The organism is Caballeronia sp. AZ10_KS36 (assembly GCF_023631105.1).
Lineage (GTDB): Bacteria > Pseudomonadota > Gammaproteobacteria > Burkholderiales > Burkholderiaceae > Caballeronia.
Genome location: NZ_JALQDQ010000001.1, coordinates 341,911 through 567,522, shown reverse-complemented (window position 1 = coordinate 567,522; position 225,612 = coordinate 341,911). Strand labels below are relative to the sequence as shown.

Below are 225,612 nucleotides of genomic sequence, written 5' to 3'. Positions count from 1 at the left end.
ACGCGCTGCTCGCGGCGGCGCTCGGAGACTGACGCCATGCCGCCCACCCGACGCCTCGCCTCGCTGTTGCCGCTTCTCGCGATGGCGGCGCTCGCGGGCATCACGTACTGGCTGTTGCAGGCCACGCTGCCTTCCGCGCCGCAGGCGCCCGAGCAGCCCAAGCGCCACACGCCCGACTACTTCGCGGATAACTTCTCCGTCTCCGAACTGGATTCCACCGGCACGACGCAATACCGGCTGACGGCGAAATCCATGGTCCATTACGAGGACGACGAGAACAGCGACCTGACGCTGCCCGCCGTGCGCATGTTCCAGCCGCAAAAGCCGATCGTGACGGCCACGGCGCAGCGCGGCACGGTGAACGGCGACGTGTCGATCGTCGATCTCTACGACAACGCCCGCATCCTGCGCGCAGCAGGTTACGGCGATCCGCAGATGCAGGCGGATTCGCAGCATTTTCGCGTGCTGGTGAACGACGATGTCATCGAAACGGAAAAGCCGGTTAAACTTCAGCGCGGTCCGTCGGTGATGACCGCCAACGGCATGAACTACAACAACGTCACCCGGGAAATGAAGCTCTTCGGTAACGTGCGCGGCGCGATCGCGGCCACGGATATCAATGGCGGCTCCTCCAAGTGAACCCGGGATTCCATCCTGATCTTGACTGCATGAACCACAGCTTCCCTTGTCCCGATGGCGGCCCCGCGGGCGCAACGTTCGCGCATCGCACCACCGCGCGCGTGAGGCGTGTGATGCGGGCCGCGCTGGCCGCAGCAGCCGCCGCGCTCGTCGCGCTGCCGCTCGCGGGCTTCTCGCCCGCCGCGCACGCCGAAAAAGCCGACCGCGACAAGCCGCTCAACATCGAAGCGGACAACATGTCCTACGACGATCTGAATCAGAAGAACGTCTTCACCGGTCACGTCGTCGCGACCAAGGGCACCATCGTCATCAAGGCGGATCGCGTGGAAGTCACGCAAGATCCGCAGGGCTATCAGTACGCGACCGGCACGTCCACCGGCAGCAATCTCTCGTACTTCCGCCAGAAGCGCGACGGCGTCGACGAATACATCGAAGGCAATGCCGTGCGCATCGACTATGACGGGAAGAACGACTTCACCAAGCTCACGACGCGCGCCGTGGTGCGCCGCCTGCAAGGTCTGACGACGGTTCAGGACGAAGTGCGCGGCAGCGTCATCACCTACGACGGGCAGAAAGACTTCTACACGGCGAGCGCCGGCAAGGATGTGGCCGGCCCCGGCAACCCGAGCGGCCGCGTTCGCGCGATGCTCGCGCCCCGCTCCGGCGGCGCCGCGCCGCTCAACGGCTCGCCCGCGACCCTCGCGCCGTCGAACACCATTCAAGGAACGCCGCAGCAGTGAATTCGCCCGCCCTGTCCCCAAGCAAGCCGGACGGCAAGTCGAGTTCGCTCGTCGTCCGCAACCTGAAGAAGCGGTACGGTTCGCGCACCGTCGTGAAAGACGTCTCGCTCGACGTGAAGAGCGGCGAAGTCGTCGGTCTGCTCGGCCCGAACGGCGCGGGCAAGACCACGTCGTTCTATATGATCGTCGGCCTTGTGCCGCTCGACGCGGGCGAAATCGATCTCGACGGCAAATCCATCAGCCTGCTGCCGATCCATCAGCGCGCGCATCTCGGGCTGTCGTATCTGCCGCAGGAAGCCTCCGTGTTCCGCAAGCTCACCGTCGAGCAGAACATTCGCGCCGTGCTGGAACTGCAAACGGACGCATCGGGCAAGCGACTGTCGAAGGATGCCATCACGCAGCGCGCGGAGGCCCTGCTCGACGAACTGCAAATCGCGCATCTGCGTGAAAATCCGGCGCTTTCGCTGTCGGGCGGCGAGCGGCGGCGCGTGGAAATCGCCCGGGCGCTCGCGACGAATCCCAGCTTCATTCTGCTCGATGAACCCTTCGCGGGCGTCGATCCGATCGCCGTGCTCGAAATTCAGAAGATCGTAAAGTTTCTGAAGCAGCGCAACATCGGCGTGCTGATCACGGACCACAACGTGCGCGAGACGCTCGGCATCTGCGACCACGCCTACATCATCAGCGACGGCAGCGTGCTCGCGGCCGGCGCGCCGAGTGAGATCATCGAGAATGAGAACGTGCGGCGCGTCTATCTCGGCGAGCATTTCCGCATGTAGCGTCAGCGCGATCCAGCGCTCGGCGATGCGGCGGATTACCGCATTTCCCGCGCGAAGACAGCAAAACTTACGTGCCGCCCTCGAGGCGGCACGCGCTTTTTTGGTTGGGCCGCGAGGTTTCGCGCGCGTGGCAAACTCTCTACAATGAAATAAAACTTTGCCATGAAAGCCAGCCTCCAACTTCGCCTATCGCAGCATCTTGCGCTCACCCCGCAACTGCAGCAGTCCATCCGGCTGCTGCAGTTGTCGACGCTCGAACTGCAGCAGGAAGTGGCGATGGCCGTCGCGCAAAACCCGCTGCTGGAAAACGACGACGACTGGATCGCGAGCCCGCTTCGAGTGGCGGCCGACGGCTCGCTGATTGCCACGGCCGGCGCGAGCAGCGCCGCCCCCGAGCCGATGATGAGCAACGGCTCCACTTCTAGTTCGTCGAGTTCCGAGCGATCGGAAAGCAGCGAGCCGCAGGGCGTCGACGAGTACAACGGCCTCTCGTCCGACGGCGGCACGGATTCGAGCAACTGGAATCTCGAAGACTACGGCCGTTCGAGCAACGCCTCGGACGACGACGACCTTCCGCCGCTGCAAATCCACGAATCGACTACGACGCTGCGCGACCATCTCACCGCGCAACTGCGCATGACGCAGGCCAACCAGCGCGACCGCGCGCTGATCACGTTTCTGATCGAATCGCTGGATGAGGACGGGTATCTCACGTCGTCGCTGGAAGAAATTCAGGCAGATCTGCCGGACGAACTTGAAGTCGATGTCGACGAACTCAGCGCGGCATTAGCCTTGCTCCAGAGTTTCGACCCGCCGGGTGTCGGCGGCCGGTCGGCGTCGGAGTGTCTGAAGCTGCAATTGTTGCGGCTCGATCCGTCGCCTACGCGCACGCTCGCGCTCGACATCGTCACGAACCATCTGGAACTGCTCGCCGCGCGCGACTTCACGCGCTTGCGCAAGCAACTGAAGGCAAGCGACGACGCGCTTCGAGACGCGCATGTGCTGATCCGGTCGCTGGAGCCGTTTCCCGGCGCCGCATACGGCAAGAGCGAAGCGGACTACGTGGTGCCGGACATTCTGGTGCGCAAATCCGCGAGCGGATGGACCGCGGAGCTGAACCCGGAGATCGTGCCGCGGCTGCGGATCAACCATCTGTACGCGAACATTTTGCGCAACAACCGTGGCGATCCGGGCAGTGGTTCACTGCGTCAACAGCTTCAGGAAGCACGCTGGCTGATCAAGAATATCCAGCAGCGTTTCGAGACGATTCTTCGCGTCGCGCAGGCAATCGTCGAGCGTCAGAAGAACTTTTTTGCGCATGGTGAAATCGCCATGCGGCCCTTGGTTTTACGGGAGATTGCTGATACGCTGGGTTTACACGAATCGACGGTTTCTCGTGTGACTACCGGGAAGTACATGCTCACCCCATTCGGGACGCTTGAATTCAAGTACTTCTTTGGATCGCACGTTTCCACCGACACGGGCGGCGCCGCATCCTCCACGGCGATCCGGGCCCTCATCAAGCAACTGATAGGAGCGGAAGACCCGAAAACTCCTCTTTCAGACAGCCGCATCGCCGAACTGCTGGCGGAACAAGGCTTCGTGGTGGCGCGGCGCACCGTCGCCAAATACCGCGAGGCGCTGAAAATCCCCGCAGTCAATCTGCGCAAGTCTCTTTGACCCGTCTCTGTGGTTCACCGCATACCGCGGTGGACTTTTACCGGCCGCAATCGCGAAAGCGCGGACGAGCCGGCCAAGCGGCCCGTTCCTTGCGCGTACAAACATCGTGCACGGCGGGACGCGTAGCCGACCGGTATCGGACGAGCCGCCGTGGTTCAACGGCCCTTAGCTTGGAGAGCAACTATGAATCTGAAGATCAGTGGACACCACCTCGAATTGACGCCTGCGTTGCGCGAGTTTGTGATCACGAAGCTGGACAGAGTGCTCCGTCATTTTGATCAGGTGATGGATGGCAACGTTGTCCTCTCGGTCGACACTCATAGGGACAAGGACAAGCGCAACAAGGCGGAAATCAATCTGCACCTGAAGGGCAAGGACATTTTCATCGAGAGTTGTGACGCTGATATGTACGCCGCCATCGACCTGATGGTCGACAAGCTGGATCGCCAGGTGATTCGCCACAAGGACAAGATCCAGGGTCACGCACACGAAGCCGCGAAGTACCGCGAAGAAGCGCACGGCCTGGAAGCGCCTTCGCCCTGAGCAACAGCAGCGCGAAACGACGCAGTCCGCCCGCCATCGGCGGGCGCAATTCGAGGCATTCCTCGAATCGAAAAGCGCCAGAGAAACGCCCGCTTCGGACAAACGCCGCCCATTGGCGGCGTTTTTGTTGCATAGTGCATGACGGCGTGGCACAAAGCATTGATTTTCCGGGCTTTGTACTGCACATTCGAGTGCGGCGACTGCAATGGCGCGCTGCACCATTGCGCTGTCCCCTGTTCTATAATGAGCCGGTTATGATCGGGGTCCGCAGTACGGGAACGCCGCAGGGAACGCCGCAAGCGCATCTTGCGTATCACCATCGCCGTGAGCGCTTTCAGACAGCAGCCACGATGAGGAGCTATCAGGCCACGCATCAGCCTGCCAACATGAATCGTTTAGCCAAATTTCTTCCCATCGAGAACGTGGTTCTCGGACTGTCCGTCACCAGCAAGAAGCGTGTATTCGAGCAAGCGGGCCTGATTTTCGAGAACCAGAACGGCATCGCCCGCAGCATCGTCACCGACAACCTCTTCGCCCGCGAGCGCCTGGGTTCGACCGGGCTCGGCGAAGGCGTCGCCATTCCGCATGGCCGCATCAAGGGGCTGAAGCAGCCGCTCGCTGCCTTCGTGCGCCTGGCCGAGCCTGTCGCGTTCGAATCGCCCGACGGTCAGCCGGTGTCGCTCCTCATCTTCCTGCTCGTGCCCGAACAGGCTACGCAGCAGCACCTCGAAATTTTGTCGGAGATCGCGCAGTTGCTCTCCGACAGCGAAGCGCGCGAGCGTCTGCACAAGGAAGAGAACCGTGAGGCGCTGTATCAGGTGCTCACGCAATGGCAACCGTAATCGCTTGTTAGACGCGGGCCACCGCTTCTGAAAGGCGTGACGAGCGCGCCGCGCCGCTCGCGCGCTTTTGACGCTTCTCGCGTGCGCGGTGCTTCTGCGGCACAATCGGTCACACGCAGCGCCATGCGGCGAACCGAAGCTCAGGCTTCGTCACGCGAAGGCTGCTCCCGGCTTCCAACGGAGTTCCGGCCTCATGGATACGTCCAGCATCAACGCCCAAAGTATTTTCGACGACAACGCCGCCGCTCTGAAACTCAGCTGGCTCACCGGGCACGAGGGCTGGGAACGCGGGTTTTCGAGCGAAACGGTGGCGAACGCAACGTCGAGCGCCGACCTCGTCGGCCACCTGAACCTCATTCACCCGAACCGCATTCAGGTGCTGGGCGACGCCGAGATCAACTACTACCAGCGCCAATCCGACGAAGACCGCTCGCGCCACATGGCCGAGCTGATCGCGCTGGAGCCGCCGTTTCTCGTGGTCGCGGGCGAAGTGGGCGCGCCGCCCGAACTCGTGCTTCGCTGCACGCGCTCGTCGACGCCGCTTTTCACCACGCGCATGTCGGCGGCGGCCGTCATCGACAGTCTGCGCGCGTATATGTCGCGTATTCTCGCGCCGCGCGCCACGCTGCACGGCGTGTTCATCGACATTCTCGGCATGGGCGTGCTGCTGACGGGCGATTCGGGCCTCGGCAAAAGCGAACTCGGCCTCGAACTCATCAGCCGCGGCCACGGACTCGTTGCCGACGACGCCGTCGATTTCGTGCGTCTCGGTCCGGATTTCGTCGAAGGACGCTGCCCGCCGCTTCTGCAAAACCTGCTGGAAGTGCGCGGCCTCGGTCTGCTCGATATCAAGACCATCTTCGGCGAGACCGCGGTGCGCCGGAAGATGAAGCTCAAGCTGATCGTGCAGCTCGTGCGCCGCCCGGACGGCGAATTCCAGCGCCTGCCGCTCGAAAGCCAGACCGTCGACGTGCTCGGCCTGCCCATCAGCAAAGTGACGATTCAGGTCGCCGCAGGCCGCAACCTTGCTGTACTGGTGGAAGCGGCAGTGCGCAACACGATTCTGCAATTGCGCGGCATCGACACGTTGCGCGATTTCATGGACCGTCAGCGGCTTGCCATGCAGGACCCGGACAGCCAGTTTCCCGGCAAACTCATCTGAAGCCCGCGCGTCTTCACGGAATCCGCACGAAGTCCGTACGATACGCAGGTGCTAAGATGAAGCGAACGAGCACACTTCCATGCGTATCATCCTGATTACCGGCATTTCCGGCTCCGGCAAGTCCGTCGCGCTCAATGCGCTCGAAGACGGCGGCTACTACTGCGTCGACAACCTGCCTCCGCGCTTTCTGCCCGAACTCGCCGCGTATCTCGCGAGCGAGGGGCAGCAGCGTCTCGCCGTCGCGATCGACGCGCGTTCGAGCCTGTCGCTCGACGAAGTTCCGTCCATCATCGACAACCTCACGAAAGCCTACGACCTGCGCGTGCTGTTCCTCAACGCCAGCACGCAGGCGCTCATTCAACGCTTCTCGGAGACGCGCCGCCGTCATCCGCTGTCCGGTCCGCCGGGGCACGACGCGAGCGTGGGCGTGCTGAATTCGCTTGGCGAAGCCATCGAGCGGGAGCGCGAACTCGTCGCGGGACTCGCGGAATACGGGCATCAGATCGACACGAGCAACCTGCGCGCAAACGTGCTGCGCGCGTGGGTGCGGCGCTTCGTCGAAACCGACGCCGCCGATCTCACGCTGATGTTCGAATCGTTCGGATTCAAGCGCGGCGTGCCGCTCGACGCCGACCTCGTCTTCGACGTGCGCACGCTGCCGAACCCGTACTACGACCGCGAGTTGCGTCCGTTCACCGGCTGCGACCAGCCGATCATCGACTATCTCTCGGCCCAGCCGATGGTCGGCGAGATGATCGACGATATCGACGGCTTCGTCGGCAAATGGCTGCCGCGTTTTCGCGACGACAACCGCAGTTATCTCACGGTCGCAATCGGCTGCACGGGCGGGCAGCATCGCTCGGTGTATATCGCGGAGGCGCTCGCCGCGCGCTTTCGCGACGCTGCAACCGTGATCGTGCGGCATCGTGACGCGCCCATTCCCGTGGATGAGAGCGCGAGCACCACGCGAACCTGATCGCCGCGCAGGCGGTCCACCCTGGAGGGGTGCGATGTCCTCGAATCCCGCGAATCCCGTTCTCTTCGACGTGCCGCTGTTTCCGCTGCACACGGTGCTCTTCCCCGGCGGGCTTTTGCCGCTCAAGATTTTCGAGGCGCGCTATCTCGACATGGCGCGCGGCTGCCTGCGGGAGAAGACGCCGTTCGGCGTGTGTCTTCTGAAGAGCGGTCACGAGATCGCGTCGCCGGGTGAGCCGTCGGTGCCCGAGACCGTGGGCTGCCTCGCGGAAATCATCGAATGCGATGTGGATACCTTCGGCCTGCTGCTCGTGCAGGCGCGCGGCACGGAGCGGTTCCGGCTGCTTTCGCATCGCGTGGAGGCGAGCAATCTGCTCGTCGGCACCGCCGAGCTATACGGCGACGACCGGCCGCTGCAAGGCGCGGAGGCGCTCGCCAAGTTCGGCGCATGCGCGGAAGTGCTCGAACGGATCATCGAGGCCATCAAGACGCGCGAGCCGGAGAACCTGCCGTTCATTGAGCCGTTTCTGCTGGACGATCCCACGTGGGTCTCCAACCGGCTCTCCGAAATCCTGCCGATTCCCATGCGCTCCCGCCAGAAGCTGATGGAGTTGCTGGACGCGGGCGCGCGCATCGACGTCGTGCATCACTACATGCAGCACCATCAACTGCTTTAGAGCAGCGTGCCGGTCAGCGCGTCGAGCAGCTTGCGCACGGGCGCGGGCACGCCGAACGAATCGATGCTAGACAGCGGCGCCCATACGGTGCGCGCGTCCTTTGCTTCCGGCGTCGCGCCGCGCATTTCGCCGAGGCGCGGCTCGATGTCGAGCTTGAAGTGCGTAAACGTGTGCGAGAAAGGCGCCAGGCGCTGCAAGTCCGCCTCGCAGCCGTTGTCTTGCGCGACTGCGGCGAGCGCCGCCTCATCGGGCGCTTCGGGCAGGCTCCACAATCCGCCCCAGATGCCCGTCGGCGGGCGCTTTTCCAGCAGGATCGAATCGCCGTCCTTCAGCACCAGCATCCACGTCTTGCGCGTCGGAACCGTCTTTTTCGGGCGCGCCGCAGGCAGTTCGCGCTGCCGCCCTTCGACATTCGCGACGCAATCCGATGCGAACGGACACCGCGCGCAGTCCGGCTTGCCGCGCACGCAAAGCGTCGCGCCGAGGTCCATCAGGCCCTGCGTGTAGGCGGTGACTTCGTGCTTGTCTGCGGCGTCGGGCAAGAGCGATTCAGCCAGCGTCCACATCGCGTTCTCGACGCGCTTCTCGCCCGGAAAGCCTTCCACGCCGAAGACGCGGGCCAGCACGCGCTTCACGTTGCCATCGAGAATCGTCGCGCGCGCGCCGAACGCGAACGACGCGATGGCCGCCGCCGTCGAACGCCCGATGCCCGGCAACTCCGCGAGTTCATCGACAGTCTGTGGAAACTCGCCGCCATGTTCGTGCGCGACGACCTGCGCGCAGCGATGCAGATTGCGCGCGCGCGAGTAGTAGCCGAGGCCGGCCCACAGCGCCATGACGTCGTCGATCGGCGCATCCGCGAGCGCGGTCACGCTCGGGAAGCGTTCGAGAAAGCGCGCGTAGTACGGAATGACCGTCGATACCTGCGTCTGCTGCAGCATGATCTCCGAGAGCCAGATGCGATAGGCGTCCCGCGTGTTTTGCCACGGCAGATCGTGACGGCCGTGAATGCGTTGCCACGCGATCAGGCGCGCGGAGAAATCGGTGAGTGCGAGCATCGGAATTAGCGTTGGCAGCGCGGACAAAAGTAAGTCGAACGCTGTCCCTGGACGATTTGGCGGATGGCCGTGCCGCAGACGTGGCACGGCAGACCCGCGCGATCATAGACGAAGTAGTCGAGCTGAAAGTATCCCGATTCGCCATTGCTGCCGACGAAATCGCGCAGCGTGCTGCCGCCTTTGTCGATGGCCGCGGCGAGCGTCACGCGCACCGCATCCGCGAGCAGATCGTAGCGCACGAGCGAGATGCGGCCAGCGGCGGTCGTCGGCCGGATGCCCGCGCGAAAGAGGCTCTCCGACGCATAAATATTCCCCACGCCCACGACGATGCCGCCCGCGAGCAGCGCCTGCTTCACCGAGACCTTGCGCCCGCGCGTCTCGCGAAACAGCAGCGCGCCCGAGAACTCCGGCGAGAACGGCTCGACGCCGAGACTCGCGAGCAGCGGATGCGCGAGCACGTCGCCGTCTTCGCGCGGATGCCAGAGAATCGCGCCGAAGCGGCGTGGATCGCGAAAACGCAGAATGAATTCGTCGAAGACCAGATCGACGTGATCGTGCTTCGCCGCGTCCGGCGGCCGCGGCACGTTGCGCAGCACGCGCAGCGTGCCGGTCATCCCGAGATGAACGATGAGCCAGCCTTCGGCCGTCTCGAACAACAAATACTTGCCGCGCCGCTCGACCTTCTCGATTTTCAGGTGCCCGAGCGTCTTCGCGAGATGCTTCGGGATGGGCCAGCGCAGCGCGGGCGTGCGAACGTCGACATGCTCGACGCGCCTTCCCGCGACGTAGGGTTCGATTCCCCGGCGGGTGACTTCGACTTCCGGAAGTTCGGGCATTTTCTGGAGAGAGACTTGCTGGGGCGAGTGTGCCGGTATTTTAGCGACCGCGTTACAATCGACCGAAACATCGTCTGGATTTCCATGAACTCGTTCGTCATGAAGCTGTTTGCGAAGCGTCAGGCCGGCTTGACGCAATCGTTCGCGATGCCAATGTCCCGCGCCGCCGGCGCGGTGGCGCTGGCACTCGCCGCACTCGCGTTTGCGCCCGCGCATGCGCAGTCGCCCAACGCGACGCCCGTTCCAGGCGACGACGATTCCGCTGCGCAAACGGCCGCCGACGCGCTGACCGCGCCCGTCAGCGGCGCGGAGCAGCAAGACCTGCCGAACGTGGCCGTATCGAGCCAGATCGTGTTTCAGGTGCTGGCCGCCGAAGTCGCGTTGCAGCGCGGACAGCCCGCGCCCGCTTTCCAGACTTACCTCTCGCTCGCCCGCGACACGCACGATCCGCGCTTCGCTCAGCGCGCGACCGAAATCGCGATTGCCGCGCAAAGCCCGAACGACGCGCTCACGTCCGCGCAACTCTGGCAGCAGTTCGCGCCGCATTCGGAGCGCGCGGCGCAGTTGAGCGCATCGCTTCTGATCGTCGCCGGCAAGCCCGACGACGCGAAGCCCACGCTCGAGCGCGAACTCGCGAAGGTGTCGCCCGAGCAGCGCGGCGAGGCGCTTCTGTCGTTGCAAGCGCTGCTGGCGCGCGGCCCGAATCGGGTGGGCGGCCTCAACGTGCTCAAGGATCTCACCGCGAACGACCGCGATCGCCCGGAAGCGCAACTCGCGATCGCGCGTCAGCAATTGCTGGCGGACGATCAACCGGGCGCGAAGGCATCGCTCGAAAAGGCGCTGCAATTGCGGCCCGACTATCTGCCCGCTGCGTTGACGCTCGCGCGCATGGGGCCGCAGGAACGCGCGGAAGGCATCGCTTCGTTCGAGCAGTATCTGGCGAAGAACCCGAAGTCGCATGATGCGCGGCTCGCGCTCGCGCAACTGTATCTGTCGTCCGACCGGCTCGACGACGCGCAGAAGCAGTTCGAAATCATGCGCAAGAACGATTCGAAGGACCTGACGCCGTTGATGGCGCTCGCGCTCATCGACATCCAGAAGAAGCAGTTCGACAAGGCGAAGGACTATCTGAACCAGTACGCGAAGGCGGCCGAAAGCACGCCGGGCGCGGACCCTGGTCAGGCGTACATCTATCTCGCGCAGCTCGCGCTCGAACAGAAAGATGAAGCCGCCGCCGCGCAATGGCTCGACAAGATTCCGCGCACGAGCCAGCAGTATTTGCCCGCGCAGATCACGCGGGCGCAATTGCTTGCGAAGCAGGGCAAGGTGGACGATGCGCGCGCGCTCATCAACAGTCTGCAAAGCTCGGATCCGCGCGATCTCGCGCTTCTCGCGCGCACCGACTCCGCGATTCTCTTCGAAGCGCATCGCTATAAAGAAGCGGAGGAGAATCTGGCGAAGGCGGTCGCCGCGTTTCCGGACGATCCCGACCTCGTGTACGACTACGCGATGGCGGCCGAAAAGAACGGCCACTACGACGTGATGGAAACGCAATTGCGCACGCTGATGCGCACGCAGCCGAACAATCCGCAGGCGTATAACGCGCTCGGGTATTCGCTCGTCGACCGGAATCAGCGGCTCGACGAAGCGGTGCATCTGATCGAGAAGGCGGTATCGCTCGCGCCGAACGACGCGTTCATCATGGACAGTCTCGGCTGGGCGCGCTTCCGCCAAGGAAACGCAGCCGAAGCCGAGAAGATCCTTAAGAATGCTTATGACCTTCAGCCGAACGCGGAGATCGGCGCGCATCTCGGCGAAGTGCAGTGGAAGTCCGGCCAGCAGGACCAGGCGCGCGCTACGTGGCGGCAGGCTCAGAAGCTCGAACCGGGCAACGATACGCTCGTCAAAACGCTGAAACGACTTCAGGTGAACGATCTCTAATGGCATTCGACTTCTTCGCCGGCGCGAAGCGTCGCGGGGCGCGGCGTTGCGCGCTCGGATTTGCGGCGGCTGCCGCGCTGGTCTTGTCCGGCTGTGCGCTTCAACCGCGCCTGCCGACCACGTCGGAAGGCTCGACATCGCTCGCGACGCAGACGAGCCGCATGTACCACGGGCGCTTCGCCGTGCAATACGACGATCAGAACGGCGTCGCGCGTAACGCCTACGGCAACTTCGACTGGCAGGAAACGGGCGATACGGTCACGCTTCAGTTACGCAATCCGCTCGGGCAGACCATGGCGATCGTCACGTCTTCGCCTTCGCTCGCGACGCTCGAATTGCCGAACCGCCAGCCGCTCAACGCGGACAACGTCTCGGATCTGATGCGAAACGCGCTCGGCTTCGCGCTGCCCGTCGAAGGCTTGCGCTACTGGCTGCAACCGTCGCCGGCGCCGACATCGCGCGCACAGACGACGCCCGACCCCGAATCGAACACCGGCCGTCCCAAGGAAATCAAGCAGGACGGCTGGACGATCGATTACCTCGCCTATGCGGAGCCGCCTGCCGCCGGCGTGAAGCGCATCAATCTCACGCGCAACGAGCCGCCGCTCGACATCAAGCTCGTCATCGACCAGTAACGCCTTCTTGCCTGCCGCATGTCTTCTTCCAATGATTCGATGCCCGATTGCCTCGCGCCCGCGAAGCTGAATCTGTTCTTGCACATCACGGGCCGTCGCCCGGATGGCTATCACGAGTTGCAAACCGTCTTTCAGCTGCTCGACTGGGGCGATGTCCTTCACTTCACGCGCCGCGAAGACGGCGTCGTGACGCGCAAGACCGAGGTGCCCGGTGTCGCCGAGGACGACGACCTCGTCGTGCGGGCCGCCCGATTGCTCCAGAAGCACACGGGCAGCGGCTATGGCGTCGAGATCAAGATCGACAAGCGTCTGCCCATGGGCGCGGGGCTCGGCGGAGGAAGTTCCGACGCGGCGACGACTCTTTTGGCGTTGAATCGTCTATGGGGAGTTGACCTTTCGCGTGAAACTCTGCAGAATCTCGCCCTGCAACTCGGCGCGGACGTGCCGTTTTTTGTCTTCGGGCAAAATGCATTCGCAGAGGGTGTGGGCGAGGCGCTGCAGGCGGTTAAACTGCCGAAACGCTTCTTCCTGGTAGTCACGCCCGCTATGCACGTTCCGACCGCGGCGATTTTCTCCGAAAAAAGCTTGACACGGAATACGAAAGTCGCCACAATCATGGACTTTCTTGCACAGCAAAGGTCAGACACTAACTGGCCAGACAGCTTCGGTCGGAACGACATGCAGGCTGTAGTTGCAGAAAAGTACGCGGAAGTTGCAAAGGTGCTCGAGTGGTTTTCCAATCTCGCACCGGCGCGAATGACCGGATCTGGAGCAAGCGTGTTCGCCGCTTTCCCCAGCCAGGCCGAAGCGGAGTTGGCGCAAGCCAAGCTGCCGGCAAGCTGGAGCAGCGTGGTGACAAGCAGTCTGGATTCTCATCCTCTCTTCGCTTTCGCGTCATAGATTTAGTTTTGTCGGGTATGTCCTACACTTCCCGGCAAGATTCAAGGTTAAGTGTAGGGGAGTCGCCAAGTTGGTCAAGGCACCGGATTTTGATTCCGGCATGCGAGGGTTCGAGTCCTTCCTCCCCTGCCATTCTTTCTCGCGTTTTCCTCACGCCTCCAGCCGCAGACAGGTGCACGATGAGCAGTGACGGCCTGATGGTTTTTACTGGCAACGCAAATCCCGCGCTTGCTCAGGAAGTCGTCAAGATCCTAGGAATCCCTCTCGGCAAAGCGATGGTCAGCCGTTTCTCCGACGGCGAGATCATGGTCGAGATCCAGGAAAACGTTCGAGGCAAAGACGTATTCGTTCTTCAGTCCACCTGCGCACCGACGAACGATAACCTGATGGAACTCATGATCATGGTCGATGCGCTCAAGCGCGCATCCGCAGGCCGGATCACCGCAGCCATCCCCTATTTCGGCTATGCGCGCCAGGACCGCCGTCCGCGTTCCGCGCGCGTGGCTATCTCGGCGAAGGTCGTCGCGAACATGCTGGAAATTGCCGGCGTCGATCGCGTGATCACCATGGACCTTCACGCCGACCAGATCCAAGGTTTCTTCGACATTCCCGTCGACAACATCTACGCCACGCCCGTCCTGCTCGGCGATCTGCGCAAGCAGAACCATGATCATCTGCTGATCGTGTCGCCGGACGTCGGCGGCGTCGTGCGCGCCCGCGCGCTCGCCAAGCAGATGAACACGGATCTGGCGATTATCGACAAGCGCCGTCCGAAGGCGAACGTCGCCGAGGTGATGAACATCATCGGTGAAGTCGAAGGCCGCACGTGCGTCATCATGGACGACATGGTCGATACCGCCGGCACGCTCTGCAAGGCCGCGCAAGTGTTGAAGGATCGCGGCGCGAAGCAGGTTTTCGCCTACGCCACGCATCCGGTCCTGTCGGGTGGCGCCGCGGAGCGCCTCACGGCGTCGCAACTGGACGAACTCGTCGTCACGGACACCATTCCGCTGTCGGCGGAATCGCTGGCATGCCCGAAGATTCGTCCGCTGACGAGCGCAGGCCTGCTCGCGGAGACGTTCTCCCGCATCCGGCGCGGCGACTCGGTGATGTCGCTCTTCGCCGAAGGCTAAAGCATTGGCAATACACGCGAGGCTCGGGCTTCGCGTTCTTGCATGATCGGCGCGAACGTACGAAGGTTCGCGCCGTTTGTTATGGGATCGTCCATTTCCGATGATCCCGGTTTCCCTGCCTGGTCGCGGGCAGCTATAGGAGTCAAAGATGAAAGTCGTCGCTTTCGAGCGTAGCAAGCAAGGTACGGGTGCGAGCCGCCGCCTGCGTAACTCGGGCAAGACCCCGGGTATCGTGTATGGCGGTAACGCGGACGTTCAACTGGTCGAGCTCGACCACAACGCCCTGTGGCACGCCCTGAAGAAGGAAGTGTTCCATTCGTCGATTCTCGACCTGGAAGTCGGTGGCAACTCGCAGCAAGTGCTGCTGCGCGACGTGCAATATCACCCGTTCAAGCAACTGGTGCTGCACGTGGATTTCCAGCGCGTCGATGCGACGAAGAAGCTGCACACCAAGGTGCCGCTGCACTTCATGAATCAGGAAACGAATCCGGCCGTGAAGCTGGCGGGCGCCGTGATCTCGCACGTTGTCACCGAACTGGAAGTGGAATGCCTGCCGGGCGACCTGCCGGAATTCCTCGAAATCGATCTGGCGAAGATCGAAGCCGGCCAGACGATGCACGCGAAGGACATCACGCTGCCGAAGGGCGTCGCGCTGACTGCGCACGTCGAGGCGGAAAACCCGGTGGTGGCATCGGCGACCGTGCCGGCTGCGAAGCAGTCGGATGCGGCAGGCGACGCAGCGGAAGGCGAAACGCCGGCTGCCTAAGCTTCGCAAGGTGCCTGACGGCGCTGTAGTATCCTCTCGATCCGTTCACGGAACGGTCGACGTGACCCGCCGGTGTGCAAGCCCCGGCGGGTTTTTTTTCGCATGACAACACGCGGGCTGCGGCTCGCGACGATTCGACATGATCAAGCTGATCGTTGGCCTCGGCAATCCGGGCGCCGAATACACGGCGACGCGCCATAACGCGGGTTTCTGGTTCGTCGATCAACTGGCGCGCGATGCCGGCGCGACGCTGCGCGACGAACGGCGCTTTCACGGGCACTACGGCAAGGGCTGTCTGCACGGCCATGAGATTCACCTGCTGGAACCGCAGACGTTCATGAACCGCTCGGGCCAGTCGGTCGTCGCGGTCGCGCAATTCTTCAAGATTTTGCCCGACGAGATTCTCGTCGCGCACGACGAACTCGACCTTCCCCCCGGCACCGTCAAGATGAAGCTCGGCGGCGGCAGCGGCGGCCACAACGGGCTGAAGGACATCTCGGCGCATCTGTCGTCGCAGCAATACTGGCGCTTGCGCATCGGCATCGGGCATCCGCGCGATCTGATTCCGGAAGGCGCGCGGGCGGGCGCGAAGCCGGACGTCGCGAATTTCGTGCTGAAGCCGCCGCGACGCGAGGAGCAGGACGTCATCGACCAGTCCATCGAGCGCGCGCTCGCCGTCATGCCTTTCGTCGTCGCGGGCGAGACCGAGCGCGCGATGATGAACCTGCACCGCACTTCCTGACCACGAATTTGGAGCCCAACGTGAGCCGTTTCTGGAGCGATATCGTTCATCGTCTGACGCCGTATGTGCCGGGCGAGCAGCCCGCGCTGACGCATCCGATCAAGCTGAACACGAACGAAAATCCGTATCCGCCGTCGCCGCGCGTGGTCGAGGCGATCCGCCGCGAACTGAGCGAAGACGGCGCGTCGCTGCGCAAGTATCCCGATCCGACGGCGCGCGCGCTGCGCGAGGCGGTGGCCGCGCACCACGGCCTGCGCGTCGAGCAGGTTTTCGCTGGCAACGGTTCGGATGAAGTCCTCGCGCATGCATTTCAGGCGCTGCTCAAGCGCGATCTGCCGATCCGCTTTCCCGATATTACGTACAGCTTCTATCCGGTCTACGCGCAGCTATACGGCGTGGCGTACGAGACGATTCCGCTCGATGCTGCTTTCGCCGTCGATATCGACGCGTACCGCGCGCCGAACGGCGGCGTGCTGCTGCCGAACCCGAACGCGCCGACCGGCCGCGCGCTGCCGCTCGGGGACATCGAGGCGTTGTTGAAGGCGAATCCGGACGTGCCGGTGATCATCGACGAGGCGTATGTCGATTTCGGCGCGCAATCCGCCGTGACCCTGATCGACACGTATCCGAATCTGCTCGTCGTGCAGACGACATCGAAGGCGCGCTCGCTCGCGGGCATGCGCGTGGGCTTCGCGTTCGGCGATGCGGCGCTGATCGAAGGACTGACGCGCGTGAAGGACAGCTTCAATTCGTATCCGCTCGATCGGCTCGCGCAAGCGGCGGCGCTCGCGTCGTACGAAGATCGCGCGTGGTTCGAGGACAGCTGCAGGAAGGTCGTGGCGAGCCGCGAAAGGCTGAACGCGCGCTTGCAAAGCCTGGGATTCGACGTGGTGCCTTCGGCGGCCAACTTCGTGTTCGCGAGGCATCCCGCTCACGATGCCGCCGCCCTCGCCGCCGCGCTCCGGCAACGCGAAATTTTCGTGCGGCACTTCAAGCTGCCGCGCATCGACCAGCATTTGCGTATTTCCATCGGCACGGATGCCGAATGCGATGCGCTAACGGCTGCGCTCGAAGAACTGATCGGCGGTTGAGCGTTATCGGCCCTTCGCCGCCATCAACGCGTGGTACTTCGTCAGCAGCTGCTCCGGCGTTTCGACGTGCGCCGGATCGCGCGGAATGCACTCGACGGGGCAGACTTGCTGGCACTGCGGTTCATCGAAGTGGCCGACGCATTCCGTGCATTTGTTCGGATCGATCACGTAGATGTCCGTACCCATCGAAATGGCGTCGTTGGGGCACTCGGGCTCGCAGACGTCGCAGTTGATGCACTCGTCGGTGATGATCAGAGACATGTCGCAGCCAGCTTTGCGTTAAAAAACAAGCGATTATAGCGCGCTGGCGCGTGGCTCGCCGGTGTGCTCGGCTGCGAACAGCGCGCCGACCCTCAGCTTTGGCGGGCTCTCGCCGTCAAGCAGCAGTGAATTAAGAGCGCCCGTCGCGCGGCCGGATCGTTATAAATTTGATATCGATTTCCAGCTTCGTTTTGCCGGTACTCATCACTGTAAGAGCGACTTATGCTTGCGCTTCTCGGTCTCGTCGGATGCGCAACGTGCCGTCGACCCGGAGTGGCATGGTTCACCGTGATCACGTTGTCGAACCGCAAGCGCACGCTCACCGCCCTCGGCTGCACGCTGTACGTCGTGTTCTGGACGTTTTGCGTCGTGGTCATCATGCTGTCGCTGCTCTATCCGAACGCTTTCATGCATCACCGCGCATAGCGGCGCGTCGGCGCTAGTCTTCGAGCCGTTCTCCGCGAGGCAGACCGTGTCTGAACACGATGGCCAACAGCGCCTTTGCGGCGTACAGCACGATCAACGCGCCGGCCAGATCTCCCGCGACCATCACGAAGAACCGCTCGACGATATTCTGCGTGTCCCCGCGCAGCGCAAACCAGATGTGATGCAAAAGCGGATTCGCAATCGAATAAGCGAGCGCGAGAATCAACAGGCGGTTCGCGGTGAGATTCGCCAATGACGCCTTGAGCCCGTACCGCTCGCGCGCCAGCCGATACACCGCATATGGCGCGACGGTCGCGATGATGCCCCCGGCGAACGCTCGCACCGGGTCGTGCGGAAAGAAGTAGAAGAAATCGACGAGCCAGCTCGCGATCAGCAAGCCGAGCGCGCCGTCGCCGCCCAAAAGAAGCGTGCTGAACAGCCTCACGCCCGACGGCAGATAGATCCAGTTGACGCCCCGGACGAACTCGGTGTGCGTGAATACGCGCTCGTTGAGCCACAAAGACAGCACGAACACGGCCGCTGTGCCAACCACGGAGACGACGTGCAAGCGCAGATTGGACATGGGAGTAGATTGGCCGCCACCCGTTGTTATCGGCTCATCTTAGCTCACACGGTTGATGCGGATCGAGCCGTCACACTGGATGAAGCACAGGCATGACCGGCCCTGCCGATATCTATCTCCGATGTCTTCAGCTCGCCGAAGCGTTGCGCGGCCTGCCCGCGCTCGATCCGCTGGAGGAGCGCATCCTCGAATTCGTCGCGCGCATGAGCCAGCAGAAAGCGCGTCTGTCCGTGCGGGACATGATGGCGCAGAGCCAGTTCGGATCGCCCGCGACGCTGCACGCGCGCATCACGTCCATGCGCGAGAAGGGCTGGATCGTCCTCACCGATACGGAAGACGCGCGCCGCAAGCAGATCGAGCTGACGCCCGGCGCGCTACGTCACTTCGACAAGCTCGCCGAGGCGTTCGTCAAAGCGGCAAACAAGCACGGCGCGCCCGACTAAGCGTCGGGCCCATGCTTACGGCGCGGCGGGATCCTTCTGAGGAGCCGCGACCTTGTCGGTCAGCCGCTTCTCGACGGAAGGGAACACGAACTTGCTGACGTCGCCGCCGAGTTGCGCGATCTCGCGCACGATGGTGCCCGAGATGAATTGATACTGGTCCGACGGCGTCATGAACATGGTTTCGACGTCGGGCAGCAGATAGCGGTTCATGCCGGCCATCTGGAACTCGTATTCGAAGTCCGAGACGGCGCGCAGGCCGCGCACGATCACGCGCGCGTTGTTCTTGCGCACGAAGTCCTTCAGTAGCCCGGTGAAGCTGCTCACTTGCACGTTCGGATAATGCCCGAGCACGTCATGCGCGATATCGAGCCGCTCCTGCAGCGTGAAGAACGGCTTCTTCGCGCGGCTGTCGGCCACGCCCACGACCAGCGTATCGAAAATGCTCGATGCGCGCCGCACGATGTCTTCATGCCCGCGCGTCAGCGGGTCGAATGTTCCCGGGTACACGGCGACAACCATGAGCTTCTCCTCTTTTATTGACCTTGGGCCGCGCTCCGGCGACCGTCATTCCCGCGGTGCGCGTTCCGGTACGGCTCCGCCCGGACGCGGCAGGCGCATTATTCCTCATTTCGGCGGCGCAGCAAATGATACCGAACCGCGCCCGCCTTGGCCTCGCGGGCCACGGCCCAGCCGGACAACGCGTCGATGGCGTCGGGGTCCAGCGGCTCGCCGCATTCGACGTAGATCGCGCCATCGGACGCTGCGAGCGGCGCGGCGACTTCCAGCGCGCGCGTGAGCAACGCTTGATCGCCGAAAGGGGGATCGAGAAAGATCACGTCGAACGATCCGGGCGCGAGCCCGGCGGCGAGTCGCAGCGCATCGGCTTCGGCCACTTCGATGTTGCGGGCGGCGAGCCGGTCCAGATTCGCGCGAAGCTGCGCGGCGGCGCGCGCGTTGCGCTCGACCATCAGCACGCGCGATGCGCCGCGCGACGCCGCCTCGAATCCGAGCGCCCCGCTGCCGGCGAAGAGATCGAGACATCGCTGCCCGTCGAGATCCTGACCGAGCCAGTTGAAGAGCGTCTCGCGTACGCGGTCGGGCGTGGGACGCAGGCCATCGAGGTCGAGCACGGGCAACGGCGTGCGCTTCCAGTTGCCGCCGATGATGCGGATGGTGTGCGGCTTGCCGCCGCGCGAAGGCGCGCGGTGAGAGGCTGCGGAAGCGGTCGGACGTGATGCGGAAGAACGGGACATAGAGGAAAGCGTTGGAATCGGGCGCGAGCGCCGAATGCACGGCGCGCATGGTGAAAGCCAACGTTACCACAGGCGGCTGGCGCACAAGCGCGATAGACGGCGCCTGATAAAATACGCGGCTTACCTCTTCTTGCGCGGGCCATTGCGCGGCGTTGTTCCCCGAGCGCGCCGGGCCGTCGATTGACGCGCGCATCATCGTCCGAGATCATGTTCAGCTTTTTCAAACGATTCAAAAAGCCGGCTGACGCGCCGCTCGACCCTTCCGCCGAGAACACGCCCGACGCCCTCGAGGACGAAGAAGCGTCCGCTCCCGTGATCGAGGCGGAACTGGAACGCGAGCCCGCCGTCGACGCCGCCATCCCTTCTGAAGCGCCGCCTGCCGAAGTCGAGCCTGAACCGCCCGCTCAGCCCGCTCAAGCGGCCGCGAGCGATCAACCCGCACCGTATTGGCAGGGCCGCACGCAGTCCCAATGGCTGCGCGCGCCGGAGACCGACGAGGCGAGCGAAGAAGTGCTGCCGCCGCCCGAGCCCGACGCCGCCGCGAAGAAGTCGTGGCTGTCGCGCCTGAGAAACGGCCTCTCGAAGACGAGTTCGAGCCTGACCGGAATCTTCGTCGGCGCAAAGATCGACGAAGACCTGTACGAGGAACTCGAAACCGCGCTCTTGATGTCGGACGCGGGCGTCGATGCCACCGAATTCCTGCTCGAATCGCTGCGCGAGAAGGTGCGCGCCGAGCGGCTGACCGAAGCCACGCAGGTGAAGGCGGCGTTGCGCGAACTGATCGTCGATTTGCTGCGTCCGCTCGAAAAGTCGCTGATGCTCGGCCGCGCGCAGCCGCTCGTGATGATGATCGCGGGCGTGAACGGCGTCGGCAAGACGACGAGCATCGGCAAGCTGGCGAAACACTTGCAGAGCTTCAATCAGTCGGTGCTGCTCGCCGCCGGCGACACCTTCCGCGCCGCCGCCCGCGAACAGCTCACCGTCTGGGGCGAGCGCAACAACGTGACGGTGATCGCGCAGGAAAGCGGCGACGCGGCCGCCGTGATTTTCGACGCCGTGGGCGCGGCGCGCGCCCGCAAGATCGACGTGATGATGGCCGACACCGCCGGCCGCCTGCCGACGCAACTGCATCTGATGGAAGAGTTGCGCAAGGTGCGCCGCGTGATTGCGAAGGCCATGCCGGATGCGCCTCACGAAGTGCTGCTCGTCATCGACGCGAACACGGGGCAAAACGCGCTGGCGCAAGTGAAGGCGTTCGACGATGCGCTCGGCTTGACCGGCCTCATCGTGACCAAGCTCGACGGCACGGCGAAGGGCGGCATTCTCGCCGCCATCGCGCGGCAGCGGCCGATTCCGGTGTACTTCATCGGCGTCGGCGAGAAGGTCGAGGACTTGCAGCCGTTCAAGGCGGAAGAGTTCGCCGACGCGTTGCTCGGTTGATCTGCGAAAAAAGGGCGTCCGCGAGACGCCCTTTTTTTCGTCGCTTCAGCGCGAAAACACCAGCGCCGCCCCGATCCACCACATGACGCAGCCGACGATCACGTCGAGCACGCGCCACGACACGTCCTTTTGGAACCACGGCTCCAAAAGACGCGCCCCATAGCCGAGCGCCGTGAACCAGATGACGGACGAACACATCGCCCCGGCCGCGAACCACGCATTGCCCGGCCACGCATGCCGCGCGCCGATGCCGCCGAGCAGCACGACCGTATCGAGATAAACGTGCGGATTCAAAAGCGAGAGCGCGACCACGGTCGACGCCGCCGCGACCGCCGTCTGCGAATCGCCGTCCGATGCGTTCAGATGCCCCGGACCGCGCCACGCCGCGACGAACGCGCGCAAGCCGTAGAGGAACAGGAAGACCGCGCCCGCCCAGCGAATCACGTCGAGCAGAAACGGCGCCCGCGCGATCAGCGCGCCCATGCCGCCGACGCCGAGCGCGATCAACATGACGTCGATGAACGCGCAGATCGACACGACGATGCCCACGTGCCGCCGCTTGAGCCCCTGCCGCAGCACGAACGCATTCTGCGCGCCGATCGCCACGATCAGGCTCGCTCCCAATCCCGCACCCGACAAGTAACTCGACAGGGCTCCCGCAGAGACCGCCGCCGTCATTCGGCGTCCGGCTGCTGCGCGGGGGCGGCGCGCATGAAGCCGTCGATCTGGTTGGCGAAATCGGCAATGCGCTCGATGGTCGGGTAAGGCGCGAGGTCGATACCGAAGCGCCGCGCGTTGAACACCTGCGGCACGATGCACAGATCGGCGATGGTCGGCGTGTCGCCGAACGTCAGCTTGCCGACGCGCGGATCGGCCGCGAGGCGCTTTTCGAGCGATTCGAAGCCCGTTTCCACCCAATGCCGGTACCACGCGTCCTTCGCCTCGTCCGGCACCTTCACCTGATGCTTCAGGTACTTCAGCACGCGCAGGTTATCGAGCGGATGAATTTCGCAGGCCACCTGCAACGCCACCGAGCGGACGAACGCGCGGTCCGACGCGCCACGCGGCAACAGCGGCGGCTCGGGATGCGTCTCGTCGAGATATTCGACGATGGCGAGCGACTGCGTGAGCACGTCGCCGTCGACGACGAGCGTCGGCACGATGCCGTCCGGATTCAGCGCGCGATATTCGGGCTTGAGTTGCAGGCCGCCGTCGCGCAGCAGATGAACGCCCTCGTACTCGTAGTCGAGACCCTTCAGATTCAGCGCGATGCGCACGCGATACGCCGCCGAGCTTCGGAAATAGCTGTAGAGCTTCATTGTCCGCGCGCCGCCTCAGACCACGCGCACGGAGAAGTCGCCGATGCCGTCCACGCCGCCCTTCAGCAGATCTCCCTTCACGACCGCGCCGACGCCTTCGGGCGTGCCGGTGAAGATGAGATCGCCGGGGAACAGTTCGAAGAGCGTCGACAGATAGGCCACCGTCTCGCCGACCGACCAGATCAGCTGCGAGATGTCCGAACGCTGCTTTTCCTCACCGTTGACCGTGAGCCAGATCGCGCTCTTCTCCAGATGCCCGACCTTCGACACCGGATGAATCGGGCCGAGCGGCGCGGAGTGGTCGAAGCCTTTCGCCGTATCCCACGGGCGGCCGAGCTTCTTCGCTTCGGCTTGCAGGTCGCGGCGCGTCATGTCGAGGCCGAGCGCGTAGCCGTACACGTAGTCGAGGCCCTTGTCGGCGGGAATGTCCTTGCCCTGCTTGCCGATTGCCGCGACGAGTTCCATCTCGAAGTGCAGGTTCTTGGTCTGCGACGGATACGGCAACTCGCCGGTGGAACCCGGCGCGACGTACAGCACGGCGTCGGCGGGCTTGCTGAAGAAGAACGGCGGTTCGCGGTCGGGATCGTGGCCCATTTCCCGCGCGTGCGCTTCGTAGTTGCGCCCGACGCAGTAGATGCGGCGCACGGGAAACTGCTCGTTCGAACCCGCGACCGGAACGGCGGTCGCCGGCGCCGGGGGAAACACATAAGTCATCCCGCTCTCCTGTTTGATGTTATTCGATCGCCGGCGCATCTGACGCTCGCCGCCGGAGTCGCAAAAAGCGAGTGTAACGTGCCGGCGCGAATCGTGGCGAGCCTTGTCCGGCGCGGGCGCGCGAGCTTTCGGACGGCCTGCTGTCATCCTTCGGGTCGCCGCGCAATCACACTCGATGCCTGTCCCGGAACTTGCAAGCAGCGCTTAAATGCGATACTGAGTGTCATACCGCATCTTCCACTCGCGACGGCGCCGCTCAGGACCATGTAATTGAACGCCCGCTTTGCGCACGCTTCCGATGACCGACATTCCACCTCCTTCTTTCCCCTGCGCGCGCTATATCAAGGAAATCGGGCGCGGCCCGAACGGCGCGCGCGCACTTTCGCGTGACGACACCTATTCGCTCTACGAAGCGATGCTCGACGGCCGCGTCTCCGACATCGAACTGGGCGCCGTGCTGCTCGCGTATCGCGTGAAGGGCGAGACGGCCGCCGAACTCGCCGCGATGCTGGCGGCGGCGCATCATTCGTTCGAGCCGCTGCATGTGCAGGAAGGCCGCGAGCACGCGCGGCCCGTGTCGATCCCGAGCTACAACGGCGCGCGCAAGCAGCCGAACCTGACGCCGCTGCTCGCGCTCCTGCTCGCGCGCGAAGGCGTGCCGGTGCTGGTGCATGGCGTCGTGGACGATCCGGGCCGCGTGACGAGCGCCGCGATCTTCGCCGAAGTGGGCATTCCGCACGCCGCGTCGCCCGACGAAATCGAGGACAGCCTCGCCTCCCGCCGCCTCGCGTTCGCGCCCGTGACGGCGCTCGCGCCGAAGCTCGCGCGGCTGCTGGATCTTCGGCGCGTGATGGGCGTGCGCAATTCGACGCACACGCTCGTCAAGATTTTGCAGCCGTTCGCCGAGCCGGGCCTGCGGCTCGTCAACTACACGCACCCGGAATATCGCGACAGCCTGACCGCGCTTTTCACCGAGCATCCCGATGCCGCGCAAGGCGGCGCGCTGCTTGCGCGCGGCACCGAAGGCGAGGCGGTCGCGGACACCCGCCGCCAGGTGCAGATCGACTGGTTCCACGACGGCCACGCCGAGACGCTCGTCGCGCCCGAACGTTCGCAGGCGGACGCGCCCGCCGTCGAACTGCCCGAATCGCTCGATGCCGCGACTACGGCGCGCTGGATCGAAGACGTGATGCGGGGCGACGTGCCCGTGCCGCCCGCCATCGCGCGTCAGGTGGAACTGATCGCGGATGTCGTGCGCCGGCCGGTATAGGCACCGCAATCGGAAAATCCGCATTTGACACCTTCTTCAACGCTGGTTTAAAGTAGGCCAATGCGTTTCACCCAATTCTTCTCCCTCCGAATTATTTCGGGCCGCCTAGCGCGGCCCCTATCGCTACGTCTAGCGTAAGTCGCCAGACGTAGCGGCGCGCGTCGCCAGGCGCGCGTTCCCGCCAGCCGTTCCCGCAGTTCCTTCCTTACCACCTAGTAGTCGTCAGTTTTTCGTTCGCGCATCCCGCGATACGAAAACGCGAGGGTCACATGCACGCTGCTTCGCGCACGTTCACGTTGGTCGCAGGCGTCACCGTCGCCGGTGCGCAATGGGACCGTGCGCGCGGCCCTGCTTCACGTGCTTCATGTGCACCGCGCCGCAGCCGGCCAGCCGCCGGCGTCGGCCGCTCTCGCAGGCGCTACGCTCCCGAAAGAGATCGACGATCATGATGCCGAACCCCGCCGAGAAATACCGCCCGTTCCCGCAAGTCCGTCTGCACGGCCGACGCTGGCCGAATCGCACGATCGAGAAAGCGCCCATCTGGATGAGCACCGATCTGCGCGACGGCAACCAGTCGCTGATCGAGCCGATGAGCATCGCAGCGAAGCTCGAATTCTTCGAGATGCTGGTGGCAACGGGTTTCAAGGAGATCGAGGTGGGATTCCCGTCGGCGTCGCAGACCGATTTCGACTTCGTGCGCAAGCTGATCGACGAAAAGCGCATTCCCGACGACGTCACCATCGAAGTGCTCGTGCAATCTCGCCGCGAACTGATCGAGCGCACGTTCGAAGCGGTCGAGGGCGCGAGCAAGGTCATCGTGCATCTCTACAACGCGATCGCGCCGTCGTTTCGGCGCATCGTGTTCAATCAGTCGAAGGAAGAAGTGAAGGCGCTGGCGGTCGAGGGCACGCGCATCATCAAGGAATGCGCGGCGGCGCGGCCGGGCACGCACTGGATCTACCAGTATTCGCCCGAGACGTTCAGCATGACGGAGCTGTCGTTCGCGCGCGAAGTGTGCGATGCCGTGGCGCAAATCTGGCGTCCGACGCCGGACGACAAGATGATCGTCAATCTGCCGGCGACGGTCGAATGCGCCACGCCCAACGTGTTCGCCGATCAGGTCGAATGGATGGACCGCAACATGGGTTTTCGCGACAGCATCGTGCTCTCGGTGCATCCGCACAATGATCGCGGCACGGCGGTCGCGGCGGCGGAACTTGCGCTGCTCGCGGGCGCGGATCGCGTCGAAGGCTGTCTCTTCGGCAACGGCGAGCGCACCGGCAACGTCGATCTCGTCACGCTCGCGCTCAATCTGTACACGCAGGGCATCGATCCCGGCCTGGACTTCTCGGACATCGACGCGGTGCGGCGCGTGGTCGAACGCTGCAATCAGCTTCCGGTGCATCCGCGCCATCCTTACGCGGGCGACCTCGTGTTCACCGCGTTTTCCGGGTCGCATCAGGACGCGATCCGCAAGGGCTTTGCGCAGCGCGTGCCCGGCACGCCGTGGGAAGTGCCCTATTTGCCGATCGATCCGGCCGATCTCGGCCGCAGCTACGACGCCGTGATTCGCGTGAACAGCCAGTCGGGCAAAGGCGGCGCGACCTATCTGCTTGAACGCGGCCTCGGCTTCACGCCGCCGCGCCGCGTGCAGATCGAGTTCAGTCATGCGGTGCAGGCGGTGGCGGACGAATCGGGCGAGGAAGTCAGCGGCGACGCCATCTGCGCGCTCTTCAGGCGCGAGTATTTCGACGCGGGCGGGCCGGTATCGCGCGTGGATGCGGCGGCGGTTTCCGTCTTCGGGCGAAACGTTGCGGTGCCGTCGGCTTCGAGCGCTGCAAGCGAGGAAGATTACGCGCAGGCGGTCGCCGCGACTCTGGACGTCGGCGCGAGCGTGAGCTGGTTCGAATCGACGGTCACGGCGAACGGCGAGACCGCCGTCTTCGTGGGCTGCCGCGTTGCCGACGAACCGATGCGCTTCGGCGTCGCGGTGCACGCGAATCCGGCGCTCGCGGTCGTCGATGCGGTCGTGAGCGCGGTGAATCGCTCGAAGGGAATCGCGCGGAAGGTGCGCGAGGACGAGGCGGTGGAAGCCTAAGGGCGTCCGAGGGCGCGGCCGGCGGCGCGCTATTCCAGCGCCACGCGCGTCGCCTGAAGCGCGAGCAGTTGCCACTGGCCGCCGGTTTGCACGTGAATCGCCGTATAGGCGATGGGAAAAAGCAGCGCGCCGTTCTTCGCTTCCATTTCGACGAGCGCGCGGCCCGACACCAGGCAAGTCTCGGGACCGGCCAAGACGACGTCCTGCGTCTGGATCTCGATCTGGCGATAGCGGCGGCGCCCGGCCGTGATCGCGTCGATGAACTGACGCTTCGTCTCGCGCTTGCCGTTGGTGTGGACATAGCTGACGTTCTCGGCCAGCAGTGCTTCGAGCGCGGCGCCGTCGCCCTCGACCATCGCCCGAAAGCGGTCGCGCTCCAGGCCGCGGATGGCCTCAAAGGTTTTTGCCGGCATCTGTCCGTTCCCCTTGCGCCGGGGAACCGATGCGCCGGCGCCCCGTCAGAAGTTGTATTGCAGATATAGCTGGCTGAAATTTATACCAGGATTCGGCTCTTTGATACTCGCGTTCGAGAGATGCTGGAAGCGAAAGCCGGCCTGATAGTTCTGCTTCTCGCCGAAGATCGCGCCCACGCCGACCATATCGGCGAACTGGAAGCCGGTGGAGAGCGTGTAGTCTTCCGTGATCCGGGCGTGCGAGATCAGCCGGACGCCGATGCCCGCCTCCACGAACGGCCGGATGTAGCCCGAGCTTTTCACGAAACGCAGAACCGGTGTCACGCCGAACTCCCAGACGTTCGGATTAACCGAGTTGCTTTCCTTCGTGTGCCAGTACGCGACGTGTCCCTCGCCGAGCAGCGTGAAATGAAAACCGCCGATTTCCCACCACGTCAGGTTCGGGTCCCAGACAATGCCGACATCGGCTTTCTTGAAATCATGGTTGGCGACGCCGCCCGCTATCTGTAGCCCGAACCGGTCGGCATGCGCTGCCGCCGATGCAAGGCCGAGCGAGACCGCGATGGCGCCGTGAGACAACAACCTGCGCCAGAGAACCTTGTTTTTCTGCATGAGCGCCCCATGTATGGGTAGTGTTACGTCCCGCCGAGCGGTGGTCGGCGCATTGTATTTCGGCTGTCACATATTTGCACAATCCAGCGTATCTTGCCGCTTTGATTGAATAATCCGTTGCGCTGACGCTCCTGCACGGTAATTAGTTCGATCTAACGCTTTGCTTTCGGTAACTTCAGCTCAATCGCTGAGGCCGGGCGCCTATCAAACCCACAAAGTCGATAGTTTTGTGGGAACTCCCACACGTCGTTTCCCTCTAACACTTAGCACTCAGTTGGACGGAGTGCTAATATCGTGACTGGCCTGCTGCCGCCGTTGCGGCCGCAGGCAATTGTTGACAAGGAGCTTATGAGCGTGACCAATGCGATGACCCTTCCGAATGTTGTAGGCTCGGCACCTGCCAAGGCATCTTCGGCAGGCGCGCTGACGTACGCACAGTCGTCGATGCTGACCGGTCAGATCGGCAACATCGATTCCTACATACAAGCAGTGAACCGTATTCCGATGCTGTCGCCGGCAGAGGAACGTCAGTACGCCACCGAATTTCGCGAGCACGGCAACCTGAACGCCGCGCGGCAGCTCGTGCTGTCGCACCTGCGTCTCGTCGTGTCGATTGCCCGCAACTATCTGGGCTACGGCCTGCCGCACGCAGACCTGATTCAGGAAGGCAACATCGGTCTGATGAAGGCGGTGAAGCGCTTCGATCCGGAGCAAAACGTGCGCCTCGTGTCGTACGCCATGCACTGGATCAAGGCGGAGATCCACGAGTACATCCTGCGTAACTGGCGCATGGTGAAAGTCGCGACGACCAAGGCGCAGCGCAAGCTGTTCTTCAACCTGCGCAGCCATAAGACCGGCCACGCAGCGTTCACGCCGGACGAGATCAACGGCCTCGCAAGCGAGTTGAACGTCAAGCGCGAAGAGGTCGCGGAGATGGAAACGCGCCTTTCGGGCGGCGACGTCGCGCTGGAAGGTCAGGTGGAAGACGGCGAAGAAGCCTTCGCGCCGATCGCCTATCTCGCGGACTCGCACAACGAGCCGACGAACGTGATCGCCGCGCGCCAGTTCGACAAGCTGCAAAGCGACGGCCTTTCGACGGCGCTGGAATCGCTCGACGAGCGCAGCCGCCGCATCATCAAGGCGCGCTGGCTCGACGTGCAGGACGACGGATCGGGCGGCAAGACGCTGCACGAACTGGCCGACGAGTTCGGCGTGTCGGCGGAGCGCATTCGCCAGATCGAGGCGAGCGCCATGAAGAAGATGCGCACCGCGCTGCACGACTACGCGTAACGCCGCGGCAGAACGGAAGCCAAGCGTGTCCGAACCCCGCTGTCGAAAGACAGCGGGGTTTTTGTTTGCGTGCGCAGTGCGTTTGAAAACAAGAACGGCGCCCGAAGGCGCCGTTTCTACGACTAACCGCTTACCGCATCAGGCCGGCATGGGCGCTGCGCCGCCACCGTTGCCCGCGAGACGCGCGGCCATCTGCGCCGCGTACCGCTGCGCTGCCGAGCCGACGACAATATGGAACGTGTCCGCCGACACCCACGCGACATCCAGCTGCGACAGACGCTGACGATCCACCGACGACGGATCGCGCACGACCACGCGAAGGCGCGTTTGCGCCACGGCATCCAGCGAAACGACGTTGGTCGCGCCGCCGAACACCGCGAGCCAGCGCAGCGGGTCCGGATCGAGCGGACCCGCCGTCTGATCGGCCACGCCTGCCGTCGAAACTGCGGACTGCGCGGGAGCCGACGAAGCCGGCGTCGCGCCGCGCGTCGACGAGTGTTCGAGTTCGCCGCGAATCTCATCGGCGATCAGGTCCGCTTCCGGTCCGATGATGACCTGCACGTTCGTCTTGCCGCGCTTCAGCACGCCACGCGCGCCGATGGTCTTCAACTGCGGTTCCGACACAGCGTCCGTATCCACTACCGACAGACGCAGGCGCGTCGTGCAGGCATCGACGAGCGTCAGGTTCGATGCGCCGCCCAGCGCCGCGATGTACTTCGTGGCGCGCGTGCTCGCTGCGGCCGGCGCGACGTCGCCCGGCACATAGCCGCCGACCGGCGTGGCATCGGTTTGCGCGTCCGTCGTGGCCGGCTCGCGGCCCGGCGTCGCCATGTTGAACTTGCGGATGAAGAAGCGGAACAGGCCGTAATACACGATGCCGTACACGAGGCCGATCGGAATCGCGAGCCAGCCGCGCTGCGACAGGCCGTAGTTCAGCACGTAGTCGATCGCGCCCGCCGAGAACGTGAAGCCGAGGTGGATGCCGAGCGCCGAGCAAATGGCGAGCGACAGGCCCGTCAGCACCGCGTGGATGCCGTAGAGCACCGGCGCGAGGAACATGAAGCTGTATTCGATCGGCTCGGTCACGCCCGTCAGGAACGCGGTCAGCGCCATCGAGAACAGCAGGCCGCCGACGACCGCGCGGCGCTCCTTCGGTGCTTCGTGAAACATCGCGAGACACGCCGCCGGCAAGCCGAACATCATGATCGGGAAGAAGCCGGTCATGAAGCCGCCCGCCGTTTGGTCGCCCGCGAAGAAGCGATGCAGGTCGCCGTGCACCACCGCGCCGCCGCCGGGCGGCGTGAACGACCCGAACACGAACCACGCGAGCGAGTTGATGATGTGATGCAGACCCGTCGCGAGCAGAATGCGGTTCAGCACGCCGAACACGAACGTGCCGAGCGCGCCGGCCGTCGTCAGCCAGTTGCCGGCCGTGTCGATGCCGGACTGCACCGGCTGCCAGACGAAGCCCAGCACGATGCCGATGAACAGACACGTGACGCCTGTCACGATCGGCACGAACCGCTTGCCGCCGAAGAACGCCAGATATTCGGGCAGCTTGATGTCCTTGAAGCGGTTGTACATGTACCCCGCGAGCATACCCGCGATGATCCCCGACAGCACGCCCATGTTGAGCTTGTCGTTGATGTCCTTCATCACGGCCGTTTCGATCAGATAGCCGATCGCGCCGGCGAGACCCGCCGTGCCGTTGTTGTCCTTCGCGAAGCCCACCGCCACGCCGATTGCAAACAGAAGCGGCAGATTCGAGAAGATGGCGTCGCCCGCGTCGGCGATCATCTTGATGTTGAAGACATCGGGCTGGCCTAGACGCAAAAGCAGGCCGGCCACCGGTAAAACGGCAATCGGCAGCATCAGGGCGCGGCCTAGGCGCTGCATCTTTGCAAACGGGTTAGCGTCCATCGGGGGTTCTCCAAAAGATATAGGTCTTGTCGTTGCTGCTCGGGTTGTGGCTAGGAAAGAAGCATCAAGCGTTTAGTCCTGCGGCCAGATTTCGCGGCTGGCCGCTCTTACTGCCTGCGCCGATTCGAGCGCGAGCACGTCTTCCGCGCGCTGACGGCAAAGCTGGTAATCGAGATCGCGCACGCGGGCCTTGATGCCCGGCACCGCGGACGGATCGACCGACAGTTCCGTCACGCCCAGGCCCACGAGCAGCGGCACCGCGAGCGGATCGCCGCCGAGCGCGCCGCACACGCCGATCCATTTGCCGTGCTTTTCCGCGCCCTGCACCGTCGTCCTGATGAGCCGCAGCACGGCCGGATGCAGACCGTCGGACTGCGCGGCGAGATCGGGCTGGCAGCGGTCCATCGCGAGCGTGTATTGCGTGAGGTCGTTCGTGCCGATCGAGAAGAAATCCGCGTATTTCGCGAGTTGATCGGCCAGCATCGCCGCCGAGGGCACCTCGATCATCACGCCCACTTCCACCGGCTCCGTGCGCCCGGCTTCGCGCGCCAGTTCGTCGATGCGCGCACGCAGGCGCTGCAGTTCGCCGGCATCGGTGACCATCGGCAGGAGAATGCGCACCGCGCCCGCCGGCTTGACGGCGAGTAGGCCGCGCAACTGGTCGTCGAGCAGATCGGGGCGCACTTGCGCGAGCCGGATGCCGCGCAAGCCGAGCGCCGGATTCTCTTCGGGCGGCAGCGTCAGATAGTCCACTTCCTTGTCGGCGCCGACATCCAGCGTGCGGATGATCGCGCTGCGGCCGGCCAATGCATCGACGATTTCCTGATAGCTCGACGCGTGTTCCGCGACCGTCGGCGCAGCCTGGCGATGGATGAACAGCAGTTCGGTGCGCAACAGGCCCACAGCGTCCGCGCCGTTTTCGACGGCGGCCTTGGCGTCGTCGAGCGTGGCGATGTTCGCCGCGATTTCGACATGACGGCCGTCGCGCGTCGCTGCCGCTTGCTGCGACATCTTGCGGTTGGCCTCGCGCACGCCCGCAAGACGCTCGCGCTCGTGCCGCGCCCGTTCGACGTCCAGCGCGCTCGGCGCGTATTCGAGGCGGCCCGCCGACGCATCCACGACCACTTGCGCGTCTTCGGAGATCCCGTGCAGCGCATCGCCGATGGCGACCAGCGCCGGTATGCCGATCTGCCGCGCGATGATCGCCGCGTGCGAGGTCGCGCCGCCGCGCGACATCACGAGCGCCGTGACGCGCGTGCGGTCGATCGACGCCAGATCCGACGGCGTGAATTCGACAGCCGCGAGCACGGCCTCGTCCGGCAGCGCGCGCGCCGCCGTATTCGTGAGACCGAGCGCCCGCAGCACGCGCTTTTCGATGTCGCGCAGGTCGGCGGCGCGCTCAGCGAGCAGCGCGTCGTTCACGTTATTCAGCAGCGCGATCTGCGCGCGGATCGCCTCGCGCCACGCGAAGCCCGCGCTCTTGCCGAGGCTGATCAGATCGCGGGCGGCATCGACGAGCGTCGGGTCTTCCAACAGCACGCGATGCACCGCGAAAATGCCCGCTTCGCCGACCGCGCCGCGCTGCGACGCGGTGCGCACGGTGACTTCGAGGTCGGCATCGACCTGCGCGATGGCCTTATCCAGCGCGCGGCTCTCCGCCGCCGACGGACCGCTCGCCTGCTCGGGCGGCACGATTTCCTGATCGTCCCAGCGCACCAGCTTGCCGACCGCGATGCCCGGCGCCGCGCACACGCCCGCAAGCGTATTCGGCGGCAGCGGCTCGGCGGACCCGCGAACCGCCGCGACCGGCGCGGGCGACTTTTCACGCGCGGGCGTCTCTTCGACTTCGCCTTGCGCCGCGCGCAGCAGTTCGGTGGCGACTGCATCCACCGCTTCCTGCGCCTGCGCGCCCATGCCGACGAGTTCGATGGTCGCGCCCTCGCCCGCGCCCAGCCCGAGCAGGCCGACCACGCTTTCGACCGGCGCCTTGCGGCCTTCGAAGCGCACTTCGACCTTTGCGTCCAGACCGCGTGCCGCTTCACGCGCCCGCGCCGCCGGCCGCGCGTGCAAGCCGCCCGCGTGGGCCAGCGTGACGGTGCGCCGGGCTTCCGTCATCACGTTGGACGACGAACGCGCCACGTGCGCCGCCGCGCCGTCCTTCGCGCGCAGCACGAGCATGCGCGCGCCCGCCTTCAGCACGCCACGGCCGGCGCGCTCTGCGACTTCGAACGCGTCGCCGTTGGCGATTGCGATCACCGAGACGAGACTCGGCGCGTGCTGCGCGACGAAATCGGCGTTGAACTCGATGAGCGGCTGACCGGCGCGCACGGACGCGCCTTGCTCAACCATCGGCGCGAAGCCCTCGCCGCCCAGCTCGACCGTGTCGATGCCGATATGCACGAGAATCTCCGCGCCCGCTGCCGTGCGCAGCGTGACGGCGTGATGCGTGCGCGCGAGATGCGTCACCGTGCCGTCGCACGGCGCGAGAAGCACGTTATCGAGCGGATCGATGCCGATGCCGTCGCCGAACATCCCCTCGGCGAACACGGGGTCGGGCACGTCGGCGAGCGGCACGACGGGACCGGTAAACGGAGCGAGCAGAACGATATCGCTCGGGTTATCGGTGGAATGGTTCAACACGGACTCCTCGGCACGGCGCATCGTCTATCTCACTCAATGGGTTTCAGTGACCTTGTTCAGGTGGCGCGGCGCGTCGGGGTTGCGCCCGCGCGCGGCGGCAAGACCCGCGGCCATCACGTAGAACGAAAGGATCGCGGCGATCGGATCGAGCGCCGGGTGGTCGGTGGCGACGAGCGGCAACTCGGCGCCGGGCACGTCGTCGGGTGCTGCGAGCAGCACGCGTGCGCCCCGCGCGCGCATGTCCGCGGCCAACTGGATGAGACCCGCCTGCTCCGGCCCGCGCGGCGCGAACACGAGCAGCGGATAGTCGCGATCGATGATTTCCATCGGACCGTGACGCACTTCCGCGCTTGAAAACGCTTCGGCCTGAATGCCGGAGGTTTCCTTCAGCTTGAGCGCCGCTTCCTGCGCAATGGCGAGCCCGAGGCCGCGCCCGACGACGATCATGCGGTCGACGCCCTTCAGTTCATCCACGGCGCGCGTCCAGTCGAGCTTGCCCGCCGCGCGCAGCGCATCGGGCAGCGACTTCAGCGCGTTCAGCAGTTCGGCGTCGCGCTGAACGTGCGCGATCACGATGGCCGAGAGCGACAGCATCGCGATATAGCTCTTCGTCGCGGCAACCGAAAGCTCCGGTCCGGCTAAGAGCGGCAGATAGTATTCGCAGGCGTGCTCGAGCGGCGAGCCCGCGACGTTGACAGCCGCGACCGTGAACGCACCGGCTTCGCGCAGCGCCTGCATGGTGCCGACGAGATCCGGGCTCTTGCCCGACTGCGAGAACGCCACCGCAAGCTGGCCGGACACGCGCAGCGGCGCTTGCTGCAACGTGGCGACGGACATGGGCAGCGACGCGACCGGCACGCCGATGCGGCTCATCGTCAGGCTGGCGAAATAACTGGCGGCATGGTCCGAGCTGCCGCGAGCGACGGTCAACGCGACATGACGCGGCTGCTCCGCGAGCTTCACGGCGAGCGCCTCGATGCGCGAGGTATCGGCGAGTTGGGCCGCGACGACATCCGCGGACTCCAGCGCCTCAGTGAGCATGTTCGACAATCGATTCTCCTTCGACATAAGTGGCGGTCAGCGCGAAGTCCCGGTCGAGCACGACCATGTCGGCCCATGCGCCGCGCGCGATGCGGCCGCGGTCTTCGAGCCCGAGATAGTCGGCGGGATAGCGCGACAAGCGATTCGAAACGTCCGCGAGCGGAATGCCCAGCGAAACGAGATTGCGCAGCGCCTGATCCATGGTCAGCGTGCTGCCTGCGAGCGTGCCGTCCGCGAGACGCACGCCGCCCATGCACTTGGTGACGTGCTGGCTGCCGAGGCGGTATTCGCCGTCCGGCATGCCCGCCGCCGACGTGCTGTCGGTCACGACGTAGAGTCGCGGAATGGCGCGCATCGCGGCGCGGATCGCGCCGGGGTGAACGTGCAGCAGGTCCGGAATCAGTTCGGCGTACTCCGCATGCGCGAGCGCCGCGCCGACCATGCCGGGATCGCGATGATGCAGCGGCGACATCGCGTTGAAGAGATGCGTGAAGCCGCGCGCGCCGTGCTTCAGCGCATTCACTGCGTCGTCGTAGGTGCCGAGCGAATGACCGAGCTGCACGCGCACGCCGCGCGCCGCCATGTCGGCGATGATTTCGAGGTGACCCGAGATCTCCGGCGCGATGGTCACGACGCGAATGGGCGCGAGGTCGAGGTACTTGAGCACTTCGTCGCGCACGGCGACCGCGGCGGCGTCCGGCTGCGCGCCGAGCTTGCCCGGATTGATGTACGGCCCTTCGAGATGCACGCCGAGCACGCGCGCGCCGCTCGGCGCGCGGCGCTTCGCTTGTTCGCCGAGACCGGCGACGACCTGCATCAGTTCGTCGCGCGGCGCGGTCATCGTCGTGGCGAGCAGGCTCGTCGTGCCGTGTTGTGCGTGCTGGCGCGCGACGGTATCGGCCGCGTCGCCGCCTTCCATGATGTCGCGGCCGCCGCCGCCGTGCACGTGCAGGTCGATGAAGCCCGGCAGGATGTACGGCGCGTCATTCGACGTAGGATCGGCTATATGGCCTTCGAGCGCCGTCACGCGGCCGTTCTCGAAACGCACGGTGCCGTGAATCCAGCCGTCGTTCGTCAGTATGTTCCCTTTCAGCATGAAGTTCTCTGGAAGTACGCAATGCGTAGGAGGTTCAGGTGCGGTTCGCGCCGTGCTGCGAGCACGCTGGTCCGCGCGGATGCTTCGGTGCGCGGCCGGCGAACGGCTTCTTTTGGTCCTCTCGTTCTCTTTCTTGCTCTCTTCTTTCAATGCCTGATGACGCCGGCCGAGCTGCACCCGCGTTCATCGATGCAGCTCCGCGACGAAGTCGTAGTAGTCGTCGCGGCAATAGGTGTCCGTTAGTTCGATCGCCCGCCGTTGCGCCGAATAACCGATGCGCGTGATCACGAGCAGCGCGGCGCCGGGCGCCACGTCCATCAGCCGGGCGACTTCGGCGCCCGCGTTCACCGCGCGAAAATGCTGCAACGCGCGCACCACTGCCTGACCGCGCTCCTCCAGATACCGGTACAGCGACGCGCCGATCAGCAACGGGTCCGGCACCAGCCATGCCGGCAGCGTGGAATGCTCGACCGCCATCACGATGCCGTCCGCCCGCCGCAATCTCCCGAGACTCGCGACGACCGCGCCGGGCGACAAACCCAGATGCACGGTCTCGTCGCGATTCGCGGGCCTCAGTCCGCGGCCGAGCCACACCGAATCGGGCCGAAAGCCGCGCTGCTCCATCTTGCGCGTGAAGCCGGTTAATCTGGACAACGGATCTTCCACGCGTGGCGTAATGAAGTTACCCGCGCCGCGCACCCGCTTGATCAGCCCTTGCTCGACGAGCAACGCGATTGCCTTGCGCGCCGTGATACGCGATACGCCGACGCCCTCCGACAACGTGCGCTCCGAGGGCAGCGCCTCTCCCGCCGACCACGTGCCCGCGTGAATGGCTGAAGCCAGGCGCGACGCAAGCTGGAGATAAAGCGGCGTATCGCTGCGTTCATCCGGAGTGAGATCCTTCCAACTTCCTCTCATGAAAGAGCCTCACGCGGCTTTAAGTGGAGCCCATTATATAACCAACATAATACCAGTCAACGCGTGTCGAACGGCTTGTGACGGAAGTCAAATGCCGTCTCTAATCAATAACTTACAACTTGTTTAGACGGTGGTTTCGCAACAGGGCCGCTATCGGGACTTACCCGGATACCGAGGTCAATGGAACCAGTCGCCGTCCACTGCCGAACGGGTCCATAAATTCGGGCATTTTCGTATTCGCACGAGCGTGCTTTCTTTGGCACAATGCGTCCATTAGTTCGGAATCGCAACTAATTCAAATAGAAACACAAATTTTTGAGAGAGCAAACGCACAATGGGATGTTTTGATCGGAGTCGGGCTGTCGAGGCCGTGCGGCGCTTCAACCGGTTTTACGCGCGTCACGCAGGCGCTTTTCACGAGCGGCTACATAAGAGTCATTTTTCGTTGACGGAAGTGCGCATTCTTCACGAGCTTGCGCACGAACGGGCGCACACGGCAGCGGATCTTGCGCGCAACCTCGGGCTGGATACCGGATATCTCAGCCGTCTCATCACCAACTTCCAGAAGCTGGGTCTCGTTGTGCGCCGGAAGAACGAAGCCGACGCCCGCGCGCATCTTCTGACCATGACGCCCGAAGCGAAAGCCAAGGTGGACGAACTCGATCTGCACGTCTCCTCGGAAACGGCGTCGCTGTTGAATTCGCTCGCGCCGGGGGAGATCGAACAGTTGTCGCTGGCGATGGCGGACATCGAGCGACTCTTGTCGCCGGCTTCGCACGCAGCGCCCACGCGCTTGCGCAGCCCCCGCTGCGGCGACTTCGGCTGGATGATCGAACGTCACGCGCACCTCGACGTTTCCGACCGCGCGAGTCTCGCCTACGAGGCTCACGCGGCAAAGGTCGTGTCGCGCTTTCTCGGCGCCATGCAGACGAACACGCCGCGCATCGCGTGCTGGGTCGCGGAACAGGAAGGCGACGCGCGCGTCGGCGCCGCGTTGCTGACCGCCGCTTCGGACGGCCAGGCGTGCATCGAGTTGTTGTTCGTGGAACCGGGCGCGCGCCGTCGGGGGCTCGGCGAACAACTGGTCGCCGCGTGTACGAACTTCGCTCAGGGCGCGGGCTACGAAAGCGTCGTGTGCCGGCTCGATCAAGCGCGCGAAGATCTGTGCGGGCTTTTCATGCGCACCGGATTCAAGGCGCAGCAGGGCGTGGACGCAAGCCTCGTCTGGGAGCGCGAGTTGCGGCGCATTTACGCCGACTAAACCTCGCAAATGAAAACGGCGTCCAAGAGACGCCGTCTTCGCACTTCAGTTTGCCGTCGCTCAGAACGAAGGCACGACCGAGCCTTTGAACTCGCTCTTCAGGAACTGGCGCACGTCGTCGGACTGATACGCGGCAACCAGCTTCTTCACCCACGGCTGATCCTTGTCCTTCGTGCGCACCGCGATCAGGTTCGCGTACGGGCTATGCACGTCTTCCAGCGCGATCGCATCTTTCGTCGGCTGCAGGCCCGCAGCCAGCGCGAAGTTCGTGTTGATGGCGGCGGCGTCGACATCGGCGAGCGTGCGCGGCAATTGCGCGGCATCGAGTTCGACGAGCTTGATCTTCTTCGGATTCTCCGCGATGTCTAGTGCCGTCGCGTTGTTGCCGTTCGCGCCCGCGCCCGCCTTCAGCTTGATGACGCCTTGCGTTTGCAGAAGCAACAGCGCGCGATTCTCGTTCGACGGGTCGTTCGGCACCGCGACCTTCGCGCCTTGCGGCAAGTCCTTCAGCGACTTCAGCTTCTTCGAGTACACGCCGAGCGGCGAGATGTACGTGAGTCCCGCGCTCGCGATCTTGTAGCCGCGCTGCTTGATCTGGCTGTCCAGATACGGCTGATGCTGGAAGCTGTTCGCATCGAGATCGCCGGCGTCGAGCGCGGCGTTCGGCTGCACGTAGTCGTTGAACTCGACCACCTTCACGTTGAGGCCCTCGCGCTTCGCGACCTTCTGCACGACTTGCCAAATTTGAGCGTCAGGGCCGCTGATGGTGCCGACCTTGATGACCTTGTCGTCGGCGTGTGCCGAAAAGCTGGTAACGAACGCGGCCGACGCCACGACGGCCGCCAGGGCTTTGAGCATATTTCTGCGCTGCATGGTCTTCCTGTTTCAAAAGCAAGTGACTGCGGGATAACTCGGTGCCGGCTCCGGCGCGAGCGTCGGGCCGGCGTGCCGAATGTTCGCACAGCGTTGGTGCGAGCGGAAATACAGTTTGCTCATGTGAATATCCGGCGCGCTGTCCGCTTAGAATCGGGCCTGGGACCCACTCGGACGGCGATGAACATGTACGTGATCAACCTGCGATACACCGGCGCGCTCGCCGAAATCGACGATGCGCTCGAAGAACACCGTCTGTTTCTCGAACGCTACTTCGCGGCGGGCGTATTCGTGATGGCGGGGCCGAAGGTTCCGCGCGACGGCGGCGTGATCATCGCGTCGGGCATCGACCGGGCGTGGCTCGACGAGATCATCGCGGAAGATCCGTTCGCCCGGCAGCAACTCGCGCATTACGAGATCATGGAATTCAAGGCGACGCGTCTGGCGCCGGGATGGAGACTGCCGCAGCCGTCGAAGCCGTAGCGCAAAAGCGGCACGCAGGCCGCTTTCTAAACCCGCCGATCAGTCGATCAGCAACTTCAGATCGTGGACCCACGGTTCGACGCCTTGTCCGTCGCGGGCGAAAAGCCGCAGCTTGCCGTCCTTGTCGAACACGTAACTCGCGGCGGTGTGATCCATCGTGTAGTCGCCGGGCGTCTTGCCTGCGGCCCTCGCGTAGTAGACGCGGAAGTCCTTCGCGACTTTCTGCAACTCAGCGTCATTGGCCGGCCGCAAACCGATGTAGCTCGGATTGAACGCGGTCACGTACTGGCCGAGCAGGTTCGGCGTATCGCGCGCGGGATCGACGGTGACCATCAGCACTTGCACGTCCTTCGCCTTGTCGCCGAGCTGCTGCATGGCTTGCGACAGCTCCGCGAGCGTCGTCGGGCAGACGTCCGGGCAATGCGTGTAGCCGAAGAACAGCACGACCGCCTTGCCTTTGAAGTCAGCGAGCGTGCGCGTCTTTCCGGTCGTATCGGGCAACGAAAAGTCGCTGCCGAATTGCTTGTTGCCGGTAATGTCGAGGTTCTTGAAGTCGGGCGCCTTATCGCACGCGCACAGCGCCACCGCGCAGACCAACAGCGCCAACAGCCGACAAACGATCTGCCTCATGCGCCGATCACCGTGCGAACGTAGTGGTCGACGAGCAGCGCGCCGAAGAGCAGCGACAAATACACGATGGAATAGCGGAAAGTCTTGCGCGCGAGGGCGTCCGAGTAATCGCGGTATAGCTTCCACGTGTAGCCCAAGAACAGCGCGCCGAGTCCGACCGCGCTCGCCAGATACACCACGCCGCTCATGCCGGAGATGAACGGCATCAGCGTGACCGCGAATAGCACGATGGTGTACAGAAAAATGTTCAGCAGCGTGTACTTTTCGCCATGCGTGACGGGCAGCATCGGCAGGCCGGCGTTCTCGTAGTCTTTGCGGCGATAAAGCGCAAGCGCCCAGAAATGCGGCGGCGTCCAGACAAAAATGATGAGCACGAGAATCCACGCGTCGCCGGGCACCGCGCCCGTGACCGCCGCCCAGCCGAGCGCGGGCGGCATCGCGCCCGAAGCGCCGCCGATCACGATGTTCTGCGGCGTGTATGGCTTGAGCAGGAGCGTGTAGATGACCGCGTAGCCGACGAAAGTCGCGAGCGTGAGCCACATCGTCAGCGGGTTGGTGAAGCGGTAGAGCGTCCACATGCCGATGCCGCCGAGCACGGCCGAGAACGTCAGAATCTGCGCGCTCGTGATTTGCCCACGCGCGGACGGCCGCCATGCGGTGCGGCGCATCTTCGCATCCACTTTCTGCTCGACGAGGCAATTGATGGCGAACGCCGCGCCCGCCAGCAGCCAGATGCCGATGGCGCCGCCGAGCAGCTTGGTCCACGGAACCATGCCGGGCGTCGACAGAAACATGCCGATGACGGCGCAGAAGACGGCGAGCTGCGTGACGCGCGGCTTCGTCAGCGCAATGTATTGCGAGACGCGGCTGCCGAGAGGGGAATTGAGTGTCGTGCTATCCATGGGAAGGCGCCATCACGCTGAAACGACGTCGCGTGCGGGGAGCGCGGCGCGGCCGGGACGGCTGGAAGAGATTCGAAAGTTTAGCATGACGAGCAGGAGCAGCAGGATCGCGGCCCCGCCGTTATGGGCGACGGCGATCGGCAGCGGCCATTGCAGCACGATGTTCGACATGCCGGTCAGAAACTGAATGACGATGACCGCCAGCACGCCGTTCGCCGGCTTGCGCAGCGATTCGAAGCGGCGCAATCTCGCGGCCAGCCACAGCAGATACAGCACGACGACCACCGCGAACGTGCGATGCGTCCAGTGGATCGCGACGAGCGCGTCCTGCGAGATCACGTCGCCGTCGCCCGTCATGCCGAGTGCGCGCCACAGGTGAAAGCCGTGTTCGAAGTTCATCGGCGGAATCCATTGGCCGTTGCAAAGCGGGAAGTCCGTGCAGGCCAGTACAGCATAGTTCGTGCTCACCCAGCCGCCGAGCGCGATTTGCACCACGAGCAACGCGAGCCCGAACAGCGCGGCGGGCATCCAGCGCGCGGCGGCGGGATCGAGCGACGGAATCGGCGTCTGGCGCGCCGCGAGCCAGCCGAGCGCGCCGAGCAGCGCGAGTCCGAGCAGCAAATGCGTCGTGACGATGACCGGTTGCAGCTTCAACGTGACGGTCCACGCGCCGAACGCGCCTTGCAGGCAGATCAGCAGCAGGATGCCGGTGGGCCACCACGGCGACACGTGCAGCGGACGACGCTTGATGCGCGCCGTCCACGCGATGATGACCTGCGCGATGATCAGCACGCCGATTGCCATCGCAAAGTAGCGGTGCAGCATCTCGATCCAAGCCTTGACCATGCTGACCGGGCCGGTGGGCATCGCCTGATACGCGGCGGCGATTTGCGCGTGCGCGATGAACGGCGACGACGTGCCGTAGCAGCCCGGCCAGTCCGGGCAGCCGAGGCCGGAATCGGTCAGGCGCGTGAAGCCGCCGAACATGATCAGATCGAGCGTCAGAAACGTGGTCAGCCAGACGAGCTTGCGGAACTTGTTGTCATCGGCTTTCACCCAGACGAAGGACAGCGGCAGCAGCGCAATGCACAAGCCGATCATCCCCAATTGCAATACATAACTCATGTTTCACCTTCAACCCGCGTTTTAGCCGATCCGCGACCACTTCAGCAGCTTCGCCAGATCCGCGTTGATCTTCTTGGGATCGGGATTCTTCGGGAAGCGCATCATCAGATTGCCGTTCGGGTCCACCAGATAGATGTGATCCGTGATGCTGCCGCCGTCGGCGACCGGCAGCCAGTCGGCGACCGCGCGCGGATCGGCGATCAGCATGCGCGTGTCCGGCTGCGGATACGCCGTCTTGATGACGTCGGCCACAGGCTTGTCATCCGTGCGCAGCCAGACGTTGACCACGCGGTCGCGTTCCGCCGATTGCAGAACGCGAACCTGCCGCATGTAGTAAAGGCGCGTGACGCATTGCTCGTCGCAAGCGCTGCCGTTGACGGTGATCATCAGCCACTTGCCTTCGAGTGACTTGAGCGGCATGGCCTGCCCTTTCTCGTCCGTCACGACGAGTTGCGCCGGAATGGGCCGTTGCGGTTCAATCAGCGCGCCGTAGCTCGACGTGCCGCCCGCCGGCTTGAACACGTAGTACATCAGATACGAAGCGATGACGGGCGCCGCGCAGACGAGCGCGAGCAGCACGAGCATCCAGCGCCCGCTGCTCCACGATCCTTTCGGGGGCGTGCGGGGCTTGTCGGCAGTCGTGGGACGTTGAGATGGCATCAAGAATTCGGTGAGAGTTGGGTCACGCGTGGTCGGCGGCTTCGTCGTCGCGGTCGTCTACGAGAGGCGTGTCGTCTTTCTTCGCGGCGCGGCGGGCGGCGTACAGCCCGAAGCCCACGGCGGCGGCGGCCATGCCCCACCACTGGAGCATGTAGCCGTAATTGCGCTCCACGCCCATCGTCGGCGCGGGCCAGTCGCGCACGAGCCGGTCGTGCGTGTCGTTCGTCTGCTGGATCACGAACGGCTGAAACGCGAGCCCGGTTTCGGCGGCATAGGCGGGAATGCTGAGATTCTGGCGAATCTGCTGATGCCCGGCCGATCCGCCCGTTCCCAGTTCGAACGCCTGCGACGGATTGGCGCGGGCAATGCCTTCGACCTCGACGGCGCCCTTCGGCGTCTCGTACGGCTCGATGCCCGTGCGATCAGCCAGATTGCGCGGCAGCCATCCGCGATTGACGAGCACGTAGCCGCCGCCCTCGAGTTTAAGCGGCATCACGACATAAAAGCCCGGCTGGTCGTTATACGGACGATTATCGAGATAGACGACGCGCTCCGGCATGAACTCGCCGCGCGCCTGCACCCGGTGGAATTCGACGGATTGCAGCGGCATCGGTTCGACGCCCACGCGCGTTGCCGGCGCATTCGCGAAGGCCGTGATGCGCGCGTTGAGCGCCTCCTTCTGATGCGCGCGGTCGCGCTGCCAGAATCCGAGGCGCACCGTCACCGCAACGACGATCAAGATGACCAGCGTGGGCCAGAAGCGGATCTTCATGACCGCAGCCGCCGCGCGAAGGCGTGCGCCGCCGCGCGGCGCGATCCGTCGAGTGAGATAATGAGATGACTCGTTTCCATACTGCTCGATGCGTTATCCGGGCAAGTTGAGCAACTTTGCCGGCTGGTTTATGCACATTATCGTCGCCATCGCTTTCATCCTCATTCTCGGCAGCCTCGGCTCGGCGCTGTACTTCATGATGACCGACCGCGGCAAGACCAAGCGGATGGTGTGGTCGCTCGCCATGCGCGTCGGGCTGTCCATTTCGCTGTTCCTCTTCATCCTGTTCGCGCACTGGATGGGCTGGATTCAGTCGACGGGCATTCCCCTCGGACGATAACCCGCCGCGAAGGTTCGCAAGAACGAGGCGTATTGTCGCGGCGACGTCGCAGCGACGTCGCGAAACAAAACAAAACGCCGCCCTCGAACGTCAGGGCGGCGTGCTTGCGCTGCGGGCCTGAAGCCCGCGAAGACGCAGTTACAGCCAGTAGACGACGACGTACAACCCGAGCCACACGACGTCCACGAAGTGCCAGTACCACGCGGCGCCTTCGAACGCGAAGTGATGCTCCGCCGTGAAGTGTCCGCGAATCAGCCGGACCATCACCACGGCGAGCATCGTGCCGCCCAGGAACACGTGAAAGCCGTGGAAGCCCGTGAGCAGGAAGAACGTCGAGCCGTACACGCCGGATGCGAGCGTCAGGTTCAGTTCGTTGTACGCGTGGAAGTATTCGTAGCCCTGGCAGAACAGGAAGATCACGCCGAGCAGCACGGTCGCGGCGAGCCAGCCGATCGCCTTCTTGCGATGATCTTCACGCAGCGCGTGGTGCGCGACCGTCAGCGTCGCGCCCGAGGAAAGCAGCAGCGCCGTGTTGATGGTCGGCAGAGGCCACGGCACCATCGCGCGGAAATGCGGGACCAGCGCGGCGGGACCGTTGTTCGGCCACACAGCCGCGAAGTCCGGCCATATCAGCTTGTAGTCGAGACTGCCGAGCTCGTGCAGCGCGATGGCGCGCGCATAGAAAAGCGCGCCGAAGAACGCGCCGAAGAACATGACTTCGGAGAAGATGAACCAGCTCATGCTCCAGCGGTACGACACATCCACGCGCTTGCCGTACATGCCGCCTTCGGATTCGGAGATCGCGTCGCCGAACCAGTGCCACAGCACGAACAGCAGAAACAGCAGGCCGAGGAACGTGCCGAACGGCGCCAAGGAATGCCCGTTGACCCACGCCGCCAGCGACGACAGCATTACCAGCAAGCCGCACGCAGCCATGATCGGATGCCGTGACGGATGCGGCACGAAATAGTACGGGCTCTCGTTTTGACCGCTCATCGTTGATTCTCCACTTCGATCCAGTTGCTTGAATTATTTTGCCGCAGCGCCGTTCGGCGCGAGCGCTTTTCGTGTCGTTTCGCGTCGTGCTTACCGAACCACCGCGCGCACGATCACCAGCAGCACGACGATGAAAAGCGCAGCACCAATCACGCCAGCCGCGATCAGATGCAGCGGATTCAGCTGCGCGGCGTCGTTTTCCAGATCGGCCCGCCGCCGCACGCCGAAGAACGACCAGAACACGGCCTTCACCAGCTTCACGAACCCGCCGCTCTTCTGCGTCTGTCCGTTCATGATGTTCACGTTCCCTTGGCGGCCATTTTCGGCGCGTCGAGCTCGAAAAACGTGTACGACAGCGTGATCGTCTTCACGTCCTTCGGCAGCTTCGGATCGACGACGAACACCACCGGCATGCGCTTCGTTTCGTTCGGCGCGAGCGTCTGCTGGGTGAAACAAAAGCATTCGATCTTCTTGAAAAACTCGGTGGCCTGCTTCGGCGCGTAGCTCGGAATGGCCTGCGCCTTCACCGTGCGCCCCTGCTCGTTCGTCACCTGATACATCACCGTCATCACTTCGCCGGGGTGGATGTCGAGATTCGACTGCTCCGGCTTGAACTGCAGCGGCCCGCGCGCATTCGCATCGAATTCGATGGACACGGTGCGGCTCGCGTCGACCTGCGTGTTCTTCGCCTCGCGCGCGCCGACATCGCGCTGCACGAGATTGTTGATGCCCGTGATCTGGCAGATCGCGCGGTACATCGGCACGAGCGCGAAGCCGAAGCCGAACATCATCGCCGCGACGACGAACAACTTGAGCAGCATCGACCGGTTGAACGAGCGGTCGATTTGTGACTCTTCATGCTGAGTGGACACGTTAGCCTCGCGACAACAGGTATTGCCTGACGACGATACCCAGAAAAAAGACGGCGGCGATCAGCACCATGATGAGGCCGAGCCGCTTGTTGCCCGCGCGGATGTCTTCGCGGGAGCGTCTTTCTTGTGGATTCGGGGCCATGCGTTTCTTGCTCGGGAGTCTATGAGGCTTCGCGAGGAAGCCTCACAGAACGGAGAGACGACTTATTCGACGGTCGGCGGGTTCTCGAACGTATGGAACGGCGCCGGGCTCGGCACGGTCCATTCGAGTCCTTCCGCGCCATCCCACGGCTTGTCGCTGGCCTTTTCATGCTCGCCGCCGCCGCGATACGTCGGCAGTGCGACCGCGAACAGGAAGTACACCTGCGCGAGACCGAAACCGAACGCGCCGATGGTCGCGATCTGGTTGAAGTCCGTGAACTGCGCCGGGTAGTCCGCATAGCGGCGCGGCATGCCCGCGAGACCCAGGAAGTGCATCGGGAAGAACGTGATGTTGAAGAAGATCATCGACGTCCAGAAGTGGATCTTCCCGCGCGTTTCGTTGTACATCCAGCCGGTCCACTTCGGCGACCAGTAGTACCAGCCCGCGAACAGCGCGAAGAGCGAACCGGCCACCAGCACGTAGTGGAAGTGCGCGACCACGTAATACGTGCCGTGCATCTGGATGTCGAGCGGGGCCATCGAAAGGATCAGGCCCGTGAAGCCGCCCATCGTGAACACGAACAGGAAGCCGATCGCGAAGAGCATCGGCGTTTCGAAGGTCAGCGCGCCGCGCCACATCGTCGCGACCCAGTTGAACACCTTCACGCCCGTCGGCACGGCGATCAGCATCGTCGCGTACATGAAGAACAGCTGGCCCGTCACCGGCATGCCGGTGGCGAACATGTGGTGCGCCCACACCATGAACGACAGAATCGCGATCGACGCGGTGGCGTACACCATCGAGCTATAGCCGAAGAGCGGCTTGCGCGAGAACGCCGGGATCACCTGCGACACGATCCCGAACGCCGGCAAGATCATGATGTACACCTCGGGGTGGCCGAAGAACCAGAAGATGTGCTGGTACATGACCGGATCGCCGCCGCCCGCCGCGTTGAAGAACGACGTGCCGAAGTGACGGTCGAACAGCACCATCGTGATGGCGCCTGCCAGAACCGGCATCACGGCGATCAGCAGATACGCGGTGATGAGCCACGTCCACGCGAACATCGGCATCTTCATGAGCGTCATGCCCGGCGCGCGCATGTTCAGGATCGTCACGACGATGTTGATGCCGCCCATGATCGACGACGCGCCCATGATGTGGACCGCGAAAATCGCGAAGTCCATGCCGGGGCCCATCTGCGTCGAGAGCGGCGCGTACAGCGTCCAGCCCGCGGCGGTTGCGCCGCCCGGCACGAAGAACGAGCCGACGAGCAGCACGGCCGCGACCGGCAGCAGCCAGAAGCTGAAGTTGTTCATGCGCGCGAACGCCATGTCCGATGCGCCGATCTGCAGCGGCACCATCCAGTTCGCGAAGCCGACGAACGCCGGCATGATCGCGCCGAACACCATGATGAGGCCGTGCATGGTGGTCAGCTGATTGAAGAACTCGGGGCGCATGATCTGCAGGCCCGGTTCGAACAGTTCAGCGCGAATGCCGAGCGCCATCACGCCCCCGGAGAGGAACATGATGAACGAGAACAGCAGGTACAAGGTACCGATGTCCTTGTGGTTGGTGGCGAAAAGCCACCGGCGCCAACCATGCGGCGTTTCGTGCGCATGGTCGTCGTGCGCGTGGTCGTGACCCGCGACTACATCGTGTCCGATGCTAGACATGACAATCATCTCCTAAAGCGAATACTCGAGGCACTTGGCGTCGCCCGCGTGCTTCTCCGTTGCCTTTGAGCGAAGGAGAAGCGCACGCGAAGCATGTCAAGCAGCCGGACTGATTTCTACGCGGCGTGCTTCTTTCGCATCCGTGCCGCCCGTGACCGACTCGGGCTTCTTCAACACGATGCGTTCGTCCGAGACACCGGCCGCCTTCAGCGCGTCGCGAACGGCTTGCGCGCGCTTCTTGGCGAGGTCCGCGTTCAGGTCGGCCCCGCCGGTTGCATCCGTGAAGCCGGAAAGCGCGATCTTCGCGTCCGGATGCGCCTTCACGTAAGCGGCGGCAGCCTGCACTGCGTTGTTTGCGTCGGCGGGCAGATCGCTCTTGCCCGTTTCGAAGTAGATGCTGGCCGGCAACGCGCCCTGCGCACTCTGCTCGCCGGACGCCGCAGCCGGCGCGCTCGCTTCAGCCGCGCCGCTTGCCGCCGCGCCGCTCGCGGCTTCGCCGCCCGCCGCTGCCGTGTGATCGCCGCCTTCGGGCATCTTGCCGTTGCGCGCGTCCGCGACCTGCTTCGGCTGCAGAACGTCGCCGGTGTGGTTGCCCCACGTGTTGCGTTCGTACGTAACGACCGATGCGATCTCGACGTCGTTGAGCGTCGTCTGCCACGGCGGCATCGCGCCCTTGCCGTGCAGCACGATGTTCACGTGACCGGCGATCGGACCGTTCGCCACCTTGCTGCCGTCGAGCGCCGGGAACTGGCCCGCGCCCTTGCCGGTCGGCTGGTGGCAGACCGCGCAGTTCGACGCGTAGATCTGCGCGCCGCGCGTCTTGAGCTCGTCCATCGTGTAGGTCTTGCTGGGATCGTCGGCCGAAGATGCCATTTTCTTCTTCTGCGTGTCGACCCACTTCGCGTAGTCGTCGGTGGACAGCACTTCCACGACGACCGGCATGTAAGCGTGTTCCTTGCCGCACAGTTCCGTGCAGAAGCCGCGATACGTGCCCACCTTCTCCGCCTTGAACCACGTGTCGCGCACGAAGCCGGGAATCGCGTCCTGCTTCACGCCGAACGCCGGCACGTACCACGAGTGAACGACGTCGTTCGCGGTGGTGATGATGCGGATCTTCTTGTCGACCGGCACGACGAGCGGGTTGTCGACTTCCTGCAGATACGTATCGGAAATCGGCGTCTGGCCGTTGACCTGGCTGCGCGGCGTGGAGAGCGTCGAGAGGAAGCTGATGCCTTCGCCTGGACCCTTCACGTAGTCGTAGCCCCACTTCCACTGGTAGCCCGTGACCTTGACGGTCAGATCGGCGTTGGTGGTGTCCTTCATCGCGACGACGGCCTTCGTGGCCGGCAGCGCCATCAGAATGACGATGATGAACGGCACGATCGTCCAGATGATTTCGACCGTGGTGCTTTCATGGAAGTGCGCGGGCTTGAAACCCTTGGACTTGCGATGCTTGACGACCGAATAGAACATCACCCCGAACACGCCGATGAAAATGACGGTACAGATGATGAGCATGAAGATATGGAGGCCGTAGAGCTCCTCGGCGATCTTCGTCACTGGCTGCTGGAAATTGATTTCATTCACAGCGGGACCGCCAGGACTGTCGTTGACCGCCAGGGCTACGCCGGCATTGAGCAGTGCGCCCGCCGCCAGCACGCCCGAGAGGGCTCGCTTGATTGTTTTCATAGCATCCTTACCCAAAATTTCCATTCAAACCCTCGACCCCGTTGCGCATCGCGCCTGCCACACCCAGTTCCTCCTCAAGCGAGGCGCCTCAGTGACGCCTGCAGTTCGGCAGCAAATTGTTTGCGACGATGCTGTGCAAGGTGTTGTCCGACTCTCACCGACTGCCCGCGCGATACGATCGTGAGCGGTTCCCTCGGCGTCGCGCCCGTTTCGACCCGCACCCAGCGCGGATTGAACTCGAAGCGCGTTAATTCTTCGGCGTTCATCTGTTCGATCAACAACCGGTTCTCAAACAGCCGGATTCGTTCGTAGTCGACGGCGTGTCGCGCATGAATCAGAAACGCGACCGTCACGACCGTCAACTCGACTCCGGTGAACGGCAGCACCAGCCAGGCGCCGTTCAGAAAAAGCGGCGTCGCGACGGCAAGGGAAAAGAGCGCCAGCGACACATAGAAGCCCACGAACTGACGCGGCGACACCGAGCAGTTGCGTTTCATCAGCCAGTCCTTGATGACCGGCTCGGACTCCGTCAGCGTCTGGCTGACCTGCATCGCTGCCTCCATCCATCCGCACACGCAATCACATACTTTTGCTCGGATTTTGCCCAAATTTGTGTCAGTTCAGGCGACAAACTGACGCATTATAGGCGGGTTGGGTGGCATCCACAAGCAAGGGCGCAAACGTCGCAAAGCCAGATGGCACAAGCCTCTGCGCCGAATTGACGCACCTTTTGGCGTGTCCTTCGCGCGCAAATTCATGACATAACACGCACCCTCTTTACCGCCTCGCCGATCTACCTCCCGAACTCCTTTCCGACGCGCTAGCGATTCCTTTTCGGACCGCGTCCGATGTCTTCCAGCCGCACGATTCCATGTCCTTCCGCCGTCGTTCGCGGCACCGCTTTCCACGCGTGACCATAGATCACTTCGAACGTGAGCGGGATCGTGCCGTCGTCGCGGCGCAGCGCGTCGAGCGCCCGATGCACCGCGCCGCGCAAGGCTTCGGCGTCTGCGCGGCCGCTCGCGGCTTCACGCTCGAACGCTTCACGCTGGAACGGATAAGCGCCCCAGCGCGTGACATCCGCGAGCAGCGATTCGGGCGAACGGTAGGTGATCGTCAGCACTTCCTGATCCATCACCGGAATTTCGAAGCCGCTCTCGACCAGCATGTCGCCCAGATCGTGCATGTCGACGAAGTCGATGGTGTGCGGCATCGGCGCGAGTCCGAGCGTGCGTTCGGCTTCGCGATAAGCCGCGGCAAGTTCGCGAAGCGTGTCCGGCCCGAAGGTGCTGAACATCAGCAAGCCGTTGACTTTGAGCACGCGCTGCCATTCCGGAAACGCGAGATCAGGCCGCGAATGCCAGTGCAGCGCGAGGTTCGACCACAGCAATTCGAATGCAGCCGATGCAAACGGCAACGCCGAGAAGTCCGCCTGCGCGAGTTGCGGGCCGCGTGCGCCGAACGCTTTGGCGAGCGTTGCCGGCAACAAGCGCCGCCAGCCCGCGCCGCTTTCCGCTTCCGCGGTCTCGGCCGCGCGCGCACGCGCGAGCATGGCGGAGGAAATATCGACGCCCAGCACGGACGCCTCCGGGAACCGCTCGCGCAAGCGCGGCAGGTCCGCGCCCGCGCCGCAGGCCGCATCGAGGACGCGCGCCGGCGCCACCTTGATGTATTCGAGACGCTCGCGCATGCGGTCCGCGATCTCGCGCGGCAGGAACGCGACGTCGTCGAAAGCGGCGGCGCGACGGTCGAAGATCTCGCGCAAACGGCGCGGATCATAGGCCGGTCGGCCAGTTCTGGGAGACGTTGGGGACATGACGATCAGTTCGCGAAGAGTGCGAAGTATACTCGGTCGTCTTGAAATAGGCCCGGCGCAGCCTTCGCGCGTGCCGTTGCAATCGATCACCCGAGCCCGCCTCACGCGCTTTCAGCCATGTACGTCCTTCGCAATCTGCTGCCGTCTTCGGCGCGCGCCTTCGCCTTTGCGGCCGTGGCGAAGCGCGCGTTCGAACTCGCGCTGCCGAACCAGTGCGCGTTATGCGGCAATGTGTCGCAGCAATTGCTGTGCGCCGGCTGCGATGAGCAGTACTGGAACGAGCCGCGTTTCCGATGCGCGACCTGCGCGATGCCGCTCGCGCCTTCTTATCTGCGACGCGATCGCGATGACGCGCGCGCGCACTGCGCCGCGTGCCTCGAGAATCCGCCCGCGTTCAACGACACGCTCGCCATCGCCGACTATCGCGCGCCGCTCGATACACTGGCGGTCGAATTGAAGTTCCGCGTGCGTCTCGCGGCGGGCGCGGAGTTCGCGCGGCACTTGCACGCGATTTTCGAAGACAGCGGCCTGCCGACGCCCGACGTGATCGTGCCGGTGCCGCTTTCGCGCCAGCGGCTCGTCGAGCGCGGTTACAACCAGGCGTGGGAAATCGCGCGTCCGCTCGCCCGGCGCCTATGCGTGCCGGCCGATCCGATGCTCGTCGCGCGCACCATCCATACCGCACAGCAGTCGCGGCTGGATGCCGATACGCGCAGGCGCAATGTCGCGTCGGCTTTCGTCGTCGAGGGCGATGTTCGTGGCAAACATATCGGCGTCGTGGACGACGTGATGACATCGGGCGCCACGCTCGATGCCCTCGCCCGCACGCTCAAGCTCGCAGGCGCGCGGCGCGTGACGAACTTCGTCGCGCTGCGCACCCCGAAAGACTAACCCCGTAGCCAAGCACTGCCATCCATGTTCAACGTCGTACTGGTCGAACCCGAAATCCCGCCGAATACCGGCAACGTCATCCGCCTGTGCGCGAACACGGGCGCGCGGCTGCATCTGATCGAGCCGCTCGGCTTTCCGCTCGACGACGCCAAGATGCGCCGCGCCGGTCTCGACTATCACGAGTACGCCGAAATGAACGTCCACGCGAACTGGGATGCGTTCATCGCGAAGGAATCGCCCGACGCCACGCGCATGTTCGCGTTCACCACACGCGGCTCGACGCCGTTCTTCGATTATGCGTTCAAGCCCGGCGACTGGTTCGTGTTCGGCGCGGAGACGCGCGGCCTCTCGGCGGAATTGCTGGAGCGCTTTCCGACCGACCAGCGCGTGCGGCTGCCGATGCGTCCCGGCAATCGCAGCCTGAATCTGTCGAACACGGTGGCCATCGTGACGTTCGAAGCGTGGCGTCAGTCGGGTTTCGAGGGCGGCGCGTGAGCGTCCAGTTCGGCGCGATAGAGCGCGAGCATGCCGTCGCTGAAGCACGCGAAGACGACGTGCTCGACTGAAGGTGCGAGCGGCAAGGTCTCGATGACCGTCGACACGGCGATCTTCGCCGCGTCCTCGACAGGAAAGCGATAGATGCCGCAGCTAATGGCCGGAAACGCGATGGACGCGCACTGCGCATCGGCGGCGAGTTCAAGCGAACGCCGGTAGCAGTTCGCGAGCAACTGTGCCTCGTTGCGTTTGCCGCCGCTCCATCGCGGACCGACCGCATGGATCACGTGCTTCGCGGGAAGATCGTAGGCGCCGGTGATCTTGGCGTCGCCGGTTTCGCAGCCGCCTAGCGTTTCGCACTCCCGCAAGAGACCTTTGCCCGCCTTGCGATGAATCGCGCCATCGACGCCGCCGCCGCCCAGCAGCGATTTGTTCGCCGCGTTGACGATGGCATCGACATGAAGCGTCGTGATGTCGGCGAGAACGGCTTCGAGCTTCGCCATGCGCGTCTCCGAGAGAAACGTCGCGCTATTCCGCCTTCGAATCGCGGCTGAGCAGCGCCTGCACCGCGTCGCGCGGCGCGACGTTTTCGAAGAGCACGCGGCATACCGCGTGCGTGATCGGCATGTCGATTCCATGCGACTGCGCGAGCGACAGCACCGCGCGGGCGCAGCGCACGCCTTCGGCCACATGACCGAGCGCGGCGAGAATCTCGTCGAGCGTGCGGCCGGACGCGAGTTGCACGCCGACCGTACGGTTGCGCGACAGATCGCCGGTGGCGGTCAGGATTAGATCGCCAAGACCGGTGAGGCCGGTGAACGTCTCCGCGCGACCGCCCAGCGCGACGCCGAGCCGCGACATTTCCGCGAGCCCGCGCGTGATGAGCGCGGCGCGGGCGTTCAGACCGAGGCCGAGGCCATCGGAGATGCCGGTGGCGATCGCGAGCACGTTCTTCACCGCGCCGCCCACTTCGACGCCGATTACATCGTCGCCCGTATAGATGCGCATCGCGCCGTGGTGAAACGCGGCGACCGTCTGCGCGCACAGTTGCGCCGATGCGCTCGCCACCGTCAGCGCGACCGGCAGGCCGAGCCCCACTTCCCGCGCGAAGCTCGGTCCAGAAAGCGTGCCGTTGCTGCGATGCGTGGGCAGTTCCGCCGCGACGACCTCGTTCGGCAGACATTGCGTGTCCGCCTCGAAGCCTTTGCACAGCCAGACGATATGCGCCGGGACAACGCCCGCCTGCCGCATCGCACGGCATAGCGCACGCAGACCGGCGACGGGCGTGGCGACCACGCAAAGCGCATCGGGCGCGGCGGCATGCGCGAGCGCCGCGTCGAAATTCGCTTCGAACGAAAGCGCGCGCGGCAACGCAACGCCCGCCAGATAGCGCGTGTTTTCGTGCGACGAAGAGAGAGATTCGATGAGCGCGGCGTCGCGTGCCCAAAGCAGGGTGTCGTGCCGCGTCGCGAGGTGGCCCGCCAATGCGGTGCCCCACGCGCCGGCGCCGAGAACGGCTACTTTCATGCTCGGCTCCGGTTCGGCAGAGTCAGTGCGGGTGACGCTCAGTGCGTCGCGCCGTTCGCCGCGCCTTCCTGCGCGCTCGCGAGCTGGGCGATGCGCTGTTCGTACAGCGCCTGGAAGTTGATTTCCGCCAGGTGGATCGGCGGGAAGCCCGCGCGCGTGATCGCGTCGGCGATGTTCGAGCGCAAGTACGGGAACAGAATGGTCGGGCACGCAATGCCGACGAGCGGATCGATCTGCTCGGCGGGGATGTTGCGAATGTCGAAGATGCCGGCTTGCTTGGCTTCGATCAGGAACGCGACCTTGTCGGCGACCTTCGCCGTGACCGTGCCGGTGACCAGGACTTCGAACACGCTTTCCGCGAGACGGTCGGCCTTCACGTCGACTTCGACCTCAACCGACGGCATTTCCTGTTCGAGGAAAATGGCGGGCGAGTTCGGCTGCTCGAGCGACATATCCTTCAGGTAAATGCGCTGGATGTTGAAAAACGGCTGGTTGTTCTCGTCGGACATAGTGATTTCCTAGGTAAATCAATTGCCCGGCGCGTGGCCGGGCAGCGTGTGGTGATGTCAGGCCGACTCGAGCAGCGGCACGAGACCACCCTTGCGGTCGAGCGCCGAAAGATCGTCGTAACCGCCGACGTGCGTGTCGCCGATATAAACCTGCGGCACGGTGCGGCGCCCGGTGCGCTGCATCATCTCCTCGCGGCGCCCCGGCTCACGGTCGATCAGCACCTTCTCGATGGTTTCGACCCCGCGGGACTTTAAAAGACGTTCGGCCATCTGGCAATACGGACACACTTGCGTGCTGTACATGACGACTTTTTTCACTTGACGGCTCCTTGTTTCACGACCGGCATTCCTGCCTTCTGCCAGGCATCAACCCCGCCTTGCAAGACGTGGACCTCAGCGTAGCCGGCTTCCGACACGGCACGGCTGGCACGCTGCGACTGTTGACCGGTCTGGCAGACAAGCACGACCGGATTGCTCTTATTCTTCGCGATCTGGCCGATTTTTGCTTGAAGCTCCGACGCCTCGATGTTTCGGGCGGACGGCAAGTGTCCCTTCGCGAACTCCGCAGCCGGCCGCAAGTCCACGACGACGGCGTTGCGACGGTTGATGAGCGTGGTGGCTTCCGCAGCGGAGACGCCGCCGCGACCGCGTCGAGTGATGGCCGGCCAAAGCAGCAGCGCGCCGGAAACGAGCGCAATGACGATGAGTGCAATATTCGAGTAATCGGTGAAGAACTTCACGTCTAGGGCCGCCGAAAGATAGTGGAGAAGGGAGAAAGAGAAATGAGGGCAATCCGAGCATTATAAAATATCCCTTTCCCGCGATGGCCTAGGCCATCCGGCCGATGGCGGCACTCCACGCGTGAGGGCAGGATGGCGGAGTGCGATCGGGCACCCGATTTCTCAACTGACCGACCTATCAAACATGTACAAGCTAGTGCTCATCCGCCACGGCGAATCGACGTGGAACAAGGAAAACCGGTTCACCGGCTGGGTCGACGTGGATCTCACCGAACAGGGCAACCGCGAGGCGCGCCAGGCAGGCGTGCTGCTGCGCGAGGCCGGCTACACGTTCGATATCGCGTACACCTCGGTGCTCAAGCGCGCCATTCGCACGCTGTGGCACGTGCAGGACGAAATGGACCTGATGTATATCCCGGTCGTCCATTCGTGGCGCCTGAACGAGCGCCACTACGGCGCGCTCGCCGGTCTCAACAAGGCCGAGACCGCGAAGAAGTACGGCGACGAACAGGTTCTCATCTGGCGCCGCAGCTACGACACGCCGCCGCCCGCGCTCGATCCGAACGACGAGCGCGCGTCCTTCAACGATCCGCGCTATGCCAAGGTTCCCCGCGAGCAACTGCCGCTCACCGAATGCCTGAAAGACACGGTCGCGCGCGTGCTGCCGGTGTGGAACGAGTCCATCGCGCCGGCCATCAAGGCGGGCAAACAGGTGCTGATCGCCGCTCACGGCAACTCCATGCGCGCGCTCGTGAAATATCTGGACGATATTTCCGACGCGGACATCGTCGGGCTCAACATTCCGAACGGCGTGCCGCTCGTCTATGAACTCGACGAAAACCTGAAGCCGATCAAGCACTACTACCTCGGCGACGCAGACGCCATTGCTGCGGCGCAAGCTGCCGTCGCGAAGCAGGGCAAGGCGGGCTAAAGCGCGCATTAGCGCCGGAGTTGGCGTTTGGCGGGCGTCGCCTGGCGGCGCCCGTTTCGCATCCGAACGCCCCGGATGGCGCGTGCCTGACCGCGCGCCGTCGCCGCCGACAGGCGCGCGCTTCGCCCGCAGCGAGCCAGCGCTGTCGCGGCACAAAGCGCCCGGGCATTTAAGTTGCGTTTAAGTCGCCTTCGAAAGCGAGCGGGTATACTGGCCCGTCACCCACGATGCAGCCCATTCGATTCCGCACGCACTCCTCTATGCGAAAGAACCTGAAAAACTTCAGCCTGATCGCCGCAGGCGTTGCTGTCGGCGCTCTCGCAACCCTGCAGATTTCCGCGTCCGCTCAGCAAGCCGCATCGTCACCGCTTCCGCTCGATCAACTGCGGCTCTTCGCCGAAGTGTTCGGGCAGATCAAGCACGAATACGTCGAGCCCGTCGACGACAAGAAGCTGCTCACCGCCGCGATCAAGGGCATGGTGTCGAGCCTCGATCCGCACTCGTCGTATCTCGACAAGACGGACTACGAAGAGCTTCAGGAACAGACCAAGGGCCGCTTCGCGGGCCTGGGCATCGAGATTTCGTCGGAAGACGGGCTCATCAAGGTCATCTCGCCGATCGAAGACACGCCGGCGTTCCGCGCCGGCATCCGCCCGGGCGACCTCATTACGCGCATCAACGACAAGCCGGTGCGCGGCATGACGCTCGACAAGGCCGTGAAGCAAATGCGCGGCGAACCGGGCACCAAGGTCACGCTCACCATCTTCCGCAAGAGCGACGACCGCACGTTCCCGCTCACCGTCACGCGTGCGCTGATCCGCGTGCAGTCGGTCAAGATGAAGGTGCCGGAGCCGGGTTATGGCTATGTCCGCATCACGAGCTTCCAGGAGCGCACCGTGCCGGATCTCGCGGCGAAGCTGCAAGACCTCGCGCGCCAGCAGCCGAACCTGAAGGGCCTCGTGCTCGACCTGCGCAATAACGGCGGCGGTCTGCTGCAGAGCGCGGTCGGTGTGGCGGGCGCGTTCCTGCCGGATAACGCGGTCGTCGTCTCGACGAATGGACAAATCGCGGACGCCAAGCAGACGTTCCGCGATACCTACGACAACTATCGCCTGCCTTCCTTCGATTCGGATCCGCTGAAGAACGTGCCGGACATCTTCAAAAAGGTGCCGATGGTCGTGCTGACCAACGCGTATTCGGCTTCCGCTTCGGAGATCGTCGCGGGCGCGCTGCAGGATCATCATCGCGCGCTGATCGTCGGCAAGACGACGTTCGGCAAGGGCTCGGTGCAGACGGTTCGTCCGATGACCGCCGACACCGCGCTGCGTTTGACGACGGCGTATTACTACACGCCGAGCGGCAAGTCGATCCAGAATCAGGGCGTGCGCCCGGACGTGCCGGTCGATCAGTACGCGGACGGCGATCCGGACGACGCGCTCGTGACCCGCGAAGTGGATTATTCGAATCACCTCGCGAACACGCAGGATCCGAACGAGAAGAAGGAACAGGAGCAGCGCGAGCAGGATCGTCTGGACCAACTGCGTCTGCTGGAAGAGCAGAACGACAAGAAGACGCCCGAGCAGCGCCGCAAGGACCGCGACCGCAAGCCGGTGGAGTTCGGCAGCAACGACGACTTCATGCTCCAGCAGGCGCTGAACAAGCTGGAAGGCAAGACGGTCGTCGAGTCGAAGTCCTTCAGCGAGCGCAAGCTCGCGCAGAACAAGCCGGCGCGTTCCGCATCGGCGCCGGTGGTGGCTCAGCCGGCATTGCCCGCGACGCCGGGTTCGTCGCCGGCATCGGGCGCGGCGCCGGCTTCGTCGCCTACGGCGCAGCAGTCGAAGTAATCGTGGTCCAGGGCTTCGCGGCGGTGAGCCGCGAAGCTCGTGCAGCACGTCCAGGCCGATGAACGACGACCAACTCCTCCGCTATTCCCGTCACATTCTCGTCGATGAAATCGGCATCGAAGCGCAGCAGCGTTTCCTCGATGCGCACACGATCATCGTCGGCGCGGGCGGACTAGGCGCGCCGGCGGCGATGTATCTGGCCGCGGCGGGCGTCGGCAAGCTCACGCTCGTCGATGCCGATACCGTCGACCTCACGAACCTCCAGCGCCAGGTCGTCCATGCGACGCAATCGGTCGGTCAACCGAAAGTGGAATCCGCGCGACAGACGCTGCTCGCGCTGAACTCGGACATCGAAATCCAGGCGATCAACGCCCGCGCCGACGCGGCGTGGCTCGACGCGAACGTGCCGCACGCGAGCGTCGTGCTGGACTGCAGCGACAACTTCGCCACGCGCCATGCGATCAACGCCGCGTGCGTCGCGCATGCCGTGCCGCTCGTGTCGGGCGCGGCCTTGCGCTTCGACGGACAAATCAGCACATTCGACTTTCGCTCGCCCGCGTCGCCCTGCTACGCATGCGTGTTTCCGCCGGACCAGGCATTCGAGGAAGTCGCGTGCTCGACGATGGGCGTCTTTTCGCCGACAGTCGGCATCATCGGCGCGATGCAGGCGGCCGAAGCCCTGCGCGTGATCGGCGGCTTCGGCGAAACGCTCGCTGGCCGGCTGATGATGCTCGACTCGCTGCGCATGGAATGGAACACGATGAAGATCGCGCGGCAGCCGGATTGCCCGGTCTGCGGCGCGCGTCATCTCTAAAGCTAGGCTTTCTGCAAACGCGCGAGCGCAGCCTGAAGCTCGGCGGGCTCGTAAGCGGCGAGCACGTCCGCAACCGGCTTCTCCAGCGCCTTCAGATTCGATCGCAAGATCTCCTGCTTCACGACGAGCAATTGGCTCGGATGCATCGAGAACTCGGTGAGGCCCAGTCCCAGCAACAGGCGCGTGACGGACGGATCGCCCGCCATTTCGCCGCACACCGAGACCGGCACGCCCGCGCGCTTCGCCTCGCGCAGGGTCAGCGCGATCAGATGCAGCACCGCCGGATGCAGCGGATCGTAAAGATGCGCGACGGAGTTGTCCGCGCGGTCGATCGCGAGCGTGTACTGGATCAAATCGTTCGTGCCGATCGACAGGAAATCGAGCCGGCTCAAGAACAGCCGAACCGCGATGGCCGCTGCGGGAATCTCGATCATCGCGCCGATCTGCACCTTGCGGTCGTAGGCGATGCCCGCGTCGTCGAGCTGGCGCTTCGCTTCGCGGATCAAGTCGAGCGTCTGATCGATCTCCTGCGCGTGCGCCAGCATCGGAATCAGAATCTTCGTCGGGCCGAACGCCGACGCGCGCAGAATCGCGCGAAGTTGCGTCACGAACATTTGCGGCTCCGACAGGCTCCAGCGAATCGCGCGCAGGCCGAGCGCCGGGTTCGGCGCGGTTTCGTAGCCGTCGCCGCCGGTCATCGAATCGAGCGGCTTGTCCGCGCCCACGTCGATGGTACGGATCGTCACCGGCTTGCCGTTCATCAGCTCGATCGCGCGCTTGTACGCCTCGAACTGCTCTTCCTCCTCCGGCAGCCGGTCCTTGTGATTCATGAACAGGAACTCGGTGCGAAAGAGGCCGACGCCCATCGCGCCCGCGTCGACTGCCACTTGCGCGTCGTCCGGCAATTCGATGTTCGCGCATAGCTCTATCTTCGTCCCGCACAGCGTCTGCGTCGGCGAAAACTTGAGGCGCTGGAGCTTGCGCTGCTCCAGCAGCTTTTCGCTTTGCCGATACGAATATTCTTCGAGAACGATGGGCGCCGGATCGACGATCACGATGCCATGATCGCCGTCCACGATGATGAGATCGTTCTGGCGAATCAGCGCGCTCGCCTGCTGCACGCCGACCGACGCCGGAATGCCGAGGCTGCGAGCGACGATCGCCGTATGCGACGTGCGCCCGCCGAGATCGGTCACGAAGCCCTTGAATGCCTGCGTCTTGAACTGGAGCATGTCGGCGGGCGCGATATCGTGCGCGACCACGATCATTTCGTTGTGTCCGTTGCTCGCGGCCGTGTGCACGACGAGCGACGCGGCCGTCGGCGCGCCCGCCAGCGCCTTCAGCAGGCGCTCGACGACTTGCTGAATGTCCGCCTTGCGCTCGCGCAGGTATTCGTCTTCGATGTCGTCGAAGTAGCTGCCCAGAATTTCGAGTTGCTCGGTGAGCGCCCATTCGACGTTGTACCGGCGCGCGCGAATCAGGTCGATGGTCTCCTGCACGAGCATGGCGTCGTTCAGGATCATCGTGTGGACGTCGATGAACGCGCCCATTTCGGTGGGCGCGTCGGCGGCGAGGTCTTCCCGCAGTGCCTGGAGTTCCTGCGCGACGGCGGCCTGCGCCGCATGAAAACGCGCGATTTCCGCGTCGATCTGATCCGGCTCGATCAGATAATGGGCGACGTCGAGCGCGGCCGGCGCAATGAGATACGCTCGCCCGATGGCGATGCCTCGTGATACGGGAATTCCATGCAGCGTGAAGGACACGCGCACCTCCTCTAGTTGTGATGTATCCGCAGTCTGAGAGACCCGCGGCGGGCGCTTGGCCGCACAGGCAATTATAAGTTCGAACTATTCGAAAGTCCCTGCGCGGCCTGTCGCGGCGGGAGCGAGACGATTGCGCCGCGTTACCGCGCAACCGAATGAAGCGGACGCAAAAAAGCCGCGTCGATGCGCGGCTTTTCGTTGCATGAATGCGCTTCCCGATGACGCGCTTACTGCCCTTCTCCGAACTTGTCGGCGATCAGGCCGAGTATCGCCTGCATGGCTTCGGCTTCGTCCGGGCCTTCGGTTTCGATCGTCACCGTGCTGCCGATGCCCGCTGCCAGCATCATCACGCCCATGATGCTTTTCGCGTTGATGCGGCGGCCGTTGCGGCTCATCCAGATTTCGGACTGATAGCTGCCGGCGAGTTGCGTGAGCTTCGCGGATGCCCGCGCGTGCAGCCCGAGCTTGTTCACGATGGTTGTTTCTTGTTGCTGCATGATGCTCCGAAACGCGAGTGGATGAGGGAGGCGGCGTCAGTGGCTCGCGGCTTTCGCAGCGGCGAGATCGGCGCTCGCGGAACACGCGGGGTCCGGCGAGCCGGCCACTTTCGTTGCGAGCGCGCAGGGATTGAGCGGCGTGGACGAATCCAGTTCCTGAATGCCCTTGGAGCCGCCTTGCAGAATCTTTTCCGTGAGCGTGTCGAGCGGCGTGGCGCGGTAGCAGACGGCGCGCACGAGCATCGGCAGATTGACGCCCGCGAGCACGCGCACGTCGGCTTCAGCGAGGCTCGCCGCGATGTTCGCGGGCGTCGCGCCGAAGACATCGGTGAGCACAATGGCGCCGTTTTCTTCCTTCAGGCGGTCGATTTCCGAGCGGGCGAATGCCCGGACCTCGACGGGATCGCAGTCGGCGGTCACGTCGATCACGCCGATGCGCGCGGGCAAGCCGCCGTAGATATGAGCGACGCACTCACGAAGCGCGGTGGCGAATGGTGCGTGCGCGATGATCAGAATGCCAGCCATGTCGGGATTGCTACCTCTGTAGCGACGAATACGTCAGAGATCGCTCGAAAACGCGCGAGCGTCGCGTGCTACAGGCCATATATGCATCCGGCCGGCCGGGAAATCAACCGGCGGCGCGGGCGGCCTTCCCGTCGTGCCGGCTCGCTGAAGCTGTTCCAGCCCCAGTTCGCAAGCCGTCGGGAAGTCAATTGTAACAGTGCTGGCAGCGCGCGTTTTGCAGTGCGCCAAATGCACGGATCAGCCGACTGCGCGCTCCAGCGCGTCGATGAACATGCCCGCCACGTCGAAGCCCGTCTGATCCATGATCTCGCGAAAGCACGTGGGGCTCGTCACGTTGACTTCGGTGAGATAGTCGCCGATGGCGTCGAGCCCGGCGAGCAGCAGTCCGCGCGCCTTCAGCACCGGACCGAGCGTCTCGGCGATCTCGCGATCACGCGCCGTCAGCGGCTGCGCGCGGCCGAGCCCGCCCGCCGCGAGATTGCCGCGCACTTCGCTGCCTTGAGGAATACGCGCGAGCGAATACGGCACGGGCTCGCCGCCGATCACCAGAATGCGCTTGTCGCCCGCCGAAATCTCCGGGATGAACTTCTGCGCCATCACCATGCGCGCGCCGTTCTCGCTCAGCATCTCGATGATCGAACCGAGATTCATGCCGTCCGCCTTCACGCGGAACACGCCCATGCCGCCCATGCCGTCGAGCGGCTTGAGAATGACATCGCCGTGCTCGGCGTGGAATGCGCGCAGGCGCGCCGGGTCGCGGGTGACGAGCGTCGGCGCGACGAATTGCGGCCATTCGGCAATGGCGAGCTTCTCCGAATGATCGCGAATGGCCTGCGGTTTGTTGAACACGCGCGCGCCCGAGCGCTCGGCGATTTCAAGCAGCCAGGTCGCGTTCACGTATTCGAGGTCGAACGGCGGGTCCTTGCGCATGAGCACCGCGCCGAATTTCGCGAGCGGCAGATTCTCGGGTTCCGCCGCCGAAAACCACGGCGAGCGGGCGCTGTCCGCTTCGTCGCCGACAATCTCGATGCGGCGCACGCTCGCCTCGACCGCGCTGCCCGTCCACGCGAGATGCTGCGGCTCGCACGCGTAGAGCACGTGACCGCGGCGCGCGGCCTCGGCCATCATCGCGTAGGTCGTGTCCTTGTAGATCTTGAAGTGATCGAGCGGGTCGGCGATAAAAAGAATGTCCATGGTCTTCGCTTGGGTTCACGCGGCCTGCGAGCTTACCGCAAGCCGCGCGCTTACACCTGAATGGCTTCCGGATCGGTCTTTTCGAGTTCCACGGACGCCGCGAGCAGCCCGAGCCGCGCCACGACGCCGTACATGTAGAAGCGGTTCGGCGGCGCGGCGCCCGGCTTCGCGTGCGCGTCCGGCAGCGCCGTGTGCTCGAAGCCGAGCGGCACGAAATGCATGCCCGGCGCGTTCAGATTCTGATCGCGCTCGCGAGAATCGTGCACGCGATAAAAGCCGCCGACGACATACCGGTCGATCATATACACGACCGGCTCCGCCACCGCGTTCTCCACGCGCTCGAACGTATGCACGCCTTCCTGCACGATCACGTCGTGCACTTGCAGGCCGTCCTTCGCGTCGTTCATCTTCGCGCGCTCGCGCTTGGTGAGCGCGGCCACTTCGCTTGCGTCGTGCACGGTCATCACGCCCTTGCCGTACGTGCCGGCGTCCGCCTTGATCACCACGTACGGCTTCTCGCTGATGCCGTATTCGCGGTACTTCTTCGCAATCTTCTTGATGACGCCGTCGATGGCGTCGGCGAGCGCCTCTTCGCCCGTGCGCGCCTCGTAGTCCACGCCTTCCACATGCGCGAAGTACGGGTTCACCATCCACGGATCGATCTCGACCATCTTCGCGAACTTCTTCGCCACGTCGTCATAGCAGGCGAAGTGCGTCGATTTGCGGCGCACGGCCCAGCCCGCATGCAGCGGGGGCAGCAGATACTGCTCGTGCAAGTTCTCAAGAACTGGCGGAATACCCGCCGAAAGGTCGTTGTTGAGCAGAATCGAGCAGGGATCGAAGTTCTTCAGCCCGAGCCTGCGCGGCGTGCGTTCGAGCGGCTCCAGCACGATCTTCTGGCCATCGGCGAGCGGAATCGTCACCGGACCGTGGATGTTTTCATCGAGCGTGCCGAAGCGGACGTTGAGTCCCGCCTGCCGCATGATGGTCGCGAGCCGCGCGACGTTTTCCAGATAGAACGCGTTGCGCGTGTGGCGCTCCGGAATCACGAGCAGATTCTTCGCGTCGGGACAGATCTTCTCGATGGACGCCATGGCCGCCTGCACGGCGAGCGGCAGCACTTCCTGCGGCAAATTGTTGAATCCGCCGGGAAAGAGGTTGGTGTCGACGGGCGCGAGCTTGAACCCTGCGTTGCGCAGATCGACGGAACAATAAAACGGCGGCGTGTGCTCTTGCCATTCGAGACGGAACCACCGCTCGATGGCGGGCGTGGCCTCGAGGATTTTCCGCTCGAGATCGAGCAGAGGGCCACTCAACGCCGTAACTAAGTGCGGGACCATTGATTTCTCGCGGACAGCTTTGCACGGGACCGGAACAATATGTCCGGCCGATAGAAGACCAAAGATTGTAGAGCAATTGTTTTGCCTAATTGGGGATGAGCCGCCAATTACCAAGGTCTCCTGCGCCCCGTCCGGCAATGCGCGACGACCTCCCATGGACGAAACCCCGACGCGCAGTGTTTATTCCTTTTCCAAACGAAAAAAACCCGCCATGAAGGCGGGCCAAGTCGCTGCGCTCGTTCTTGTAGCCGCTGCGCGCGCGGTTGGTCCGCGCACGCTGCGGCACATTCGTCATTCGACGTGTTCGCCGTGCAGCGTCACGTCGAGACCTTCGCGTTCCTGTTCTTCCGTCACGCGCAGGCCCATGGTCATGTCGATGATCTTCAGCAGGACAAAGCTCACGACGCCCGAGTAGATCAGCGTGATGAGCACGCCCTTCGCCTGCACGAGCACCGAACCGTCGAAGCCGCCGATGTCCTTCACCGCGAACACGCCCGTCAGCAGCGCGCCGATAATGCCGCCGACGCCGTGCACGCCGAACGCATCCAGCGAGTCGTCGTAGTTGAACTTGTGCTTGAGCCACGTGGCCGACCAGAAGCAGACGACGCCCGCGACGATGCCGATCACAATCGCGCCCGTCACGCCGACGAAGCCCGATGCAGGCGTCACCGCGACGAGACCCGCCACCGCGCCCGAAATGATGCCGAGCACCGACGGCTTGCCCTTCGTGAGCCACTCCGCGAACATCCAGCCGAACGCGGCGAACGCGGTGGCGATTTGCGTGGTGAGCATCGCGAAGCCGGCACGGCCGTCAGCCGCGACCGCCGAACCTGCGTTGAAGCCGAACCAGCCGACCCACAGCATCGACGCGCCGATCAGCGAGAGCACGAGGTTATGCGGCGCCATGACTTCGCGGCCATAGCCGACACGCTTGCCGAGCACGAGACAGCACATCAGACCCGCGATACCCGCGTTGATGTGCACCACCGTGCCGCCCGCGAAGTCGAGCACGCCTGCCGTTGCCAGCCAGCCGGTCGGTTCCCAGACCATGTGCGCGATCGGCGAGTAGACGATCAGCGACCACAGCGCCATGAACACGAGCATCGCGGAGAACTTCATGCGGTCGGCGAACGCGCCGGTGATGAGCGCGGGCGTGATGATCGCGAACGTCAACTGGAACGCGAAGTAGACCGACTCCGGAATGGTCGAGGCGAGATGGCTGACGGTGAGCGTCGTCGCCTTGTCGCCCTTGATGTAGGCCATGCCGTGCAGGAACACGCGCGAGAAGCCGCCGATGAACGACCCGCCCGGCGTGAACGCGATGCTGTAGCCCACGACCGTCCAGAGGATCGTCACGAGACAGCAGATCGCAAAGCTCTGCATCGCGGTCGCGAGCACGTTCTTCTTGCGCACCATGCCCGCGTAGAAGAGCGCGAGACCGGGGATCGTCATGAACAGCACGAGCGCGACCGAGGTCAGCATCCACGCGGTATCGCCCGAACTGATCTTCGATGAATCGACCGAGAACGGCTCGGTCGGCGCGGCGGGCGCAGCTTCGGAGGCGCCCGATGCAGCAGCGGCGGCTTCTGCCGACGAAGCCATCGCCGTGTTGGCGCTGGCGGGTGCGCTTGCCGTTGAAGCAGCGTCGGACGCGGGTGCCGAGGCGGCGACCGGAGCGGACGCGTCCTCTGCGAGTGCGGTGCCGACATTCGCGCCGATCAGCGCGCCCGCCACCATCAATGACATCAAAAAGTTGCGCATTCTTCTAGTTCCTCTTATCGCCGATTTTTCTTAGAGCGCGTCCGCGCCGGTCTCGCCGGTACGAATGCGAATCACCTGTTCGATTGCGGTGACGAAGATCTTGCCGTCGCCGATCTTGCCCGTGCGTGCCGCGCGTTCGACGGCTTCGATTGCCTGATCCACGATGTCGTCCGAAACGGCTGCCTCGATCTTCACCTTCGGCAGGAAGTCGACGACGTACTCCGCGCCGCGATACAGCTCGGTATGCCCTTTCTGCCGGCCGAAGCCCTTCACTTCCGTGACGGTAATGCCCGAAACGCCGATCGCCGAAAGCGCCTCGCGCGCTTCGTCGAGCTTGAACGGCTTGATGATTGCGGTGATGAGTTTCATGTGTCCCTCGCTGTGGTTGCCTTCCTTCCGCCTGCCGTTCCGCTTAAGAACGCGTTCAGAAAAGGTCGCGCCACTTATGCAACTCGTATGCCAATCGAGTACTGGTGAGGCTTTCAGCGATATTGCACGGAAAAGGGCCGCGCCCCTCTGCCGAACGGCCAACGCGCGCCGCGCGTGCTGGCGCGGGGGCAGGTTCATTGCTAGAGTGGTCGCGAGGTCCGCAAAAAGGGCTTGGACGGCCAACGCAGCCCCAAGCCGGCGCTAAAATCGCGTCGCCTGTGAGATGCCCCGGCGTGTGTTCGCGGAGCACGCGCGCGCACCAACATCGAACATTCGATGTTTCGGGGCACTGACCTAACAATGAATGCACTTATTTTGTGCAGAAGGGAGAAACGATGAAGCAGCCCAACGACGTGTTCAACGACCTGCAGCAGAAGATGAGCGAGCTATTCAAGAACTCGCCCGCGAAGGACGTCGAAAGAAACATGAAGGCGATGCTTTCTCAAGGCTTCTCGAAGCTCGACCTCGTCACGCGCGAAGAATTCGATACGCAGACGCAGGTGCTCGTGCGCACGCGCGCGCGGCTCGAAGAACTGGAAAAGCGCGTCGCGCAACTGGAGCAGCGGTTGACGAGCACCGGCGCGGCGCAAGACTAAGCCCGCCGTTTCTCTGGTACCCGGCCGGCGAGCCGTGAAGTTCTAGTCTTATTGCCGGCGCGGCCGTTTTCGGGCGCGCGCCGTTTCAGGTGAAATCATGTCGCTTGCCGTGGTACGCAGCCGCGCGCCCGCCCCTGGGCGCGCGCCGGAAGTTGTCGTCGAAGTCCATCTTGCCAACGGGCTGCCGTCGTTCTCCATCGTCGGCCTGCCCGATCTCGAAGTCCGCGAAAGCCGCGAGCGCGTGCGCGCCGCATTGCAGAACTGCGGCTTCGATTTTCCCGTCAGCCGGATCACCGTCAATCTCGCGCCCGCCGATCTGCCGAAAGAGTCGGGCCGCTTCGACCTGCCGATCGCGCTCGGCATCCTCTCCGCGAGCGGGCAAATTCCCGCCGAATCGCTTGCGAATCGTGAGTTCGCGGGCGAGCTATCGCTGACCGGCGCGCTGCGCCCGATGCGCGGCGCGTTCGCGATGGTCTGCGGCGCGGCGCGCCAGTACGCGGGCAGCGCCAGTGTTCCCGAGATATACGTGCCGCTCGCGAGCGCCGCCGAGGCCGCGCTTGTGCCGGGCATCGACGTGTATGGCGCAGCCGACTTGCCCGAGCTGTGCGCCCATCTCAATGGCGTGCCCGACGCGCGGCTGCGACCCGCGCAAGCCGCAACGCTTTCGGACGCGTCGTCCGCGCCGTCGCCCGACCTCGCCGATGTCATCGGTCATCCGGGCGCGCGGCGGGCGCTCGAAGTCGCGGCGGCAGGCGGGCATCATCTGCTGATGGTCGGGCCGCCGGGCGCGGGCAAGTCGATGCTCGCCGCGCGTCTGCCCGGCCTTCTGCCGCCTATGTCCGACGACGAAGCGCTCACGTCCGCCGCCATTCTCTCGGCGAGCTCGCTCGGCTTTGACCCGGCCCAGTGGCGGCAGCGGCCGTTTCGCGCGCCGCATCATTCGTCGAGCTCGGTCGCGCTCGTCGGCGGGCGCAATCCGCCGCAACCGGGCGAAATCACGCTCGCGCATCTGGGCGTGCTTTTCCTCGACGAGCTCCCCGAATTCGATCGGAAGGTGCTCGAAACGCTGCGCGAGCCGCTCGAAGCCGGCCGCATCACCATTTCGCGCGCCGCGCAGCAGGCCGACTTCCCCGCCGCCTGCCAACTCGTCGCCGCGATGAACCCGTGCCCGTGCGGATGGCGCGGCGACCCATCGGGCCGTTGCCGCTGCTCGCCGGAGATCGCCGCGCGTTACCTGCGCAAGCTGTCCGGCCCGCTGATGGACCGCATCGACATTCAGATCGAACTACCCGCGCTCTCGCCAGCGGAATTGTCGGCGCGCAGCGCGAAGCGTGGCGAATCGAGCGCGCAGGTCGCGGCACGCGTGGCCGCCGCGCGGGAGGCGCAATTGAGCCGGCAGGGCAAGACCAATCGCGAACTGGATGGCCGCGAAGCCGACGACGTCTGCCGCCCCGATTCCGCCGGTGAGGCGCTGCTGCGCTCGGCGGGAGAGCGGTTCGGCTGGTCGGCGCGAGCGTACTACCGCGTGCTTAAAGTGGTGCGGACCATCGCGGACCTCGCTGGCGTCGAAACGCCGGACGCGGCGCACGTCGCGGAGGCGGTCCAGTATCGGCGGGCGCTCGGCATCGCATGAGGCCTGCGACGGTTCGCGTCAGCGCAAAAATGCTTGTCAAGTCTTGACTTATGCACACCGACGCGATCCGCGCCCGACTTTCATCGGATTTGGCGCAGGCTAGACGCCTATTCCGCAGGCCATTGATTTTATTGAACTAATTAAATTGCCGTGATGTGAGGCAAAGTAACGACAGCCGCTTGTCTCGGGCTTTTGGTGGCTACCGCACACTCTTCTCCACAAAGTTATCCACAGAACTTGTGGATAGTGGAAAAAGTCCTGACAAATCCGTGGATTACCGCTCAATTCTGCGAAGCGACTTGCATTCGATTTCGGCTCAGTACGGCACTTTTAAGCCAGTACTTGCATGATTCGAGCGTCCCCTCTAAAAAAGTTTGAAGGACGTAAAGAATTGATCCGCTTGCTCGGCGGGCGGCGCTTTGTCAGAGACGATCGCCAGTTGATACACATGCGTGCCGCGTGCGACAAAACGCGCGTGAATTGTCCGCGACTCGCGCTTTTCGCCGCTTTGGCCTTCGACCTGCATCTCGCTGCCTAGCACGCGCCCGCCCGCCGCCAGGTCGATCTGCGTCGCGCGCGCTGCCGGATGCGCGTTCACGTTGCGCGCGAGGCCTTGCTCCAGGTAGTCGAGCGCCTTGCGCTGCAGCGCCGGGTCCGCGCTCGGCAGCACGACCGTGCCGACTGCGAAGACCGCGTCGTTGGCTTCGGCGGTCTGCATGCGCATGGTCATCGGCTGGCCGGCGATCTCGATCTTGCGCTCGTCCGCGCGAGGCTTGGCGGGCAGCGTCACTTCGTAGCCGTCGTCGTTGTTCATGACGGTGCGCCAGTCATAGGCGGGCGTGCAGGCCAGCAGCGCGCCGCAGACAACAGCCGCCATCGACGCGCGCCACGCGCCGAGCGCGGCAAAATGGCGCACTGCGGTCGCCATGGGGAGAAAAGCCTGCTTCATGTCCGATTCTTTGCGTGAGAAAGCATCATTATCGCGCCGCGATGCCGGGCCTTCGGTTCCGGCATGATGCCGCCGGGCGTTTGGCGCTAAAATAACCGGCACTTTCCTATTGCGGTTGCGCCGCTTACGGCGCTCGACTCTGCAATCCGAGGTTCCCATGTCCCAAACCACGCAAGATACTTCCGGCCGCGCCAAAAGCCCGCTGCGCTATGTCGTCATGGCGCTCGTCGCGGGCGTGATCGCCTGTACCGGCTACTTTGCGTTCGGCGGCCAGCAGCGCGTGCCGGACGCCACGTTCACGCTGCTGTCGGGACAGAAGATTTCGACATCGGCGGATCTGAAGGGCAAGGTCTATCTCGTCAACTTCTGGGCGACGAGCTGCGAGACATGCATGAAGGAAATGCCCGAGATGATCAACACGTACAACAAGTTCAAGGGGCGCGGGCTGGAATTCGTCGCGGTCGCCATGAACTACGACGCGCCGATGTACGTCAGCAATTACGCGCAGACGCGCAACCTGCCGTTCAAGGTCGCGATGGACGACGGCAGCGCCGCCAAGCAGTTCGGCAACGTGCAACTGACGCCGACTACCTTCGTCGTCGACAAAAACGGCAAGATCCTCAAGCGCTATGTCGGCGAGCCGACGTTCGCGGAACTGGATGCGCTGCTGGAGAAGGCGCTCGGCTCTGCGGCGTAAGTGCAGCCCGTCTCAAGATGACGCCCGCTTATGCGGGCGTTGTCGTTTCTAGCGGTCCGAATCGCCTTTCGCGGCGAGCCCGTAACGCTTGATCTTCTCGTAGAGCGTCGCCTTGCCTACCTGAAGGCGGTCCGCCGCCACCGCGACCGCGCCGCCGCACTGCTCCAGCGTTTCCGCGATGACCGCGCGCTCGAACTGCTCGGCGCGCTCCTTGAGCGATTGCGTCGCCGTGTCGAGCGACGCGCTCACGTCGTCCATCACGCCGAGCACCATGCGATCCGCCGCGTTGCGCAGTTCGCGCACGTTGCCGGGCCAGTCGCGCTGCATCAGTTCGGCGCGCTGCCGGTCCGTGATGAGCGGCGCAGGCCGGCCGTAGCGCACGGCGGCATCCAGCAGAAAGTGTTCGAAAAGCGGCACGATGTCCTCGCGGCGCTCGTTGAGCGGCGGCAGCGTGATGGTCACGACGTTGAGCCGGTACAGCAGGTCGCGCCGGAACGTGCCGTCCGCGACATGCTCGTTCATGTCGCCCTTGGCCGCCGCCACCACGCGCAGATTCGCCTGCACCGGCTGGTTCGAGCCGAGCCGTTCCAGCACGCCGTCCTGCAACACGCGCAGCAGCTTCACTTGCAGCGAGAGCGGCATGCTTTCTATTTCGTCGAGAAAGAGCGTGCCGCCCGATGCGTGCTCCAGCTTGCCGATGCGCCGCTTCTGCGCGCCCGTGAACGCGCCCGCTTCGAAGCCGAACATTTCGGACTCGAACATCGGCTCGGGCAGCGCGCCGCAGTTCACCGCGATAAACGGCTTGTCGCGGCGCGGCGACATCTCATGCAAGCTCCGCGCGATCAGTTCCTTGCCCGCGCCCGTGTCGCCGTTGATGAGCACCGAGGCGTCCGTCGGCGCGACATTCGCGATCAGCCGCCGCACCTGTTCGATGGCCGGACTGCGCCCGATGATGCGCGGCGCGACGCCGCTCTGGTCGGCCAACTCGCGCCGCAGCGCCTGATTCTCCAGCACCAGCGTGCGCCGTTCGAGCGCGCGCCGCACCGCTTCCACGAGACGCTCGGAGGCGAACGGCTTTTCGATGAAATCGTACGCGCCGTCGCGCATCGCTTGCACGGCCATCGAAATATCGCCGTGTCCGGTGACGAGAATCACGGGCACGTCCGGCGCGCGTTCGCGGCATTGCGCGAGCAAATCGAGGCCGCTCGCGCCCGGCAGACGGATGTCGCTCACGATCACGCCGGGAAAATTCGCGTCGATGGCGCGCGCGGCCGATTCGACGCTGCCGTGGCCCGCCACCTCGAAGCCCGCTAGTTGCAGGCTCTGCACGCTCGCGCGGCGCACGAGCTCGTCGTCTTCGATAAAGATCACCTGCAAACCGGTGGTCATGTCTTGCCTCGATTCAAATGGCTACGCGCGCCGCAGCGTCAACACGAATTCTGCGCCGTGCGAGTGATCGGCGTCGGCTTGCGTGCCGCCTTCCGGGCCGTCCGCGACGATGGGCGCCACGCGATTGCGCGCGACGAGCGTGCCGCCGTAGTCCCGCGCGATCGCCGACGAAATCGCGAGCCCGAGTCCCAGCCCGTGCCCTGTCTCCTTCGTCGTGAAGAACGGCTCGAACAGGTGCGGCAACGCGTCGGCGGGAATGCCCGGCCCGTTGTCGCGCACGACGATCTCCACCGCATCCGCTCGCGCGTCCAGTTCGATCACGATGCGCGGGGCATCGCAGGAGGCGACGGCATCCAGCGCATTGCCGATCAGGTTGATGAAAATCTGCTCCAGCCGCAAATCTTCGCAGCGGACCATGATCGGCGCGGCATCGCCTTCGAGTTCCGGGGCAATGTCGAGCACGACGTCCTTCAGACGCGGCCCGAGCATGCCGAGCACGTTGCGCAGCGCCCGCGCGACATCCGTGCGCGCGTTCTTGGGCCGCGCCTTCGCGACGAAGAGTTTCAGTTGATTCGTGATCTTGCCCATGCGCTCGGTCAGCGCGGCAATGGCTTCGAGATTCTCGCGCGCGGCCGCCTGATCGCCGCGCTCGATCAACACGCGCGTGTTGTCCGAGAAACTGCGTAACGCGGCAAGCGGCTGATTCAGCTCGTGCGTGATGCCCGCCGCCATCTGCCCGAGCGCGGCCAGTTTGCTCGCCTGAATAAGTTCGTCGTGCGCGGCGCGCAGGTCCTGCTCGGCGCGCGTGCGTTCGTTCACTTCCTTCGTGAGCTGCGCATTGGCCTGAGACAAGTCCGCCGTGCGCTCCGCCACGCGCTGATTCAGTTCCGCATACGCCGCCTGCAACAGCTCGCGGCTGCGTATCATCTCGCGCACGCGCGCGCGCCGCATGCGCCAGTAGAACGCGAGCAGACACAGCGACACAAAGACGAGCGCGGTCACGACGACCGCCGTCTGCGCCGCGCTTTCGACCGGATCGAGCGGCGCCATCGTGATGAGTTGCCAGTCCGGCTCGCCGATCGAACGGCGCGTCTCCAGGAAACTCGGCGCGTTGTGTCCGCCTCCGACGCGCACGATCTGCGCGCCGCCTTCGAGCGTTTCGACGACGGACAGGGGCAGCGGCGTGATCGGCTGCTGCGCGTACTGGCGCGTCTGATACACCGACGCCTCGACGCTCTGCGGCAGCGGCCGCACCGTGTGATATTTCCACGACGGCACCGAGGACAGAAAGATCACGCCGTGGTCGTCGGTGACGAGGAGCGGCTCGGACGCATCCGCGCCTTGCAGCCATTCGAGATTCAGCTTGACGACCGCCACGCCGATCAGTTCGTGCCCGCCTTCCTGATACACCGGCTGCGAGATGTAGTACCCCGGTTCGAGCGAAATCGTCCCGAGTCCGAAGAATCGCCCGACGCCACCTTTCACGGCATCGACGAAATAGGGCCGGAAGTGATATTCCACGCCGATGAAGCTGTCCGGCCCGCGCCAGTTGCTTGCCGCGACACAGTAACCGTCGGCGCGAATCAGGTAAGTCGCCGTGGCATGCGCGCGGCGGTTGAGGTCTTCGAGATAGCGGTTCGCGCGATCGACATTGCGCGCATCGGGCGAGACGAGCACGTCCTGCACGAACGGATGGCGCGAGAGCAGATACGGCAGATATTCGTAGCGGTCGAGCGTGCTTTTCAGCGTGCTCGTCGTGCGATCGACGCGCGCCGCCGCGTTGCGCCGCAACTCGTCGATGCCGCGCTGCCGCTCGACGTGCCACGTGAGCGCGCAGCACGCCGTGAGCAGCGCGGCGAGCGCAAAGAACACGAGGATGCGGCGCGTCACGTGATGAGATTCCCGCGATTGAGAATCCCTCATTGTGGCATACGCGTTTTCTGGATAAGCCTGCCGAAACGCGCGCGGCGAAGCGTCCGCTGTCGGAGGCTTCGCCGCTCGCATGACCGCGTCCGTCCCGAGTCGCTTTAGACCGTTTCGGCCTCTTCGGTCACGTCCACATTGCGATGCAAGGCCGCGCGCAGCTTGGCGCGGTCGAGTTCACGCTCCCATGCCGAGATGACCACCGTCGCCACGCCATTGCCGACGATGTTCGTCAGCGCGCGGCATTCGCTCATGAAGCGGTCGACGCCAAGAATCAGCACCATGCCCGACAGCGGAATGGTCGGCACCACCGCAAGCGTCGCGGCCAGCGTGATGAAGCCCGCCCCGGTCACGCCGCTCGCGCCCTTCGAGGTCAGCATCGTCACTGCGAGCAGCGTCAACTGCTGGCCCCACGACAGGTCGGTGTTGGTCGCCTGCGCGATGAAGAGCACCGCCATCGTCATGTAGATGTTGGTGCCGTCGAGATTGAACGAATAGCCGGTCGGCACGACGAGACCCACGACCGAGCGCGAGCAGCCGAGCTTTTCGAGCTTCAGCATCAGTTGCGGCAGCGCGGCTTCGGACGAACTCGTGCCGAGCACGATCAGCATTTCTTCCTTGATGTACGCGACAAAGCGCAGCACCGAGAAGCCGACCATGCGCGCGATGAGGCCGAGCACGACCACGACGAACACGATGGACGTCAGATAGAACGTGCCGATGAGCTTCAGCATGGGCAGGAGCGAGCCGATGCCGTATTTGCCGATGGTGAACGCCATCGCGCCGAACGCGCCGATGGGCGCCAGCTTCGTGATGATGCCGACCATGCCGAAGAGCACGCTCGACAGGCTTTCGATGAAGCTCGTCACCGGCCTGCCGCGCTCGCCGAGATGCGCGAGCACCGCGCCGAACAACAGCGCGATCAAGAGGATCTGGAGGATTTCGCCTTGCGCGAACGCGGACGAAAGCGTGTCCGGGATGATGTGCAGGAAGAAATCGACGGCGCTTTGACCGTGCGCGGCTTTCGCGGCGTATGTGTCGATGGCCTTGTGATCGAGCGTCGCCGGATCGACGTTGAAGCCGACGCCCGGCCGCAGCAGGTGCGTCGCGAAGAGGCCGAGAATCAGCGCGAACGTCGAGACGACTTCGAAGTACAAAAGCGCCTTGCCGCCGACGCGCCCGACTTTCTTCATGTCCTCCATGCCGGCGATGCCGGTCACGACGGTGCAGAAAATGATCGGCCCGATGACCATTTTGATGAGCTTGATGAAGCCGTCGCCGAGCGGCTTCATGTCGGTGGCGAGCGAGGGATAGAAATGCCCGAGCGCAATACCGATGGCAATGGCCACGAGCACCTGCACGTACAGGACTTTGTAGAAAGGTTTCTTCACGATGGTTCCAGGCAATATCAGCAGTTGGCAATGAAAGCGCCAGCGGCGAGCCGCGAAGTGCGGGCAAGGCGGCGACGCGTGGCGGGAAACCGCGCGTGCCGGATCGCGTCGCGTTAGCGAGAGCCGCTACGTCGACGGATCAGGGTCGGTTGAGTGCGAAAGGGGGCATCGGCTTGTCTCCTTGGGTTTTATGGGCGGCTTCGCGGGCCTTGATTCCATTTATGCAAGGGTGATGCCAGTGTGAGGATGCGTCTAAGCCGTTGAAACCAAAGGCGCTGGGCCGAACGCGGGGTATCGCGGCTCCGGGTTTCCGGAAAAGGGGAGCGCGGCTGTCCGATAAGTCGGACACTCTTGAGCATTTTGCTGCCCTTTGACCGCGAGGAGTCTGCGCGGATTCTCTCCAATAGCCTCAAACTGGACATCTCGCCAGATATCGAGACCTCCGATCAGAAATCGCTTCGCTGCGCGGATGAAATATGCATTAAGTCGTCTGACGAAGAATGCTGCGGCTGCCAGCCGCGAAATGTATCGAGAAGAAAAGGGGCGAGCAGAAGCGACATGATGTTACCGCGAGTTCGGGGCCGGTCGACTCTTGCGGCGTCCAAGCTCGTAATCCGAAAAGCGACCGAGTGAGCGAAAATTGATCTGGTCAATCGTCGCCGAAGAATTGACGACGATGAGCCTTTTCCTGCGCACGTTTCTTTCCTAACATTTGCAGAAGCCCGCGATGCGTCGGTCGTCTTTATTCCGCTGAACAATAACGAGCGGGGTGACTTCATGTATAGCTTCTCTCGGCCAAGGTCTCACACAAGAGCGACTGACACGAGAGAATTCCGCTTTCGCTGGTGGATTATTTTCGCCCCGCCGCGACGCTTCGAAGCGTCGCTTGAATCGAGCTATCTGGCGTATTATGGCCCCCACTACTGCGGGTATCGACGAGCCGCAGTCGTATTATCGCTGATCACGTGGCTGATTTTCACGGGTTGGGACGTTGTCTTCGCCTTTTCTGATAGCAAATATGCACACGTGGCGGCAGCCATACTCTTACTGCGGTCGTTCGGCATCGTTGTCATTCTGAATTTCATTAAAGAATCCGGGAGTGATTCATTTAGCGACGAATTGCGAGCGAGTCGCCTTATCGTCTTGCACGGGATCGTTGTTTACATGATCATGCTGCTGATTGCTTGCATCGCACCAATCACCTATTGGGCGATCTACTTTTATTCTGGGCTGTGCCTGATTTTGATCTTTGTATATGGCCTTTCGCGGCTCCTTTCACGACCGACCATCCACCTCAGCCTCATATGCGGCTTATCCACCATTCTGGCGATGTATCTCCGCTCGACGGATCCGCAAGTCCGAAGCGCTTTTTCGGAGCCGGCGCCATACAACATGTGGACTTCTGCTAGCTATCTCTTGACGCTTATTCTGGTTGGCCTGGCCGTCGTCACCGAACTAGAAAGGACATCCCGCGCGATTTTTCTCCGCCAGCAGAAGCTCGACGAGTCCAAAGCCGAAGAGCATGCAAAGAATGTACAGCTTAGCAAGCTCAATGACGAACTGCGGGATGCGCAACTAGACCTCGAGAATAAAACAACGGCGCTAATCAAAAGCATGGAAGAACGAAGGCGTCTGGCGGAAGAGGGACATAAGGAAAAGTCCTTCTTTATTTCCTGCGCGATCCACGACGTCCGTCAACCGGCAACTGCGATGCTTACGCTGCTCCCTCCGATTCAAAAAGCCTTGGACGACAAGCAATTCGACTTGCTGGCCGCGTATCTGAAGCGTCTCAAGCAGGCCGGCCAAATCATGAATGCTTCGTTCAACAACGTTCTCGACTTCTCACGGATCGAATCCGGTCTTACGACCCCGGTCTATGAAAGCGTCAACCCTAATCGCCTAACACGATCAGTCATTGATTCCATGCGCATCGCAGCAGAAAGCTCGACAACGTGGATAAAATACAAACCCAGCAGCCACGAAGACCTGCTTATTCTAACCGACCACTCCTTTCTTCATAGGATTCTTTGCAATCTGATAAGCAATAGCATTAAATACCGGGACACGTACAAATCGCCAAAGATCGTCGTTGCAGTAGTATGGCTAAGGCATTCAGTGCGTATCGATGTTATGGACAACGGCATCGGGATCAGCGAGAAGTACTGGGGCGACATCTTTAAGCCGTTTTTTCAGATCAACAATCATCTCAACGATAACGACAAAGGAATCGGCCTGGGCCTTTCTTTGATAAACGCAATGATTTCTCGGCTCGCCGAACATCGGATAGAGTTCCGCTCAGTGGAAGGCCGGGGTTCACGGTTTTCCGTTCAAGTTCCACTCGTCAACACACCCACGGAACGCTCAACCGAGCCGTTGCCACACGAGCACACCGGAGAAGACTTGCGCGGCTTATATATCATCGGACTTGAACGCGATACGCTCGTGCGCGAGTCGCTCGTTGAGTGCCTAGTATCGTACGGCGCAATCGCCGAAGCCGCAGCTTCGTTCGAAGAATTGAACGCACTGCTCTGCGCTGTCGAAATGCCGCCCGACGCTGTTCTAATTGAAGCGATGGCGAGCCCTGCACCCCCCGATATCAGTGCGATATCCCGAGTCGCCGCCGCGTTCGACGTCCAGATTCCGCTTGTTTTTTTGTTGGACGGCGCCGGGAAACCGGCATGGGTGCCCGAATCTGCATACACCGTCGCCAAGCCATTTCTCGCCGACGAACTGGTTCATCAAATAAACTGCGCTAGTCGTCGTTATGTTCAGACTCGGATTTAGGCTTAGGGACAATGAGATTACGTCGCGAGACCTCCAGAATCAATTCCGTTCTTCGAGTAACACCGAATAACCTGAAAAGCGAGGGATTGTAGTCTTTTCGAACCGTATCTTCCGCTACGCCCATTTTTCGAGCGATCAATTTGTTGGGCAGGCCTTGGCAAAGGTAATACAAAGCCTCGAGCTTTCTTCCGTGAAGTCCGAGTGAGTCGGTTAACGTAGGCATGGGTGGAACGGAGACATTTGGCGAAAACGCGCCGCGGCCGAGGGCTGTGGCCGGAAGAAAGATTCCCCCCTCAAAAACAATTTGCAGTGCTTTCTCGAAAACTCCCGTTGCATCCATCTCTTTTGTGATGTAACCGGATGCGCCGGCGTCGATACATGCAAGAATTATCTCGCGCTCTCTATGTGAAGACAGAATGATGGCACGAGTGTCGACTTCCATTCGTCTTATTGCTTTCAGCACATCCAAGCCATTGTGCTGATCACGAAGGTTATAGTCGAGGAATGCGATGTGAAAACATGACTCCGCGAGTCGGTTGATGGCCTCCTGATAAGAGCCAGCTTCCTGAATCTGTGCTCTCGGCGCGGCCATCTGAATTAGGGCCTTCGTGCCGGCGCGCTGAATGCCTTCGTCTTCGAGTAGTAGCACATTCAACGGTGCGTCGGAATGCATTTTCGTTCCTCTCGTCGTATAGGCAGTGTACATCCAGAGTCGTGCAGCCGAAATCCGACAAATGTCCTATCGACGAGAATGACGTCGGTCGTTCGTCTCATGACATCTTTCCCGCCATTGAATGACAAATGGGGGATTTCACTGAGGCCGCCCAAATCCGAATATGCCCACGTCGGCACTATCACCGACGAAACCTAGGAGAATGGAAATGAACCGGCTAATTCTTATCAAGACGCTGACTGTGTTTGCGGCTGTGGCGAGTTTGGGCATGTCTCCGTGCGCCCACGCCAGCTTCGACAAGGAGATTCAGCTTTTGAATCGTTCGAGCGATACCATCAGCCAATTTTATGCTTCGCACGTTTATGACCAGTACTGGGGCCCCGACCTTCTCGGCCCGGAAGTGCTCGGACCGCACTCGTCGACAATTGTCGATACCGACGACGGAAGAATCGGGTGCATGTACGACTTTCGGGCCGTGATGGAAAGTGGGCGTGTGATCGACCGTCGCAACATCGATGTTTGCGAGATCTATCAATACACATTCCGACCCATTGATCTGCACTGATTTTCCATGCAGCGAGCGGGCGTCCTACTATACATAAAGTCCGGAGCAGGACGCTCGCTGCGAGGCTGTGGATTCGCGTCGAGGACCGGGTGATTCGTAACGTCCCAGAGGGACTGACGGTACTTGAAAGAATCAGCAGATCAATCAGGAAGAACTGCCTCGCGTGCTTTTTTTTTGTTCATCCAGATTTGGGGCGTCGGAGTTCTTTAGCGGCGAAGGAAAAGCTGTCTAGATGCGCGGACTACAGCAATGGCGACTGCTTCGACGAGCCGTCGCTGTGCCTCGATCCCGCCCCGCCAGCGCATTCTCGTGCGCGTCAACCGCAACCCGGCCCTGCGGTCACTCAATCGACGGCTCGTGCGGCGCTGAGAGAACAACCGGGGCGCCATCGACTGTCCGCGCGAGCGCGTGGTTTTTACGATGCCCCCGCACGACGATCAAACCACCCCCGCCCCGTGCGCCTGCACATCCGCGTGATAACTCGACCGCACCATCGCGCCGACGGCCGCATGCGTGAAGCCCATCTTGTACGCTTCTTCCTCGTACATCTTGAACGTATCCGGATGCACGTAAGCGCGCACCGGCAGATGGTGCTCCGACGGCTGCAAATACTGGCCGATAGTCAGCATATCGACGTCGTGCGCGCGCAGATCGCGCATCACCTGAAGAATTTCCTCTTCCGTTTCGCCCAGGCCGACCATCAGGCCCGACTTCGTCGCGACTTCCGGATGCAGCGCCTTGAAGTCCTTCAGCAGCTTCAGCGAATGGTGATAGTCCGAACCCGGACGCGCCTCCTTATAAAGACGCGGCACCGTTTCGAGGTTGTGGTTCATCACGTCGGGCGGCGCGGCGGTCAGAATATTGATCGCGCGATCCAGACGCCCGCGAAAATCCGGCGTCAGAATCTCGATGCGCGTTTCCGGCGAATGCTCGCGCACCTGGCGGATGCACTCCACGAAGTGGGCCGCGCCGCCGTCGCGCAGATCGTCGCGGTCGACGCTCGTGATGACCACATACTTCAGCTTCAACGCGCCGATGGTGCGCGCGAGGTTCAGCGGCTCCTCGGGATCGAGCGGATCGGGACGGCCGTGGCCGACATCGCAGAACGGGCAGCGGCGCGTGCACTTGTCGCCCATGATCATGAACGTGGCCGTGCCCTTGCCGAAGCATTCGCCGATATTCGGGCAGCTCGCTTCCTCGCAGACGGTGTGCAGGTTGTGCTCGCGCAGAATCTGCTTGATCTCGTTGAAACGCGAATTGCCGGTCGCCGTGCGCACGCGAATCCACTCGGGCTTCTTCAGCTTCTCGATCGGCACCACCTTGATCGGAATGCGCGATGTCTTCGCCTGCGCCTTTTGTTTCGCGGTGGCGTCGTAGGGCGCGGGGATCGTCGGGGAAGCGGGAGCGGTGTCGCCTGCCAGGTTTGCGGTTGCGTCAGTCATTCGGTTGATCCGGTAGATGCAGCGGGACGGCTCGCGCCGTCTTGCGGTTGAGCGGCGGCGCTCGGCGTGCCGTCGATCTGATGCGCCAGTCTTTCGGCGAGCGTGAGTGCGACATCGCGCCAGCCGGCCACGACGCCGAGCGTCGCCATGTCGACCGTTTCGAGTCCCGCGTAGCCGCACGGGTTGATCGCGAGGAACGGCCGAAGGTCCATCTTCACGTTCAGGCTGACGCCGTGATAGCTGCAGCCGTTGCGGATCTTGAGCCCGAGCGCGGCGATCTTCGCGCCATTATGCAGTTGGTGCAAACGAACGTTCGCGCCGCGCTGCGCCTGAAGCGCGGACGGCGCGGCGACGTAAATGCCCGGCGCGCCCGCCTTGCGGTCGGTCGCCAGATTATACGTTGCAAGCGTTTCGATCACGGCCTCTTCGATACGGCGCACCATCTCGCGCACCATGAGCTTGCGACGGCGCAAGTCGATGAGCAGATACGCGACGATCTGCCCCGGCCCGTGATACGTGATCTGCCCGCCGCGGTCCACCTTGACGAGCGGAATGCCGCTGTCGGCCAAGAGCAGATGCGCGGGATCGCCCGCGAGACCGAGCGTGAAAACCTGCGGATGCTCGACGAGCCAGATTTCGTCCGGCGTGTCGGGCGTGCGGGCGTCGGTGAACGCGCGCATCGCGTCGAAACTCTCGCCGTACGGTTCGAGGCCGCGCCAGCGCAGAATGACGTCGCCGGGCAAGTCGATGGCAGGCTCGGAGATAAGCTCGGTAGAAAATGCAAGCGGCGTGGCGGACATGATCCCGGTAGTTTACCGAAATCGCTCGATGCCCGCCGGCCGTGAAGACGAAGATGGACCGATGCGCACGGTCAGACGGTGCGCCAGCCGGCGCGAAAACGCAGCGCGAGCCGCTCGATGCGCGCGGACAGCCAACGAATCGCGCGCTCGTCGCGACGCGGCACGATGGTGAACACGACGCGCGCGGGCTTCTCGCCTTCCGCCGAAAGCCATAGGCGTTCGCGTTCGCGCAGGTTCAGCCGGTCGCCAGGCGCGAGCCAGTAATCCTCGATGTCGTTGCTGCGTGTCGCCCAGACCGGGCTGCCGTGCACGGTGAGCCGCGTGCCGCGCGCAATGCGCATCGGCACGGTTTCGCCGGGATTGATTTCGAACGTGACGCTTGTTGATATTTCTCGCATGATCGACTCCGCCAACGGAACGTTTCGATGACTACAATCGTAGGCGTAGCAAGGCATCGGGCAAAACGATCAATTTTCACCGCTATGTGAGCCGCATTGACAAACGCATCCGCGAACATCCACATGGACCTGCGCCAGCTTCCCGCGCTGAACGCGCTGCGGGCCTTCGAAGCCGCCGCCCGTCACGAGAGCTTTTCGCGCGCCGCCGACGAGCTTTTCGTCACGCACGGCGCGGTCAGTCATCAGATACGCGCGCTGGAGGCCGAACTGGGCGTGGCGCTTTTCGCGCGCGACGGCAAGCGCGTGCGCCTCACCGACCGCGGCCGCCAGTACGCGGCGGATGTGCGCGCGGCGCTCGTCGCGCTCGCGGAATCGACGCGGCGCATGCGCTCGGGCGACCGGGACCGGCGGCTCGTCGTGTCCATGCTGTCGTCGTTTTCGGCGCGCTGGCTCACGTCGCGCGTGGGCGGTTTCATCGAAAAGCACCCGGAATTCGACCTGGAACTGCTGTCGACGAACGCGCTTACCGACTTCAGCCGCGACGACGTGGACGTGGCCATCCGCTTCGGCTATGGCAAATATGCGGGCGTGCACGCGGAGCCGTTGCTCGACGAAGTGTTTTTCCCGGCGTGCTCGCCGCGCTTCAACGGCGGCGCGCTGCCGCGCGTGCCGGCCGATCTCGCGAACATGCCGCTTCTGCGCTCCGGCGACGAGCTATGGCGCCCGTGGTTCGACGCAGCGGGCCTGCCGGACATGCCGGAGCCGAAACGCGGCGTCTTGTTCGAGGATTCGTCGAATTTGCTGCAGGCGGCCATCGATGGCCAGGGGATCGCGCTCGTGCGGCGCTCGCTCGCGATGCAGGAAATCATCGACGGGCGGCTCGTGAGGCTTTTCAATGTGGATGGTCCGAGTCCGTGGACCTATTACTTCGTGTGTCCGCCGGAGTTGCTGGCGACCAAGCGCGTGCAGGCGTTTCGGGAGTGGATCTTCTCCGAAGCGGAGAAGTTCAGGCAGCTTTACGAGCGCACGCCCGCCGCGTGCGATGCGCCCGCCGCCGCAGGCAATCTCAGAGCACTACCTTGACCATCGGGTGGCCGGTGAGCGCGCGATAGATGTCGTCCAGATGCGCGCGGTTCTGCGCGCGCACCGTGCACGTCAGGCCGGTGTAGTTGCCGCCGGACGACGGTCGCGCTTCGACACGCGTGACGTCGAACGCGTTGTCGAACTCGCGGATCACGGTGACGATGGTGTCCTGAAACTCGGGATGCGACTTGCCCATCACCTTGATCGGGAAATCGCAGGGGAAATTGAACAGCTCGTCGGTGCTGCTGGCCTGCGTCGGATCGGCCGACTGCGGCTTCGAATCGAATGAATCGGACATGGGTTTCTCCTTAACCGGCGCGTCCCGCCTGCTGCGCGAACTCGCGCGACTTCGCCCGCTGGTAGGCGTCATACAGCGCAGCATAGACCGGGCCGGGACGCCCGTTGCCGACGGCCTGGCCGTCGAGCGTCGTGATCGGCATGACTTCTTTGGTCGCCGAGGTGATCATGATTTCGTCGGCGGCGCGCAGTTCGGCCTCGGTGATGTCGCGTTCCTCGAACCGAATGCCCGCCTCGGCCGCGAGCTCCTCGACCAGTCCGTACCGGATGCCTTCGAGAATGCGCGGGCCGCGCGGCACGCCCAGCAGCGCACCGTCCTTCACTACCCACACATTTGAGGACGATCCTTCGGTAAGCAAGCCGTCGCGCAACTGAATGGTTTCGAGCGCGTCGTTTTCCGCCGCGTGCTGCGCCATCAGCACGTTGCCGAGCAGCGAAACCGATTTGATGTCGCAATGCAGCCAGCGCTTGTCCTCGGCCGTCACCGCGACGGCGCCTTGCGCGCGGCTCGCGGCGCTCGGCAGCACGAGCGGGCTCAACATCACGAAAACGGTCGGCGTGATGCCGGCCGGGAACGCGTGCCCGCGCTTTTTCGCGACGCCGCGCGTCACCTGAATGTAGACGAGGGCGTCGCCCGGACCGGCGTTCGCGTCGATCGCGCGGGCGATGAGCGCGCGCCAGCCGGCGTCGTCGAACGGATTTTCGATGCGGATCTTGCCGAGGCTCCGGTTCAGCCGCGCGAGATGCTGCGCGAGCCGAAACGGCAGACGCGCGCCGCCGCCCTGCGCGTAAAGCGGCACGACTTCATAGACGCCGTCGCCGAAAATGAAGCCCCGATCCAGCACCGAGATGCGCGCTTCGGAAAGCGGTCCCCACTCGCCGTTCAGATAGACCGTCGGGTTGAAGTCGTCGGCTTGGCTTTGGCTCATTCGAACCGCTCCGTTGGAACAGAAAACGCGATTACTTCTTCTTTTGCCACATCAGCAGGGCGGAATCCCACAGGCGGCCGAAGAGACCGGCTTGCGGCACGTCCTGCAACGCGACGAGCGGGAACTGCGCGACGTCCTTGCCGTCCGCCACCATGCGCACGGTGCCGATCTGCTGGCCCTTCTTGATCGGCGCGATCAGCAAATCGTTGCGCGTGATAGTCGGCTTGACCTTGTCGCCCAGGCCCTTCGGCACCGTGATGTATTGATCCGTCTCGACGCCCGCCTGCACGTTGTCGGAGGCGCCCTTGTACACGCGCGGCGATTCGATCACCTGATTGGCCTTGTAGAGGCGCAGCGCGTCATACGCGGTGTAGCCGTAGTTCAGCATCTTGAGGCTGTCCTGCACGCGCGCCGATTCCTTCGGCTCGCCCATCATCACGGCGACGAGACGGCGGCTCGCGTCCGGCATGCCCGGCAGCGAACGCTTGGCCGTGGCGATCAGGCAATAGCCCGCCGCTTTCGTGTGACCGGTCTTGAGACCGTCGACGCTCGGATCGAGCCACAGCAAGCGGTTGCGGTTCGGCTGCTTGATCTTGTTGTACGTGAACTCCTTCTCCGAGAAGATGCTGTAGTACTCGGGGAAGTCGCGGATCAGGCGCGTCGACAGCACGGCGAGGTCGCCTGCCGTCGTGTAGTGCTGCGGATCGGGCATGCCGTTCACGTCCGCATAGTGCGTGTGCTTCATGCCGATGCGTTGCGCCGCGCCGTTCATCAGATTGACGAAGTTGGCCTCGCTGCCACCGACGAGTTCCGCGAGCGCGATGGCCGCGTCGTTGCCCGACTGGATGATCATGCCGTACACGAGGTCATGCACCGTGACCGGCTTGTTCGCCTCGATGAACATGCGCGACTCGTCAGTCCTCACGCGGCGCACGGCCTCGGTCGGCATGACCGTCTGGTCCATGTTGATCTTCTTGGACTTGAGCGCGTCGAAGACGAGGTACGCGGTCATCAGCTTCGTGAGCGACGCCGGCTCGACGCGTTCATCCGGATTGCCGGATGCGAGCACCTGATTGCTCGTGGCATCGACGAGCACCCACGAATGCGCCGTCACCGCGGGCGGCGGCACCTGCGCGAACGCGCTCGCGGCAGCGAGCACGGCCGGCAGCACGACGGCCGCCTTGAATGCGCGGCGGTGAATGGCGGTAGTGGAAACGAAAGCGGAGACGGGCGAAACAGAAAGGCCGGAAGGGAAAAAGCGCATAGGATCGGTCGGCAGAAAGAGCATCGGCGCTCCGCCCGGGATGATCCGAAAGGCGGCGAAGCGCGGGTTGAACAGGCAGACCGTTCATGCCGGTCGCGCTCTTCGCCTGCTGGCGGAAACGGGCACGCGGGGGTGCCGCGGCGAAGGAGCGCACATTCGACAGACGGCCGCGCCATCGGTTCTCAAACGTTTGTTCTCGAACGTCGCATGGGCCGGCAAAGAGCCGGCGCTCTGGCGTCGGGCTTTCGCCGCAGCGTCGGGTCACAGCGTGCGAGCGCAACGTTGTGACGCGAAATCGCGGCGAAAAAATTCTGCGCCATTATACGCGCGGCCAAGAGCGCGATTACGGCGAATCTGCGCGAATCCAGCGCCCATTCGCGCTTTTTCAGGAGATGCCTTAAGCGAAAAGTCGATTCCCGATGACCGCGCGAGCCGGCGCGCGGCGAAAGCCTTCGGAAGCCTAACGCCAGGCGTCGACGATCACGCGCTTGAGAATATGCAGCTTGCGGTGGAAGAAATGCTCGCCGCCCGGAATGACGACGACCGGCAGTTCCTGCGGCCGCGCCCAGTCGTAGACGGAGGCGATGGGCACGGTATCGTCCACTTCGCCATGAATCACGAGCGTGTTCTCGGGGACGGGCGCCACTTCCCAGCGGCTTGCCGCCGTGCCGACGAAGACCATGCGCTCGATGGGTTGCCCGCTTTCCTGCATGCGCTTGGCGACATGCGACAGCACGAAGGTGCCGAAGGAAAAGCCCGCGAGCACGATCGGCATGTCGCGCTGACCGGGCTGCGCGCGCATGTGCTCGATGACCGCGAGCAGGTCTTCGCGCTCGCCGATGCCGTTGTCGTGCTCGCCTTCGGTCTGGCCGACGCCGCGAAAATTGGAGCGATACGTCGTATAGCCGAGCTGCACGAAGGTGCGCGCGAGCGTTTGCGCGACCTTGTTGTCCATCGTCCCGCCGAAAAGCGGATGCGGGTGCGCGACGAGGGCGATGCCGCGCGGCGCGGACTCCGTGCGATCGAGCGCGACTTCGATCTTGCCCGCCGGGCCGTCGATGAGGAATTTTTCTGTTTGCGCGTTCATGAAGACGGGCGTCAGGCGGGTTGATCGATCAGAAGACGCTCGACGATCTTGCCGTTGGCGAGATGCGAATCGACGATCTCGTCGATGTCGGTCTCATCGACATACGTGTACCAGATGCCTTCCGGATACACCACGACGACCGGCCCTTGTTCGCAGCGGTCGAGACACCCGGCCTTGTTGATGCGCACCTTGCCTTCGCCTGCGAGGCCGAGCTTCTTCACGCGCTTTTTTGCGTGCTCCTGCATGGCTTGCGCATTGCAGTTGGCGCAACTGGGACGCGAGGCGTCGGCATCGCGCTGATTCAGGCAGAAGAACACGTGGTACTTGTAGAAGGAGTCCATGAGCGTCCGGCGATGGGGGTGTCGGTCGATTATAGCGAGCGATGTCGGGGGACGTGTCGGCGGGAGTTGGCGCTTTAGCGCCTTACTCCCGCCCCATGCAGAGCTGTCGGCGGGAGTTGGCGCTTCAGCGCCTTACTCCCGCCCCATGCAAGGCGGTCGGCGGGAGTTGGCGCTTTAGCGCCTTACTCCCGCCCCATGCAGAGCGGTCGGCGGGAGTTGGCAATCTAGCGATCCCCGCCCGCACCATCTCCCCCGCCCCGCCGCCTACCCATCCACGCCCTTTCCGCCGCCGACGCCAGCCATCCCAACGCCGCATACGGCCACACCCACGCGAGCCAGTGCAGCAGCCCGTTGAAATGCAGATACCGCCCCTGCCGCCAATCCGCGAGCACGATGTCGAAGTACGGATTCACCGGCAGCAGATTCACGAGCGCGAGTCCCACGACGAGCGCCGCGCCCGCGAGCGCCGCTCGCAGCGCGCGCGGCAGCGACACGGCCAGCACGCCCGCCACCGCGCCGATCCCGATGCCTTCGAGCGCGCCGTCCGTCGCCCAGTCGAAGGTCAGCCCGGCGCGCGATTGCAGGAACGACGCGCCCGCCTTCGCAACCAGCGTCGCGACGATCAGCCCCAGCATCAGCCGGATGCGCGGCGCGCGCTCGCGCGTGAGCAGCGTGACGAGCACGAGCGCCGCGAAAAGATTCGACGACGTAATCATTGCTTCCCACGATTCGTCGGACAACAGCGCGCCGAGGCGGTCGGGCCACGTTTCTACGTCCCACGCGGCGGGCGTCCACGCGAGAATCGCGTCCTGCATCGCCGGATCGAGCGCATCCCACAGCACGCGCGGCAAGTCGCCGCCGCCGAAGAGATACGGCGCAGGAAACATCGACGCGAACGGCCACAGCGCCGACAGCCCGATCACATAGGCCGCATGCCGCTCGAACCACGTGAAGCGAATCCGCCGCAACAAGCCGCGGTCGAGCAGCGCGCTGGTCGCGGGCGCTGCGAGCACGCCGCCGATCAAAGCGCCGAGCGCATTGGCGGCGAGATCGAGGTTGGACGCGACGCGCGTCGGCAGATACGTCTGGATGGATTCCATCGCGCCCGACAACAGCGCGCCGCCCGCGAACGCCGCGCACACCGCGAGCGAGCCGCGCCAGCGCGGATACAGCGCGAGCACGATCAGCGCGCCGAGCGGCATATAGCCGAGCACGTTGGTGAGGACATCGAAGGCCGTCAGGTAACGCGGCAGCGGATCGGTCAGGAACGCGAACGGCCCGAGACCGAGCGAGCGCCATCCGGAAAACGGATACAGCGAGCCGTACACGACCAGCACCGCGTACGCGACGAGCGCCTGCCGCGAGAACGCCGACGGTCGGCGCTGCCATTGCTTGATCGTCATGAGCCGCCCAGGCGCGTCCGTTCGAGCGGAAATGCGATGAAACACGGAGTCATCGCGAAGCGGTGAGCGGCTGCGCGCCGAGCCACGCGCCCAGTTGCGCGATCAGATCGTCCGATGCCGCCGCCAGCGCCCGCGCGCCGCCTGATGCATCGGCGCTCGGCGCGGGCGCGCTCGCCGTGAACATGCGCTGCGCGATGACGCGGCCATGCTGTGTGAGCGTCGCGCGCACCGATACGACGCCATGACTCCGTTCCGGCGCATCGAAGACCTGTTCGAAGCCGGTCAGCTCGATCTCCAGCAACGGCGCGCGCACCGTGTCCGCGCCCGTGAGCACCGGGCCGCGTTGCGAGAGCGTATCGCGCAATCGCTGCGTGAGAAGCTGCGCGGGCGGCATCGTCCAGTGGCTCGTCGCATAGCTGCCGGTGCGCTGTGCATCGACGTAACTCAGGCGATAGACGAACGCGTCGGTTTCCAGATCACGCGACGCGCGCACCGCCAGCACTTTCACCGGCGGCAGCGGCACTTCGGTCGCAGGACTCGCAGGACTCGCTGGACTCGCAGGACTGGCGGCGGGCCTCGCGCCGAGGTCGTAGCGCGCGTCCGGCGTCGCGGGCGGGCTCGTCGCGCAGCCCGCGAGCATCGCGATGCAGGCGAGCGCAAGCGCCAACGGGCGTTTCAACTCAGCAAGTGACATATGATTCCTTCGTTGTCCTGTTCTATCGCCGCGTTCAGCGCGACGGATTCGCGGGCCACACGAAGCCCGGCTCGCCCGGCCCCGGCGGCATCGACGGCGCGCCGAACAGCACGCTGCGCGGACTCGCGCTGAAGGTATCGGCGGCGCGGTCGACCGAACGCGCGGCGGCGCCGAGATCTTCGGTGAACGAATAGAGCCGCGGCAATGCCTCGAAGCTCACGCGCGCCGTCACGTCGCGCAGCGAATCGTTCATGTCGGCGAGGGCTGCCGCCGCCTGCTGCGCTGCGTCGCCCGCCTTGTTCAGATTGCTCACGAACGGCCCGTTCTCGCGGTTCAGGTTCTGGATCAGCGCGTTCGTCGAAGCGAGCGTGCGATCGAGTTGATTCAGCGTCTGCGGCAGATGCGCGGTTGCGGGCGCGACCTGGCTCGCGAGCGACGCGATGCCGTCCGCCGCGCCCTTCAGGCTTTTGGTGGTGTCGAGAAGCTGATCGCGCACGTCGTCGGAGAGAAACTTGTCCGCGTCTTCCGAAAGGCGCTCGAACTTGCGCAGGATCACATCGCCGCGTTCCTGCAACTGCTCGAAAAGCCCCGGACGCATCGGCACTTCCGCGACGTGCTGCGGCGACGACGCGAGCGCGGTCGTGTCCTTGCCCGTGTCGTCGAGCTGCACGAACGCGATGCCCGTCACGCCCTGAAAGCCGAGCGTCGCGAAGGTGGAGTGCGTCATCGGTGCGTTGCGGTCGACGAGAATGCGGATGCGGATCTGCCCCGGATGCGCCCGGTCGAAGCGGATCGACTCGACCTTGCCGACGCCGAGCCCGCGATAACGCACGGCGGCATCGGTGAAGAGGCCCGTCACGTTGGTTCGCGCGATCAGGTCATACGGCACGCGCACCGTGCGGTCCACGTTGAAGAAGAACGCCGCGAACGCAATGGCCAGCACGAGCACGATGGTGAACAGCCCGGTCCAGAACGCGTGTGATTTGTTTTCCATCGGCAGGTTCCTTATCCCTATCGGGCCGGACTACTTCACGGTGATGGTGGCGTCGTCGAGCGCGGCGGCGGGCAGCTTCGCGCGGCGTTCGGGCGGCAGCGCCTGAAGCGCGCGCCGTCCGCGCCGCCCGAGAAAATACTCGCGGATGAACGGATGATCCACCGCGACCGCTTCTTCCACCGGCGCCGCGACGAGCACGCGCCGGTCCGCGAGCACGGCGACGCGCGTGGAGAGCGCGACCATCGTATCGAGATCGTGCGTGACCATGACGACGGTGAGACCGAGCGCGCGATGCAGCGTCGCGATCAGATCGACGAATTCGTCCGATGCCTTCGGATCGAGACCGGCCGTGGGCTCGTCGAGAAAGAGCAGTTCGGGTTCGAGCGCGATGGCCCGCGCGATGCCGACGCGCTTCACCATGCCGCCCGAGAGCGCGGCCGGCATCTTGCTCGCGTGCTTGCACGAGAGGCCGACCATTTCGAGCTTCAGCATCACGAATTCGCGGATCAGGTCTTCGGGAATCTTGCCGAGTTCGCGAAACGGCTGCGCGATGTTGTCATACACCGACAGCGACGAGAAGAGCGCGCCTTGCTGAAACATCATGCCGGAGCGCGTGCGCAGCATCTTCGCGGTTTCGGCGTCCATGCGCGCCCATTCCTCGCCGAGTACGCGGATCACGCCCGAGGTCGGCGATTCGAGCCCGAGAATCTGCCGCACGAGCGTGGTCTTGCCGGAGCCTGAGCCGCCCAGAAGCGCGACGATTTCGCCACGGCGCACCTCGAAGTTCAGATGCTCGTGAATCACCGTGCTGCCGTAGCGTTTGGTGACGTCGCGGACTTCGATGACCGGCTCCGCGATCGCGGGCGGCGGCTGATGGCGCACGGCGGTGGCGAGCGTCGTCGACATGGCGTCAGAGCCCCACGTTCTGAAAGAGAATGGCGAACACCGCGTCCGCGAGAATCACGACGGTGATCGACGTGACCACGGAGGTCGTCGTGCCTTCGCCGAGACTCTGCGAATTCGGCTTGATGCGAAAGCCGAAGTGGCACGCGGCGAGCGCGATCAGCATGCCGAACACGACGCCCTTGCCGAGCCCGATCCACAAATTCGCAATCGGCACGACGGACGGCAGCGAGCGGATGAAGAACGAAATGTCGATGGACAGCACGAGCTTCGCCGCGAGCGCGCCGCCCGTCAGCGCGATGATGTTGGTCCACATGACGAGCAGCGGCATGGCGACGCCGAGCGCGAGCACGCGCGGCACCACGAGGCGCAGGCCGTGCGGAATGCCCATGACCTGCATCGCGTCGAGTTCCTCGGTGACGCGCATCACGCCGATCTGCGCGGTAATCGCCGAGCCCGAGCGCCCGGCGACGAGAATCGCGGACAGCACCGGGCCGAGCTCGCGAATCACCGAGAGCCCGAGAATATTCACGATGTACTGGTTCGCGCCGAACATGCGCAGTTGCTGCGCGGACAGATAACTGAGCACGATGCCGATCAGAAACGCGACGAGCGCCGTGATCGCGAGCGCCTGCGCGCCGGCGCTATAGATGTTCGCGGAGATCTCCGTCCACGGAATGCGCCTCGGGCGGCGAACGAGGCCGACGAGATCCAGCACGAAGCCGCCGAACATGGCGAGGCCGCCGTGCAGATGATCGAAGAACGCGAAGATCAGGTGTCCGAGCCGCGTGACCGGATCGGTGCGATCGACGGCCTCGGGCTCCTCGCGCTCGGCGTCGAGCAGCGCGACGCGCTCGAAAATTTCGCGCTGCGTGTCCGACAGCGCAACGGTCGCGGGCATCTTGCGGCCCCAGATGCGCCAGAGCGCCTGCCCGCCGACGTGATCCAGCCGTTCGATCGACAGAAGATCCCACTGCCCGATGGCCTCGCGCCTGATCGCGCGCAGCCGCCGCGTGACGCCGGTTTTCGAGCGGTCACGCGCGAGCGCGAGCGCCGTCCACTGGCCCGAGAGACGGACCACCTTGCCTTGCTGACCAGCTTCCACTCGCAGGCGGGGCGGCGTGTCGAAGTTCAAGGATCGAAGGGGCGTTGGAACGCGGTTTGAGGGAGAGGGACATTGTAACGAAGGTTCGTTGCACTCCGGCGCGATCCGCCACGCGAAGGCGCCGACCCCGCCCGCTACAATATCCCGATGACCCCGACTCCCGCCTTCGCCCCCGACGCGCCCTGGCGCATCGACCGTAACCGGCTCGCCAAGCTCGCCGAGCGTCCGGCGCGCGACTGGACCATCGAGATCGTCGACGAGACCGGCTCCACCAACGCCGATCTCGTCGAGCGCATGCGCACGCTCGCCCGCGACGTCGCGCAACACGCGCCGCCCGCGCCGGTCGCGCGCATCGCGTATGCGCAGACTGCCGGGCGCGGGCGGCGCGGCCGCGCGTGGCTCGCCGAGCCGGGCAATGCGCTGCTGATGTCGGTGGGATACGTGCTGCGGCGTCCCATCGAAGGGCTGTCGGGCTTGAGTCTCGCCATCGGCACGGCCGTGCTCGACGCGCTCGCGCGGCTGCCGCTCACGCCGTCCGCGCGCCCCGCGCTGAAGTGGCCGAACGACGTGCTGCTCGACGACGGCAAGCTCGCCGGCATCCTGATCGAGACGGCGTGGAATGCGCCGGGCGCGACGGCGGTGGTGATCGGCATCGGCGTGAATCTGCACGGCGCGGAGCAGCTGGCCGCGCAAGTGGACGACGCGAACCGCCAGTCGCCGTCCGCCGCCGCCATTCCCGGTGCCGCGCCCGCCGCGCTCGCCCGCGCGTGGCCGGACGCGAATCTCACGGACACGCTCGCCGCGCTGCTGAATGCGCTCGACACGGCGCTGCCCCGCTTCGAAGCGGACGGCTTCCGGCCGTTCCGCCAGCGCTGGACCGACGCGCACGCCTACGCGGGCCGCGAAGTCGTGCTGATGGATCAGGGACAGGAAGTCACGCGCGGCGTCGCCACCGGCGTCGACGACAGCGGGCACTTGCTGATCGACGCGCCCGAAGGACCCCGCGCCGTCGCCACGGGCGAACTGTCGCTGCGGCTCGCGAAGGAGCGTCCGTGAGCGACGCGCCGATGCTGCTGATCGACGCCGGCAACAGCCGCATCAAGTGGTCGCTCGTGGATGCACGCGGCGCGGCCATCGCGGGCGGCGCGCTGGAGCACGAACGTGAATCCGCGCCGGGCGATGCCGCCGAGCCGGCGCTCGCCGCATGGTCGGCGCTGCCTCGGCCTGACAGCGCGTGGATCTCGAACGTGGCCGGCGCGGCGGCGCAGGCGCGCATCGAACGCATGATCGACGCGCGCTGGCCTGCGCTGCCGCGCACCGTCGTACGCGCGAAGGCCGCGCAATGCGGCGTGACAAACCGCTACGCCGAACCGGAGAAGCTCGGCAGCGACCGTTGGGCAGGCCTCATCGGCGCGCGCGCCGCGTTTCCCGGCGAGAACGTGCTGATCGCCACCTTCGGCACCGCGACGACGCTCGAAGCGTTGCGCGCCGACGGCGTCTTCACCGGCGGATTGATCGCGCCGGGCTGGTCGCTGATGATGCAATCGCTCGGCAGCCACACCGCGCAACTGCCGACACTCGATGCCGCTGCCGCGCGCCGCGCGCTCGGCCAAGCGGAAGCGGCCCCGCGCAGCCTCTTCGCCACCGATACGGCCGCCGCGCTCTCGGCGGGCTGCCTGCTCGCGCAAGCGAGTCTGATCGAACGTGCGTGGCGAGACTTGCGCGCGGACTGGCAAGCGGACGTGCGGCTCGTGCTCGGCGGCGGCGCGGCCAACGAGATTGCGGGCGCGCTCGTGGTGCCGCACACTCGCCACGATTCCCTCGTGCTCGCCGGCCTCGCGCTTATCGCGCGCGAATCGGCCGCGCATCGAACTGACTGATTACCGATTGACTGACGGAGCCCCTGGCATGCTGCGCTGGCTCATTGCCCTTCTCATTTTGGCGAACGTGCTGGTGTTCGCACTCGTGCACGGCATGTTCGGATCGTCGCTGCCCGCCGCGGGCGCGCGCGAGCCGCATCATCTGTTGCAACAGGTGCGGCCCGAAACGCTGACGACACGGCCGCTGCGCCCCGAAGAAGCGGCCGATCAGCCGCAGGTCGGCGGTCCCGCGCCCGCCGCGAACGTGGAGACGAAGCCGCTCGGCCAGTAACGCGTCCGTTCAGGACTGCGCGCGGACTTTCTTCAAGAGCGCGGTGGTCGAGCGATCATGCTCGAACGCAATCGCGAGCGCCTTGCCGCCCCATCCGCGCACGAGCGCCGATTCGGCGAGCTTGTCCATGTCGTAGTCGCCGCCCTTGACGAGCACGTCCGGGCGCAGGGCGTCGATCAGTTGCAGCGGCGTCGATTCCTCGAACTTCACGACCCAATCCACGCTTTCGAGCGCCGCGAGCAGCGCCATGCGGTCGTCTTCGCGGTTGATCGGGCGATCGTCGCCCTTGCCAAGCGTGCGCACGGAGGCATCGCTGTTCACGCCGACGATCAGCGTCGCGCCCAGCGCCTTCGCGTCGGCAAGATAGGTCACGTGTCCGCGATGCAGGATGTCGAACACGCCGTTGGTGAACACGACCGGCCCGGCGAGCGTCGGGCGGAGCGCGGCGAGCGCGTCGCGCGTGGTGATCTTGCGTTCGAAAGTGGCGGGCATGGCGATGCTCAACGGGTAGTTCGGAAAGCGCGCATTGTGCCACGGCGGTTCGCCGGCGAAGCACGCGGCCTGGAAAGCAAAACGGCCCGCCGTTGTAAGCCGGCAGGCCGTTTGTTCATGCGAGCGACGCGCTGTTACACCTGTTAGGCGGGCTGTCCGCTGGAGCCGCCTGACGCAGCTTGCAGACGCTGCACCACTTCCTTGCGATAGCGGTTCAACTCCTGCGCGGTGACGAACGACCGCTCGAAGAGAATCGACAGATTGTGCAGAATGCGCTCGACGACCTTCTTTTCCCAGCTATCGTCGAAGCGGATCTGGTCGTCCAGCCAGCGTTCGAGCCACTCGGGGTCGGGCAGACGCGACTGCACGGTATCGCGCGGAAAGAGCGCCTGATTGACGTGCAGGTTCGTCGGATGCAGCGGCTTTTCCGTGCGACGGGCGGAGGCCATCAGCACGCCGATCTTCGCGAATGCGGCGCGCGCCGAATCGCCTGCATTGACGAGCGCCTTCTTCATGTAGCGCAGATACGCGCCGCCGTGGCGCGCCTCGTCGCGCGAGATGGTTTCGTAAATGTGCTTGATGACCGGCTCGGTGTGCCATTCAGCCGCGCGGCGATACCAGTGATTCAGGCGGATTTCGCCGCAAAAATGCAGCATCAGCGTCTCCAGCGGCGGCGCCGGATCGAATTCGAAGCGCACCGCGTGCAGTTCTTCTTCCGTCGGCACGAGTTCGGGCCTGAAGCGGCGCAGATACTCCATCAACACCAGCGAATGCTTCTGCTCTTCGAAAAACCACACGCTCATGAACGCGGAAAAGTCGCTGTCATGGTGGTTGTCACGCAAGAACATTTCGGTTGCGGGAAGAGCGGACCATTCGGTGATCGCGTTCATCTTGATGGTCCGGGCCTGCTCGTCGGTGAGCAGGGACGCATCGAACTTGTCCCAAGGGATGTCCTTCTCCATATCCCAACGAACGGATTCCAGCGATTTATAAAGTTCCGGATAAAGCATGGTGTTCATAGTCCACCCCTGAAGCCACTTATGCGACGTTATATCTGTATGACGGTCGGCCGAACGTGCGCGAGGACCGCTGCACGCGAGCAACCAAGCTTTCAATTTTACGCGGGATTCCGGCGGCCACAGGCGAAAAACGACAAGGAAGCACTCGATGCAGCGCCGTGGCAACGCGCCAGCCGGCTTCGACATGCGCGTTCTTGAGCGCGTGCCGCCTTGCGTGCGTCCTGTTCTGCCGTGGGTGAGAAGCGAAACCTGTGCCCAGGTTCCGTCGAGGCTTTCGTCGTGCCGCCTGCCCAGCGGCTCGCCGCATGACGCATGCCGCATGACGCATACGTGCGCCGGAAACATCGCGCGGTCATGCGACTGAGCGTCCGCCGCACGCGGACGCACGTTTGGTCGATGCCGCGACGTCCGCAGGCCCGCTCGGGCTCGCGCTAGCAAGCCTTCCCGATCATAGCACGGCGCTTTCGCGCCAAGCCGCCACGAACTCTTCGATGGGCGTCAAACCCGCGAGATGCTCGACGCCCTCGTTCAGCTTGCGGCGCAGCGCCGGACTGCTGCCGCCGACCCAGATGCGGATGTGCGGCGGCAACATGCTGCGCAACTCGGTCAGTCCGTTTGCGATGACCTGCGCCGGAAGCACCGCCGTGAACGACAGCCCGACGACATCCACCTCGTGCGCCACCGCCGCGCTGACGATATCGTGCAGCGGCGTCTGCAAGCCCAACTGCACGCATTCGCACTCGCAGAGGCTGAACATGGCTTCGGCCATCAGAATGCCGAGACCGTGGCCTTCGCCGGAGAGGGTCGTCAACAGCACGCGGGGCCGGCCGCCGCGGCCACGCAGCGCCTCGGAGAGCGGGCGCATCAGCGTGCGCAGCGTGAACTGGATCGACTCGCTGAACAAATGCTCGTGGTAGACCTGCAGCGTGCCCGCCGCCCAGGCGTTTCCCACCCGCGCGGCAAGCGGCGCGGCGACGTCGACCACGAAGCGTTCTAGACCGTCGCGCGTCGCGCGTCGCAGCAGTCCGAAGCGGAAGTCCTCGTATGCGCCGTTTCGCAGCAGCGCGATGAAGTGGTCCAGTTCGGCGTCCGGCGCGTCCTGCCCGACGCCCGACGACTCCGCGAGTTGCTGCAACGCCTCGATCGGCTGCGCGAGCACCTTGCTCGGCCGATGCCCCGCGTCCAGCAGGCGTTTGACGAGCCGCAGCTTCGTCACCTGTTCCTGCGGATACAGACGCTCGCCGCCGGGCGAGCGCATGGGCTGCGGAAAGCCGTAGCGCCGTTCCCAGACGCGCAGCGTGTCCTTCGTCAGACCAATCTCCTGAGCGATGGCGCCGATGCCGACGCCGCTCAGGCTCGATCCCACGGAATGCGGGGGCGGGGCCTCGGGCGGTGATTCGGCTTGTCCCGCACCGCCGGCGTGTGGCGCGGGCTGCAGGTTTTCTTCCGATGAGTTTGTCATGGACAAAGACGGTAATTGAACACACGGACGGTCCTTTGCACGTCGCATGCCTGCGTCGTCGGGTGGACAAAACCGTTCTTGATGCATAGTGACTGATAGACAAAATATGTCAATGGGTAGCTACGCGACGATGCGCAAACAAAAACGCCTGACGACCAAAAGCCGTCAGGCGTTTCTCTCACCCGATGCCGCGTCCTGCGACACCCGCGCGATGCCTACTCCGGTTTTTTGCGCGGCGGCGTCTTACGCGCGGCCGCTTTTTTCGCCGCTGCTGCGGCGGCTGACGTGTCGTCGCCCGGCTGGCTGCTGGGAGCCGGCGCGGTCGGACTTTCTTCGGCCGACGCCGACGGCTGACCCGCTGGCGCGCCCGCCATGCCGGGCTGAATCATCGCCAGTTGCGCGAGCTGGTTGAACTGCGATTGCAGCGCGTTCCACCAGCCGCTCGGATCGAAGCCCGGCGGCAGCGGCGCGTCGGCGTTCGCGCCCGCTTCCGGGTTGTCGCTTTCCGTGGGCGCCGCGCGCTCGCCCGGCGCGGCCTTCGGCGTGTCGCTCGGCGCGGCGCCGCCCATCGGCCAGCGGCCCGCCGCCTTCGACGTCTCCGTTGCTGCGTTCTGCGCGCTCTCCACGGACGTCTGCGCGAACGCGCCGAACGCGCGCAGCGTGGCTAGCGTCGCGCGCTGCACTTCGAGCGCCTGAATCGCCGATTGCAGCATGTTCAGGTTGAGCTTGAGCCACTGCTCGACGGCGCGCATGTCCGTCACGCGCTTGTCCAGTTCCTCGATGTTCGTGAGCGGCGCGAGCATGTCCGACATCATGGAGAGCGAAGGATTCGCGCCCTGCGCGCCGCCCGACATGGCGGCCGCGAACGGATTCAGGCGCATCATTTCCCACATCTTGCCCATCATGTCCGCCTGACCGAAGCCGGGGAAGCCGGAAAAGCCGGGAATCGAAAACGGCGGGGTGCCGCCTGAGGTGTCCGTCATTCGTCGCTCCTCTTGATTGGTTGATCGCTTCGGCTGGCCACGAGCCACGCGGGGCCGCGTCAGAACGGAGCGCCGCCGGGAAAGTCCGGCGCGCGGCGCTCGCGCAGCGAACGCATGCCTTCGTGCACGTCGGGTCCGGCAAAGCCCATGAATTCCAGCGCGAGCGATGTATCGAAAGTCGGCCCCGCCATGCGCAGCCAGTTGTTCAGCGCGTACTTGGTCCAGCGGATGGCCGTCTGCGATCCCTGCGCGAGCCGGTTCGCCACTTCTATCGCCTTCGGCATGAGTTCGTTCTCTTCCACCGCGAGCGATACCAGCCCGATGCGCTCCGCCTCTTCGCCGCTCACAGGCTCGCACAGGAGCAGATAGTACTTGGCCTTCGCCATTCCGCACAGCAGCGGCCAGATGATCGCCGCGTGATCGCCCGCCGCGACGCCGAGCCGCGTATGTCCGTCGATGATGCGCGCCGACTTCGACGCAATGGAGATATCCGCGAGCAAGCCCGCGACCAGCCCCGCGCCGACCGCCGGACCGTGCATCGCGGAGACGATCGGCTTGCTGCAATTGATCACGTTGTACACGAGATCGCGCGCTTCGCGCCACACGCGCGAGCGCACGTCGAAGTCGTTCGCCATCTGCTCGACGAGCGCGAGGTCGCCGCCCGCCGAAAAGCCCTTGCCCTCGCCGCGGATCAGCGCGACGCGCGTCTCGGGATCGCGGTCGATGTCGCGCCAGATCTCCGCGAGTTCGCGGTGCATGTTGGCGTCGGCGGTAGAGAGGCCGCTCTTGTTCGCGCCCGCGCCCGGCATGACGACTTCCAGCACGCCATGCGCGTGACGGCGCAAGTGCAGCGACGTGTAGCCCGAATACAAGGAGAGATCGCTCATGTCGGTTCGATGTGGTCTAGCGCGGCTGATACACCCACTTGCCGTCGCGAATCTCGACCATCACGCGGGCGCGCTGGTCGAGGCCGATATGGTCGTTCGGCGTCATGTTGACGACGCCGTTGGTATCCGCGAAGTTCTTCGTGCCTTCGAGCGCATCGCGCAGCGCGCCGCGAAAGGCGGGCGTGCCCGGCGCGCCGGCTTTCATCGCGGTCGGAACGGCGCGCTGGAGCAGCATGCCCGCGTCCCACGCATACGATCCGAACGCGGAAACGGTGCCCGCGCCCTGCTTCGCTTCGTACAGTTTGATGTAGTCGAGCGCGAGGCGCTTGGCCGGATGATCGTCCGGCAACTGCGCCGCGACGAGCACCGGGCTCGTCGGCAGGAACGTGCCGTTGCAATCCGCGCCGCACACGCGCAGGAAGTCGCGATTGCCCACGCCGTGATTGTGATACACCTTGCCCTTATAGCCGCGCTGCGCGAGCGTCTTCGGCGGCAACGCGGCGGGCGTGCCGGCCGCGCCGACCACCACCGCGTCCGGCTTGGCCGCGAGAATCTTGAGAATCTGCCCGGTCACGCTCGGGTCCGTGCGATTGAACCGCTCGTTGGCGACCACGGTGATCTTGTGCAGTTGCGCGAACTTCGCGACTTCCGCGTAAAAGGTCTCCCCGAGCGCGTCTGCCTGGCCGATGTACGCAAGCGTCTTCACGCCGTGATTGCTCGCGTGCTCGGCAATGGCGGAGGCCATCATCGCGTCGGTTTGCGGTGTCTTGAACACCCAGCGGCGCTTCTCGTCGACAGGCTCGATGATCTTTGCCGACGACGCGAGCGAGATCATCGGCGTCTGGCCTTGCGCGGCGACATCGATCATCGCGAGCGAATTCGGCGTGATCGACGAGCCGATGATCGCATCGACCTGATTCTCGCTGATGAGCTTCTTCGTGGTCTGCACCGCTTGCGTGGTGTCGGAGGCGTCGTCGAGCACGATGTAATCGACGCTCGCGCCGCCCATTTCCTTCGGCAGAAGCGCGACGGTATCGCGGGCGGGAATGCCGAGCGACGCGGCCGGTCCGGTCAGCGACAGCACGAGCCCGATCTTGACGTGCGGCGTTTGCGCGAACGCCGCTGTCGTCGCGGCGAATGCGAGCACGGCTGCGGCCACCCACTTGCTTCTGCGCATGGAAGTCTCCTTTTGTTTTTTGTCGTCGCGCGGCGCGTGAGCCGCAACGCCCGGAGAGTGTACGGTGGCCGGTGCTCCCGACGCATCGGGCGAAACCCGTTGCACCGGTCGTTTCATCGCGCGATATCAGTGTTCGAGTTGCACGACGGCCTGATCGATCGCGCCGAAGATGGACTTGCCCGCGTCGTCGAAGATTTCGATCTTCACGCTGTCGCCGAACTTCATGAACTCCGTCTGCGGCGCGCCGTGCTCGATGGTCTCCAGGCAGCGCTTTTCCGCGATACAGCAGTAACCGCGCTTCGTGTCCTTGTTCGAGATCGTGCCCGAACCGACGATCGACCCCGCGCGCAGATTGCGCGTCTTCGCCGCGTGCGCGATCAACTGGCCGAAGTGGAACACCATGTCCACGCCGCAGTCCGGCTGGCCGACCTTCTTGCCGTTCCAGTGCACGGTCATCGGGCGATGCAGGCGGCCTTCGCGCCACGCGTCGCCCAGTTCGTCCGGCGTGACGGCGACGGGCGAGAACGCGGTGGCGGGCTTGCTCTGGAAGAAGCCGAAGCCCTTCGCGAGTTCGGAGGGGATGAGGTTGCGCAGCGAGACATCGTTGGCGAGCATCAGCAAGCGCACGCTTTTCAACGCTTCGTCGGGCGTGGGCGCCATCTGCACATCGGAAGTGATGACGGCGACTTCCGCTTCGAAGTCGATGCCATACGATTCCGACGCGCACACGATGTCGTCCGTCGGCCCGAGAAAGTCGTCGCTGCCGCCCTGATACATGAGCGGATCGGTCCAGAATTCGGGCGGCATTTCCGCGCCGCGCGCGCGCCGCACGAGTTCGACGTGAGTCACGTAGGACGAGCCATCGGCCCATTGAAACGCGCGCGGCAGCGGCGCCATGCACGACTTCGCATCGAACGAAAACGTGTGGCGGGCGCGGCCCTGGTTCAACGCTTCGTAAAGGTCAAAAAGCTGCGGCGCGTAGAACGTCCAGTCGTCGAGCGCACGTTGCAGCGTGGAGACGATTCCATCGGGAATGACAGCCGTGCGCAAATCGCGCGATACGACGATCAGCTGGCCGTCGCGCGTGCCGTCCTTCAGCGTGGCAAGTTTCATAAGGCGGAGTCGGGCTGAGATGACGTTGAGGGAAATCTATTTTACGATGGTGAATCCATCGCCTTCCCGCTTTCCATGCCATCCAACGCGCCCGCCACCGGCGACGAACTCGACCTCGACGCATCCGAAGAAAAGCTGCGCTCGGGCATCCAGTCGATCGAAGTCGGCTTCCGATTGCTCGATGTGCTGACTCACGAGCCGCGCGCCATGATGCTGCGCGACCTCGCGCAGCGCGCGGGCATGAGCCCGGCGAAGGCGCATCGGTATCTGGTGAGCTTCGTGCGGCTCGGGCTCGCGTCGCAGGACCCGCTCACGGGGCGCTACGAACTCGGCGGCTTTGCCTTGCAGATGGGGCTCGCGCGCCTCGCACGTGTCGATGGCGTGAAGCTCGCGCGCATTGCGCTGGCCGAGTTGCGCGAGCGCATCGACCAGACCGTGGGCATCGCGGTGTGGGGCAATCAGGGACCGACGGTCGTGCACTGGATGGAGTCGAGCTACCCGGCGAAGGCATCGCTCAAGCTCGGCGACGTGATGCCGCTGCTGTCGTCGGCCACGGGATTGCTCTTTGCCACGTATCTGCCGCGCAGCAAGACGCAGCCGATGCTCGAACGCGAACTCGCTGCGAGCAAGCAAACACTCGCTGATGTCGAGCCGCTTTTCGCCGATGTCCGCGAGCACGGCGCGGCGCGCGTCGAAGGCATGTTGCTGCCGTCGATCCATGCGTTCTGCATGCCCGTTTTCGATTCGACCGGCGAACTCGCGCTCGGGCTGATCGCGCTCGGACACGAAGGCGCGTTCGATACGCGCTGGGGCGGCGAGATCGATTCGGCGCTGCGGGAATGCGCGCGCAGCCTGTCGTATGAACTGGGGTACAAGGCGGGCGAACGGTGATCGCGCCTGCGCGCGGAACATCGCCGCGAGCGCGCGTGTCATAACCGCTTCTGTCGTCGCGCCATTCCTTCTCTTCTCCGCTTCGTTCGATGCCCCTGTTTTCGTTTCACCGTCCGCCTGCTGCGCCGGGCGAGCCTTCCGTTGCAGATTCCGCGCCGAATGGGCCTCGCCGCTGGGGGCGCTGGGGGCGCTGGGTTGGGGCGGCGCTGATCGTCGCCGCGCTGCATTGGAGCGCGATGCGCTGGATCGAACACGCGAAGCAGCCGGCGAATCAGCCGCCCGAGCAGAAGCCGCCGGTGCAGGTGGAATTGCTGACGCCGAAGCCTGTGGCGCCGCCTGCGCCTGTCAAACCGGCCGCGCCTGCGCATGTCGTGCGGCCTGCGCCGCCCAAAGCCGCGCCTGCGCCTGCGCCTGTTCCGAAGCCCGCTGCGCCCGAGCCCGTGTTGAGCGCGGCCACGCCGCAGCCCGGTGAGCCGGCGGCGGCATCGGGCGTGGCGGCTTCTGGCGCGGGTGCCGCGAGCGCATCCGCGCCAACCGCAGCAGCAGCCGCCCCCGCTGCAGCCGCTTCCGGCGACAAATTCAGCGTCCCGCCGACCGGCGACCTTCGCTACGACACGCTCGTCAACGGCGTGATGAACCAGACCGGCACGATCCACTGGACGAACGACGGCCAGCACTACGAGATGGTCGTGTCCATTCCGCTGCCGTTCGTCGGTCCGTACGTGTATTCGAGCGAGGGCCATATCGATGCCTTCGGCATCGCGCCGGAACAGTATTCGGAGAAACGCGGCCGCCGCGCCGCCGATGTGGCCGTCTTCAATCGCGAGACGAAGCAGATCGTCTACACGCGCACGCCGAATAGCCAGCCGCTCGCGGACGGCGCGCAGGATCGCTTCAGCGTCGTCATGCAACTGACGAGCCTCGTGCGCGGCGCGCCCGATGTCTACAAACCCGGCGTCACGCGGCAGTTCAGCGTCGCGGATAACGACAGCAGCGAAATCTGGCCGATGGAAACCGTCGGCGACGAAACGGTGCAGACGCGCGACGGTTTCGTCACCGCGCGGCACTTCACGCGCCTGCCGCGCCGCGAAGGCGACCGGCGCAAGCTCGACATCTGGCTGGCGCCGTCGCTCGGCTGGCTGCCCGCGCGCATCCTCCAGACCGAGCCGAATGGCATGCAGGTCGAGATGCTGTGGGCGGGCAAGCTGCAAGCGCCTTCCGCTGCCCAGAACAACGCGGCGGGCACGCCGGATGCGTCAGAGGAAACCGCACCCGCCGCCGACGATGCATCCGTCAGGCCGTAGCGGCGGCGCGTCCCACGGTCTCACGGGACGCACGGAATCTCAAAGCGACCTCCACGGAGCGGATATGCAGGTGAACATCAAAGGCATCGAAACCCGATACGTTCTCGACAACGAAGGCGGCGGTCCCTGGCTGACCTTCATCCATCCACTCGCCGGCGACTTGTCCGCGTGGGACCAGATGGCCGGCTACTTCCGCAACGATTTCACCGTGCTGCGTTATGACTTGCGCGGTCACGGCTACACGGCGGTGTCGCCGGAGGCATTCAGCGTGGACGATCTCGCCGATGACCTGTCCGAGTTGCTCGACAAGCTCGGCGCGCCGAGCACGCATGTCGTCGGCTTGTCGCTGGGCGGCATGGTCGCGCAGAAGTTCGCGATCAACCATGCGGACAAAGTGGATTCGCTGACGGTCGTGGGCGCGCCCGCGTTCATTCGCGAGGAAGCGCGATCGACGTTTTTGCAACGCGCGGCGTCCGTGCGTCAGAACGGCATAGGGAGTATGGTGGAATCGACGCTGGCACGCTGGTTCACGGAGGGCTTTCGTAAAGCGCATCCCGAAGTGATCGAGCAGGTCGGCGAAACGATTGCGCGCACGCCCGACGAAGGTTTCGCGATGGCCGCGGAAGCCCTCAGCCGTTTCGATGCGAAGAGCCAACTTGCGTCCATCCAAAAGCGCACGCTCGTCGTGGCCGGTGAATACGACAATGGCACGCCGCATGCTGAATCCAAGGTAATCGCCGACACGGTGCCGGGCGCGCAATTCGAACTTCTGGATGCGGCACACATGTCTCCGATCGAGGCGTCGCAACGCTTTTGCGCATTGCTCGATGCGTTTCTGCGTGAGGCCGCCTGACTACGTTTCACAGAAAAAAGCCTCGATAACACGGCATCACGTCGAGGCCACCCCTTGAATTCCCACCCAGTCGCTCCAACTACGATGCAGGTTGCGGGAGCAACAGGAATAAGGAGTGTCGCCATGCAAATGATCTACAACAGCCCTAACTATTGCGTCGTTGAATTTCCGCCTCAGGCCAACCATCTCGCGATGATGTCGGGCGGGTACGAAATCGTCGACAAGAACACGCAACGGGAGATCTTCATCGACGGCGAGCTTGCGGCAAAATTCCGCGAGCATGTGCAAAAGCTGATCGAAGAAGAGCCATCGCTCGAGGATGTCGATGAATTCCTCGGCCAGTTCGATATCTTGATGACCCAGCCCGTGGTGCTGCACTAACGCCACGTTTCGCGCGGGCGCTCCGAGCCTTACGCCCGCGCCGCCATGCTCGCCGGCTAATTGGCGAATGAGGCGAGCCACGCAATACGGCAAACGAGCGACACGCCAGAAGACACCCCGCCGAAGCCTCGGCGGGGTTCTTTTTTGCGCGCGTGCGCTTCGCCATGAAGCAAACCGCGCCGGGAGCGACCGCATCGCGCTGCGGCTACAATGACGGACTATTTCCTATCCGGTGCAGGGCCTGTCCGTCATGAACCAGAACGCCAATCCGAGCCTTCCGATCCCCGCGCGCGATTACACGCGCGGCGCCGCGCTTCCCACGCTGTTGCAGCAGCGCATTCTGATTCTCGATGGCGCGATGGGCACCATGATTCAGCGTTACAAGCTGGACGAAGCCGCTTATCGCGGTGAGCGCTTCAAGGACTATGGCCGCGATATCAAGGGCAACAACGAGTTGCTTTCCATTACGCAGCCGCAGATCATCCGCGAGATTCACGACCAATACCTCGCGGCGGGCGCGGACATCATCGAGACGAACACGTTCGGCGCCACGCGCGTCGCGCAGGCCGATTACGGCATGGAAGATCTGGCCGCCGAGATGAACTTGGCGTCGGCGAGGCTCGCCCGCGAAGCCTGCGATGCATTTTCGACGCCGGACAAGCCGCGCTTCGTCGCGGGCGCGATCGGGCCGACGCCCAAGACCGCGAGCATCTCGCCGGACGTGAACGATCCCGGCGCGCGCAACGTGAGCTTCGACGAACTGCGCGACGCGTACTACGAGCAAGCCAAGGCGCTGCTCGATGCGGGCTGCGATCTCTTTCTCGTCGAAACCATCTTCGACACGCTGAACGCGAAGGCTGCGCTCTTTGCGCTCGACGAGCTCTTCGAGAACACGGGCGAACGCCTGCCGATCATGATCTCCGGCACAGTCACGGATGCTTCGGGGCGCATTCTGTCGGGTCAGACCGTGGAGGCGTTCTGGAACTCGCTGCGCCACGCGAAGCCGCTGACGTTCGGGCTCAACTGCGCGCTCGGCGCGGCGCTCATGCGCCCGTATATCGCCGAGTTGGCGAAGCTCTGCGATACCTACGTGTCGTGCTATCCGAACGCCGGCCTGCCGAATCCGATGAGCGATACCGGCTTCGACGAAACGCCCGACGTCACATCGGGGCTGCTTAAAGAATTCGCGCAGGCGGGACTCGTCAATCTCGCGGGCGGATGCTGCGGAACCACGCCGGAGCACATCGCGGAAATCGCGAAGGCGCTCGCGCAAGTCAAGCCGCGCGCATTCCCTTCGCAATACCGCGACGCCGCTTAAGTACTTAGTACTGCCCGAATCGACCAAGAGAAACACAAGAGACACAGAAGAGAAGCGAACGACCATGACCGATCACACGATGCGTCTTTCCGGCCTCGAGCCGTTCAACGTCACCGAAGGCTCGCTCTTCATCAACGTCGGCGAACGCACGAACGTGACGGGCTCCAAGGCGTTCGCGCGCATGATCCTGAACGGCCAGTTCGACGAGGCGCTCGCCGTCGCGCGGCAACAGGTCGAAAACGGCGCGCAGGTCATCGACGTGAACATGGACGAAGCCATGCTCGATTCGAAAGCGGCGATGGTGCGCTTTCTGAATCTGATCGCGTCCGAGCCGGACATTGCGCGCGTGCCGATCATGATCGACTCGTCGAAGTTTGAAGTCATCGAAGCCGGCCTCAAGTGCGTGCAGGGCAAGGCGATTGTCAATTCCATCTCGCTGAAGGAAGGCGAAGACGCGTTCCGTCATCACGCGAAGCTGATTCGCCGCTACGGCGCGGCGGCCGTCGTGATGGCCTTTGACGAGCAAGGTCAGGCCGACACGTTCGAACGCAAGACGCAAATCTGCAAGCGTTCCTACGACATTCTCGTGAACGAAGTGGGTTTCGCGCCGGAAGACATCGTGTTCGATCCGAACATCTTCGCCATCGCGACGGGCATCGAAGAGCACAACAATTACGCGGTCGATTTCATCAACGCGACGCGCTGGATCAAAGAGAACCTGCCGCACGCGAAGGTGAGCGGCGGCGTGTCGAACGTGTCGTTCTCGTTTCGCGGCAATGATCCGGTGCGCGAAGCCATTCACACGGTGTTCCTCTACCACGCCATTCAGGCGGGCATGGACATGGGCATCGTGAACGCCGGGCAACTCGGCGTGTATGCCGATCTCGATCCCGAACTGCGCGAGCGCGTGGAAGACGTGGTGCTCAATCGCCGCGAAGACGCCACCGACCGTCTGCTCGAAATCGCCGACAAGTTCAAGACCGGCGCGGCGAAGAAGGAAGAGAACCTCGAATGGCGCAATCAGCCGGTCGAGGCGCGGCTTTCGCATGCGCTCGTGCACGGCATCACGACCTTCATTGTGGAAGACACCGAGGAAGTGCGCGCGAAGATCGAGCAGGCGGGTGGCCGGCCGATCAACGTGATCGAAGGGCCGCTAATGGACGGCATGAACATCGTCGGCGACCTCTTCGGCGCGGGCAAGATGTTCCTGCCGCAAGTGGTGAAGTCGGCGCGCGTGATGAAGCAGGCGGTCGCGCATCTGATCCCGTTCATCGAAGAAGAGAAGAAGCGTCTCGCCGATGCCGGCGCGGACGTGCGCTCGAAGGGCAAGATCGTCATCGCGACCGTAAAGGGCGATGTGCACGACATCGGCAAGAACATCGTGTCGGTGGTGCTCCAGTGCAACAACTTCGAAGTGGTCAACATGGGCGTGATGGTGCCCTGCGCGACCATCCTGCAAAAGGCGAAGGAAGAAGGCGCGGATATCATCGGCCTGTCGGGGCTCATTACGCCGAGTCTCGAAGAAATGGCTTACGTCGCCTCCGAAATGCAGCGCGACGAATATTTCCGCGGCAAGCAGACGCCGCTATTGATCGGCGGCGCGACGACTTCGCGCGTGCATACCGCCGTGAAGATCGCGCCGAACTACGATGGCCCGGTCGTGTATGTGGCGGACGCTTCGCGTTCGGTGTCGGTGGCATCGAGCCTCCTGTCGGACGAAGGGGCGGCGAAGTTCCTCGACGAACTGAAGACCGACTACGAACGCATTCGCACGCAGCACGCGAACAAGAAGGCGCAGCCGATGGTCACGTACGCCGAGGCGCGCGCCAACAAGACGAAGATCGACTGGAGCGCGTATCAGCCTAAGAAGCCGAGCTTTATCGGGCGGCGCGTGTTCCGTAACTACGACCTCGCAGATCTGGCCAATTACATCGACTGGGGCCCGTTCTTCCAGACGTGGGATCTCGCGGGACCGTACCCGGCCATTCTTAACGACGAGATCGTCGGCGAATCGGCTCGGCGCGTGTTCTCGGACGGCAAGTCCATGCTCTCGCGCATCATTCAGGGCCGCTGGCTCACGGCGAACGGCGTTATCACGCTCTTGCCCGCGAACACGGTGAACGACGACGACATCGAGATTTACACGGACGAGTCGCGCTCGAAAGTGGCGATGACGTGGCGCAATCTGCGTCAGCAAAGCGTGCGGCCGGTGGTCGACGGCGTCATGCGGCCGAATCGGTCTCTGGCGGATTTCATCGCGCCGAAGGACTCGGGCGTGGCCGATTACATCGGTCTCTTCGCGGTGACGGCGGGCTTGGGCGTCGACAAGAAAGAGCAGCAGTTCGCCGCCGATCACGACGACTACAGCGCGATCATGCTGAAGGCGCTCGCCGACCGTTTCGCGGAAGCCTTCGCCGAGGCGCTGCATGCGCGCGTGCGCCGCGAACTGTGGGGCTACGCCGCCAACGAAACGCTCGACAACGAAGCGCTCATCGCGGAGAAGTACAGCGGCATTCGTCCCGCGCCCGGCTATCCGGCCTGCCCCGATCATCTCGTGAAGCGCGATATGTTCGAAGTGCTTCAGGCAGAAGAAATCGGCATGAGCCTGACCGAATCGCTCGCCATGACGCCGGCCGCGAGCGTCTCGGGTTTCTATCTCGCGCATCCGGAAAGCACGTACTTCTCGGTCGGCAAGATCGGCGACGATCAGGTGCATAGCTTCGCTGAACGCATGGCGATCTCATCGGCCGATGCGGAACGCGCGCTCGCGCCGCTGCGCTGATCGCGTTCGGCAAGCATCGCGAACGTTGCGCAAAGACATATGCCGCGCGTGATACGCAAGAAAAGCGCCGCGTGATGCGCGGGAACTTTTTTTATTCCGTAGACTTGTCGCTGCGATGAACCGCCACGACGGCGGCCACGCACTCTTTAGCCACGGAGAAAGTCGCATGAAGAAGATGACGTCCGCCGTAAGCATCGCGATCGCCGCGGCAGTGCTCGCAGCGTCGAGTTCGGCTGCGTTCGCGCAGGCCAGCAGCACGCAGGCATCGTCGTACTCGCCGCCGCAGGCCGAACACAAGAAGAAGCCGAAGACGCCTAAAAAGCCGAAGACTCCGGGCAACGGTCAGTCGCAGTAAGCGGCGCCGCCCGAGTAAGCCAGCAGGAAGACAACCCCGCATCGTCGCCGATGCGGGGTTTTTCGTTTGAGCCGCGCGGTGCTCATGCGCCCGCTCAGACGCCCCAGAGAATGTCCTTGTTCTCTTTTTGCGCGAGACGCAGCATGTCGAGGAACGGATACGCCCGTTGCGAGAGCCCGATCGGAATCTCGTGCGGATCGTGGCCTTGTTCGCCTTCGTGGAAATGTCCGTCGTGCTCGGCGCGCTCTTTCTTGTCGTTGACGATCGCCGCTTCGAGTTTTTGAATGGCGGCAGGCAGTTCGTCATGCGTGATGACGCCGCGCTCGTTCAGCTGCTTGCCGATGATCTCGAGCAGATACTCGGCGAGGTTGTCGAGCATCATGACATCCGGTGCAGCCATGGTCTTGAATGTGATCAGCATGGGAGAGTCCTTTTCCTTTTGTTGGATGACAGCCGGGGCGATGCGAGCCGCGCCAGCGAGCCGATCTTTGCAGAACAACCACCCTGAATAGACAGTTTAGCACCTGCTAAAATCCCGGTTTCAGCCGTGGCCCGCACGAAGGCAGGCCGTGGCGAACGGCTCATCGGCCGCGTCAATCGGCGGTTCGCGTCGCCCGCCCCTGTCGCGTGACACTGCGCATTCGCTCCACTGGATCACATTCAGCATGCTGCCCGCACACAAAGAAACCCTGGAAACGCTCCTCTCCGACGCGGTCAAAGAGGTCGCGCAAGCCACGCAAGGCGCAACGCAAGCCGCTTTCGTCGCGCCCGCGATCGTGCTCGAACGGCCGAAGGTCGCGGCGCATGGCGACGTGGCATCGAACGTCGCGATGCAACTTGCGAAGCCGCTGCGCGCGAACCCGCGTCAGCTCGCGCAGCAGATCGTCGATGCAGTGCTCGGCCATCCGGCCGCGAAGGGGCTCGTGGAGAGCGCGGAAGTCGCCGGTCCCGGCTTTATCAACTTGCGTCTCGCGGCGAAGGCAAAGCAAGACGTGATCCCGGCAGTGCTCGGCGAAGGCGCGGCGTACGGCCGTTCGTCGCGCGATGCGGGCAAGCGCGTGCTCGTCGAATTCGTGTCGGCGAATCCGACCGGTCCGCTGCACGTCGGCCACGGCCGGCAGGCTGCGCTCGGCGACGCGCTCTCGAACCTGCTCGCGACGCAAGGCTACGCGGTGCATCGCGAGTTCTACTACAACGACGCGGGCGTGCAGATCGGCAACCTCGCCATTTCGACGCAGGCGCGCGCCCGCGGCTTCAAGCCGGGCGACGCCGAGTGGCCGGAAGCCGCGTACAACGGCGAGTACATCGCCGACATCGCGCGTGACTACATGGCGGGCGCGACCGTCGCGGCCAAGGACGGCGAGCCGGTCAAAGGCAAGGGCGACGTGGACGACCTCGAAGCAATCCGTCACTTCGCGGTGGCGTATCTGCGCCACGAACAGGACATGGACCTGACCGCGTTCGGCGTGAAGTTCGACCAGTTCTATCTGGAGTCGTCGCTGTACAAGGAAGGGCGCGTCGAAGAAACGGTGAAGGCGCTCATCGACGCCGGCAAGACCTACGAGCAGGACGGCGCGCTGTGGCTGCGCACCACCGACGACGGCGACGACAAAGACCGCGTGATGAAGAAGTCCGACGGCACGTACACGTACTTCGTGCCGGATGTGGCGTATCACGTCACCAAGTGGCAGCGCGGCTTCACCAAGGTCATCAACGTGCAGGGCTCGGACCATCACGGCACCATCGCGCGCGTGCGGGCCGGGCTGCAAGGGCTTGGCGTCGGCATTCCGAAGGGCTATCCCGACTACGTGCTGCACAAGATGGTCACGGTCATGCGCGACGGCCAGGAAGTGAAAATCTCCAAGCGCGCCGGCAGCTACGTGACGGTGCGCGATCTGATCGAATGGTCGGGCGGCATGACGCCGGGCAGCGAAGCCGCGCCCGATCAGCTCGACGAAGCGATGATTCGCCGCGGCCGCGACGCCGTGCGCTTCTTCCTGATCTCGCGCAAGGCCGACACCGAATTCGTGTTCGACATCGATCTCGCGCTCAAGCAGAACGACGAGAACCCGGTCTATTACGTGCAGTACGCGCACGCGCGCATCTGCACCATTCTCAACGACTGGAAGGAACGCTACGGCGGCGACCTCGCGCAAGCGGCGAAGGCGGATCTCGAACCGCTGTCGAGCCCGCGCGCGATGGCGCTGCTCAACAAGCTCGCCGAGTTCCCCGACATGCTCGCGCACGCCGCCGACGAACTCGCGCCGCACGCGGTCGCGTTCTATCTGCGCGACCTCGCTGGTGAATTTCACTCGTTCTACAATGCGGAGCGCGTGCTCGTGGACGACGAGAAAGAGCGTACGGCGCGCATCGCGCTCTTGGCCGCCACGCGTCAGGTGCTCGAAAACGGTCTCGCCACCATCGGCGTGTCGGCTCCGCAGAAGATGTGATCGGCGGCCCTGCGTCGTGAGCCTTTCGTCGTGCGCGCGCCTGTAACTTTGTGAATCTTTCGGCGTGCGCGGACGGCAGCCTGGCGCGGGCGCGCGTTACGCGGCGGCTATAATCGTCGGCCAACTGAAGACTTTTTGCAGGTGATTCATACGATGGCAAAACCAAGCCGCACGTCGAAGCAATCGCAGTCGAAGCAAACGGGGGGAACCTTTCTCGGCATCGTGCTCGGTCTGATCGTCGGACTCGCGATCGCCGTGATCGTCGCGTTGTACATCACGCGCGCGCCCACGCCATTCGTCGCCAAGGTCGCGCCGCCAGCGGAGTCGTCTTCCGCGCCCGCCGCGCAGCCGTACGACCCGAATCGCCCGCTGCAAGGGAAGTCGCCGGGACAAGCGGTGCCGCAAGCCGCGCAGCCCACGCCGCCGAACACGGCGCCCGGCCAGAGCACGAATCAGACGCAGTCGTCGGGCGTGCTGGACGAGCCGCAGATCGTCGAAGTGCCGCCGAGCGGCGGCACGGCGTCCGCGCCGCGCACCGCGAGCCCGACCATCGCCAAGAAGCCTGAAGCCGCGCCGGGATCGACCGGTTCGCCCGGTTCGACCAGTTCGACCACCGCCGCGACGCCGCCGAAGACCGGCTCCGCGCCGCCCGCCACAGCCAAGACCACGCCGCCCGCACCCGGCGACGTGAACACCGGCTATTTCCTGCAAGTCGGCGCGTACAAGACGCAGGCCGATGCCGAGCAGCAGCGTGCGCGTCTGGGCTTTCAGGGCTTCGAATCAAAGGTCACGCAGCGCGATGCAGGCGGGGTGACGTACTATCGTGTGCGTATCGGTCCGTTCGCCAAGTTCGAGGACATGAACACGGCGCGTCAGCGTCTGTCCGACGCAGGCGTCGATACGGCCGTCATCCGCTTTTCGAAGCAATAACGCTCGCAGGACGGCGCCCGCGTCCGCGGTGCGCCTTAAGTCAGGCTTAAGCGTCGTATGTCCCACTTGAGAGCCGCGACGCATCCGCCGTGTCGGCCTTCACGTCGCACCTTGGTACTTTCTTCGATCATGAAAAAACTCTTTAGCGCCTTCGCCCTTTCCCTCGGCATCGCCGCCGCGTCGTTCAGCGTCGCCGGCGCGGCATCGGCCGCTCCCGCTGCTGGCAAGGATTACACGGTCATGCAGGCGCCGCAGCCCATCGGCGCGCCGGCGGGCAAAGTCGAGGTCATCGAGTTCTTCTGGTACGGCTGCCCGCACTGCAACGAGTTCGAGCCGTATATCGAGGCGTGGGAGAAGAAACAAGGGCCGGACGTCGTGTTCAAGCGCGTGCCGGTGGCGTTCCGCGACGACTTCATTCCGCATTCGAAGATGTATCACGCGCTGGTTGCGCTCGGCGTCGCGGAGAAGGTCACGCCCGCCGTGTTCAACGAAATCCACGTGAAGAAGAACTATCTGCTGACGCCGCAGGCGCAGGCTGACTTCCTCGCCACGCAAGGCATCGACAAGAAGAAGTACATGGACGCATACAACTCGTTCTCGACGCAGAGCGACGTTCAGCGCGACGCCAAGCTGCTTCAGGACTACAAGATCGACGGCGTGCCGACGGTCGTGGTGCAGGGCAAGTACGTGACCGGCCCCGCGCAGACCAACAGCCTGCCCGGCACGACGCAGGTGATGGACTTCCTCGTCCAGCAAGTGCGCGACAAGAAGATGTAATCGCCTGACGCCGGTATGAACGCAGTTCCGTTGAAGGTCTTCATCACCGGCGCGTCGAGTGGAATCGGCCTGGCACTGGCCGAGGAATACGTGAAGCGCGGGGCCGTGCTCGGCCTCGTCGCCCGACGCGCCGAGTCTCTTGCGGCATTCGCCGCGCGCCATCCCAAGGCGTCCATTTCCATTTATCCCGCCGATGTCCGCGATCCCGACGCGCTCGCCGATGCCGCGCGCCGGTTCATCGCTGAGCACGGCGCGGCCGACATCGTGATCGCGAACGCGGGCATCAGTCAGGGCGCGCTCACGGGCCACGGCGAACTGGACACCTTTCGCGCCGTGATGGACGTGAATTACTTCGGCATGGTCGCGACGTTCGAGCCGTTCATCGCGTCGATGACGGCCGCGCGGCGCGGCACGCTCGTCGGCATTGCGAGCGTCGCGGGCGTGCGCGGGCTGCCCGGCTCAGGCGCGTACAGCGCGTCGAAATCGGCGGCGGCGAAGTATCTGGAAGCGCTGCGCGTGGAAATGCGGCCGCAGGGCGTTTCGGTCGTGACCATTGCGCCGGGCTATGTGCGCTCGGAGATGACCGCGCACAATCCGTATCGCATGCCGTTCCTGATGGATGCGGACCGCTTCGCCGCGAAAACCGCCGATGCCATCGCCCGCAAAGTGCGCTACGCGACGTTTCCGTGGCAGATGCGCGTGGTCGGCATGCTGCTGCATGTGATGCCGCGCTGGCTCTACGATCCGCTCTTCGAGCGCGCCGCGCAAGCCTCGCCCCGCGCCCTCCGGGCAGTAGACGAAAAAAAATCCGGCCGAGGCCGGATTTTTTTGTCAGGCGTCGTGCATCAGAAGGCCACGAACGGCGCGCTGCCGTAGCCGACGTACACGTGGCGCCCGTAGAAGAACGGCATGCCGAAGTCGAACAGGCCGCTCATGCCCAACTGGCCGCCCAGGCTATTGAACGCGAACTTGCCGGTGCCCGATGTCAGCGTGCGCGCGCTCACGAGGCTGAACGGCACCGTCGCCGTGTTGCCGTCGGTGCCGGAGACGGTCGCGGTGAGCGACTGCTGCGACGTCGGGCAATAGAACACGCTCGTGCTCGAACACAGCGGGAAGTTGTCCTGGAAGAAGTTGCCGTTCGATCCCGTGTCGAAGAACGTCTGGTAATTCGTGCCCTTGTACGTGCCGCTGACGTCGCCGTACGCGTCCGTGCCGAGATGCGTCACGCCGGTGAGCGTGTTGTTGCTCTGCGTGCCGATGCCGAACACCAGCGTGCCGCTCGCGCTCGCCGCGCCGGTGACCGGAACCGGCGGCAACTGAACGATGACGCCGTTGTTGTCGACCGGGAACCGCTGCACGGGATTCGCCACTTGCTGCACGAGCGGAACTGCCGTGCCCGTGCAATTCGTGCCGTTGGTGCACGAGAAGTACATGCCGTTCAGCGGGGTCGTCGCGCAATTGCTGCCGCAATCCTGCGCCAGCGTGCCGATGCCGAGAATACCGTTCGCGCCGATCTCGCCGACGGTGTTCTCGTCGTTGCCCGACGGACATCCGTTCATGCCGGTCGGCGCCGCCGATGCGTCCAGGTCGCCGACGATCTGCACCGGCAGCGCGCTCGCCACTTCCGAGCCGATGCGCACGTCCGCCTGACGCACAGTGCCCCACGTGTAGCCGTCCGCGAAACCGGCGCACTCGGCGAGTTGTCCGCCGTTCAGCGCCTTCGCCACCGGCAGCGCGCCGATGACCGACTGAGCCGCCGAACTCAGAATGCGCAGCCCGAAGGACGCCGTGTCGATCTGGATGTTGTCGATGGTCTGGCAGGTGTTCGTGCCGGGCGCGCAGACCGTCACCGAGACATTCGGAATGTTGACGAAGTTCGCGACGCCGCCGTTCACCGTGATGGGAACCGCGTTCGTGCCGTTCGGGGTGATCGGCTGGGCGTTGGCCGTGCTGGACGAGCCGCCGCCGGAACTGCCGCCGCCGGACGAGCCGCCGCTGGAACTGGAGTTGTCGTCGCTGCCGCCGCCGCATGCGGCAAGCGTGAGCGCGAGAAACAGCGCGCCGAGCCAGCGCGCCGCGTTGCCGGCGCGCCGGGAAGATGCCGCGCCGAGGCCGAGAGTCGTTGTGAACATTATCGGATTCTCCCGTCGCTTACTGAATGTCGCTGGCGGAAACGCCGGCGGGCAAAGACTGCGGCAGGTACGCGCTGCCCGCGAAAGCGCCCATGTGACCGCCGGAATGCACGACGAGACCGGAATCCTGCACGCTCACCTGACCGCGTCCGCCGCGTGCGGCGCGCTGCGCGAGCATGGCTTGTTGGTACTGCGGGAAATAGCTGCCGAGCAAGGTCGCGAGGTCCGGCACGCGCGGCCCGCGCCACGCGACGCCGAACACCGTGCCGTCGGACGACACGTATTCGTTGATGACGGTGCCGCTCGCGAGCGTCGTCGAGCGGACGGTGTAGTTCGATGCCGCCGCTGCGCCCGATGCGCCGGACGCGCCCGATGCCGCTGTCGCGGCATGCACGACCGCATTCGCGGCGGTGGCGCCTTGCGGCGCGTTCAACGGCTGGCCGCCGAGCGCGGCGTGCGCCGGTGCGGCTGCGCAGACGCTCAACGCGCCTGCGAGAAAGGCCAACGATAGCCTGAGATGCCCATGACGGGGTTGCTTCTGGACCTTCACTGGGCCTCCTGTCGATTCCTGTGGAAGTTGTCTTGGCTGGCCCGCGCGCCGTTTTACGGAGCTGCGGACCCCTGCGGATACAAGCATCGTACGGATGCTATAGCCATCAGTATGCCAAATCCCGAAAAACCGCCGCACCAAGCCGAGACGGAGCCGTCTTCGGGACTGTTGATCGAACAGTAAGCCGCGCAGAAGTTCCGCGTCGATAGATGCTTTGCTAAAAGCAGCCGTCGCGGGCCGATTCCGGCGCACACGCAACAATGCGGAACGCCTCCGAAGAGGCGCTCCGCGTCTTTTTGCGCATGGCGTCAGGAAGCCGGAAAGCTCAGAAGCCCAGGCTCGCGAGCAGATCGTCCACTTGCGACTGATCCTGCACGACGTCGCTGCGCCCTTCCGGGTTGATCTGCGGTCCGTTGAGCAGACTTTCCGGATTGCCCGTCGATGACGACATCAACGCCGCCGCCGACGCCGCGAACTGCTCGCGCCGCTCCGGCGCGATGTTTTCCAGCAGCACGCCCAGCAATTGCTGTTCGATCAGATACACGACGTCCGTGATCTTCTTGATCACCTGGCCGGTCAAATCCTGAAAATCCTGCGCGAGCATGATTTCCAGCAGTTGCGCGTTGGTCGCCTGCGTCTTCTCCGGCACGCTTTGCAGGAAGCTGCGCGTCTGCGCGAGCAGTTCGCCGGCTTCGCCCTGCGCGAGCGGCTTGCCGTACCATTGCGCCCAACGGTCGTCCAGCGCCTGCGCTTCGCGCTGCATCGCTTCCTGCATCGGCTTGGCCAGTTCGATCGCGTTTAGCGCGCGGTCGGCCGCCTGCTCTGTCATCGTCGCGACGTACTTCAGGCGGTCGCGCGCGTCGGGCACGGCTTGCGCCGCGGCTTCGACCTGCTTGTCGAGGCCGAGCTCGCGCATCGAGTCGCGCAGCGTGCGCGTCAATTGGCCGATGCGCGCGAGAATGCGGTCGCTCGAAAAATCGTTATCGGCCTCGGCTGCGACAGCGGAAAGTTCAGTGGTCAGATCGTTCACGATCAGCTCCCGGCTTTAGCCATCTTCTCGAGAATCTTGGTGAGCTTCTCGTCGAGCGTGGCGGCCGTGAAGGGCTTCACCACGTAACCGTTCGCGCCTGCTTGCGCCGCCGCGATAATGTTCTCCTTCTTCGATTCCGCCGTCACCATCAGCACCGGCAGATGCGAGAGCGTCGCGTCGGCGCGAATCTGCTGCAGCATCGACAGGCCGTCGAGGTTCGGCATGTTCCAGTCGGAAATCACGAAGTCGAAGCCGCCGCCGCGCAGACGCGCGAGGCCCGCCGCGCCGTCTTCTGCTTCGTCGACGTTCGAATAGCCGAGCTCCTTCAGCAGATTGCGCACGATACGGCGCATCGTCGGAAAATCGTCGACGACGAGGATCTTCATGTTCTTGTCCATCATTGCTCCCGTGTGTTCTCAGTGCGGCGTGACACCGCGAATTCAATTCAGTTAAATCAGACGCGCTGCACGCGTTCGCCCATCGATGCCAGCCGCGCCATCACGCGCCGGCTCATTTCAGAAAGCGGCGCGATCTCGCTTGCGCCGCCCATTGCAATTGCTTCGCGCGGCATGCCGAACACCACGCAACTCGCTTCGTCCTGCGCGAGCGTGTAGGCGCCCGCCTGCTGCATGTCGAGCAGCCCCGCCGCGCCGTCGCGGCCCATGCCGGTCAGAATCACGCCGATCGCGTTCTTGCCCGCGTGCTGCGCCGCGGAACGGAACAGCACGTCCACCGACGGGCGATGCCGGTTCACCGGCGGCGCATCCGACAGATGCGCGACGTAGTTCGCCCCGCTGCGCGCGAGCACGAGGTGCGCGTGGCCCGGCGCGATATACGCATGACCCGGCAATACGCGCTCGCCGTGTTCCGCTTCCTTCACCGTGATGCGGCATAGCCCGTTCAGGCGCTGCGCGAACGACTTCGTGAAGCCCGGCGGCATGTGCTGCGCGATCAGCACCGCGGGCGCATCGGGCGGCAGCGGCACGAGCACTTCGCGGATCGCTTCGGTGCCGCCCGTCGACGCGCCGACGATCACGAGCTTTTCCGTCGACACGAGCGGGTTGTTGATGAGCGGCGCGGGCTTCGCCCCCGCGTGGCCCGGCGTGCTCGGCGCGCTGGCCGCATGCACGATCTGCCGCACGCGCGCACGGGAAGCTGCGCGAACCTTGTCGGCGAGCTTCTCGGCGTAATCCAGCATGCCGTCGCGGATGCCGACTTTCGGCTTCGTCACGAAGTCCACCGCGCCCAGTTCCAGCGCACGCAGCGTGATTTCGTTGCCGCGCTCGGTCAGGGACGACACCATTACGACCGGCATCGGCCGCAGGCGCATCAGCTTCTCCAGAAAGTCGAGTCCGTCCATGCGCGGCATCTCGACATCCAGCGTCAGCACGTCCGGGTTATGCAGCTTGATCAGCTCGCGCGCGACGAGCGGATCGGGCGCGGTCGCGCACACGTGCATGTCGGGCTGCGAGTTGATGATCTCGGTCATCAGGCTGCGCACGAGCGCCGAGTCGTCGACGCACAAAACTTTGATCTTCGCCGCGGCTTCCTTGCCGCCATTCGATGCATTCAACATGCTCACGCCTCCTCCGCGGCCTTCGCGATGCGCGACGTGCGCGCGACTCCGTCGATCGTCCGCGCGGCGGCCGCCGTTCCCGACGCGCCGAACAGCTCGACGCGCGGCTTCGTCGCGGGCGCTGCGGATTTCGCGCGCTCCGCGCCGAACAGTTCCACACGCGCGCGCGCCCTTGCCAGCCGTTCCGCGCGCTCTTCCGGCGTGCGCTGCACGAGCGCCTGCTCGCGCTCGACGACGACCGGGTCGTGCTGCGTCTTCAGCTTCTTGACCATCACCTGTCCCGTGCGCGGCATGAACGCGACCTTGCGCGGATGCATGCCCTGCAAGTCCTCGGCGACGATGCGAATCTTCTCCAGCGCCAGATAGCGCCGCACGAACTCCGAATTGCGATCGCCGATGTTGATCGTCGTCATGCCGGCGAGCACCGCGCCGCCGCCGAACACCTTCGCCTCGAACCGCTCGCGGCGTCCGCCACGCTTGATGAGCTCGTTGATGAGCACTTCCATCGCATACGCGCCGTAGCGCATCGAGTCGGACGACGCGTGCGACGGATCGGAGCCGTCATCTGGCAGCATGAAGTGATTCATGCCGCCGATGCCCGCCGTGCGATCGTTGATGCACGCCGCCACGCACGAGCCGAGCACCGTCACGAGCACCATGTCTTCGCTCGTCATGTAGAACTCGTTCGGCAGCAGCTTCACGCCGGGCTTCTTGAAATGGTTGTCGAAATACAGGTTCGACGCGATCGGCAGCCCGCTCATGCCGGCTCTCCCGCGAGCACGCGCTTCGGCGCGCCCGCCGCTTTCGTGTCGCGCGTCAGTTCGTAGACCGTCTGGCCGCGCAGCCGGAACGCCTGCGACACATACGTGAAGTTCTCCGAATGACCCGCGAACAAGAGGCCGCCCGGCTTCATCAGCGGCTCGAAGCGCGAGAGCACTTGGCCTTGGGTCGGCTTGTCGAAGTAGATCATCACGTTGCGGCAGAAGATCGCGTCGAACGGGCCTTTCACGTCGTAGCGCGCGTCCGTCAGATTCACGCGGCCGAAGCTCACCAGCGAGCGCAACTCCGGGCGCACCTTGACGAAGCCCGCGTGCGAGCCGGTGCCCTTCAGGAAGAACCGCTTCAGGCGTTCTACCGGTATGCCTTTCACCTGATCGAGCGAATACACGCCCGCGTCCGCCTTGGCGAGCACCTGGCTGTCGATGTCGCTCGCGAACACCGTGCAGTGACGCGCGGCCTGCTCGCCGAGCGCCTCGACGAGCGTCATCGCGATCGAATACGGCTCCTCGCCCGTCGATGCCGCCGAGCACCACACCGACACCGGCTGCTGGCGGCGCTTCACGAAGTCCGCGAGCAGCGGAAAGTGATGCGACTCGCGGAAGAATGCCGTCAGGTTGGTCGTCAGCGCGTTGACGAAGGCTTCCCACTCGGCGTTGTCGTCGTTGGCTTCGAGACGGTCGAGGTACTGCTTGAACGTGTCCATGCCGCAGGCGCGCAGGCGTCGGGCGAGCCGGCTGTAGGCCATGTCGCGCTTGTGGTCGGACAGCGAAATACCTGCGCGGCGATGAATCAGCTCGCGGATCCGGGCGAAGTCCGCCACGGTGAATTCGAAATCGCGCTCGACTTCCGGACCGCGTATGCCGCCGGCCAGTTCGACGCGTGCGTTGGTTGCATTACGCGTTGCCATTCTGGTGCCTCTTGCTCTGTTTGCGCCTGCTGCGTGCTTACTTTCGCTTGTGCGCCGGTCGTGCGCCGGGTTGTTTGGTCATCCGCGCGCCCGACCGGTGCTGGCCGATGCGCTTAGAACGTTTCCCAGTCGCCGTCGTCGGCGGTCGTGGCCTTCGCGCGCGGGGCGGGTGCCGCCGCCGGTGCGCTCACGCGGGGCGCGGCTTTCGCTGCGCTTGCCGCCTTCGCTGCATCGCGGGCCTTATCCTTGATAACGGCCGTTTCCGGCGCGACGTTAGGCTGCTCCGCAACTTTCGCTGCGCTCGCGGACGATGCACGCGACGTCGGCTCGACGCGCGTAGCCTTCGCCACGGCAGGCGCCAGGCGCGCAGCCGCGACCGCCGCGCTCGGCTTCACCGACGCCGGCACGGCGCCCGCGATGCGCCATTGCCCGACGACTTCCTTCAATTGCCGCGTCTGATCTTCGAGCGATGCCGCCGCCGACGCCGCCTGCTCAACGAGCGCCGCGTTCTGCTGCGTCACGCTGTCCATCTGCGTCACGGCGCGATTGACTTGTTCGATGCCGTCCGACTGCTCCTCGGACGCCGCGCTGATCTCACCCATGATGTCGGTCACGCGGCGCACCGCCTGCACGATCTCGCCCATGGTTTCGCCGGCGCGCGTCACGAGTTGCGAGCCGCTCTGCACTTTCTCGGTCGAATCGCCGATCAGCGCCTTGATTTCCTTCGCCGCCGCCGCGCTGCGCTGCGCGAGCGAGCGCACTTCGCCCGCCACGACCGCGAAGCCGCGACCTTCTTCGCCCGCCCGCGCCGCTTCCACGGCCGCGTTCAACGCGAGAATGTTGGTCTGGAACGCGATGCCTTCAATCACGCCGATGATGTCCACCACCTTGCCCGAACTAGACGCGATCGCGTTCATCGTATCGACGACCTGCTCGACCACTTCGCCGCCGCGCGACGCGATGTCCGATGCGTTCACCGCGAGCTGGCTCGCCTGACGCGCGTTGTCCGCGTTCTGCTTCACCGTGCTCGTGAGCTGTTCCATGCTGGAGGCCGTCTCTTGCAGCGACGCCGCCTGCTCTTCCGTGCGCTGCGACAGATCCGTGTTGCCGCTCGCGATTTCATGCGCGCCGACATCGATGGATTCCGCGCCGCGATGCACCGCGCCGACCATCGCGGTCAGGTTCGCGCGCATGCGCTCGATGCCCGCGAAAAGACGGCCGATTTCGTTCGTGCTGTCCGTGTGCGCCGACTTCGTGAGATCGCCGCGCGAAATGCGCTCGAAGTGTTCCACCGCGTCGTCGATCGGCTGAACGATCAGGCTGCGCAGCGCGAAACGCGTCGCGAAAAGCAGCAGACCGGAGAGCGCGAGCAATCCGCCGATGACCATGCTGAGCGTCGCGTTCTGCGACGCCGCGCTCGCCCGCGACTCTTCCGCGTGCTTCTGCTGGAACGAAACCGCCGCCGTGACCGCCTGATCGAACGCGACGAACATCGGGCTGATCTTCGTGTCGGCAATGGCGTGGTACGCGGCCATGTCGTTCGCGCGCATCGCGGCGAACTCCGGCTCGACGCCGGTTTTCATCAGCGTGTCGTGCTGCGCGACGAGCGTATCGAGCGTCGCTTGCGGCAGCATCGGCTTCTTGGTGTCGAGATAGAGCTTCCAGTTCTCGTAGCTCTTGTCGAGCAGGAACTGGCCGCGCTCCATTGCCTTCTTCGCTTCGTCGGCGTTGCCCGCTTCGGTGAGCGAGCGCACGCGGTCGAGCGTGATGCGCGAGCGCAGCAGATACGACGACGTGTCCGCGAGCGCGCGCATCGCCACCATGTCTTCCTTGGCGATGGAGTCGAGCGAGGCGCTCGCGGAATTGAGGCCGACGAGCGAAAGCGCGCCGATGACGGCCGCGCAACCGACGAACAACAGACCGACGAGCGTGAGCGTCGTGCGAATGGACAACTTCTTCAACATGGCTTCCTTTCCTTCGCCCGCGACGCGTGCGGGCACCTCGTTAAGCGGCGACCGAGTCGATCAACTCCATCTCGCGGCTGGTCATGAGCTTTTCGATATCCATCAGGATCAGCATGCGGCCCTCGACCGTGCCGAGGCCGGTGAGATATTCGGAGGTCAGCGTCGCGCCGAATTCGGGCGCGGGCATGACCTGATCTTGCGTCAGCGTGAGCACGTCCGATACGCCGTCCACCACCATGCCCACCACGCGATGCGCGACGTTCAGGATGATGACGACCGTCTGGTTGTCATACTCGACACGGCCGAGATTGAACTTGATGCGCATGTCCACGATCGGCACGATGATGCCGCGCAGATTGATCACGCCCTTGATGAACGCGGGCGCGTTCGCAATGCGCGTGACGCTGTCGTAGCCGCGAATCTCCTGCACTTTCAGGATGTCGATGCCGTACTCTTCCGCGCCGAGCGTGAAGACGAGGAACTCTTGTCCGGCGGCTTCGGCGTGCTGCGCATCGCGGCGCGACAGTGTTGCGTTTTGAATCGATTGGATGTCTGCCATGAGAAACCCCAGGTTCGGTCGATGTGTTTAATGGGTGTGCGAGTGTTGCGCGCGTGATTCGCGGTTGAGCGCGGCCACGTCGACGATCAGCGCGACGCTGCCGTCGCCGAGAATCGTCGCCGCCGAGATGCCGTGCACCTTGCGGTAATTCGTTTCGAGGTTCTTCACGACCACTTGCTGCTGGCCGACGAGTTCGTCGATCAGCATGGCCATGCGCCGTCCTTCCGTTTGCAGGATCGTGACGATGCCCTGCGTCGGCTCCGTGCGCGCGCCTTCGACCGAAAACACCTGATGCAGCGCGATCAGCGGCAGATACTCGCCGCGCACGCGCACCACGCGCTCGCCGTTGGCGACCGTGTAGATGTCATCGGCGACCGGTTGCAGCGACTCCATCACGAAGTTGAGCGGCAGAATGAAGATTTCGTTGCCGACCTTCACCGACATGCCGTCGAGAATCGCGAGCGTGAGCGGCAGCACGATCTTCGTGGTCGTGCCCGCGCCCTGGCGCGACATGATTTCGACGTGGCCGCCCATCGACTGGATGTTGCGCTTCACCACGTCCATGCCGACGCCGCGGCCGGAAATGTCCGTGACCTGTTCGGCAGTCGAGAAGCCCGGCATGAAGATGAGTTGCCAGACTTCCTCGTCGGTCATCGAGTCGGAAACCTGCATGCCCTGCTTCTGCGCCTTCGCGAGAATCTTGTCGCGGCGCAGGCCCGCGCCGTCGTCGCTCACTTCGATCACGATGTTGCCGCCGTGATGCGCCGCCGACAGCACGAGCTGGCCGGTCGCGGGCTTGCCCGCCGCGCGGCGCGCTTCCACGGTCTCGATGCCGTGATCGAGCGAATTGCGCACGAGGTGCGTGAGCGGATCGATGATGCGCTCGATCAGGCTCTTGTCCAGTTCGGTCGCCTGACCGAACGTGACGAGTTCCACGTCCTTGCCGAGCTTGCCCGCAATGTCGCGGACGAGTCGCGGGAAGCGGCTGAATACGTAGTCCATCGGCATCATGCGGATGGACATGACGGCCTCTTGCAGGTCGCGCGCGTTGCGCTCGAGCTGCGCCATGCCGTTGAAAAGACGGTCGTGCAATGCAGGGTCGAACGTGCTCGTGGTTTCGGCGAGCATCGCCTGCGTGATCACCAGTTCGCCGACCAGGTTGATGAGCTGATCGACCTTCTCCACGCCGACGCGAATGGAGCTGCCTTCCGCCGATGCGGCTGCGGCCGGGCGCGCTTTCTTCTCGGCGTCGCCGGTGGCGGCCTTCGGTTGTGCTTCGCGTGACGGGATGGCGGCAGCAGCTTGCGTTTCCGCATTCGCCGCCGCCTTCGCCGCTTCTTCTTTGTGCTGCGCCGCGGATGCGGGCGCTTCCTGCGCCTGCGATACGGGCGGCTCTGCCTGTAGCGTGTGTTGCTTGACCTGCGCCGACTCGGACGCTGCCGAGGGCGCAACGTGATGCGCGTCGCCGCGGCCGATCGTGATTTGCGATTCGTCGATCACGAAGCAGCACACGGCCACGATGTCGTCGGATGAGACGTCCGAATCGAGCCAAAGCACGAGTTCGGCGTCGGTCTTTTTCTCTCCGACGATACTGCCCAGGTTCCCCAGCTCCTCGGTCAAGGTCGCCAGGTCCTTCTCGCCCACCCCCCGTAGCGTAATTTTCAGGTGGGGTCCTGCTTCCGCCGCCGGCGTGCCGGCCGCGGTTCCCGCATTGGTTGCATGGCTCGTTGCGCCGTCGGCGAGTTCGAAGGCGCCGTCCCAGTTGCCGTCGTCCTCGATGGCTTCGGCGGCCTGCGCGATCACGTGCGCGGGCGGCGCGTTCGGGCCTTCGTAGGCCGGCGCCAAGTCCACTTCGCCGATGACTGCCGGCGTCACCGGCTCTTCGGCGACGGGCGCGCTCTGCGGCGCGGCGTCTTCGTTCTTCAGGCGTTCGAGCTTCGCGCAGATCGCGGCGGCGGCGGCCGCATCCGGCTCGGCGCTCGCGCGGTACGCGGCGAGCTGGTCCGAGAGCACGTCCTTCGTCGCGAGGAACGTGTCGATCATGTCGCGGCGAAGCACGAGCTCGTTGTTGCGCGCGCGGTCCAGCAGCGATTCGAGAATGTGCGTCGTTTCGGTGAGCGCGGTGAAGCCGAACGTGGCTGCGCCGCCCTTGATCGAATGCGCCGCGCGAAAGATCGCCGCGAGATCCTCGGGATCGGGATTCGCGATATCCAGGACGAGCAGCAGTTGCTCCATCTGCGCGAGCAGTTCATCGGCTTCGTCGAAGAAGGTTTGATAGAACTGGGTAATGTCGAGTGTCATGCTTGATTCACCGTCGGCGCGTGCGCGCGAGTTGTCTTGGCTTTGGCTGTTCGCTTCAGTGCTGCGTGTCTTCGGAGAGCGCGGCGACCACTTCGGTCAACAGGTCCGGATCGAGCGGTTTTTCGATCCAGCCCGTCGCTCCCGCCGCGCGCGCCGCTTCCTTGAACGGCTCGCCGTCTTCCGTGGTCAGCACGAGAATCGGCGTGGCGCGGTAGGCGTGGTTGGCGCGCAGCTCCGCAATCAGGTCGAGGCCGCTCTTTTGCGGCATGTGCTGATCCGTGAGCACGAGATCGAACCGCTCGGCGAGCGCCCATTCGAGCCCTTCGTTGCCGTCGGACGCCACCGTCACCTCGTAGCCCGCCGTCGTCAGCGTGGCAGAGAGGATCTGCCGCATGGCTGCGGAATCGTCGATTGCCAGAATGTTCTTGATCATGTGTCGCCTTTGGGTCTGCGCCTCGCTGCCTCTGTTCCGGATGACGGCGCAAACGTGTGGAGTCTTGAGCGTTTTTTATGCAGATTTGCGCGCTGCGCGCTTATTTCCGCGCCGCGCCCGGCATAATCCGGCCGAGAAGCGGGGTCGCGCCGGGCGCGAAGGCGTCCGAAGCGTTATCCAGCGTCGCGGCCGAGCCGCCGTCGTCGCGCAGAATCGACGCTTCCGCGCGGTGGTTCAGCACGATGATGCTGATGCGCCGGTTCTCGGGATCGAGCGGGTCTTGCTTGTTCAGGTTTTGCGTGGACGCGAGGCCGAGCACGCGCAGCACTTTCGCTTCGTCCATGCCGCCCGCGACCAGTTCGCGCCGCGACGCGTTCGCGCGGTCCGCCGAGAGCTCCCAATTGCTGTAGCCCTTTTCGCCGCCCGCGTACTTCACGGCGTCGGTGTGGCCCTGCACGACGATGCGGTTCGGCACGTCGTTCAGCGTCCGGCCGATTTCGCGCAGGATGTCGCGCATGTACGGCTGCACGCTGTTGCTGGAAAGCGCGAACATCGGGCGTTTCTGGGTATCGACGATCTCGATGCGCAGGCCCTGCTGCGTCGACTGGATGCGGATCTGCTGCTTGAACTGGTGCAGCGTCGGATTCGCTTCGAGCGCGGCCATCAGCTTGACCTGGAGGTCGTGAAGGCGGGCCTGCTCGCGCCGTTCGAGTTCGCCTTGCGCGGCTTTCAGCAGTTCCTCGTCGGCTTTCGCGGCCGCGCTTTGCGCGAACTGCGTCTTGCCGTCCGAGTTGCGGGCATCGCCCGGATCGTTGCTGGAGATGTCGCGGCCGCCGCCGGTAATGATGCTGTTGTCCATGCCGACGGTCTTGCCGCCGACCATCGCCGCCTTCAGCGGCATGTTGAAGTATTCCGCGATGCCGCGCCGCTGCACGGGCGAGGTCGACGAAAGCAGCCACATCAGCAGGAAGAACGCCATCATCGCGGTCATGAAGTCCGCGTACGCCAGCTTCCATGCGCCGCCGTGGTGGCCCTTGCGGCCCGCGACGATGCGCTTGATGAAGATGGGACGGTCTTTTTCGCTGCTCATCGCAGGGCTCCGGTCGGGGTCGCGAAAACGAGGCGCGTCACTTCGCCTTCACCCGGCGCACGTGCTCTTCGAGTTCCGAGAACGACGGGCGCTCGGTGGAGAACAGCACCTTGCGGCCGAACTCGACGGCAATCGCCGGCGCGTAGCCGTTCAGGCTCGCGAGAATGGTCACCTTGATGCACTGGAACATCTTCGTCTGCTCGGCGACGCGCTGCTCCGCGACGCTCGAAAGCGGCCCGATGAAGCCGTACGAAATGAGAATGCCGAGGAACGTGCCGACGAGCGCCTGCGCGATCATCTCGCCTAGAATGGCGGGCGGCTGATCGGCGGAGGCCATCGTATGCACGACGCCCATCACCGCCGCGACGATGCCGAACGCGGGCATCGCGTCGCCGACTTTTTGCAGCGCCAGTGCCGGCGCTTCGCCTTCGACGTGATGCGTCTCGATCTCTTCGTCCATCAGGCTTTCGATTTCGAACGCATTCATGTTGCCGCCGACCATGAGCCGCAGATAGTCGGTCATGAACTCGACGATGTGATGATCCGCGAGCAGCTTCGGGTACTGGCTGAAGATCGGGCTCTTGTGCGGATCTTCTATGTCGGCTTCCAGCGTGAGCGTGCCTTCCTTGCGCGCTTTGGCGAGCAGCACGTAGAGCAGGCCCATCAGCTCCATGTACACGTCCTTGTTGTACTTGGAGCCTTTGAAAAGCGTGGGAATGACGAGCAGCGTCGACTTGATGGTCTTGACGCCGTTGCCGAGAATGAAGGCGCCGATGCCCGCGCCGGCGATCATCAATATTTCGACCGGCTGCACGAGCGCGCCAAGATGGCCGCCTTCGAGCGCGTAACCGCCGAAAACGGACAGCAATGTCACGAGCGTTCCAACGAAAATCAGCACGGTCGGGTCCTCAGGGTTGGGAATGCGGATTGGCCGGCGCACATGCGCGGTTAAGACTGTTTACGGCACCCGGCTGGAAAACTTTGGGCGGCCGGCCGGTGGGCGGCGGCGGGCGGCATAGCGTGCAGAGGAATCGCGGGCGTGGGGTTGACGCAGGCGGCGGAGCAATGGCGCGATCGACTCCCTTCGAAGTCGCGCGACGGATTGGATCAGTTAGACGCACTCGCTCGTCGATGCGACCTCGCGGCTTGCGACTCCCGCGTCCGCCCGCAAGAGCGCCGGGCGCTTGTCCTTGTCGGCAAGCGAAGCGAGGATCGCGTGGTCGTCGAAACGGAAGCGGCACAGCACATGGCTCGACGCCGCAATCTTCACCGCCTGCGCGGGCGTCAGCGACGACACGATCTCGGCCACCTCTTCGGACAGCCCGAGGCGATGCATCGCCAGGACGCGGTTTTCCCGAAGCAGCCGCTGCGCGAGCAGCACATACGACAAGTTCACCTCGCGGATCTCCGCGAGCGTGCTCATGGTGGTGGCCGTCATCTTTCCCCCGAGTCATTGCATGGCTGGTCAGGCCCAGCGGGAAACGTTTGCTCGCACGCGCCAATTAGCGACGCATCCGGCCCCGCTCGTGTTGTCGGCCCGATTTTCCGGCAGCGCGCCTATCGCGACCATCGGAAAAACCTGCCGACGCGCCGACAGACTTTCGCCCGAAATCGTGTAGGAAAAGTTCGTACATGCGCGGTCGAATTCGCTGCGCGTCGGCAAAAGCCTTTATCGGCAGCGGCCGGACGGACTTGAGGCTGCCCGGGCACGCGGCCTGCTGTCGGGTGCCTCGCCGCTCGCATTGCCAGTCGAAATCGTCTCCTTCGACCGCTTGAGTGCAATTTTTGACTTCGTAACAGCCGGTGTTTCGCGCTGTAACAAGGTTAAGCGATTGAAAAATGACGTGAAATGCCGCTCTCGATCCCGATAATGAACGTAAGGGATAACCCGGTCGAGAGCCGGGCCGATCTTTGGGCGGCGTGAGCGACACACCGCGGCCCGCCCGAATGGCATCGCGCAACGCTCGACCGGAGCGCCATCGCGGTGTCCACACAACAGCTTTCATGGCCCCACCGGCGCCGACCGCGCCAAGAGCGGCCACTCAGGAGAGTCACGTTATGCGAATCGCACAAATTGCACCGTTGCACGAAGCAGTTCCTCCGAAGTTTTACGGCGGCACTGAGCGCGTGGTGTCTTATCTGACGGATGCGCTCGTCGACCTCGGCCACGATGTAACCTTGTTCGCAAGCGGCGATTCGCAAACCCGGGCGACGCTCGACGCGGCCTGGCCGCGCGCCCTGCGACTCGATCCGACGATCCGCGATCCGCTCGCGCCGCACATGCTGCTGCTCGAAACGGTCCGCCGCCGCGCGCACGAGTTCGACGTCCTGCACTTTCACCTCGACTACATGCCGTTTCCGCTGTTCACGCAGCTCGACACGCCGTTCGTGACGACGCTGCACGGCCGTCTCGACCTGCCCGAACTGCAGCCGATCTTCAACACGTTCACGAAGGCGAACGTCGTCTCGATCTCGGACAACCAGCGCGGACCGCTGCCGCAGGCGAACTGGCTGAACACGGTTTACCACGGCCTGCCGGACGATCTGCTGACGCCGCAGCCGCACAAGAAGCCGGAGTATCTGGCGTTTCTCGGCCGGATCTGCCCGGAGAAGCGCGCGGATCTCGCCATCAAGATCGCGGCGCAAAGCGGTTTGCCGCTGAAGATCGCGGCGAAGGTGGACAAGGTCGATCAGGACTATTTCAAGTCGACCATCGAACCGCTGCTGTCGCAGGCGCACGTCGAGTTCATCGGCGAGATCAACGAGGCGCAGAAGCCCGAATTCCTGTCGGGCGCGAAGGCGCTGCTGTTCCCGATCGACTGGAACGAGCCGTTCGGCCTCGTGATGATCGAAGCCATGGCGTGCGGGACGCCGGTGATTGCCTTCAACCGCGGTTCGGTGCCGGAAGTCATCGATCATGGCGTGACCGGCTTCATCTGCGAGGACGTGCCGGGCGCAGTCGGCGCGCTGCATCGCATCGACGAACTCTCGCGCACCGAGATTCGCGCGCAGTTCGAACGCCGCTTCAGCGCGAAGACGATGGCGCAGAACTACGTCGACACGTACACGGCCATGCTTCAGGCCGCGAAGCGTCCGGTGCTGCGTCAGGTCGCCGTTGGTTGATTGCGCGCAGCTTGCCGCTCTCGAATGCCGCCCAATGGGCGGCATTTTTTTCGACTGGCCGCTGACGCGGTCTGCTTCGTAACAAGGAGGAATTCGAAGATCTCTGCGGCGAGCGTGAATTGCCCGTGAATCGACCATTTTTGACAGTCCGTAAAAAGAGCCGCCCTTAAACTGCGCTCGGCAAGGGCAATAGGCTTTCTTGCGTCAAATCAAAGGTCTCTCACATTTCACGAAGGCAAGATCATGCATTTGTCGAAGCGTCTCGGCGCTGAAGTTTTCGGTACTTTCTGGCTCGTGCTGGGCGGCTGCGGAAGCGCCGTGCTGGCCGCAGGCTTCCCGCATATGGGCATCGGGTTCGTGGGCGTTTCGCTCGCATTCGGACTGACCGTGCTCACCATGGCGTACGCCATCGGCCACGTGTCCGGCTGCCATCTGAACCCGGCGGTGAGCGTCGGGCTGGCCGTCGCGGGACGCTTTCCCGTGCGCGACCTCGGGCCGTACATCGTGGCGCAGGTGGTCGGCGCAACGCTCGGCGCATTCGCGCTCAAGCTGATCGCCAGCGGCATGCCCGGCTTCGATCTGGTCGGCAGCGGTTTCGCCGCGAACGGCTTCGGCGAGCACTCGCCGGGGCACTACACCCTGTTCGCGGCGCTCGTCTGCGAATTCCTGATGACATTCTTCTTCCTGTTCGTGATTCTCGGCGCAACCGACGATCGCGCGCCGAAGGGCTTCGCGCCGATCGCCATCGGCCTGTGCCTGACGCTCATCCATCTGATCTCGATTCCGGTCACGAACACGTCGGTGAACCCGGCGCGTTCCACCGGCCCGGCGTTCTTCGTCGGCGGCTGGGCGCTGGATCAGTTGTGGCTGTTCTGGATCGCGCCGATTGCGGGCGCTATCGTCGCGGGCCTGTTGTATCCGCTGCTGGCTTCGAATTCGGAAGCACGCAAAATCGGCGCTGTCGCGCAGTAAGTCGCGGGGTCGGTCATTGCAAACGGGCGCTTCGGCGCCCGTTTTGTTTTGCGCTTCGCGCGTGCGGATTAAAACCGCGCGACAGTTGTAATGGCGAATTACGCAGCATGCTTATGATTTCGCCTGAGAGTGTGGGCTTCGAAGCCCAAAGCCCCGCCGGATAAGGCTCGCGCGTATCTCACCGACAAGAAGAAGGGCTTACGCCCCGCTTGCACCCGGTAACAAGTCGTCGAAGCGTGTAAGACGGCCGGCGCTTACATTGAACTCATGCGACACACGTCGCCTTCCAGGAGAAACACAATGAAGCGCATCGTCACTCAAATGCTCGTCGCGACCGGCCTTGTCATCGGTGCAGTGGGAGCGGCTCAGGCCCATACTGATCTTCACGTCGGCGTGTCGCTCGGCGCGCCTGCTTATGCCGCTCCCGCGCCCGTGTATGTGAGGCCCGCCGCGCCGCAGTATCGCGCGCCGTACTGGCGTCACGAGGAACCGCGCTGGCATCGTGACTACGGTCACGACAACGGGCGCTGGAATCGCGCCGGTTGGGACCACGGCCGTTCGCACGACTGGGGCCGCCGCGGCTGACCAGAACGCCGGGCGCGTTGAGTAGGCGCGTGAGAGAGTCAGCGCGGCGACGCGATGTCGTCGCGCAGATCGAACAGCTTGCGCAGATGATGCGCGACGCCCGCCTCGAAGTTGTTGCCGATGCGCGGCACATGCGGCAGACGCGTGATCAGGTCCGGATTCGCGTTGTTCATCATGAACGGATGGCCGGCCGTTTCCAGCAAGTCGATGTCGTTCATGTTGTCGCCGAACGCGACGCATTGCGCGGGATCCATATCCAGCCGCTCCAGCACGTAACGCAGCGCGCGGCCCTTCGACACATCGGACGTCATCACTTCCAGGCAGTCCGGCAGCGAATACGTGACATACAAGGCATCGCCGAATTCGCTCTCAAGATTCGCGGCGACGTGCTTCAGGTCCGCCGGCTCGCCGATGTACAGCACCTTCGCGATGTTCTCGCCGTCATGCTCGCGCAAGTCCATGACTTCGTACTTGAAGCCGGAGTCCTGATGAAAGACGAGCAGTTCGGGCGCGTGACGGTCGATGAGCCACGCATCGTCGGCGAACAGATTGACGATCACGCGGCCATGCGCGCCCGCGACATCCGCCTGCACGAGGCGTCGCACGGCGGCAGGCGCGAGATCGCGCGAGTAGATGCGCTCGTCGCCGGGCGCATGCACGCGCGCGCCGTTGGACGTGATCAGGTACGCGTCGATGCCCAGCAGATCGCGGATGCCGGCCACATCGCGATAATGCCGCCCCGTGGCGATGATGACCGGCACGCCGCGCGATGCCAGCTTGCGCAGCGTCTCTGCGGTGAACGGGTCGAGCTGGTGATCGCTGTTGAGAAGCGTCCCGTCGAGATCAGTTGCGATGACCGAATACATGGCTGCCCTGTTTGAGCGGAAAAAACGCCCGCGAAGCTGACTATTCTATCGCGGCTCTTTCCCGGGCCGCCCTGCCGCGCCGCCCGACGCCACCGCGCGCCGCGCCAGTTCGAGCGCGCCTGCCGCCGAATCCGCGCGGGGTCGGCAAAGGCGCTCGCGCAACGATATCGGCACGAAAGGCTCATATGGCGCGGCCAGTCCGCCGCACAGCGCGACAGGCAATTTGCCGTCGCGATCCAGCGCCGCGACGAGCAGCTCTATCTCGCGCCCCGCCTGCTCCAGCAACTGCGCCGCCGACGGATGATCGCGGTATTCGAACACGCTCGGCGCGAGCGTGGCGTACGCGGTCTGGTTCGATGCGCACAGCCACACGACGAGGCTGTCGCGATCCGTCGCGCCAGTGAGCTGCAAGAGCGCGCGGGACCAGTCATCGGCCGCAAGTCGCCCGTCCAGCACGCGCTGAAGGTGAACCACCGCGCGCAGGCCGAGCCACGCGCCGCTCGCTTCGTCGCCGCTCGGGAAGCCGTATCCGCCCGCGATGCGGCAGACGCCCTCCTCGTCCAGCGACGCCGCGATGCTGCCCGTGCCGAGCGCCACGATCACGCCCGGTCCGCCGCCGTGCGCGCCGAGGACTGTCGTGTATGCGTCGCTTTCCACGCTCAACGCGCGGACCGGCGGCGCCGTGCTCAAAAAGGCCGCGAGCCAGTCCGCGTTGTTGACGCCCGCGAGGCCGCAGCCGAGCGAACAGGCGCGCCAGTCGAAGGCGAGACCGGCGGCATCAAAAGCACGTTTGCACGCATCGCCGATAGACCGCCACGCCTCTTCGACGCCCAGCGCCAGACCCGAAGGACCGCCGCTCGCGCGGGCCAGTTCGATGCCATGCGCGTTGGCGAGAATCACGCGCGTGCCGCTTCCGCCGCCGTCGATGCCGAGCAGGAAGCCGTTGAATTCGGCTTGCGTGAGAGTGCTAGTGGAAGTGTTCATGGCCGCAAGCATAGCGGCGTGAGCGGCGCGCGCCAATTAGCCGAATGGCAGAGTGGCGCGGCAATCGCGTTCGGCTATGCTGGCGCGACCGAAACGAGGATTTGCAATGGCAGCCACCGAACCGACACGCTGCGCCTGGGCCACCACCGACGCCATGGCGCATTACCACGACACCGAATGGGGCGTCCCGTCCCGCGACGACCGTCATCTCTTCGAAATGCTGGTGCTGGAAGGCGCGCAGGCCGGTCTTTCGTGGTCGACGATTCTCAACAAGCGCGAGGGTTACCGCGCGTTGTTCGCGGGCTTCGACATCGACAAGGTCGCGCGCTTCACGGACGCGGACATCGAGCGGATCGTCGGCGATGCGCGCGTGGTTCGCAACCGCGCGAAGATCGCGTCCGCCGTCATCAATGCGCAAGCGGTTCAGCGCATTCAGGCCGAGCATGGCTCCTTCGCGGACTTCGTGTGGTCGTTCGTGAACGGTGCGCCTATCGACACGCCGCGCGACGCGAACAATCCGACGCCCGCCTCCACGCCCGAGTCCGACGCCCTGAGCCGAGCGCTGAAGCAGTACGGCTGCAAGTTCGTCGGCACGACCATCTGCTACGCCTTCATGCAGGCGACGGGCATGGTGAACGATCATGCCGTCGGCTGTATCTCGCGCGTCAAGCCGAGGACGAAGCGCAAAGCGCCGGAAAAAACGACACCTTCAACTTGATCCGATTCAGGCGATTTTTGCTTTTTGGCAACATTTCTCCGGCAAAAGAGCGTTCACTAGGGAAAGTCCTTATCGCAGGGGTTTTTTTGCAGTGAAGCATGCCGCAAGCCGCGCCGCTGCAAGCGCGGACCCTGCTTCTGCCGCACTGCACGAACGTCCGTGTCGTGTAAAAATGGCGTTCTCGCGTGCGCTACCGCACCTTTTTACCGAGCCGTGCCGTTATAACTGACGGTGTGCGGATCGTTCACTGAGTGGAGAGATCCGCCGCGAGTGCACGGACACGGGAAAGCGCGTGTCTCTAGGCCGGGAAAAACAACGTGCTCGAAGCAGTAGCCGGTCGGCGTGCGCGCCGTCCGACGCCGCAGTGCAGGTTGCTCGAAACTCAACGCATGGCCGCTGCGCAGGGGCGCAGGGGAGAAAGATCATGAAAAGCCTGAACTTCCTGACGCATCAGGAGATTTTTGACAACGCTGTGCAGCATCTCTTCTCGCAGGGACAAGCCGCTTTGCTGCCTCATGGCGGCGGCGCTTATCGCGGTTACTGCGGCGGCTGCCCGGTCGGCAGTCTCATCAAGCCGCGCGACTACGTGACGGCAATGGAAGGCGTGCCGATCCGCTATATCGGGAAATCGCCCGAGTCGGTGCCGGCGTACATGGATGTCGGCGTCGCGGCGCTCAAACGCGCTCTGCTGCGCGCGCGCATCAACGTCTTCGATCCGACCACGGTCGAACTGCTCTCGTGCCTGCAGAACGTGCACGACGTTTTCGGCAAATGGGAGTGGCGCGAGCGTCTCACGTCGATCGCGCGGCAGTTCGGTCTGTCGGCCGAGCTTCTGAAAACGGCTGCGTAACGGTGCGGGTGCGGTATGTTGAGCCCTGTCACGATGTTGAGCTCGAACGAGATCTTCCACCGCGTGAGCGCGCATTTGCTGGCGCAGCGCGCCGTCTCGGAAGATGACAACGGGTCGTGCCGCCTGAGAGGCACGTACGGCCGCAAGTGCGCGATCGGATCGCTGGTGCGTGACGATGTCTACGAAGCGGAGCTGGAAGGCGTCGGTATCTCGTACTACCGGCACGCGCACGACGGCAAGCTGCTGCGCGCGCTGTATGCGTCGAATGTGAATGCTTACGATCCGGTCATCATCGACCTCCTGATCGAACTGGAGCAGATTCACGACGACGCCAGCGTGGACGAGTGGCCGCGCTTGCTGGGCGCACTCGCTAAGCGGCACGCGTTCGCCTGAGCAGAAACCGCAATAACAGACCGCAATAAGAAAACGGCGGTGCGCCCTCACGGGTCGCACCGCCGTTTTGCCTTCGCGGACCGAAAAGAAACCGGCCCGGCGTAAAGACGCTTTAGTGCATCTTCTTCGGCAGCATCTGGCTACGCAGGCGCTTGCGCAGGCGGGCAACGGCCGCGGCCTTTTTGCGCTTGCGCTCGGTGGTCGGCTTTTCGTAGGACTGGCGCTCGCGCAGTTCTGCGATCAGGCCATTCTTTTCGATGGTGCGGCGGAAACGCCGAATCGCGACATCGAACGGCTCGTTTTCTTTGAGAACAATAGTGGTCATGACAATCCTGATTTGCTAAACGTATTTCTAAGTGCGCAACGGAAAAACCCGCCGCGCGCCGGCACTCCGATCGTCCGCCGGGCGTAAGAAGGCGCAAAAAGGCGCAGCGGACACGAGCAAAGCGGCCACGGAGGCCGGAAAAGAGAGAGTTGGGATTCAACCGCAAAGCGGCATGTGCGCACGAAAGGACCGCCTGAACGCACACTTTCGGCGCCGTTCTCCGCTGGCGATTAACGTTTTGACGTTGTCATTTTCAGCGGAGCGGCGCAAAAATCGGCCGAAAAATCGGGCACATTTCTCGATTCGGGCGCGATGTTACCAGAACACCGCGCCCGTGCCAACTCTTCGAAGCACGGCAACTCGTTGATGCAACAGATTTATTTCTGCCAGGCGCTGGCTTCGTCCAGTTCCGCCACTTCCTCCGGATCGAGCTCGAGGCGCGTGGCCGCCGCAAGGCTCTCCAGTTGCTGCACGGACGTGGCGCTCGCGATCGGCGCGGTCACGCTCGGCCGCGCGATGATCCACGCGAGCGCGATGGTCGCCGGCGTGGTGTCGTGGCGCTTCGCGGCTTCGTCGAGCGCATCGAGAATCTTGAGGCCGCGCTCGTTCAGATACTTCTCGACGCGCGAGCCGCGCGCCTTGCCCTGCATGTCTTCCTTGGAGCGGTACTTGCCGGACAGAAAGCCGCTTGCCAGGCTGAAATACGTGACGACCGCGATCTTTTGCGCCTCGGCGACGGGTTCGAGGTCCGTCTCGTAGCCTTCGCGGTCGTAGAGGTTGTACTCCGGCTGAAGGATCTGGTACGCCGGCAGAGACGATTCCTTCGCCACTTTCAGCGCTTCTTCCAGCCGCGCGCCGGTGTAGTTCGACGCGCCGATCACCCGCACCTTGCCCGCCTGAATGAGCTTCTGATAGGCGCCGAGCGTTTCGTCGAGCGGCGTCTTGTCGTCGTCGAGATGCGAGAAGTAGACGTCGATGTAATCGGTCTTGAGACGCCGCAGCGAATCGTCCACGGCCGCCGAGATGTTCGCCGCCGAAAGCCCGGCGCGCGTGCCGAGCATGCCGACTTTCGTCGCGAGCACGACCTTGTGGCGCTTGCCGCTCTCCTTGAACCACTTGCCGATGATCGTTTCCGATTCGCCGCCGTGGTGCCCTTCGACCCACGCGGAATAGACGTCCGCCGTGTCGATGAAATCGAGGCCGTGATCGACGAACGCGTCGAGGATGGAGAACGACGTGCGTTCGTCCGCCGTCCAGCCGAACACGTTGCCGCCGAAGACGAGCGGCGCGACCTTCAGATCCGATGTGCCGATGCTGCGAGTTTGCATGGGGTACTCCGCGGGAGTAGAGGACGTTCGGGAAGGATACGCAACATTGCGCGACGCTGCCGCGCGCATCGCTCATGCGCCGAAATGGAGCCCAAAGCTGGGCTTGTTCCGAGCTTTCGTTCTGGCGCAAGCATCTAACATCGTCGACACATCACAGAGGCTGATGCCGAGGCGGACAGGAACGACCCGCTGCAGACGCCCGACGCACCAAAACCATCAAAGCAGGCCCGCCGTCGCGGGCTGCGGAGTCCATCACATGCAAGCAGACAAGAACGTCCTTCCGGATCAGCTGGCCGAAACGTGGTCGGCGCGCGCGCCGTCGCATACGGTCGCCACCTTCGACTGTTTCGACACGCTCTTCTGGCGCGCCGTACAGGAACCGGTCGACGTTTACTACGCGCTGGCCGAAGATCCGCTCTTCGTCGAACACGGCGTGAGCGCCCGCGTGCGCACGATGGCCGAATCCGAAGCGCGTAAGAACAACTACTTCGCAACCCGCAAGAGCGAGGCGAGGCTCGAACAGATCTATACCGAAGCCGCGCCTCACGCCGACGAGGCAACCGTGAGCGCGCTCGCCGAGCGCGAGGTCGAGAAAGAGATCGAGATCGGCTTCATCTTCGAGCCGGTGCTCGGGCTGCTGCGCGAGGCGAAAACTCGCGGCCTGCGCACGGCGATCGTCAGCGATACCTATTACTCAGAGGCGCAATTGCGCCGCATTCTCTTTTCAACCGCACCGGAGCTCGAATCGCTCATCGACGTCGTGTTCTGTTCGTCCGAATTCGGTGTCTCGAAATCCACGGGACTCTGGAATGTCGTGACGGAACGGCTGGGCGTCGCGCCGTCGGAGATTCTCCATACCGGCGACAACCCGTACGCGGACTGGGCCGTTCCACAGCAGATGGGCATCGGCGTACTGCACTTCCAGCAGCGCGACGATGAGATGCACAAAGCGGACCGACAGCGACTGATGGCCGCGCGGGTGCTGTTTCCGTCGATCCGCGCGACGAAGCCCGCGCCGAGCTTGCATCACGCGATGCGCTCCCTGCAACAGGGCCGCGACATGAGCACGAACGAGCGCATCGGCTACTGGTCGGTCGGCCCGATCATGCACGCATTCGCGCGCTTCGTGCTGGACACGCATGAGGATCTGAAAGCGCGTGGCCGACCGCACAAGCTCGCGTTTCTGCTGCGCGACGGGCATCTCATTCATCGGGCATGCGAAGCGCTGCACGGCGGCCCGATCGGCAACGAAGCGTACGTCGGGCGGTTCGTCGCCGCCGGTTCGACCTTCGACAGCCGCGAGGCCATCGAGCGTTATCTGAGTACAGAGGTCATCAACCCGCAGATGATGAAGTTCGGCGCCGACCAACTGCAACTGCCGCCCAAGGAAACCGGCAAACTGCTCGCCGAGGCAAACGCGTCTGCCAATCCGCTGCAGACGTTCCGGCGTCTCGTGCTGGAACCGCGCATGGTGAAGCTCATCATCGAACGCAGCGCGGCGCTTCGTCAGCGGCTCTTTCGCCATCTGCAGCGCACCGTCGGACTGGAGCGCGGCGACACGCTCGTGATCGTGGACCTGGGTTACTACGGTTCCATCCAGCGCTCGCTCGGCAAGCTGTTCAAGAAGTATTACGACGTGGAGATCGTCGGGCGCTATCTCGTTTCTCTGGATACACCCGGCTGGCGTGCGGATCGCGCGGGCGTCGTCGACAGCCGCTGGGCCGATGAAAACGTGATGGAGATGTTGATCGCGCATATTGGCCATTTCGAGCAGATGTGCTCGCTCAAAACCGGCAGCGTTTATGACTTCAAGGACGACGGCACGCCGCTTCTCAACCAATCCGCGAAAAGCGAGAAGCAAATCGCGCAAAGCGGCGAGATTCAGGATGCTTGCGTGCGCTTTGTCCGCGATATGGCCGCGATGCCGGCCACCAGCTTTCCCCGCCTGACGCCTGAACGACTACGCCTCGATGCGGCCATCTGCCTCGCTCGCCTACTGTATCTCCCGGACCGCGACGAAGTGGCCGGCGGCAACGAGACGGTGTTCGAGATCAACGGGGCGTCCATTCACGCATTCAACGTCGCCGATAACGACGCGGGCATCGAAGGGCTTCGTCAGCGCGGACCGTTTTATATGCGCAGCATCGGCAAGGGATTTCGTCCGGGTTATCCGTACGAAATGCGCCACGCAGGCATCGACCAGGCGATTTTTCTAATGGCCGTGCGCCGTCACCGGCTGGACTTCACCGTCGACGATACGACGTACCGCGAGACGCGAATTCCCGCGCTTTTCGTGCGCGGCAATGAAACCGCGACCGAGACGCTGACCGCGCGCGCGACTTACGACGGCTTCTATTCGCTCGTCGTGCCCATTTCCGACTTCGACGTCGCGCTCATGCTGGGCAAGGAGATGAGCTGGATGCAGATCGCCTCGGCGACAACCTTCCCCGCCGATACGCTGGATACGCGTATCGAGTTCGACCGCCAGCGCGCGCTCTCGCCTGGGAGCGAGATCATTTACGACGGCATGACCGAGCGCGAACCCGGCATGTTCGAGATGTCGCCGAACGGACTCATCTATGTGCCTGCAATGGCCGGAAAGACGCGGCAATTGATGCGCCTGACGTTTCGCCCGCTTTCCTGGGTTCAGACGGCCGAGGTCGCACTGGCTTCATGAAGATGTAGCGGGCCGGCTGCCTATAAAGGTGTAGCCGACCCGGCCGTAATTGCTTTTAACCCTGCCGGCCAAGGCGCCGGCAGACTCCGTGAAAATTCGAATCGCATTCGATCTTCGGCCTAAAGTTTCTTTCCCGTGGGCCGAAATCCTTAGGTAAGGCAGTCAGCGAAACACATTAAACATCGCGACGCCGCATTCAGACTCAGACTAGTAGCGCCTTTACCAACGAGGTAATTTGAAATGTTGAACATCAACACCAACACCCTGTCGCAAACGACGCAAAAGAACCTGCAAGGTTCGCAAAGCGCGCTGTCGTCGGCTATTAACCGCCTCTCGTCGGGCAAGCGCATCAACAGCGCAGCTGACGATGCAGCTGGTCTCGCGATTTCGACGAACATGACGTCGTATGTCAACGCGCTGAACCAGGGCGTGTCGAACGCGAACAACGCGATCTCGATGATTCAAACGGCGTCGGGCGGCCTCAGCTCCACGACGGACAACCTGCAGCGTATTCGCCAGCTGGCCGTTCAGGCAGCCGACGGTTCGCTCTCCGACACGCAGCGCGGCTACCTCCAGACGGAAGTGACCCAGCGTCTCGGCGAACTGGACCGCGTGTCGAGCCAGACGACGTTCAACGGCCAAGCCATGCTGTCCGGCTCGGTCTCGACGGTGGCCTTCCAGATCGGCGCAGTGGCGAACCAGACGCTGAGCGTCGACTTCGGCAGCACCGCGATGAGCCAGACCGGCCTGTTCGGCTCGGCATCGGTCGACATCTCCACGGCAAGCGGCGCGCAGTCCGTGATCGGCCTGGTCGACACGGCGCTCGACACCGTCAACACGCTGCAATCGACGCTCGGCGCTGAACAGAACCGCTTCACGTCGGCCGTTACCAGCCTGCAATCGCAGTCGACCAACCTGAACGCTGCACAGTCGGCCATCACCGACGCAGACTTCGCTCAAGAAACGGCGAACCTGTCGAAGGCTCAAGTGCTGCAACAAGCGGGTATCTCGGTTCTCGCGCAAGCGAACTCGATGCCGCAGCAAGTGCTGAAGCTCCTCGGCTAAGCGCATGTGACCTACCCCGCCGCAACATGGGCGGGGTTGCGCAGTTCACTGGGAGGCCCGCCTCCCAGCTTTCGTTAGCGCAGCGACAGTCATCAGCCGCGCTGTGCTCACGAAAGCTCGCAAACAGAAACGGCAGTCCGTCCGGAGCATCCGATGACCACCACCACCTCGAGTACCGACGTCAGCGCCACACTGGCCGCTGCCGCGCAGTCCATCATCAGCGGCGCGACGAACTCCACGCTCGATGTCTCCACGCTGGTTTCCTCGCTCGTCACCGCGAAAACCACCGCTCAGGCCACGCAGATCGCCAACAAGACGGCGAGCGACAACACGCTCTTGTCCGCCGTCTCGCAGATCAAGTCCGCGCTGTCGTCGCTGCAAACTTCGCTGAAGAGTCTTTCCGACGGCACCGGACTCGCCGCGTACACCGCCACCGCAAGCGGCAGCGGACTCACGGCGACGGCAGGCACGAGCGCGGTGGCCGGTTCGTATGCGATCACGGTCAATAACATTGCAAGCGCGCAAAAGATTTCGTCGACGGCGCACGCCGCCACCGACACCTTCGGCACGGGCACGCTCACGCTCTCGCTCGGATCGAGTTCGATGAACGTGACGCTCGACGGCACCGACACGCTTGCGAGCATCGCCTCGTCGATCAATTCTGCGAGCGACAACCCCGGCATCAGCGCGACCATCGTCACGGGCAACGACGGTCAGCATCTCGTGCTCGCGTCGAAGACGACGGGCGCCGCCAACACCATTTCGGTCACGGCCGGCGCAGGCGTCGACTCGTCGCTTTCGTACAGCGCGGGCAGCAGCAACTACACGCAGACGTCGGCGGCGCAGGACGCGTCGCTGACGGTCGACGGCACGGCCGTCACCAGCTCGACCAACACGCTCACGACCGCGATCGGCGGCGTGACGCTGAATCTGGCATCGGCTGCGGCCGGATCGACGCAGACGTTGACCGTCTCGTCCGACACCACCACGGAAAAGAGCACGATCAAGGCATTCGTCGACGCGTACAACTCGTTCGTGAGCCAGGCCGCGGCGCTGTCGTCGTTCGACTCCACGAAAAGCGCCGGCTCGCAGGGCGGCGTGTTGCTCGGCGACTCCATGCTCCAGAGCATTCAGAGCACGCTGTCCAACATCATCACGAGCGGCGTGACTTCCGGCTCCGGTTCGACGTCGACATCGACGAACCTCGCCTCGATCGGCATCGATCTTCAGGACGACGGCACGCTGTCCATCGACGATTCGACGCTTTCCACGGCGCTGTCGAACAGTGCGACGCGCGTGGGCCAGCTGTTCAACCAGACGAACGGCATCGGCACGCAGCTCAATTCGAAGATCACGTCGTTCCTGCAGTCGGGCGGCATCATCGATACGCGCACGACCGCGATCAATGCGGACCTGAAGAGCCTGACCGATCAGACGGCGAAGCTGCAGACCTACGCGGACAGCCTCACGTCGCAATACAACGCGCAGTTCACGGCGTTGAACACGCTGATGGCGACGATGCAAAGCAACACGACGTACCTGACGCAGCTTTTCGGCGGCACGAACAGCGCCGGCGCGCTCGCGACCAACAAGTAACGCAGGCGTCAGCCGATTCGCACGGAGAAAGATGTGAGCCAACAAGACATGCTGACCAACGCGGTATCGCTCACGCGCGCCATGGCCGCAGCCGCAGCCGCAGGCGACTGGATCGAAGCGGCGCGCCTGTCCGAACTGCGTTCGCCGATCATCATGCAATTGCAGAACGACCTCGATCCGGCCACGTTGCAGGCCGCGAGCGATATCCAGACGCTCGATGCCGCGCTGATGCAAACGGCGCAAGCCGCGCGCATGTCGCTCGGCAAGAACTTTCGCGAGGCGACCGCGCGCATCGACGCAGCAAGCCGTTATCAACAAACGGCGCGGCTCTAAAGTTTCGCTGTCCCGCGCCGTTATACAGACTAACAACAACAACCAAGCGTCGATGTGATGACGCAGCTTCGCTCTCGATGCCCGCCTCGCGCGGGCATTTTTATTGGCGCGCGACGGGGTATCACCGGCCGAGCGTCAACGTCAGATACGCCGCGTACAGCACGCCGTTGCCGAGCAGCGCCCACAACGCGACGCCCTTCCCTCTTGCATGAAAACGCAGCCACGCCGCCGCCGCGAGCGTGATGAGCACGCCGGTCAGCACTTCGACGCGAGGCTCCCACGGCGTCAGCATGATGCCGATGGAAGGCAGCAACGTGCCCTGAAACACCATCGCGCCGGTGATGTTGCCGAACGCGAGCGTGTCCTTGCCGCGCCGCGCCCACAGAATGCTGTTCACCTTTTCGGGCAGTTCGGTCGCAATCGGAATGATGATGAGCGACAGCAGCAGCGCCGAAACGCCGAGCGCCTGCGAGACGCCCTCGACGCCGTGAATGAAGCCCTTGGCGCCGCCCACCAGCAACACGATGCCGATCAGAAATTGCAGCATGATCGAGCCGAGATTCGTCTTCAATCCGACGCGCGAGATGAAGAGCGTTTCGGGCGCTTCGGTGCCGTGTCCGCTTTCGACGAGATTGGCCGACGCCCTGAACGTCGAGATCACATAGATCACGTACAGACCGACGAGCCCCGCCGCGAACAGCGCACGTACTTGCCATGCGTGATGCGGCACGAACATCGCGCCGGCCGCGATCAGGAACGCGATCAGAAAGAAGTTGAGGTCGCGCGTGAAGCCGCTGCGCTCCGGCTCGATCACGCCGCGCAAGCCACGCGATTTCACGATGGCGAGCGTCATCAGGAACGTCGAAAGCGTCGCGAGCATGAGCGGCGCGCCGAGAATCGCGCCGACGCCGATCTCTTCGTTGACCGCGCGGCTCGCCGTGCCGCCCAAGAGCGCGATGATCGGCACTGTCGTTTCCGGCAACGCCGTGCCCACTGCGGCGAAAAGCGATCCGGTCACGCCTTCCGAAATGCCGAGGCGTTCGCCGAGATGTTCGAGCGCGTTGGTGAAAAGCTCGGAGGCAATCAGAATGATCGCGAGCATCAACGCGAGTTCGAGGAAAAGCATCGTCATGCGGCACCTCGCACGACACAATGCAGCGACAGCGCGCGGACCACGCGAAGGCCCGGGCGCGCGACAAGAAGATGTTGGAGTTGTGGGGACACGATGATTCCACGGTCGGACGTCAGCGAACCATGATGCGCCACGCGACGTCCGACCAAGAACGACGTGGCACATCAGTGGTCTCGCCAAACCGGACCGGTCGAACGCGCCACGGCAATAGAGCCGAGGATGTTGACGCGTTCTCCTTCGCAACGGAAGGAAGGCTACTCCCCAAAGACGGGGGCAGTGTAGCGTGACGCGTCGCGTTCGGCAAGCCGACGCAGACAGCGCCGCATATCGGTATGCGCATCCGATCGTTGTCGCGCGCCCGCGCGTTCGCTAATCTACGCGCGCGGGCGCGGTGCTTGCTCGGCATCGCGCGACCGGATTCATCGAGCAACAAGAATAAACGCTGTGTGATTCACGGAGCGCGCGACAGCGCTCCCGCCGACCGGAGAACCCATGCACATCAAACGCTTGCCTGCCCTTCTCGCCGCCCTCGCCGTGGCCGCGCCCATGCTCGCGCAGTCCAAGCCGCTTACCGTCTGCACGGAATCGAGCCCGGACGGCTTCGATGTCGTGCAGTTCAATTCGCTGGTGACGACGAACGCATCGGCAGACGTGATCTTCAACACGCTCGTCTCCTACGACGAAGCAGCGAAGAAAGTCGCGCCGTCGCTCGCCGAGAAATGGGACGTATCGAGCGATGGTCTGAGCTACACGTTTCATCTGCGGCCGAACGTGCAGTTCCAGAGCACGGATTACTTCAAGCCGACGCGCCCGCTCAATGCCGACGACGTCGTCTTCACGTTCGACCGCATGCTGTCGGAGAGCAATCCGTGGCACAAGGTGGCGGGCGCGAGCGGCTTTCCGCACGCGCAGTCGATGGGCCTCGTGAAGCTCATCAAGAGCGTGACGAAGGTGGATGACCACACCGTGAAGTTCGACCTCAACGAGCCGAACGCGACCTTCGTGCCGATTCTCACGATGGGCTTCGCATCCATCTATTCGGCGGAATACGCGGACCAGTTGCTCAAGGCGAACAAGCAGGTGGAGTTGAACAGCAAGCCCATCGGCACGGGTCCGTTCGTGCTGAGGAGCTATACCAAGGATGCCGTCATACGCTACGACGTGAACCCGTCGTACTGGGGGCCGAAGCCGAAGATCGACCGTCTCATCTACGCGATCACGCCGGATGCCACGGTGCGCGCGCAGAAGATCAAGGCGGGCGAATGTCAGATCGCGCTTTCGCCGAAGCCGCAGGACGTGCTCGACGCGAAGAAGGACCGCTCGCTCAAGGTCAGCGAAACGCCTGCGTTCATGACCGCGTTCGTCGCACTCAACACGCAGAAGAAGCCGCTCGACAACCCGAAGGTGCGTCAGGCGCTGAACATGGCGTTCGACCGCACGACGTACATGAAGACCGTCTTCGACAACACGGCGACGCCCGCCGTGAATCCGTATCCGCCGAATACCTGGAGCTACGACAAGAACGTGCAGGCGTATCCGTATTCCGCGGATCGCGCGAAGAAACTGCTGGCCGATGCGGGCTTTCCGAGCGGCTTCGATACGACCATCTGGGTGCGCCCGAACGGCAGCGTGCTGAATCCGAACCCGAAGGCGGGCGCGGAACTGCTGCAAGCCGACCTCGCGAAAATCGGCGTGAAGGCGCAGGTGAAGGTGATCGAATGGGGCGAGCTGATCAAGGAAGCGAAGCAGGGCCAGCACGACATGCTGTTCATGGGCTGGGCCGGCGACAATGGCGATCCGGACAACTATCTGTCGCCGCTGTTCAGTTGCAACGCGGTGAAGTCGGGCATCAACTTCGCGCGCTTCTGCGACCCGCAACTGGACAAGCTGATCGCGGACGGCAAGGCGACGCCGGACATCGCTAAACGCACGAAGGCGTATATCGATGCGCAGAAGATCATCCACGATCAGGCGCTGTGGATTCCGCTCGTGTACCCGACCGCCGCCGCGCTCACGCGCACGAACGTCAGCGGCTATAACGTGAGTCCGTTCGGGCGGCAGAACTTCGGGGCGGTGTCGGTGCAGTAACGCGTTGAGCGCGAAGGCTCAGGCCGGCGAGAAGCGGATCACCCCGTCATCGCCGGTCCGGCGCGCGAGCGTGCCGTCGAGCCACAGCAAGTTCAGATGCGCGAGCGCCTCGCCGAGCGCGAACGTCATCTGATGGATGTCGAGCGCGCGCTTGAACATGATCGGCACGATGTCGGCGGCGCTGCACGGTTTCGCCGCGCACGCCTCGCGCACTTCCGCAAGCCGCGCGCGATGATGCTCGCGAAGCTGCGCGATGCGCGTCTTCACGCCGCGAAACGGCTTGCCGTGCGAGGGCAACGCGAGCACATCGGCGGGCATCGCTTCATAGCGCGCGAGCGATTCCAGATACAGCGCAAGCGGATTGCCCTCCGGTTCGATGGCGAACACCGACACGTTGGTCGAGATGCGCGGCAGCACCATGTCGCCGGAAATGAGCAGCTCGTCGGCCCCGCAGTAGAGCGCGGAATGCTCCGGCGAATGGCCGTAGCCCGTCACCACCTCCCACTCGCGCGCACCGATGCGCAGCCGGTCGCCGTCGCGAATGCGGCGGAATTCGCGCGGCATCGAAGGCACGAGCGTCGGGTAATAGCTGTCGCGCTTCCTGAGCGCATCGAGCGATGCCGGGTCTGTCAGGCCGTGCGCCGCGAAGTGCTGCGCCGCGCGCTCGCCGCCCGCGTTCGAGCCGTCGCCCGCGGCCATCACGCGCCCCATCGCATATTCGCCGAGCGAGATCCAGAGCCGCACGCTCCAGCGTTTCTTGTCTCCGCCCTGACAGATCCAGTCCGCAAGTCCCAGATGGTCCGGGTGGCAATGCGTGACGATCACGCGCAGCACCGGCCCGTCGAGCACGCTATCGAACACGCGCTCCCAGTTCGCGCGAATGCTCTCGTTCGAGATGCCGCAATCGATCACCGTCCAGCCTTTTACGCCGTCGATTTCATCGCGCAAAAGCCACAGGTTGATGTGATCCAGCGCGAACGGCAGCGGCATGCGCAGCCAGTAGACGCCGGGCGCCACTTCTTTCGCGCCGCCGGGCGCCGGCAATTCGTCGGCAAAGACGTAGTCGAGCTGATGTTCGAGTGCGTTCATCGGTCGGTGCTCTGAGGGTTTGCGCCGCGTTGCAATCCGGCGAAGTTGACGATAACGTAAACGTCATTCTAACGTTGGACGCGCTCCGGCGCGCGGCGCTTCCCCGATGACTCAGCCCACGCATTTCACGATCACCGAACTGGCGCGCGAATTCGACATCACGCCTCGCGCCATACGCTTCTACGAAGATCAGGGTCTGCTCGCGCCGCGCCGCGAAGGCGCGAACGGCCTGCGGCGCGTGTATTCGTCGCGGGATCGCACGCGCCTGAAGCTGACTTTGCGCGGCAAGCGGCTAGGCTTCACGCTGTCGGAGATTCGCACGCTGCTCGACCTTTACGATTCGCCGACCGGCACGACCGCTCAATTGCGCGGCTTCGTGGACACCATCGCGGCGCACCGGCAAGTGCTCGAACGGCAACTGGAGGACATCAACACGACGCTCGCGGAACTCGCCGCGTACGAAAAGGAAGGCCGCGCGCTGCTCGCAGCGGGCATGGACAAGCGCGCCCGCCGAGCGAAAGCCGCATGATCTGAGCTCAACCCGCGACCCACGACCCGCGCATGCCGACATGAACCACTTCCCCAAGCTGCTTTCGTCGCAGATCGGCTTCGATGTCGCAGAGACGCTGCTCGAAGGGTTCGATCGGCATTACCGCGTGTTTCGCGATGCCGCCATCGAAGCAAAGGCGCTCTTCGAGCGCGGCGACTGGCATGCGCTGGCGCGGCTGGCTCGCGAGCGTATTGCGTCCTACGACGATCGCGTGGCGGAATGCGTCGCGCGTCTCGAAGACGAATACGATGCCGAGCATATCGACGACGACGTCTGGCAGCAGATCAAGCTGCATTACATCGGCCTGTTGACGACGCATCGTCAGCCGGAATGCGCGGAGACGTTTTTCAATTCGGTGTGCTGCAAGATTCTGCATCGCTCGTACTTCAACAACGATTTCATCTTCGTGCGCCCCGCTATCTCGACCGAATACATCGAGAACGACGAGCCCGCCGCAAAGCCGACGTATCGCGCGTATTACCCGGACACCGACGGCCTCCCCGCGACGCTCGAACGTATCGTCACGAACTTTCAGTTGGAACCGCCGTTCGAAGATTTGGCGCGCGACGTGCAGTGCGTGATGCAATCGCTTCGCGATGCGTTCGGCGACTTCGCGCCCGCGCCGAACTTCCAGATTCACGTGCTTTCGTCGCTGTTCTTTCGCAACAAGGCTGCGTATATCATCGGGCGCATTATTCATGGCGATTCGCTGCTGCCGTTCGCCATCGCCATTCGCCATACGCAGCGCGGCCTGCTCGCGCTCGATACGGTGCTGACCGAGCGCCAGCAACTGCTCATTATCTTCAGCTTCGCGCACTCGTATTTTCTGGTCGATATGGAAGTGCCGTCCGCGTACGTCCACTTCCTGCGCACCATCATGCCGGGCAAGCCGAACGCGGAAATCTATACGTCGCTGGGCCTGCAAAAGCAGGGCAAGAATCTGTTCTATCGCGACTTGCTGCATCACCTGAAGCATTCGAGCGATCAGTTCATCATCGCGCCCGGCATCAAGGGACTCGTGATGATCGTGTTCACGCTGCCGTCGTTTCCGTATGTGTTCAAGCTCATCAAGGACGCCTTCCCGCCGCCTAAGGAAACCACGCGCGAGAAGATTCAGGACAAGTATCAGCTCGTGAAACGGCACGACCGGCTGGGACGCATGGCCGATACGCTCGAATATTCGAGCGTCGCGCTGCCGCTCGCGCGTCTCGATCACGCGCTCATCCGCGAACTGGAGAAAGAAGCGCCTTCGATGATCGAATGCGAAGGCGACAAGCTCGTGATCCGCCACGTGTATATCGAACGGCGCATGGTGCCGCTGAATCTGTTCCTGAAGAACGGCCACGCCGACGACATCGACCACGGCATCCGCGAATACGGCGACGCCATCAAACAGTTGATGCAGGCCAACATCTTTCCCGGCGACATGCTGTACAAGAACTTCGGCGTCACGCGGCACGGACGCGTGGTGTTCTACGATTACGACGAGATCGAATATCTGACGGACTGCAACGTGCGCCGCGTGCCGCCGCCGCGCACCGAGGAAGACGAGATGTCCGGCGAGCCGTGGTATAGCATCGGGCCGCACGATATCTTTCCCGAGACGTACGGCACGTTCCTGCTCGGCGATCCGCGCGTGCGCGAAGCGTTCATGCGGCATCACGCGGATCTCCTCGACCCTGCGCTGTGGCAGCATCACAAGGAGCAACTGCTGCAAGGCGAAATCGCCGATTTCTTTCCCTATGACCCCGCCATCCGGTTCTGGATCCGTTATCCGGAGCGATTCGCGAAGGCACCGGCGCGCGCCGCGTGAAGCGCGCGCATTTGCAAACGAACACGAACATGACTGACCGCAACAACGAAGCCACCCATCCTCTCGTCCATCTGTTCGAGAACAACCAGAACTGGGTCACGCGCAAGCTCGCGGAAGACGCCGAGTTCTTCGAACGGCTCGCGCATCAACAAGCGCCGGAGTATCTGTGGATCGGCTGCTCGGACTCGCGCGTGCCGGCGAACCAGATCATCGGCTTGCCGCCGGGCGAAGTGTTCGTTCATCGGAACATCGCGAACGTGGTCGTGCATTCGGACCTCAACTGTCTCTCGGTGATTCAGTTCGCCGTCGATATGCTGAAGGTCAAGCACATCATGGTCGTCGGTCATTACGGCTGCTCGGGCGTGGGCGCGGCGCTGGTCGGCCGGCGCGTGGGCCTCGCGGACAACTGGCTGCGCCATGTCGAGGACGTGCGCGAGAAACACGCCGCGTTGCTCGACGAATGGCCGATGGGCGAAGCACGGCATCGCAGGCTCGTCGAGCTGAACACCATCGAGCAGACGCTCAACGTATGCCGCACCACGGTCGTCAACGACGCCTGGTCGCGCGGGCAGCCGCTCACCGTGCATGGCTGGACCTACGGCGTTCACGACGGCCGTCTGCGCAATCTCGGCATGATGATCAGCGCGCAGGAGAAAGTCGATTCGACGTATCAATCGTGCCTCGCCGCGTTGAAGCGCGACGGCGCACACGCAGCGGAAAACGACGTGATCGCGTCCGACGCGGCGCGTCTCGGCGATGTGCCCTCCGTCATCCAGGGCGTCATTCAGGAGCTAAAACATGAGTGAGACACAAGAGAATCCGGTAGTCATCGTTTCGGCCGCGCGCACGCCGATGGCCGCCTTTCAGGGCGACTTCGCCGCGCTGACGGCGCCGCAATTGGGCGCGGCCGCCCTTCGCGCGGCAGTGGAACGCGCGCGCCTCAGTCCCGAGCAGATCGACGAAGCGATCATGGGCTGCGTGCTGCCCGCGGGACAAGGTCAGGCGCCCGCGCGGCAGGCGGCGCTCGGCGCAGGCTTGCCGCTCTCGACCGGTTGCACGACCATCAACAAGATGTGCGGCTCCGGCATGCGCGCCGCCATGTTCGCGCACGACATGCTGCTCGCCGGCTCGGCGGATGTGATGGTCGCGGGCGGCATGGAGAGCATGACGAACGCGCCGTATCTGCTGCCGAAGGCGCGCGGCGGCATGCGCATGGGACACGGGCAAGTGCTCGATCACATGTTCCTCGACGGCCTCGAAGACGCGTACGAAAAAGGCCGTCTGATGGGCACGTTCGCGGAGCAGTGCGCGTCGTCGTATGCGTTCTCGCGCGAATCGCAGGATGCGTTCGCCGTGGAATCGCTGCGCCGCGCGCAACGCGCGAACGAGGACGGTTCCTTCGCGTGGGAAATCGCGCCGGTCACGGTGGCGGGCAGGAAGGGCGATACCGTCATCGAGCGCGACGAGCAGCCGTTCAAGGCGAACATCGAGAAGATTCCGTCGCTGAAACCGGCGTTCGCGAAAGACGGCACGGTGACGGCGGCGAATTCGTCGTCGATATCGGATGGCGCGGCCGCGCTCGTGATGATGCGCGAATCGACCGCGAAGCGCCTCGGCGCGACGCCGATTGCGCGTGTCGTCGGACACAGCACGTTCGCGCAGCAGCCCGCGCTCTTCACGACCGCGCCCGTCGGCGCAATCCGCAAACTCTTCGAAAAGAACGGCTGGCGCGCGAACGATGTCGATCTATACGAGATCAACGAAGCCTTCGCCGTCGTCACGATGGCCGCGATGCGCGAGCACGACCTGCCGCATGACAAGGTCAATGTGAACGGCGGCGCGTGCGCGCTCGGGCATCCGATCGGCGCGTCGGGCGCGCGTATTCTCGTGACGCTGATCGGCGCATTGCGCGCGCGCGGCGGCACGCGCGGCGTGGCGACGCTGTGCATCGGCGGCGGCGAAGCGACGGCAATGGGCGTCGAACTCGTTTGACGCAGACAACAAAGGACGACTGATGAAAACCGCTCTGATTCTCGGCGCGTCTCGCGGCATCGGCCACGAATTCGTGCGTCAATACGCGCGCGACGGCTGGCGCGTGCTCGCCACCGCCCGCGACAAAGCCGCCCTCTCCGCGCTCGATGCGCTGGGCGCGCAGACCTTCTCGCTCGACGTCACGCAGCCGGAGCAGATCGCCGCGCTCGCGTGGCAGCTCGACGAGGAGCGGCTCGATGCGGCGATCATCGTGTCCGGCGTCTATGGCCCGCGCACCGAAGGCGTCGAGACGATCAGCGCCGAAGACTTCGATCACGTCATGCACACTAACGTGCGCGGCCCGATGCAACTGATGCCCGTGCTGCTGCCCCTCGTCGATGCCGCGCACGGCGTGCTCGCCGTCGTATCGAGCAAGATGGGCAGTATCGGCGAGACGAGCGGCACGACCGGCTGGCTGTATCGCGCGAGCAAGGCGGCGCTCAATTCGGCGCTGAAGGTGGCTTCGGTACAGTCGCGGCATTCCGCGTGTCTCGCGCTGCATCCGGGCTGGGTGCGCACAGAGATGGGCGGGCCGTCCGCGGCCATCGACGTGGCGCGCAGCGTTACCGGCATGCGCGCCGTCATCGCGGAGGCGTATGCGCTGCGCGACGACTACAACGGCCGCTTCATTCAGTACGACGGCACGCGGCTCGACTGGTGAGCCGCGCCATGACAAGGAGAATCTGGAAGTGACTTATCACGTGCACGGGGTGTCGGCGTCCGGCAACTGCTACAAGGTGCGGCTCGCGCTCGAACAACTGAACTTGCCCTATGTCTGGCACGAAGTGGACATGATGCACGGCGCGACGCGCACCGACGCCTTCCGCAAGCTGAACCCGAACGGCAAGGTGCCGGTGCTCGTCATCGACGAGACGACGACGCTCTCCGAATCCGACGCCATTCTCTTCTATCTCGCCGACGGCTCCGCGCTGCTTCCCGACGATCGCCTCGAACGCGCGCAAGTGCTGCAATGGATGTTCTTCGAGCAATACAGCCACGAGCCGTATGTCGCGGTGGCGCGCTTCATTCGCGAGTTTCTGAAGCAGCCGGACGATCCGCGCCTGCCGGACAAGACCGCCGGTTCGTATCGCGCGCTCGACGTGATGGAGCAGCATCTCGCGGCGCGCACGTTCTTCGTCGGCGAGCGCTACACGGTGGCCGACATCGCGCTCTACGCCTACACGCATGTGGCCGACGAAGCGGGTCTCGATCTGTCGCGCTATCCGGCCATTCGCGCGTGGCTGGATCGCGTGCGCAATCAGCCCGGCCATGTCGAGATGCCGGGAGTCGATGCATGAAGCCCGTGGATTGTCCTTGCGGCGGCGCGTCAACGTCGCAGCGCCCGAACGCGCGCGCGCCGCGCTATGAAGACTGCTGCGGCCGCTTCATCGACGGTGGCGCTTTTCCGGCGAACGCGATGGAACTCATGCGCTCGCGCTACACCGCCTATGTGCTCGGCGACACGGCCTATCTGCGCGCGACATGGGACGCGAAAACCTGCCCGCCCGATCTCGACGCGTCCGGCGACGGCACGCGCTGGCTCGGCTTGCAGATCAAACGGCACACCGTCATCGACGGCGACCGCGAAGAAGTGGAATTCGTCGCGCGATATAAAGTCGGCGGGCGCGCGCATCGGCTGCACGAAGCGAGCCGTTTCATACGCAATGCCGAGGGCCATTGGATTTATATCGACGGCGACTCCATCGAAAAGTAAGTCTTCGCTTAAAACCAAGACGGTATTAATTTCCTGAACTTCTCCTTTCAGATTAAGCTGTTACGGGGTTTCCTTTATTGTGCAGTGCAATTTTGAACGGGTAATCTGTGTTTGCGTCAGGGCGCTGTCATTCTCGCGCCCGGCCACATGCGGCAACCCGTTTCTTCCAGTCTGAAGCCATTTGTCATGCCTTTTCGAGGCATGACTCCAACGCCCGGCATTCGATACTGCTAATCATCAGCAGCGCGGCCAGCTTGTGACTTCAACCGGCGATTCGGGACCGCGTCATATCAACACATTGACTCGAGTGCGGTCGGAGTTCACGGATGGCGATCAGAACCTGGTTGGTCGGATGCAGCATGGCATGCTCGCTCGCGGCGTCGCTCGTCGCGTCCGTCGTCCACGCCGAACCGATCGGCGGCATCCGCCAATCCGAAGGGCTCACGGCACCCGTCTTCAGCCAGATTCCCGATGCGCTCGACGCGCGGCTGCCGGTCGTCGCGAATGGCCTGAACGAAACCGTCATCGAGGTGCCGGAAGACGACATCGCGCTCGAAACCACCGTCTTCAAACCGGACGGCGCGGGCCCGTTCCCGATGATCGTCTTCAACCACGGCAAGCTCCCCGGCGATTCGCACGCGCAGCCGCGCAACCGGCCGGTCGCGCTCGCGCGTGAGTTCGTGCGTCACGGCTATGTCGTCGTGGTGCCGAACCGCCGCGGCTTCGCCGGCTCCGGCGGCGACTATTCGGGCCACGGCTGCAACGTCGAAGCCAACGGTTTTGCGCAGGCGCGCGATGTCGCCGCGACCGTCGAGTACATGAGCGCGCAGCCTTACGTCGACAAGACGCATATCGTCGTCGCGGGCACGTCGCACGGCGGGCTGACGACCATCGCCTACGGCGCGCGCGATGCGCTGTCCGCGCCGGGCGTGCGCGGTCTCATCAATTTCTCGGGCGGCTTGCGGCAGGACGAATGCGCGGGCTGGCAGAAGAATCTCGTCGATGCCTTCGGCGCGTATGGCGAGAATGTCCGCCTGCCGTCGCTGTGGCTGTACGGCGACAACGATTCGGTCTGGCCGGGCGATCTCGCGTCGCAGATGTACACGGCTTTCGTCTCGCACGGCGCGCGGTCGAACATGATCGACTTCGGCCATTACAAGAACGACGCGCACCGTCTGGTGGGCGATCGCGACGGCGTGCAGGTCTGGTGGCCGCGCGTAAAGGCGTTTCTCGCGCAAATCGGCATGCCGACCACCGTGCAGTATCAGGTCGCGGAGCCGCACGCGCCGAACGCCACGGATTTCGCGAGCCTCGACGCCGTGCAGTCCGTTCCCTTCATCGATGAAAACGGCCGCGCCGGGTATCGCAATTTCCTGAGCCAGTATTCGAGCCGCGCGTTCGCGGTGTCCGACTCGGGCGCGTGGTCGTGGGCCGAAGGCGGCGACGATCCGATGGCCGTCGCCATTGCCGGCTGCCAGAAGCAGAGCAGCGATCCGTGCAGGCTCTACGCGGTCGATAACGCGGTGGTCTGGAAGAACAACAGCGCGGACACGCAGACGGCCTCGCGCTAAGCCCGCAATTCACGCTGTCGAACGACGCCGGCCCCTGCGCCGGCGTTTTTGCATCTTGCGGCGGCGATCCTACGATTAGCCGTCGCGTTCAGCGACGTTGCCGGCGAAAGCGCGTTTTCGCCTTTCGGATGCGCGCAGCTGCATTGTCCAAAACGTGGGCGAAAAGCGAAGGCCGCGCGCATTTTGGGGATAATTGGAGCGCGCGAAAGTCTCGCGCAGTTTCCTCGAAAGCACAGGCCGCCGCGCCTGCCCGATGTACCGGCTCGCGTTCGCGCGGGCCTGGGAGCCGTTTTGAACACAGAAGCCAATCAAGACTGGGTCGCGCGTTCGCTCGCCGCCGTGTGGCACCCGTGTACCCAGATGAAGCATCACGAGCGTATGCCGCTCGTGCCGATCGCACGCGGCAAGGGCGCGTGGCTCTACGATCCGGCGGGCAACCGCTATCTCGACGCCATCAGTTCGTGGTGGGTCAATCTCTTCGGCCACGCGAATCCCGACATCAACCGCGCGCTGAAGGACCAGCTCGACACGCTCGAACACGCGATGCTCGCGGGCTGCACGCACGCGAGCGCCGTCGAACTGGCGGAGCGTCTTTCCGCGCTCACGCAGAAGACGCTCGGCCACGCGTTCTTCGCCTCCGACGGCGCTTCGGCCGTCGAAATCGCGTTGAAGATGAGCTTTCACTTCTGGCGCAATCGCGGCCGCAGCGAGAAGCGCGAATTCGCGTGTCTTGCGAACAGCTATCACGGCGAGACCATCGGCGCGCTCGGCGTGACGGATGTCGCGCTATTCAAGGACGCGTACGATCCGCTCATTCGCCACGCGCATGTGGTCGCATCGCCGGCGTCGGTGGGCGTGGATGCGGCGATCGACGCGATGCGCGCGCTTTTCGCCGAACGCGCGGCGCATCTTGCCGCCGTGATTGTCGAGCCGCTCGTGCAGTGCGCGGCCGGCATGGCGATGTACGACGCGTCGTATCTCACGCGCCTGCGCGCGCTCTGCGACGAGTTCGGCGTGCATCTGATCGCCGATGAAATCGCGGTCGGCTGCGGGCGCACCGGCACGTTCTTCGCGTGCGAGCAGGCGGGCGTGTGGCCGGACTTCGTGTGTCTGTCGAAGGGCATCAGCGGCGGCTATCTGCCGCTTTCGCTCGTGCTCACGCGCGATGAAATCTACGCCGCGTTCTACGACGACGACATCACGCGCGGCTTTCTGCATTCGCATTCGTACACGGGCAATCCGCTCGCGTGCCGCGCGGCGCTCGCCACGCTCGACTTGTTCGAAAGCGCGAACGTGCTCGCCGAAAACCGGCGCAAGTCGGCGCTGCTGCGCGAAGCGTTGCAGCCGCTCGCGAAGCACGCGCGCACGCGCAACTTCCGTGAGCGCGGCACGATCTTCGCGTTCGACGTCGATACCGAAGATGCCGCGTTCTCGCGCCGCTTCTTTGCAAACGCGTTGCAGCGCGAACTGCTGATGCGTCCCATCGGCAAGACGGTGTACATGATGCCGCCGTACATTCTCCCCGACGACGACCTCGCGTTGCTCGCGCAGCGCACGCTCGATACGCTCAACGCCACGCTCGCGGAGTCCGCCGCATGAACGACACCACGCAGGCGCTCTATGAGACGCTGAATCAGGGTCTCGCCGATATCGACGCACGCGGCTTGCGCCGCCGTCGCAGGATCATCGACGGCGCGAATTCCGCGCATATGACCGTCGATGGCCGCGAGATGATCGGCTTCGCGAGCAATGACTATCTCGGCCTCGCCGCGCACGAAGCGATCCGCGCGGCGCTCGCCGAAGGCGCTGCGCTTTATGGCGCGGGCAGCGGCGGTTCGCATCTGCTGGGCGGTCATTCGCGCGCTCATGCTCGACTCGAAGACGATCTGGCCGCGTTCTCGGGCGGCTTCGTCGACGATCCGCGCGCGCTCTACTTCAGCACCGGCTACATGGCGAATCTCGCCGTGCTCACCACGCTGGCCGGCCGCGGCACGCTCGTGTTCTCCGACGCGCTGAATCACGCGTCGCTGATCGACGGCGTGCGGCTTTCCCGCGCGCAGACGCAGATCTATCCGCATGCGGACCTCGCCGCGCTCGACGCCATGCTGGATGCCTCGCGCGACGAGACCGCGACGAAACTCATCGTCACGGACACGGTCTTCAGCATGGACGGCGACATCGCGCCGCTCGCGGGTCTCGTCGAACTGGCGGAGAAGTACGGCGCGTGGCTCGTCGTCGACGATGCGCACGGCTTCGGCGTGCTCGGCCCGCAAGGTCGCGGCGCGCTCGCGCACTTCGCGCTGCGCTCGCCGCATCTCGTCTATGTCGGCACGCTCGGCAAGGCGGCGGGCGTCGCGGGCGCGTTCGTCGCGGCGCATGCCACCGTCATCGAATGGCTCGTGCAGCGCGCGCGTCCGTATATCTTCACAACGGCCGCGCCGCCTGCGGTCGCGCATGCCGTGTCGGCGAGCATCGCGCTCATTGCGGGCGATGAAGGGGACGCGCGCCGCGCGCATCTCGCTACGCTCATCGACACCACGCGCGCCATGCTCAAGCGCACGCGCTGGCTTCCGGTGGATTCGCAAACGGCGGTGCAGCCGCTCGTGATCGGCGGCAACGACGAGACGCTCGCCATTGCTGCCGCGCTCGATGCGCACGGCCTTTGGGTGCCCGCCATTCGACCGCCGACGGTTCCGTCCGGTACGTCGCGCCTGCGCATTTCGCTTTCCGCCGCGCATAGCCGCGAAGACCTCGACCGTCTCGACCACGCATTGAACACGCTTTGAACACGCTATGACCGCTTTATCCCTTTTCGTCGCCGGCACCGATACGGAGATCGGCAAGACCTTCGTCTCCTGCGCGCTGCTTCACGGCTTCGCGCGCACGGGCCTTCGCGCCGCCGCGATGAAGCCGATCGCCTCGGGCGCCGTCATGCGCGACGGCATGCTGCACAACGAAGACGCCGATCAACTGGACGCCGCCGCGACCGTCGCGCTGCCGCCCGACATGCGCACGCCGTTCATGATGCGCGAGCCGATCGCGCCGCATATCGCGGCGGCGCGCGAAGGCATCGCGCTGGATATCGGGCGCATCGTGGACGCGCACCGCGAGGCTTCGACGCTCGCGGATATCGTCGTGGTGGAAGGCGTCGGCGGCTTTCGCGTGCCGCTCGACGAAACGCACGACACCGCCGATCTCGCCGTCGCGCTGAATGTGCCGGTGGTGCTCGTCGTCGGCATGCGGCTCGGCTGCATCAGCCATGCGCTTCTGACCGCCGAAGCGATTGCATCGCGCGGGCTGAAACTCGCGGGCTGGGTGGCCAATCGCGTCGATCCCAATATGCTGTATCCCGACGAAAACATCGCCACGCTCAAGCAACGCATCGCCGCGCCGCTTCTGGGCGTGATTCCGCATCTCACGTCGCGCGATGCCGCGCGCGCCGCCGATCATCTCGACGTGCGCACGCTGCTCGACACGCTTCATCTCAAGGACTGAACTCACATGACGCAGACTCTCACTGCCGGCACCGCTCAACCCGTTCAACTGCACACGCCGGCGCAAGCGCCCGCGCGCTGGCGCGTCGCGGATGTCGTCGCGCTGTACGAACTGCCGTTCAACGATTTGCTGTATCGCGCGCAGACGGTGCATCGCGAGCATTTCGATCCGAACGCCGTGCAGCTTTCCACGCTGTTGTCCATCAAGACGGGCGGCTGCGAGGAAGATTGCGCGTACTGCCCGCAGTCCGTGCATCACGACACGGGCGTGAAGGCCGACAAGCTGATGGAAGTGGATGCCGTGCTGAAGGCCGCGGAAGCCGCGAAGGCCAACGGCGCGACGCGCTTCTGCATGGGCGCGGCGTGGCGCAATCCGAAGGACCGCCATCTGGAGCCGATCAAGGAAATGATTCGCGGCGTGAAGGCGATGGGCCTCGAAACGTGCGTGACGCTCGGCATGCTGGAGTCACATCAGGCGCAGGCGCTGCGCGATGCGGGCCTCGATTACTACAACCACAACCTCGACACGTCGCCGGAGTTCTACGGGCAGATCATCTCGACGCGCACGTATCAGGATCGCCTCGATACGCTGGAGCACGTGCGCGATGCGGGCATCAACGTGTGTTGCGGCGGGATCGTGGGCATGGGCGAATCGCGTCGCGAGCGCGCGGGGCTGATCTCGCAGCTCGCGAACATGGAGCCGTATCCGGAGTCGGTGCCGATCAACAATCTCGTGCAGGTGGCGGGCACGCCGCTGACCGGCACCGAGGCGCTCGATCCGTTCGAGTTCGTGCGCACGATCGCGGTGGCGCGGATCACGATGCCGAAGGCGATGGTGCGTCTGTCGGCGGGCCGCGAGCAGATGGACGAGGCGTTGCAGGCGCTTTGCTTCGCGGCGGGCGCGAATTCGATCTTCTACGGCGATCAACTGTTGACGACGAGTAATCCGCAGGCGGAAGCGGACCGGAAGCTCATCGAGCGGCTGGGGATGCGGGCTGAAGCGGCGCACGAAACGGCGGCGCGGCACTGCGGGGATTGAGCGTTAAGCGCGGGGCTTGCGCCGGTGGTCGCGAGCCCCGCGAGGGATTTATTTCTTGTCGGCGACGACCTGATCAAACGTCCCGCCATCCGCAAAATGCGTCTGCTGCGCCTTCTGCCAGCTCCCGAACACCTGCTCCACCGTAAACGTCTTCAGCGGCTTGAACTCGCTCGCATGCTTGGCGAGCACGTCCGCGTTGCGCGGCCGCAAATGATGCTGCGCGATGATCTCCTGCGCCTGCGGCGTGTACAGGAAGTCGAGGTACGCCTGCGCCTCCTTGCGCGTGCCGCGCTTGTCCACCACCTTATCGACGATCGAAACCGGCGGCTCGGCCAGCAAGCTCGACGACGGATACACGGCGTCGAAGTCCTTCGCGCCCGCGCCCGCTTCGATCAGCCCCACTTCGTTCTCGAAGGTCACGAGCACATCGCCGATGCCGCGCTGCGTGAACGTCGTCGTCGCGCCGCGCCCGCCCGTGTCGAGCACCGGCACGTTCGCGAAGATCGCCTTCTCGAAGTCCTGCGCCTGCGCGTCGGTCGCGCCCTGCTGCTTCTTGTAGCCCCACGCCGCGAGATACGTGTAGCGTCCGTTGCCCGATGTCTTCGGATTCGCGATGACCGCCTGCACGCCGGGGCGCGCCAGATCGCTCCAGTCATTGATGTGCTTCGGGTTGCCGTGGCGCACGAGGAACACCATCGTCGTGGTGTACGGCGCGCTGCCGTTCGGCAGGCGCGTGCGCCAGTTGGCCGGCACGAGTTGCCCGCGCTCGGCGAGCAGGTCGATGTCGTTCGGCTGGTTCATCGTCACCACGTCCGCCTGCAAGCCCTGCATCACCGACAACGCCTGCGCGCTCGACGCCCCATGCGACTGCCTCACCGAGACCGTCTCGCCGGTGCGCTTCTTGTAGTCGGCGACGAAAGCCGCGTCGATGTCCTTGTATAGCTCGCGCGTCACGTCGTAGGAGACGTTGAGCAGCGTGGTGTCCGCGTGCGCGACGCCCGTCGCCATGATCAATGTCGCGAGCGCGACTTTCCTGAATGCCGCCATGAGTTCCCCGTAATCAAAAAAGCGAAAGGCCGCTCGCAGGCGGCCATCTATGTTATCGAATGTGCGAAACAGCATCAGCCATACGCATGTTCACGCTGCAACCGCTCGCGCTCGGCGTTCGCCTCGGGCGGCGCATAGTGCGCGTAGTGCGCGAGCGTATCGACGAGATACTTCGCGTGCGGCCACGGCCCGAAGCCCGCCGCCGTGTTGATGTGCCCTGCATCGCCGAAATTCACGAACGCGCTGCCCAGATGCTGCGCGAGATCGCGCGCCCGGTCGACCGGCATCCACGGGTCCGTCTCGCTGCCGACCACGATCGACGGCACGGCAAGTCGCTCGGGCTCGAACCGGCCCGCGAGCCGAAACTTGTCGGGGCTCGCCGGCGCGACCAGCAACACGCCGGTCACGCGCGAGAGCGCGCGGCTACGCGCACGCCTGAACGCATGCGCGACCGCGAGACAGCCGAAGCTGTGCGCGGCGAGCACGGCGGGCCGCTGCAAGGCGTCGAGCCGCGCTTCGACGGCGCTCGCCCACTCGTCGAGATGCGGCGCGTCCCAGTCGGCCTGCTCGACGCGCGATGCCTCCGCGTATTGCCGCTCCAGCCAGCTCTGCCAGTGCGCGCCTTCGCTGCCGTGCAGTCCGGGCACGGTCACGAGCACCGGCCGCCGGAATGGTTCGTCGTTCATGTTCATGCATGCCTCGCGCTGCATTCGGTTCAGGCTTCATTCTCGCGTGATGCAGCGCGGGCGCGAACGATTCAATCGTCATTTGGTTATTCGCAGCCGCACGCCGGGCGCTCCGTCACCGTAAAATGTCCCGAATCGCCGCATCGTCGCCACAGGGAGGCCGTATGTCCGATCTACCCGATGAATCCGCCGGCCGGTTCGAGCACGCGGACCATTCGAGGACGCAACGCACGCTGCAGCCGTTCCATCTCGCCTTTCCCGTCACCAGTCTCGAGAACGCCCGCGCGTTCTACGGCGAGTTGCTCGGCTGTCCCGAAGGACGCAGTTCGCCCGAGTGGGTCGATTTCGATTTCTTCGGGCATCAACTGGTCGCGCATCTTTCGCCCGACGAGGCGCGCCCCGCCGCGAAGAACGCCGTCGATGGCGACGCCGTGCCGGTGCGCCACTTCGGCGTCGTGCTCTCGATGAGCGACTGGCACGCGCTCGCCGAGCGTCTGAAGGGCGTGGGGACGCAGTTCATCATCGAGCCGCATATCCGCTTCAAGGGAGAAGTGGGCGAGCAGGCGACGATGTTCTTCCTCGATCCGTGCGGCAACGCGCTCGAATTCAAGGCGTTCAACGACATCGGCCAGTTGTTCGCCAAGTGAGCCGCATGAAAATCATCTTCTACGAGCAACACACGGACACCGACGCGTGGCTGCGCGACTTCGCGCGCGAACTGCCGGAAGCGGACGTGCGCGTCTGGCAACCGGGCGACACCGCGCACGCCGACTATGCGGTCGTGTGGCGCGCGCCGCGCGAGCTGTTCGCCGATCGTCCCGACCTGAAGGCCGTGTTCAATCTCGGCGCGGGCGTCGATGCCATTCTGGATGTCGAGCGCAAGGAGCCGGGCACGCTGCCGCCCAACGCCATGCTCGTGCGTCTGGAAGACACCGGCATGGCGCAGCAGATGGTCGAATACGCGACCTATGCGGTGCTGCGCTTCATGCGCCGCTTCGACGAATACGACGCGCAGCAACGCGAAGGCCGCTGGCAAAAGCTGCCGCAGCATGCGCGCAAGACCTTCACGGTCGGCGTGCTGGGCTTGGGCGTGTTAGGCGCTGAAGTGGCGCGTTCGCTCGTCGCTCTTGGGGTGCCGGTGCGCGGCTTTAGCCGCACGCCGAAGGACATCGCAGGCGTCGAGGTTTTCGCCGGGCCCGAGCAATTCGATGCCTTTCTCGATGGCGCGAAGGTGCTCATCAACCTGCTGCCGCATACGCCCGATACCGAAGGCATCCTGAATGCTCGCGCGTTCGGCAAGCTCGCGCGTGGCGCTTATCTGGTGAACGTGGCGCGCGGCCCGCATGTCGTCGATGCCGAGCTGCTCGCCGCGCTCGACAGCGGGCAGTTGTCCCGCGCGATGCTCGACGTGTTCCATGCGGAGCCGCTGCCCGCCGATCATCCGTTCTGGCGGCATCCGCGCGTCAGCGTCACGCCGCACATATCGGCGGAGACGTTGCGCGAGGAAAGCGTGGTACAGATCGCCGCGAAGATCCGCGCGCTCGCGCGCGGCGAAGCGATCAGCGGCATCGTGGATTTCAAGCGCGGTTATTAGATCGCGTGGTGCTTATAACGGAGACAGCCATGCTTCCCACGAAAGTGAAAATCGTCGAAGTCGGACCGCGCGACGGTCTGCAGAACGAGAAGGAATTCGTCTCGACCGAAACGAAGATCGAGCTCGTGAACCGGCTCGCGCGCGCGGGCGTCGTGAATGTCGAGGCCACGTCGTTCGTCTCCGCGAAGTGGGTGCCGCAAATGGCCGACGCCGCCGCCGTCATGGCCCGCATCGAGCGTCGGCCGGGCACGATCTACTCCGTGCTCACGCCGAACATGCGCGGCTTCGAAGGCGCGCTCGAAGCGAAGGCAGACGAGGTCGTGATCTTCGGCGCGGCAAGCGAGGCGTTCTCGCAGAAGAACATCAATTGCAGCATCGAGGAGAGCATCGCGCGTTTCGAGCCGGTCGCGAAAGCCGCGAAGGAAGCCGGCATGCGGCTGCGCGCGAGCATTTCGTGCGCGCTCGGCTGTCCGTATCAGGGCGAAGTGAGCGTGGCGTCGGTCGTGGACGTCGTCGAGCGCATGAAGGCGCTCGGCTGCGATGAAATCGACATCGCCGATACCATCGGCGTCGCCACGCCGAAGCGCACGCGCGAAGTGGTCGCGGCGGCATCGAAGGTGTTTCCGCGCGAGCGTCTGTCCGGACACTTCCACGATACGTACGGCCAGGCCATCGGCAACATCTATGCGGCGCTGCTCGAAGGCATCGAGATATTTCATGCGTCGGTCGCGGGGCTTGGCGGCTGTCCGTACGCGAAGGGCGCGACGGGCAATGTCGCGACCGAAGACGTCGTGTATCTGATGAACGGGCTCGGCATCGAGACCGGCGTCAATCTCGATGAACTCGTCGAGATCGGCGACTTCATCTCGCGCGCAATCGGCAAGCCGAGCGCCTCGCGCGCCGGCCGCGCGTTGCTCGCCAAGAAAAAGAGCGGCGAAGTCTGCGTCTAAGCGTCCCACGAAGAGGAACTCCATGATCGAACCGACTCCTATCGAAGCGCTGCCCGATTCCGCGCGCCGCGTCGCGTTGCTGTTGCGGGAGCGCGGTCATCCGCATCCGGTCGTGATGCTGCCGGAGACCGGCAAGACATCGGCGGAAGCGGCGGCCGGGCTCGACTGCTCGATCGCGCAGATTGCCAAGTCGATTCTTTTTCGCCGCCGCGAAGACGATGCGCCCGTGCTCGTGATCGCGAGCGGCGCGAACCGCGTGGACGAAGCGAAAGTCGCGGCGCGCGTCGGCGCGCTTGCCCGCGCGGATGCCAAGTTCGTGCGCGAGAAGACCGGCTACGCGATCGGCGGCGTGTGCCCGATCGGGCATGCGGTCGAGCCGGTCACGCTGATCGACGAAGACCTGCTCGCGCTCGACAGCCTGTGGGCCGCGGCCGGGCATCCGCATGCGGTCTTCAATCTGTCGCCGCGCGAGTTGATCGATCTGACGGGCGCGCCGGTCGCCGATGTCGCGCTGCGCGAGACGGCGGCCCAATGAACGGCGTGCCGTCGCCGTGCGTCGACGTCTGCCGCATGAACGCGCAGTCGGGCTTCTGCGATGGCTGCTTCCGCAAGATCGACGAGATCGCCGAATGGAGCGCCTATGAGGACGCCGCGAAACGCAGCGTGCTCGCGCGTATTCCGAGCCGCAGGCAAGGCGCGCGCGTCGTGATGCTGGGCGAATCGTTCGAGGCGACGCTCGCGCTGCCGGCCGATTCCATCCGCGAATTCGCGACGCTCGTCAACGATACGAACCCGCTGCATCACGACGAAGCGTACGCGCGCGCAAGCCGCTTCGGCGCGCTGATCGCGTCCGGCACGCAGCCGACCGCGCATCTCATGGCGATGATCGCCGACCACTTCGCGCGATACGCGCAGCCGCTCGGCCTCGAATTCGGCATCAAACTGACGCGCGCCGTGAAAGCCGGCGACGTGCTCACCATGCGCTGGCAGGTCATCGAAGCGAAGTGGAAAGCGAGCCTCGGCGGCGACCTGACGAAGCTCGAAGGCGGCGCTCAAAATCAACTCGGCGAAAACGTGATGAAGGCGACGGCGACCATCGTCGTCATGCCGAAGGAGACCGCGCCGTGAACACGCTACCCGACTCCATGACCGTGTTCGAGCGCGGCTGGCTCTCGTCGAACAATGTGCTGTTCGTCAGCGACGAAGGCGCGGCGCTCGTCGATACGGGCTACGTTTCCCATGCGCCGCAAACGTTAGCGCTCGTTCGACAGAAGCTCGGACCGCGCCGCCAGCTCGATCTCATCGTCAATACGCACCTGCATTCGGACCATTGCGGCGGCAACGCGCTGCTTCAGCAAACATATGCGTGTGACACGCTGATTCCCGCCGGCGAAGCCGACGCCGTGCGCGAATGGGACGAGCACGCGCTCACCTTCAACGCCACCGGCCAGCGGTGCGACCGCTTCGGCTTCACGGGCACCATCGCGACGGGCGCGACGCTCACGCTGGGCGGACTCGCATGGTCCGTGCTCGGCGCGCCGGGACACGACCCGCACTCGCTGATGCTCTATTGCGCCGACGCGCGCGTGCTGATCAGCGCCGACGCGCTGTGGGAGAACGGCTTCGGCGTGATCTTTCCCGAGCTCGAAGGCGCAAGCGGTTTCGCCGAAGAACGCGCGGTGCTCGATCTCATCGCGCGGCTCGACGTCGGTCTCGTGATTCCCGGCCACGGCGCGCCGTTCACGGACGTGGCGCGCGCACTCGATGTCGCCTCGTCGCGGCTCGACTACTTGCAGGCCGATCCCGCCCGCAACGCGAAGAACGCGCTGAAGGTGCTGATCGTCTTCAAGCTGATGGAAGTGCGCGCCATGAGCTTCGACGCGCTCTTCGCAACCACCGCAACGGCGCGCGCCATGCGCGCCGCCGCGAATATGCTTGCCGCGCCGGGCGAGCGCCGCGCGTTGCTGGAGAGAATCGTCGGGGAACTCGCGCAGGCTGGCGCGGTGAAGGTGAACGCGGGCGTGGTGGCCGTCGCATAAAAAAGCGTGCGGCCAAAAAGAAAGCCGCTTGTCAGCTACGGCAAGCGGCGAACATAGACGTGATCAACGTCGAATTGATCGTAACCCGACGATATACCCCGTGCATCGGTGCTTTCCCTACAGATGCTTGACGCTTCGTCGTCAAGCCGTGGTGTCGAAGAAGGCCAGCATCTCTTCGATCAACGCATCCGGCTGCTCCTCCGGAATGTAATGCCCGCACGGCAGCGCGCGGCCGCTCACGTCGCGCGCCACGCGCCGCCATTCGACGAGCGCGTCGAAGCATCGCTCGATCACGCCCTCCGCTCCCCACAGCACGCGCAACGGACACGCGATCTTGAGCCCGCGCTCGCGATCGGCGCGATCGTGTTCGAGGTCGATGCTCGCGGACGCGCGATAGTCCTCGCACATCGCGTAGACCGCGCCCGGCTGCGCAAGCGCATCGCGGTACGCCTGCAACGCATGCGGCGCAAACGGCGCGAGGCCCGCATGACGATTGCCCATCACGCGGTCGATATACGCGTTCGGATTGCCGCCGATCAGCAGTTCCGGCAGCGGCGACGGCTGAATCAGCAGGAACCAGTGGAAATAGGCGGTCGCGAACTCGCGGTCGGTCGCTTCGTACATGGCGAGCGTCGGCGCGATGTCGAGCAGCATCAGGCGATCGACGGCATCGGGAAAGTCCATCGCCATGCGATGGGCGACGCGAGCGCCGCGATCATGCGCGCATACGAGAAAACGCTCGTAGCCGAAGTGCCGCATGACGGCGACCTGATCGGCCGCCATCGCGCGCTTCGAATACGGCGTGTGCTGGTCGTCGCTCTCGGGTTTCGCCGACGCGCCGTAGCCGCGCAGATCCGTCGCGATCACCGTGAAGTGGCGCGCGAGAACGTCGGCGCACTTGTGCCAGATCTCGTGCGTCTGCGGATGGCCGTGCATGAGCAGAAGCGGCGGACCGTTGCCGCCCTTCACGCCCGCGATTGCGACGCCCGCGGCGTCGACGCTAAACGGCTCGTAAGCTGCGAAAGACATGGTGCGTTCTTGTTGTCGGAGTGCAGGTCATTGTAGGCGTGGCGCTTCGAATGCTCACTCGTGCAACGCCCGAATCGCCTGAAAACCGAGGATTCACTCGGATTTGCCCCGATCCACAGCAAGCTCCCGCTGCCTATAATCGAACGATCGTTCCTAATCATCGCTTCGGGGCATGCTTACGCTAGCGTCGAACGAGATGACACATCAGGAGACTCGTCTCATGGCCCTTCCCGCCGTCCTGCAGAATCTCGCGCTTCCCGTCATCGGCTCGCCGATGTTCATCGTCAGTTACCCCGAGCTCGTGCTCGCGCAATGCAAGGCGGGTATCGTCGGCTCGTTTCCCGCGCTGAACGCGCGGCCGGCCGAATTGCTCGACGAATGGCTCACGCAGATTCAGGCGTCGCTCGCCGAACATAAGGCGGCGAATCCGGATGCGGTCGTGGGACCGATCGCGGTGAATCAGATCGTGCATCAGTCCAACGCGCGGCTCGAACACGACGTGCGCGTGTGCGTCGAGCACAAGGTGCCGATCTTCATCACGAGCTTGCGCGCGCCGGTCAAGGAGATGATCGACGCCGTGCATTCGTATGGCGGCATCGTGCTGCACGACGTCATCAATCTGCGGCACGCGCAAAAGGCGCTCGACGCGGGCGTCGACGGGCTGATTCTCGTCGCGGCGGGCGCGGGCGGGCACGCGGGCACCACGTCGCCGTTCGCGCTCGTCGGCGAAGTGCGGCGCATTTTCGATGGACCGATCGTGCTGTCGGGATCGATCGCCAACGGCGGCTCGATCCTCGCCGCGCAGGCAATGGGCGCGGACCTCGCGTACATGGGCACGCGCTTTATCGCCACGCGCGAGGCGCATGCGCTCGACAGCTACAAGCAGGCGATCGTCGATTCGTCCGCGGCGGACATCATCTACACGAATCTTTTCACGGGCGTGCACGGCAACTACATTCGCCGGAGCATCGTGAACGCGGGGCTGGATCCGGACGCGCTGCCCGAATCCGACAAGACCGCGATGAATTTCGGCGACGGGTCGAGCAAGGCGAAGGCGTGGAAGGACATCTGGGGCGCGGGTCAGGGCGTCGGCCTGATGCACGACACGCCGAGCGTCGCCGAACTGGTCGCGCGGCTGAAAGAAGAGTATGAGGAGGCGAAGAGGCGGCTGGCGATTCGTTGATCCGCCCGTTCGAATTGGCCTAAAAAAAACACCGCGCACTCGGCGCGGTGTTTTCTTTTGCGGCCCTGGCGCTCCGCTTAGAACTTTGCGCGGATGCCGACGCCGAACGTATCGCCCGAGGACATGCCGGTGTACTTGTCGTTCAGGTACGCGGCGTACACGTCGGTGCGCTTCGAGAGCGGATAGTCGTAGCCGACCGCCCAGCTCTTGTGCGTCTGATCGAGGCCGCCGTTGCTGCGCGAATACGCGTACGACGCCATCACCGTGCCGGGGCCGACCGGCACCGTCACGCCGCCCTGACCCGTGTTGACGTGGAACGAGGTCGGTTCGATGTCGTTCTTCGTGTACATGTACTGCGCGAAGAACTTCACGTATTTCATGTCGAACGACGCGCCCAGTTGCCCGACGCTCTGGCTCTTGAAGCCGGGAATCGTGAAGGCATTGGACGTCGGCAGATCGCCCGGCGTGTTGTTGAAGTTCACGTACTGATAGACGCCGGTCGCCGCGAACGGGCCGTGGAAGTACAGGAACTGCGCGCTGTACTTCTTCGAGCGGTTGTCGCCGGCGCTGTTGCCGAACGCGTACATCGCGCTGCCCGAGAGGCCGTTGAAGTCAGGCGTCGTGTACTGCACGGCGTTGTTCCAGCCGGAGTCGCCCGTCACGCCCTGATCCGTCGTGTACGTCGGGAACGTGCCCTGACCGAGGAACACGTGAGCGACCATCGGCGAGAACACGTACGAGTCGACGAACGGGTTGAACAGAATCGTCGAGACGAAGAGTTGCGTGGTCAGGCGGCCAGCGGTGAACGTACCGATCGGACCTTGAATGCCGACATACGAGTTGCGGGCGAAGAACGTGTCGCCGTCGAAGCGGCCGTAGCGACCGTTCTGCGCGCGGAAGAAGCTCTCCAGCGTGAAGATCGCCTTGTAGCCGTTGCCCAGGTCTTCGGCGCCCTTCATGCCCCAGTACGACGTCGACATGCCGCCGCCGCTGACGTTCCACGCGCGCTGGCCGCCGGGAAACTTGGTGGCGCCGACCCATTCGTCGACCTGGCCATACAGCGACACGCTCGATTGCGCGTGAGCGGCGCCGGCGGCGAAAAAGCCGATCATCGCTGCGACTGCGGTGGCCCTGACCGCTGCTTTCAGCGTGTTGCGCGGCGCACGGTTGACGGTTGGCATCTTGAACTCTCCTGTCTTTGTCGAAAATTAATAGCGTGGCGGGCGAGAAACGTGGCGCTCGCCTCGTCTTGACCGGCTAATGGGCTTCTGACGAGAGGCATCGCGTGTGGAGCGGCACCATCTTTACGGACCATTTCTCCGGTCAAAAATCTTTATCGTTATTGCGGGTATAGCGTTTCGAGTACTCCGTCATGCGAGCGTCGATCACGGCGCTCATGCTTCTCGCGCGCCGCCCGCTCAAAGCGGCTGCGAACCACGCGATGCGACCCACCGCAAAGCAGGCGCAGCGCGCCTGTCGACGCGATGAAAGGAGTTTCGAAACAAAGGGAAGCGCGCAATGAGCCGAAGGCCGCATTGTCCTTGCGCGGAAAAAAGAGGGGAACGTCTGACAGGAAAAGTGACGCGTTATTGTGGCGAGATTACGTCACCGTGACACGCGGGCTGGACGCGCCAATTGTTTTTCGTTAACTAGGACGAAACACCAGAGCGCGCATGCGCGAGAGACGCGCGGTGGCGGACGGGCCGCTTCAGTTGCGGAAGTTCGACGCGGCAGGCGCGCGGCCGTCGTCCGACGGGCGGCCCTGCGGACGGGGCACGTTGCGTTCTTCGTTATAGCGCGTGATGTCGGCGCGGATGGAGCCTGTGCCGCGGAACGACGCGGTCTGTTCGCCGCGCGGCGTCGGGCGCATTTCGGCGCTCACGGGGGTCAGCCCTTCTTTGGCGGCGATCGGCGTGGCATGCAGAGACTGGCGGCTCGCAGGCGAATCCTCGAATACGGCCGACGACAACCATTCGACGCGCGGCCCCGCGAGCGCGAGCGATCCCGCCGCCGCGACCCCGATCAGCGCGGTGGAAACGAGAAACCGAGTCGTCTTGCGAAAGCCTGTGGGCGCCATGTCAGAACTGCCTGCATTCAGCACGAAATTCATCCGGTCAACCGCAGCCGGAGCCGCGATACGGAGGCGCGAGCCGTCATCGATGCCTGCAAACCGCTATCGACTCGAACGATGAGCGCACCGCCCGACCAGCGCATCCGATAATTTATTAACCTTCGCGCAAGCCGTCGAGCCAAAAAGTGTTAGGCCCGCGCGATGGTTGTAACACCATGTTACGTCAGAGTTTTTTCGCTTCGACGTCCTTATTTGCGTGCGGATTCATAGGACGATAGCGTCGTCTTTCGAGAGCAAGCGCGGCCTGGAAGTTGCTGCGAGTCGCCAGCGTTCCGCCCGCTTTCATGCGAAAGCGGAATCAATCGATCGAAGAAATGAATTTGCCAATTCAATCGACCGCAGGCGAAAATCATGGTTTTCCCTGACGCGACGCTATCCGGACCGGACGGCCCGGCGCGCACGAGTGCGAGACTCCTAGATGGCACGGCCCAAATTTCTTCCTGACAACTTCACGCTTGCGCTGATCGGCACCGTCACCATCGCCAGTTTGCTGCCGTGCCGCGGCAGTGCGGCGGTCGCGTTCAACTGGGTCACCGACATCGCCATCGGGCTGCTGTTCTTTCTGCACGGCGCGAAGCTCTCCCGCGAGGCGATCGTCGCCGGCGCGACGCACTGGCGTCTGCACTTGCTCGTGCTGCTCAGTACCTTCGTGATGTTTCCGCTGCTCGCCGTTGCGCTCAAGCCTCTCTTGAGTCCGCTCGTTACCCCGGCGCTTTACACCGGCATCCTGTTTCTCTGCACCTTGCCGTCCACGGTGCAGTCCTCCATCGCGTTCACGTCCATGGCCAAAGGCAACGTGCCGGCCGCCGTGTGCAGCGCGTCGGCCTCCAGCCTGCTCGGCATTTTCATCACGCCCGCGCTCGTCGGGCTGCTCGTGAGCAATCACGGCGCGACCACCGGCTCGCCCTGGCACACCGTCGGCAATATCGTGCTGCAACTGCTCGTGCCGTTCGTTGCGGGCCAATTGCTGCGTCCGGCTATCGGCAAGTGGGTGGACCGCCACAAGCCGGTGCTGAAGTTCGTCGATCAGGGCTCCATTCTGCTGGTCGTCTACGTGGCTTTCAGCGAAGCGGTGAACGAAGGTATCTGGCATTCGATTCCTGTCTCGGCGCTCGCGGGCCTGCTTGTCGTGAACATTCTTCTGTTGGCGGCTGCGCTCTTCATCACCGCGTTCAGCGCGAAACGGCTGGGCTTCAGCCGCGCGGATCAGATCACCATCATCTTCTGCGGCTCGAAAAAGAGTCTCGCGTCCGGCATTCCGATGGCGAAGGTCATCTTCGCCTCCCACGCGGTGGGTGCGGTGGTACTGCCGTTGATGCTCTTCCATCAGATCCAGCTGATGGTCTGCGCCGTACTGGCGCAGCGCTGGGGCTCGCGCAGGACTGCCGCCGAGCCGGCGCGGGAAGGCAAAACCGTCGGGGCACCCGCTCGCCGTTGACCGCTGCATCGTCTTTCTCCGGTTCGCAACAGGCCGCCTCGTGCGGCCTTTTTGTCATTTGAGCCGAAGCGTCTTTCGACGTCGACTCGGCCGAACGGCATAGGCCAAAAAACCTGCTCATTGGCAGCGTCACGCGACAGTCGAATGTCGGAAGTCCGGCGCTTTTGCCTATGCCATTCGGCCGAGTGTCAATCGGGTACATGACTTGCCACACTGCGGTCATAACTCGCATAGGCGAGCACGGGGAAAGCCATGAACAGCACATCACTTATCCAAGAACTTCTGCTGCAAGGAGCCGCGCGTCGCATGCCGCGGCTTCGGTGAAGCTATCCCCGCGAATGGACAGAAAGAACATTGCATGGCTACGCTGAAAGCTCGCGTTTCGCCGTCGCAGCAGGAGAAGCCCTCCGCCCAAGGCACGCCGGAATCCACATGGCAAAGCTGGGGGCGCCTCGACGCATTGCCGGAAGTGCATCCGAGCGATCTCGTTCCGCCCGGCGCACGCGCAGTAGTCGTCGCGCCGCATCCTGACGCGGAAGTGCTGGGCATGGGTGGATTGCTCGCGCAGCTATCGGAGACGAGCAGGCACCTTTTGATCGTCGCGGTCACGGACGGGACGGCAAGCCACCCGAATTCCACCGAATGGACGCCGGAGCGCCTCGCCGCCGTTCGCCCGATGGAAACGCGCGAGGCGTTGCAGCGGCTGCATCTCAGAAACGTTCAGGTAGCGAGGCTCGGCCTGCAGGATGGCAGCGCGCAAGACATGGAGCCGGGCTTGTCGGGTTATCTCGCCAGCCACTTGCGCCCGGACGACATCGTCTTTGCGACCTGGCGTCACGACGGCCATCCGGATCACGAGGCGGTGGGGCGCGCCGCGTTCTCGGCCGCCACTGCGCTCGGCTTGCCATTCGTGGAAGTGCCGCTTTGCACCTGGGACTGGGCCTCGCCCGACGATACCCGCGTACCGTGGAGCCGCGCCCGCAAGATCGTGCTCGACGGAGAAACGCTCGCGCGCAAGCTGCGGGCGGTGCAGGCTTTCCGCAGTCAACTGGAACCGGACCCGGCGACAGGACAGGCGGCGGTGCTACCGGAGCACGTGCTTGCGCGGCTGACGCGGCCTTATGAGGTCGTGCTGATCTGAGCGGCGCGCAAACGCCAGGGGCAAAGCACGCCCCGATGCGGCGTAGCGGCAGCGAGCGCGAGATTGCGTCTCTTCTCAAAGAAGGCGTACGGCAGCTTCACGCGCTCGCTCGGACTGAGCGCGCTGCCGACCGTGCATGCGGAAAACGGCCAACGCGTGTTCTCGTTCCAGAAGGGCTTAAATGGGACTGAAGGCGCATCCGCTGTCGCGTCCGCCTGAACTGGAGGCGAGGCGGCCGAGCGCGTTCATACCGACCGGACCGGGCAACGAAGCCAACGCGCAAAGGCGCAGGTGGCCCACCGACCACGTCCACCCTTTTACTAAACAACGCCCCAAACCTCGAACCCTCCTACCCGCAAGCCTTAGTGGTTTTCTCTAGGCGCTCCCGCACGCGTCCCGCTGCACTTTTACTATACAATCCGCCCCCAACAGCGCCGGGGTGCCGCGCGCTCTCGCCTCATCCTAGAGAAGAACACGATGGCCACTACCATCCGCGATGTCGCACGCGCGGCGAGCGTCTCCATCGGGACGGTTTCGCGTGCGCTCAAGAACCAGCCGGGCCTTTCGGAGGCCACGCGCGTGCGCGTCGTCGAAGTCGCTCAACGCCTCGGCTACGATTCCGCGCAACTGCGCACGCGCATCCGTCGCGTGACCTTTCTGCTGCATCGGCAGCACAACAATTTCGCCGTCAGCCCGTTCTTCTCGCAAGTGCTGCACGGCTTCGAAGAAGCATGCCGCGAGCGTCGTCTCGTGCCGTCCGTGCTCACCGCCGGACCGACGCAGGACCTCGCGCAGCAACTGCGGCTGCACGCGCCGGACGCCATCGCGGTCGCGGGCTTCGTCGAACCGGAACTGCTCGCGCATTTGCAGTCGCTCTCGCGTCCCATCGTGCTCATCGACTTGAGCGCGCCCGGCTTTCGCTCAGTCGACATCGACAACGCAAAGGGCGCGGCGCTCGCCATGCAGCATTTGTTCGCGCTCGGACGGCGGCGCGTCGCGTTTATCGGCGGGTCGCTCGCGCATCACAGTATCGCGCAGCGGGCGCTCGGTTATCGCAAGGCGTATTTCGACGCGGGCCTGCTCTTCGATCCGACCCTGGAAATCACCGCGCAGGCCGGCGTGCCTGCCGACGTCGCCGCCGCCGACGCCATGGAGCGCCTGATTGCCGAGACGCGCGCACAATCGAGTCCGCTGCCCGACGCGGTTTTCGCCTATAACGATGCAGCGGCCCTCGCGGCCATGCGCGTCTGTCTCGCGCAGGGCTTGCGCGTGCCGGAGGACATCGCGTTCGTCGGCTTCGACGACATTCCCGCCGCCGCTCACAGCGCGCCGCCGCTCTCGACGGTCGCCGTGGACAAGGAAGCACTCGGGCGGCGAGGCGTCGAAATGCTGCTCGACGACCCTTCGACCCCGCCGGATCAGGCCGACTCGCTGATGAGCGTGGAATTCATCGCCCGCGCGAGTTCGGGCGCGAAAGAGGAGATCCGCACGCCATGAACACGACCGCTTCGGCCGCCGTCGCCGCCGTCGTTCCGGGGGAAGCGCCGGAAGGCGGAATCGACTTCCGCAGCCGCGACTTCCTGCTTTCGCACGTCCGCGGCACGCTCGCCTTCTACGCGCCAACCGGCCGCGATCCGTCCGGCGGCTTCTTCCACTTCTTCAAGGACGACGGCACCGTCTACGACCGCACGACGCGCCATCTCGTCAGCAGCACGCGCTTCGTCTTCAACTACGCGATGGCGTATCGCCACTTCGGCGATGCGCAATTCCTCGACGACGCCCGGCACGCGTTCCGCTTCCTGCGCGACGCGCACTGGGACGCCGCAAACGAAGGCTACGACTGGGAAATCGAGTGGCGCGACGGCCAGAAACGCACGCTCGACGGCACGCGCCATTGCTACGGCATGGCGTTCATGCTGCTCGCGTGCGCGCATGCGGCCATGGCGGGCATCGACGAAGCGCGGCCCATGATCGACGAAACGTTCGCGCTGATGGAACGCCGCTTCTGGGACGCCGAAGCGGGTCTATACGCCGACGAAGCCACGCCCGACTGGCAGCTTTCGGACTACCGCGGGCAGAACGCGAACATGCACGCGACCGAAGCGCTGCTCGCCGCCTACGAGGCGACCGGCCACGTGCTCTATCTGGACCGCGCCGAGAAGATCGCGGGCAACATCACGCTGCGGCAGGCGCGGCTGTCGAACGGCCTCGTGTGGGAGCATTTTCATCGCGACTGGTCGGTGGACTGGCATTACAACGAATCGGACAGCTCGAACATCTTCCGGCCGTGGGGCTTTCAGGCGGGGCATCAGACCGAATGGGCGAAGCTGCTGCTGATTCTGGAACGTCATCGGGCGCTGCCGTGGCTCGCGCCGCGCGCCATCGAACTGTTCGACGCGGGCTTTTCCCGCGCATGGGACGACCAGCACGGCGGCCTGTACTACGGCTTCGGCCCCGACGACAGCATCTGCGACCACGACAAGTACTTCTGGGTGCAGGCCGAGAGCTTCGCGGCGGCGGCGCTCCTCGGCGCGCGAACCGGCAGCGAACGCTTCTGGGACTGCTACGACGAACTGTGGCGCTATAGCTGGGCGCACTTCGTCGATCACCGCTACGGCGCGTGGTATCGCATACTGACCTGCGACAACCGCAAGTACGGCGACGAAAAGAGTCCCGCCGGCAAGACCGACTACCACACCATGGGCGCGTGCTACGAAGTGCTGAACGCGCTCGCCTCGCCGCACAACTCACGGTAAGCACGATGGCAACCGATCACACCACTTTTCCGCAGTTCGTCTCGGCCGGCGACATTCTCACTGACCTCATCCGCACCGGCGAGTCGAGCTGGCTGTCGCGTCCGGGCGGCGCGGGCTGGAACGTCGCGCGCGCCGTCGCCCGGCTCGGCCTGCCGACCGCGTGCGCCGGCTCGCTCGGCACCGACAATTTCTCCGACGACCTCTGGCAGGCGAGCGTCGCTGCGGGCCTCGACATGCGCTTCATGCAGCGCGTCGAGCGTCCGCCGCTGCTCGCCATCGTCCACAAGACGCAGCCGCCGACCTACTACTTCATGGGCGAAAACGGCGCGGATCTCGCCTTCGATCCGGAAAGGCTGCCGCAAGGCTGGATGGAGCGCGTGAAGTGGGCGCACTTCGGCTGCATCAGCCTCGTGCGCCAGCCGCTCGGCGCGACGCTCGCCGCGCTCGCCGCGAAACTGCGCGAGCACGGCGTGAAGATCAGTTTCGATCCGAACTACCGCAACCTGATGGAGCACGGCTACGAGCCGATCCTGCGCAACATGGCGAGCCTCGCCAATCTCATCAAGGTGTCGGACGAAGACCTGCACATGCTGTTTCGCGGCATTCCCGAGGAAGACGCGCTCGCGCAACTGCGCGCGATGAATCCGCAAGCCACCGTGCTCGTCACGCGCGGCTCGTCGGAGGCGACGCTTTATGCCGGCGATGAAGCGTTCAGCGCGCGTCCGCCGGTCATCGAGGTGGCGGATACGGTCGGCGCAGGCGACGCGTCCATCGGCGGGCTGCTCTATAGCCTGATGGCGCGTCACGGCGGCTGGCCGGACCATCTGAAGTTCGCGCTCGCGGCGGGCGCGGCGGCGTGCCGTCACTCGGGCGCGCATTCGCCGTCGCTCGACGAGGTCGAGGAATTGCTCGGCTAAGGACTCAAGCGCGGATTCGAGCGCGCCGCAGTCACACGCGGCGCATGACCGCGTGCTAGCATGAATTTTCATGCTTGAGTCCTTGGGCCAGAGGCGAATCCATCATGGAAGACACGACCTACACGAAAGGCATCTACACCGCGACGATCGGCGTGCGGGCCATCGACGGCGGCAAGTTCCAGGGGCTCGTCTCGCTCTCGCGCGACGACGGCGAGCAGCCCGACGCGACGCTCTACGAAGTGGAAGCGGCTTCTGAGAACGAGCACGAAGCACTCGACGAAGCGCGGGCGCTCGCGCACCGCATCCTCGGGGAAATCGAACTGTAGCTGGGGGAAAGACGGCGCCAGCGCCGTCCACTGCATCGGAGGGCGACATGCCGGACCAGGTCTTCCTATATGGCGTCTATTCCATCCACGTGCGGCCGATCGAGCTTCAGGGCCCGCGCTGGGACGCCGAGTACGAGATTCGCCATCTGGACAAAGCCGTGCAGGACTGGAAGACAGTCGGCGGCGACGACGGGCTCCCGACGTCCCACGAAGCCATTCAGCTCGCGCACCTGCGCGCGGTCGCGGACATCGACGCCGGCGCGGGCATTCCGAAGCCCCGCGCGTTTCCCTGACTCTCCGCTCAATCCACTGGCATTTTCGGGTGCGGCCTGAGTCCGAGGCGCTCCGCCTCGCGATGATCGATCGCGGCCGCGCGCTCGTAGCCTTCGCGCGCTACCGCCCGTTCGACATAATCGAAGAGCACGCCTTGCGGCTCGATCAGCCTCGCGACGAACGCAATCTGCAGCGTGCTCGCGAGCAGGATGTCGGCGGCGGTGAACGGCTCGCCGAGCAGCCACGGCCCTTCTTCGAGCGCGCTTTCGATCGCGTGCTCCACCCGCGCGAGATCGCCCCAGCCGAAGCTGAAGGTGTTGCCCTGCGCGCCGGTCATGCGCTCGGCCATCGCCGGCTCCAGGCATGAGCCGGTGAAGAACATCCATTGCAGGAACCGGCCGCGCGCCGGGTCCGAAAGCGGCGCGCCCAGACGCGCGTCCGGAAACCGGTCGGCCAGATAGAGCAGCACCGCGCCGGATTCGGCCACGCGCACGCCGCCGTCGTCGAGCGCGGGGAGCTTCGACATCGGGTTCACGCGGCTGAACGCGGCTTCGTTCTGCGCGCCCGCGCGAATGTTCACGAACGCCAGTTCATACGGCTCGCGCAGTTCTTCGAGCATCCACAGCGCGCGAAATGCGCGTGTCTTCGGCCAGTAGAAGAGTTTCATCGGCGTCGGCCTTGTCTCGTTTCGGGAGCGATCAGGTTAGTCCCATTCAGCGCCGCCACGCGAGCGGCGCGGCTGCGGGTTTACGCCGACGCGCGCCCGGATCGAGCAGATTTCTCCCGTTTATCTCGAAAAAGCCTGCGTCGTTTCTCAACGCCTGCCGAATTGCAGCGAGTGCGAAAAAACATTCCGCTTTCGGTGACAAAGAATGATGTATCGCCTCACAGACCCGCCTCACATACAAAGAACGAGACAACCATGAACGCACGCGTCCCCGCCGATGCCCTGTCGCCTCGCCTCAACGAACCCGCGCTGTCCGACTATCAACTCGCCGACAACCTGAGCGCCACGGGCGGCCGAATCTTTCTGACGGGCACGCAGGCGCTGGTGCGTCTCGTGTTGATGCAGCGCGCGCTCGACCGCGCCGCGCATCTGAACACGGCCGGATTCATCAGCGGCTATCGCGGCTCGCCGCTCGGCATGGTCGATCAGCAACTGTGGAAGGCGAAAAAGCTGCTCGCGTCGCATGACGTGCGCTTTCTGCCCGCGATCAACGAAGAACTCGGTGGCACCGCCGTGCTCGGCACGCAGCGCGTCGAAAGCGACCCGGAGCGCACCGTCGATGGCGTCTTCGCGATGTGGTACGGCAAAGGCCCGGGCGTGGACCGCGCGGGCGACGCGCTCAAGCACGGCAACGCGTACGGCTCGTCGCCGCACGGCGGCGTGCTCGTGGTGGCGGGCGACGACCACGGCTGCGTCTCGTCGTCGATGCCGCATCAGAGCGATCAGGCGATGATCGCGTGGCACATGCCGGTGGTGAATCCGTCGAACGTGGCGGACATGCTCGAATTCGGGCTGTACGGCTGGGCGCTCTCGCGCTTTTCAGGCGCGTGGGTCGGCTTCAAGGCCATTTCCGAGACAGTCGAATCCGGCTCGACCGTCGATCTCGATGCGCTGAAGACCGACTGGACCACGCCCGACGGCTTTACGCCGCCGCCGGGCGGCCTGCATAACCGCTGGCCGGATTTGCCGAGCCTCACGATCGAAGCGCGCCTGCACGCGAAGCTCGACGCCGTGCGCCACTTCGCGCGGACGAACAGCATCGACAAGTGGATTGCGCCGAGTCCTCGTGCGAACATCGGCATCGTGACGTGCGGCAAGGCGCATCTCGATCTGATGGAGGCGCTGCGCCGTCTCGACCTGACCGTTGACGATCTCGACGCTGCTGGCGTGCGCATCTACAAAGTCGGGCTGTCGTTTCCGCTCGAAACCACGCGGCTCGATGCGTTCGTCGAAGGGCTCGCGGAAGTGCTCGTGATCGAGGAGAAGGGGCCGGTCGTCGAGCAGCAGATCAAGGATCATCTGTACAACCGCGCTCAAGGCGCGCGGCCGGTCGTGATCGGCAAGACCACGCAGGACGGCGCGCCGCTGCTTTCCGCGCTCGGCGAGTTGCGGCCCTCGCGCGTGCTGCCGGTGTTCGCGCAATGGCTCGCGCGCCACAAGCCGGCGCTCGACCGCCGCGAGAAAGTGGTCGATCTCGTCGCGCCGCAGATTCTGTCCAATATCGCCGATGCCGTGAAGCGCACGCCCTACTTCTGCTCGGGCTGCCCGCACAACACGTCGACGAAAGTGCCGGAAGGCTCGGTGGCGCAGGCGGGCATCGGCTGTCACTTCATGGCGTCTTGGATGGAGCGCGACACGACCGGGCTCATCCAGATGGGCGGCGAAGGCGTCGACTGGGCCTCGCACGCGATGTTCACGAAGACGCCGCACGTCTTCCAGAATCTCGGCGACGGCACGTACTTTCACTCGGGCATTCTCGCGATCCGTCAGGCCGTGGCCGCGAAAGCCAACATCACCTACAAGATTCTCTATAACGATGCCGTCGCGATGACGGGCGGCCAGCCGGTCGACGGCAGCATTTCGGTGCCGCAGATCGCGCGGCAAGTGGAGGCGGAAGGCATCGCGCTGCTGGTCGTCGTGAGCGACGAACCCGAGAAGTACGAAGGCCACGAAGACCAGTTCCCGCGCGGCACGACCTTCCATCACCGCAGCGAACTGGATGCCGTGCAGCGCCGCCTGCGCGACACGCCCGGCGTGACCGTGCTCATCTACGACCAGACGTGCGCCGCCGAAAAACGCCGCCGCCGCAAGAAGGGCGAGTTCCCCGATCCGGACAAGCGCCTTTTCATCAACGAAGCCGTGTGCGAAGGCTGCGGCGATTGCGGCGTGCAGTCGAACTGTCTTTCCGTCGAACCGGTGGAGACTGAACTGGGACGCAAGCGCCGCATCGATCAGTCGTCGTGCAACAAGGACTATTCGTGCGTGAACGGCTTTTGCCCGAGCTTCGTCACGCTGGAAGGCGCGAAGCTGAAGAAAGCGGACGGCCACGCGTTCGATCCCGCCGAACTCGCACGCCGCGTCGATGCGCTGCCGCCGCCGCGCGCGCATCTCGATCACGCGCCGTACGACATGCTGGTGACGGGCGTGGGCGGCACGGGCGTCGTCACGGTCGGCGCGCTCATCAGCATGGCGGCGCATCTCGAAGGCAAGAGCGCGTCGGTGCTCGATTTCATGGGCTTCGCGCAGAAAGGCGGCTCGGTGCTGTCGTTCGTGCGCGTGGCGAGCGAAGACGCGCTGCTCAACCAAGTGCGCATCGACACCCAGCAGGCTGACTTGCTGCTCGCCTGCGATATGGTCGTCGGCGCCAGTCCCGAAGCGTTGCAAACGGTGCGGCATGACCGGACGAAGATCGTCGTGAACACGCACGCCATTCCGAACGCGAGCTTCGTGCAGAACCCGGACGCGAATCTCCACGCCGACGCGCTGCTCGACAAGATGCGCCACGCGGCCGGCGCGGATGCCGCCGATGCCTTGCAAACCTGCGACGCGCAATCGCTCGCGACGCGCTTTCTCGGCGATACCATCGGCGCGAATATCGTTATGCTCGGCTTCGCGTGGCAACTCGGGCTCGTGCCCGTGTCGCACGGCGCGTTGATGCGCGCGCTCGAACTGAACAACGTGGCGGTCGCCGCGAACAAGCTGGCCTTCGCGATCGGCCGGCTCGCGGCGGCGGACATGAACGCACTCGATGCGCTCGCGTCATCGCCGCAGCAAAAGCGCGTCGCGATGGCGGACATGCCGCTCGCCGACCTCATCCGCGACCGCGAGCAACGGCTTCTCGCGTATGGCGGCGCGAAATACGTCGAGCGATATCGTGCGCTGATCGCGCGGGCATCGGTCAATGAAGACGTGAAGCGCGCCGTGGCGATCACGTTCTACAAGCTGCTCGCGGTGAAGGACGAATACGAAGTCGCGCGCCTGCACGCGGACCCGGCGTTCCGCGCGGCGCTCGCCGCGCAGTTCGAAGGCGCGCCCGGCGACGCTTACACCGTGAAGTTCAACCTCGCGCCGCCCGCGTTGTCGCACGGCGCGCCGAAGAAGAAAACTTTCGGCCAGTGGATGTGGCCGGTGCTCGGCGGCTTGTCGAAGCTGCGCGCGCTGCGCGGCACGGCGCTCGATCCGTTCGGCAGAACGCTCGAACGCCGCATGGAACGCCAGCTTGCCAAGGACTACGAAATCACGATGCAGCGCGCGCTCGCCAAACTCGACGCCGCCAACGCCAAGGACGTCGCCGCGCTCGCCGCGCTCTTCGAGCGCGTGCGCGGCTACGGTCACGTCAAGCTCGCGAATCTAGCGATGGTCAAGCGCAGCGAGCGCGAACTCGTCGCGCGGCTCGGCATCGAAGCGGCGACGGGCGATGCCGTGCGCGCGTCCATCGAAGCGATGAAAGGTGCGTCGTCGCTGAAGGGCATTCCGGTCGTCGTCGCGAAGTAGCGAAGTCAGTCGGCGTCGTCGTCCGGCAGCCAGTCGATGTCGCCGCACAGCACGCAGCGCTTGCCGCCGGAGCGCGTCTCTACCGAGAGCGTGACGCACGGCATCGCCTCGTTGATCGACAGATAAGGCTTCGTCACATGCACGCGCTCGGGGTCGCCGAGCGCCGCGCGAAAGTACGGACGACGCAGCCAGTTCGCGCCCTGCGCATCGACGAGCGGCAGAAAGCGCGCTTCGTGCGCGGCGCGGTCGGCGCGCAGCACGACATTGCGACCCGACTGCCGGCCGTTCTGATCGAGCAGGAAGCAGCGGGCGGCGTGATCGAGCGCGAGGAAGTTCCAGCACACTTCGTCGAGCGGTTCGCCCGCCGCGAGCCGTTCCGCCGCGCGCTCGAACGCGCGCACGTAGGGCTGAAGCCGCGTCGCGACGCGCCGCTCGCGCGCTTCGGTCTGCAGGCGATACCGCTCCGTCAATTCGCCGATGATGTTCTGCGCATGCACGCCGTCCGCGAGCCCCGGATGCGGCCGCGCGAAGAAAAAGCCCTGCACGAAGTCCGCGCCGCTCGCGAGCGCGAGCTGCGCCTCGTGCTCGGTTTCGACGCCTTCGATCAGCACGAGCTTGCCCGCCTCGTGCAGCAGCGAGACGATGCCCGACAGCACCGCTTCCATGTTGCGCCGCTGCTTGCGCGTGCGCTCCGACAGCGGCGCATGCACGTTGTGGCCGGCGTGCGACAGCATCACGCGGTCGAGCTTGACGATATCCGGATCCAGTTGCCAGATCCGTTCGATGTTCGTATGTCCCGCGCCGAAGTCGTCGAGCGCGATCAAAAAGCCGTGCTCGCGGAACTGCTGCACCGCCTGCGCGAGACGCTCGATGTCCCCGGCGCTCTGCTCCAGCACTTCGAGCACGACGCGGCGCGGCTCGATATGCAGCCGCTTCAGATTGGCGAGCAGCGCAGCCGCGTGGTACGGCTCGGTCAGCGCGCCGGGATGCACGTTGAGGAACAGCCATTCGTTCTGCGCGCCGAGCATCTTGAAGTTTTCGAGATGCAGCGCCTGCGCGAGACGGTCGATCTGCAAGGCTTCGCCGACGCGCGACGCCTGCGCGAACACATCCACCGGCGGCACCGGGCGATCGAGCGCGTCGTGTGCGCGCAGCAGTCCTTCGTAGCCGACCGCGCGCATGTGCGACAGGCTGAACACCGGCTGAAAGACGCTCGAGAGCGTCCACTCGCCATGCTCGACCGAATAGCGGTCCAAACCCGACATCACGCCGAGTTCGAAGCTGCGCGCGGAGAGTGTCGTCTTTTCGGGATTGGCGATCACCATGTGGATGCCCCCGCGCGCGCGCCGCGCGCTTCCTGCTCCGGCCCCGCGCCGGTCCCGCCCGATACCGTTTTCATAAGAACCGCCCTCGATGATCTCGTCGGGAGTCTCGCGTCCCGTGGCAGTCGATAAAGCAAGGTCCATGCGCGGGAAGCCGCCGTGTTTGTCGGGCGTTCGCAGGCTTCGTGCACCGCGAGCGGGCGGCGCACGCATGCACGCGCACCGCGCAAGTGCGTCGCGCAGACATGCCGTGGACGAAGCGTCGGGCTACACTCTCGCGTCGTCTCGAAAATAAACGGACGCCCGCGCGTCCGTATCCGGCATGGAAATCGTCTTCACCGTTCTCATCCTGCTGATGATCGTGGCGCTATCCGGCGTCGGTCTCAGCCTGCTGCCGGTCAAGCTGCCGCTGCCGCTCATTCAGATCGCCATCGGCGCGATGCTCGCGTGGCCCGGCTTCCGGCTGCACGTCACGTTCGATCCCGAACTGTTCATGCTGCTGTTCATCCCGCCGCTGCTGTTCGCGGACGGCTGGCGCATTCCGAAACGCGAGCTGTATCTCGCGCGCCGCGCCGTTCTCATGCTGGCGCTCGGGCTCGTGTTCATCACCGTGGGCGCGCTCGGCTACTTCCTGCACTGGATGATTCCCGCGATGCCGCTTCCCGTCGCCTTCGCGCTCGCGGCCGTGCTGTCGCCGACCGATGCCGTCGCGCTCACGGGCATCGCCGGGCGCAACCGCATTCCGGCGAACCTCATGCATATTCTGGAAGGCGAAGCGTTGATGAACGACGCCTCGGGTCTCGTCGCGCTGAAGTTCGCGATCGCGGCCGCGCTGACCGGCGTGTTTTCGCTGCACGAGGCGGCCATCAGCTTCGTCGTGATCTCGGTGGGCGGGCTCGCGATCGGCGCGGCGATCAGCTGGATCGTGACCGAGATTCCGGCGCGCGTGCTCAAGTTTTCCGAAGACGACGACCCCGCCGCGGGCGTCATCCTCACCGTGCTGATTCCGTTCGCCGCCTATGTGATCTCGGAGCGCGCGGGCTGCTCGGGCATCCTCGCGGCCGTTTCCGCCGGAATGATGATGAACATCCAGAGCCTGCGCGCGACCATTCCGAGCGCCGTGCGCGTGCGCATGACGAGCACGTGGACGATGATCGAGTTCGTGTTCAACGGCATGGTGTTCATTCTGCTCGGCTTGCAGTTGCCGCACATCATCGGGCGCGCGTTGATCGAGGCGCATCAGGACGGCAACGCGCAAGTCGGCCTTCTGATCGGCTATGTGATCGCGACGGTGCTCGCGCTCTATGCGCTGCGCTTCGCGTGGGTGTATTGCCTGCGCTGGGTCGCGAGCCGCAGCGCGGCGAAGGTCGGCATCGAAAGCGCCGCGCCCGGCTTGCGGACGCTCGCGCTGACGACGATCGGCGGCGTGCGCGGCGCGGTGACGCTCGCGGGCGTGCTTTCGCTGCCGGTCACGCTCGATAACGGCGCGGCGCTCGCGGGGCGCGATCTGGCGATTTTCATCGCGTCGGCGGTGATTCTCGCGTCGCTCTTGATTGCGGTCGTCGGCTTGCCGGTGGTGCTGCGCGGCGCGAAGCGCGAGCGCAATCCGCATGCGGCCGAGGAGCGGCTGGCGCGTCAGCGCGCAGCGCAGGCGGCGATCCGCGCCATCGACGAAACGCACGCGCTGCTCACCGACGACATGGACGAGACGGCGTCCGCCCGCTGCGCGGATTCGACGGCGCGCGTGATGGACACGTATCGGCTACGGCTGGAATCGCTCGGCGACGAAGAAGCGCCGCGCGTGGCGGCGAGACGAAGTGAGATCGTGGAAACGCGGCTCAGAATGGCGGCGCTGCGGGCGGAGCGCGCGGAACTGCTGCGGCTGAGAACGGATCAGGCCATCAACGATGAGACGCTGAACAAGCTGATGCGGGAGATCGACCTTTCGGAGACGGCGATTGTGAATCGTAAGCGGGGGATGACGGCGTGAAGGGGGCGGCGTGGCCGCACCCCAGCAAACATCAAACCACACCCGCCCCGCGCCGCCGCAGAATCGCATAGAAAATGATCGCGCCGAACGTCGCCGTGCCGATGCCGCCGAGCGCGAACCCGCCGAGCTTCAGCGTGAAATCGCCTGCGCCGAGCACGAGCGTCACCGCCGCGACGATCAGATTGCGGTTATCCGAAAAGTCCACCTTGTTGACGACCCAGATGCGCGCGCCCGTCACCGCGATGAGCCCGAACACGACGATCGACACGCCTCCGAGCACCGGGCCGGGAATCGTCTGGATCAGCGCGCCGAACTTCGGCGAGAAGCCGAGCACGATGGCGAACAGCGCCGCGATCACGAACACGAGCGTCGAGTAGATCTTGGTGACCGCCATCACGCCGATGTTTTCCGCGTAGGTCGTCACGCCCGTGCCGCCGGCAAAGCCCGAGACGATGGTGGCGAGCCCGTCGCCGATGAACGCGCGGCCGATGTACTTGTCGAGGCTGCGTCCGGTCATCGCGCCGACCGCCTTGATGTGGCCGAGATTTTCCGCGACGAGAATGATCGCGATGGGCGCGAGCAGCGTCATGGCCTGCGGCTGGAAGACCGGCGCGGTGAAGTGCGGCAGGCCGAACCACGCGGCGTTCGAGACGATGCCGAAGTCGATCGGCTTGCCCATGCCCATGCCGTTGGTCAGCACCGCGTAGATGATGTACGCAATCGCGAGGCCGATCAGAATCAACAGGCGCTGCGCCATGCCGCGCGCAAAGACCGCGACGCCGCCGACGCACAGCACGGTGACGAGCGCCATCCACGAATCGAAGTTGCTGCCGCTCACGCCTTTCACGGCGATAGGCGCGAGATTCAGCCCGATCACGCAGACGATCGAGCCGGTGACGACGGGCGGCATCAGCGCCTCGATCCAGCGCGTGCCGACTGCCGCGACGATCGCGCCGATCACCGCATACGCCACGCCGCACGCGATGATGCCGCCGAGCGCGACCGGAATGTTTGGGTTAGCGCCGTGCCCGCTGTAGCCCGTGACCGCGATCACGAGCCCGATGAACGCGAAGCTGGAGCCGAGATAGCTCGGCACGCGTCCGCCGACGAGCACGAAGAACAGCAGCGTGCCGATGCCCGACATGAAGATGCAGAGATTCGGATCGAAGCCCATGAGGAGCGGCGCGAGCACGGTGGAGCCGAACATCGCGACGACGTGCTGAATGCCCATCGCGATCATTTGCGGCCAGGGCAGGCGCTCGTCAGGCCCGACGACGCGCCCGCCTTCGGCATTCGGCTGCTCGGGCCAGCGCGGGAAATAGGAATCGGACATGGGCAGCTCTCCTTCTCGGCGATGATGCGCCGGCCACGCGGCGCGCTTGATTCTTCGGACAGGCGCGAGTGTACGGAGTGGGCTGGACCGAGGCAAGCGAGCCGAAAATCGGTGTTGCTTATGCGATGTTGGGCGCGGTTTCGCGGAGGTTGGGCTTGCGTGGCGTTGTCGCGTGGTGTTGCGGGCGTGGTCGCCGGATGTTATTCCGACCGGCATTTGCGCGCCGGCAGCGGCCTTCGAACGCCGTTTCAAGCGGCGTTCGCTCAATGCGACGACGCGCGCACCGGCATCAGCCTGTGGGCGAATGCGGATCTTTCCGCGCGCCTACAGGCGACGTTGCGTGCGGGATCTGCGAACGCTGCTTCAAGCGGCGTTCCCGTGATGCGACGACGCGCGAACCAGGACCGGCCCGCGGGCCGTCGGTGCGCCCGCCGCCGTCTTCTTACGCGCGCCCTTCCAGCTCGAACACCGCCACCGCGCCCTTCAACTGCTCGGCCTGATCCGCCATTGCGCCGGCCGCCGCCGCGGCCTGCTCGACGAGCGCCGCATTCTGCTGCGTCACCTGATCCATCTGCGCGACCGCGCGATTCACCTGCTCGATGCCCGCGCTCTGCTCGTGCGACGCCGCCGAAATCTGCGCCATGATGCCCGTCACGCGCTGCACGGCTTCCGTGACTTCCGCCATCGTCGCGCCGGCGCGCTCGGCGATCGCCGCGCCGCTGTCCACGCGCGCCGTCGACGCTTCGATCAGTTCCTTGATCTCCTTCGCCGACATCGCGCTGCGCTGCGCGAGCGAGCGCACTTCGCCCGCCACGACCGCGAAACCGCGCCCTTCCTCGCCCGCCCGCGCCGCTTCGACGGCTGCGTTCAACGCGAGAATGTTCGTCTGGAAAGCGATGCCTTCGATCACCGCGATGATGTCCGTCATGCGCTTGCTGCCCGCCGCCAGTTCGCGCATGTTGTCGACCACTTCGCCGACCAGTTCGCTGCCGCGCGCCGACACGTCCGACGCGCCGCGCGCGAGCGTGGTGGCTTCGTCGGCATTGGTCGCGTTCTGGCGCACGGTCGCGGTGAGCTGCTCCATGCTCGACGCGGTTTCTTCCAGCGACGCCGCCTGTTCCTCGGTGCGCTGCGAGAGGTCGGTGTTGCCCTGCGCGATCTCGCGCGATGCGAACAGAATCGACTCGCTCGCGTGACGAATGCCGCCGACGATTTCCGAGAGCTTGCTGCTCATGTTGCCGAGGCTGTGCAGCATGCTGCTTTCGTCGCCGGGACGCGTCTCGACGCGCGCCGTCAGATCGCCCTGCGCGATGCGATTGGCGATCTGCGCCGCATACGCCGGCTCGCCGCCGAGCTGCGCGGCAAGACGCCGGCCGATCACCACCGCGAGCACCGCGCCCGCCGCCATCGCACCCAGAACGAGCGCAAGCAGCACGACGCGCATGGTCTCGTACTCCGCGGCCGCGCTCGCGCGCGCCGCCGTCGCACGCGCACGCTTGTACTCGACGAGCCGCTCCAGCACGTCGCGCGCCTTTTCGCTCGCCGCAATCGCGCGTGCAATCAGTCCCATCTGATCGACGTCGACGGGCATGGGCTTCACGCCCATCTGCATCTGCACGATCTCTTCCCACGCGCCGACCGACTGGCTCGCGGCGTCGTAGAGCGCCGAGCCTTGCGGCGTGGAGAGCGTCGGGCGCATGCGCTCGAACGCGCGATGCATTGCGGCGAGCGATTCGCCCATATCGTGTTTGAGCTTCTGCTTGCCGGCGTCGTCGGCGAAGGTGAGGTTGGCGGCGTCGAGGTCCGTGTTGACCTTGTGCTTGTTGATTTCCTCGGCCCAGTAGAGGCCGTCCATGTGACGGTCGCCGATCTCCTCGACGAGGCTATGCATCTTGGCAAGCGACACCACACCCGTTCCGCCCACGCACGCCGTGAACAGAATCACGACCGCGAACGACAACAACAGCTTGCTCAGGACCGACAGGCGGTCAAACCCTTTCATCGATGTCTCCGTATGTCGCGAGCGGACACGTCGAACGCAGCGGACGCGCTCGCATTCGGTGGCCGGCTCCCTTCCGCGCCCCGCAGACGACGCCCGCGGACAGCGCTTTTCGCCGGTGCAATGCCGGCGTTGCGCAATACATGTCACGCACAAGCAGGCTTTACGGCGTTCGCGACGCGTTCTTGAGTGCGGTATACCGGCTATATGACGGAAACGTCGCCGCGCATGGCGGCATGGAAGACGCCTCTCTTGTTGCTAACAAGCAGGCGATTAGGAGACTTCCTACTTTTCGGATTTATCGTATATAAGGGCGGGATGCCGCCACGTATGCTGCGTTCGTGCATATCCCCATGTATATGCACGAAGTCGTTGCAACTCTCCGATTACCGCCCTCGTTCCCCGGCTTGGGCGGTTCTTTTTTGGTTCGCCGTTCTCTTGCGTGGCAGCGGTCGCTTACTGGCGCACCGGCTTCTTGGCCAGCTTGCGCTGCAACGTGCGCCGGTGCATGTTGAGCGCGCGCGCCGTCGCCGAGATATTGCCGTTGTTCTCCGCCAGCGCCCGCTGGATATGCTCCCACTCCAGCCGCGCCACCGAAAGCAGCGTCGGGTGCTCGATCGCTTCCTCGGCCGTCTGCTCGCTCGCCTCTTCCTGAAGCGCCAGCAGAATCGATTCGACGTTCGCCGGCTTCGCCAGATAGTTGTCCGCGCCGTCTTTCACCGCTTGCACGGCCGTCGCGATGCTCGCGTAGCCGGTCAGCACGAGAATGCGCGCATCCGGTTGCAGGTCGCGCAACGGGGCGACGAGGCGCAGCCCGGAATCGTTGCCAAGATGCAAGTCCACCGTGATCTGACCGAACTTGTGCTGGTTCGCGAGCTTCACGGCTTCGTCCGCGTTGTGCGCCTGATGCGCCGTGTAGCCGCGACGCGCCAGCCCGCGGGCCAGAATGCCCGAGAAGACTTCGTCGTCGTCGATGATCAGGAAGTTGTTATCGCTCATGGTTCATTTCTCCTTGTATCTCTTGGCCGAGCGCGTTCACGCCGCGCCGCTTGATGCCGTTCGCGCCGTCGCGACCGGCGCCGCCGCCGCGCCCCGGTTCGGCACCCTGAGCACGGCACGCGTGCCGTGCGGCTCGGCCTCCAACAGTTCGATGGAACCGTTGAGCCGCGCCGCCGCCGCGAACGCCAGATATAAGCCGACGCCGTGGCCGCCCTGCGTGCTGTCGACAGGACCCGCGCCGAGCGACGCGCGCAGCGCGGGCGGAATGCCCGGGCCGCGATCGCACACTTCGAAGCGCACGTACAGCGCGCCCACTTCCGTTTCCGCCACGGCTTGGAGCGTCACGAACTCGCTGCTCGCGCGCGCGGCGTTGTCGAGCAGGATCGTGAGAATCTGGCCGACGGCGACCGCGTCGTCGATTGACGCGGTCGCCGGCGCTTCGCCGACTTGCTCGAACTTCACTTGCGGATGCCGCAGCCGCCATTGCTCGATGAAACTCGCGAGCCATTCGTCGAGCGGCTGCCGGTTGGACGGCCCGCTCGCCCGGCTGCGCAGCCGCGCGAGCGCCGACGTGCAGAGCGCCATCTGCTGTTCGAGCAGTTCGAAGTCGTCCGCGTACGGCGCGAGGTTGCGGTCGTGCGCGGCGGCATCGCGCAATTCTTCGGAGAGCATGGCAATGGTGGACAGCGGCGTGCCCATTTCATGCGCGACGGTCGCCGCCTGCACGCCGAGCGCGACCGCGCGTTCATCGCGCAGATGACGCTGCTGCGCGTCGGCGAGCGCGGCATCGCGCAGGCGCAGGGCCCGCGACATGCGCGCGACGAACCAGCCGATCAAGCCGACGCTCACCATGAAGTTGACCCACAGGCCGAGGCGGAAATAATCGAAAAGATTCGCCGGATTCTCGATATTGAGCGGCACGTAGTTGTAGCTGAGAAGCGCGTAACACGCGACGGCGAAGAGCGCGAGACACGCCATCATGTGCCACGGGAGAATGGCGGCGGCAATGGCAAGCGACGGCAGATACAGCGTGACGAACGGATTGGTCGCGCCGCCCGACAAGAAGAGCAGGGCCGACAGCGCGCCGAGATCGACGCACATCTGCCCGAAGAGTTCGAGATTCGTCTCGGGCCGCGCCCGCGCGACGCGCAGCCACGTCAGCCCGTTGAAGACCATCTCCAGCGCGATCACGAGCAGCATGGCCGGCAGCGGCAGATTCGCGCCGAGCCAAATCTGCACGACGGCGATGGTCGTCAACTGGCCGATGATCGCGAGCGAACGGAGCCAGAACAGATGGCCGAGGTTGACGCGACCGGTATTGGTTATGCGATGCATGTGCCTTCGAGTGCGCGCCGGCAGCAACAGCGCGCCGGCAAGTCGTGGTTCATGCGGCATTATCCCGCTTGCGCGCGCCGCCGAACCGCCGATGGCGCGATTTGTCGCACCCCGCGCGGCATGTGCTCTGCTAACCCGAAATGCCGGCCTTTTCTATTTCCGCGAGCAGGCACGCCCGGCACAGACACGCTTCGCCCGCGCGCAGGCGCTCGGCCGGCAACGCGGGCAGCGACGCGCACCAGCAGACGGCATCGCCCGAAAGCGAGCCGCATCGGAACGTCGCGCCGCAGCGGGTGCAGACGGCGCGCGGCGCGGGCGGTATAAGCGGTGGCTTCGTCATGATGACGCGTGCGTGACAGCGAAATATGAACGATGATCGCACGTTGCCGGCCGTGCCGGAAAACGCGGGCGGCGTCGCGGCAAAACGTCATATCGCCCCGCATCGGTCCTGTACAATTCCGCCTGTTTAACGCTCTTCGCCTCGACTGCCGCCATGTCCGACCTTCCCGACCTCACGCAGATCGCGCCCACCCTGAAAGCTGAAATCCTGGCCGAGGCGCTGCCCTATATCCGTCAATATCACGGCAAAACGGTCGTGATCAAATACGGCGGCAATGCCATGACCGAAGAGCGCCTGAAGCAAGGCTTCGCGCGCGACGTGATTCTGCTGAAACTCGTCGGCATCAACCCGGTGATCGTCCACGGCGGCGGCCCGCAGATCGACCAGGCGCTGAAGAAAATCGGCAAGCAGGGCACGTTCATCCAAGGCATGCGCGTCACCGACGAAGAGACGATGGAAGTCGTCGAATGGGTGCTCGGCGGCGAAGTGCAGCAGGACATCGTCACGCTCATCAATCACTTCGGCGGCCACGCGGTCGGTCTCACCGGCAAGGACGGCGGCCTCATCCACGCGCGCAAGCTGATGATGCCGGACCGCGACAATCCGGGGCAGTTCATCGATATCGGTCAAGTGGGCGAAGTCGAAGCCATCAATCCGGCTGTCGTGAAGGCGCTTCAGGACGACGCGTTCATTCCCGTCATTTCGCCCATCGGCTTCGGCGAGGACGGCCTCTCGTACAACATCAACGCGGATCTGGTCGCGGGCAAGCTGGCGGTCGTGCTGAACGCCGAAAAGCTCGTCATGATGACCAACATTCCCGGCGTGATGGACAAGGAAGGCAATCTGCTCACGGACCTTTCGGCGCGCGAGATCGACGCCCTTTTCGCCGACGGCACCATCTCGGGCGGCATGCTGCCGAAAATCTCGTCGGCGCTGGATGCCGCGAAGAGCGGCGTGCGCTCGGTGCATATCATTGACGGGCGCATCGAGCATTCGGTGCTGCTCGAAATCCTGACCGAACAGCCGTTCGGCACGATGATCCGCTCGCATTGAGCCCCGCTCATTTCATGACGACGCCCGCCTCCGCGCGGGCGTTTCTTTTCGCGCAATGAATTCGCAACCTACTTCCCGCCGCCGCCGCGTCGAGCCGCGCGTCCCGGTCTGGCTCTTCGATCTCGACAACACGCTGCATCACGCGTCGCATCAGATTTTCCCGGCCATCAATCGCGCGATGACGCAGTACATCATGGACCGGCTCGGCGTCGATGTGGACGAGGCGAACCGGCTGCGCGTCGGCTATACGGTGCGATACGGCGCGACGCTCGTCGGGCTCGTGAAGCATCACGGCGTCGATCCGGCCGACTTTCTGCACGTCGTCCACACGTTCGCCGATCTTCCGTCGATGCTGCGCGCCGAGCGCGGCATCGGCCGCATGCTGCGTGCGCTGCCGGGCCGCAAGATCGTGCTGACCAACGCGCCGTCCGTCTATGCGCGGGCCGTGCTCGCGGAACTCGGCATCGAGCGGCTATTCGAGCGCGTGATCGCCATCGAAGACATGCGCGAAGGCGACCGCTGGCGCTCGAAGCCGGACGCGCCGATGCTTCGCCGTGCGATGCGGCGCGCGCGCGTGCGTCTCGCCGATGCGATCCTCGTCGAAGACACGCGCGGGCATCTGAAGAGCTATCGGCGGCTCGGCATCCGGACCGTGTGGATCGTCGGGCATCTGCCGGCCGCGCGCACGTCGGCGGGCGCGGTGTCGGCGCGCTTGCCGGGCGCGGGCAGGCCGCATTACGTGGATCGCACCGTGCGGTCGTTGCGCGCGCTGACGCTCGGCCTGCGCGGCGGCGCGCTCAGTCGCCCGGCGGCTAGATCCTGAAGAGACGCCGCGCGAGAATATCTTCGAGGTCCGAACGCATATCGACGACGAGATGCACGTAGATCGTATCGTCGTCGACCTTGTAGATGATTCGGTTCGTCCCGCTAACGACTTCGTAATACCCCGTCATGCGAAAGTCGACGAGTTCCGGCGGCGTCGCGCCCTTGCGCGGCGAAGCCTCGATGTCCGCGACGGCATCCGCTATCTTGTCGCGCGTCGCTTTCCATGCGGTGCCGCCGAACTTGTTGATCACGTAACGCCGGAAGTCCTGTAGGTCTTGTCGAACGGGATCGAGAAAGACGGTCTTCATTTGAGGCCCTCTTCCTTGTCGAGCCGCTCGATCTCGGCGAAAAAATCGCCCGCGCTGATGCAATGTCCCGCCTCGATATACTTTTGCCCCATCGCCAGAATCTTGAGCAGCGCGACGGTCTGATGCAGGTCCTCGTAGGACTGAACGTCCTGCACGACGACCTTCGCTTCCCCGTTCTGCGTAATGAGCATCGGCTCGCGGCTCTCCACGACGTTGCGGATCATCTCGGCTGCGCGGCTCTTCAAATGACTCAGCGGTCTGACGCGACTCGGTTTCATGTCGATTCCCGGCAAGGCGCGATGCCTAGACAATATAGACAGAAAACGACGCGCCACCCAAGCCGGCGACCGCCGTCACGATTAGCGGCTTTATTACGTTTTCCGCTATACTTCACCGCTTGACAGAATTGAACACGCGCCGATTTGCTGACTCGATTGCGGGCGCGCGAACCAGGGCATCGGCATTGCTCCGGTTCACTATAAATGCGGCTAAAGAGGTCGTCAGCCGCGCCTATCTTCCGCTTCTCAGCGCCCAGCCGACACCGTTTAGCCGCCCAGTAAAGGCGGAATGAATGGAATCCATCGGCATCGTCACTCCCCAAACTCTGCGTTTTTCCGAGCCGCTCGTGCTTCAGAGCGGCAGCTCGCTCGGCGACTACGATCTCGTCGTCGAAACGTACGGTGAACTCAACGCCGCGCGCTCGAACGCGGTGCTCGTCTGCCATGCGCTCAACGCGTCGCATCACGTCGCGGGCGTGTACGCCGACAATCCGAAGGACGTCGGCTGGTGGGACAACATGGTCGGACCGGGCAAGCCGCTCGATACCAATCGCTTCTTCGTGATCGGCGTGAACAATTTCGGCTCGTGCTTCGGCTCGACCGGGCCGATGAGCATCGACCGCGCGACCGGCAAGCCGTACGGCGCGCGCTTTCCCGTGGTGACGGTGGAAGACTGGGTGCATGCGCAGGCGCGCGTGGCGGACCGCTTCGGCATCGAGCGATTCGCAGCCGTGATGGGCGGCAGTCTCGGCGGCATGCAGGCGCTCGCGTGGAGCCTCATGTACCCGGAGCGGCTCGGGCATTGCATCGTAATCGCGTCGACGCCGAAGCTCTCAGCGCAGAACATCGCGTTCAACGAAACCGCGCGCTCCGCGATTCTCTCCGATCCCGACTTCCACGGCGGCGACTATTATGCGCACGGCGTGAAGCCGCGCCGGGGCCTGCGCGTCGCGCGCATGATCGGCCATATCACGTATCTCTCGGACGACGACATGGCCGTGAAATTCGGCCGCGCGCTGCGGCGTGCCGAAGGCGCGCTCGACGCGTACAACTTCAACTTCGACGTGGAGTTCGAGGTGGAGTCGTATCTGCGCTATCAGGCGGACAAGTTCGCCGAATACTTCGACGCCAACACGTACCTGCTCATCACGCGCGCGCTCGATTATTTCGATCCCGCCAAGGCCTACGACGGCGACCTCACGCAGGCGCTCGCCCGCACGAAGGCGAAGTATCTGATCGCGAGCTTCACGACGGACTGGCGTTTTGCGCCGGCGCGTTCCCGCGAGATCGTGAAGGCGCTGCTCGACAACAAGCGCACCGTGAGTTACGCCGAAATCGACGCGCCGCACGGCCACGACGCCTTCCTGCTCGACGACGCGCGCTATCACAACCTGATGCGCGCCTACTACGAACGCATTGCCACGGAGATCGGCGCATGAACCAGAACACGCTTGATTCGCTCGCGCTGCGCTCGGACTTCCGGGCGATCGCGCGCTGGGTCGAACCGCGCTCGACCGTGCTCGATCTCGGCTGCGGCGACGGGTCGCTGCTCTCGCTGCTCGCGGAAGAGCTGGAAGTGAACGGCTACGGCATCGAGATCAACGACGCCGGCGTGCTCGCCTGCGCGCAGAAGGGCGTGAACGTGATCCAGCAGAATCTCGAAGACGGCCTGCGCCTCTTCGAAGACGACAGCTTCGATTTCGCGATCCTCTCGCAGACGCTGCAGACCATTCACCAGACCGCCGCGATCCTGCGCGAGACGGTGCGCGTGGGGCGGGAGTGCATCGTGTCGTTTCCGAACTTCGGGTATTGGCCGCACCGGCTTTCGGTCATTCAAGGGCGCATGCCGGTGTCGAAGTCGCTGCCGTATCAATGGCATAACACGCCGAACGTGCGCGTGCTGACCATAAAGGACTTCGAGGCGCTCGCGCCGGAAGTGGGCATCGAGATTCTGGACCGCGTGGTGCTGCACGGTGGGCAGTCCATCCGTTGGGGCGCGAACTGGCGTGGTAGTCTTGCGGTCTATCGCGTGAAGCGCCGGTGATGCGACCCGGCGCATCAAGCATCGACAACGCTTTTCCAACATCGACATGCCCGACACGCCACACGAGGCGCCCGCTCTAACTGCTCACGAAGAACATCCCCGCTGGCACGCGTTTCTCAACGCGCGCATCCTGATTTGCGTGTTTCTCGGCTTCACGTCGGGATTGCCGCTTTTCACGCTGCTGAGTCTGTTGCAGGCGTGGCTCACGAAAGAGCACATCGACGTCAAGCAGATCGGTCTGTTCGCGCTGCTCGGGCTGCCTTATACGTGGAAATTCGTCTGGGCGCCGTTGATGGACCGCTACGTGCCGCGCCTGCCGTTCTGGCGGCCGGGGCGGCGGCGCGGCTGGATGCTGGTCACGCAAGTGCTCGTGACGCTGGCCATCGGCGCATTCGGCTTCGTTTCGCCGCGTGAGGACATCTGGACGGTGGCCGCCATCGCCGGTCTGCTCGCATTGTTCAGCGCGAGCCAGGATATCGCCATCGACGCTTACCGGCGCGAACTGCTCGCGGACACCGAACAGGGGCTCGGCAACGCGGTCCACGTGAACGCGTACAAAGTGGCGGGGCTCGTGCCGGGATCGCTCGCGCTGATTCTCGCCGGCTTCCTGCCGTGGAAGACGGTCTTCATCGTGACGGCCTTGTTCATGTTGCCGGGCATCGTCACCACGTTCGTCGTGAAGGAACCGGCCGTTCACGGCACGCCGCCGAAAAGTCTGCGCGATGCGGTCATCGAGCCGTTCCACGAATTCGTCACACGCGACGGCTGGCGCTCCGCGCTTCTCGTGCTCGGCTTCATCTTTCTCTACAAGCTCGGCGACACCATGGCGACCGCGCTCGCCACCAAGTTCTTCCTCGACCTCGGCTTCACCACAATGCAGCTCGGCGTGATCGCGAAGACGGTCGCGTTCTGGACGAGCCTCGCGGGCGGCATCATCGGCGGCGTGTTTCTGGTGAAGATCGGCATTGCGCGCGGGCTGTGGATCTTCGGCGTCTTGCAGATCGTCGCGACATTCGGCTTCGCGTGGCTCGCGAAGATCGGTCCGTCGCCGGTCGCGCTCGCGGTGCTGTACGGCTTCGAGACATTCGCCACCGGGCTCACGCTCGCCACGTTCACCGCGTACATCGCGAGCACCACCGACCCGCGCTACACCGCGACGCAATTCGCGCTTTTCACTAGCCTGGCGGCGGTGCCGCGCACGGTCGTGTCCGCGCTGAGCGGCTTTATCGTCGCGCGGACGGGCTGGTTCGAATACTTCCTCGTCTGCATCGCGCTCTCGATTCCGGGCATGTTACTGTTGCCGATAATCGCGCCCTGGAGACCAAAACGATGACGGTGCGCATATCGACTCACCGTGCGGGCCGCGTGCTCGCGCGGACGCTTGTCTGCGCCCTCGCTTGCGCCTCGCTCGCATCGACGTGCGCCCATGCGCAGGACGAAGAGCGCGTTCCCGCGCCCTATACCGCGCCGAACAACCAGATCCGCTTCGGCAACACCGCGCTCTTTCGCAATCTCATTCCGCCCGCGGCGCTCGAACAGCAATCGGCCGACGCCTACGCTGCGATCATCCACGAGGCCGAGCGCAACAAGCGGCTGCTGACGAACGACAACGCGCTGGTGAAGCGCGTGCGCGACATCGCGCATCATGAGATTCCGTTCGCGCTCAAGTGGAACGACCGCTCGAAAAACTGGAAGTGGGAAATCAACGTCGTGCGGTCGAACGAGGCCCGCATGTACTGTCTGCCGGGTGGGAAGATCGTCGTGTATAGCGGCTTGATCGAGAAGCTGCACCTGAACGACAACGAAATCGGCATGATGTTGGGCCACGAGATCGCCCACGCGCTGCGCGAGCACGCCCGCGAGCGGCTCGGCCGGCAGCAGGCCGAGCAACTGACCGCAGGAACGATGCCGCAGCTCTTCGGCTTCGCGGATGTCGGCTCGACGCCGCTTGGCATCGGCGATCAACTGCTCGCCATGCGCTATTCGCCCGCCGACGAGACCGAAGCCGACGTGATCGGCAGCGAGATTGCCTCTCGCGCGGGCTACGATCCGCGCGCCGCCGTCACGCTGTGGAACAAGATCGATACCGCCACGCGTCGCGAGGACAATGGTTTCGTCTGGATGCATCCGTACGGGCCGGACCGCAAGCAGGATCTGGAGAAACGCATGCCCGACATGATGCCGCTCTATGCGAAAGCCATCGGCAAGAGTATCGATGCGTTGCCGAACTACGCGGGCATGGGGCGGTTCAAGAAGAGCGGGCGGTAGTCACTTCCGGCCGACCTTCCAGTCGTAGTCGATCGTCAGCGGCGCGTGGTCGCTGAACTTGATGTCGCGGAAGATCGAGGTGCTCTTCGCGGTCGCGGCAACCTCTTTGGTCGCGATCTGATAGTCGATGCGCCACCCGACGTTCTTCGCGTACGCCTGACCGCGATTGCTCCACCACGTGTATTGCTCGGGCCGCTGGTCGAGCGTGCGGAACACGTCGACATAGCCGACTTCATCGAACAGCTTCGTGAGCCACGCGCGTTCCTCCGGCAGGCAGCCGGAGTTCTTCTGATTGCTCTTCCAGTTCTTGATGTCGATTTCCTTGTGCACGATGTTCACGTCGCCGCACAGAATGACTTCGCGCTCTTTCGAAAGCTCGGCGAGATGCGGCATGAATTCGTCCATGAAGCGGTACTTCGCCTGCTGACGCTCATCGCCGCTCGATCCCGACGGCACATACACCGACACCACCGAAAGCCTGCCGAAGCGCGCTTCCACGTAGCGCCCTTCGGGATCGAACTCCTCGCTGCCGAAACCGATGATCACGTCGTCCGGCTCGTGACGCGTATAGACGCCCGCGCCGCTGTAGCCCTTCTTGACCGCGTGCTGGAAGTAGCCCTGAAAGCCGTGCGGCGCGAGAAACTCGGGCGTCAGGTCGTCCTGCGAGCACTTGATTTCCTGCACGCAGACCACATCGGCTGCCTGCTCGCCGAACCAGTCGAAGAAGCCTTTCTTGGCAGCCGAACGAATGCCGTTCAGATTGGCGGTGATCACGCGAAACATACGCTTCCTTTCTTCTGAGTTTGAATTACTCGACCTTCACGCCCGTGAGCGATTCCTTCGCCGGCGGGAATTCGAGCTTCATGCCCTGCAACGTGCGCAAGACGAGCTCGGCGACCATCACGTTCCGATGCGTCTTCGAATCGCCCGGAATGATGTACCACGGCGCGTAGTCCGTCGACGTCGCACCGAGCGCCACCGAATACGCCTGCTGATAGTCGTCCCACAGCTTGCGGGCCTCGAGGTCCGAGACGTCGAACTTCCAGTGCTTCGTCGGATCATCGATACGCGCCTGCAGCCGCTTGCGCTGCTCGTCCTTCGAGATATGCAGAAAGCATTTGACGATGGTCGTGCCCGCATCCGCGAGCAGCGCCTCGAATTCGCGGATATGACGATAGCGGCGCTCGCATTCGTCGTCGTCGATTTGCTTCAGCACGCGCGGCACGAGCACGTCTTCGTAGTGGCTGCGGTTGAAGATCGCGAGCTCGCCCGCCATCGGCGCTTGCGCGTGAACGCGCCACAGGAAGTCGTGCGCCAGCTCGCGCTCGGTCGGCGCGCGAAACGGCACGATGCGCAGGCCGAGCGGATCGACGTCCTGAAACACGCCGCGCACGGTGCCGTCCTTTCCGCTCGTGTCCATGCCTTGCAGCACGAGCAGCACGCGCTCTCGGCGCTGTGCGTGCAGCTTCTCCTGCAACTCGTTCAGCTGCGCGCCGATTTCAGCGAGGCGCGCACGGTCGTCGTCTTTCGCGCCTGTCGAGAACGGCTTGGCAGACGGATCGACTGAACCGATGTCGAACGCCTTGAGCTTTTTTCCGCCGTCGAAGAACGGAACGCGATAGTCGTCCAGGTCGGATTTCTTGGCCATGTTTTTTTCCGCGTCAGCAATGAAAAACGGGCCGCTGCACAGATCAACCGGCAACAGCCCGTGAGTCTTACGCTCCTGAATCAGCAGACCAGGCGCGACATGCGCCGCCGACTCAGCCCAGCTTTTTCTTCAGCAATTCATTGACCTGCTGCGGATTGGCCTTGCCCTTGGTCGCCTTCATGGCCTGGCCGATCAGCGCGTTGAACGCCTTCTCCTTGCCCGCGCGGAATTCGTCGACGGACTTCTGATTCGCGGCGAGCACTTCGTCGATGATCGCTTCCAGCGCGCCGGTGTCCGAGATCTGCTTCAGCCCTTTCGCCTCGATGATGCGGTCGGCCGCGGCTTCATCGGTGGCCTTCTCTTCCCAGATCGACTGGAAGATGTCCTTCGCGATCTTGTTCGAGATGGTGCCGTCCGCGATGCGTTGCAGCACCAGCGCGAGCTGCGCCGCCGACACCGGCGACTGAGCGATATCCAGCGATTCGCGATTGAGCTGCGCGGAGACGTCGCCCATGAGCCAGTTTGCGGCGATCTTCGCCTGCGCCGCGCCCGCCTTCTCGACGACCGCCTCGAAGTACGCGGCCATCGCCTTGGACGACGTGAGCACGCCGGCGTCATAGGACGTCAGGCCGTACGTATCGACGAAGCGCTTCTGCATGTCCGCCGGCAGCTCAGGCATCTCGTCACGCACGCGCGCCACCCAGCTTTCCTCGATCACGAGGGGCATCAGATCGGGATCAGGAAAATAGCGGTAGTCGTGCGCGTCTTCCTTGCTGCGCATGGAGCGCGTTTCGCGTTTGTCCGGATCGTACAGACGCGTTTCCTGCACGACGGTGCCGCCATCTTCGATCAGTTCGATCTGACGGCGCACTTCGCACTGAATGGCTTCTTCGAGGAAGCGGAACGAGTTCAGGTTCTTGATCTCGGCGCGCGTGCCGAACTCCTTCTGGCCGACCGGACGCACGGACACATTCGCATCGCAGCGGAACGAGCCTTCCTGCATGTTGCCGTCGCAGATGCCGAGCCACACGACGAGACCGTGCAGCGCCTTCGCATACGCGACCGCTTCGGCGGCGCTGCGCATTTCCGGCTCCGTGACGATTTCGAGCAGCGGCGTGCCCGCGCGGTTCAGGTCGATGCCCGTCATGCCCGCGAAGTCTTCGTGCAGCGACTTGCCGGCGTCTTCTTCCAGATGCGCGCGCGTCAGGTTGACGGTCTTTTCGTACGCTTCCTTGCCGGCCTTTTCATTGGCGGGCACGTGGATGGTGATCTGTCCGCCCTGCACGACCGGGATCTCGTACTGGCTGATCTGATAGCCCTTCGGCAGATCCGGATAGAAGTAGTTCTTGCGCGCGAAGATGCTTCGCGGCGCAATGTGCGCGCCGATGGCGAGCCCGAAGCGGATCGCGCGCTCGACGGCGCCGCGGTTCATGACCGGCAGCACGCCCGGCAACGCGAGATCCACGGGACTTGCCTGCGTGTTCGGCGCGGCGCCGAACTGCGTGGGCGCGCCCGAGAAAATCTTGGAGACGGTGGAAAGCTGCGCGTGCGTTTCCAGACCGATAACGACTTCCCACTGCATGTTCACACTCCCGATGCCGATGGTGCCTTGCGGTGCCAGTCGGTCGCGCGCTGGAACGCGTCGGCGACCTGGAGCATCCGGGCTTCGTTGAAATAGTTGCCGACGATCTGCAGACCGACCGGCCGATTCGCATTCGCGCCCGCGCCGAAGCCGCACGGCACGCTCATGCCCGGCAGGCCCGCGAGGCTCACGGAGAGCGTGTAGATGTCGGCGAGGTACATCTGCACGGGATCGTCGGCCTTCTCGCCGAGATTCCACGCCACCGACGGCGCGACCGGTCCCATGATGACGTCGCACTGCTTGAACGCTTCCTGGAAATCCCGCGCGATGATGCGGCGAATCTTCTGCGCCTGCAGGTAGTACGCGTCGTAATAGCCGTGCGACAACACGTACGTGCCGACCAGAATCCGGCGCTTCACTTCCGGCCCGAAGCCTTCGGCGCGCGACTTCTTGTACATGTCGAGCAGGTCGCGGTACTCGGCCGCGCGGTGCCCGTAGCGCACGCCGTCGAAGCGCGACAGATTGGACGACGCTTCCGCCGGCGCGATGATGTAGTACACGGGAATCGAAAGCTCGGTCTTCGGCAGCGAGACTTCGACGAGCGTCGCCCCGAGGGCTTCGTATTGCTTGAGCGCAGCGTCGATGGCGGCGCGCACGTCGTCGGCCAAGCCCGCGCCGAAGTACTCCTTCGGCATGCCGATGCGCAGACCTTTCAAAGGCTTTTCGGCATCTTCCGTCCAGTTCTTGCCGAGATAGCGCGTGTAATCCTCGTTCTCGCGTTGCAGGCTCGTGGAGTCGCGCTCGTCGAAACCGCCCATCGCGTTAAGAAGCAGCGCGCAGTCGGCGGCGGTTTGCGCCATCGGTCCGCCCTGATCGAGCGACGACGCGAACGCGATCATCCCGTAACGCGACACGCGGCCGTACGTCGGCTTGATGCCGGTGATGCCGGTGAACGACGCAGGCTGGCGGATGGACCCGCCCGTGTCGGTGCCGGTCGCGGCGGGCGCGAGGCGCGCGGCGACGGCCGCTGCCGACCCGCCCGACGATCCGCCCGGCACGGCCGTCGGGTCCCACGGGTTCTTCACCGCGCCGAAGTACGAGTTCTCGTTGGACGAGCCCATGGCGAACTCGTCCATGTTCGTCTTGCCGAGACACACCATGCCGGCGCGCTTCAGGCGCTCGACGACGGTGGCATCGAACGGGCTCGCGTAGTTCTCCAGCATGTGGGAACCCGCCGTCGACGCCCAGCCGCGCGTGACGAACACGTCCTTATGCGCGATGGGCAGCCCGGCGAGCGGACCGGCATTGCCCTGCGCGATGAGCGCGTCGGCGGCTTTCGCCTGTTCCAGCGTGAGCTCCGGATTCACGCCGATGAACGCGTTCAGCTCCTTCGCGGCTTCGATGCGTTGCAGGTACGACTGCGCCAGCTCGACGGCGGAGATCGCCTTCGAGTCGAGCGCGGCGCGCAGTTCGGTCAAGCTTTTCTGATGCATTGCAGTTCCCTGATGAGCGCGGCGCGTCACGCCGCGCGCGAGATCGTTGTTCCGATAAGTCGATGCGCCACGCTCACTCGATCACCTTCGGCACGAGATAGAGCCCGTCCTGCACGGCCGGCGCGCAACGCTGGAACTCTTCGCGCTCGATCCGCTCTGAGACTGCGTCGTCGCGCAGTCGCAGGGCGACTTCCTCGATGGCGTCGATCGGATGCGCGAGCGGCTCGATGCCTGCGGTATCGACCGCCTGCATCTGCTCGACGAGACCGAAGAAGTCGTTGAGCCGCGCAAGCGTCGGTTCGGCCTCGTGGTCGGGCAGTTCCAGCCGCGCGAGATGCGCGATGCGTTTAACGTCGGTCAGGGTCAATGACATGGGATCACCGGAGAAAAACATGAACAACTCCCGCACCAGAAACGTTCGCTGCAACAGTCAGTTACGAACCTGGCGGAAAGCCGTCGAAGCGGGGCCGAGGATGGCAAAAAGTGCCGTCCTTTTCCTATAGAAACCCCCAAATTATAAGGTATCATTACACGTTCGACCCACATCCGGATCGACCTGTCAGCGGCTTTCTCCCTGGATCATCCCTCGTCGAGAAACGTTTGCGTGGCATGTTCAATTCCGCGGTAGATTTCTGCTCGGATTTGCATTCACGGCGGCTCGTTTCGCCGTCCCGGCAAACCGTTATTTTTTCCGCTGCCGTCCCCGGCGCTCTTAGCGAGGCACGGCTACCAGCGAGACAGGATTTTTGAATGTTCGGCTTTTTGCGCAGCTATTTTTCCAACGACCTGGCGATTGATCTCGGCACCGCCAACACGCTGATCTACATGCGCGGCAAGGGCATCGTCCTCGACGAGCCGTCAGTCGTCTCCATCCGTCAAGAAGGCGGCCCGAACGGCAAGAAGACCATTCAGGCTGTCGGCAAGGAAGCGAAGCAAATGCTCGGCAAAGTGCCGGGCAACATCGAAGCCATTCGTCCGATGAAAGACGGCGTGATCGCCGACTTCACCGTCACTGAGCAGATGATCAAGCAGTTCATCAAGACTGCACACGAATCCCGCATGTTCTCGCCGTCGCCGCGCATCATCATTTGCGTGCCGTGCGGCTCCACGCAAGTCGAGCGCCGCGCCATCAAGGAAGCGGCTCACGGCGCGGGCGCATCGCAGGTGTATCTCATCGAGGAACCGATGGCTGCGGCAATCGGCGCGGGCCTGCCGGTCTCGGAAGCCACGGGCTCCATGGTCGTGGACATCGGCGGCGGCACGACGGAAGTCGGCGTTATCTCGCTCGGCGGCATCGTGTACAAAGGCTCGGTGCGTGTGGGCGGCGACAAGTTCGACGAAGCCATCGTCAATTACATCCGCCGCAACTACGGCATGCTGATCGGCGAGCAAACCGCTGAAGCCATCAAGAAGGAAATCGGCTCGGCGTTCCCCGGCTCGGAAGTGAAGGAAATGGAAGTCAAGGGCCGCAACCTGTCCGAAGGCATTCCGCGCAGCTTCACCATTTCGAGCAACGAAATCCTCGAAGCCCTCACCGATCCGCTGAATCAGATCGTTTCGTCGGTGAAGATCGCGCTGGAACAGACGCCGCCGGAACTCGGCGCGGACATCGCCGAGCGCGGCATGATGCTGACGGGCGGCGGCGCGCTCCTGCGCGACCTCGACCGCCTGCTCGCGGAAGAAACCGGCTTGCCGGTGCTCGTCGCCGAAGATCCGCTGACCTGCGTGGTGCGCGGTTCCGGCATGGCGCTCGAGCGCATGGACAAGCTCGGCAGCATCTTCTCTTACGAGTGATCGCCGGCTTCGGCGTGCGCGCGGTTCGTATCGAACGCATTGTCGAAGCAGACACTCGAGCATCCCGCGTAACGCGACGCGCGCACGGCCCGGCATCAGTCCGGGCCTTTGTCGAAATAGCGTAGGGCAGGTCTCGCCACAAGCGAAACAGCCTGCAGCATCATTCACCCGCTCACGCCCTCGGCGCTGACCATGGAATACAGTCCGCCGCCACTTTTCAAGCAAGGCCCTTCGGCGCTCGCACGCCTCATTTTCTTCGTGGTGCTGGCCATCGCGCTGCTGGTGTCGGACGTCCGCTTCAACACACTCGAAATCGTGCGCGGCATTCTCGGCGCCGGGCTCTATCCGTTGCAGCGCGCGGCGCTGGTTCCGCGCGACATCTTCATGGGCGCAGCCGATCTCGCCGTCACGAGCGCCACGCTTCGCAGCGAAAACCGCAAGCTCGCCGACAAGAATCTCGAACTGTCCATCAAGGCCGGCGATGCCGCGCAGCTGAACATCGAGAACGCGCATCTGCGGGCGCTCCTGAACCTCCAGTCGCGTGCGACCACGCAGACCACGCCCGCCGAAATCCAGTACGACACGCGCGATCCGTTCACGCAGAAGGTCGTCATCGGCAAGGGTTCGCAGCAAGGCATTCAGGACGGCGCACCTGTCGTGGACGAAGAAGGCGTGATCGGGCAAGTCACGCGCGTTTTCCCGATGCAGTCGGAAGTCACGCTCCTCACCGACAAGGACCAGGCCGTGCCGGTGCAGATCGCGCGCACGGGGCTGCGCAGCGTCATCTACGGCACGCCGAAGGGCGACACGCTCGATCTGCGCTTCGTGCCGATCAGCGCGGACGTGCAAGTCGGCGACCAGCTCGTGACGAGCGGTCTCGACGGCGTGTATCCGCCTGGGCTCGCAGTCGCCAAGGTGCTGCGCGTCGACAAGCAGGCGGACACGGCATTCGCCCGCGTCGTCTGCGTGCCGGTTGCGGCGGTGCGCGGCGCGCGCCAGTTGCTCGTGCTGCACTACAACGTCAACGTGCCGCCCAATCCGGTCGAAGTGGAAGCCGCCGCAGCCGCGAAGGAAGCAAAGGAAAACAAGGGCAAGAAGAAGCCCGCAGCCAAAGCAGCGGCGGGCGCGAGCGCTCCGGCTGCCGCGTCGGCGCCGGCGAGCGCGTCGGCGGCGGCGGCTGCGTCGGCGCCTGCCGCGAGTTCTGCGGCGAAGGCGACCGCGCCGAAAGCGGCGTCGAGCGCAGCGGCCAAATCGGGCAAGAAGGCGCATGCGCCGAAACCCGCATCGTCGGGAGCCGCGCGATGAACCGTCCGCAGTACATTCTCCAGCCGGTCAATCCGTACTTCATCACGTTCAGCCTGGCCGCCGCGTTTCTGCTGAATCTCGTGCCCTGGGGACGGCTCGTCGGCGTGCCGGATTTCGTCGCGCTCGTGCTGCTTTTCTGGAACGTGCAGCAGCCGCGCAAGGTGGGCATGGGCATCGCGTTCCTGCTCGGGCTGTTGATGGACGTCCATAGCGCGAACCTGCTCGGCGAGCACGCGCTGGCGTACACGCTGTTGTCCTACGGCGCGATCACCATTCACCGGCGTGTGCTGTGGATGTCGCTGCCGGTGCAGACGTTCGTCGTCGCTCCGCTGCTTGTGGGCGCGCATCTCGTGCCCTTCATCATCCGTCTGATGACGGGCGCCGCGTTTCCCGGCTGGAGCTATCTCATCAACGGATTCGTCGAGGCGCTGCTTTGGCCGATCGCGAGCTTCCTGCTTCTGATGCCGCAACGGCGCGCAGCCGATCCCGACGACACGCGCCCGATCTGAGCGCCGCGCGCGACGCGGCGCCGATAAACGCCCGCGCGCCGACTACACTTGAATCGCGAAAGAATCGCGAACCACTCGCGAAACCTGCATGACCGAAATCAAGAACACCGAGCAACAGTTGTCGAAGTTCCGCCTGCGCGTCGCGGCGGCGGGACTGTTCGTGTTCGTCTGCTTCGGATTGATCGGCCTGCGCTTTCTGTATCTGCAGGTCTGGCACTTCAGCAAATACTCGTTGCAGGCCAACGAGAACCGCATCTCGGTCGCGCCGATCGTGCCGAACCGCGGCATCATCACGGACCGCAACGGCATCGTGCTGGCGAAGAATTATTCAGCCTACACACTGGAAATCACGCCGTCGAAGATCAACGGCACGCTAGACGAAGTCATCGACGCGCTTTCGCAAGTCATCCCGATCGATTCGCGCGACCGTCGGCGTTTCAAGAAGCTGCTGGAGGACTCGAAGAATTTCGAAAGCCTGCCCATCCGCACGCGCCTCACCGACGAAGAAGTCGCCAAGTTCACCGCGCAACGCTTCCGCTTTCCCGGCGTGGAAGTGCGCGCGCGGCTGTTCCGGCAATACCCGCTCGGCACGACGGCAGCGCACGTGATCGGCTATATCGGCCGCATTTCGCAGCGCGATCAGGAACGCATCGACGATGCAAGCGACGCGAACGACGCGAACTCGGATCACTACGATCCGCGTCTCGACGCGAATAACTATAAGGGCACGGATTACGTCGGCAAGATCGGCGTCGAGCAGAGTTACGAAACCGAGCTGCACGGCCTGACCGGTTTCGAGGAAGTGGAAGTCACGGCGGGCGGCCGCCCGGTCCGCACGATGTCGCGCACGCAGGCGACGCCCGGCAACAACCTCGTGCTGTCGCTGGATATCGGCTTGCAGCAGGTCGCCGAGCAGGCGTTCGCGGGCAAGCGCGGCGCGCTGGTCGCCATCGAGCCATCCACGGGCGACGTGCTCGCGTTCGTCTCCGCGCCGAGCTTCGATCCGAATTCCTTCGTCGATGGCATCGACCAGCAGACGTGGGACGCGCTCAACAATTCGCCGGACCATCCGCTCCTGAACCGTCCGCTGCACGGCACGTATCCGCCGGGATCGACGTACAAGCCGTTCATGGCGCTCGCCGCGCTCACGCTGCACAAGCGCACGCCCGGCTGGGGCTTCCAGGACCCCGGCTACTTCACGTTCGGCGGCCACACGTTCCGCAACGACGTGCGTTCGGGTCAGGGCTGGGTGGACATGAATCGCGCGATCGTCGTGTCCAACGACACGTATTTCTACATGCTGGCGCGCGACCTCGGCGTGAACGCGATGGCCGGCTTCATGAAGCCGTGGGGCTTCGGACAGATCACAGGCATCGACATCGCGGGCGAGGCGCGCGGCATTCTTCCGTCGACGGAGTGGAAGCGCAAGGCGTATCGCAAGCCGGAGCAGCAGCGCTGGTACGAAGGCGAGACCATCAGTCTCGGCATCGGTCAGGGCTACAACTCGTTCACTATTCTGCAACTCGCGCACGCGACGGCGACGCTCGCGAACAACGGCGTCGTGATGAAGCCGCACCTCGTGCGCGATGTCGAGAACCCGATCAGCAAGGCGATACGCCCGGTCGTGCGCGACCCGAGCGACAAGATCGCCGTGCGTCAGCAAGACATCGACGTCATCAAGCGCGCGATGGAAGGGGTGGTGACGAACGGCACGGCGGCCAAGGTGTTCGCGGGCGCGTCGTACCTCGCGGCCGGCAAGACCGGTACGGCGCAGGTTTATTCGCTGCAAGGCGCGAACTATCATGGCCACGCCACGGCGGAGCATCTGCGCGACCACGCGCTCTTCATCGCGTTCGCGCCGGCTGAGAATCCGAAGATCGCGCTGGCGCTGATCGTCGAAAACGGCGGCTGGGGCGCGGAAGCGGCCGGCCCGATCGCGCGGAAAGTGCTCGACTATTACCTGGTGGACCGGATGAAGCCGGGCGCCGAAGCGGCGGCCGTGGCCGCCGCGGCTTCCGCGACGGAAGACGCCGGCCTGCCCGTGATCGGCGGCACGCAACCGCCGGCCGCGGCGGCGCTCCCTGCATCGGTGGCGAATCAGTCGCCGGCGTTCTCGCCGTCGGCTGCGTCTAATCCCGATGTCGCGAAGGCGGCTTCCGCGCCCGCTGTGCCGGCTGGCCGCCCCGCGTCCGCGCCCGCAGCCGCGCTGCCTGCGTCGGCCGCGCCGGGCCGCAAGCGCGGCCAAAAGAGCGCGCCGCCCGAGCCGACGCCCACGATGGTGCGCGGCAACGCCGAGAACGGCGTGCGCACGTTCGCGCCGACCGGCGGCATCGACGAATAAGGAAATCGGCATGCAAGTGCATCTGCAATTCGACAAGCACGTGTGGATCGAGCGCGCGAAGCGCATGTTCGCAGGCTTCGACCGGCCGCTCGCGCTGATCGTGTTTCTGCTGCTGTGCGTCGGGATCGTGACGCTCTACAGCGCCAGCCTGGACGTGCCGGGCCGCGTGGAGGACCAGTTGCGCAACATCATGCTGACGTTCGGCCTGATGTGGGTTCTCGCGAACATTCCGCCGCAGACGCTCATGCGCTTCGCCGTGCCGCTCTATACGGTGGGCGTGGCGCTGCTCGTGGCCGTGGCCGCGTTCGGGCTGACGCGCAAGGGCGCGAAACGCTGGCTGAACGTCGGCGTCGTCATTCAGCCGTCCGAGATCATGAAGATCGCGATGCCGCTCATGCTCGCGTGGTACTACCAGCGGCGCGAGAGCAATATCCGCTGGTGGGATTACATCGTCGGCTTTCTGATTCTGATGCTGCCGGTCGGCCTGATCGCGAAGCAGCCTGACCTCGGCACGGCGGTGCTCGTGTTCGCGGCGGGCGTGTTCGTCATCTATTTCGCCGGGCTCAGTTTCAAGCTGATCGTGCCGGTGCTCGCGGCGGCGGTGATCGTGGTGGCGAGCGTCGCGGTGTTTCAGGACCGCATCTGCCAGCCGGAAGTCAACTGGCCGCTGATGCATGACTATCAAAAGCACCGCATCTGCACGCTGCTCGATCCGACATCCGATCCACTCGGCAAGGGCTTTCACACCATTCAGGCGGTGATTGCAATCGGCTCGGGCGGCACGCTCGGCAAGGGCTGGCTCAAGGGCACGCAGGCGCACCTCGAGTTTATTCCTGAGAAGCACACGGACTTCATCTTCGCGGTGTTCTCGGAAGAATTCGGGCTCGCGGGCGGGCTCGTGCTGCTCTTTCTCTACATGGCGCTGATCGCGCGCGGGCTGTACATCGCGGCGAACGGCGCAACGTTCTTCGGGCGATTATTGGCCGGATCGCTTACGCTCGCGTTTTTCACCTACGCGTTCGTCAATATCGGCATGGTGAGCGGGATTCTGCCGGTCGTGGGCGTGCCGTTGCCGTTCATGAGCTACGGCGGCACCGCGTTGACGACGCTGGGCGTCGCCGTCGGGCTCATCATGAGCGTCGCGCGACAGAAACGGCTGATGCAAAGCTAACGCCGCGAGCGATTACTGCGGCTGCGCCTGTGGCGGCGGCTTCTGCTGCTCGATCTCGGCACTCAGCTGCAGGTATTTGAGCTTGGCTGCCGGGTCACCCTGCGCCGCGGCCGCCGCGTAATACGCGCGCGCGACGTTGAGATTGCGCTCGACGCCATCGCCGCCGCGCTCGTAGAACGATCCCGCGACATACTGCGCCGTCATGTCGCCGCCTTGCGCGGCCTTCTTGTACCAGGTGAACGCCTGCGTGTTGTCGCGAGCGGTGCCGCGGCCGTCCAGGAACTGATTCGCGAGCGCCAATTCCGCCTGCACGTGCCCCTGATTCGCGGCGCGCAGGAACCATCGGTGCGCTTCCGCCGGGTCTTTGTCCACGAACTCGCCGTCGTCGTACATCTTGCCGTAGACGTACTGCGCGTGCGTCATGTTCGCATCGGCCGCGCGGCGCAGCCACTTCTTGCCCTCGGGAACATCGGCGGCGCCGCCTTCTCCGTTGAGCAGCATCATCGCGTAATTGAACTGCGCGAGCCGGCTGCCCTTCTCCGCCGCGCGACGAAACTCCGAGCGCGCGGCGACGAGATTGCCCGCGTTGTAATCGGCGACGGCGTTTTGCGTCGCCAGGTCGGACGGCTTCGGCATGCCTTGCGCGTGCGCGCCGCCCGCCGTCATCAAGACGAGCGTAGCCGCTGCCGCCGCCACGCCGCCACGCCAAGCGCCCTTCATGCTCGGGCCTCCTGCAACGCCTGCCGCGTCGCCTTCAGGAGCCACATCACGTCGGCGGCAATCGAAACGAGCTTGATGCCCGCTTCCGCGTACTGCCGCGCGCTCGCGACATCGAGCGCGAAAATGCCGCTGCACTTGCCCGCGCGCTTCGCGGCGTCCGCGATTTTGGTGATGGCCGCGTGCACGTCCGGATGCTTGCTATCGCCGAGATGGCCGAGGCTCGCGGCGAGATCCGCCGGGCCGATGAACAGGCAATCGACGCCCGGCGTCGCGGCGATCTCATCGACGGCGGCGAGCGCCGCCACCGATTCGATCTGCACGATGGTCGCAATCTGCTCGTTGGCGCCCGACACGTAGTCGCGCCGCATGCCGTACGCCGCCGCGCGCACCGCGCCCGCGACGCCGCGGAGTCCATCGAGCTGCGCCTCGGTCGGATAGCGGGTGAGCCGCACGATGCGCGCTGCGTCTTCCGCCGACTGCACGTTGGGGAACATCAGCGTGCGCGCGCCGGCATCGAGCACGCGCTTGACCAGCCAGCCCTCGGCGAACGGCACGCGCACGACTGGCTCGGTCGGCAAGTGCGCGGCGGCGATCGCGCGAAGCTGCTCGACGACATCGCGACTATCGTTCGGCGAGTGTTCCATGTCGATGCACAGCCAGTCGAAGCCGGCGTGCGCGAGCGCTTCGGCGGCATCGGCGCTGCACAGCGACAGCCACAGGCCGAAGAGCGGACCGGAATCGGCGAGACGTTGCTTGAGGGGACTGGTGAAGGTGCTCATCGCGCGGCTCCGTGGGAGCGCAATGTGCGCGACAGGCGCGATGCAAGGAATAGGCACGACTGAAAGAGTGACGGCATGTTGCGCTCCGGATGATCGACATGCACTGCGTGGCGTCGGCCCGAGTTGGCCGACTCACCGAGCGATCATACCGTGACAACGGCGCGGACGTTCGCCGCGCCACGAACGCTTATGAGCGCTTACGCGCGCTCCACGTCCGCCCAGCAGTTCGGCGTTTCGTAGAGCCGCACGCGCTTGAGCTTCAGATCGACGCCATAGTGGGCGTCATAGACATCCGCGAGAATGCGGAACGCGACCGCCGCCATGTTCTCGACGGTCGGGATGCGGTCGAACACGACCGTCTTGTGATCTGCCATCGATTGCAGGAATTCGCGCACTTTCACGTCGCCTTCATAGACGATGAACGCGTGATCCCACTTGTTGACGAGATGCTCCATAGCGAGCGACTTCACGTCGGCGAAGTCCATCACCATGCCGCGATCCGGCGCGCCTTCCGTGTCGACGAGTTCGCCTTGCAGCGTGATTTCGAGCACGTAGCGATGCCCGTGCAGATTGCGGCACTGGCTGCGGTGATCGGGAATGCGGTGGCCCGCATCGAATTCGAGTTTTCGGGTAATCGTCTGCACGTCGGCTCGATCGTCTTTCAGGGGATATTCAGATATTTGTGCGTCTGCATCGACAGCCGCCATTTCGGATGCCGCTTGCACCAGTCGATCGCGAGCTTCGTATTGATGTCGCGCGACGGGCCGTCCATCGGCTGGACGAGGAAGTACTCGAAGTCGAGCTTCTCGTACTCCGCGAGCCGTTGGTTGTCCTGCGGCACGACGACCTTCAACTCGTTGCCCTTCGTCACGACGAGCGGCGCGTCGGCCTTCGGGCTCACGCAAATCCAGTCGATGCTGTCGAGCACGGCCATCGACCCGTTCGTTTCTATCGCGATTTCGAAGCCCGCCGCGTGCAGCGCGTCGACGAACGGCTGGTCGATCTGCAACATCGGCTCGCCGCCCGTGCACACGACGAACTTATGCGCCGCGCCCTCGGGCCAGAGCGACGCGATCTTTGCGACGAGTTCTGTCGGCGTCTTGTACTTGCCGCCGTTTTCGCCGTCGGTGCCGACGAAATCCGTGTCGCAGAAGCGGCACACCGCGTCCGCGCGATCTTCCTCGCGGCCCGACCACAGATTGCAGCCGGCGAAGCGGCAGAACACGGCCGGACGCCCGGCGTTCGCGCCCTCGCCCTGCAACGTGTAGAAGATTTCCTTTACCGCGTACGTCATGACTGCTCTGTAGTCCGTGTGATCTGGCTGTGGTCTGTCTTCGAAATCAGACCGGTTCGATGGTGACCTGCTCGCCCGCGCGATACGCCTCGTAGCCGCGCTTGCGCAGCTTGCACGCCGGGCACTGGCCGCAGCCGAAACCCCATTCGTGCAGTTCGGAACGCTCGCCGACATAGCACGTGTGCGTCTCCACCCGAACCAGTTCGACGAGCGCCTCGCCGCCGAGCGTTTCCGCGAGACGCCAGGTGTCGGCCTTGTCGAGCCACATGAGCGGCGTCTCCAGCGCGTAGCGCGTTTCCATCCCGAGATTCAGCGCGACCTGCAACGCCTTCATCGTGTCGTCGCGGCAATCGGGATACCCGGAGAAATCCGTCTCGCACATGCCGCCGACGAGCACTTTCAATCCGCGCCGATACGCGAGCGCCGCCGCAATGGTCATGAACAGCAGATTGCGGCCCGGCACGAAGGTGTTCGGCAGGCCGTTCGCGGTCGACTGGATCTCGATCTCGCGGGTCATGGCCGTATCGCTGATCGCGCCGAGCACCGACAAGTCGATCATGTGGTCTTCGCCGAGCCGTTCGGCCCAATGCGGAAACTCACGCGCGACCGCTGCGCGGAACGCGTCGCGGCATTCCAGTTCGACGCGATGCCGCTGGCCATAATCGAAGCCGAGCGTCTCGACGGTCTTATAGCGTTCGAGCGCCCATGCAAGGCACGTGGCCGAGTCCTGTCCGCCGGAAAACAGCACGAGAGCGCTGTCCTTCGCGTCTATCCGAGTCACCGTGAAAACTCCGTGTATGAGATTGGCGTCGTGCGCCGCATGGCCGGTCGATAACCGGCGTCGCGTTGAACACGCGCGCTGCGGCGATCTGCGAATCCAGTATAGGCCGGTGGCGTTTTGTCGGACGCAGGCGGCCTTTATGCCTCCAATAGCAAGCTGCGAGGCCATTCGCCGATGCTTTTCGGGCATCGAAAAGAAAAGGACTTGCGGTCCGAGGACGAGGCAAGTCCTTAATTCGACGCGGATTTTATCACGGTGAACGATTGTTCGCCGGGGTTGCCGTCCGGCGCTTCGGGCGCATGATCGCGCCGCCCGACGACAAAAATGAAAAAGCCCGAGAGCGAAAACACTCTCGGGCTTCTTGCATTCTGGTGGCCTGGGGCGGAATCGAACCACCGACACGCGGATTTTCAATCCGCTGCTCTACCAACTGAGCTACCGGGCCAACGAAGAAGTGAGACTATATCAGAGACAGGCACGGTGCTCAAGCCTTTCACCGAATTTTTCACGCTTTCGTCCGGATCGGCTTGGCCCTTGCCGCTCAAACTTCGCTCTTGTTCTTTCCGAGATCGACGCCGAGCTGCTTCAGTTTCCGGTACAGGTGCGTGCGCTCCAGCCCCGTCTTTTCCGCGACGCGCGTCATGCTGCCGTTCTCGCGCGCGAGGTGATATTCGAAGTACGCGCGCTCGAACGCGTCGCGGGCATCGCGCAGAGGAATGTCGAAGGAGATCGACGCCGTCTGCCCCGCCTGGCTCTGCCCCGCGCCGCCCGCGCCCGAATCGCCCGTCGATGCGTTCAGCGCCGAAGCCGTCGGCAACGCCGCCGCGATCGGCACGCCCGACGAACCCGCGTTCAGCGCGGGCTTGGCCGCTGCTACCGCAGCCGGCGCGGCCGTGCCGTGCGCAAGTCCCTGCTCGACCGCCTTCAAGAGCTTCTGCAGCGCGATAGGCTTTTCCAGAAAGTTGAGCGCGCCGATCTTCGTCGCTTCAACGGCCGTGTCGATGGTCGCGTGGCCCGACATCATGATGACCGGCATCGTGAGCTTGCCCTGCGCGGCCCATTCCTTCAGAAGCGTGACGCCATCGGTATCGGGCATCCAGATGTCGAGCAGGACGAGATCGGGTGTCTGCTGCAAGCGGTATTCGCGCGCATGCTGCGCGTTCTCCGCCACGTCCACCACGTGCCCCTCGTCGCTCAGGATCTCGGAGAGCAGTTCCCGGATCCCCATTTCATCGTCTACCACCAGGATGGTTGCCATTTAAGCTGCCCTTGTCTGCACTGTTGCTTTTGTCGTTCCGTGTTTCGCGGCCGCCGGAGTCGAAGGCGCTGCGCCATCGGCGGCGGTGTCGTCCGCGAGTTGAAGAAACAGAATCGAGATTTGCGCGCCTTCCACCACGTCGCCTGTTTTCGACCGATTGCGAATGTCGATGCGCGCGCCATGCTCGTCGACGATCTTCTTTACCGTTGCAAGTCCCAGACCCGTGCCCTTCGCCTTCGTGGTCACGTAAGGCTCGAACGCCCGCGACAGGATGCGCGCGGGAAAGCCCGCGCCGTTATCCGATACGCTCAGACGAACCGCGACGCGCGCATGACCCGAGGCATCGGGCTCGCCATATTCTACTGTCCTCGTTTCGAGCAGCACGCGCGGCTCCGGCACATCGGCGACGGCGTCCTGCGCGTTCTGCAGCAGGTTGTGGATGACCTGGCGGATCTGCGTCGCGTCGCCCCGGATCACGGGCAGCTTCGCGAGGTCCACCTTGATCGGGCTCTTGCCTTCTTCGATGCCGTAAAGCGCCAGCACTTCGCCGACGAGATCGTTCAGTTGCAGATTGCCGAGCACGGCGGGCGGCGTGCGCGCATATTCGCGGAAGTCGTCGACCATGTGCTTCATCGCCTGCACCTGATTCACGATGGTCGTCGATGCGCGCTTGAGCACTTCGGCGTCCTGCGGCGCGAGCTTGTCGGCGAGCTTCATTTGCAGACGCTCGGCGGAAAGCTGAATGGGCGTGAGCGGATTCTTGATCTCATGCGCGAGACGCCGCGCGACTTCGCCCCACGCGACGGAACGCTGCGCGGAAATGACGTCGGAGATGTCGTCGAACACGACGACATAGCCGGTGGTCTCCGCGTCTTCGGTGTCGCTCTCGGTGGCGCTCAGCAATTGCGTGCCGCGCACGAGCAGCGTCAGCGGATCGTTCTCGCCCGGCACGGTCACGGCGACCTGCTGTTGCCAGTGTCCGCGATCCCCCGTCGGATGCCCGCTGCCGATGGCCGCCGCATCGCGCTCGGCGAACGCTTTCTTGACCATCGCGCCGAATTCGGCGAGCACGTCGATCTGATCGAGCGAATGGCCCTGCAACGCGCGAAACGGCTGCCGGAAGATGCGCTCCGCGCCGCGATTCGCGGTGGTGAGCCGGAACTGCCGGTCGAACACGAACACGCCCGCCGTGAGGTTCGCGAGAATGCTTTCGAGATACGCCTTCGAATGTTCGAGCGCGATGCGGTTGTTTTCGACCGCCGCCCGCGCTTCCGAAAGCTGGCGCGTCATCGCGTTGAACGACTGCGTGAGGAAGCCGAGTTCGTCGCGCGAATTGATCTCGCGCTTGGGTGTGTAATCGCCCTCGGCCACTTCCTTCGTGCCTTGCGCGAGCAGGAAGAGCGGCCGCGCAAGCTGATTGCCGAGCGCGAGCGCAAGCATCATCGCGATGAACGTGGCGAGAAAGAGCGCGAGCGTCAGCGTGCCGATATACATCTTGCGCAAGCCCGTGCGCCCGAGACGCTTTTCCTGATACTCGCGATACGCGCGCTGCACGGCGTCAGCGTTGCGCGCGAGTTCCTGACTCACCGGCTGCTCGATCTGCAAGAAGCGGTCGACGTGCTGGAATTCGGTGGTCGTCGTCGGGTCCGGAATCTTCGTGATGACGCGCAGCCGCAGCGCGCCCTTCGGCCCGTTCGACTTCGGGTCGCCATCGATTTCGCCTTCGATCGCGCCGAACGGACGATCCTGCGCTTCCTTCAGCATGGCGCTGGTCGGCTCGTTCGTGGGCAAGAGCGAATAGTAATTCCCCGACGCCTGCGCGATGGTGCGCAGGGCCGCCACGCGCTGCAACGGTCCGCCCGCGTTCAGGTCTTCGCGGTTGTACTGATCGCGCGGACGCTCGAACACGACGGCGTCCTGCACGCCGAACTGATCGCGCAGACGCAAGAGCGTCAGCGTGAGGCTCGACGGATCGGCGCTCGCGAGTTGATCGCTCATTTGCCGGCTGCGGTTCTTGAAATCCGCGAGCGACGTTTCGAGCATGCCGCGCCCGAGCGTCAGGCCCGAGGTGAGCGCGGTTTCCACGTTCACATCGAACCACGACTCGATGCTTCGGGACACGAACTGATACGACACGACGTAGATGATCGCGCCCGGCAGCACGCCCACGAGCGCGAAGATCAACGCGAGCTTCGCAAGGAGCCGCGTGCCGAAGCGCCCCTGCCGCACGCGCGACACGATAATCAGCGTCAGGCTGATGACGATCAGCATGAAGATGAGCGCCACCGCCACGTTCGCCGCGTAGAGCCAGCCGTAATAGCGGTCGAAGAATTCGGTATTCGCACTCGCGAGCGCGAGCATCACGAGCAGCAGAACCGCCGTGAGTGCGACTGTGGTGACCAGCAACCGAACCACGAAACTTTTCATGTCCGTGCGGCCGCGTCGAAATCTATTTCGCACGTTCCGCCGCCGTAAAAGTGAACCGCTTCCAATCCGAGGACAGGTTCCAGTCGCGGTTGTTGACCGCGTCGATCTGGAACGGCTTGGGCATCAGCGCGATATCCAACTGCATGCGCACCGATGCGGTGTACGTTTCCCCGCCATGCACCTGATTACGGTCGATCACGTGCCACGACGCCACATGCTTGATGACCGCCAGCGCCTCATTGAGCGATGCGAAGCGCAATTGCAAGCCGCCCGTCGAGACGCGGTACTCGTTCGTGAGCGGCTGAAAGGAGAGCCGAATGCTTTGCGATACGGTGACCGGCTCTTCGTCGAACCAGTACCAGCGCGGCCGTGAAAGCGTGAAGTCGATGGTGAAATAGAGCGGCACGCTGCGATTCACGGCTTCTTCGAGACTGCTGTTGAGATCGAAGTCGAAGTGCGCATCGAGGCTCCAGCCGTTGTTGTCCGCCTGCAAGGACGCGCGCTGCACCGAAATGGTCTCGGCGAAGGCGGGCGCAGCCGGCGTGAAACTCAGCCAGAGCGCAAGCGCAGTCCAGATGACGGCCGCGAGCCGAAGCGGAAAGAAGCGTTTGATCGTCACCGTTTCTGAAAGCGCGCGTAGAAGAATCCGTCGTGATCCGCGAAGGTTTCCGCGTTCAAACTCGACGGCGGACCTGCGTTCTCTGCCTCGCCGGAACCGGCGCGTTCGGCATGTGTACCATCCGGTGACGCTTGAACCGCACCCGCGCTTGCGCGCGCCGCTGTCGGCAACAGTTGCCCCGGCGCGTCCAATCGTACCGCATCTTCATGCGACGCTCCAAACCAGCGGGCCTGTTCTTCGCCCTCCTCCGGGAAGATGGAGCACGTCACGTAGAGCAGTTCGCCGCCTTTCGCGACGAGCGGCCAGAGCGCCGCGAGAATGCGCCGTTGTTCAGCGACGAGCGCGGCGATGTCCGATGCCCGCCGCAGCCAGCGAATGTCCGGATGCCGGCGCACGATGCCGGACGCGGAACACGGCACGTCCGCCAGGATGCGATCGAACGGCGCGCCGTCGAACCACTGCGACGGATCGCCTGCATCGCCCACGCGAATGTCCGCTTGCAGTTTCAGGCGCTCCAGGTTCTGCGCGATGCGGCCTGCGCGCGTCGCATCGCTTTCCAGCGCGACGAGTTCGACGTTCGCCAGTTCCAGAATGTGGCCGGTCTTGCCGCCGGGCGCGGCGCACGCGTCGAGCACGCGCATGCCGTCGCGAACATCGAGCCATTGCGCGGCGAGCTGCGCGCCCGCGTCCTGCACGGACACGACGCCATCCGCGAAGCCGGGAATGCGATCGACCGGCATCGGCGTGTTCAGCCGAACCGCGTGTTGGCCCGCTGCGCGCGCTTCGATGCCTTCGGACTTCAGCACGTCCAAATAGGCGCTCACGCTCATGTGCCGCGCGTTGACGCGCAACGTGAGCGGCCCCTGCACGTTGCCCGCCGCGAGAATGCGCTCCCATGCGTCGGGCTGGGCGCGTTTCACAGCGTCGATCCACCACTGCGGATAGTTCCAGCGCGCGACCGGGCTTTGCATCGCTTCGGCGATGAGCGCTTCGCGTTCGCGCAGGAAGTTACGCAGCACCGCGTTCACGAGCCCCTTCGCAAAGGAAAACTCGCGCCGCGCGGCGATGGAACTCACCGCCTGATCAACGACGGTGAACGGCGCATACGCGGCGTGCGCTTCGTCGTCCGCGAGCAAAGCGAACGCGCACGCGAGCACGTTGCTCACGTGCGGCGGCGGCGCCTTACGCACGAGCTTGTGCAAGAGCGCATCGGCGAGCGCGAGCGTTCGCATCGTGCGATACGCGATGTCCTGAATCGCGCCACGCGCCGCCGAGTGCTTGCCCGACGCCGCGACGGTCTGGATGGCCGCCGGCAATGCCGAACCGGCCCGCACTGCGCCGACGGCTTGCGCCGCGCCGTCGAGCGCGAAGGCGAGCGAATCGGGCGCGAGATGCAGCGCGCTCATGCGAGCGTGCGCGTGCGGCGGGTGCGCGGCGGCGGATCGCCGGGGAGGCTTGTCTGTCATGTCGGAATGGGGTCTTGCGCCTGGCGCGCGCATATCAAACGACGATTGTAACGTGCGCCACAAAGGCAACCGATGGGCCGGGAGCAAAGAAAAAGGCCGCCCGGACATGCCGGAGCGGCCGTATTTGCGACTACCGACGCGACGCGCTTACATGCGCCCGGTCCGCGCCATTTCCATGAGACGCGCGACGCGCTCTTCGGTGGCGGGGTGCGTCGAGAACAGATTCGCGATGCTGCCACCCGACAGCGGATTCATGATCATCATCTGCGCGGTGGCAGGATGCGCTTCCGCCGTCGGGAACGGCACGCCGGACGCGTAGGCGTGAATCTTCTCGAGCGCGCTCGCGAGCGCCTGCGGATCGCCCGAAATCTGCGCGCCGCCGCGGTCCGCCTCGAATTCGCGCGCACGGGAAATCGCCATCTGGATCATCGCGCCCGCGATAGGCGCGAGAATCGCCACGGCAATGCTCGCGATAGGATTGGCCGGACGGCCTTCCTCGTCGCGGCCGCCGAAGAACATCGCGAAGTTCGCGAGCGCGGAAATCGCGCCGGCCATCGTCGCCGAGATGGTCGAGATGAGAATGTCGCGATGCTTCACGTGCGCGAGCTCGTGCGCCATCACGCCCCGCATCTCGCGCTCGGACAGCACGCGCAGGATGCCGGTCGTCGCCGCGACCGCCGCATGCTCCGGATTGCGGCCGGTAGCGAACGCGTTCGGCGCATCTTCGTTGATGAGGTAGACACGCGGCATCGGCAACTGCGCGCGCGTGGCCAGATCGCGCACCATGCGATAGAACTGCGGCGCGGTGGTTTCGTCGACTTCCTGCGCGTTGTACATGCGCAGGACCATCTTGTCCGAGAACCAGTACGAGAAGAAATTCATGCCGAGCGCCACGACGAGCGCGAGCATCATGCCCTTCGACCCGCCGATCATGCCGCCGATCACGACGAAAAGGGCCGTGATCGCTGCCATCAGCATCGCGGTTTTGACCCAGTTGAACATATGCGGAGCTCCTTCTCCCTAAACACGGTGCGCCATTTGCGCGGCGGTCCCGGCCACGGCGGCCGGGACGCTCATTGTAAGCAAAACGTTAGATAGGGGCATCCGCAAAAAATTCAACTATCGGTGCGAGGTGGCCAGTTTGATGCCCAGACCGACGAACGCGCCGCCCACGCCGCGATCCAGCCACTTCTTCACGCCCGGTTTGCCGGAGAAGCGTTCCGTGACGCTGCCCGCGATCCACGCGACGAAGCTGTTCCAGACGGTGCTCATCGCAATGAACACGAGGCCGAGCGTGAGAAACGCGAGCGTCTTGTGCTGGCTGTCGGCTGCGACGAACTGGGGGAAAAACGAGACGAAGAAGAGCACGACCTTCGGGTTGAGCACGTTGGTGACGAAGCCCTGCGTGAAAAGCTGACGCAGCGACTTGGGCGCGCTCCTGGCGCTGGCTTTGGCGGATGCCACGTCGTTGGCGGCCTCGTGCTTCGTGAAGATGAGCCGCACGCCGAGGTAGATCAGATAGATCGCGCCCGCGATCTTGACGACGGTGAACGCCGTCGCGGACGCCGCGAGAATCGCCGTCAGGCCGAACGCGCAGGCAAGCGTATGCACGACGCATCCCGCCGAAATGCCGAGCGCCGAGACGATGCCCGCCCCGCGTCCCTGCGCGACGCTGCGCCCGACGATGTACGCGGTGTCCGGCCCCGGCGTGACGTTCAGCAGAAACACGGCGATAACAAAGAAGGCGAAACCTGTGATGCCGAGCATGGCGACCCCGAAAAACGTGAGCGACTTTTTATTCTATGCTGCGCGCGTCGTCGTGAACGGCGAAACGTTGCCCCTTCGACAGAGGCGTTCCCGCCAAGAATTCGCGCGCCGCGAGCCGCTTGCCGCCCGGCTTTTGCAGCTGCGTCAGCTTGAGCGCGCCATAGCCGCAAGCGACGACGATGCCTTCCGCGGAGACGTCCAGAATGACGCCCGGCTGCTGCCCGTGCGCACTGTCGAGCGGCTGCGCCGACCAGATTTTGATCGCCGTGTCGTCCAGCGTGCCTACCGCGCCCGGAAAGGGATCGAACGCGCGGACCTGTCGCGCGAGTTCGTCCGCCGGGCGACGCCAGTCGAGCGCCGCCTCGTGTTTCGCGATCTTTTCGGCGTAGGTGGTGCCATCTTCCGGCTGGGGCGTGGCGGCAAGCGTGCCGTCGCGTTCCAGGTCGCGCAGGGCCGCGACGATCAGTTCGGCGCCCATCTGCGCGAGCCGGTCGTGCAGCGTGGCCGTGGTGTCGTCCGGAAGGATGGGCGTGCGGACTTCGCGGATCATCGCGCCGGTGTCGAGACCGGCGTCCATCTGCATGAGCGTGATGCCCGTTTGCGCGTCGCCCGCTTCGATCGCGCGATGGATCGGCGCGGCCCCGCGCCAGCGCGGCAGCAGCGACGCGTGGATATTGATCGCGCCGCGCGGCGGAATATCGAGCACTTCCTGCGGCAGAATCAGGCCGTAAGCCGCCACGACCATCACATCGTGCGGCGTGGCGCGCAACAAATCGATGGCTTGCGCCGCCTCTTGCGGATACTTGCCCGCGCGCCTGAGCGACGTGGGCTGCGCGACCGGAAGACCGTGCTCGACCGCGAAACGCTTGACCGGACTGGCCGTCAGCTTCATGCCGCGGCCGGCGGGCCGGTCGGGCTGCGTGAGAACGAGAGGAACCGGAAAGCCTGCCGCGTGGATGGCCGCGAGCGCGGCGGCGGCAAATTCAGGCGTACCGGCGAAAACGACACGCAGCGATTGAGTCATCGGAGAAAGCGCCGTTCGGCGCGCCTGCAAAAACGTGAATCGTACCGCCGGTTACAGCGCCTTTTCGAGCTTTTTCATCTTCCCGCGAATGCGCGTCTGCTTGAGTTGCGACAGATATTCGACGAAGACGTGGCCGTCCAAGTGATCGATTTCGTGCTGCACGCACACGGCGAGCAGCCCTTCGCAATCGAGCTCGAACGTCTCGCCCTTCTCATTCAACGCCCGCACGCGAACCCGGTCCGGCCGCTCGACGACGTCATAAATGCCCGGCACCGACAAACAGCCCTCTTCCCAGTCCTTCTTGACCTCGCTCGCCCAGACGATTTCCGGATTGATGAAGACCATCAGTTCGTCGTGCGCGTCCGAAACGTCGATGACGATCACGCGCTCGTGCACGTCCACCTGGGTGGCCGCGAGGCCGACGCCGGGTGCGGCGTACATCGTCTCGGCCATGTCGGCGACGAGCTTGCGGATGCGGTCGTCCACCACGGCGACCGGTTTCGCCACCTTGTTCAGCCGCTTGTCCGGGTAGTTGAGTATCTTGAGCAGAGCCATGATTCGGATTATCTACACGCGCCGCGACGCGGTGAAGTCGGCCATTCGGCCAGGTTGCGGGGGCCTTGCGGCTTGCCGAAGATATGCGGGCGAATCCACGGGATTCAACGCCGCCGGCAAGCGGCAGACAGCGTCGCTACGGACCGGCAGCGCGGCCGGGCGACGATTCTTGATTTATACGGGATCAAAAATCTTAACATGACGACCGACACCCTGCCGACAGACCCGGCGCCCCTTGCTGAAAGCGCCGCGCCGGCGCCCGAATCCGACGAATTTCGCGCCTGGCTGCGGCTCGCGCACGCGAAGGGCTTGCGCCCGCTCGCGCTGCGCACGTTGCTCGGCGCGTTCGGCGGCCCGCTCGAAGTGCTGTCGGAGAGCTTCGCCGCGCTCGCCCGCGCCACCGACGAAAGCGCGGCGAATGCCGTGACCGCGCCGCCAGCGGACATCGAAGGCGTTCCTTTCGATGACTATATTGAATGCGTGCGCGATTGGGCGTCCGAGCCCGGCAATCATCTGCTCACGTTGGCGGACGCCGACTATCCGCAGGCGCTCTTGACCCTGCCCGACCCGCCGCCCGTGCTCTACGCGAAAGGACGGCTCGACGTGCTGCAGTCGCTGGCGGTGGCGATCGTCGGCAGCCGGAACGCGACGCCGCAAGGCGCGGAAGACGCACGGCGCTTCGCGCGGGCGCTTTCGGATGCCGGGCTTGCCGTCGTGTCGGGCCTCGCGCTCGGCATCGACGCGGCCGCGCATCGCGGCGCGCTCGACGGCCGCGCGGGAACCATCGCCGTCATCGGCACGGGCGCGGATCTCGTGTATCCGGCTCACAACCACACGCTCGCGCACGAAATCGCCTGCGACGGCGCGATTCTGTCGGAATGGCCGCTCGGGACGCCTGCGCGGTCCGCGAACTTCCCGCAGCGCAACCGGCTGATCGCGGGATTGTCGAGCGGCGTGCTGATCGTCGAAGCCGCGATGCGCTCGGGCTCGCTCATCACCGCGCGCCTGGCCGCCGAGATCGGACGCGACGTTTTCGCGATTCCCGGATCGATTCACGCGCCGCTGTCGCAAGGCTGTCACCGGCTCATCAAACAGGGCGCGAAGCTCGTCGAAACGCCGGAAGACGTGCTCGAAGAGTTCGGCTTCCCGGCCGCTCAAGCGCCCGCATCGGGCCGGCGCAGCAAGCCGCGAGCGCCGAGCGCGTCGTGGGCGTCCGCCCGCCTGCCCGCCGACGCCCCGACGGACGACGCCGAACGCGTGCTCGCCGCGCTCGGTCACGCACCGGCGACGCTTGAAATTCTGGCCGAGCGCACCGATCTCGACGGCGCGGCGCTTCAAGGCGCGCTGCTTCAGCTCGAACTCGCCGGGCTGGCGGCGGCGCTGCCGGGCGGCCGGTACGGGGCGCTCGAACGCTCCTGAGCCCGCCTCGTGCTACATTCGCGAGAAATTGCGCCGCACGGCTTCGCCATAAGAAAGGATTGTCTCCAGCCCATGTCCGCGTTCAATCTCGATACCGACGCCGAACAAATCGCCGAACGCCTCGCCGTACCGGGCACGCTGTTCGTCGCCTGCCTGTGCGCGGAGTGGTGCGGAACGTGCCGGGATTATCGAGAGGGCTTCAATAAGCTGGCTGACGCGCATCCGGACATCTGCTTCGCGTGGATCGACATCGAGAACCAGGCGGACCGCTTCGATGACCTGGACGTCGAGAATTTCCCGACCATTCTGATCGAAGATTCCGTCACGACCCGATTTTTCGGCACGGTGCTGCCGCAGGTCTCCATCGTCGAGCGCATGCTCACGGACCTCACCGCCTTGCCCGACATGACCGGCGCGCCCAAGCTGCGCCCGGCGCTTGCTACGGCGTAGACAAAACGAACCGGCGCGGTCCGATTGCGGCGTCCGAAACGCGCTCGGACGCCGCTTCGCCGGGCGTCGTTATCGAAACCGCGACGCGCACGGCGCAAACCGTGTGCTATAAAGCGGTCGTTAAAGCGGTCCAAACGGGGCCGCTGCCAGTTCCCAACCATATTGAGTCATGTCCAAAGCCCTGATCATCGCTGAGAAGCCCTCCGTCGCGAACGACATCGCGCGCGCGCTGGGCGGCTTCACCAAGCATGACGAGTACTACGAGAGCGACGACTACGTGCTCTCGTCCGCGGTCGGCCACTTGCTGGAAATTGCCGCGCCGGAGGAATACGACGTCAAGCGCGGCAAATGGAGCTTCGCGAATCTGCCGGTGATTCCGCCGCACTTCGATCTGAACCCCATCGCGAAGAGCGAATCCCGGCTGAAGGTCCTGACCAAGTTGCTGAAGCGCAAGGATATCGACCGGCTCATCAACGCATGCGACGCGGGGCGTGAGGGCGAGCTGATTTTCCGCCTGATCGCGCAGCATGCCAAAGCGAAGCAGCCTATCCAGCGCCTCTGGCTTCAGTCGATGACGCCCGCCGCCATCCGCGAAGGCTTCGCGAATCTGCGCAGCGACGCCGACATGCAGCCGCTCGCCGACGCCGCGCGTTGCCGCTCGGAGGCGGACTGGCTCGTCGGCATCAACGGCACGCGGGCGATGACCGCGTTCAACAGCAAGGGCGGTGGTTTCTTTCTGACGACTGTCGGCCGCGTTCAGACGCCAACATTGTCGATCGTCGTCGAACGTGAAGAGAAGATTCGCCGGTTCGTGCCGCGCGACTACTGGGAAGTGCGCGCGGAATTCATCGCGGCGAAGGGCCTCTACGAAGGCCGCTGGTTCGACCCGAAGTTCAAGCGCGTCGAGAACGATCCCGAGCAGCGCGACTCGCGTCTGTGGAGTCTCGCGGCGGCGGAATCGGTCGTCGCTGCGTGCCGCGGCAAGACCGGCACGGTGACGGAAGAGTCGAAGCCGTCCACGCAAATGTCGCCGCTCTTGTTCGATCTGACGAGCCTTCAGCGCGAAGCCAACAGCCGCTTCGGCTTCTCGGCGAAGAACACGCTCGGGCTCGCGCAGGCGCTGTATGAAAAGCACAAGGTGCTGACCTACCCGCGTACGGATTCGCGCGCGCTGCCGGAAGACTATCTGGGCACGGTCAAAGAAACGCTGACCATGCTCAAGGAGAGCAACAACTACTTGCCGTTTGCCAAGCAAGTGCTCGACAAGGGCTGGGTGAAGCCGAACAAGCGCATCTTCGACAATTCGAAGATCAGCGACCACTTCGCCATCATTCCGACGCTGCAAGCGCCCAAGGCGCTGTCCGAGCCCGAGCAGAAGCTGTATGACCTCGTCGTGAAGCGGTTCCTGTCGGTGTTCTTCCCGGCGGCGGAGTACCTCGTCACCACGCGCATCACCGAAGTCTCGGGGCATCACTTCAAGACCGAAGGCAAGGTGCTCGTCGAGCCGGGCTGGTTGCAGGTCTACGGCCGCGAAGCCGCGGGCGAGGAGGGCAATCTCGTGCCGGTGCAGAAGGGCGAAACGGTCGACGTCGAGAAGGTCGAGGCCCATGGGCTCGTCACCAAGCCGCCCGCGCGTTACAACGAGGCGTCGCTGCTGTCGGCGATGGAAGGCGCGGGCAAGCTCGTCGAAGACGAGGAACTGCGCGAGGCGATGGCCGCCAAGGGCCTGGGCACGCCGGCCACGCGCGCCGCCATCATCGAAGGGCTGCTCGGCGAGAAGTACATGGTGCGCGAGGGCCGCGAACTGATCCCGACCGCCAAGGCGTTCCAGTTGATGACGCTCTTGCGCGGGCTCGGCGTCGAGGAACTGACCGCGCCGGAGTTGACCGGCGAATGGGAGCACAAGCTCTCGCAGATGGAACGCGGCAACCTGCATCGCGATGCGTTCATGCAAGAAATCGCGCGCATGACGCAGACCATCGTGAAGCGCGCGAAGGAATACGACTCCGACACGATTCCCGGCGACTACGCGACGCTCGAAACGCCGTGCCCGAATTGCGGCGCGCAAGTGAAGGAGAACTACCGGCGCTTTGCCTGCACGAAGTGCGAGTTCTCGATTTCGAAAATCCCGGGCGGGCGTCAGTTCGAGATTCCGGAAGTCGAGGAACTGCTGCGCGAGAAGACCATCGGTCCGCTGTCGGGTTTCCGCAGCAAGATGGGTCGTCCGTTCTCGGCCATTCTCAAGCTCGCGTTCGACGACGAGATCAAAAACTTCAAGCTGGAGTTCGATTTCGGCCAAGACACCGGCGGCGAGGACGGCGAACCGCCCGATTTCTCGGAGCAGACGCCGGTCGGCGCGTGTCCTAAGTGCCAGTCGCGCGTGTTCGAGCACGGCATGAGTTTCGTGTG

Annotated in this window: 225 protein-coding genes, 2 tRNA genes and 1 riboswitch (2 of these 228 cut by a window edge); of the genes, 106 read left to right on the top strand and 121 right to left on the bottom strand. The window is 64.5% G+C overall.

What is annotated here, in order from left to right; genetic code table 11:
- The 10 genes from NCR35_RS02735 to NCR35_RS02690 all read left to right on the top strand — a co-directional run.
- Positions 1–32: the 3' portion of a KdsC family phosphatase gene (locus tag NCR35_RS02735; RefSeq protein ID WP_250532939.1), read on the top strand. 505 nt of this gene lie to the left of the window's left edge; only the last 32 of its 537 coding nucleotides appear in the window; its start codon lies off the left edge, out of view; the stop codon is at positions 30–32.
- 4 nt (positions 33–36) lie between these two features.
- Entirely contained in the window at positions 37–639 is a 603-nt protein-coding gene (gene lptC, locus NCR35_RS02730; protein ID WP_175939336.1) for an LPS export ABC transporter periplasmic protein LptC, read from the top strand.
- Between the two features lie 29 nt (positions 640–668).
- The gene (gene lptA / locus NCR35_RS02725; protein ID WP_250532938.1) at positions 669–1,379 is read left to right on the top strand and encodes a lipopolysaccharide transport periplasmic protein LptA; all 711 of its coding nucleotides are present in this window, start codon (positions 669–671) and stop codon (positions 1,377–1,379) included.
- The gene (gene lptB, locus NCR35_RS02720; RefSeq protein ID WP_244847812.1) at positions 1,376–2,158 is read left to right on the top strand and encodes an LPS export ABC transporter ATP-binding protein; all 783 of its coding nucleotides are present in this window, start codon (positions 1,376–1,378) and stop codon (positions 2,156–2,158) included. The genes lptA and lptB overlap by 4 nt, the downstream gene beginning before the upstream one ends.
- Before the next feature lie 162 nt (positions 2,159–2,320).
- A complete protein-coding gene (locus tag NCR35_RS02715) occupies positions 2,321–3,838 on the top strand; it encodes an RNA polymerase factor sigma-54 (RefSeq protein WP_250532937.1) in 1,518 nt (505 codons plus the stop codon).
- A 183-nt stretch (positions 3,839–4,021) separates the two neighbouring features.
- Complete coding sequence (gene hpf, locus NCR35_RS02710) at positions 4,022–4,381, top strand: ribosome hibernation-promoting factor, HPF/YfiA family (protein WP_159835157.1); 360 nt, start codon at positions 4,022–4,024, stop codon at positions 4,379–4,381.
- A 350-nt stretch (positions 4,382–4,731) separates the two neighbouring features.
- Positions 4,732–5,223, top strand: coding sequence for a PTS IIA-like nitrogen regulatory protein PtsN (gene ptsN, locus NCR35_RS02705; RefSeq protein WP_350029039.1), 492 nt, complete (start codon positions 4,732–4,734; stop codon positions 5,221–5,223).
- A gap of 193 nt (positions 5,224–5,416) precedes the next feature.
- Positions 5,417–6,385: an HPr(Ser) kinase/phosphatase gene (gene hprK / locus NCR35_RS02700; protein ID WP_008351692.1), complete on the top strand. Its 969-nt coding sequence runs from the start codon at positions 5,417–5,419 to the stop codon at positions 6,383–6,385.
- 79 nt (positions 6,386–6,464) lie between these two features.
- Positions 6,465–7,361, top strand: coding sequence for an RNase adapter RapZ (gene rapZ / locus NCR35_RS02695; RefSeq protein WP_250532936.1), 897 nt, complete (start codon positions 6,465–6,467; stop codon positions 7,359–7,361).
- Positions 7,362–7,395: 34 nt separating this feature from the next.
- On the top strand, positions 7,396–8,037 hold the full coding sequence (locus tag NCR35_RS02690) for an LON peptidase substrate-binding domain-containing protein (RefSeq protein ID WP_250532935.1): 642 nt from the start codon (positions 7,396–7,398) through the stop codon (positions 8,035–8,037).
- Here the strand turns inward: NCR35_RS02690 and mutY are convergent.
- Together mutY and mutM are read right to left on the bottom strand one after the other, a co-directional pair.
- The gene (mutY, locus tag NCR35_RS02685) at positions 8,034–9,095 is read right to left on the bottom strand and encodes an A/G-specific adenine glycosylase (protein ID WP_250532934.1); all 1,062 of its coding nucleotides are present in this window, start codon (positions 9,093–9,095) and stop codon (positions 8,034–8,036) included. The genes NCR35_RS02690 and mutY overlap by 4 nt on opposite strands.
- 5 nt (positions 9,096–9,100) lie before the next feature.
- A complete protein-coding gene (gene mutM, locus NCR35_RS02680) occupies positions 9,101–9,931 on the bottom strand; it encodes a bifunctional DNA-formamidopyrimidine glycosylase/DNA-(apurinic or apyrimidinic site) lyase (RefSeq protein ID WP_175939319.1) in 831 nt (276 codons plus the stop codon).
- Positions 9,932–10,015: 84 nt separating this feature from the next.
- Between mutM and NCR35_RS02675 the strand changes: the two genes are divergently transcribed.
- The 8 genes from NCR35_RS02675 to hisC all read left to right on the top strand — a co-directional run bounded on the left by NCR35_RS02675 (position 10,016) and on the right by hisC (position 17,139).
- Positions 10,016–11,872: a tetratricopeptide repeat protein gene (locus tag NCR35_RS02675; protein ID WP_250532930.1), complete on the top strand. Its 1,857-nt coding sequence runs from the start codon at positions 10,016–10,018 to the stop codon at positions 11,870–11,872.
- Complete coding sequence (lolB, locus tag NCR35_RS02670) at positions 11,872–12,507, top strand: lipoprotein insertase outer membrane protein LolB (protein WP_250532929.1); 636 nt, start codon at positions 11,872–11,874, stop codon at positions 12,505–12,507. Before NCR35_RS02675 ends, lolB begins: the two co-directional genes overlap by 1 nt.
- An 18-nt stretch (positions 12,508–12,525) precedes the next feature.
- Positions 12,526–13,407 carry a 4-(cytidine 5'-diphospho)-2-C-methyl-D-erythritol kinase gene (gene ispE, locus NCR35_RS02665; RefSeq protein WP_250532921.1) on the top strand — a complete coding sequence of 294 codons (882 nt, stop codon included), beginning with the start codon at positions 12,526–12,528 and terminating at the stop codon, positions 13,405–13,407.
- Positions 13,408–13,462: 55 nt separating this feature from the next.
- A tRNA-Gln gene (locus NCR35_RS02660) sits at positions 13,463–13,539 on the top strand.
- Between the two features lie 47 nt (positions 13,540–13,586).
- Complete coding sequence (locus NCR35_RS02655; RefSeq protein ID WP_244847798.1) at positions 13,587–14,540, top strand: ribose-phosphate pyrophosphokinase; 954 nt, start codon at positions 13,587–13,589, stop codon at positions 14,538–14,540.
- 148 nt (positions 14,541–14,688) lie between these two features.
- Positions 14,689–15,306, top strand: coding sequence for a 50S ribosomal protein L25/general stress protein Ctc (locus tag NCR35_RS02650; protein ID WP_250532915.1), 618 nt, complete (start codon positions 14,689–14,691; stop codon positions 15,304–15,306).
- Positions 15,307–15,445: 139 nt separating this feature from the next.
- Positions 15,446–16,048 carry an aminoacyl-tRNA hydrolase gene (gene pth / locus NCR35_RS02645; protein WP_250532914.1) on the top strand — a complete coding sequence of 201 codons (603 nt, stop codon included), beginning with the start codon at positions 15,446–15,448 and terminating at the stop codon, positions 16,046–16,048.
- Between the two features lie 20 nt (positions 16,049–16,068).
- Positions 16,069–17,139, top strand: a complete 1,071-nt coding sequence (hisC, locus tag NCR35_RS02640) for a histidinol-phosphate transaminase (RefSeq protein ID WP_250532910.1) — start codon at positions 16,069–16,071, stop codon at positions 17,137–17,139.
- A 3-nt stretch (positions 17,140–17,142) separates the two neighbouring features.
- Here hisC and NCR35_RS02635 read toward each other — a convergent pair whose 3' ends face one another.
- Entirely contained in the window at positions 17,143–17,400 is a 258-nt protein-coding gene (locus NCR35_RS02635; protein ID WP_159835144.1) for a YfhL family 4Fe-4S dicluster ferredoxin, read from the bottom strand.
- Between the two features lie 273 nt (positions 17,401–17,673).
- Between NCR35_RS02635 and NCR35_RS02630 the strand changes: the two genes are divergently transcribed.
- Positions 17,674–17,826, top strand: coding sequence for a hypothetical protein (locus NCR35_RS02630; RefSeq protein ID WP_250532909.1), 153 nt, complete (start codon positions 17,674–17,676; stop codon positions 17,824–17,826).
- Positions 17,827–17,839: 13 nt separating this feature from the next.
- Here the strand turns inward: NCR35_RS02630 and NCR35_RS02625 are convergent, their stop codons facing one another.
- Entirely contained in the window at positions 17,840–18,409 is a 570-nt protein-coding gene (locus NCR35_RS02625; protein ID WP_244847792.1) for a hypothetical protein, read from the bottom strand.
- Between the two features lie 92 nt (positions 18,410–18,501).
- Here NCR35_RS02625 and NCR35_RS02620 point away from each other — a divergent pair, with 92 nt between their 5' ends.
- Positions 18,502–18,852: a winged helix-turn-helix domain-containing protein gene (locus NCR35_RS02620; protein WP_250532908.1), complete on the top strand. Its 351-nt coding sequence runs from the start codon at positions 18,502–18,504 to the stop codon at positions 18,850–18,852.
- Between the two features lie 15 nt (positions 18,853–18,867).
- Here the strand turns inward: NCR35_RS02620 and coaD are convergent, their stop codons facing one another.
- The gene (gene coaD, locus NCR35_RS02615; RefSeq protein ID WP_250532907.1) at positions 18,868–19,371 is read right to left on the bottom strand and encodes a pantetheine-phosphate adenylyltransferase; all 504 of its coding nucleotides are present in this window, start codon (positions 19,369–19,371) and stop codon (positions 18,868–18,870) included.
- Positions 19,372–19,469: 98 nt separating this feature from the next.
- A complete protein-coding gene (gene rsmD, locus NCR35_RS02610; RefSeq protein WP_250532903.1) occupies positions 19,470–20,105 on the bottom strand; it encodes a 16S rRNA (guanine(966)-N(2))-methyltransferase RsmD in 636 nt (211 codons plus the stop codon).
- A 207-nt stretch (positions 20,106–20,312) separates the two neighbouring features.
- Between rsmD and ftsY the strand changes: the two genes are divergently transcribed.
- On the top strand, positions 20,313–21,545 hold the full coding sequence (gene ftsY / locus NCR35_RS02605; protein ID WP_250532902.1) for a signal recognition particle-docking protein FtsY: 1,233 nt from the start codon (positions 20,313–20,315) through the stop codon (positions 21,543–21,545).
- Between the two features lie 45 nt (positions 21,546–21,590).
- Here the strand turns inward: ftsY and NCR35_RS02600 are convergent, their stop codons facing one another.
- Genes NCR35_RS02600 through NCR35_RS02590 form a run of 3 tightly spaced genes read right to left on the bottom strand, consistent with a single transcriptional unit; the run spans position 21,591 to position 23,578 of the window.
- Entirely contained in the window at positions 21,591–22,223 is a 633-nt protein-coding gene (locus tag NCR35_RS02600) for a LysE/ArgO family amino acid transporter (RefSeq protein ID WP_250532901.1), read from the bottom strand.
- Positions 22,220–22,864, bottom strand: a complete 645-nt coding sequence (gene maiA / locus NCR35_RS02595) for a maleylacetoacetate isomerase (protein ID WP_250532900.1) — start codon at positions 22,862–22,864, stop codon at positions 22,220–22,222. The genes NCR35_RS02600 and maiA overlap by 4 nt, the downstream gene beginning before the upstream one ends.
- A 15-nt stretch (positions 22,865–22,879) precedes the next feature.
- Positions 22,880–23,578, bottom strand: a complete 699-nt coding sequence (locus NCR35_RS02590) for a fumarylacetoacetate hydrolase family protein (RefSeq protein ID WP_175939290.1) — start codon at positions 23,576–23,578, stop codon at positions 22,880–22,882.
- A gap of 298 nt (positions 23,579–23,876) precedes the next feature.
- Here NCR35_RS02590 and ybiB point away from each other — a divergent pair, with 298 nt between their 5' ends.
- Together ybiB and leuA are read left to right on the top strand one after the other, a co-directional pair.
- A complete protein-coding gene (gene ybiB, locus NCR35_RS02585; RefSeq protein ID WP_250532899.1) occupies positions 23,877–24,848 on the top strand; it encodes a DNA-binding protein YbiB in 972 nt (323 codons plus the stop codon).
- 445 nt (positions 24,849–25,293) lie between these two features.
- A complete protein-coding gene (gene leuA / locus NCR35_RS02580) occupies positions 25,294–26,946 on the top strand; it encodes a 2-isopropylmalate synthase (RefSeq protein ID WP_250532898.1) in 1,653 nt (550 codons plus the stop codon).
- Positions 26,947–26,975: 29 nt separating this feature from the next.
- On the opposite strand, the gene NCR35_RS02575 is transcribed toward leuA, so the two are convergent.
- A complete protein-coding gene (locus tag NCR35_RS02575; RefSeq protein ID WP_244847782.1) occupies positions 26,976–27,359 on the bottom strand; it encodes a nuclear transport factor 2 family protein in 384 nt (127 codons plus the stop codon).
- 45 nt (positions 27,360–27,404) lie between these two features.
- On the bottom strand, positions 27,405–27,971 hold the full coding sequence (locus NCR35_RS02570; RefSeq protein WP_250532897.1) for an acyloxyacyl hydrolase: 567 nt from the start codon (positions 27,969–27,971) through the stop codon (positions 27,405–27,407).
- 354 nt (positions 27,972–28,325) lie between these two features.
- Between NCR35_RS02570 and rpoH the strand changes: the two genes are divergently transcribed.
- On the top strand, positions 28,326–29,261 hold the full coding sequence (rpoH, locus tag NCR35_RS02565; RefSeq protein WP_244848814.1) for an RNA polymerase sigma factor RpoH: 936 nt from the start codon (positions 28,326–28,328) through the stop codon (positions 29,259–29,261).
- A 138-nt stretch (positions 29,262–29,399) separates the two neighbouring features.
- Here rpoH and nagE read toward each other — a convergent pair whose 3' ends face one another.
- The 5 genes from nagE to NCR35_RS02540 all read right to left on the bottom strand — a co-directional run bounded on the left by nagE (position 29,400) and on the right by NCR35_RS02540 (position 36,876).
- Entirely contained in the window at positions 29,400–31,181 is a 1,782-nt protein-coding gene (gene nagE, locus NCR35_RS02560) for an N-acetylglucosamine-specific PTS transporter subunit IIBC (protein ID WP_250532896.1), read from the bottom strand.
- Positions 31,182–31,253: 72 nt separating this feature from the next.
- Positions 31,254–33,842, bottom strand: a complete 2,589-nt coding sequence (ptsP, locus tag NCR35_RS02555) for a phosphoenolpyruvate--protein phosphotransferase (protein ID WP_250532895.1) — start codon at positions 33,840–33,842, stop codon at positions 31,254–31,256.
- Positions 33,843–33,854: 12 nt separating this feature from the next.
- Positions 33,855–34,862, bottom strand: coding sequence for an SIS domain-containing protein (locus tag NCR35_RS02550; RefSeq protein ID WP_244848812.1), 1,008 nt, complete (start codon positions 34,860–34,862; stop codon positions 33,855–33,857).
- Entirely contained in the window at positions 34,852–35,958 is a 1,107-nt protein-coding gene (gene nagA, locus NCR35_RS02545) for an N-acetylglucosamine-6-phosphate deacetylase (RefSeq protein ID WP_244847779.1), read from the bottom strand. The genes NCR35_RS02550 and nagA overlap by 11 nt, the downstream gene beginning before the upstream one ends.
- Positions 35,959–36,141: 183 nt before the next feature.
- Positions 36,142–36,876: a GntR family transcriptional regulator gene (locus NCR35_RS02540; RefSeq protein ID WP_250532894.1), complete on the bottom strand. Its 735-nt coding sequence runs from the start codon at positions 36,874–36,876 to the stop codon at positions 36,142–36,144.
- Positions 36,877–37,330: 454 nt separating this feature from the next.
- On the opposite strand from NCR35_RS02540, the gene NCR35_RS02535 reads away from it, so the two are divergent.
- Positions 37,331–38,137 carry a bifunctional helix-turn-helix transcriptional regulator/GNAT family N-acetyltransferase gene (locus NCR35_RS02535; protein ID WP_250533001.1) on the top strand — a complete coding sequence of 269 codons (807 nt, stop codon included), beginning with the start codon at positions 37,331–37,333 and terminating at the stop codon, positions 38,135–38,137.
- A 60-nt stretch (positions 38,138–38,197) separates the two neighbouring features.
- Here NCR35_RS02535 and NCR35_RS02530 read toward each other — a convergent pair whose 3' ends face one another.
- A complete protein-coding gene (locus NCR35_RS02530; RefSeq protein ID WP_250532893.1) occupies positions 38,198–39,010 on the bottom strand; it encodes a MetQ/NlpA family ABC transporter substrate-binding protein in 813 nt (270 codons plus the stop codon).
- Positions 39,011–39,196: 186 nt separating this feature from the next.
- On the opposite strand from NCR35_RS02530, the gene NCR35_RS02525 reads away from it, so the two are divergent.
- Positions 39,197–39,493: a YciI family protein gene (locus NCR35_RS02525; RefSeq protein ID WP_250532892.1), complete on the top strand. Its 297-nt coding sequence runs from the start codon at positions 39,197–39,199 to the stop codon at positions 39,491–39,493.
- 39 nt (positions 39,494–39,532) lie between these two features.
- Here NCR35_RS02525 and NCR35_RS02520 read toward each other — a convergent pair whose 3' ends face one another.
- Genes NCR35_RS02520 through NCR35_RS02500 form a run of 5 tightly spaced genes read right to left on the bottom strand, consistent with a single transcriptional unit; the run spans position 39,533 to position 43,582 of the window.
- Positions 39,533–40,123 carry an SCO family protein gene (locus NCR35_RS02520; protein ID WP_250532891.1) on the bottom strand — a complete coding sequence of 197 codons (591 nt, stop codon included), beginning with the start codon at positions 40,121–40,123 and terminating at the stop codon, positions 39,533–39,535.
- Complete coding sequence (cyoE, locus tag NCR35_RS02515; protein WP_250532890.1) at positions 40,120–41,025, bottom strand: heme o synthase; 906 nt, start codon at positions 41,023–41,025, stop codon at positions 40,120–40,122. Before cyoE ends, NCR35_RS02520 begins: the two co-directional genes overlap by 4 nt.
- A 12-nt stretch (positions 41,026–41,037) precedes the next feature.
- Positions 41,038–42,150: a COX15/CtaA family protein gene (locus tag NCR35_RS02510; RefSeq protein ID WP_250532889.1), complete on the bottom strand. Its 1,113-nt coding sequence runs from the start codon at positions 42,148–42,150 to the stop codon at positions 41,038–41,040.
- Positions 42,151–42,171: 21 nt separating this feature from the next.
- Entirely contained in the window at positions 42,172–42,810 is a 639-nt protein-coding gene (locus NCR35_RS02505; protein ID WP_250532888.1) for an SCO family protein, read from the bottom strand.
- Positions 42,811–42,832: 22 nt separating this feature from the next.
- Positions 42,833–43,582, bottom strand: a complete 750-nt coding sequence (locus NCR35_RS02500; RefSeq protein WP_250532887.1) for an SURF1 family protein — start codon at positions 43,580–43,582, stop codon at positions 42,833–42,835.
- Between the two features lie 130 nt (positions 43,583–43,712).
- Here NCR35_RS02500 and NCR35_RS02495 point away from each other — a divergent pair, with 130 nt between their 5' ends.
- Positions 43,713–43,922, top strand: coding sequence for a twin transmembrane helix small protein (locus NCR35_RS02495; protein WP_035961831.1), 210 nt, complete (start codon positions 43,713–43,715; stop codon positions 43,920–43,922).
- 138 nt (positions 43,923–44,060) lie between these two features.
- On the opposite strand, the gene NCR35_RS02490 is transcribed toward NCR35_RS02495, so the two are convergent.
- The 8 genes from NCR35_RS02490 to NCR35_RS02455 form a co-directional block, all read right to left on the bottom strand.
- Positions 44,061–44,918: a cytochrome c oxidase subunit 3 gene (locus tag NCR35_RS02490; protein WP_250532886.1), complete on the bottom strand. Its 858-nt coding sequence runs from the start codon at positions 44,916–44,918 to the stop codon at positions 44,061–44,063.
- 90 nt (positions 44,919–45,008) lie between these two features.
- Positions 45,009–45,212 (bottom strand): DUF2970 domain-containing protein, encoded by a 204-nt coding sequence (locus NCR35_RS02485; protein ID WP_250498945.1) that lies wholly within the window; start codon positions 45,210–45,212, stop codon positions 45,009–45,011.
- A 5-nt stretch (positions 45,213–45,217) separates the two neighbouring features.
- A complete protein-coding gene (locus tag NCR35_RS02480) occupies positions 45,218–45,790 on the bottom strand; it encodes a cytochrome c oxidase assembly protein (protein ID WP_250532885.1) in 573 nt (190 codons plus the stop codon).
- 1 nt (position 45,791) lies between these two features.
- Positions 45,792–45,932, bottom strand: coding sequence for a cytochrome oxidase small assembly protein (locus NCR35_RS02475; RefSeq protein ID WP_250532884.1), 141 nt, complete (start codon positions 45,930–45,932; stop codon positions 45,792–45,794).
- Positions 45,933–45,994: 62 nt separating this feature from the next.
- A complete protein-coding gene (gene ctaD / locus NCR35_RS02470) occupies positions 45,995–47,608 on the bottom strand; it encodes a cytochrome c oxidase subunit I (protein ID WP_244847766.1) in 1,614 nt (537 codons plus the stop codon).
- Between the two features lie 96 nt (positions 47,609–47,704).
- Positions 47,705–49,321, bottom strand: coding sequence for a cytochrome c oxidase subunit II (gene coxB, locus NCR35_RS02465; RefSeq protein ID WP_250532883.1), 1,617 nt, complete (start codon positions 49,319–49,321; stop codon positions 47,705–47,707).
- 50 nt (positions 49,322–49,371) lie between these two features.
- A complete protein-coding gene (locus NCR35_RS02460) occupies positions 49,372–49,848 on the bottom strand; it encodes a DUF2244 domain-containing protein (RefSeq protein ID WP_244847764.1) in 477 nt (158 codons plus the stop codon).
- Positions 49,849–50,117: 269 nt separating this feature from the next.
- Positions 50,118–51,113 (bottom strand): methyltransferase domain-containing protein, encoded by a 996-nt coding sequence (locus NCR35_RS02455; protein ID WP_250532882.1) that lies wholly within the window; start codon positions 51,111–51,113, stop codon positions 50,118–50,120.
- Between the two features lie 117 nt (positions 51,114–51,230).
- Here NCR35_RS02455 and NCR35_RS02450 point away from each other — a divergent pair, with 117 nt between their 5' ends.
- On the top strand, positions 51,231–52,004 hold the full coding sequence (locus NCR35_RS02450; protein WP_250532881.1) for a ComF family protein: 774 nt from the start codon (positions 51,231–51,233) through the stop codon (positions 52,002–52,004).
- 24 nt (positions 52,005–52,028) lie between these two features.
- Positions 52,029–52,499 carry a tRNA (uridine(34)/cytosine(34)/5-carboxymethylaminomethyluridine(34)-2'-O)-methyltransferase TrmL gene (gene trmL, locus NCR35_RS02445; protein ID WP_250532880.1) on the top strand — a complete coding sequence of 157 codons (471 nt, stop codon included), beginning with the start codon at positions 52,029–52,031 and terminating at the stop codon, positions 52,497–52,499.
- Here the strand turns inward: trmL and NCR35_RS02440 are convergent.
- The 5 genes from NCR35_RS02440 to NCR35_RS02420 are packed head-to-tail and all read right to left on the bottom strand — an operon-like array spanning position 52,472 to position 55,275.
- A complete protein-coding gene (locus NCR35_RS02440) occupies positions 52,472–53,002 on the bottom strand; it encodes an O-acetyl-ADP-ribose deacetylase (RefSeq protein ID WP_250532879.1) in 531 nt (176 codons plus the stop codon). The genes trmL and NCR35_RS02440 overlap by 28 nt on opposite strands.
- A 25-nt stretch (positions 53,003–53,027) precedes the next feature.
- Positions 53,028–54,026 (bottom strand): NAD(P)H-dependent glycerol-3-phosphate dehydrogenase, encoded by a 999-nt coding sequence (locus NCR35_RS02435; protein WP_250532878.1) that lies wholly within the window; start codon positions 54,024–54,026, stop codon positions 53,028–53,030.
- 38 nt (positions 54,027–54,064) lie between these two features.
- Entirely contained in the window at positions 54,065–54,535 is a 471-nt protein-coding gene (gene secB / locus NCR35_RS02430) for a protein-export chaperone SecB (RefSeq protein WP_175939231.1), read from the bottom strand.
- 57 nt (positions 54,536–54,592) lie between these two features.
- On the bottom strand, positions 54,593–54,853 hold the full coding sequence (gene grxC, locus NCR35_RS02425) for a glutaredoxin 3 (protein ID WP_175939229.1): 261 nt from the start codon (positions 54,851–54,853) through the stop codon (positions 54,593–54,595).
- Positions 54,850–55,275, bottom strand: a complete 426-nt coding sequence (locus NCR35_RS02420) for a rhodanese-like domain-containing protein (protein WP_248321010.1) — start codon at positions 55,273–55,275, stop codon at positions 54,850–54,852. Before NCR35_RS02420 ends, grxC begins: the two co-directional genes overlap by 4 nt.
- Before the next feature lie 184 nt (positions 55,276–55,459).
- Between NCR35_RS02420 and gpmA the strand changes: the two genes are divergently transcribed.
- From gpmA to NCR35_RS02405, 3 genes are all read left to right on the top strand, one after another.
- The gene (gene gpmA, locus NCR35_RS02415) at positions 55,460–56,206 is read left to right on the top strand and encodes a 2,3-diphosphoglycerate-dependent phosphoglycerate mutase (RefSeq protein ID WP_250532877.1); all 747 of its coding nucleotides are present in this window, start codon (positions 55,460–55,462) and stop codon (positions 56,204–56,206) included.
- Between the two features lie 260 nt (positions 56,207–56,466).
- Positions 56,467–58,050, top strand: coding sequence for a S41 family peptidase (locus tag NCR35_RS02410; RefSeq protein WP_244847757.1), 1,584 nt, complete (start codon positions 56,467–56,469; stop codon positions 58,048–58,050).
- A 58-nt stretch (positions 58,051–58,108) separates the two neighbouring features.
- The gene (locus NCR35_RS02405) at positions 58,109–58,864 is read left to right on the top strand and encodes a HesA/MoeB/ThiF family protein (protein WP_250532876.1); all 756 of its coding nucleotides are present in this window, start codon (positions 58,109–58,111) and stop codon (positions 58,862–58,864) included.
- A gap of 2 nt (positions 58,865–58,866) precedes the next feature.
- Here NCR35_RS02405 and ptsP (NCR35_RS02400) read toward each other — a convergent pair whose 3' ends face one another.
- From ptsP (NCR35_RS02400) to NCR35_RS02370, 7 genes are all read right to left on the bottom strand, one after another.
- Positions 58,867–60,627: a phosphoenolpyruvate--protein phosphotransferase gene (gene ptsP / locus NCR35_RS02400; protein WP_250532875.1), complete on the bottom strand. Its 1,761-nt coding sequence runs from the start codon at positions 60,625–60,627 to the stop codon at positions 58,867–58,869.
- A 227-nt stretch (positions 60,628–60,854) separates the two neighbouring features.
- Positions 60,855–61,124 carry an HPr family phosphocarrier protein gene (locus tag NCR35_RS02395; RefSeq protein WP_244847754.1) on the bottom strand — a complete coding sequence of 90 codons (270 nt, stop codon included), beginning with the start codon at positions 61,122–61,124 and terminating at the stop codon, positions 60,855–60,857.
- Between the two features lie 36 nt (positions 61,125–61,160).
- On the bottom strand, positions 61,161–61,649 hold the full coding sequence (locus NCR35_RS02390) for a PTS sugar transporter subunit IIA (protein ID WP_244847753.1): 489 nt from the start codon (positions 61,647–61,649) through the stop codon (positions 61,161–61,163).
- A 237-nt stretch (positions 61,650–61,886) separates the two neighbouring features.
- Positions 61,887–62,843, bottom strand: a complete 957-nt coding sequence (gene gshB, locus NCR35_RS02385) for a glutathione synthase (RefSeq protein WP_250532874.1) — start codon at positions 62,841–62,843, stop codon at positions 61,887–61,889.
- A 50-nt stretch (positions 62,844–62,893) separates the two neighbouring features.
- On the bottom strand, positions 62,894–64,183 hold the full coding sequence (gene gshA, locus NCR35_RS02380) for a glutamate--cysteine ligase (RefSeq protein WP_175939214.1): 1,290 nt from the start codon (positions 64,181–64,183) through the stop codon (positions 62,894–62,896).
- Between the two features lie 291 nt (positions 64,184–64,474).
- Positions 64,475–65,944: an ammonium transporter gene (locus NCR35_RS02375; RefSeq protein ID WP_244847751.1), complete on the bottom strand. Its 1,470-nt coding sequence runs from the start codon at positions 65,942–65,944 to the stop codon at positions 64,475–64,477.
- 30 nt (positions 65,945–65,974) lie between these two features.
- Entirely contained in the window at positions 65,975–66,313 is a 339-nt protein-coding gene (locus NCR35_RS02370) for a P-II family nitrogen regulator (protein ID WP_014190273.1), read from the bottom strand.
- Positions 66,314–66,708: 395 nt separating this feature from the next.
- On the opposite strand from NCR35_RS02370, the gene NCR35_RS02365 reads away from it, so the two are divergent.
- Both NCR35_RS02365 and NCR35_RS02360 read left to right on the top strand, forming a co-directional pair.
- Positions 66,709–66,969: an accessory factor UbiK family protein gene (locus NCR35_RS02365; protein ID WP_159835097.1), complete on the top strand. Its 261-nt coding sequence runs from the start codon at positions 66,709–66,711 to the stop codon at positions 66,967–66,969.
- Between the two features lie 97 nt (positions 66,970–67,066).
- The gene (locus tag NCR35_RS02360) at positions 67,067–68,602 is read left to right on the top strand and encodes a YifB family Mg chelatase-like AAA ATPase (protein WP_250532873.1); all 1,536 of its coding nucleotides are present in this window, start codon (positions 67,067–67,069) and stop codon (positions 68,600–68,602) included.
- A gap of 364 nt (positions 68,603–68,966) precedes the next feature.
- On the opposite strand, the gene NCR35_RS02355 is transcribed toward NCR35_RS02360, so the two are convergent.
- Entirely contained in the window at positions 68,967–69,530 is a 564-nt protein-coding gene (locus NCR35_RS02355) for a hypothetical protein (RefSeq protein ID WP_250532872.1), read from the bottom strand.
- A gap of 178 nt (positions 69,531–69,708) precedes the next feature.
- On the opposite strand from NCR35_RS02355, the gene NCR35_RS02350 reads away from it, so the two are divergent.
- Positions 69,709–70,248, top strand: a complete 540-nt coding sequence (locus NCR35_RS02350; protein WP_250532871.1) for a TlpA disulfide reductase family protein — start codon at positions 69,709–69,711, stop codon at positions 70,246–70,248.
- Positions 70,249–70,296: 48 nt separating this feature from the next.
- On the opposite strand, the gene NCR35_RS02345 is transcribed toward NCR35_RS02350, so the two are convergent.
- From NCR35_RS02345 to NCR35_RS02335, 3 genes are read right to left on the bottom strand one after another with little or no spacing between them, the layout of a single operon-like run.
- Positions 70,297–71,637 (bottom strand): sigma-54-dependent transcriptional regulator, encoded by a 1,341-nt coding sequence (locus NCR35_RS02345; protein WP_250532870.1) that lies wholly within the window; start codon positions 71,635–71,637, stop codon positions 70,297–70,299.
- A gap of 21 nt (positions 71,638–71,658) precedes the next feature.
- Positions 71,659–73,641 carry a sensor histidine kinase gene (locus NCR35_RS02340; protein WP_502801630.1) on the bottom strand — a complete coding sequence of 661 codons (1,983 nt, stop codon included), beginning with the start codon at positions 73,639–73,641 and terminating at the stop codon, positions 71,659–71,661.
- 23 nt (positions 73,642–73,664) lie between these two features.
- Positions 73,665–74,951 (bottom strand): dicarboxylate/amino acid:cation symporter, encoded by a 1,287-nt coding sequence (locus NCR35_RS02335; RefSeq protein ID WP_250532868.1) that lies wholly within the window; start codon positions 74,949–74,951, stop codon positions 73,665–73,667.
- A 777-nt stretch (positions 74,952–75,728) separates the two neighbouring features.
- On the opposite strand from NCR35_RS02335, the gene NCR35_RS02330 reads away from it, so the two are divergent.
- A complete protein-coding gene (locus NCR35_RS02330; RefSeq protein WP_250532867.1) occupies positions 75,729–77,735 on the top strand; it encodes a sensor histidine kinase in 2,007 nt (668 codons plus the stop codon).
- On the opposite strand, the gene NCR35_RS02325 is transcribed toward NCR35_RS02330, so the two are convergent.
- Positions 77,704–78,408 (bottom strand): response regulator, encoded by a 705-nt coding sequence (locus NCR35_RS02325; RefSeq protein WP_250532866.1) that lies wholly within the window; start codon positions 78,406–78,408, stop codon positions 77,704–77,706. The genes NCR35_RS02330 and NCR35_RS02325 overlap by 32 nt on opposite strands.
- A gap of 208 nt (positions 78,409–78,616) precedes the next feature.
- Between NCR35_RS02325 and NCR35_RS02320 the strand changes: the two genes are divergently transcribed.
- Positions 78,617–78,973, top strand: coding sequence for a hypothetical protein (locus NCR35_RS02320; protein WP_250532865.1), 357 nt, complete (start codon positions 78,617–78,619; stop codon positions 78,971–78,973).
- Between the two features lie 437 nt (positions 78,974–79,410).
- Here NCR35_RS02320 and lipA read toward each other — a convergent pair whose 3' ends face one another.
- The 3 genes from lipA to NCR35_RS02305 all read right to left on the bottom strand — a co-directional run bounded on the left by lipA (position 79,411) and on the right by NCR35_RS02305 (position 81,613).
- Positions 79,411–80,415 carry a lipoyl synthase gene (gene lipA / locus NCR35_RS02315; protein WP_244847745.1) on the bottom strand — a complete coding sequence of 335 codons (1,005 nt, stop codon included), beginning with the start codon at positions 80,413–80,415 and terminating at the stop codon, positions 79,411–79,413.
- On the bottom strand, positions 80,412–81,215 hold the full coding sequence (lipB, locus tag NCR35_RS02310; RefSeq protein WP_250532864.1) for a lipoyl(octanoyl) transferase LipB: 804 nt from the start codon (positions 81,213–81,215) through the stop codon (positions 80,412–80,414). The genes lipA and lipB overlap by 4 nt, the downstream gene beginning before the upstream one ends.
- A gap of 71 nt (positions 81,216–81,286) precedes the next feature.
- Positions 81,287–81,613: a DUF2917 domain-containing protein gene (locus NCR35_RS02305; RefSeq protein ID WP_175939120.1), complete on the bottom strand. Its 327-nt coding sequence runs from the start codon at positions 81,611–81,613 to the stop codon at positions 81,287–81,289.
- A 123-nt stretch (positions 81,614–81,736) separates the two neighbouring features.
- On the opposite strand from NCR35_RS02305, the gene NCR35_RS02300 reads away from it, so the two are divergent.
- Positions 81,737–82,696, top strand: coding sequence for a transcriptional regulator GcvA (locus NCR35_RS02300; RefSeq protein ID WP_250533000.1), 960 nt, complete (start codon positions 81,737–81,739; stop codon positions 82,694–82,696).
- On the opposite strand, the gene NCR35_RS02295 is transcribed toward NCR35_RS02300, so the two are convergent.
- The 10 genes from NCR35_RS02295 to NCR35_RS02250 form a co-directional block, all read right to left on the bottom strand.
- Positions 82,680–82,994 carry a DUF493 family protein gene (locus NCR35_RS02295; protein WP_175939118.1) on the bottom strand — a complete coding sequence of 105 codons (315 nt, stop codon included), beginning with the start codon at positions 82,992–82,994 and terminating at the stop codon, positions 82,680–82,682. The two genes, NCR35_RS02300 and NCR35_RS02295, sit on opposite strands and share 17 nt — an antisense overlap.
- A gap of 10 nt (positions 82,995–83,004) precedes the next feature.
- Positions 83,005–83,922, bottom strand: a complete 918-nt coding sequence (locus NCR35_RS02290) for a D-amino acid aminotransferase (protein WP_250532863.1) — start codon at positions 83,920–83,922, stop codon at positions 83,005–83,007.
- Between the two features lie 31 nt (positions 83,923–83,953).
- Positions 83,954–85,186, bottom strand: coding sequence for a D-alanyl-D-alanine carboxypeptidase family protein (locus NCR35_RS02285; RefSeq protein WP_250532999.1), 1,233 nt, complete (start codon positions 85,184–85,186; stop codon positions 83,954–83,956).
- Between the two features lie 460 nt (positions 85,187–85,646).
- Positions 85,647–86,273 (bottom strand): alpha/beta hydrolase, encoded by a 627-nt coding sequence (locus NCR35_RS02280; RefSeq protein WP_250532862.1) that lies wholly within the window; start codon positions 86,271–86,273, stop codon positions 85,647–85,649.
- A gap of 11 nt (positions 86,274–86,284) precedes the next feature.
- The gene (locus tag NCR35_RS02275) at positions 86,285–86,614 is read right to left on the bottom strand and encodes a (2Fe-2S) ferredoxin domain-containing protein (protein ID WP_250532861.1); all 330 of its coding nucleotides are present in this window, start codon (positions 86,612–86,614) and stop codon (positions 86,285–86,287) included.
- A 224-nt stretch (positions 86,615–86,838) separates the two neighbouring features.
- Positions 86,839–88,017 carry a VanZ family protein gene (locus NCR35_RS02270; protein ID WP_244847736.1) on the bottom strand — a complete coding sequence of 393 codons (1,179 nt, stop codon included), beginning with the start codon at positions 88,015–88,017 and terminating at the stop codon, positions 86,839–86,841.
- A gap of 49 nt (positions 88,018–88,066) precedes the next feature.
- Positions 88,067–88,711, bottom strand: coding sequence for an ABC-type transport auxiliary lipoprotein family protein (locus NCR35_RS02265; protein ID WP_250532860.1), 645 nt, complete (start codon positions 88,709–88,711; stop codon positions 88,067–88,069).
- Between the two features lie 34 nt (positions 88,712–88,745).
- A complete protein-coding gene (locus tag NCR35_RS02260; protein WP_250532859.1) occupies positions 88,746–89,705 on the bottom strand; it encodes an MlaD family protein in 960 nt (319 codons plus the stop codon).
- A 30-nt stretch (positions 89,706–89,735) separates the two neighbouring features.
- The gene (locus tag NCR35_RS02255; protein ID WP_244847733.1) at positions 89,736–90,611 is read right to left on the bottom strand and encodes an ABC transporter ATP-binding protein; all 876 of its coding nucleotides are present in this window, start codon (positions 90,609–90,611) and stop codon (positions 89,736–89,738) included.
- A 4-nt stretch (positions 90,612–90,615) separates the two neighbouring features.
- Positions 90,616–91,743, bottom strand: coding sequence for an MlaE family ABC transporter permease (locus NCR35_RS02250; protein WP_250532858.1), 1,128 nt, complete (start codon positions 91,741–91,743; stop codon positions 90,616–90,618).
- Positions 91,744–91,860: 117 nt separating this feature from the next.
- Here NCR35_RS02250 and NCR35_RS02245 point away from each other — a divergent pair, with 117 nt between their 5' ends.
- The 3 genes from NCR35_RS02245 to NCR35_RS02235 are packed head-to-tail and all read left to right on the top strand — an operon-like array spanning position 91,861 to position 93,864.
- Positions 91,861–92,769: a biotin--[acetyl-CoA-carboxylase] ligase gene (locus tag NCR35_RS02245; RefSeq protein ID WP_250532857.1), complete on the top strand. Its 909-nt coding sequence runs from the start codon at positions 91,861–91,863 to the stop codon at positions 92,767–92,769.
- A gap of 11 nt (positions 92,770–92,780) precedes the next feature.
- Positions 92,781–93,593 carry a type III pantothenate kinase gene (locus tag NCR35_RS02240; protein ID WP_250532998.1) on the top strand — a complete coding sequence of 271 codons (813 nt, stop codon included), beginning with the start codon at positions 92,781–92,783 and terminating at the stop codon, positions 93,591–93,593.
- Positions 93,594–93,621: 28 nt separating this feature from the next.
- Complete coding sequence (locus NCR35_RS02235; RefSeq protein WP_206467398.1) at positions 93,622–93,864, top strand: hypothetical protein; 243 nt, start codon at positions 93,622–93,624, stop codon at positions 93,862–93,864.
- A gap of 9 nt (positions 93,865–93,873) precedes the next feature.
- On the opposite strand, the gene rfaE2 is transcribed toward NCR35_RS02235, so the two are convergent.
- The 7 genes from rfaE2 to NCR35_RS02200 all read right to left on the bottom strand — a co-directional run bounded on the left by rfaE2 (position 93,874) and on the right by NCR35_RS02200 (position 100,997).
- Positions 93,874–94,356 carry a D-glycero-beta-D-manno-heptose 1-phosphate adenylyltransferase gene (gene rfaE2 / locus NCR35_RS02230; RefSeq protein ID WP_175939096.1) on the bottom strand — a complete coding sequence of 161 codons (483 nt, stop codon included), beginning with the start codon at positions 94,354–94,356 and terminating at the stop codon, positions 93,874–93,876.
- A 143-nt stretch (positions 94,357–94,499) separates the two neighbouring features.
- Complete coding sequence (locus NCR35_RS02225; RefSeq protein WP_244847728.1) at positions 94,500–95,375, bottom strand: ferritin family protein; 876 nt, start codon at positions 95,373–95,375, stop codon at positions 94,500–94,502.
- 448 nt (positions 95,376–95,823) lie between these two features.
- Positions 95,824–96,837, bottom strand: coding sequence for a MerR family transcriptional regulator (locus NCR35_RS02220; protein WP_250532856.1), 1,014 nt, complete (start codon positions 96,835–96,837; stop codon positions 95,824–95,826).
- Positions 96,838–97,052: 215 nt separating this feature from the next.
- Entirely contained in the window at positions 97,053–97,820 is a 768-nt protein-coding gene (locus tag NCR35_RS02215; protein WP_250532855.1) for a PhaM family polyhydroxyalkanoate granule multifunctional regulatory protein, read from the bottom strand.
- Between the two features lie 59 nt (positions 97,821–97,879).
- Entirely contained in the window at positions 97,880–98,707 is an 828-nt protein-coding gene (locus NCR35_RS02210; protein WP_250532854.1) for an enoyl-CoA hydratase/isomerase family protein, read from the bottom strand.
- Between the two features lie 16 nt (positions 98,708–98,723).
- Positions 98,724–99,884, bottom strand: coding sequence for an ABC transporter substrate-binding protein (locus tag NCR35_RS02205; protein ID WP_250532853.1), 1,161 nt, complete (start codon positions 99,882–99,884; stop codon positions 98,724–98,726).
- Between the two features lie 126 nt (positions 99,885–100,010).
- Positions 100,011–100,997 carry a fumarylacetoacetate hydrolase family protein gene (locus NCR35_RS02200; RefSeq protein ID WP_250532852.1) on the bottom strand — a complete coding sequence of 329 codons (987 nt, stop codon included), beginning with the start codon at positions 100,995–100,997 and terminating at the stop codon, positions 100,011–100,013.
- A 75-nt stretch (positions 100,998–101,072) separates the two neighbouring features.
- Here NCR35_RS02200 and NCR35_RS02195 point away from each other — a divergent pair, with 75 nt between their 5' ends.
- The 7 genes from NCR35_RS02195 to NCR35_RS02165 all read left to right on the top strand — a co-directional run bounded on the left by NCR35_RS02195 (position 101,073) and on the right by NCR35_RS02165 (position 108,881).
- On the top strand, positions 101,073–101,888 hold the full coding sequence (locus NCR35_RS02195; protein WP_250532851.1) for an IclR family transcriptional regulator: 816 nt from the start codon (positions 101,073–101,075) through the stop codon (positions 101,886–101,888).
- An 89-nt stretch (positions 101,889–101,977) separates the two neighbouring features.
- The gene (locus NCR35_RS02190; protein ID WP_250532850.1) at positions 101,978–103,192 is read left to right on the top strand and encodes a DUF3108 domain-containing protein; all 1,215 of its coding nucleotides are present in this window, start codon (positions 101,978–101,980) and stop codon (positions 103,190–103,192) included.
- 64 nt (positions 103,193–103,256) lie between these two features.
- Complete coding sequence (locus tag NCR35_RS02185) at positions 103,257–104,045, top strand: alpha/beta fold hydrolase (RefSeq protein WP_250532846.1); 789 nt, start codon at positions 103,257–103,259, stop codon at positions 104,043–104,045.
- A gap of 123 nt (positions 104,046–104,168) precedes the next feature.
- Complete coding sequence (locus tag NCR35_RS02180) at positions 104,169–104,426, top strand: BTH_I0359 family protein (protein ID WP_159837774.1); 258 nt, start codon at positions 104,169–104,171, stop codon at positions 104,424–104,426.
- Positions 104,427–104,676: 250 nt separating this feature from the next.
- A complete protein-coding gene (locus NCR35_RS02175; RefSeq protein ID WP_250532845.1) occupies positions 104,677–105,744 on the top strand; it encodes a homocysteine S-methyltransferase family protein in 1,068 nt (355 codons plus the stop codon).
- A gap of 10 nt (positions 105,745–105,754) precedes the next feature.
- Entirely contained in the window at positions 105,755–108,526 is a 2,772-nt protein-coding gene (gene metH / locus NCR35_RS02170; protein ID WP_284502838.1) for a methionine synthase, read from the top strand.
- A 166-nt stretch (positions 108,527–108,692) separates the two neighbouring features.
- Positions 108,693–108,881 (top strand): hypothetical protein, encoded by a 189-nt coding sequence (locus NCR35_RS02165; protein ID WP_250532843.1) that lies wholly within the window; start codon positions 108,693–108,695, stop codon positions 108,879–108,881.
- Positions 108,882–108,975: 94 nt separating this feature from the next.
- On the opposite strand, the gene NCR35_RS02160 is transcribed toward NCR35_RS02165, so the two are convergent.
- Positions 108,976–109,302, bottom strand: a complete 327-nt coding sequence (locus NCR35_RS02160; protein ID WP_250532841.1) for a DUF1840 domain-containing protein — start codon at positions 109,300–109,302, stop codon at positions 108,976–108,978.
- A 244-nt stretch (positions 109,303–109,546) separates the two neighbouring features.
- Here NCR35_RS02160 and argS point away from each other — a divergent pair, with 244 nt between their 5' ends.
- The 4 genes from argS (at position 109,547) to NCR35_RS02140 (ending at position 113,914) form a co-directional block, all read left to right on the top strand.
- Positions 109,547–111,331, top strand: coding sequence for an arginine--tRNA ligase (argS, locus tag NCR35_RS02155; protein WP_250532840.1), 1,785 nt, complete (start codon positions 109,547–109,549; stop codon positions 111,329–111,331).
- A 153-nt stretch (positions 111,332–111,484) separates the two neighbouring features.
- Positions 111,485–112,261 carry an SPOR domain-containing protein gene (locus NCR35_RS02150; protein ID WP_250532839.1) on the top strand — a complete coding sequence of 259 codons (777 nt, stop codon included), beginning with the start codon at positions 111,485–111,487 and terminating at the stop codon, positions 112,259–112,261.
- A 129-nt stretch (positions 112,262–112,390) separates the two neighbouring features.
- The gene (locus NCR35_RS02145; protein ID WP_250532838.1) at positions 112,391–113,038 is read left to right on the top strand and encodes a thiol:disulfide interchange protein DsbA/DsbL; all 648 of its coding nucleotides are present in this window, start codon (positions 112,391–112,393) and stop codon (positions 113,036–113,038) included.
- 15 nt (positions 113,039–113,053) lie between these two features.
- Positions 113,054–113,914 (top strand): SDR family oxidoreductase, encoded by an 861-nt coding sequence (locus tag NCR35_RS02140; protein ID WP_250532837.1) that lies wholly within the window; start codon positions 113,054–113,056, stop codon positions 113,912–113,914.
- On the opposite strand, the gene NCR35_RS02135 is transcribed toward NCR35_RS02140, so the two are convergent.
- From NCR35_RS02135 to flhD, 14 genes are all read right to left on the bottom strand, one after another.
- Positions 113,884–115,170 (bottom strand): DUF3443 domain-containing protein, encoded by a 1,287-nt coding sequence (locus tag NCR35_RS02135; RefSeq protein ID WP_250532836.1) that lies wholly within the window; start codon positions 115,168–115,170, stop codon positions 113,884–113,886. The genes NCR35_RS02140 and NCR35_RS02135 overlap by 31 nt on opposite strands.
- Positions 115,171–115,189: 19 nt before the next feature.
- Positions 115,190–115,720, bottom strand: coding sequence for a DUF2844 domain-containing protein (locus NCR35_RS02130; RefSeq protein WP_250532835.1), 531 nt, complete (start codon positions 115,718–115,720; stop codon positions 115,190–115,192).
- A 325-nt stretch (positions 115,721–116,045) separates the two neighbouring features.
- Positions 116,046–116,750, bottom strand: coding sequence for a protein phosphatase CheZ (gene cheZ, locus NCR35_RS02125; RefSeq protein ID WP_244847709.1), 705 nt, complete (start codon positions 116,748–116,750; stop codon positions 116,046–116,048).
- A gap of 2 nt (positions 116,751–116,752) precedes the next feature.
- On the bottom strand, positions 116,753–117,148 hold the full coding sequence (cheY, locus tag NCR35_RS02120) for a chemotaxis response regulator CheY (protein WP_159837744.1): 396 nt from the start codon (positions 117,146–117,148) through the stop codon (positions 116,753–116,755).
- Between the two features lie 56 nt (positions 117,149–117,204).
- On the bottom strand, positions 117,205–118,326 hold the full coding sequence (locus NCR35_RS02115; protein ID WP_250532834.1) for a protein-glutamate methylesterase/protein-glutamine glutaminase: 1,122 nt from the start codon (positions 118,324–118,326) through the stop codon (positions 117,205–117,207).
- 2 nt (positions 118,327–118,328) lie between these two features.
- Positions 118,329–119,087, bottom strand: a complete 759-nt coding sequence (gene cheD, locus NCR35_RS02110; protein ID WP_250532833.1) for a chemoreceptor glutamine deamidase CheD — start codon at positions 119,085–119,087, stop codon at positions 118,329–118,331.
- Complete coding sequence (locus tag NCR35_RS02105; protein ID WP_244847706.1) at positions 119,084–120,013, bottom strand: CheR family methyltransferase; 930 nt, start codon at positions 120,011–120,013, stop codon at positions 119,084–119,086. The genes cheD and NCR35_RS02105 overlap by 4 nt, the downstream gene beginning before the upstream one ends.
- Before the next feature lie 113 nt (positions 120,014–120,126).
- The gene (locus tag NCR35_RS02100; protein WP_250532832.1) at positions 120,127–121,977 is read right to left on the bottom strand and encodes a methyl-accepting chemotaxis protein; all 1,851 of its coding nucleotides are present in this window, start codon (positions 121,975–121,977) and stop codon (positions 120,127–120,129) included.
- Positions 121,978–122,017: 40 nt separating this feature from the next.
- Positions 122,018–122,536, bottom strand: a complete 519-nt coding sequence (cheW, locus tag NCR35_RS02095; RefSeq protein ID WP_175939048.1) for a chemotaxis protein CheW — start codon at positions 122,534–122,536, stop codon at positions 122,018–122,020.
- Positions 122,537–122,563: 27 nt separating this feature from the next.
- Complete coding sequence (gene cheA / locus NCR35_RS02090; protein ID WP_250532831.1) at positions 122,564–124,837, bottom strand: chemotaxis protein CheA; 2,274 nt, start codon at positions 124,835–124,837, stop codon at positions 122,564–122,566.
- Positions 124,838–124,892: 55 nt separating this feature from the next.
- Positions 124,893–125,270 (bottom strand): response regulator, encoded by a 378-nt coding sequence (locus NCR35_RS02085; protein WP_175939044.1) that lies wholly within the window; start codon positions 125,268–125,270, stop codon positions 124,893–124,895.
- 100 nt (positions 125,271–125,370) lie between these two features.
- Positions 125,371–126,360: a flagellar motor protein MotB gene (motB, locus tag NCR35_RS02080; protein ID WP_250532830.1), complete on the bottom strand. Its 990-nt coding sequence runs from the start codon at positions 126,358–126,360 to the stop codon at positions 125,371–125,373.
- 37 nt (positions 126,361–126,397) lie between these two features.
- The gene (motA, locus tag NCR35_RS02075) at positions 126,398–127,258 is read right to left on the bottom strand and encodes a flagellar motor stator protein MotA (RefSeq protein ID WP_244847702.1); all 861 of its coding nucleotides are present in this window, start codon (positions 127,256–127,258) and stop codon (positions 126,398–126,400) included.
- Positions 127,259–127,471: 213 nt separating this feature from the next.
- Positions 127,472–127,798, bottom strand: coding sequence for a flagellar transcriptional regulator FlhD (gene flhD / locus NCR35_RS02070; RefSeq protein ID WP_250532829.1), 327 nt, complete (start codon positions 127,796–127,798; stop codon positions 127,472–127,474).
- A gap of 620 nt (positions 127,799–128,418) precedes the next feature.
- Between flhD and NCR35_RS02065 the strand changes: the two genes are divergently transcribed.
- The 3 genes from NCR35_RS02065 to NCR35_RS02055 all read left to right on the top strand — a co-directional run bounded on the left by NCR35_RS02065 (position 128,419) and on the right by NCR35_RS02055 (position 131,040).
- Positions 128,419–129,483: a glycosyltransferase family 4 protein gene (locus tag NCR35_RS02065; protein WP_175939037.1), complete on the top strand. Its 1,065-nt coding sequence runs from the start codon at positions 128,419–128,421 to the stop codon at positions 129,481–129,483.
- 243 nt (positions 129,484–129,726) lie between these two features.
- Positions 129,727–130,455 carry an aquaporin Z gene (aqpZ, locus tag NCR35_RS02060; RefSeq protein WP_250532828.1) on the top strand — a complete coding sequence of 243 codons (729 nt, stop codon included), beginning with the start codon at positions 129,727–129,729 and terminating at the stop codon, positions 130,453–130,455.
- A gap of 300 nt (positions 130,456–130,755) precedes the next feature.
- Positions 130,756–131,040, top strand: a complete 285-nt coding sequence (locus NCR35_RS02055; RefSeq protein ID WP_250532827.1) for a hypothetical protein — start codon at positions 130,756–130,758, stop codon at positions 131,038–131,040.
- Between the two features lie 38 nt (positions 131,041–131,078).
- On the opposite strand, the gene NCR35_RS02050 is transcribed toward NCR35_RS02055, so the two are convergent.
- Both NCR35_RS02050 and NCR35_RS02045 read right to left on the bottom strand, forming a co-directional pair.
- On the bottom strand, positions 131,079–131,906 hold the full coding sequence (locus NCR35_RS02050) for a Cof-type HAD-IIB family hydrolase (RefSeq protein WP_250532826.1): 828 nt from the start codon (positions 131,904–131,906) through the stop codon (positions 131,079–131,081).
- Between the two features lie 45 nt (positions 131,907–131,951).
- A complete protein-coding gene (locus NCR35_RS02045) occupies positions 131,952–132,890 on the bottom strand; it encodes a glucosamine kinase nucleotide-binding domain-containing protein (protein WP_250532825.1) in 939 nt (312 codons plus the stop codon).
- Positions 132,891–132,996: 106 nt separating this feature from the next.
- On the opposite strand from NCR35_RS02045, the gene NCR35_RS02040 reads away from it, so the two are divergent.
- The 3 genes from NCR35_RS02040 to NCR35_RS02030 all read left to right on the top strand — a co-directional run bounded on the left by NCR35_RS02040 (position 132,997) and on the right by NCR35_RS02030 (position 134,851).
- On the top strand, positions 132,997–133,608 hold the full coding sequence (locus NCR35_RS02040; protein WP_250532824.1) for a DNA-3-methyladenine glycosylase I: 612 nt from the start codon (positions 132,997–132,999) through the stop codon (positions 133,606–133,608).
- A 424-nt stretch (positions 133,609–134,032) separates the two neighbouring features.
- Positions 134,033–134,458, top strand: coding sequence for a hypothetical protein (locus tag NCR35_RS02035; protein WP_244847694.1), 426 nt, complete (start codon positions 134,033–134,035; stop codon positions 134,456–134,458).
- A gap of 33 nt (positions 134,459–134,491) precedes the next feature.
- Positions 134,492–134,851, top strand: a complete 360-nt coding sequence (locus NCR35_RS02030) for a hypothetical protein (protein WP_250532823.1) — start codon at positions 134,492–134,494, stop codon at positions 134,849–134,851.
- Between the two features lie 112 nt (positions 134,852–134,963).
- Here the strand turns inward: NCR35_RS02030 and rpsU are convergent, their stop codons facing one another.
- Together rpsU and NCR35_RS02020 are read right to left on the bottom strand one after the other, a co-directional pair.
- Positions 134,964–135,176 (bottom strand): 30S ribosomal protein S21, encoded by a 213-nt coding sequence (gene rpsU / locus NCR35_RS02025; RefSeq protein ID WP_159837708.1) that lies wholly within the window; start codon positions 135,174–135,176, stop codon positions 134,964–134,966.
- 377 nt (positions 135,177–135,553) lie between these two features.
- Complete coding sequence (locus tag NCR35_RS02020; RefSeq protein ID WP_250532822.1) at positions 135,554–136,504, bottom strand: aldo/keto reductase; 951 nt, start codon at positions 136,502–136,504, stop codon at positions 135,554–135,556.
- A gap of 256 nt (positions 136,505–136,760) precedes the next feature.
- Between NCR35_RS02020 and NCR35_RS02015 the strand changes: the two genes are divergently transcribed.
- From NCR35_RS02015 to fliT, 4 genes are all read left to right on the top strand, one after another.
- Positions 136,761–139,181, top strand: coding sequence for an HAD family hydrolase (locus tag NCR35_RS02015; RefSeq protein ID WP_250532821.1), 2,421 nt, complete (start codon positions 136,761–136,763; stop codon positions 139,179–139,181).
- Positions 139,182–139,421: 240 nt separating this feature from the next.
- Positions 139,422–140,246, top strand: coding sequence for a flagellin domain-containing protein (locus tag NCR35_RS02010; protein WP_244847690.1), 825 nt, complete (start codon positions 139,422–139,424; stop codon positions 140,244–140,246).
- A gap of 153 nt (positions 140,247–140,399) precedes the next feature.
- The gene (gene fliD / locus NCR35_RS02005; protein WP_250532820.1) at positions 140,400–141,842 is read left to right on the top strand and encodes a flagellar filament capping protein FliD; all 1,443 of its coding nucleotides are present in this window, start codon (positions 140,400–140,402) and stop codon (positions 141,840–141,842) included.
- Positions 141,843–141,875: 33 nt separating this feature from the next.
- Positions 141,876–142,175, top strand: a complete 300-nt coding sequence (gene fliT, locus NCR35_RS02000; protein ID WP_250532819.1) for a flagellar protein FliT — start codon at positions 141,876–141,878, stop codon at positions 142,173–142,175.
- 121 nt (positions 142,176–142,296) lie between these two features.
- On the opposite strand, the gene NCR35_RS01995 is transcribed toward fliT, so the two are convergent.
- A complete protein-coding gene (locus NCR35_RS01995; RefSeq protein ID WP_175939015.1) occupies positions 142,297–143,307 on the bottom strand; it encodes a sodium:calcium antiporter in 1,011 nt (336 codons plus the stop codon).
- A gap of 107 nt (positions 143,308–143,414) precedes the next feature.
- Positions 143,415–143,582: riboswitch (yybP-ykoY riboswitch) on the bottom strand.
- A gap of 217 nt (positions 143,583–143,799) precedes the next feature.
- On the opposite strand from NCR35_RS01995, the gene NCR35_RS01990 reads away from it, so the two are divergent.
- Positions 143,800–145,395: an ABC transporter substrate-binding protein gene (locus NCR35_RS01990; RefSeq protein ID WP_502801629.1), complete on the top strand. Its 1,596-nt coding sequence runs from the start codon at positions 143,800–143,802 to the stop codon at positions 145,393–145,395.
- Positions 145,396–145,413: 18 nt separating this feature from the next.
- Here the strand turns inward: NCR35_RS01990 and NCR35_RS01985 are convergent, their stop codons facing one another.
- Entirely contained in the window at positions 145,414–146,484 is a 1,071-nt protein-coding gene (locus tag NCR35_RS01985) for an MBL fold metallo-hydrolase (protein ID WP_250532818.1), read from the bottom strand.
- Positions 146,485–146,590: 106 nt separating this feature from the next.
- Between NCR35_RS01985 and NCR35_RS01980 the strand changes: the two genes are divergently transcribed.
- The 12 genes from NCR35_RS01980 (at position 146,591) to bioB (ending at position 158,696) form a co-directional block, all read left to right on the top strand.
- A complete protein-coding gene (locus NCR35_RS01980; RefSeq protein WP_250532817.1) occupies positions 146,591–147,013 on the top strand; it encodes a MerR family transcriptional regulator in 423 nt (140 codons plus the stop codon).
- Between the two features lie 40 nt (positions 147,014–147,053).
- Positions 147,054–148,847 carry a bifunctional isocitrate dehydrogenase kinase/phosphatase gene (gene aceK / locus NCR35_RS01975; protein ID WP_250532816.1) on the top strand — a complete coding sequence of 598 codons (1,794 nt, stop codon included), beginning with the start codon at positions 147,054–147,056 and terminating at the stop codon, positions 148,845–148,847.
- A 29-nt stretch (positions 148,848–148,876) separates the two neighbouring features.
- Positions 148,877–149,653, top strand: a complete 777-nt coding sequence (gene can / locus NCR35_RS01970) for a carbonate dehydratase (RefSeq protein ID WP_250532815.1) — start codon at positions 148,877–148,879, stop codon at positions 149,651–149,653.
- Complete coding sequence (locus NCR35_RS01965; RefSeq protein ID WP_250532814.1) at positions 149,646–150,839, top strand: acetyl-CoA C-acetyltransferase; 1,194 nt, start codon at positions 149,646–149,648, stop codon at positions 150,837–150,839. Before can ends, NCR35_RS01965 begins: the two co-directional genes overlap by 8 nt.
- Before the next feature lie 22 nt (positions 150,840–150,861).
- Positions 150,862–151,539, top strand: coding sequence for an SDR family oxidoreductase (locus NCR35_RS01960; RefSeq protein WP_244847682.1), 678 nt, complete (start codon positions 150,862–150,864; stop codon positions 151,537–151,539).
- A gap of 28 nt (positions 151,540–151,567) precedes the next feature.
- Complete coding sequence (locus tag NCR35_RS01955; RefSeq protein ID WP_250532813.1) at positions 151,568–152,176, top strand: glutathione S-transferase family protein; 609 nt, start codon at positions 151,568–151,570, stop codon at positions 152,174–152,176.
- Complete coding sequence (locus NCR35_RS01950; RefSeq protein WP_250532812.1) at positions 152,173–152,592, top strand: YchJ family protein; 420 nt, start codon at positions 152,173–152,175, stop codon at positions 152,590–152,592. Before NCR35_RS01955 ends, NCR35_RS01950 begins: the two co-directional genes overlap by 4 nt.
- 326 nt (positions 152,593–152,918) lie before the next feature.
- A complete protein-coding gene (locus NCR35_RS01945) occupies positions 152,919–154,163 on the top strand; it encodes a dienelactone hydrolase family protein (protein ID WP_244847679.1) in 1,245 nt (414 codons plus the stop codon).
- 291 nt (positions 154,164–154,454) lie between these two features.
- Entirely contained in the window at positions 154,455–155,762 is a 1,308-nt protein-coding gene (locus NCR35_RS01940) for an adenosylmethionine--8-amino-7-oxononanoate transaminase (RefSeq protein WP_250532811.1), read from the top strand.
- Positions 155,759–156,949, top strand: a complete 1,191-nt coding sequence (gene bioF / locus NCR35_RS01935; protein ID WP_250532810.1) for an 8-amino-7-oxononanoate synthase — start codon at positions 155,759–155,761, stop codon at positions 156,947–156,949. The genes NCR35_RS01940 and bioF overlap by 4 nt, the downstream gene beginning before the upstream one ends.
- 7 nt (positions 156,950–156,956) lie before the next feature.
- Positions 156,957–157,658: a dethiobiotin synthase gene (gene bioD, locus NCR35_RS01930; protein WP_250532809.1), complete on the top strand. Its 702-nt coding sequence runs from the start codon at positions 156,957–156,959 to the stop codon at positions 157,656–157,658.
- Positions 157,659–157,664: 6 nt separating this feature from the next.
- Complete coding sequence (bioB, locus tag NCR35_RS01925) at positions 157,665–158,696, top strand: biotin synthase BioB (protein ID WP_250532808.1); 1,032 nt, start codon at positions 157,665–157,667, stop codon at positions 158,694–158,696.
- A 48-nt stretch (positions 158,697–158,744) separates the two neighbouring features.
- On the opposite strand, the gene NCR35_RS01920 is transcribed toward bioB, so the two are convergent.
- On the bottom strand, positions 158,745–159,743 hold the full coding sequence (locus NCR35_RS01920) for a sulfate ABC transporter substrate-binding protein (protein WP_250532807.1): 999 nt from the start codon (positions 159,741–159,743) through the stop codon (positions 158,745–158,747).
- A 74-nt stretch (positions 159,744–159,817) separates the two neighbouring features.
- Positions 159,818–160,429, bottom strand: coding sequence for an RBBP9/YdeN family alpha/beta hydrolase (locus NCR35_RS01915; RefSeq protein WP_250532806.1), 612 nt, complete (start codon positions 160,427–160,429; stop codon positions 159,818–159,820).
- 164 nt (positions 160,430–160,593) lie between these two features.
- On the opposite strand from NCR35_RS01915, the gene NCR35_RS01910 reads away from it, so the two are divergent.
- From NCR35_RS01910 to NCR35_RS01885, 6 genes are read left to right on the top strand one after another with little or no spacing between them, the layout of a single operon-like run.
- Complete coding sequence (locus tag NCR35_RS01910) at positions 160,594–161,076, top strand: VOC family protein (RefSeq protein WP_250532805.1); 483 nt, start codon at positions 160,594–160,596, stop codon at positions 161,074–161,076.
- A gap of 5 nt (positions 161,077–161,081) precedes the next feature.
- Positions 161,082–162,023, top strand: a complete 942-nt coding sequence (locus NCR35_RS01905; protein WP_250532804.1) for a 2-hydroxyacid dehydrogenase — start codon at positions 161,082–161,084, stop codon at positions 162,021–162,023.
- A 29-nt stretch (positions 162,024–162,052) separates the two neighbouring features.
- Complete coding sequence (locus NCR35_RS01900; protein ID WP_250532803.1) at positions 162,053–162,973, top strand: hydroxymethylglutaryl-CoA lyase; 921 nt, start codon at positions 162,053–162,055, stop codon at positions 162,971–162,973.
- Positions 162,974–162,995: 22 nt separating this feature from the next.
- Complete coding sequence (locus tag NCR35_RS01895; protein ID WP_250532802.1) at positions 162,996–163,508, top strand: YbaK/EbsC family protein; 513 nt, start codon at positions 162,996–162,998, stop codon at positions 163,506–163,508.
- Between the two features lie 35 nt (positions 163,509–163,543).
- Positions 163,544–164,101, top strand: a complete 558-nt coding sequence (locus NCR35_RS01890; RefSeq protein WP_250532996.1) for an FAS1-like dehydratase domain-containing protein — start codon at positions 163,544–163,546, stop codon at positions 164,099–164,101.
- Positions 164,098–165,012 (top strand): MBL fold metallo-hydrolase, encoded by a 915-nt coding sequence (locus NCR35_RS01885; protein WP_250532801.1) that lies wholly within the window; start codon positions 164,098–164,100, stop codon positions 165,010–165,012. The genes NCR35_RS01890 and NCR35_RS01885 overlap by 4 nt, the downstream gene beginning before the upstream one ends.
- Before the next feature lie 141 nt (positions 165,013–165,153).
- Here NCR35_RS01885 and NCR35_RS01880 read toward each other — a convergent pair whose 3' ends face one another.
- Complete coding sequence (locus NCR35_RS01880; RefSeq protein WP_250532800.1) at positions 165,154–166,041, bottom strand: alpha/beta fold hydrolase; 888 nt, start codon at positions 166,039–166,041, stop codon at positions 165,154–165,156.
- 220 nt (positions 166,042–166,261) lie between these two features.
- Between NCR35_RS01880 and NCR35_RS01875 the strand changes: the two genes are divergently transcribed.
- On the top strand, positions 166,262–167,224 hold the full coding sequence (locus NCR35_RS01875; protein WP_250532799.1) for an NAD(P)H-dependent flavin oxidoreductase: 963 nt from the start codon (positions 166,262–166,264) through the stop codon (positions 167,222–167,224).
- Between the two features lie 77 nt (positions 167,225–167,301).
- Here NCR35_RS01875 and NCR35_RS01870 read toward each other — a convergent pair whose 3' ends face one another.
- Positions 167,302–168,405, bottom strand: a complete 1,104-nt coding sequence (locus NCR35_RS01870; RefSeq protein ID WP_206467342.1) for a porin — start codon at positions 168,403–168,405, stop codon at positions 167,302–167,304.
- A gap of 527 nt (positions 168,406–168,932) precedes the next feature.
- Complete coding sequence (locus tag NCR35_RS01865; RefSeq protein ID WP_250532798.1) at positions 168,933–169,301, bottom strand: hypothetical protein; 369 nt, start codon at positions 169,299–169,301, stop codon at positions 168,933–168,935.
- Between the two features lie 472 nt (positions 169,302–169,773).
- On the opposite strand from NCR35_RS01865, the gene NCR35_RS01860 reads away from it, so the two are divergent.
- From NCR35_RS01860 to NCR35_RS01825, 8 genes are all read left to right on the top strand, one after another.
- Positions 169,774–170,793 (top strand): bile acid:sodium symporter family protein, encoded by a 1,020-nt coding sequence (locus NCR35_RS01860; protein WP_250532797.1) that lies wholly within the window; start codon positions 169,774–169,776, stop codon positions 170,791–170,793.
- A 358-nt stretch (positions 170,794–171,151) separates the two neighbouring features.
- A complete protein-coding gene (locus NCR35_RS01855; RefSeq protein WP_250532796.1) occupies positions 171,152–171,934 on the top strand; it encodes a PIG-L deacetylase family protein in 783 nt (260 codons plus the stop codon).
- Positions 171,935–171,997: 63 nt separating this feature from the next.
- Complete coding sequence (locus NCR35_RS01850; protein ID WP_250533002.1) at positions 171,998–172,153, top strand: hypothetical protein; 156 nt, start codon at positions 171,998–172,000, stop codon at positions 172,151–172,153.
- 258 nt (positions 172,154–172,411) lie between these two features.
- Complete coding sequence (locus tag NCR35_RS01845) at positions 172,412–173,431, top strand: LacI family DNA-binding transcriptional regulator (RefSeq protein WP_250532795.1); 1,020 nt, start codon at positions 172,412–172,414, stop codon at positions 173,429–173,431.
- Positions 173,428–174,690 carry an AGE family epimerase/isomerase gene (locus NCR35_RS01840; protein ID WP_250532794.1) on the top strand — a complete coding sequence of 421 codons (1,263 nt, stop codon included), beginning with the start codon at positions 173,428–173,430 and terminating at the stop codon, positions 174,688–174,690. The genes NCR35_RS01845 and NCR35_RS01840 overlap by 4 nt, the downstream gene beginning before the upstream one ends.
- Before the next feature lie 5 nt (positions 174,691–174,695).
- Positions 174,696–175,607, top strand: coding sequence for a carbohydrate kinase family protein (locus NCR35_RS01835; protein ID WP_250532793.1), 912 nt, complete (start codon positions 174,696–174,698; stop codon positions 175,605–175,607).
- A 104-nt stretch (positions 175,608–175,711) separates the two neighbouring features.
- The gene (locus NCR35_RS01830) at positions 175,712–175,933 is read left to right on the top strand and encodes a hypothetical protein (RefSeq protein ID WP_159837620.1); all 222 of its coding nucleotides are present in this window, start codon (positions 175,712–175,714) and stop codon (positions 175,931–175,933) included.
- A 47-nt stretch (positions 175,934–175,980) separates the two neighbouring features.
- A complete protein-coding gene (locus NCR35_RS01825; protein WP_175938958.1) occupies positions 175,981–176,226 on the top strand; it encodes a hypothetical protein in 246 nt (81 codons plus the stop codon).
- A gap of 8 nt (positions 176,227–176,234) precedes the next feature.
- On the opposite strand, the gene NCR35_RS01820 is transcribed toward NCR35_RS01825, so the two are convergent.
- Positions 176,235–176,873: a glutathione S-transferase family protein gene (locus NCR35_RS01820; protein WP_175938956.1), complete on the bottom strand. Its 639-nt coding sequence runs from the start codon at positions 176,871–176,873 to the stop codon at positions 176,235–176,237.
- A gap of 255 nt (positions 176,874–177,128) precedes the next feature.
- Between NCR35_RS01820 and NCR35_RS01815 the strand changes: the two genes are divergently transcribed.
- Positions 177,129–180,707, top strand: a complete 3,579-nt coding sequence (locus NCR35_RS01815) for an indolepyruvate ferredoxin oxidoreductase family protein (RefSeq protein ID WP_250532792.1) — start codon at positions 177,129–177,131, stop codon at positions 180,705–180,707.
- A 5-nt stretch (positions 180,708–180,712) separates the two neighbouring features.
- On the opposite strand, the gene NCR35_RS01810 is transcribed toward NCR35_RS01815, so the two are convergent.
- Entirely contained in the window at positions 180,713–182,032 is a 1,320-nt protein-coding gene (locus tag NCR35_RS01810; RefSeq protein WP_244849180.1) for a sensor domain-containing phosphodiesterase, read from the bottom strand.
- A 319-nt stretch (positions 182,033–182,351) separates the two neighbouring features.
- Here NCR35_RS01810 and NCR35_RS01805 point away from each other — a divergent pair, with 319 nt between their 5' ends.
- Entirely contained in the window at positions 182,352–184,019 is a 1,668-nt protein-coding gene (locus NCR35_RS01805; protein ID WP_250532791.1) for a Na+/H+ antiporter, read from the top strand.
- A gap of 31 nt (positions 184,020–184,050) precedes the next feature.
- On the opposite strand, the gene NCR35_RS01800 is transcribed toward NCR35_RS01805, so the two are convergent.
- The 5 genes from NCR35_RS01800 to NCR35_RS01780 form a co-directional block, all read right to left on the bottom strand.
- Positions 184,051–185,352 (bottom strand): solute carrier family 23 protein, encoded by a 1,302-nt coding sequence (locus NCR35_RS01800; RefSeq protein WP_175938951.1) that lies wholly within the window; start codon positions 185,350–185,352, stop codon positions 184,051–184,053.
- Positions 185,353–185,794: 442 nt separating this feature from the next.
- Positions 185,795–187,354 (bottom strand): methyl-accepting chemotaxis protein, encoded by a 1,560-nt coding sequence (locus tag NCR35_RS01795; RefSeq protein ID WP_250532790.1) that lies wholly within the window; start codon positions 187,352–187,354, stop codon positions 185,795–185,797.
- Positions 187,355–187,807: 453 nt separating this feature from the next.
- Positions 187,808–188,350 (bottom strand): response regulator transcription factor, encoded by a 543-nt coding sequence (locus tag NCR35_RS01790; RefSeq protein ID WP_159837606.1) that lies wholly within the window; start codon positions 188,348–188,350, stop codon positions 187,808–187,810.
- Positions 188,351–188,386: 36 nt separating this feature from the next.
- Positions 188,387–189,685 (bottom strand): ATP-binding protein, encoded by a 1,299-nt coding sequence (locus tag NCR35_RS01785; RefSeq protein WP_250532789.1) that lies wholly within the window; start codon positions 189,683–189,685, stop codon positions 188,387–188,389.
- Positions 189,686–189,815: 130 nt separating this feature from the next.
- Positions 189,816–190,025 carry a cysteine-rich CWC family protein gene (locus NCR35_RS01780; protein ID WP_250532788.1) on the bottom strand — a complete coding sequence of 70 codons (210 nt, stop codon included), beginning with the start codon at positions 190,023–190,025 and terminating at the stop codon, positions 189,816–189,818.
- A 153-nt stretch (positions 190,026–190,178) separates the two neighbouring features.
- On the opposite strand from NCR35_RS01780, the gene argB reads away from it, so the two are divergent.
- Positions 190,179–191,078 (top strand): acetylglutamate kinase, encoded by a 900-nt coding sequence (argB, locus tag NCR35_RS01775; protein WP_159837600.1) that lies wholly within the window; start codon positions 190,179–190,181, stop codon positions 191,076–191,078.
- A 55-nt stretch (positions 191,079–191,133) separates the two neighbouring features.
- Positions 191,134–191,901 carry a pyrimidine 5'-nucleotidase gene (locus NCR35_RS01770; RefSeq protein ID WP_250532787.1) on the top strand — a complete coding sequence of 256 codons (768 nt, stop codon included), beginning with the start codon at positions 191,134–191,136 and terminating at the stop codon, positions 191,899–191,901.
- Here the strand turns inward: NCR35_RS01770 and NCR35_RS01765 are convergent.
- Together NCR35_RS01765 and NCR35_RS01760 are read right to left on the bottom strand one after the other, a co-directional pair.
- A complete protein-coding gene (locus NCR35_RS01765) occupies positions 191,891–192,211 on the bottom strand; it encodes a type II toxin-antitoxin system RelE/ParE family toxin (RefSeq protein WP_175938941.1) in 321 nt (106 codons plus the stop codon). The two genes, NCR35_RS01770 and NCR35_RS01765, sit on opposite strands and share 11 nt — an antisense overlap.
- Positions 192,208–192,489: a type II toxin-antitoxin system Phd/YefM family antitoxin gene (locus NCR35_RS01760; RefSeq protein ID WP_175938940.1), complete on the bottom strand. Its 282-nt coding sequence runs from the start codon at positions 192,487–192,489 to the stop codon at positions 192,208–192,210. Before NCR35_RS01760 ends, NCR35_RS01765 begins: the two co-directional genes overlap by 4 nt.
- Positions 192,490–192,782: 293 nt before the next feature.
- On the opposite strand from NCR35_RS01760, the gene metX reads away from it, so the two are divergent.
- From metX to NCR35_RS01740, 4 genes are read left to right on the top strand one after another with little or no spacing between them, the layout of a single operon-like run.
- Positions 192,783–193,928: a homoserine O-succinyltransferase MetX gene (gene metX, locus NCR35_RS01755; RefSeq protein ID WP_250532786.1), complete on the top strand. Its 1,146-nt coding sequence runs from the start codon at positions 192,783–192,785 to the stop codon at positions 193,926–193,928.
- Positions 193,925–194,533 carry a methionine biosynthesis protein MetW gene (gene metW, locus NCR35_RS01750; protein ID WP_244847650.1) on the top strand — a complete coding sequence of 203 codons (609 nt, stop codon included), beginning with the start codon at positions 193,925–193,927 and terminating at the stop codon, positions 194,531–194,533. Before metX ends, metW begins: the two co-directional genes overlap by 4 nt.
- 46 nt (positions 194,534–194,579) lie before the next feature.
- On the top strand, positions 194,580–195,866 hold the full coding sequence (locus NCR35_RS01745; RefSeq protein WP_244847649.1) for an AmpG family muropeptide MFS transporter: 1,287 nt from the start codon (positions 194,580–194,582) through the stop codon (positions 195,864–195,866).
- On the top strand, positions 195,863–196,801 hold the full coding sequence (locus tag NCR35_RS01740) for a M48 family metallopeptidase (RefSeq protein ID WP_250532785.1): 939 nt from the start codon (positions 195,863–195,865) through the stop codon (positions 196,799–196,801). Before NCR35_RS01745 ends, NCR35_RS01740 begins: the two co-directional genes overlap by 4 nt.
- On the opposite strand, the gene NCR35_RS01735 is transcribed toward NCR35_RS01740, so the two are convergent.
- From NCR35_RS01735 to gatC, 5 genes are all read right to left on the bottom strand, one after another.
- The gene (locus tag NCR35_RS01735) at positions 196,802–197,584 is read right to left on the bottom strand and encodes an exodeoxyribonuclease III (protein WP_250532784.1); all 783 of its coding nucleotides are present in this window, start codon (positions 197,582–197,584) and stop codon (positions 196,802–196,804) included. It lies immediately after the preceding gene.
- A 25-nt stretch (positions 197,585–197,609) separates the two neighbouring features.
- Positions 197,610–198,449, bottom strand: coding sequence for a PPK2 family polyphosphate kinase (locus tag NCR35_RS01730; RefSeq protein WP_250532783.1), 840 nt, complete (start codon positions 198,447–198,449; stop codon positions 197,610–197,612).
- A 112-nt stretch (positions 198,450–198,561) separates the two neighbouring features.
- Positions 198,562–200,031, bottom strand: coding sequence for an Asp-tRNA(Asn)/Glu-tRNA(Gln) amidotransferase subunit GatB (gene gatB / locus NCR35_RS01725; RefSeq protein WP_250532782.1), 1,470 nt, complete (start codon positions 200,029–200,031; stop codon positions 198,562–198,564).
- A gap of 2 nt (positions 200,032–200,033) precedes the next feature.
- Positions 200,034–201,524, bottom strand: coding sequence for an Asp-tRNA(Asn)/Glu-tRNA(Gln) amidotransferase subunit GatA (gene gatA, locus NCR35_RS01720; RefSeq protein ID WP_250532781.1), 1,491 nt, complete (start codon positions 201,522–201,524; stop codon positions 200,034–200,036).
- Between the two features lie 73 nt (positions 201,525–201,597).
- Positions 201,598–201,897 (bottom strand): Asp-tRNA(Asn)/Glu-tRNA(Gln) amidotransferase subunit GatC, encoded by a 300-nt coding sequence (gatC, locus tag NCR35_RS01715; protein ID WP_159837576.1) that lies wholly within the window; start codon positions 201,895–201,897, stop codon positions 201,598–201,600.
- 377 nt (positions 201,898–202,274) lie between these two features.
- Between gatC and NCR35_RS01710 the strand changes: the two genes are divergently transcribed.
- The 5 genes from NCR35_RS01710 (at position 202,275) to rodA (ending at position 208,644) form a co-directional block, all read left to right on the top strand.
- The gene (locus NCR35_RS01710; RefSeq protein WP_004189550.1) at positions 202,275–203,318 is read left to right on the top strand and encodes a rod shape-determining protein; all 1,044 of its coding nucleotides are present in this window, start codon (positions 202,275–202,277) and stop codon (positions 203,316–203,318) included.
- Positions 203,319–203,510: 192 nt separating this feature from the next.
- The gene (mreC, locus tag NCR35_RS01705; protein ID WP_250532780.1) at positions 203,511–204,623 is read left to right on the top strand and encodes a rod shape-determining protein MreC; all 1,113 of its coding nucleotides are present in this window, start codon (positions 203,511–203,513) and stop codon (positions 204,621–204,623) included.
- On the top strand, positions 204,620–205,132 hold the full coding sequence (gene mreD, locus NCR35_RS01700; RefSeq protein WP_250532779.1) for a rod shape-determining protein MreD: 513 nt from the start codon (positions 204,620–204,622) through the stop codon (positions 205,130–205,132). The genes mreC and mreD overlap by 4 nt, the downstream gene beginning before the upstream one ends.
- 88 nt (positions 205,133–205,220) lie before the next feature.
- A complete protein-coding gene (gene mrdA / locus NCR35_RS01695; RefSeq protein ID WP_250532778.1) occupies positions 205,221–207,473 on the top strand; it encodes a penicillin-binding protein 2 in 2,253 nt (750 codons plus the stop codon).
- 10 nt (positions 207,474–207,483) lie between these two features.
- Positions 207,484–208,644: a rod shape-determining protein RodA gene (rodA, locus tag NCR35_RS01690; RefSeq protein WP_502801628.1), complete on the top strand. Its 1,161-nt coding sequence runs from the start codon at positions 207,484–207,486 to the stop codon at positions 208,642–208,644.
- 12 nt (positions 208,645–208,656) lie between these two features.
- On the opposite strand, the gene NCR35_RS01685 is transcribed toward rodA, so the two are convergent.
- From NCR35_RS01685 to def, 14 genes are all read right to left on the bottom strand, one after another.
- Positions 208,657–209,364, bottom strand: a complete 708-nt coding sequence (locus NCR35_RS01685; protein WP_502801627.1) for a tetratricopeptide repeat protein — start codon at positions 209,362–209,364, stop codon at positions 208,657–208,659.
- Positions 209,361–210,143, bottom strand: coding sequence for an HpcH/HpaI aldolase family protein (locus tag NCR35_RS01680; RefSeq protein WP_250532777.1), 783 nt, complete (start codon positions 210,141–210,143; stop codon positions 209,361–209,363). Before NCR35_RS01680 ends, NCR35_RS01685 begins: the two co-directional genes overlap by 4 nt.
- 197 nt (positions 210,144–210,340) lie before the next feature.
- On the bottom strand, positions 210,341–210,787 hold the full coding sequence (gene queD, locus NCR35_RS01675) for a 6-carboxytetrahydropterin synthase QueD (RefSeq protein WP_175938914.1): 447 nt from the start codon (positions 210,785–210,787) through the stop codon (positions 210,341–210,343).
- A 17-nt stretch (positions 210,788–210,804) separates the two neighbouring features.
- Positions 210,805–211,437: a 7-carboxy-7-deazaguanine synthase gene (gene queE, locus NCR35_RS01670; protein ID WP_250532776.1), complete on the bottom strand. Its 633-nt coding sequence runs from the start codon at positions 211,435–211,437 to the stop codon at positions 210,805–210,807.
- Positions 211,438–211,483: 46 nt separating this feature from the next.
- Positions 211,484–212,218 (bottom strand): 7-cyano-7-deazaguanine synthase QueC, encoded by a 735-nt coding sequence (queC, locus tag NCR35_RS01665; protein WP_244847638.1) that lies wholly within the window; start codon positions 212,216–212,218, stop codon positions 211,484–211,486.
- 369 nt (positions 212,219–212,587) lie between these two features.
- Positions 212,588–212,663 (bottom strand) — tRNA-Phe (locus NCR35_RS01660).
- A gap of 96 nt (positions 212,664–212,759) precedes the next feature.
- Complete coding sequence (gene esaR, locus NCR35_RS01655; protein WP_250532775.1) at positions 212,760–213,476, bottom strand: response regulator transcription factor EsaR; 717 nt, start codon at positions 213,474–213,476, stop codon at positions 212,760–212,762.
- Positions 213,477–215,903, bottom strand: a complete 2,427-nt coding sequence (locus NCR35_RS01650; RefSeq protein ID WP_284502800.1) for a sensor histidine kinase — start codon at positions 215,901–215,903, stop codon at positions 213,477–213,479.
- Positions 215,904–215,925: 22 nt separating this feature from the next.
- On the bottom strand, positions 215,926–216,522 hold the full coding sequence (locus tag NCR35_RS01645) for a DUF4390 domain-containing protein (RefSeq protein WP_244847635.1): 597 nt from the start codon (positions 216,520–216,522) through the stop codon (positions 215,926–215,928).
- A complete protein-coding gene (gene rsmB, locus NCR35_RS01640; protein ID WP_250532773.1) occupies positions 216,519–217,988 on the bottom strand; it encodes a 16S rRNA (cytosine(967)-C(5))-methyltransferase RsmB in 1,470 nt (489 codons plus the stop codon). The genes NCR35_RS01645 and rsmB overlap by 4 nt, the downstream gene beginning before the upstream one ends.
- A 147-nt stretch (positions 217,989–218,135) precedes the next feature.
- Positions 218,136–218,990: a zinc metalloprotease HtpX gene (htpX, locus tag NCR35_RS01635; protein WP_250532772.1), complete on the bottom strand. Its 855-nt coding sequence runs from the start codon at positions 218,988–218,990 to the stop codon at positions 218,136–218,138.
- Between the two features lie 117 nt (positions 218,991–219,107).
- Complete coding sequence (locus NCR35_RS01630; protein WP_250532771.1) at positions 219,108–219,755, bottom strand: LysE family translocator; 648 nt, start codon at positions 219,753–219,755, stop codon at positions 219,108–219,110.
- 28 nt (positions 219,756–219,783) lie between these two features.
- Positions 219,784–220,779: a methionyl-tRNA formyltransferase gene (fmt, locus tag NCR35_RS01625; RefSeq protein WP_250532770.1), complete on the bottom strand. Its 996-nt coding sequence runs from the start codon at positions 220,777–220,779 to the stop codon at positions 219,784–219,786.
- A 51-nt stretch (positions 220,780–220,830) separates the two neighbouring features.
- The gene (gene def, locus NCR35_RS01620) at positions 220,831–221,334 is read right to left on the bottom strand and encodes a peptide deformylase (RefSeq protein WP_206467317.1); all 504 of its coding nucleotides are present in this window, start codon (positions 221,332–221,334) and stop codon (positions 220,831–220,833) included.
- A gap of 198 nt (positions 221,335–221,532) precedes the next feature.
- Here def and dprA point away from each other — a divergent pair, with 198 nt between their 5' ends.
- The 3 genes from dprA to NCR35_RS01605 all read left to right on the top strand — a co-directional run.
- A complete protein-coding gene (gene dprA / locus NCR35_RS01615; RefSeq protein ID WP_250532768.1) occupies positions 221,533–222,753 on the top strand; it encodes a DNA-processing protein DprA in 1,221 nt (406 codons plus the stop codon).
- Between the two features lie 72 nt (positions 222,754–222,825).
- Positions 222,826–223,203 carry a thioredoxin family protein gene (locus tag NCR35_RS01610; protein ID WP_244847629.1) on the top strand — a complete coding sequence of 126 codons (378 nt, stop codon included), beginning with the start codon at positions 222,826–222,828 and terminating at the stop codon, positions 223,201–223,203.
- A gap of 169 nt (positions 223,204–223,372) precedes the next feature.
- Positions 223,373–225,612 carry the 5' portion of a DNA topoisomerase III gene (locus tag NCR35_RS01605; RefSeq protein ID WP_250532767.1) on the top strand. The gene runs 418 nt beyond the window's last position, so only the first 2,240 of its 2,658 coding nucleotides appear in the window; it begins with the start codon at positions 223,373–223,375; its stop codon lies off the right edge, out of view.

Coding starts and splice junctions, on each gene's coding strand:
- NCR35_RS02180 (WP_159837774.1), top strand. CDS start 104,169: ATGCAAATGATCTACAACAGCCCTAACTATTGCGTCGTTGAATTTCCG.
- NCR35_RS02505 (WP_250532888.1), bottom strand. CDS start 42,810: ATGCCATCTCAACGTCCCACGACTGCCGACAAGCCCCGCACGCCCCCG.
- NCR35_RS02140 (WP_250532837.1), top strand. CDS start 113,054: ATGAACGCAGTTCCGTTGAAGGTCTTCATCACCGGCGCGTCGAGTGGA.
- NCR35_RS02280 (WP_250532862.1), bottom strand. CDS start 86,273: ATGAACGCGCAAACAGAAAAATTCCTCATCGACGGCCCGGCGGGCAAG.
- NCR35_RS02650 (WP_250532915.1), top strand. CDS start 14,689: ATGAAAGTCGTCGCTTTCGAGCGTAGCAAGCAAGGTACGGGTGCGAGC.
- NCR35_RS01960 (WP_244847682.1), top strand. CDS start 150,862: ATGAAAACCGCTCTGATTCTCGGCGCGTCTCGCGGCATCGGCCACGAA.
- NCR35_RS02300 (WP_250533000.1), top strand. CDS start 81,737: ATGGACCTGCGCCAGCTTCCCGCGCTGAACGCGCTGCGGGCCTTCGAA.
- NCR35_RS01990 (WP_502801629.1), top strand. CDS start 143,800: ATGCACATCAAACGCTTGCCTGCCCTTCTCGCCGCCCTCGCCGTGGCC.
- NCR35_RS01980 (WP_250532817.1), top strand. CDS start 146,591: ATGACTCAGCCCACGCATTTCACGATCACCGAACTGGCGCGCGAATTC.
- NCR35_RS02690 (WP_250532935.1), top strand. CDS start 7,396: ATGTCCTCGAATCCCGCGAATCCCGTTCTCTTCGACGTGCCGCTGTTT.
- NCR35_RS01855 (WP_250532796.1), top strand. CDS start 171,152: ATGGCTACGCTGAAAGCTCGCGTTTCGCCGTCGCAGCAGGAGAAGCCC.
- gpmA (WP_250532877.1), top strand. CDS start 55,460: ATGTACAAGCTAGTGCTCATCCGCCACGGCGAATCGACGTGGAACAAG.
- rapZ (WP_250532936.1), top strand. CDS start 6,465: ATGCGTATCATCCTGATTACCGGCATTTCCGGCTCCGGCAAGTCCGTC.
- bioF (WP_250532810.1), top strand. CDS start 155,759: ATGAACGACACCACGCAGGCGCTCTATGAGACGCTGAATCAGGGTCTC.
- NCR35_RS02235 (WP_206467398.1), top strand. CDS start 93,622: ATGCTGCGCTGGCTCATTGCCCTTCTCATTTTGGCGAACGTGCTGGTG.
- NCR35_RS01790 (WP_159837606.1), bottom strand. CDS start 188,350: ATGAGCGATAACAACTTCCTGATCATCGACGACGACGAAGTCTTCTCG.
- def (WP_206467317.1), bottom strand. CDS start 221,334: ATGGCTCTGCTCAAGATACTCAACTACCCGGACAAGCGGCTGAACAAG.
- NCR35_RS02500 (WP_250532887.1), bottom strand. CDS start 43,582: ATGAAGATCCGCTTCTGGCCCACGCTGGTCATCTTGATCGTCGTTGCG.
- NCR35_RS02215 (WP_250532855.1), bottom strand. CDS start 97,820: ATGACGGACACCTCAGGCGGCACCCCGCCGTTTTCGATTCCCGGCTTT.
- NCR35_RS02220 (WP_250532856.1), bottom strand. CDS start 96,837: ATGACAAACTCATCGGAAGAAAACCTGCAGCCCGCGCCACACGCCGGC.
- cheA (WP_250532831.1), bottom strand. CDS start 124,837: ATGACACTCGACATTACCCAGTTCTATCAAACCTTCTTCGACGAAGCC.
- NCR35_RS02460 (WP_244847764.1), bottom strand. CDS start 49,848: ATGCAGGTCAGCCAGACGCTGACGGAGTCCGAGCCGGTCATCAAGGAC.
- secB (WP_175939231.1), bottom strand. CDS start 54,535: ATGTCCGACGAGAACAACCAGCCGTTTTTCAACATCCAGCGCATTTAC.
- NCR35_RS02495 (WP_035961831.1), top strand. CDS start 43,713: ATGCACATTATCGTCGCCATCGCTTTCATCCTCATTCTCGGCAGCCTC.
- lipA (WP_244847745.1), bottom strand. CDS start 80,415: ATGACTGACGCAACCGCAAACCTGGCAGGCGACACCGCTCCCGCTTCC.
- NCR35_RS02200 (WP_250532852.1), bottom strand. CDS start 100,997: ATGAAACTTGCCACGCTGAAGGACGGCACGCGCGACGGCCAGCTGATC.
- maiA (WP_250532900.1), bottom strand. CDS start 22,864: ATGAAGCTCTACAGCTATTTCCGAAGCTCGGCGGCGTATCGCGTGCGC.
- NCR35_RS02275 (WP_250532861.1), bottom strand. CDS start 86,614: ATGGACTCCTTCTACAAGTACCACGTGTTCTTCTGCCTGAATCAGCGC.
- NCR35_RS01745 (WP_244847649.1), top strand. CDS start 194,580: ATGCCCGACACGCCACACGAGGCGCCCGCTCTAACTGCTCACGAAGAA.
- NCR35_RS02410 (WP_244847757.1), top strand. CDS start 56,467: ATGCGAAAGAACCTGAAAAACTTCAGCCTGATCGCCGCAGGCGTTGCT.
- NCR35_RS01915 (WP_250532806.1), bottom strand. CDS start 160,429: ATGAACGACGAACCATTCCGGCGGCCGGTGCTCGTGACCGTGCCCGGA.
- ftsY (WP_250532902.1), top strand. CDS start 20,313: ATGTTCAGCTTTTTCAAACGATTCAAAAAGCCGGCTGACGCGCCGCTC.
- NCR35_RS02065 (WP_175939037.1), top strand. CDS start 128,419: ATGCGAATCGCACAAATTGCACCGTTGCACGAAGCAGTTCCTCCGAAG.
- nagE (WP_250532896.1), bottom strand. CDS start 31,181: ATGGACGCTAACCCGTTTGCAAAGATGCAGCGCCTAGGCCGCGCCCTG.
- NCR35_RS01810 (WP_244849180.1), bottom strand. CDS start 182,032: ATGGTGATCGCCAATCCCGAAAAGACGACACTCTCCGCGCGCAGCTTC.
- gshB (WP_250532874.1), bottom strand. CDS start 62,843: ATGGACATTCTTTTTATCGCCGACCCGCTCGATCACTTCAAGATCTAC.
- ctaD (WP_244847766.1), bottom strand. CDS start 47,608: ATGTCTAGCATCGGACACGATGTAGTCGCGGGTCACGACCACGCGCAC.
- mreD (WP_250532779.1), top strand. CDS start 204,620: ATGAACCGTCCGCAGTACATTCTCCAGCCGGTCAATCCGTACTTCATC.
- NCR35_RS02440 (WP_250532879.1), bottom strand. CDS start 53,002: ATGGCGAAGCTCGAAGCCGTTCTCGCCGACATCACGACGCTTCATGTC.
- NCR35_RS02520 (WP_250532891.1), bottom strand. CDS start 40,123: ATGAGGCAGATCGTTTGTCGGCTGTTGGCGCTGTTGGTCTGCGCGGTG.
- NCR35_RS01835 (WP_250532793.1), top strand. CDS start 174,696: ATGGCAACCGATCACACCACTTTTCCGCAGTTCGTCTCGGCCGGCGAC.
- NCR35_RS01830 (WP_159837620.1), top strand. CDS start 175,712: ATGGAAGACACGACCTACACGAAAGGCATCTACACCGCGACGATCGGC.
- motB (WP_250532830.1), bottom strand. CDS start 126,360: ATGAGCAGCGAAAAAGACCGTCCCATCTTCATCAAGCGCATCGTCGCG.
- NCR35_RS02210 (WP_250532854.1), bottom strand. CDS start 98,707: ATGAGCGATCTCTCCTTGTATTCGGGCTACACGTCGCTGCACTTGCGC.
- rsmD (WP_250532903.1), bottom strand. CDS start 20,105: ATGTCCCGTTCTTCCGCATCACGTCCGACCGCTTCCGCAGCCTCTCAC.
- pth (WP_250532914.1), top strand. CDS start 15,446: ATGATCAAGCTGATCGTTGGCCTCGGCAATCCGGGCGCCGAATACACG.
- NCR35_RS01900 (WP_250532803.1), top strand. CDS start 162,053: ATGCTTCCCACGAAAGTGAAAATCGTCGAAGTCGGACCGCGCGACGGT.
- NCR35_RS01630 (WP_250532771.1), bottom strand. CDS start 219,755: ATGCTCGGCATCACAGGTTTCGCCTTCTTTGTTATCGCCGTGTTTCTG.
- NCR35_RS01765 (WP_175938941.1), bottom strand. CDS start 192,211: ATGAAGACCGTCTTTCTCGATCCCGTTCGACAAGACCTACAGGACTTC.
- NCR35_RS02285 (WP_250532999.1), bottom strand. CDS start 85,186: ATGCGCTTTTTCCCTTCCGGCCTTTCTGTTTCGCCCGTCTCCGCTTTC.
- NCR35_RS02100 (WP_250532832.1), bottom strand. CDS start 121,977: ATGTTGAAGAAGTTGTCCATTCGCACGACGCTCACGCTCGTCGGTCTG.
- NCR35_RS02390 (WP_244847753.1), bottom strand. CDS start 61,649: ATGGCTGGCATTCTGATCATCGCGCACGCACCATTCGCCACCGCGCTT.
- NCR35_RS02340 (WP_502801630.1), bottom strand. CDS start 73,641: ATGCGAGCGGCGAAGCCTCCGACAGCGGACGCTTCGCCGCGCGCGTTT.
- cyoE (WP_250532890.1), bottom strand. CDS start 41,025: ATGGATAGCACGACACTCAATTCCCCTCTCGGCAGCCGCGTCTCGCAA.
- can (WP_250532815.1), top strand. CDS start 148,877: ATGACTGACCGCAACAACGAAGCCACCCATCCTCTCGTCCATCTGTTC.
- NCR35_RS02195 (WP_250532851.1), top strand. CDS start 101,073: ATGCCATCCAACGCGCCCGCCACCGGCGACGAACTCGACCTCGACGCA.
- NCR35_RS01730 (WP_250532783.1), bottom strand. CDS start 198,449: ATGGCCAAGAAATCCGACCTGGACGACTATCGCGTTCCGTTCTTCGAC.
- NCR35_RS02020 (WP_250532822.1), bottom strand. CDS start 136,504: ATGCAAACTCGCAGCATCGGCACATCGGATCTGAAGGTCGCGCCGCTC.
- aceK (WP_250532816.1), top strand. CDS start 147,054: ATGAACCACTTCCCCAAGCTGCTTTCGTCGCAGATCGGCTTCGATGTC.
- metW (WP_244847650.1), top strand. CDS start 193,925: ATGAACCAGAACACGCTTGATTCGCTCGCGCTGCGCTCGGACTTCCGG.
- ptsN (WP_350029039.1), top strand. CDS start 4,732: ATGAGGAGCTATCAGGCCACGCATCAGCCTGCCAACATGAATCGTTTA.
- NCR35_RS01610 (WP_244847629.1), top strand. CDS start 222,826: ATGTCCGCGTTCAATCTCGATACCGACGCCGAACAAATCGCCGAACGC.
- NCR35_RS02055 (WP_250532827.1), top strand. CDS start 130,756: ATGAAGCGCATCGTCACTCAAATGCTCGTCGCGACCGGCCTTGTCATC.
- NCR35_RS02540 (WP_250532894.1), bottom strand. CDS start 36,876: ATGAGAGGAAGTTGGAAGGATCTCACTCCGGATGAACGCAGCGATACG.
- NCR35_RS01865 (WP_250532798.1), bottom strand. CDS start 169,301: ATGGCGCCCACAGGCTTTCGCAAGACGACTCGGTTTCTCGTTTCCACC.
- hpf (WP_159835157.1), top strand. CDS start 4,022: ATGAATCTGAAGATCAGTGGACACCACCTCGAATTGACGCCTGCGTTG.
- NCR35_RS01760 (WP_175938940.1), bottom strand. CDS start 192,489: ATGAAACCGAGTCGCGTCAGACCGCTGAGTCATTTGAAGAGCCGCGCA.
- NCR35_RS02115 (WP_250532834.1), bottom strand. CDS start 118,326: ATGTTGAATGCATCGAATGGCGGCAAGGAAGCCGCGGCGAAGATCAAA.
- NCR35_RS02135 (WP_250532836.1), bottom strand. CDS start 115,170: ATGTTCACAACGACTCTCGGCCTCGGCGCGGCATCTTCCCGGCGCGCC.
- NCR35_RS02330 (WP_250532867.1), top strand. CDS start 75,729: ATGTATAGCTTCTCTCGGCCAAGGTCTCACACAAGAGCGACTGACACG.
- NCR35_RS02375 (WP_244847751.1), bottom strand. CDS start 65,944: ATGCGCAACTTTTTGATGTCATTGATGGTGGCGGGCGCGCTGATCGGC.
- cheD (WP_250532833.1), bottom strand. CDS start 119,087: ATGAGCGGGCTGCCGATCGCGTCGAACCTGTATTTCGACAACCATTTC.
- NCR35_RS02360 (WP_250532873.1), top strand. CDS start 67,067: ATGTCGCTTGCCGTGGTACGCAGCCGCGCGCCCGCCCCTGGGCGCGCG.
- bioB (WP_250532808.1), top strand. CDS start 157,665: ATGACGCAGACTCTCACTGCCGGCACCGCTCAACCCGTTCAACTGCAC.
- NCR35_RS01880 (WP_250532800.1), bottom strand. CDS start 166,041: ATGTCTTTCGCAGCTTACGAGCCGTTTAGCGTCGACGCCGCGGGCGTC.
- NCR35_RS02045 (WP_250532825.1), bottom strand. CDS start 132,890: ATGAACACTTCCACTAGCACTCTCACGCAAGCCGAATTCAACGGCTTC.
- NCR35_RS02405 (WP_250532876.1), top strand. CDS start 58,109: ATGAACGACGACCAACTCCTCCGCTATTCCCGTCACATTCTCGTCGAT.
- mreC (WP_250532780.1), top strand. CDS start 203,511: ATGGAATACAGTCCGCCGCCACTTTTCAAGCAAGGCCCTTCGGCGCTC.
- ptsP (WP_250532895.1), bottom strand. CDS start 33,842: ATGCGCCGTGCCGAGGAGTCCGTGTTGAACCATTCCACCGATAACCCG.
- NCR35_RS01945 (WP_244847679.1), top strand. CDS start 152,919: ATGGCGATCAGAACCTGGTTGGTCGGATGCAGCATGGCATGCTCGCTC.
- flhD (WP_250532829.1), bottom strand. CDS start 127,798: ATGACGGCCACCACCATGAGCACGCTCGCGGAGATCCGCGAGGTGAAC.
- NCR35_RS01770 (WP_250532787.1), top strand. CDS start 191,134: ATGAATTCGCAACCTACTTCCCGCCGCCGCCGCGTCGAGCCGCGCGTC.
- NCR35_RS01710 (WP_004189550.1), top strand. CDS start 202,275: ATGTTCGGCTTTTTGCGCAGCTATTTTTCCAACGACCTGGCGATTGAT.
- NCR35_RS02030 (WP_250532823.1), top strand. CDS start 134,492: ATGTTGAGCTCGAACGAGATCTTCCACCGCGTGAGCGCGCATTTGCTG.
- NCR35_RS02270 (WP_244847736.1), bottom strand. CDS start 88,017: ATGACGATCAAGCAATGGCAGCGCCGACCGTCGGCGTTCTCGCGGCAG.
- NCR35_RS01985 (WP_250532818.1), bottom strand. CDS start 146,484: ATGAACGCACTCGAACATCAGCTCGACTACGTCTTTGCCGACGAATTG.
- NCR35_RS02265 (WP_250532860.1), bottom strand. CDS start 88,711: ATGTCACTTGCTGAGTTGAAACGCCCGTTGGCGCTTGCGCTCGCCTGC.
- NCR35_RS02350 (WP_250532871.1), top strand. CDS start 69,709: ATGTCCCAAACCACGCAAGATACTTCCGGCCGCGCCAAAAGCCCGCTG.
- NCR35_RS01785 (WP_250532789.1), bottom strand. CDS start 189,685: ATGCATCGCATAACCAATACCGGTCGCGTCAACCTCGGCCATCTGTTC.
- NCR35_RS01845 (WP_250532795.1), top strand. CDS start 172,412: ATGGCCACTACCATCCGCGATGTCGCACGCGCGGCGAGCGTCTCCATC.
- NCR35_RS02570 (WP_250532897.1), bottom strand. CDS start 27,971: ATGCAGAAAAACAAGGTTCTCTGGCGCAGGTTGTTGTCTCACGGCGCC.
- NCR35_RS02295 (WP_175939118.1), bottom strand. CDS start 82,994: ATGTCCGATTCATTCGATTCGAAGCCGCAGTCGGCCGATCCGACGCAG.
- NCR35_RS01910 (WP_250532805.1), top strand. CDS start 160,594: ATGTCCGATCTACCCGATGAATCCGCCGGCCGGTTCGAGCACGCGGAC.
- NCR35_RS02160 (WP_250532841.1), bottom strand. CDS start 109,302: ATGCTGATCACATTCAAGACCATGGCTGCACCGGATGTCATGATGCTC.
- gshA (WP_175939214.1), bottom strand. CDS start 64,183: ATGGTCCCGCACTTAGTTACGGCGTTGAGTGGCCCTCTGCTCGATCTC.
- NCR35_RS02530 (WP_250532893.1), bottom strand. CDS start 39,010: ATGCAGCGCAGAAATATGCTCAAAGCCCTGGCGGCCGTCGTGGCGTCG.
- NCR35_RS02105 (WP_244847706.1), bottom strand. CDS start 120,013: ATGGCAACGCGTAATGCAACCAACGCACGCGTCGAACTGGCCGGCGGC.
- NCR35_RS01820 (WP_175938956.1), bottom strand. CDS start 176,873: ATGAAACTCTTCTACTGGCCGAAGACACGCGCATTTCGCGCGCTGTGG.
- NCR35_RS02355 (WP_250532872.1), bottom strand. CDS start 69,530: ATGGCGACCGCAGTGCGCCATTTTGCCGCGCTCGGCGCGTGGCGCGCG.
- NCR35_RS01995 (WP_175939015.1), bottom strand. CDS start 143,307: ATGACGATGCTTTTCCTCGAACTCGCGTTGATGCTCGCGATCATTCTG.
- NCR35_RS02510 (WP_250532889.1), bottom strand. CDS start 42,150: ATGAGTTATGTATTGCAATTGGGGATGATCGGCTTGTGCATTGCGCTG.
- NCR35_RS01860 (WP_250532797.1), top strand. CDS start 169,774: ATGGCACGGCCCAAATTTCTTCCTGACAACTTCACGCTTGCGCTGATC.
- NCR35_RS02365 (WP_159835097.1), top strand. CDS start 66,709: ATGAAGCAGCCCAACGACGTGTTCAACGACCTGCAGCAGAAGATGAGC.
- NCR35_RS02085 (WP_175939044.1), bottom strand. CDS start 125,270: ATGATCAAGAACATTCTGGCAATCGACGATTCCGCAGCCATGCGGCAG.
- NCR35_RS02175 (WP_250532845.1), top strand. CDS start 104,677: ATGAACCAGAACGCCAATCCGAGCCTTCCGATCCCCGCGCGCGATTAC.
- NCR35_RS01895 (WP_250532802.1), top strand. CDS start 162,996: ATGATCGAACCGACTCCTATCGAAGCGCTGCCCGATTCCGCGCGCCGC.
- NCR35_RS02225 (WP_244847728.1), bottom strand. CDS start 95,375: ATGAACACCATGCTTTATCCGGAACTTTATAAATCGCTGGAATCCGTT.
- NCR35_RS01800 (WP_175938951.1), bottom strand. CDS start 185,352: ATGTCCGATTCCTATTTCCCGCGCTGGCCCGAGCAGCCGAATGCCGAA.
- NCR35_RS02290 (WP_250532863.1), bottom strand. CDS start 83,922: ATGAGCCAAAGCCAAGCCGACGACTTCAACCCGACGGTCTATCTGAAC.
- NCR35_RS01965 (WP_250532814.1), top strand. CDS start 149,646: ATGAGTGAGACACAAGAGAATCCGGTAGTCATCGTTTCGGCCGCGCGC.
- nagA (WP_244847779.1), bottom strand. CDS start 35,958: ATGCTGAAAGGGAACATACTGACGAACGACGGCTGGATTCACGGCACC.
- NCR35_RS01950 (WP_250532812.1), top strand. CDS start 152,173: ATGAAGCCCGTGGATTGTCCTTGCGGCGGCGCGTCAACGTCGCAGCGC.
- NCR35_RS02145 (WP_250532838.1), top strand. CDS start 112,391: ATGAAAAAACTCTTTAGCGCCTTCGCCCTTTCCCTCGGCATCGCCGCC.
- hprK (WP_008351692.1), top strand. CDS start 5,417: ATGGATACGTCCAGCATCAACGCCCAAAGTATTTTCGACGACAACGCC.
- argS (WP_250532840.1), top strand. CDS start 109,547: ATGCTGCCCGCACACAAAGAAACCCTGGAAACGCTCCTCTCCGACGCG.
- ybiB (WP_250532899.1), top strand. CDS start 23,877: ATGACCGACATTCCACCTCCTTCTTTCCCCTGCGCGCGCTATATCAAG.
- aqpZ (WP_250532828.1), top strand. CDS start 129,727: ATGCATTTGTCGAAGCGTCTCGGCGCTGAAGTTTTCGGTACTTTCTGG.
- esaR (WP_250532775.1), bottom strand. CDS start 213,476: ATGGCAACCATCCTGGTGGTAGACGATGAAATGGGGATCCGGGAACTG.
- rfaE2 (WP_175939096.1), bottom strand. CDS start 94,356: ATGCCCGCCACTTTCGAACGCAAGATCACCACGCGCGACGCGCTCGCC.
- ispE (WP_250532921.1), top strand. CDS start 12,526: ATGTCTTCTTCCAATGATTCGATGCCCGATTGCCTCGCGCCCGCGAAG.
- NCR35_RS02245 (WP_250532857.1), top strand. CDS start 91,861: ATGACCCCGACTCCCGCCTTCGCCCCCGACGCGCCCTGGCGCATCGAC.
- NCR35_RS02240 (WP_250532998.1), top strand. CDS start 92,781: ATGCTGCTGATCGACGCCGGCAACAGCCGCATCAAGTGGTCGCTCGTG.
- NCR35_RS02590 (WP_175939290.1), bottom strand. CDS start 23,578: ATGACTTATGTGTTTCCCCCGGCGCCGGCGACCGCCGTTCCGGTCGCG.
- NCR35_RS02655 (WP_244847798.1), top strand. CDS start 13,587: ATGAGCAGTGACGGCCTGATGGTTTTTACTGGCAACGCAAATCCCGCG.
- rodA (WP_502801628.1), top strand. CDS start 207,484: ATGCAAGTGCATCTGCAATTCGACAAGCACGTGTGGATCGAGCGCGCG.
- NCR35_RS02525 (WP_250532892.1), top strand. CDS start 39,197: ATGTACGTGATCAACCTGCGATACACCGGCGCGCTCGCCGAAATCGAC.
- NCR35_RS01740 (WP_250532785.1), top strand. CDS start 195,863: ATGACGGTGCGCATATCGACTCACCGTGCGGGCCGCGTGCTCGCGCGG.
- NCR35_RS02625 (WP_244847792.1), bottom strand. CDS start 18,409: ATGTCCAATCTGCGCTTGCACGTCGTCTCCGTGGTTGGCACAGCGGCC.
- NCR35_RS02395 (WP_244847754.1), bottom strand. CDS start 61,124: ATGCAGCAACAAGAAACAACCATCGTGAACAAGCTCGGGCTGCACGCG.
- trmL (WP_250532880.1), top strand. CDS start 52,029: ATGTTCAACGTCGTACTGGTCGAACCCGAAATCCCGCCGAATACCGGC.
- NCR35_RS02635 (WP_159835144.1), bottom strand. CDS start 17,400: ATGTCTCTGATCATCACCGACGAGTGCATCAACTGCGACGTCTGCGAG.
- NCR35_RS02040 (WP_250532824.1), top strand. CDS start 132,997: ATGGCAGCCACCGAACCGACACGCTGCGCCTGGGCCACCACCGACGCC.
- NCR35_RS01905 (WP_250532804.1), top strand. CDS start 161,082: ATGAAAATCATCTTCTACGAGCAACACACGGACACCGACGCGTGGCTG.
- NCR35_RS02255 (WP_244847733.1), bottom strand. CDS start 90,611: ATGTCGACGACGCTCGCCACCGCCGTGCGCCATCAGCCGCCGCCCGCG.
- argB (WP_159837600.1), top strand. CDS start 190,179: ATGTCCGACCTTCCCGACCTCACGCAGATCGCGCCCACCCTGAAAGCT.
- NCR35_RS01840 (WP_250532794.1), top strand. CDS start 173,428: ATGAACACGACCGCTTCGGCCGCCGTCGCCGCCGTCGTTCCGGGGGAA.
- gatB (WP_250532782.1), bottom strand. CDS start 200,031: ATGCAGTGGGAAGTCGTTATCGGTCTGGAAACGCACGCGCAGCTTTCC.
- NCR35_RS02165 (WP_250532843.1), top strand. CDS start 108,693: ATGAAGAAGATGACGTCCGCCGTAAGCATCGCGATCGCCGCGGCAGTG.
- NCR35_RS02600 (WP_250532901.1), bottom strand. CDS start 22,223: ATGACGGCGGCGGTCTCTGCGGGAGCCCTGTCGAGTTACTTGTCGGGT.
- NCR35_RS02150 (WP_250532839.1), top strand. CDS start 111,485: ATGGCAAAACCAAGCCGCACGTCGAAGCAATCGCAGTCGAAGCAAACG.
- coaD (WP_250532907.1), bottom strand. CDS start 19,371: ATGGTTGTCGCCGTGTACCCGGGAACATTCGACCCGCTGACGCGCGGG.
- NCR35_RS01825 (WP_175938958.1), top strand. CDS start 175,981: ATGCCGGACCAGGTCTTCCTATATGGCGTCTATTCCATCCACGTGCGG.
- NCR35_RS02260 (WP_250532859.1), bottom strand. CDS start 89,705: ATGGAAAACAAATCACACGCGTTCTGGACCGGGCTGTTCACCATCGTG.
- NCR35_RS02620 (WP_250532908.1), top strand. CDS start 18,502: ATGACCGGCCCTGCCGATATCTATCTCCGATGTCTTCAGCTCGCCGAA.
- fliD (WP_250532820.1), top strand. CDS start 140,400: ATGACCACCACCACCTCGAGTACCGACGTCAGCGCCACACTGGCCGCT.
- gatA (WP_250532781.1), bottom strand. CDS start 201,524: ATGCATCAGAAAAGCTTGACCGAACTGCGCGCCGCGCTCGACTCGAAG.
- NCR35_RS02320 (WP_250532865.1), top strand. CDS start 78,617: ATGAACCGGCTAATTCTTATCAAGACGCTGACTGTGTTTGCGGCTGTG.
- NCR35_RS02345 (WP_250532870.1), bottom strand. CDS start 71,637: ATGACCACCGGTTTGCAGGTGATCTTTATCGAAGACGACGAGCTCGTG.
- NCR35_RS01685 (WP_502801627.1), bottom strand. CDS start 209,364: ATGAAGGGCGCTTGGCGTGGCGGCGTGGCGGCGGCAGCGGCTACGCTC.
- NCR35_RS01780 (WP_250532788.1), bottom strand. CDS start 190,025: ATGACGAAGCCACCGCTTATACCGCCCGCGCCGCGCGCCGTCTGCACC.
- NCR35_RS01805 (WP_250532791.1), top strand. CDS start 182,352: ATGGAAATCGTCTTCACCGTTCTCATCCTGCTGATGATCGTGGCGCTA.
- lptA (WP_250532938.1), top strand. CDS start 669: ATGAACCACAGCTTCCCTTGTCCCGATGGCGGCCCCGCGGGCGCAACG.
- NCR35_RS02435 (WP_250532878.1), bottom strand. CDS start 54,026: ATGAAAGTAGCCGTTCTCGGCGCCGGCGCGTGGGGCACCGCATTGGCG.
- NCR35_RS01650 (WP_284502800.1), bottom strand. CDS start 215,903: ATGAAAAGTTTCGTGGTTCGGTTGCTGGTCACCACAGTCGCACTCACG.
- NCR35_RS01795 (WP_250532790.1), bottom strand. CDS start 187,354: ATGAAAGGGTTTGACCGCCTGTCGGTCCTGAGCAAGCTGTTGTTGTCG.
- coxB (WP_250532883.1), bottom strand. CDS start 49,321: ATGGAAATTTTGGGTAAGGATGCTATGAAAACAATCAAGCGAGCCCTC.
- NCR35_RS01870 (WP_206467342.1), bottom strand. CDS start 168,405: ATGCCAACCGTCAACCGTGCGCCGCGCAACACGCTGAAAGCAGCGGTC.
- NCR35_RS02550 (WP_244848812.1), bottom strand. CDS start 34,862: ATGCTCACTGAGGCGCTGGAGTCCGCGGATGTCGTCGCGGCCCAACTC.
- NCR35_RS02455 (WP_250532882.1), bottom strand. CDS start 51,113: ATGTCCCCAACGTCTCCCAGAACTGGCCGACCGGCCTATGATCCGCGC.
- NCR35_RS02190 (WP_250532850.1), top strand. CDS start 101,978: ATGCCCCTGTTTTCGTTTCACCGTCCGCCTGCTGCGCCGGGCGAGCCT.
- NCR35_RS02715 (WP_250532937.1), top strand. CDS start 2,321: ATGAAAGCCAGCCTCCAACTTCGCCTATCGCAGCATCTTGCGCTCACC.
- NCR35_RS02575 (WP_244847782.1), bottom strand. CDS start 27,359: ATGCCGGCAAAAACCTTTGAGGCCATCCGCGGCCTGGAGCGCGACCGC.
- fmt (WP_250532770.1), bottom strand. CDS start 220,779: ATGACTCAATCGCTGCGTGTCGTTTTCGCCGGTACGCCTGAATTTGCC.
- metX (WP_250532786.1), top strand. CDS start 192,783: ATGGAATCCATCGGCATCGTCACTCCCCAAACTCTGCGTTTTTCCGAG.
- NCR35_RS02185 (WP_250532846.1), top strand. CDS start 103,257: ATGCAGGTGAACATCAAAGGCATCGAAACCCGATACGTTCTCGACAAC.
- NCR35_RS01735 (WP_250532784.1), bottom strand. CDS start 197,584: ATGTTTCGCGTGATCACCGCCAATCTGAACGGCATTCGTTCGGCTGCC.
- leuA (WP_250532898.1), top strand. CDS start 25,294: ATGATGCCGAACCCCGCCGAGAAATACCGCCCGTTCCCGCAAGTCCGT.
- NCR35_RS02305 (WP_175939120.1), bottom strand. CDS start 81,613: ATGCGAGAAATATCAACAAGCGTCACGTTCGAAATCAATCCCGGCGAA.
- NCR35_RS02475 (WP_250532884.1), bottom strand. CDS start 45,932: ATGGCCCCGAATCCACAAGAAAGACGCTCCCGCGAAGACATCCGCGCG.
- queE (WP_250532776.1), bottom strand. CDS start 211,437: ATGACGTACGCGGTAAAGGAAATCTTCTACACGTTGCAGGGCGAGGGC.
- cheY (WP_159837744.1), bottom strand. CDS start 117,148: ATGGACAAGAACATGAAGATCCTCGTCGTCGACGATTTTCCGACGATG.
- lipB (WP_250532864.1), bottom strand. CDS start 81,215: ATGTCCGCCACGCCGCTTGCATTTTCTACCGAGCTTATCTCCGAGCCT.
- NCR35_RS02010 (WP_244847690.1), top strand. CDS start 139,422: ATGTTGAACATCAACACCAACACCCTGTCGCAAACGACGCAAAAGAAC.
- mutY (WP_250532934.1), bottom strand. CDS start 9,095: ATGCTCGCACTCACCGATTTCTCCGCGCGCCTGATCGCGTGGCAACGC.
- NCR35_RS01875 (WP_250532799.1), top strand. CDS start 166,262: ATGGCCCTTCCCGCCGTCCTGCAGAATCTCGCGCTTCCCGTCATCGGC.
- mrdA (WP_250532778.1), top strand. CDS start 205,221: ATGACCGAAATCAAGAACACCGAGCAACAGTTGTCGAAGTTCCGCCTG.
- lolB (WP_250532929.1), top strand. CDS start 11,872: ATGGCATTCGACTTCTTCGCCGGCGCGAAGCGTCGCGGGGCGCGGCGT.
- NCR35_RS01920 (WP_250532807.1), bottom strand. CDS start 159,743: ATGGCGGCATTCAGGAAAGTCGCGCTCGCGACATTGATCATGGCGACG.
- mutM (WP_175939319.1), bottom strand. CDS start 9,931: ATGCCCGAACTTCCGGAAGTCGAAGTCACCCGCCGGGGAATCGAACCC.
- rpsU (WP_159837708.1), bottom strand. CDS start 135,176: ATGACCACTATTGTTCTCAAAGAAAACGAGCCGTTCGATGTCGCGATT.
- NCR35_RS02370 (WP_014190273.1), bottom strand. CDS start 66,313: ATGAAACTCATCACCGCAATCATCAAGCCGTTCAAGCTCGACGAAGCG.
- NCR35_RS01680 (WP_250532777.1), bottom strand. CDS start 210,143: ATGAGCACCTTCACCAGTCCCCTCAAGCAACGTCTCGCCGATTCCGGT.
- cheW (WP_175939048.1), bottom strand. CDS start 122,536: ATGGCAGACATCCAATCGATTCAAAACGCAACACTGTCGCGCCGCGAT.
- NCR35_RS02325 (WP_250532866.1), bottom strand. CDS start 78,408: ATGCATTCCGACGCACCGTTGAATGTGCTACTACTCGAAGACGAAGGC.
- gatC (WP_159837576.1), bottom strand. CDS start 201,897: ATGTCATTGACCCTGACCGACGTTAAACGCATCGCGCATCTCGCGCGG.
- htpX (WP_250532772.1), bottom strand. CDS start 218,990: ATGTTCAACTGGGTCAAAACCGCGATGCTGATGGCAGCGATCACGGCC.
- NCR35_RS02450 (WP_250532881.1), top strand. CDS start 51,231: ATGTACGTCCTTCGCAATCTGCTGCCGTCTTCGGCGCGCGCCTTCGCC.
- NCR35_RS01815 (WP_250532792.1), top strand. CDS start 177,129: ATGAACGCACGCGTCCCCGCCGATGCCCTGTCGCCTCGCCTCAACGAA.
- NCR35_RS02035 (WP_244847694.1), top strand. CDS start 134,033: ATGAAAAGCCTGAACTTCCTGACGCATCAGGAGATTTTTGACAACGCT.
- NCR35_RS02485 (WP_250498945.1), bottom strand. CDS start 45,212: ATGAACGGACAGACGCAGAAGAGCGGCGGGTTCGTGAAGCTGGTGAAG.
- NCR35_RS02490 (WP_250532886.1), bottom strand. CDS start 44,918: ATGAGCGGTCAAAACGAGAGCCCGTACTATTTCGTGCCGCATCCGTCA.
- rsmB (WP_250532773.1), bottom strand. CDS start 217,988: ATGACAGACAAGCCTCCCCGGCGATCCGCCGCCGCGCACCCGCCGCAC.
- bioD (WP_250532809.1), top strand. CDS start 156,957: ATGACCGCTTTATCCCTTTTCGTCGCCGGCACCGATACGGAGATCGGC.
- NCR35_RS02675 (WP_250532930.1), top strand. CDS start 10,016: ATGAACTCGTTCGTCATGAAGCTGTTTGCGAAGCGTCAGGCCGGCTTG.
- NCR35_RS02205 (WP_250532853.1), bottom strand. CDS start 99,884: ATGCGCAGAAGCAAGTGGGTGGCCGCAGCCGTGCTCGCATTCGCCGCG.
- NCR35_RS02050 (WP_250532826.1), bottom strand. CDS start 131,906: ATGTATTCGGTCATCGCAACTGATCTCGACGGGACGCTTCTCAACAGC.
- dprA (WP_250532768.1), top strand. CDS start 221,533: ATGACGACCGACACCCTGCCGACAGACCCGGCGCCCCTTGCTGAAAGC.
- NCR35_RS02015 (WP_250532821.1), top strand. CDS start 136,761: ATGCAAGCAGACAAGAACGTCCTTCCGGATCAGCTGGCCGAAACGTGG.
- lptC (WP_175939336.1), top strand. CDS start 37: ATGCCGCCCACCCGACGCCTCGCCTCGCTGTTGCCGCTTCTCGCGATG.
- NCR35_RS01890 (WP_250532996.1), top strand. CDS start 163,544: ATGAACGCGCAGTCGGGCTTCTGCGATGGCTGCTTCCGCAAGATCGAC.